Source organism: Bacillus cereus group sp. TH152-1LC (genome assembly GCF_027710505.1).
GTDB classification, from domain to species: Bacteria; Bacillota; Bacilli; order Bacillales; family Bacillaceae_G; genus Bacillus_A; species Bacillus_A mobilis.
On the sequence record NZ_JAQFNK010000001.1, the window covers coordinates 1 to 230,686 of the forward strand.

The window sequence follows — 230,686 nt, forward strand, 5'->3', positions numbered from 1 at the left end:
GAAATGGACTTCGCCTTTGGTAGCAAGAATCCCACTGACGTTAGTCAGCTTGCCCCTTTAGGGGTGGGAGTGTCAATTAGTGATTAGCAGTTTAAAGAAAAAATAGCTATGTAAACAAATGTTACAGAAACAAAAAAAGAATCTCCGTTTTATAAACGAAGATTCTTCTAATTTCTATTGGAGTTTCATATCAGTCATTAATACTTGTACTTTCCCTTTTCCCGTTTCAGTAGAAGTAAATAACGTTGGTTCTTTTTCTATAGAAGTTGAGTGATAATAAACATATAAATGTCTTACACCGCTTACATCTACAGTAACGTCTTTCATTGGTGAATCACTTGTAACTTGTTCATGTAGTAATGGAGTTCCTGTTGGATTCCCATCTCCTTCTGAATTAAAGTCATCACCGTAAATAAAGACTTCATAAGTTCCGCCTTGTCCTTTGAATTTCTCTCCTGCACCTAATTTAAACTTTAATGTTTTAAATTCCTTACCTAATGAATATTCATAAGTAGCACGTTCAGAAGTATCTCCTATGCCGTGATTCCAGAATGTTCTATCTGATTGGATTCCATTATAATATTTTTCTCCATTCACAGCAGTAAATCCATCTAATCCTAAATCATCAAGATAGCTTTCATTATCTATGATTGGTAAATCATCTAAATGAATTGGTCCAGAATACTTCTTGCCTTTTGCTGCATCAAAACTAAATAGGATGCCATCAAAATCAAAGTTAATAATAGAACTATTATCTTTTGCAAACGGAATTTTTGATTCTAATGTCATAGTGAAGTCAACCGGTATACCTGCAAAAAGTTCAGACTGTTTCATTGAAATAGAAGGAGTCCCGTATTTATGAATAAAAGGTCTCGTATAGTGGAGCTTGCCATCATCAAATGTCATGTCCTTTTTACTTTCAATTTTCCCGCTAATTTTTAACTCTTCTGATTTTGTTGAGTCAATATAAATATTATCGATTGTCAGCTTAAAATCATCATTTTCTCCCTTGATGTTTAACTTATCAGCAGAATTATTAGTAATCATTTTTAAAGCAGGAATTTTTGTTGTTCCTGTAGGTTCTTTGAAAGTTAAACTTTTCACATCGACTGGATTATTATTATTTTCATTTTTCTTAAAGCTGTAGTCCATTCTCATTAATTTCGTTCCGTCTACTTTGCGCAGTGATTCATAAACTATAATCATCGAATCTTTCACGAATCGATATCCTGAAAAGTCAGCCTTGCTCAATTCTTCGGATTTTCCAGAATCTGTTACGAATTTTAAATTAACATCAGGAATTGTTGCATTTTTTAGTTCTCCATCTAATTGGATTGCCGCCACAATTGTTCCTTCTGGAGTAATTGTTTCACCAATAAGCGTTGCCTTTCCTTTGCTGTTTTCAAATAAAACTTCGTTTCTCTTGTTTACAGAAATTTCTTCTACAATGTTCGGTTCTTTTTCAGCTTCTTTTTTAGAATTTCCAGTTTTAGAGACTTCTACTTGTTCCTCTGAATTTGTTACCTTTTCTTCTTTGCTAACTTTTTCTTCCTTAGCACACCCAGCTCCAAGTGCTAAAGACAAACTCATAACAGCAATCCCAATCTTTTTCATAATTTGCTCCTCCTTTTTTTGGATACACAGTTCCGTCTTTCCTATACAGGAAAACAATTCCTAACACATAGTATTATAGAATTATGGATTTGACAAGACCCGCCTTAAATTCTACTTTTTTCGTTCCTTTAATATGTACGTCTTTTCTAGTTGCCATAACTCATTTCCACCACTGTCTCTGTGTTTCTAAATTGATAATACCGTAAAAATTACGTAAAATCAAGTGCGGAATACTGAAAATGAAAATGTTTGTTTTTAAATAAAATAGATTTTCTGAATTTATGTAAATTCTAAATACAAGAATTTTCTAACAATAGAAATTAGTTTTATATATTATTTAAAGATTTGGTCTGGTAATTTTCTATAAATGAAGATAATTAAAATACATTTATTTTAATTGCTATTTTCTGCTATGTAATTAATGGTTTAAAGAATGCTTCTCTATGTATTTATGTATTGCGAAAACAAAAAAATCCTCGTTTTATAAACGAAGATTCTTTTAATTTTTATTGAAGTTTCATATCAGTCATTATTAATTGTACTTTTCCTTTTCCAGTGTCAGTAGTAGTGAACAATGAATCCTTATGTTCTATCGTATTTGAGTGATAATAAACATATAAGTGTTTAACCCCGGTTACGTCTACCGTAACGTCTTTCATTGGTGAATCACTTGTAATTTGCTCATGTAATAATGGAGTTCCTGTTGGGTTTCCGTCTCCTTTTGTATCAAAGTCGTCCCCATAAACAAAGACTTCATAAGTTCCGCCTTGTCCTTTAAATTTCTCTCCTGCACCTATTTTAAACTTTAATGTTTTAAATTCTTTACCTAATGTATATCCAAAAGTAGCACGTTGATACTTATCGCTCACACCATGATTCCAGAATCCTTTATCTGATTGGATTCCATTATAATATTTTTCTCCGCTCACAGCAGTAAATCCATCTAAACCTAAAACCTCCAGACGGTCTTTATCATCTACAATTGGCAATTCATCTAAATGAATTGGTGCAGAATACTTCTTGCCCTTTGCTGCATCAAAACTAAAAGGAATGCCATCAAAATCAAAGTTAATAATAGAACTATTGTCCTTCCCAAACGGAATACTTGAATCTACTGTCATAGAGAAGTCAACCGGTATACCTGCAAAAAGTTGAGACTGTTTCACTGAAATATTAGATTTCCCTTCTTCATGAACAAAAGGTCTTTTATAGTGGTATTTACCATTATCGATTGTCAGGTCCTTTTTGCTTTCGATTTTCCCGTTAATTGTTAACTTTTTAGATGTCGATGGGTCGATACTAATACTATTAATCGTCAGCTTATAATCATCATTTTCTTTCTTGATGTTTAAATTATCAGCAACAGTATTAGTATTGTTGGAAGCATTGCTACTACTAGAAGTATTACTATTGCTATTACTATTACTATTACTAGAAATATTGTTATTGGTAATCATTTTTACAGCAGGGATTTTTGTTGTTCCTGTAGACTCTTTGAAAGTTAAACTTTTCACATCCACTGGAAATTTATTTTCATTTCTATTAAAGCTGTAGTCCAATCTCATTATTTTCGTTCCATCTACACTACTGCCTGATTCATAAACTAAAAACGTTGAATCTTTCTCGAATCGATATCCTGAAAAGCTAGACTTGCTCAATTCTACATCTTTACCAGTATCAGTTATAAATTTTAAATTAATATCAGGAATTGTTGCATTTTTTAGCTCTCCATCTAATTGGATTGCTGCCAAAATTTTTCCTTCTGTAGTAATTGTTTCACCAACAAATGTTGCCTTCCCTTTGTTGTTTTCATATATAACTACGTTTCTCTTGTTTACAGAAGTTGCTTCTATGAGGTTCATTTCTTTCTCAACTTCTGTTTTAGGATTTTCAGTCTTTGAAGTTTCAGTTTTAGAGACTTCTACCTGTTTCTCTGGCTTTTTTCCTGTTTCTTCTTTACTAACTGTTTCTTCCTTAGAGCAAGCCGCTGCTCCAAGTGCTAAAGATAGACTCATAATAGCCAATCCAACCTTTTTCACAATTAGTTCCTCCTTTTTGAATACATAGTTTTGTTTTCCTTATACAGGAAATTAATTCCTAACGACATGTTATTATAATTTTATGAATTTTACAAGTATTTTCTTTGAAGGGAAGATTGATTGTCTATTAAATACTAAATTTGTAAGGAGTGGATTATATATGTCAACTATTTCCCTATGTATGATTGTAAAAGATGAAGAAAAACATCTGCCAAATTGTCTAAAAAGTGTTAAAGAATTAGTGGATGAAATCATCATTGTTGATACAGGTTCAACAGATAAAACTGAAGATATTGCAAAGGACTTTGGAGCACAGATATATCATTTTGAATGGATTCAAGATTTTGCAGCAGCAAGAAATTTCTCTTTAGAAAAAGCCACAAAAGAATGGGTTTTATGGCTAGATGCAGACGAATCTATTGAAAAAATTAATATCAATGAATTAAAAGAAAAACTAAATACTACTAATCAATTAGGTTTTGAGGTCGAAATTCATAATTTATTAGTAGAAAACAAGGCTCCTTTAATTCATAAATCCATTCGACTTTTTAAAAATGGATTAAATATAAATTTTATGAATAAGGTACATGAGCAACCTTCGATTCATAATAATAATATTCCATATTACGAAGTTGGTACTCTTCCTATTGCGATAAATCACATAGGTTATCGTGAAGATGTTGTGATTGATAAAGATAAGCAGGATAGAAATTTCAAGATTTTAAAAGAAGAATTAAAAAACAATCCAAACAATCGTTTCTTGCATTTCAACATGGCAAATGAATATTTGCGAAATGAAGATTATCATAATGCCCTATACCATTACAAAATTGCTACAAATAATAAAAAAGATAACGAAATGTTGTCTCATTCTTTATTGAAAATGGTACTGGCGCTATATGAATTAAAGAGATTTGATGAAATGTTTGAATTGCTAAACGAAGGTCAAAAAAGATTCCCAGATTACACTGATATTTATTATTCAAAAGCTGACATACTAGAGAAATTGGGTAGAGATGAAGAAGCGAGATATCTATATGAATTATGTTTGAAAAAAGGAAATCCAAAAAAGAATTACATTACAAGGCAAGGTGTTGGAGACATTTTACCACAGAAAAAACTTGTAGATTTATACTTAAAAAGTGGGTTTTATAAAAAAGCAGCAGCTTCCCTGCTACAGTTAATTTCCTTTAATAAATATGATTTAAAAGTTGTAACAAGTTTAATGAAATTATATAAAATAAATTTCTCAGCATTTGATATAGAAATGGTAATAAATGAATTATATCCTGGTGATGATGAACAGGATATGCGCCTTAAATTGGAATTATCATATTTGTTAAGATTGGGAAATCTATTTGCAAAGACATATCCTAAAACAAAAAGTTTCTTATCCGAAGAATTAATAACTCAATTCGATGTATTTTATCACCTATCGAATCAAGAATTTGATATAGCAAAAGAGTTATTGATAAAAGAAGAACCAAAAGAAGAGCTATATTTGATACAGTATTATCTATTCACAAGAGACGCTTCTATATCTGATTATGCTAATGATGACGTGAAAAAATTAATTAGATTTTTGGATACGGGAAAAAGAAAAGACGCTTTTCATATGTCTAAAAATACATATATTCTCTTTATGGATGAAGCAATTAGAATTAAAAACGAAGAATTTATAACAAAAGGATTGGACCTTTCAAAAATATTTAACTCTATTGTTAAGGGGGAATTAGGTAATTTATTCTATTCTCATTTAAAATATGAATTGGCTGCGGAATATTATGCAAAATATTTAATTGAAAATGAAAATGATTTTATGGTTACGCTCACGGTTGCAGAGATTTACTTAGCTCTTGGTCTTGAATTGGATGCATTAAAATTTGCTCATAAGGCAATGAAACTAAATGAAACACATTTTCGTTCAATGGAAATTATTTTAGAAGTATACAAGAGTTTGAATGAAATGGAACAAGCCAATTCCCTAGCAAAAGAAATGGCTAAGTATTTCCCATACGACAATTATTTGAAGCAATTTTAAAAGGTGATATTATTTCACCTTTTATTTTTTTTATCATTTCTAAATACTCCCCTTTCTTGAAAGAAAGACTCCTACATGTTTTTCTGTTAACTTATCGGTTTATTCATGAATGAATTCTAATGATATTTTGAATTCAATCTTAAAAAATTATATTTTTAATACCCTACTCCCCCGCTGATTCGTGCTTGACGTTTGGGTCTTCTTATTAAAAGTGCTAAAACTCTTCATTAAAAATTATAATCTTAGTTCAAAATGTGCCGATGGTTTATTTAGAACCCTTACTTGGTCGAAGATAGGAGGAATTTTATGGATTTAACCACGATAGTCGGTATAATTTTAGGAATCATTGCTATTGTAGGAGGGATGATTTTTAAAGGAGCATCAATATCAGCTCTAATAAACCCGGCAGCAATAATGATAATTTTGGTTGGGACTACAGCTTCTGTTTCAATAGCTTTTCCTGGAAAAAACTTAAAAAAGTTTCCTACATTACTAAAGATTATTTTTACGAACAAGAAAAATCAATTAACTTACCAACAAATTTTAGAGATGTTTATGAGATGGACAACGGAAAGTAGAAAAAACGGAATTTTGTCTCTAGAAAAGGAGTTAAAAGAAATTGATGATGAATTTGTTCGAAAAGGATTAAAGTTTGTTATTGACGGTGTAACTGCACATGAAATCGAAGCACTATTAGAAAACGAAATAGAAACAATGGAAGAAAGACATGCTAAAGGCGCACTACTCTTCACCCAAGCAGGAACTTATGCTCCTACTTTAGGGGTATTAGGAGCAGTTATCGGTCTAGTAGCTGCATTAGGAGACTTATCTGATATTGAAAAGATAGGACATGCAATCGCAGGTGCTTTCATTGCAACACTTTTTGGTATATTTACAGGTTACGTCTTATGGCATCCTTTCGCTAATAAACTAAAACAAAAATCTGCTGAGGAAATGGAAAAGAAAAAACTTGTTCTTCAATGTCTTCTTTTATTACAAGCTGGTGCTTTTCCGTTTCTTATGGAAAACAGAATTTTAAGCGCAGTTTCAGAAACAGAGAGAAAATTATTATCTAACAAAGATAAATCGGGAGAAAAGAAATAATGGGAAAACATAAAAAACATAAAAAACATGAAGAACACGTAGATGAATCTTGGTTAGTTCCTTATGCAGATGTGTTAACTCTTTTATTAGCATTATTTATTGTTTTATTTGCCATGAGTTCTGTTGATTCACAGAAATTCAAACAATTAATGCTTTCTTTTAATGAAGAATTTAAAGGAGGCACAGGAAGAGAAGAATTCTTAAGTCAAGAAGCCGCAAAACAACCTGAAAATTTAAAAGAAAAACCTGCTGCAAAACCTGATTCGACGAAAGAATTAGAAAAAAAATTGAAAGCGCAAGAAATGAATGAATTGAGACAACTGAAAAAGAGAATGGACCAATACATAGCAAAAAATCATTTAAGCTTATCTTTAAAAACAACTTTAACAGAAAGAGGATTAATGTTAACGATTTTAGATAATGCATTATTTGATTCTGGAAAAGCATATGTCAAAAAAGATTCTATACAATTAGCTCATGAAATCTCAAAGCTTTTAATTTCTAAACCTCCAAGGGAAATCATGGTTTCTGGTCATACAGATAATGAACCTATTTCAAATTCCGAATTTAGCTCGAACTGGGATTTAAGTGCGCAAAGAGCGGTGAATTTCACGGAAGTCTTGCTAGAAAACACTGAACTGCAACCTGAGAAATTTAGTGCGATTGGTTATAGTGAATATCATCCAGTAGCATCCAATGACACTAAAGAAGGAAAATCGAAAAACAGACGTGTAGAAGTGCTAATTTTACCTTTAACAAAACAATATTATCCAAACCTAAATAAATAATAAAATTGTACTTTTATAACTATTTAATATACAAAAGCAAGGTGATTCATAGCCTTGCTTTTTTTGATGATTCTCTTTATGTTTCTTCTCCCCTGCCTAGTAATATTTTGAAGGACTTACTTGCTATATCTCTAATAGATGGTATAAGAAGGAAGAGATTTCAAAAAACGCTTAACAGGTAAGGGAGTGTCTTTCACTTCTTTGTAAGATTAATTTTTTATAAATTAGGGGTTGATAATATGTTACAGAAATATTGGAAACCTTTATTGGCAACTAGTCTTGTATCTGTAGTTATGGTCGGTTGTTCTAACGAAAAACAAATCGCACCTGATAAAGAACAAGAAGTTACTAAAAAAGGTGATTTTAAACTTGATGCATACTATAAATTAAATGATAAAGATACTTTAGTAGAAGTAAATGGGAAAAAGCTTACTGTTGCAGAAGTGAAAAAGAACACTTTTGACCAAATGTTTTTAACGGAGATAAATCAATTTATAGAAAAACAGTTAATTTTGAAAAAGTATCCAGTATCAGATGCAGAGGTTGACAAAACCTTGAAAAAATACGGGAAAGTGGACGGAGTTGAATTAGATAGAGAACAAATTCGTCAACAAATGGCTTATGACAAAGCTGTACATGATGGAATTAAGGTTACTGATAAAGATTTAAAAGAAATTTATGATGCCAATTATAAAAATTCCGGAAAAACTTTTGAAGAAATGAAACCACAATTAAAAGAAATGGCTCCTTATTATTTTGGAAACAAAGTTTCTGAAAAATTAGCTAGCATAAGAACAAGTGAAGGTGTTTCATTTAAAGACAAAGAGTTGGAAAAACAAATTAATGATTTATTTGTAAAGCCTAAAACTAATAAAAACAATACACAAAACGAACCCGGAAAGATACTTGAAAAACAATAAATAAAGAACCAATTCTTTTGGAATTGGTTCTTTATTTATCAACTATATTTCTTTCTCTTTCTGCGACTAATAAGGAAGAAAAAAAATCTACGTTCTCTTTTGTTTCTTCATATAGTCTGATTGCATGTTTTCTTTTTTCTTTCCACTCATCATTTTTGTCTTTAGACATATACAAAGAATCCAAAACTAATTCATAATGAACTAGCTCAAATTTCTCATTCACATAATCCTTTAATAATTCATCATAAGAGCGAAAAACATAGTTGTCCTTTATCGCATCCATTATAACTCCCCTATTTTCTTCATATTTTTTTACAAAAGTTTATAAAATGTATTATATAGTACACGAATTAAAAAAAGTTCAGAATATCCATTTTATATAATTAGTAATATTTTCATTGCGATTACCGTTATTTATTATAGCTTGGCTATGTGAACATTTTAAAATTTTAATTTTTGAAAGGGGTATTTACAAGTGAGTGAAGAAAAAAAAGGTATTCTTTTAGATAGCGGAACGAATGAACTAGAAATAGTTACTTATACGGTTGGGAAAAATTTGTTCAGTATCAACGTTATGAAAGTGAGAGAGATTATTCACCCTTCATACGTAACACCAATCCCAGAAAGTCATCCAGCTGTAGAGGGTGTTCTTCAAGTTCGCGGAGAAATTATTCCCGTAATTAATTTAGCAAAAGCATTAGGAATTCAATCTACTACTGCTCCAGAAGACTCAAAATTTATTATTGCTGAATTAAATCAAATGAAAGTCGTTTTTAGAGTCGATGAGGTTCATAGAATCCAAAGAATCTCCTGGAAACAAATTGAGGAACCGTCTTCTCTTTCAATGGGATTAGAAGATACTACTTCCGGAATTGTAAAATTAGATGAGAAACTTATTTTGATGCTAGATTATGAAAAATTAGTATACGATATTAGTCCAAGTACCAATATGAGTATAAAAGATATCGAAACGTCGAGCGATAAAAATTTAGAAAGAAGCGATAAAGTAATTTATGTCGCAGAAGATTCTGCAATGTTACGTCAATTACTTGAAGACACCTTGAGAGCTTCTGGATATAACAATTTAACATTCTTTAAAAACGGTGAGGAAGCATTAATCCATATAGAATCAATATCAAAAGTGAATAAGATAACAGACGTTGTTCATTTATTAATTACAGATATTGAAATGCCTAAAATGGATGGTCATCATTTAACAAAACAAATCAAAGATAACCCTAATACACAACAACTACCTGTTGTTATATTCTCTTCGTTGATTTCAAATGAACTTCGCCATAAAGGTGACGTCGTAGGTGCAAATGCGCAAGTATCTAAACCAGAAATTAAAACATTAATTAATGCAATTGATAATTTATTGCTAGTTTAACAATAAATGTGCACATATATCTATGTGTATTCAAAAGGTGCTGATTAACAGCACCTTTTGAATTAAATTATATATTTAAAAAAGTAAATTAAAATTTTAAAGGGGGCTATTAATGATGAAAGAAACACAAGGCATTCTTTTGGAAAGTGGGACCAATGAATTAGAAATCATTACATTTAAAGTTGGTGTTAACTTATTCAGTATTAATGTTATGAAAGTGAAAGAAATTATCCATTCCTCTGAAGTAACAAGTATTCCTGAAAGCAATCCAGCAGTAGAAGGCATACTTCAAGTACGTGGGGAAATTATTCCTGTGATTAACTTAGCAAAAGCATTAGGAATTTCATCTCATGTTTCTAAGGAAAATTCGAAATTTATTATAACTGAATTGAATCATACTAAAGTCGTTTTTCGAGTTGATGATGTTCACAGAATTCAAAGAATTTCTTGGAAACAAATAGAAGAACCTTCTTCTCTTGCTATGGGATTAGAAACAACAACAGCAGGTATTGTAAAATTAGACAATACAATTATTTTAATGTTGGATTACGAAAAAATAATTTACGAAATTAGTCCAAATAATAACATGGTTATAAAAGATAAAAGTCTTTTGGATAAAAGAAAAAATGAAAGAAAAGGAAAAAATATTTATATCGCAGAAGATTCAGCTATGCTGCGTCAAGTTATAAAGGACACACTTGAATCTGCTGGTTATGAAAATTTAACATTCTTTAAGAATGGTGAAGAAGCATTGATTCGTATTGAAGAGTTGGCTTCTAATAAAAATAGCAAAATAACAGACAGTGTTAATTTGTTAATTACCGATATAGAAATGCCTAAAATGGATGGTCATCATTTAACCAAGAGGCTCAAAGAAAGTGAAAATACGAAGGAATTACCTATAGTCATTTTCTCATCATTAATATCGAATGAACTATATCATAAAGGAACATCTGTTGGTGCAGATGCACAAATCACTAAACCAGAAATAACAGAATTAATTAATACAATTGATAATTTGTTATTCTAATGTCAATGAATGAAAAACAGAAAAGGATTTTCAATACCTTCTCTGTTTTTTTATGGATAATCAATTTATTTTTTCTAATAATAGCGTATCTTCCTTTATATCTATCTTTTCAATGGTAACTGTTTTATTGACTGTAACACAATAACGAAATTGGTCTTTGATGATTTTCAAAGTGTCAGGTGACAAAACCTTATTTGATGGATACATGGTTTTTGAATAAATATGTTTTAAAGCATTTTCAGCACCATCAAAACTAACAGAAAAAATACCTGAACGTTTTCCATGCAATGCGTTTAAAATACTATCTACTTCTCTAGGAAATAGTTCATCTGCTATAACTCTATCAAAAGGAAGTAATAACCCTTTTGCAATCATGTCCATGTGTGGATGTATTTTTGTTTGGTCTCCAATGATATCAGAATTACTATTAAAACCAATTTTAAATACCATTCCCTCTCTTTCTGAGATATCGATTTCATTGTAATCGTCGAAGACTAATAATTTTTCACTTGAATCTAGAATATTAATTATGCTTCTCAGAATCGTTGTTTTACCTGTTCTTTTGTCACCTACAACTAAAATGTTTTTTCCTTCCAATAAGATATTTTTCAAAATGTCGATATCTTTATCATTTAACGAAACACCACTTTGCGGAACAATTTGTTTGTTTTCATTCACGGTCTCAATTTTCTCTCCCATTCTATCAAAAAACACAGTGAACACTATAAGATGCTCTTCTTAAACTTAGATACATCTTTCGTTCTAATATTCTTTGAAAAAAATAGATTTTGTCGCCTTTCAATAATTGTCCTTCTAGCGAGGGGCAGAATAAATGTAAAAGATTCCAAAAAAGCCCCCCTTCAAAAAGGGGGTGCTCTATTTAAACAGGGAGATTTTTATTTTTTTCCTGCTCTTTAGAAAAGTTGAAAAATCTTTGTTTATTTTTTTGATAAACCTAACTTTCGCTTCCTTAGATTTCCACATCTCCAGTTTTCTATATCGTTTTTAAAGCTTCTTATCGTTTTTAGCATATCTTGTATTTCTATTGTCCAGCATCCCCTCTTTATCACTAATTTACTCTTAACAGCTTCGGCTACCCTCATACGTTTTTCCTCTTGAATCATATAGAAAACTAAATTAAATACGTCTTTATTTTCTTCGGAATTATTCATACAATAATATAACTCTAATTCGTAACCTCCACACTGTTTAAGAATACGAATTTCTCGAACTCCCTTTTCTATGGTTTGAGAAAATTTCATTTTCTCTTCTTCTACTCTTAATTTAGCAAATTTACCCCCTAAAAAAGAAAAATCTGCGGGATTACATTTTATATGCAAGACAACTCCCTCATTTCCTAAATTCTTCTAAAATTATATTACTTATTATATGTGAAATCTTATTATTAGCACAAATTATAATCGTTTTAAAACGCTCATTTTTTCAACTAAAACAATTTGTTGACTAAATGTTTTTTCCGTGATAAAAAATTAAAAATTTGAACGTTTTTGCATTAATTAATCAGGAGGTTATTATGCTGAAAAAATATAGGTGTGAAATTTGCAACAAAGAACTAGATAGAGGCAATGTTTGTGATTCATGCAGTGAAGAAATCAATGGATTTATAAAGTCAATAAAAGAGCGTTTGAAAGAAGTTAGAAAAAAACGTGAAGAACAAGAAAAATAAAAGAAACCAATAGTATGTGTACTATTGGTTTCTTTATTATTTCAGTTTTTCACAATCTACAATTAACACTACTTTTCCATCTCCTAAAATCGTAGCACCGGAGAAGTAGTTATTTGATTCTTTAAAGAAATCACCTAAAGATTTTAATACTATTTCCCTTTGTCCTAAAATCTTATCAACTGCAACAGCAACGGTTCTTTCGTTGTTTTTAATAATAACAACTTGTAACCAATCCGTCTTATTACTTTCTAAGAATCCTTGTTTATGGAACAAATCTCTTAAAGAAATAATTTGTATTGTTTTTTCTCTGTAATTGATTACGTGCTTATGTTGAATGTTATGAACTTCTTCAGGAGAAAGCCTCATACTTTCAACAATATTACCTAGTGGAAACGCATAGCGATTTCCTGCTGTTTCAACAAGCATTGATTGGATAATAGATAACGTTAAAGGTAATTCAATTGTAAATACGCTACCTCTTCCTTCTTCTGATTGAACCGATAAGTTTCCGCCTAATTTAGAAATAGTTGTTTTAACAACATCTAAACCTACTCCACGCCCTGAAATATCTGATATTTTTTCTGCTGTACTAAATCCTGGTTGGAGAATTAAGTCATATACTTCTAAATCTGAAAGCTTCAAAGCATCAGACTCTGTAATAATTCCATTTTTAATTGCTTTTTCAACAACGCGTTTGCGATTGATACCGCCACCATCATCAGTAATTTGGATTACTACACTATTACCGCTATGGAATGCTTCTAGACAAACTGTTCCCGTAGAATCTTTTCCTGCTGCTACACGTTTTTCTTTAGTTTCTATTCCGTGGTCAACAGAATTTCTAATTAAATGAACTAGAGGGTCCCCAATTTCATCAATTACAATTCTATCAATTTCTGTATCTTCACCTTTGATAATTAAGTTGATACTTTTCCCTAAATCTTTTGCCAAGCTTCTAATCATTCTTGGGAAACGATTAAATACAGTTTCTACTGGAACCATGCGCATATTTAAAACTATATTTTGAAGTTCCTTAGATACATTTGCCAAACGTTGTAATCTTTCATTTAATTCTTGATTTTCCATTTGTTGTGCAATCTCTTCAATTCTACCTCTTTCGATAACTGTTTCTTCAAACATATTCATTAAATCTTCTATTTTTTCAATATTCACGCGAATAGTTTGGCTAGCTGCTCTTTTAGTAGAATCTACATCTGCTTTTTTAGGCGTTGCTTTAACATTTGCTGGTTCTTGTTTAGTTACTTCTCGTTTAGGGCTTGGTACATTTGATGTTTCAGTTTTTTTTGTTTCAACTTCTTTGGTTGTTGACTCTTCGATAATGTTTTCTACTGTAACATTCTCAATTTCCGAAACTGATGCTGCCGTTTTCTGAATTTCCTCATTTGATGCACTAGAATAGAGAGAAATGTTAATAACTAATTCGATTTCTTCTTTCTCTATATCTTCCACTGAAGGTACAGTATTAACAATTTCGCCTAGTGAAGCTAAAGAATCAATCACCATCAAAGCACGAACACTTCTCAACAAACAATCTTCTCTCAAATGGACTGTTATCTGATGCGTAGCATCGATTTTATCTTCTTGAGATTCAAAAGTTTCTGTTTTAGGATTTTCAGAAACAATGTTGGAGCCTCCATTTAATAGTTGTTTTAATCTATTAACTGTTCCACTCACGTCTAAATGACCTTGACCTCCATCTTGGATATCTACAACCATTCTCTCAAGGTTATCAATACATTCAAAAATAACATCAATAACTAAGGAATTGACACTCATTTTATTATTTCTTATAGAATCTAATACATTTTCCATTTCATGAGTTAAGTTCGAAATATCAAGAAATCCCATAGTTGCTGCCATACCTTTAAAGGTATGAGCAGAACGGAAGATTTCACTTACAACAGTTATGTCTTCTGGGTTATTTTCTAGTTTTAAAACATTTTCATTTAAAGCTTGAAGATGTTCTTGGCTTTCTTCCAAGAACATACTTATAAATTCTTGCTCCACTTATACTCACACCTTTCCATTATTGTAATGCTTTGCGAAGAGCTTCTAATACACGAGGACCTTGGAATGGTTTAACAACAAAGTCTTTTGCTCCATTACGTATAGCATCTAAAACCATAGCTTGTTGTCCCATTGCTGAACACATTACTACTTTTGCATTAGGGTCCATTTCACGAATTCTTTTTAGTGCCTCAAGTCCATCTACATCAGGCATTGTGATATCAAGTGTAACAATGTCTGGTTGTAACTCTTTATATTTTTCAACTGCTATCTCTCCGTTTTCTGCTTCACCAACTACTTCAAAATCGCTTTCGTCTTTTAAGAAATTCTTAATCATCATTCTCATGAAAGCTGCATCATCAACAACTAAAACTTTATAAGCCATTATAAAACCTCTCCCTTACCAAGATAAATAATATTGAGACCATTTAATATACATCTCAAATTGCAAAAATAAATATGACACAAAAAAACAAATTGTGTAAAAAAATCAAAAGATTCTACGGTTTTGTCGCAATATAAAATGGAGCTATTATATATAACGAGAATTTTTAAAAAATCAGAAGGAGAATTGTTATGAATTTTATTCTAAGCTGCACATCTATTCTTTCGACTTTTTTGCTTCGTTTCTAAATTTCACTTTATTTGCCACACAACCATGTAAACTTCTATTTAAATTTCTAATATAATAGACATATCCTTGTAAATATATATTACCAAGCTCATTTCTTTCTTAGGATTTTAACTGGAGTGTGTATTCTTCATTAAATAGTATAAAAACCTAATTCTAAATCCTTTTTTTATTCATAAAAACAATATCGTTTCGTAATAAATCAGCAATTATGAAATTAGAACAAATAAACGTAAAGTTATAATAACATTGCGTTTATTTGTTCTAATTGTCCATGTGAATCTGTATGATTAACGTTTTGCACGAAGTATTTCTTTAACAACTTGTTCTTCAGCCTTTACATTGTAACAACTTCTAAATGATTCCGATAATCTTCTTTTTTCACTTTTATTTAACTTATTAATTGCATTACTCATTGTGTAATAAGCATACTCATCTTGTGAAACCTTGATTATTGCATTTTTCCACTCATAAAATTCAGCATTTTTTTCTTGATGGTTATCTGCGCTATTTGGCATTGGGATAATAATTGATGGAATTCCAAAATAGGACAATTCTGTAAGTGTTGTTGAACCCGCTCTTGCTACTACCACTTCTGCTGTACTATAAATATCTCGCATGTCTTCAATAAAACCATAAATTGTGAGGTTGGTAATCTCTTCGTCTAATTCGAAGTTTCTTCCAGATAACAAAGCGACTTGTTTATCGGGATTCTCTTTTGCATACTGAATAGCTAATTGATTTATGAATTTAGCACCGCCGCTTCCTCCCATAAACACAACATTTGATTCTTTACGAACCAATTCTCCTTTGTATCTAGATAGATTTCCTATTAATTTCTCGTTCTCTTGTTTATCATAAGGAAACGAATGAATAAAAGAAGTCGCTCCTTTTCGGAAAATCCTATTAACAAGACCTACTACGGTATTTTGTTCATGGATAATATAAGGTATCTTCAAATAAGATGCAGCTGCCAAAACGGGAGCAGTTGTAAATCCTCCTGTTGAATAAACTACATCTGGTTTTATTTTTTTAAAACATCTCAAGGAACTTAGAATACCTCTTGTGTTATCAATTACAAATTTAATGTCTTTTTTTAGTGTACTTCTTGATGGAATTGCACAAAAAGGAATATTTCTTTTAGCAGCTTCTTGTTTTTCAATACATTTTGGATTTCCGAAATAGAATACCTCGTGCCCTTCTCTTCTAAGTTCTTCGCAAATTAATAAAGCTGGGAATAGGTGTCCTCCTGTTCCTCCACCTGTAACAACCACTTTCATTTTCAAAACCCTCCTCAATCAAAAATTAAAAATTCGTATGTCTCTATCTATTTATTGAGGCTAAATTGTGGATTCCCTTACAAAATTCAACACTTTTATGATTTAAGCAATAAATTATTTTTGAAAATAAAAAACGTCACTATTATAGTGACGTTTTTTTATAAAGATTAAATTAGTTTTGAAGTAATTGTGTAATTTGTTGTGGATTTTGGTTAGCTTGAGATAGCATAGCCATACCACTTTGCATCAATACTTTGTTTTTAGTCATTGCACTCACTTCAGATGCCATATCTGCATCTTCAATTCTGCTTTTTGCAGAAGCTAAGTTATTTTTTGCACTGCTAATATTATCGATATTGAAATTCAATCTATTTAAGTTTGCACCGTATTCTGCTCTTCTATTAGAAACATCAAGAATCGCAGAGTCTATTTCGTCCATAGCTAGGGTAGCATTTGCCGCAGAAGTGATATCTGAAGGTAAACCTGCACCGCCACCTTTAGCACCAACATTAAGTGCTGTAGACTTAGCGTTAATTAGATTTAATGTCATTTTATCACCTGCAACATCTGATAATTGAATCTCAACAGTTGCACCACCTGTACCGTCTAACAATGGAACTCCATTGAAAGTAGTTGTGCCTGCGATGTGGTCAATTTCTGTAATAAGTTGTTTGTACTCATTATCTAAAGATGTTCTGTCAGTTGTATTGTTTGTTCCGTTTGCAGATTGTACTGCTAATTCTCTCATACGTTGTAAAATGTTCGTGATAGAACCTAAAGCTGATTCAGCTGTTTGCACTAAGGAAACGCCATCATTAGAATTTCTTATTCCAACATCCATTCCTCTCATTTTTGATTCCATTCTACTTGCAATAGCGATACCAGCAGCATCGTCAGCAGCAGTATTGATTCTTTTACCAGAGCTTAAACGCCCCATATGTGTTTCTAATTCACTACTGTTCTTTCTTAAAACGTTTTGAGTATTTAAAGATACGATATTTGTATTAATTTTCATGTTTATAAATCCCCCCTGTACTAAAGCGTATAAGTTATAACAGAAGAGGTTTTTTAAGTCCAATTTTTTTGCGCATTTTTTTGTTGACTTTTTTTGTTCTGTGAGTATATTCCTTTGTTTGCAAGGTTTTATGCCACTTTTTTTATTTGAACTTTTTTTATTTTTTTAATGTCACTAAATTTTCAACATCATTCTGAAATAAATTATTCTATTAAAAATTAATTAGAATTTAAGTGGAGCTTCAAAATAGAAAATGATGAATTTGAATCTTCTTTATAATATATTTAATTAATTAATATTAAATTCGAAAATATACGTTTAGAAAACAAAAAAACGCCACATAGTGACGTTTTAATAGATTAACCTTGTAGTAATTGTGTAACTTGTTGTGGATTTTGGTTAGCTTGAGATAGCATAGCCATACCTGATTGCATAAGAATTTTGCTCTTAGTCATTTCGCTAACTTCAGCAGCCATGTCAGCATCTTCAATTCTAGATTTAGCAGCAGATAAGTTATTTTTCGCACTGCTAATATTATCAACGTTGAAATTTAAACGGTTTAAATTTGCACCGTAATCAGCGCGAGCTGTAGAAACTTTTTTGATAGCTGCATCGATTTCGTCCATAGCAGTAGCAGCATCTGTAGCAGTGTCTATTTTAGCAGCAACTGTTAATGTAGCAGCTGTAGCGTCCATTGTTTTGATTGCCATTGTATCGCCTTTCACATCAGAAAGTTGAATATCTATTGTGCCTCCACCAGTAACATTCAATAGATTTACACCATTGAAAGTAGTATTTTTTGCAATATGGTCAATTTCACCTTTAAGTTGTGTATATTCACCGTCTAAAGATGTTCTGTCATCAGTGTTATTAGTTCCGTTAGCAGATTGAACAGCTAAATCTCTCATACGTTGTAAAATATTTGTGATAGAGCCTAAAGCTGATTCAGCTGTTTGTGCAGCAGAAATACCGTCATTAGAGTTACGAACGCCCACTTCCATACCGCGAATTTTAGAATCCATTCTTGTTGAGATTGCTACACCAGCAGCATCATCAGCAGCACTATTGATTCTTTTACCAGAGCTTAAACGCTCCATGTGATTTTCTAAATTTTGACTATTTTTTCTCAAAAGGTTTTGTGTATTAAGTGAAACAACGTTAGTATTAATTTTCATTGTAAAGCCTCCCTTGCTTAAAAGCGTATAATTTTTAACACAGGGGGTAAACAATGTCTATTTTTTTGTGCACTTTTAATAAAAAAGATGATTTCCGACATTTTTTCTGGATTTAACATGATTTTTTTTTATAATTTAAAATTTACTTCTGAATTTAATGATAAAATAAACCAATAACTTATGAAGGAGAATTACAGGATGAATATAGAGAATATAGACAAACTTAGCAAAGAAACAGCCAACTTCCAGAAAGAAATTAAGTTAAAAAAAGAAGTATTAAAATTAATTAAAGATGAAGAAATAAAAAATTATTATATAAATCAAAAAGAAGAAACCTTGGCATTAGATGAAGATTTTCAAAATATCAATATAAACGGAGTTATTTTACAAGAGAGAAAGAATGTCACTTATTCCTGGTCAAAAGATTTTTATGAGGAAGTAATCGGGTGCGGAATAGTTCACACACTCTTAAAACATGGAGATAAGTTAAAGGAACGGTTTAATTTATCTGATTATGTTCTTCCAAAAGACCCGGAAAATAAAACATTAGGACTTGCTCCAATTAAAAAAAGTGCCGCAGAATTAGAACTTTATATGATTAATATAGATATAGAAAAGGAAAAATGGTCTGCTAATGGGATTGAACAAGTAGTTGAAAATTATATGAGACTGAAAAAAATAATAGACTTAAAAGAAGAACGTTATAGTTCTATGAAAAACGAACTTCTTCAACTTATGAAGGAACATAATGTTCAAAAAACAGAAGAAGGTTTCTATTTAAAGGATGAACTTCAGAGTTATGATTTTGCTGAAATGTATAATGCAGAAGAATTAGAAGAAACTGTAATAATCGCTACCAATGGAATACATAGTGTGGACCTATTTCATGATAAAGAAATAGTTCTGATTGATATCACAGAAGATGACCTCTATGATGTTGAATACATAAAAAAACGGTTCGGTAAGAAGCGAATAGATGCATTAAAAGCCGTATTAGGTGAAGATTTTTATTACGTTAAAGGATACAGAAAAGAAACAAATATATTAAGTAGGTTTCCAGTTTCAACTGAAAAAGTTGAGGAAGCAATTGATAAAAAATGGCTTCCAATGAACATATTAAAAACAGGAAGACAAGTTAAATCTATTGATGATGTTAAACTTAATTTTGAGATTGTTAGTGAAGAAAGTGCCAAAAAGAGAGCAGAGATTAACTATCAAAAGTTTATGAATCGTGCTCTTATACAAAGCGGTTATTATGAAAATAACTAATGCTTACCCCTATCCCACCTACTGATTTTCGTTTTAGGTGGGATTTTCATTAAAAAACACCTCTAATATGTAATAGAGATGTTTTATGTCTAGATTTTTTAAATATTTTTCAATCGAATTACTGTATACATACTACACATAATCATTGCTATACCAGCAGATGCAGCTAAATCATTTCCGTTTATTATTAAGGCAATTCCTCCAACTAGTAATCCAAATACATAAAGTTTCAACATCATTCATTTCCCCTTTTTTAACAATATTATCATATTCTACTTTAATGGGTTAAAATTACCTTTTTTCTTATTTCTTTGTAAAATACCTTTTATAAGTGCGCCTCCACAATAATAAACTCAACAAAGGGATGTGCAGTTAGTTTCTGCTGAATTCAGGATTTTTAATAGGATTTTTAATAGGATTTTTAATAATTCCTCAAAAGTAATCATTGATTATGAAAGGGGAGAATAAAACATGAATACAGAAAGAAAGAAAATTGTGCTATCTGGTTATTACGGATTCGATAACTTGGGAGATGAAGCCATTTTAAATTATTTGGTTAATTTCTTAAAGGAAAATAATATGGAGCCTATTGTTTTATCAGCTAACCCGGAAAAAACGACTAAAACATACGACGTTGAATCAGTAAACAGGGCTGATTTCGGACAAGTATTAGAGGTTTTAAAGAAATCTAATGGTTTAATAAGCGGTGGCGGAAGTCTGCTGCAAGACAAAACAAGTAAGAAAAGTCTTATGTACTATCTAATTATTATGTATATGGCTAAAAAAATTGCTAAAAAACCTGTGTACTTTTATGGACAAGGCGTTGGACCGATAGTCGGAAAAGATAGTAAGTTCCTTACGAAATTCATCTTAAAATCAACTGATATGATGTCTGTTCGCGATGAAGAATCACATAACTTTTTAAAAAATACATTAAAATTAAAAAAACATATAGATATTATCCATGACCCTGTATTGTTCTATCCAAAAAATGAAGTAGATAAAGTACCTGAAGGATTTACTGAAGAAGAAATTCGCTTTTTAGACAAACGACCTGTGTATGTTTCTATTAGACCTACAGAAGCAAATCAGAATGTCGTTAATGCTTTCTTTAAATATCTACAATATTTAAAGGAAAAAGAAATTCCGGTAATTTCGTTTGCGTTTCACCCTTCTCAGGATACAAAAATCACAAAAGATATTCTGGAGAAGTTTGATAATGCAATGTTCATAGAAAAACCAATTAACTTAGAACAAGGAAGTTACATTTTAGCTAAGTCTCGATTAGTTGTAGGAATGCGTCTACACTCTTTAATTTTAGCAGCTAGTCAAACAACGCCGTTTATCGGTGTATCATATGACCCTAAAATTGATTCGTTTGTGAAACAATTTGGGCAAAATGTTGTTGGTGACATTTATAACGTTACTGGAGAAGCCATTATCAAAGAAAGTGAATTGTTATTAAACAACGAACAAGTATCTCAAACCATTATTGTTGACCATCTTGAAAAAATGAAATTTATAAATGATAAATTTAATAAGAAATTAAATACAATTATTAACGGGTAATAATTATGTGGAATAAATACGACACATTTCCTGAAGAACTTTACCAAATCTTAGCTGCTCGCTTCCCTCAGGGCGAGCGGTTAATGAGTAAATATTTTCTTAGTCCTGCTAGAAATGAACATATACGAGTACAGGATTTTTTAGTTATAGTTGAAGCTGAAGATAAGACTATAAGAGTTACAGTATTAGATATTATCAAAAAATACGCAAATAGATACAATAAAGATTGGATAATAGTTTTTGTCAATCAAGAAAAAAAATGTGAATATTTTTCTTCTAATAAAAGAACGAATGAAATGTTAAACCTATTATTATCTATTGAAAATCTATCTTCTGATTTTGATTTTACAAATAATATTTTTTATAATTCCTCTATGCTACTAAACATGGAAGAACAAACAATAACCTATTTATCTGATAAAAAAGAATTGATAAAAATAACGAATCATGAAGATATTCAACTTTTCAATAAGTTACAACAAGAAATTATCGACGAAATTTCTTCACTAAAGGAAAAGATATTATTTGTAGTTAAGAAATATGATGAAAAAGCCTATTATTCTAGGTTTGACGTGCTTAATTTATTTGCTCAAAATTTCATTTTCAAAATCCAAAAAACAAATAACGGATGGAAAGTTTTTTTCTACAAGAGTTTTAATAATGATTACATATTTTTATCGGATAGTTTAGTATCTTTGCAAGACGATTTACTCGAACTAGCAGATAAACACGCAAGAGAAGAAAGATTTGTTGCATTGTTCAGAGATGATTATGAATTTTAGAAACAAATAATATTGGAAGCCCCCCCTCCTATCGCTTCACTCTGGAGGCAGGGGGCTTTCCACTTTTAAAAATATACTTGTTTAAATTTTTTATGTTCGCCCTCATCTGGATATCCTAAAGCACGGGATATAAACCGCGTACTCCCTACCCTCTTATCTAATTCCATGTGTGCATGACCAAAACACCAAATTCTTTCTTTTTTATCATTGAGAAACTCTTTTCCATCAAAAAAATAATAACTATTATGTTTACTTTCATCTTCTTTGTATGGAGATAAGTCCCAAGTTGGACCCATGTGGGTAATTACTACGTCTAATCTTCCAATAACTTCTTCAAGTCGTGCTTTTTCCTCTTCAAATTTATCTAAGGTAAGAAATCCATTAATTTTTTTGTAATCACTTGAATTATTAGCCCAAATGCATCTTACCTCATCTTTATTGAGACCTTGTGCTTGTTGACCATATTGAAAGTCATACCACATACCAGTTCCACCATAATGCATACCATCAATTTCTACACTTGTTCCCTCTAAGTGAAAAACATTTTCTAGGTTCCGTGTCATGTTTTTCATTTCTGTGATTCTGTTATTGGAATTACGTTTATATTTCTTCTTTTGATTGCCATTTTCTAAATAGTAATCATGGTTTCCAAAGACCAAAAATACGTAATCATACATAGAAGATAGATATTGAATAAACCAATAGTTTTGGAGATTATAATGCCCTAAGTCTCCTGGAATGATTAATATTCTAGATGGGTTATATGGAATCAATGATTCAGCAAATATTTTCGTCTTTTTCTCAAGTTTAATAATATTGTGGTCCATTGGAACCCAAAAATCTAAATGTATATCGCTCATTATATCGAAACTTTTCATGAAAATTTCTCCTTTTTTATTATCCTATAATAGAAAGAGTGCCAAAAAGTAATTTTCTGGATTTTACAATAAACTGTAGTGTACTTATTTAATTGGTTCGTGATAATTTTAAAATTATTGTACTGTTTCTTCCTTTAATTCATTTAATGCCCTTTCTAATTGAGTATCCAATCGGAAAAACATATTATCGATAATTGTTACAAAAGTCATGACAGGCATTTCATTTCTAATTACATCCTGTAAAAATAGATGTGGGAACACTCTATCGACTAGATGTTCTTCTGGACTTTCACCAATAAACCTCACAAATGTTTCTTTCCAATTTTTTAGCTTTTCTTTGTTTAAGGAAGTAGTATTTGTTTCTAATGTTGTATCCAAATACTCATAAGTTACATGTTTTAATACCGCGTGCAAATTTTCTTCTTTTATATCATTTAACTGTTTTGCCCATGCTTTTGTTTTAAATCCCGCATAATCAGAACCAGTCTCTTGTAAGCCACCTGCAAAATAAATCAATGAATTTATCGTTGATAACCCTATTGTTAAAAAGACTAATTTTTCCTCATCTGTAAATGAAGATTTATTTATTTCCTTCTTATATGTATTTGTGAATTTAGTAAGTTTTTTATAAAACTTAGACATAACTCCCACCCATTTCTTGTAAAAAAAGTTGATTTTTTAAAATAACGATGTTATTAGTCCTCTTCGAAAAGAGGTGATAGGTTTATGAAAAATCCTTTCTTTCGTATTGGATTCGGCATTTTACTTATTTGCGCTATTATTTTCATGTTAAAACAAATAAGCTTTATATTTGCGCCATTAATAGTGTTGTTCAAAACATTATCTTTGCCTTTTATAATTGCAGGGGTCTTATACTACCTGTTGTTGCCGATATTTAATTTTTTGCAAAGAAAAGGCTTGAGTAAGGTACTATCAATACTAACGATTTATTGCTCGTTCTCCTTAATCATTGTTGGATTCTTTGTGTTTATAGGTCCAATAATTACTAAACAATTAAAGCATTTTATGGAAAATGTTCCAGCACTATCTGCTAGTTTACAAGATTCTGTGAGAAAAATAGCAAGTAGTGAATTATTTTCTGGATTACACTTAAAAGATAAAATTAGCACTGATAACATTGCGGATTTATTCATTTCTGGAACAGATAAAATACTTGCTTATATAAGTAGTAACTTATTTAATATTGTTTCTACCATGACAGGACTTGCACTCTTACTCATCATTGTTCCATTTATACTTTTTTATTTGTTGAAGGATGGACACAAGATTCCAAATTTATTAACGAAAGGACTATCTTCTAAAAGTGAAATAGATGCAAGAAGAATTCTTTCTGAAATGAATCATGCACTTAGCACATATATACAAGGACAAATTATTGTAAGTATGATAGTTGGCTTGCTTGTGTATATAGGTTATTTGATTATTGGTCTCGATTTTTCATTATTGTTAGCTTTGATTGCAATGGTTACAAATTTAATTCCGTTTGCAGGTCCTTACATAGGTTTGAGTTTTGCTTTAGTAGTGGGTCTTATGCATTCTACAAAGATGGGACTACTGGTTTGCTTAGTTGTATTAGTCGTACAACAAATCGAAGGAAACTTTGTTTCCCCTCATGTTATCGGAAGTAGATTAAGAATGCACCCTTTAACCATTATTTTATTATTATTGTTTGCAAGTAAATTAGCAGGGTTCTTAGGTTTAATGTTAGCTGTTCCTATATACGCAGTTACAAAAGTTATTATTACAAATGCTTATACAATTTGGAAAATTAGAAGTAGAGGAAGTAAAAAATCAAAACCATTCCCTGAATTTGAAGATTAGAGAGGAGATTGTTATGAATAAAAAAATTACCAGCATGATAGTTTTAGGAGCTACAATATTATGCAATAATCAACTGGTAGTTTTCGCTCAAGATTATGAAAACAACCAATTTAAAAACGATATTAACCAAGCATTGAATAGAAAGATTATATCTTTGGATAATAAAAATAATTTTTATCCAAATACTAACATTACTAGAGCGGAATTTGCTGCTATGCTGAGCAACGCATTAAATTTAAAAGAATTATCATCTACACAATTTACGGATGTTCCAAAAAATCATCCCTATTACACAGAAATTTCAAAAGCTAATAAAGCTGGAATTATAGTCGGATACAATGCCAAGGAATTCAAACCAAACCAACCGATTACAAGAGAAGAATTGACTTTAATGATTTATAGATACGCAGAAAAAACAAATGTAAAAATACCTATAGAAAAAAAAGAACCTTTTAAAGATGCCAATAAATTAAGATATCCCCAAGTTATACAAGCGGCTAGGAATTACAATTTAGTTGCCGGTTATGAGGATAATAGTTTTAGAGGAACAAATTTGATAACTAAAGGTGAATCTACATCTATTCTTATTAGACTTATAGATAAAATTGAAAAATATCCAACCAACCCACAATTACAATCACAGTATTTCGTGAAAAATAATAATGGGGATAAAGTTACTTTTAACAATTATACTGATGCATATAACAACTTTAAAAATAAAAAAGAAATGGCGTATTTAGGAAAAGATAATGAAATTATAGATACGAATTTCGGAGTAGCAAGAACAAAAGCGTATACCCTAGTATATAAAGATGGTGAAAAAGAAGCATTTACTTATTTAATGGCAGATTCAGAATTAAAGATTACTCGAACAGTAGGTGACAAAGTTTATGTGAAAATAGGAAATGTAGAGTTATATGTGAACGCGAATGATGTAAGCATCGTTCCTATAACTGCAAATCAAAACACATCCTATTACATAAATCAAAACGGTGTTTTATATCATAAAATATATAATAATGGGTCTCCTTATTCATATCAATTCGGAAAGGCTCCTGAATTTATGGAAGAAAATATTCCTTATCGTTCTATTGAAGGAAATAAAATTGCCGGAGAAGATGTTATTCAATACTTTAACTACCTTCCATTAAGAACACCTACCAGTTATACGGGTGCTCAATTAGATTCATATATAAAAGCAAACTCACCTAAAAGTCCACTTATTGGGTATGGTCAAGTATTTGTAAGTGCAGCAAATAAATATAAAATAAATCCAATGTATCTACTTGCAAATGCAATCCATGAAAGTGCGTGGGGAACAAGCAAAATTGCGATAGATAAGAAAAATTTATTTGGATTCAAAGCATACGATAGTGATGCATATGGAAGTGCAGCTTCATTCTCAACATTAGAAGAAGGAATATACTATTGTGCAAAATATATATCTGATAGATACTTAACCACTACTTCTTGGGCATATAATGGAGAAATATTAGGAAATAAAAGCATAGGAATGAATGTAAAATACGCTTCTGACCCATATTGGGGACAAAAAATAGCTGGACATATGACTAGAATGGACGCATTATTAGGAAATAAAGAACGCAATAAATATTTATTAGGATATGTAGAAAAGGATGTGCCTTTGTATTCTATCAAAAATGGAAAAAAAGAATCTATTGGTAAAAATACTAAATTAAGAATCGTAGCTAAAAAGGATACTATACAAACTTCTTCAGGGGCATTTATACAACTGTTTTCTGATGATATTAATTATGATTATGTTTACGTATCTCCTACTGATTTTAAAGAAATGAAGACATATTAAAAAGCTAACTTATTAGTTAGCTTTTTCTTCAAATTTAATAAAAAAATGACTAGTATAACTGTCTATTAGCAACGATAGTTTATTTTCTTCTAACAATTCATGATAAAAATCAAAGACTATATTAAATAAACTTTGCATAATTTTGTCTGGTATATATTTATGATTTACAATTATTGCAACTCGACATATTCGAATAAAATCTTTTTTACAGGCATATTCATAAAATTCTTCTAAAAACTCTATGATTCTAACAGAGAGTTCGAAATTATCTCTAGCGATTTCCAATATTTTTTCATAATTTTTTTCGATAATTTGCGGAATATGATTGAAATAACTGTTATTATATAATTCTTGGTAGTTACACCAATCTATCGGAAGATACCTTGTATCTACCTTGTATAATTCATTTTCTATCCCTAAATCACAAGCTACTTTATAAGAAAGTTTGGAACATAAATACACGTTTTCTTTATCTTTATTAATAAGATATTCTGTTGTGTATTTGTTGTAAGAGGTATCAAAATATTTTATTAGTTTTGGGTTCATTGTTAGTACCCCTCTCTTTTATCCATAATTTCTGATTTAAATTCAGAAAACCTGATAAATTCGAGGATGTTTTTAATATATGTAAAATTACAAAATCATTTTTTAAAGAAGGAGGAATCTATAATGGATTATTTAATGGACGTTTTAAAACAAGTAGATATACATGCTTGTATAAAACTAGGGTTAGCTGCATTTATTGGACTTATTATAGGAATGGAACGTGAGCTTAGGAGAAAGCCGACAGGTGTAAAAACATTAATTGTAATAGCGGTAGCAAGTTCATTACTGACTATAATATCCATAAAATCTATAGGTGTCTATTCGGTCCCTGGTGCAAAAATTGTACAAGACCCTCTAAGATTACCTGCGCAAATTGTATCTGGTATCGGATTTTTAGGTGCTGGAGTTATTTTCCGAAGAGGAAATGATGCAGTTTCTGGTTTAACGACAGCAGCTGTCATTTGGGGCGTTGGAGCCCTTGGGATTGCCATAGGTGCCAATTTTATTTCTGAAGCAATTGTTGCCACGTTTTTCTTCTTGTTTGGTATTGAAGTTATACCTTGGTTGGTGAAAAAAATTACAAGAATTCAATTGGATGACAAGGTAATTACAATCAAATTAACAATTAACAGAGATAGAGAAACAAAAGAGATAATGCAGATTATCAAGGCGAATCAAATTAAGATTAGACACGTTGATATACTGGATAAAAAAGATAATTCAGAACAAATAAAAGTAATTAAAATAAGAGGTTTTATAAGTAGAGACCGTTATGTTACTAGTATATGTGATGAACTAAGCAAATTAGAAATTATTAAAGAAATCGATATTCGTGAATAGTGAGGGAATAAAAATGGTTAAAAAAGTTGGAGTTATATTTGGTGGTCAAAGTCATGAACACGAGGTTTCTCTTCGTTCTGTGCTAACATTGTTGCAACAAATTGATTACAAGGAATTCTCAGTAGTTCCATTTCTAATTACATCTGAAGGAAAATGGGTTAAATATGTAACTTTAAGAGAACCAATCAGTTCGTTAGGAGATTTATGGGTAGATTCAGAAATCAATCCCTCCCCTCTTTTTCCTTGGAAAAGTAATATAGATATATTCTTCCCGTTAATTCATGGAGAGACAGGAGAAGATGGAAAATTACAAGGCTTTTTAGAAATGATAGGTATCCCATACATAGGCTCGAATGTAGAAGCTTCCGCTGTAGGAATGAACAAAGTATTAGCAAAGATTGTAGCTAATCATATCGGCGGAGTAGAAATAGTTCCTTACGAAATTATTAGAAAAGATTCTTATCAAAGCAATACTAAAGTAGAATTGCCTTTTGATTATCCAGTTTTCATTAAACCTTCAAGAGCTGGTTCCAGCGTGGGCGTTTCAAAAGTTTATTCGAACGAAGAATTGCAAAACGCTTTAAAAGAAGCATTTTTAATTGATGATTTAGTATTAATTGAAAAGGCTATTGTTGGAAAAGAAATAGAAGTTGGTGTTATCGGAAAAACAAAACCAGAAGCTTCTATGGTTGGTGAAATCGAATTTTTATCAGACTTCTATGATTATGAAAATAAATATTTAAAAGACTCAAGCGTTATGCATATACCTGCTCGTATTGATGCTAAAGCCCAAGAAGAAGTAAGAGATTTTGCTAAAAAAGTATATGCATCTATTGGCTGCGAGGGTTACGCTAGAGTAGATTTCTTTATAGAAGAAAACACAAATGTCATCTATTTTAATGAAATCAACACTTCTCCTGGAATGACAGAAAAAAGTATGTTCCCTGTTCTGTTTTCAAACTCCTATACATTTACAGAACTATTAACAAAAATCATTAATAATAAATTAAGTTAATTAAAAGGACTACCTCTACACGGTAGTCCTTTTTTAGATTATGTATTTTTTGTTGATTCGTAACACCTTTAAAATTCCATTATGTCTGCAACTTCTGTTACAACTCCAATAGAACAAAGTGCATTTCTAACATCATGAATAAGTTTAAATTCTTGTGAAGCTTGTTCATGGAAGCTATGAAATTTCACGAACATTTTGTTATTTTTATGTAAAATTGAATGGACTGAACTAAGCTTTTCAAACAAAGCCCTGATATATTCAGAATATTTATTAATTGGAAGAGATAGCGCATAGAATGAAAAATCTTCTTTTCGAGATTTTTCATAAATCGGTTTAACAGCCAAACTAAAATCTTCTTCTAACGTTTCCTCGTCAACCTCGTATTCCATTAAATCATGAAAATTATCAGAAGCAAAAAAAATCGGATTCAGTAAATTCGGTAGGCGGTTTTCAGGCGTCATTGCTACAGCCAACTGAATTGTTTCTTCTAATTTTCTAGTTAGCGATTCGCCAAGAACATTTACACCGTTATCTGTATTTATAAACAATTTATTACCGCAGACTTTTGCATACTTAACAGTTACAACTTCCGTATCTGTCCCTTCAGCTTGAACTGAAAAGCTGTGTATGCTAATAGCTCCAGTATCTACTCCGTCTAGATATTGGACATTAAATTGATTTTGTTTTAAAATTGATTCTATGTATATTGGCTGTATCATTTACGCTATCTGTCCTTTCATGTTCGTCCTTATGTCGATTATGTATATATGTATGTTTGTTATGTATAGTGTTTATGTTAAAAATTATTTAATGAAGAAATATGTTATAAAAATCATTTACATATTGAATAATATATTTTTTTATAATTTTCGTCAATACGACCCCCAAAAAAATAAAAACTCTTACGATACCCTCTAAAACCCAGTGTTTTCAAGGTTTCCGCGAAAATGTATACACTTTGTAAACGCATTCATTTCCAATTTCGCATGACTTTCCTTAAAATTTTTTTATTTTTTTTTCAAAAATTAAAGTTTATAAATTCAGAATACTAAAAAGTTTATGAATTCAAATGGATTTTATCCCATAAATTACTACATAATTGAAATTAAATACAGAATACCTAAAAATTATCAATAGAAACCTTGAACATGTAATTATAAAAATTAAAATCCATTTTTTATTTATTATTCAAAGGTTTTTGTGCCTTAGATGGAAATATAAAATGCATCGCTTTTTTTACACGGGAGGTAAAAGCAATGAAAAAAGCATTAATTATTATTGGACTTGGACTATCTGCTTCGCTAGTAGGATGTTCATTTTCATCTAATGAACCAAAAGAGGATACACCGAAAAAAGTAACTGAGAAAGAAACGGTTGAAACTGAAAACAAAAAGCCGGTTATTAATGAAGAAACAACGGAAAACAAACCAAAAGAACCAGAAGTAACAACAGAAACAAAAACAGATAAAGAAAAAGAAACAGGTAAAGAAATAAAAACGGATAAAGAAAAAGAAACACCATCAAAAAATGTTCAACCTTCAACTCATGAAAAAACAAATGATAAATCTACTGATACAGACAAGGATAAACAACCACAAAAAGAGGTTGTAAAAAATACAACAACAGGTGTTTTTTATGGAATAGCAGATAGTAATTCTATTGAGGTTGATTATAATAATGAAGTTAATACTTTATTATTTAATAAGAAGCTATACGATACAATTAACGATATTCCATATGAAGCAAAAATTAAATTCACATATATTACTAATGGAAATGGACAAAATGTCATTACGGAAATCGAGACAATCAAATAAGGCGAAAATTAATTCGCCTTATTTTTTTGGTAATCTCGATAAAAAGTAATAAGAAATATTGTAAGATGTATTCGATGGTACAAATGTAAAAAATACGTTCACATTTTTTGTAATAACCAAAAAGTAATTACATTATTAGTATGCAAAAAGTCTTTTAAGGCTTTTTTGTTAAAGGAAGGTAATTAAGGTATGTCAAAGTCATCTTTTTTGAAAGGGACAGCGATGCTAACATTTACAATGTTGTTGTCCAAAATTTTGGGTTTTATTTATGTAATACCCTTTACTAAATTAGTAGGTACAGAAGGTTATATTTTGTTTGAATACGCATATAAACCTTACGCCATTATGTTGAGTCTCTCGACAATGGGGCTCCCAGCAGCAGTTTCTAAATTTGTTTCTAAGTACAATGAACTAGGAGATTATGAAACCGGAAGAAAGTTATTTAAATCTGGACTCATAATACTTTCCGCAACTGGTGTACTTTTTGCATCTTTATTATATCTATCTGCACCTCAAATTGCAGAAATGTATGTTGGAAAAAATCAAACAACAGGAAATTCATTAGAAGATGTAGCTTTTGTTATCAGAATGGTTAGTTTCGCACTTATTATCGTGCCACCTATGGCATTAGGAAGAGGATTTTTCCAAGGATTCCAAAAAATGAATCCAACTGCAATTTCACAGGTCGTAGAACAATTAGTTAGAATAATTATGATTCTTATTGCTTCATTTTTTGTTATGTATTATGGAAGTGGAGAAATGAGAAGCGCTGTAGGTTGGTCAACTTTCGCTGCGTTTGTCGGTGCAATCGTAAGTTCATTAGTTCTTCTATATTATTGGTTCAAATATAAAAAAGAAATTGTACAACCTAATAAAGCGGATGTAATTGAAAAACCATCACTTTCTTCTATGTACAAGGAATTAGTGCTGTCTTCCATACCGTTTGTAATTGTAAGCTTAGCTATTCCAATTCATCAAAACATTGATATTTTCTCAATCAATCCTGTTTTACAAGAACAAGGGATGACGTTAGCTCAAGCTGAATACGTAAACTCTATTGTTTCATTGGTGCAAAAAATCGCCGTAATACCTATTATATTTGCTAATGCATTTGCATTAACGCTTGTACCAGCTATCACTAAGTCATTTATTGGAAATCACAAAGAAGAGCTTAACTCTCAAATTTCAAAAACATTTCAAATTATTTTCTTTGTGACTTTACCTTGTTCTATTTTCTTCCTAATATTTGCGAAAGAATGTTTCGGGATTTTATTAGGGACAGCAAATGCAAGTTATGGCGGTGAAGTAACAGCTGCATATGCATGGATATCAATATTCATTTCCTTCTTCCTTGTAACGGCTGCTATTTTACAAGGCATTAACAAACAACAGTTTGCAGTTGTAAGTTTAATAATCGGATGTTTAATCAAATTCGCTTTGTCAGCGTCATTCATAAAACTATTCAGTGGTTCAGGAACAGCATATTCATCTATGATTGGTTTCGCTGTTTCTATAGGAATGAATTTTTACGCAATTAGAAAACATACACAGTTTGAAATATCCAAATTATTGAAGCAATCAGGATATGTTGTTGGTCTTACATTACTTACTGCAATCACATTATGCGGAACGAAATATATATCTATGCAATTACTTCCAAATAACCTATCTATTTATATCCACTCATTCTTAGTTGTTATGATTGGTGGGGTTGTTACAATTATTGTATACCTAGGAATCAGTTATTACACAGGATTATTAGGTGATGTTTTAGGCGCACGTTTTAAGAGAAAAAATAAAATAAACAACGCCACCAAAAATAAAATTACGATTTAATAAAAAAGACAGCAATTATTTAAATAATTGCTGTCTTTTTCTATTTATGTATAAGATTTAGGATTCGACTAAGTTATGTATATATCTAATTAAATATAAGGCTTAATATCGATAATTGGTATGTTGCAATTTGCTCTTGCTACTCTTATTGGAACCTTTCTTCCTAGAGAAGCATATAAAAGTCCATTTGCAGAAGAAGTAGATGTTTTAGATTCAGAAAATCGAGTCTGATTTTCTAGAAACCACTGTCTAGTCTCTACAGTTGGAATAATATGTAGTTCTTTCTGGTCCACAAAATAATAAAATATATAATCAGATTCCGTAATCAAAAAACAACCTGGTGTGTTTTTGTTCGTATTACTAACCGTTTCAAAAAAATAATTCCCGGTGTGATAATAACGGTCTCCCTTAATTTCTATCGCTTTCTTTACAATCTTACCGTCTTTTTTAGAACGAACGTACCAAAGTAAATCAATATCTACTCCTTGATACATACGGTCTTTTTCAACATTCACTACTTTCATTGTTCCTGGTAATCCCCATAAAAATTCTTCAATTTCCTCGGAGGCTGCCTGAGCGACTTTATTTACTTGATTAAAGTCATATGTTTTGATTTCTTCGTGTCCTCTTAAAACGGTTTGTCTTTCGTGACGTATAAGCGTCGCATTCATTATTTGATTCTCCTTGCATGCCTTTTTCTGAATTCAAAAAAATTATACATTTAAATTCAGAAAAATAATTAACAAATCCAGAAAACTTTTTTGAATGCCAAAAAAGGAAGTTCGTCTAATTTTGAACTTCTTTTTTGTTAATTTTAATAATACTTCTTAATGCTGCAATGGATTCTTCTAAACGATTGTATTTGTTCTGTATTACAAAATCAGCTAATTCAAGAGATTTCATTTCCTCATTGTATAAACTAATTCTATGATTAATATCTTGTTGATTTCCCCCTCTGTCGTGCAATTGTTTTTGTATATCTTCAAAAGAAGAATGAACAAATAATGTAATTGCTTCCGGATACACTTGTTTGTAATGTATGACTCCTTCAACAGTACAAACAATAAACAAATCTCCTAAAGAAAGGCGTTTATTGAACTCATCCTTAGTCAATCCATAGTAATTCTTTTTCCCTTCCTTTCCATATTCAGCCCACTCTGCTAATTTGTCATTTTTAATCATATTCTCAAATTCTTCTTTATTTACGAAATAATAATCTACGCCCTCTCTTTCAGAAAAACGCGGTTCTCTTGTTGTTGTTGTAACAGCTCTATTAGTAGTTACACAATTTACAATGACCGTTTTTCCCGCACCAGACGGACCCAAAACTAAAAAACAATTCCCTTTCACAACTATCTCCTCCTGCCCTTTTTTCTTATTGTACACAGAAAAAAAATAAAAAGGAGAAAAACAGAATTTAATTAATTACCAAATTAAAAGGAGGCATTTTAATGAAGCGAGCATCATTGAAAGAACAAGAAAGAATATCGATATTAGAACTAATTAACAATTTCTACAAAAAACAATTGCTGTATTATAAAAAGAATGGTTATATATTTAGCACCAATAAACAGATTATAAATATAATCGAAACACTGAATTTTTGTGATGTTAAATTATTATTAAATAATTCTTTAGAAATGGAAATATTATTTAATAGCGAAAGTAATATATATGCTAAAAAAATTATTATAGATAATGTAATTGAATGTAATGAGTACAATTATTTCATTCAGAGTCCAAACTTTATTCATATCACCATGTCAAATAGCATATTGACGTTTCATGAAGAGTTACAAAAGATAAATATACAAGACAATCATAAAGAAATAGAAGAATGGTTAAATGAAATAAAAATTTTTAGTTTCATACAAAAACACATATCATCAACACCTTCCCGATTGAATAATTAACTTGATAGGTTAGGTGTTTTACAGAGAAAAAACAAAATTTCAGCTCTTATTAACTTTATCTTTTAATGTGAGGAACGATTCCTTTTAAATGAGGAGGGGTTTTATATGATTACATCACCAATCGTTGAAATTTGCTATTTTTTTGTTAACAACCATAGAGTTCAAAGTTTATTTATGAATTTTCTTGCTGAAAGAGAAAGTTTAGTAATATTAGGTATATTAATGTTTTCTTTGGGGATTATCGGAAGAAATTATCTGGCGTTAATAACCCAAACCTTATTGTTTATAGGGTTATGGATACACTTTTGTTCTTATAAAGTTTATTATCCTCTTTTGATAATGGATAATAAATTCCTATTGATTCATTCAATCACGTTATTTGTATTTTTCTTCATACAAATTAGTGCATTTTTGTTAACAATTTGGGATTTAATTAAAGTGATAGAAAAAGAGAGTCCCGAAAAATAAATGGACAAAAAAATAAACCCTCGAAAATTCGAGAGTCATGAACTGAACTGAAGTTCTAAAAAACCCCACCCACTAATCCGTTTCACGGTGGGGAAAACAAAAAAGGAGATTAAGTTTCCCTAATTGTAGCTAATGTTCTAATTGCGTTTTGCAGTAAGAACGGAAACTTGATATTCCCAATATATCAACTTAAAATAAAAATTGCAATAATTTTTTTATTTTAATGCTTTAATTTATTTTTCAATTCTTCAAAAGTGCAAATCTTGCACTTTTTTTTATTTTATTAATCCCTATTTAACCCCTGTTAAATCAATGATTTCAGCTATATATATCGGAGAAAAATTCATTTTTTATAAAAAAAATGAATTTTTTAATTGACAAAACCATATAAGGCATGTATTAAAGTCTGCGAATTAAGAAAAGGTTCAAGATTCTGCGATGAGAATCTTGAACCGGGTCTCTAGTGACGACTTTGCATGGATGATTAAATATCCTTACCCTTTCAGTCCTATTGACTTACATTGCTTTAGAAAGGGTTATCCATTTTCTATGGAGGTGAATTTATAATGAGAATTAATACTAATACAGTTTCACTTAATACGCAAAACCTTTTGAGAAAAAGCTCTCAAGGTCTTGAAAAAGGAATGGAGCGTTTAAGCTCTGGTAAAAGAATCAACAGCGCTGCTGATGATGCTGCTGGTTTAGCAATCGCAACACGAATGGATTCTAAAATCCGCGGTATGGACGTGGGTATTCGTAACTCTAACGACGGTATTTCTGCTGCGCAAACAGCTGAAGGTGCTTTAGGTTCTATCACAAACATTTTACAACGTATGAGAGATTTAGCTGTTCAAGGTTCTAACGGAACTAACAATACTGACGATAGTGCAGCTTTAGATAAAGAATATGGTCAACTTAAAGAGGAAATTGACCATATTGCTAACAACACTACTTTCAACGGTGTAAATCTATTGAATGCTGCTGGAAAAGTATCTATTCAGCTTTCTGATGTGAAAGGCGATACAATGGATATTAGCACAATAGACGCTAAAGCTGCTACACTAACAGTTGCTACTGACATAACAAGTGCTGCAAATGCTAGTGCTGCTATGAAAGAAATCGATGACGCTATCAAAACTGTTTCTACAGCTCGTGCTGATTACGGTGCAAATTTAAATCGTTTAAATTTCAATATCGATAACATCAATAGTTCAAAAAACAACTTAGCTGCTGCTAAAGGTCGTATCGAAGATGCTGACATGGCTGCTGAAGTTAGTGAAATGACTAAAAACCGTATCTTAACTCAAACAGGTATGGCAATGTTAAGTCAAGCAAACCAAAATCCACAACAAGTTATGTCATTAATTCAATAGTTTTTATTGAATTATCCCTATAACAGCAGATAGCATTGTAGATGCTAACATGCTACCTAGCATGACATAAACAAAAACTTTTTTCCAATTTTTATTCATGATAATAGTACCTCCCTTGTACTTATGAATGGAATTAAAAATAGTATATAAATAATTTTGTGTATTTTTAAAAAACCCCTTTATTCAAGTGTTGTCTTTATGGCAACACTTTTTTTCTTTTTTTCATGTTTTTTTAAAAATATAGTTTATTATATGAGAAAAAAGAATTAAAAGGAGCTAATAAAATGAGAAAAGTAATCTTCAATTCAGAATCGGTGCAAATGAAATCCTACTTAGAAAATAGATTTATGATTGACCAACCTTTGATTTACATTGCGGGTAATAACAATAAATTAGCTTTAGATAAAAATAGTTTGTTGTGCTTGCAAATGGTTTTAAAGGAAGAATCAAAAATGGATTATTCTATGTGCACAGAGGAAAATCAAACTGTGGAAATTCTTGAATTCGACGGTCTTAAGATTGAATTATACAGTGATGCTTCTCCGGAAAAACTAATGAATAATGATGAATTAAAGCAGATTTTAAAAATCGGTGTTTTCCAGAAAGTAAATGAAGAAAATAGAATTGAAATCGAAAAACTTTTCAAAGTAAATGGATTTAACATATTCATGGACTCTATTTCAAAAAGAAGTTGTCCTTATAAAATCTCTAAAAACAAAAACTTCTTTGTTGTAAAATGTCCAGTTGTTTGTATTCCAGAAGAAATGCAAGAAGACTTTGATAGAATGAATAAAATGATTCATTCAGTTGTTACTACAGAAAATAAAATTAAGAGCTTCGCATGACGCGAAGCCCTTTTTATTTAATTATTTTCCTCGAAAGTAATTTTAATTCCATAAAATGTAGCTGCTACATCATATGAGAATTGGATTAACATATTATCAAATGCTTCTTTCGCTCGAATTTGATATTCACGGAATGGGTCGGTTTGGCTATATGCATACAAATGAATCCCTTGGCGAATATCATCTAATTGGTCAAGATGTCTTTCCCACAGTTTATCCAATGCACCAACCATAATATTTCTTGAAATATCATTTAAAACATCCGATGGAACTGAATTCTCTACTTCATTGAAGCGGTTCATAGAAATATTTTTATAAAAATCAACCAATTCTTCTTTTGTATCTATTTGATTACTGTCAGGCATTTCAAATTCTTGATTTAGTAATGATTGTAAAGATTGGTGAATGTGATTAAAATCCCATTCTTCTGGAACATTCGCATCTGTAATAATGCTATTAATAGTATTATTACTACTTTTTTCAATTAAATCGAGCAAAGTTTCTTTAACTTCTTTTTTCTGCAAAAGGTTGGTTCTTTCTTGATAAACTAATTTTCTTTGAAGACTTAAAATATCATCATATTTTAACAAGCGTTTTCTGACTTCGTAATTAGAGCCTTCTAATTGTTTTTGTGCATTCGCAAATAATTTTGTAAGAATTGAACTACTGATTCCGCCTTCTTCATAAAGATTGAACCTCTCCATCATTGCTTTTGCTTTGTCTGCTCCAAATCTTATCATTAGTTCATCTTCTAAAGAAACAAAAAATTGTGATTCACCTGGGTCTCCTTGTCTACCAGAACGACCTCTCAACTGATTGTCCACCCTACGATTTTCATTTTTACTTGTTCCTAGAACAAAGAGACCACCTAATTCTTGAACACCTTCACCCAGTTTTATGTCTGTACCACGCCCTGCCATGTTAGTAGCAATGGTAACAGCTCCTTTTTGACCAGCATTCGATATAATGTCTGCTTCTTTTTCATGATTTTTTGCATTTAACACAACATGTGGAATATTTACTTTACTAAAAGCATGGCTCATTTCCTCAGACTCTTGGATAGTTGTCGTACCAACTAAAACAGGTTGCCCTTTTGCATGTAATTCTAAAACTTTTTTTGCAATGGATTCAATTTTTTCTTGTTTTGTAGGGAAAATTAAATCATCGTTGTCTTTTCTCATGATTGGTCTATTTGTTGGAATCACAATTGTGTTCATTTTATAAACTTGTTTCAATTCTTCTTTTTCTGTTTCGGCAGTCCCTGTCATACCTGATATCTTTTTATATAATCTAAAATAATTCTGGTATGTAATAGTTGCCTTAGTTGTAGTTTCTTCTTGCATTTTGACTTTTTCTTTTACTTCTATGGCTTGATGTAAGTTATTACTAAATCTTCTTCCTTTAGAAAGTCTTCCTGTGAATTCATCAATAATATGAACCTCTCCATTGGAAATAATATAATCTTTATCTTTTTTCATGATTACGTTCGCTTTTAATGACTGATTTAAAAAGTGCGTTAATCTAGATTTATCAGGTGCATATAGATTATCTATGTGGAAAAACTGCTCAGTTTTAGTAATTCCCTCTTCTGTTAAGTAAACTTGTTGTGTTTCTTCGTCTACTTCGAAATGGATACCTTTTTTCATCATTTTAACTAATGCATCTGTGTTTAGAAGTAAGTCTGATGTTTCAGAAGATGGTCCAGATATTACTAGTGGTGTTCTTGATTCATCAATTAAAATTGAATCTACTTCATCTATAATTGCAAAATCTAATGAACCTTGAACTTTGTCTTCGTAACTTCTAACCATGTTGTCTCGTAGGTAGTCAAAACCAAATTCATTATTTGTACCAAAAATGATAGATGCTTTATAAGCTTCTTTTTTCTCGTCATACGACATTTCTGAATGAATGTAAGAGCTAGTGATTCCTAAATATGAAAACAAAGGAGACAATTCTTCATAATCACGTCTTGCTAGATATTCGTTTACAGTAACGATGTGAATGGAATTCCCACCTAAAGCATTTAAATACGCAGATAACGTTCCCACTAATGTTTTACCTTCACCAGTCTTCATCTCACTAACTTTTCCTTCGTGTAACACGATACCGCCCATTAATTGAACATCATAATGCGTTTTAAGTAGCACTCTCTTTGAGGCTTCTTTTACCAGCGCAAAAGCCTCCGGCAAAATATCATTTAACGTTTTTCCATTTTGGAATTGCTCCATAAATGATTTTGTTTGTTGTTGGATTTCTTCATCAGAAAGCTGCGAATAATTGATTTGATTAATTTTTTTTACGATTTTTCGTAATCTTTTAATCTGTCGCTCGTTATAATTTGAAAACAATTTAAACATGGTGTTCCCCACTTTCTATAATGTCTACTATTCAATTTCTACAAAATAAAAGAAAATCATTTTTTCAATGATTTTCTATTTAGAGTTTTCTAAGGATGCACACTTATCAGGTGTGATGCTTCCGATTGTTTGGCACCCTTTTAACACCTTTACGTTTTTACTTGATTCATCTAAGCCAGCCGTTTGATGCTGTACCATATTTGTTCCTATCCCTGGATTGTCAGGAGTACCAACAAAAGCTTGTCTAAGAGATGGACCTAAAGCAAAGATAACTGCACCAATAACCGCAGTTATCAATACTGATTCGATTACCGAAAGACCTTGTTCGTTTCTAATAAATTTTTTAAAGACCTTCACACACTCTTCCCCCTTTCCATTCCCATGTGTTTGTCTTATTATAGTTCGTTTTCTGGATTTGTCAAAAAAGCAAAATATTTTATTATAGTAATTCAGAAAAAAACATTGTTTTTTTTATTTTATACACTCTTTTTCAGGAATTTATAAAACTATTTGCAAATTAGGTCTTATATTATGAATTTATAAATGAATGCCTTGAGTTCTGATTTATAAATTGAAAACAAATAGAAAAGTACGAACAAAGTACGAAAGGGTGTTTATATTGAAGCATGAAACGAGGGTAATGATTAGGAAGAGAGCTATGAAGTACATGGAAATAGCTTTAGAAAATCAACATTCTATCCCTTTGTCTAATAATTCTTACGTAGATGGATTTGGTGAATTTGTGACTAGAACAGTAGCCAAAGAAGGTAATGAATATATCCTTTATAAAATGGATAAGAATAATCCAGGTGATTATCAAAGAAAAAAAATTACAAAGCAAGAGTCTTTAAAAGAAATCGCAAAATATATCGGGACTTTTTCTAAACAAAACTTAATAGACGAATTGGAATATTGGAAGGAATGTGTGCATTTCTTACAAGAAGAAAATGACATAACATTTATTAATTCTTATCTTTCTAATACAGTAATGAATTAAGTAGGATTAGAGGATACTATCATGATAGATAAATCTTTTTCAGAAAACCTAATACACGAATCAGAATTGTTAAATCAAGGTTATCAATTTATCGCTGGGGTAGATGAAGTTGGAAGAGGATGTTTTGCGGGACCGGTAGTAGCTGCTGCGGTGATTATGGACCCTTTTATAAGAATACCCTATCTTACAGATAGTAAGAAAATACCTAAATCCAAACACAATTTAATTCTCCAGGAAGTTAAAAAACATATTGTTGCTTGTAATATTGCTGTTGTAGATGCTCCAACTATTGATGATATAAACATTAGACAAGCGACACTAAAAGCTATGAAACTTGCGGTAGATGGTTTAAAAATAAATCCTGATTATGTTTTAGTTGATGGTTCCGATTTGATTACAAATCTGGATATACCTCAAAAAAATGTAATTCAAGGCGATTATTACTCCCATACGATTTCAGCAGCTTCACTGATAGCAAAAACCTATCGTGATAAGTTAATGGCTGAATATGATGAATCATTTGGAAATAAATACGAGTGGGGGAAAAATGCAGGATACCCTACTCTTAAACATATAGAATTAGTAAAAAAACATGGTTTGACTCCTTATCATAGAAAATCGTGGAAAACGATGGAAAAAATATAAAGAAAAACGCCTAAATATAAAATTTAGGCGTTTTTTGCTTTTTTGGATGTTTTAATTTCTATAAAGAATTGTTCTTCATTTATCTTGAAATATTCTAAAGCCTCATGCAAAGTAAGCTCTTCAATATAAGGTCTATCATCTTTTAATGCCAATTTCATTAAAGATTCTTCAACATAGAAGGAAGCGTTTCGATAAGTTCTATCATTAATAAATGTTAATAAGCTTATTAAATGTTCATCGTTATAAATTTTTCGCATTACCTCGTACATTTCTTTATCTAAGGATTTACTAAGAAGAATAAGCTGATGCAATGTGCTTTTCTTTTCTTCGAAATTATCTGTTATGGTAGTATCCTCAATATACTCTTCTAATAATGAAGTAGATTCTTGGTGCATAGAGAGAAATTTTTCTGTTAAAAATGAATCTTTTCTTTCATGTTGTTTTTCTTGATAAACATATTCGGCTGCTTTTTTAGGACAAACAAGATGATTTTCCCAACCATCATTGGTCATTTTATAAAATAGTTCTTCAATTTTATATTTTAAAGATAAATCGATTAAATGTTTTCTTAATAATTCATTGACCATTTGTTGTTCTGTTGTAATTAATTGCGCTGCGTGTTCTACGTTATTATTTTCCATATCCCTCTCCCCTTTTAAAGTTTTGGATTTAATTGGTTTTATTACCGTGTATATACACAGTATAACTCTCTTATATAATCTTCCGCAACGAATATACCTAATAATAAATGAAAATGAAAAAAAGCGCGGGATTTCGCGCTTTAAATGAAATAATGTGTAACAATAAAATGTCCTGCATATATAGATTGTCCTAAAAAAACCACTCCCCATATAATTGCTGGGATAAATGTTGCTTGCGCGAGGCTTGTAGCATCGCCTGCTTCTTTTCTTTTTGTGATACTTAATACAAAGATAACAAAAGCAGTTTTTATAGATTCTACTAATACAATAGAACAAAGAAAAATACTAGCATGTTGAATCAACTGTAAATCGTTTTGATATATGAGAATCCCTAAAATAACAATGAATCCCAAAGACCAAACTAAACCAAAAAGATTTGTATTTCCTTTATATAAACTAAATTTAAAAAGAGAAATAAATGAATCTTTTAAGAATGCAATGAAGTTTTTAGTCCACACGAGTAGACCAACAATTGCGAAGCAAATAAAAACATAAATGATATATTCGTATTTTCCTTTATTTAAAAGATAAAATAACGCAATTGCCGTGATTGACGAACCAGTATATCCTCCATAAGATACCAATATTCTAGCTAGTCTTGAACTTGTGCTTGTTGTTGCCAACCCTGAAGTATCATGATGTAAAGAAATTGCGTGTGCTTTTCCGCCAGTAGCCCAAGCGCATATACAATGAAATACTTCATGAATTAATGTATTAGCTAAAGCTATATATTTTCCTATTTCCAGAAGAATATTTGATAGCAAGACAAAGCCTAGATTTCTCCTAATCAATAAATTACCTACATTCGGTAAAACAACAGTAAGAACCAAAGTAACTACTAAATAAAAATAAATAAGATTTAATTTTTCCATTTCAGCATCTCCTATAACTTTTTTTATATAGATTATACACACTTTACCCAACTTGAAATAAAAAAAGAGAAACTTATTTTTTTCAGTATGTAAATCTGTATAATGGGACTGTAAAATTCCAAAAATCCCTTTTTCGATTAAAAGTTTTACATAAAAATTGAAAAAGTTATGTAGCGAAGCGCTCCTTATGTGAATTGGTAGGCAAATTACATATTGTATTTTGACGTAAAAGTTTTCCGTTGAGTGCCCCGTCCACCCCGGCAACGATTAACCATCGTTGTGTCGTCCGTTAGAAGGACTTTGCAATCCTTCCAGATGATAAATGACCGTCCCAGTCGCGAAAGCGAGGCAGGATGAGGTGTGTTCTTATGGTAAGACTTCCGGTAAAGCTGGACCTGGACGGAATGGGAAAAGGGAAACCCTATTCTCAGCACCTCATAATCGTACTCAACCGAAGCATCAAAGTATAAAGTTTGAATTGTAGACGAAATCTTTTTGAAAAGATTTTTTGTATTTTGAGTGCCCAAGGCAGTATTTTGCCCTCTATAAGGGGGCAGAGTGTCTCCCCTCTCCCTTCGCACCAAATAACAATTCTCTTGGTTATTCAATAACAAACTTAATTACCTGTTTCTAATAGAATTATAAAAATGCCATTCTTATACTAATAATTAATTACTTTTATAAGAATCCTAGAAAACAAAAAATATTCATGTGTATATTCGACTCAGATATTCAATGTATTATGTAATAGTTTAAAAAAGTCCCCTCCATCAACGATGAATGAGGACAATTGAAATAAATATATACAACAAAAATGATTAGCTTATAATTCCTTCTCTATTATTTCCAACAAATGTGATATTTCATTTGTCTTTTGTTGCAAGTCAATTAATAAATGATTTGCATCTGATGTTTTCCCTTTGCTAAGGATGTATTTGATTTTTTCTTCTAAATGATATAATTCAAGATGTTCTTCTTCTAGTTTTTTAAATGCATAAGAAATTGCCAATTTTGGATTCTTCTTAGCGCGAGAATACCAAACCCAGAATCTACTTTCGTTATCACTTAATTTTTCATCCTCATCAAATTTATGAAACCCTAAAATCGCATTATAAATCCACCATTGATGAACCATTTCTTCGGTTTTAACAATATTCAAATAGTGTTTATGCCTTAAATCTGGTATTAAATCAATTGTATTTCGTCTTAGGTTCTCTATTTCTTTACTTACTTTATAGATAGACTCTCCTGTATCTTTTGCTAGTTCTCTTACTTTTGCTGAATAATGTATAACATCTTCCAAGAAATTTTTAACTTTTTGAGTAGAAACAAATTGTTCATCTAAAATATCTGTCATATTTTTAGCAAAATTACCAACTTCTCTTGTTTGTTTAATAATATCATCTAAGGTTGAAATGGCTTTTTGAGCTCTATGGGTTTTCTCTTCTAATTCTTCGAATAAATCTTCTGTATTTCTATCCACTTTACGTGTGTCTTCTTCAACATTTTTAATTACCTTTACGATGTTTTCTACTGATTCTGTCGTTTGTTCAGATAAAGACCTAATTTCATCAGCAATAACAGAAAAACCCTTTCCATCTTCCCCGGCTCTTGATGCTTCAATGCTTGCATTTATAGCAAGGAGCGTAGTTTGTTCAGAAATGTTTTTAATAAATTCAATAATAGATGTGATATTACGAATATCAGTTACTAAGTCATTGATATTCGCTTTTGTGCGTGCAAAACCTTGGTTAAGTGAAACAATATCATTTAAAGATATTTCAATTTCTTGCTGACCTGATGAAATGTCTTCCAATAATTTATGTGTATTAGTTGAAACACTTTTTACCGAACTTAAAATACTCGTAACGGAAGCTGATAATTCTTCGGTTGCTGAGGCAACATTATCTGTCTGTTCTGTAGTTACATCAATTGAATCAAATAACAAGTTAGTCTTATTGACATTCATAATAGAATCCATAATTTTATTAATGTTCTTAATGATTTCCAAGTTTGTAATTTCTGATTTGAATTTATCAATTAATCTATAATCAAATAAAACTAATTTTATTAAAGATAAAATTGACTCTGTAGATTTATCAGTATTGTAAGAATGATTTTTAATGATTTCAGGAATTAAAACTTCTAAAATCCTTAAGTGAGACGATAAATGTAAATCTTCATCTAAATTAGCATCTCCATAGGATAGACCTATCTGTTTTCGTGTCGAAAAGAAATCTTTATTTATATCTACATTTTTTAAAGATTTAATGTAGGCTTCGAAATTCTTTATAATAATTTCTTTCTCTTCTTTGGTATTTTTATTATTTCTATCGAGAAGTAATTGATGTTTGTGAAGAATTTCATCATATAGTAAATCATTTTCCATTTCCTCTTTTACATTATCCAAATCTTTTTGTATTATTTGAAATGCTGTTAATCTTTCCTTTGTCGTATCGATTGTATTGATATCTGTTTCCTGTATGTTGTTTTTATGTACTAAATGTGCTTTTTTTTTCATAAAATCGAACCTCCTCAATGAAAAAACAATCCTTTTAATTAGGATTGCTTTTTTTTAGGTATTCGTCTTTGGTTTCTAATCTCTTTTATTTCTCTCTAAACCCGATGTTTTTACTAGTTCTATTTGTAAATTTTCTAAAACAGTTTTCAGTTCGCTAGTAATTTTCTTCTGATGCATAAAATGAACAGAAGATTCTTCTAAATATGTTTGTGTTTTTTTAGTAGAATCAATAATATCATCAAGACGTTTTAAACTATTGTTTAATTCAGATGTTGATGTACTTAGGTTCTGTGCGTTTACTTCTTCCTGAATGCTTAATTTTTTCAAATAAGCATTGATGGATTCGCTAAGATTTTTTGATTTGGATTTCTTAGAAAGAACTTCTTCCACTTTTCTTTCTATATTCTTGTTTCCTTCTTTGATATTTAATGATGAACGCTCAATTGTTGAAATTTCCGTTGTTATATTTTGCAAAATAGAAAGCACATCAATTTGAAGGTTCTTGATTTCTTTTGCAATTACAGAAAAACGTTTACCAGATTCCCCTGCCTTAGATGCTTCGATAGCTGCATTTAAAGAAAGTAAATTTATTTGATTAGATATGCCTCTTATTAATTCAATGAGTGCATAAATAGTAGAAGTAGAATCCATGAGATGGTTAAGGTCTTCGTTATTTAGTTCATTTAGATTAATGATATATTCAGCATTCTTAGTCTCTTCTATATAAAGTGTAACTTGTCTATTAGATTCGTTTTGGAAAGAAATAATATTGTTTTGAACACTTGCAAAATCGTCTCTCAAATTTGAAATTGTACTAAGGAGACTTTTCATTAAATGATAAACTTCTTCCTCGAATTTCCTACTAATGTCCGTTTCGTTTTTCGTTTCTTTCAATAATTTTTCAAAGAAAACCTTAGATTTTTCTAAGTTATAAATAAATTGATGAAATTGGTATACAATCTCTGATGTTCTTTCTTTCGAGAAATACAAGTTGTGTAAATCTGTAGATAGTTTAGTTGTCTTCAAAGATAACACATTAGTGTCAAGTTCAGTTGCTCTATTAACCTTTTCTATCTTATGGAACAAATAAATAGAGATTAACGTAGAAATAATAAATCCAAAAAAGTTAACTAAAGCATTCTCTTTAAATAAAACCACTTCTTTTAGATTTGGAAAATGAATGAAATAAACCATCACTAAAAATTGGTATATAGTATTTAAAATTACACCTGTATAAAATACTTTCTTATTAAACGATATAAGATACATATAAGGAAAAACAAGTGTTAAATAATAAATAATCATTTGGTCCGTATGATAAAAATATACAATATATAAAAAGTTGACCGAAATTACACAAGCCAATATTTTGTAATATATCATTTCATTTTTTTTAAATTCGGTAAAAAGAAAATAGTTCATAGAAAACAATAAAATATAAATAATAGGAACAATGATTTGTTTGGTTGCAAACAAAAATTGTAGAGCTGAAAGAAACATTATAGTTATTGCAAAAAACATCGGTATGTTTATCCTTTTTTTAATTTCACTTATTAGTTTCAATTATGTCACCTCCAATTTCGAATAAAGGAGTTATTCTCTTATGATAACGTCAATGAATGATAGAACATAAGAAAAAACAGCTACCATAGGTAGCTGCTTTTAATTAAAGTATTTAGAGATTCCTCTTGTAATTGCTTCCGCTGCTTTGTTTCTGTAATTAGAATCCGCCATGATACTAGCATCACTAGGATTAGAAATAAAACCTAACTCAAGTAATGTACTTGGTTTATGGTTATACTTGATTACTTGGAAATTCGCATCGTGCACACCTCTATTAGGCATACTAGAAGCTGTAAGTAACTCATTCAAAATACTAGTTGCTAAAGCATTACTTTTGTTCCTTAAACCAGAATCAGAGTGATTGTGGTAATACGTTTCTACGCCTCTTCCGCTTGTAGAATCAGCAGAGTTTATATGTATGCTAACAAAGATTTGAGCATTTGAATTATTAGAAATGCTTGTTCTTCCGCTAAGAGTGATGAATGTATCATCGCCTCTTGTTAAAATAACATTAGCTCCGTTGTTTTCTAATTTAGATTTCACTCTCTTTACCATATCTAGAGTTATATCTTTTTCATATAATCTATTTCCTACAGCACCGCTATCTTTCCCGCCGTGCCCTGCATCAAGAACGATTGTTTTTCCTTTTAAACTTGCATAATTAACACTGCTACCGTTATTGCCGCTATTACCAGTATTGCTATTTGCTGAAACTTTTTCGACATATGCAGAGCTTACATATGCGTCTTTGTTGTTGTACTTAATCTGCATCCAACCATTATCTACAGTTTTAACATATTGTACTTCTTGACCATTAGAGACCTTTCCAACAATTGTCCCTGCTGTAGAAGGCTGATTTCTCACATTTAATGAATCAGCTGTAACAACATATTTATATTGCGTTTGTGGCTGTGATGTTGATGGTTTGTCATAAGAAATATAATTCATTGAAACATAACCAATACCATTGTTGTAATTGATTTTACCCATATTATTAGTTACAGATAAAATAGTTACTGCTTTTCCTTGCGTTACAGCGCCAATCACTGAGCTTGTTGTGTTAGCTGCTTGACGTACATTTAGGCTATCTGCTGTTACATAGCCAACTTTACCTGTTTCTACAGGTGGTTGTGGTGTTGATGGTTGGTTATAAGAAATATAACTCATTGAAACATAACCAATGCCATTGTTGTAATTGATTTTACCCATATTATTAGTTACAGATAAAATAGTTACTGTTTTCCCTTGTACTAAAGAACCAATCACTGAGCTTGTTGTGTTAGCCGCTTGACGTACATTTAATTTGTCTGCTGTTACATAGCCAACTTTACCTGTTTCTACAGGTGGCTTTGGTGTTGACGGTTGGTTATAAGAAATATAATTCATTGAAACATAACCAATGCCATTGTTGTAATTAATTTTACCCATATTATTAGTTACAGATAAAATAGTTACTGCTTTTCCTTGCGTTAAAGCACCAATCACTGAACTTGTTGTGTTAGCTGCTTGACGTACATTTAAGCTGTCTGCTGTTACATAACCAACTTTACCTGTTTCTGATATAGTTGCAGAACTAGTTTCTTTCATATAAGGCAAATAAACATAATGATTTTTATTATTGCGAATGAAATAGCCCCAGTTCCCTGATTGTGAAACAACAGTCACCTTTTCTCCATAACTTAAAGTGGTAAGAATCTTGAAATCTGTCCCTGCTCCCGCTCTAACATTTAGAGTTGAAACCGTGGGTGTCATTATTTTCTGTACGCTTCCGGTAGGTTTATTGGATAATGTTATATATTGTGATGATACATAACCATTACGAGAATTATAGTTAATCTCCATCCATTCACCAACTGTCTTATTTACCGTTACAGTAGCTTTGTTATTTAGTTTTCCAATTATTTTTGAACTTATCGAAGGTTTCTCTCTAACATTTAATGCAGAGGCTGTGACCGTCCCTTGCGAAGCGGCTTGAACATTGATAAGATTCAAAGAAAAACTCGACATAAATATAACGGCTATAAGAAGTGCGGAAACTACTTTCCTAGATATGCCATTTAACATGACAATACATCACCTCTTTCAATAAAAAAGAAAGCTCCTTACTAAAATTGTGTCAATAACTAGTTTTCCCTTCTTATAATTACATAGATTTAAAGAAAAATTAACGATTAGACACACGCCCCCTTCCAAAACTATTCTTTTGGAATGAGTGTATATTCTTGATTTAGAGTTTTGTATTGTTTATACTCACTTTATAGATAAGACAATATTTGGTTATACTTTTTAAGTGAGGAGCTCTAAATGATGCTTATATTGGCTGGTTTTACACTAATAACACTAAGCTTTATATTAGGTTTTGCCCTTCAAGGTATATGCTTATGGATTGATGGAAAAAACAAATACAAGTCCCCTCAAATTAGTGAGTTGCTGCCTTGGATGATAAAAATGTGGTATTGGAGATTTAGAATTTTATTTTTATCCCTTTTTAAAAGAAAAGAAAAGCAATATGTAAAAGAGATGAAAAAAGTGTTATCTCATGGTTTGTTAGAAAGAAATTTATTCAATGCTTTGATGGAAGAAAGAAATCCTAAAAATATACGACACATTATAGAAGTCGTTTTTCATTCAATGGAGAAAAACAGAAGAAAGAAATTATTAAATCAAACATTTAAATTTAGAAACTTTTTCTTTATAAAAAATATATATATTGAACATGGATATGGGAGTGGTAATAATCTAGTACATTATGTAGAACTTTTTGTTTTGTATAATCGATATTTGGGTGGCGAATATATGCCTCCTGGTGAAGCGGCATTAGCTGCAAAATTGTTTGGATTTGATGATGAAGAAAACGTTACGAATTTTGAAAATTCTATAATCCAAAAAAATAAGAATTTACGTAATCAATGGAAAGAAATGAAAAAAGAAACTCAATTTAAACAGTTTCAGGAAAAAAACCCACATAAAGAAGGTGTAAACGTACAATGAAAATATTACTCTATGTAAGTTTCGTATATATGATTGTCCATTTAAGTAAATGGGCATTTAAAAAAGGAGAGAAAACTAGAATTAACTGGGAGGAATCTATTTCTCCGCAATTAGAGAAAACTACTCTCGGAAGATTGAACCGAAGTATGTATCGTATGAAAATTTCTATCCTATCTCTATTTAAAGAGAAATATAAGTTGATTCAAGTGGAATTAAACAAACCATATAAAGACCTTTTCGAAGAAAAATTGATAGATTTAATGGTTGAAAAACGTTATGTACAAGAAATTAGAGAAGAAATAAATCAAATTCTTTTTTATAAAGAAGTAACAGAATATCAAAGATTCAACTTTGAAGATTCTATTCAAAAGTCTCAAAGATTACAGTTTTTTGAAATAAAAGAGACTTTGAGTGAAGTAGCGAATAAAAATCTGTTAAGAATTGTGCAGAAAATGTACATGCAAAATATGTTGATGAGAGAAGAAAGAGAAATTTGGAAAAACATTCTTGAAAACAACGAATTGCTTGATAGTTTAGGAAATGATACCGGCGTAGATTTAGTGATTCAACATGAGACAGAACAACAACGAGTTATTGAGAATGAAGATAAACCTGTTGAAATTGTAACTAGAACTATAAATACAGCAGAAACAAAAAGATTTTAAACTCCTTCATTGAAGGGGTTTTATTTTTTGTTTTAGAAGAAAAGAGCCAGCCCCTTAATGCTAAAGGGCTGGTGTGAAAGTTCGTTTCAATATTTATCTGAATAAATGCGTTAGTCTACTTTCTATTAAGCGTTGAGCAAGATTACAATTTCGACTTTCTGATGTATCATTTTTGATTCCTCTTGCAACAGCATCTACTTGACCCATTAGCAAAAGTTTCTGTTTAGCTCTTGTTATGCCGGTATAAATAAGTTTTCGTTGCAACATGTTCGAAAATACATAATGGATTGGGAAAATGACAATTGCAGATTCTGACCCTTGCATCTTATGTACAGACAAAGCAAATGCTAAATCTAATTCAAATAATTCATCACCTGCATATGTGCATTCCTTAGAATTTGAAAATTCTACAGTTACAATTTTATTAATAATAGAAATTATTTTACCGGTTTCTCCATTATACACTTTTTTATCGTTGTTATTCACAGTATGTATGACCTTATCCCCTATATAAAAATCTTTATCTCCTACTGATATCTTTTTTCTTTTTGATTTTTCATTCAATAATTTTTGGATTTTATAATTTAATTCCATAGTACCTATAGGACTCTTGTGCATAGGCGTAACAATTTGTATATCTTTATAAAAATCCAAATTTGGTTTGTTGTATAAGATATCAACTGTTTTCACAATGATATTGGATAATTCGTTTACATTATTATTTTCAATAAAGGTAAAGTCATCTGTTTTTTTATATAGAATTGGGGAAACGTCACTATTTCCTTCTCTAATAGCAGTTGCTAAATCGAGAATATTACTGTCTGAACCTTGGCGATAAACTCTTGATAAACGGAAACTACGAAATTCTTCACTGTTTAACAGTTCTGTTAAAACATTTCCTGGTCCTATTGCGGGAAGCTGGTCATTGTCACCAACGATGATAACCTTACAATTTTCTTTTGCTGCATTTAAAATATGTGAAAATAAAATTGTATCGTTCATGCTTGATTCATCAATAATAAGGCAATCGCAATCTAATGGGTTATCTTGATGAAAAGTAGGTGTCTTAAATATAGGATGCAAATTTAAAATAGAATGAATAGTTCTAGCTTCTTTTCCTGTGACTTCTTTCATTCTTTCTGCTGCTTTCCCTGTTGGTGCACATAAGCATATGCGATAATAATCTGGGTCGGTAATTTTTTTATCTTTATTTTTCATTGTTTCTAATAAACGTATGATTTTTCTTAGTAAGGTTGTTTTACCGGTTCCAGCTGCGCCGCTAATGATGGTTAAGGGATATAAAAGAGCTTCCTCGATTACGGTTAATTGTTCATCAGAGTATACAATAGAGTCTTTCGATAATGTGTTCATGAGTTCTTTTATTTCGACTAAGTTTTCTTGATTTCCATCATTTAATCTATACAAATCTTGACTAAGTTGTAATTCAGCTTGAAAGTATCTATATCCATAAATATGTAATTCTACATCGCAATAAATTCGTTTTTGTTCCTCAAGAATCAATTCATGCTTTTTAAATGTATCTAAGGAAATATTTATCTTTAATAAACGATTTAATTTAGAAAGCAGTTCTTCTCGTGGCAAATAAATATGAGAGTATTTTGAAACAGCTTCATCTAACAAAAAACAGATTCCTTCATGAATTCTCAAATCACCATTAAAAGAAGTTCCATTATTTAATGCAATGTTATCTATTAGTTGGAAATTTAAATCGAAAGGAAAAATTAATTGATAAGGATTGGATTTTAAAGCAAGTGGTGTAATCTTAAATTCTGAAAAAGCAACCTTTGCTGAAACATCATTCGGAAATCCCATATTAACCATTGATTCCATTACCAAAAGTTTATTCTGAATATCATCCAACCTTAGTCTTGCTTTTATAATATCCTCTTTATATTCATCGAAGTAAGGTTCCCCTAACTTTTCAATTATGTATTTTTTATCTTTATATTTCGTTATGTATTCTGTTCCAATTTTATCAACAATGGTTGAAGCAAGCTTTAAATCCATATTAATAAAATCATTTATCAAAAAATAATATAGTTGATGATTTGTTGAAGGCAATTCTATTGAATAGCTTTCAACACGGTATTGTTCTCTTTTGTTTCTACCAATCTCTTTTTTTCCAAAAAATTCAATAGTAATTCCTTCGTTTATAACAGGAAAATACCCTATTAAGGTTTCATTGACCCCATCTACTCTAGCTAATAAAATACTGTAATGATTTTTTAAATTCCTAAAAATCACTTTGGTAACTTTTGCTTCGAATTGTTTTATGTTCATCCCTATTCCCTCACTTCTTCCCTATCCTATCATTTTTTATTTTGTTTTTTTTGATTTCAACGAATAAATTATTTGTTTTGAAAAAGAAAAAGACCATTAATTTATCTACTAATGGTCTTTTTCTTTTTAGTATTTATAAGTTTCAAAAGCATCTGCATTTTTTTCTAAACGGTTCTTTGTTGTAAAGTGAATCGCTAAAAACTTTGTTTTATATTCAGGACTTAACTTAACCCATTCTTTTGTAACTTCTTGAACGTGTGTCATATTTTTTTCATCATTACAAATAAAGCCTATGTTCTTTTTGTGGTTCATTCTTTCTAATACTTCGAAATACTCTTCTTTTTGTAATCCTGACTCCACTAAAGTCATATAGTAATGTTTCTTATTTTTTTCCAATTCAATGTTATTGTTATCCACTTTTATAATATTGAATTTGTGATTTGGTAATTGTTTTTGAACGAATGCCAAGAAGCCTTCTGAGTTAGAGAATTGCTTAGTTTTGTTAGCATTATTATTAAAAGCTTCGCTAGAAGGAACTTGTTTCGTTTCTTCTGTGTTTGAATTTAGTGATGGTACGACAAATGGTTCTGTATTTGTTCTCAGCATTTCCATGTTTCGATTATATTCTTGGATAGAATGTTCAATTTCATTAAAATCAACATTAAATCTAATTTGTTCAAGTAATGTTTTCAAATAAACAACAGCTGCTTGGGATTCATCGAATCGATTGTGGAACATGAATTCAGATACACCTTGGGTTGCTTCGTCTTTAACTTGTTGTTCGATGCTTTCAAATGTTTGCTTTAATTCATCAAAAGCTTTTCTATAAGAATCAATAATTTCTTGGTTCAAAATCAGCACTCCTTCTATCTCTATGCATTTTTCTTTATGTATTCTTTGAAAGAAATGTTGAAAAACCTTCTTATTACATACCGTTCTTATCTATGTAAAACTATCCCTTTTCTTTTACATAGATAAATTCTTTAGATAAATCTCTATAATCTTCCAATATTTTTTCACAAATAATAAAAATGGTGTATTATGTGCAAAAACTTAAATGACAAAAAACAATTTATTTTGAAGGAGGTAGAGAAGTTGTTACAGTATTCAATTAATGAAAATCATTTAGAAACCATTAGAAATCACAGAGATGTTATTTCATTACTTATGAAACACAGTTTTGAATCATTTGTATTTTCCGTAAGAACAGGTGAATTTAATTATGCAATTGCTAGGGAGCTTGGTTTTGATAAAAACACAGCAGATAAATATTTCTTAAGCGGTTTATATCATGATGTAGGTAAATTAGGGATGTCAAAATTTATGATAGACTATCCAGCAAGATATACTGAAGAAATGAGAGAAGAAATGAAAAAACATACTGGTGGTGGTAGTTTGTTATTAGAAAAGACAAACGCTGATATTCTTCTTATTGAAACCGCTCGTTATCACCATTGTAACTATGACGGTTCTGGATATTTAGAATCTATAAAAAAAGAAGAAATTCCTTTTCACGCACGTTTAACAAGAGTTTCTGATTCTGCCGATGCTTATTTATCTAGTAGAAGTTATAAACCTGGTTATTCTGTTAGTGGATTGTACGATGACTTACAACAGTTTTCTGAAACTTGGTATGACCCAAATATTCTTAAAGCTTTAAAAAATGTTCACGATAAAATAATTGCGCAATCTTTAAAATCTCCTGAATCTATGACCCAAGATGAATATATGTATTTTATGAAGAAAATCTATGGTGTAGATGAAACGGTAGAACAACACTTATTTGACGTAATTAGGAATGCTTAGCTGTTTTGAGCATTCCATTGTTTTTTCTGCATTTCAATTTTTAAAAATTCTACAATTAATTATGAGGAGGTAAATTTTCTTGGAAAAAATGTTGGTTAAAATTTATAAAACAGCTACAAAAATGTCCATTATGGATATTATGGATGCATTAGATTTTCATAGAAAAAATGATAAAAACGAAGTGGTATATCGAGGGAACTTACAATTTATTATTAATGAATACGGTAGTTCTAAAAATCAAGAAACAGCTTATCTAACCAAAGCTGGGGCTAAGCAATTGTTTTATGCAATTGTAAATCATCACTTCCCTAAAATTTATGCAAATGGATATTCAGAATATGGTGGTTCAAATAAAAATGGAGTAGTACGTTCACGAATCTTATCAGTGGACTATGAACAAGAAAAACACCGATTTAAGTTTCAAATCGATGAAGGTCCAGGAAGAATGGATGGTAATGGTAGTATTAAAATGATAAAAAAAGAAAAATCAGTAAGAACATATGTAGCTTATGATGATGCAATAAAAATGGGACATGAAGTTCTTGATTATATTAAACAAGCAGAATTTGCAGCGATTATGCGCGGAAAACCATTTTACACTCTTATTCCTGATTATAGAAACAATCGTAAACAAGATGGAAATCATGTATCTAATGAAGAATATATCCACAATCATGACTCTTTTTCACAAGAAGAGCCTAGTCAATACATAATTAAAATTGGAAATTTAGCAGGAAAACCTATTGCAGAAATGGATACTAATACTCTAGAAGCATTAGTGGCTAAAATTAATCCTGACTCTCCTGAATTAGCTGAATTACTTGAAGAAGCAAAGAAAGAGTTGGCTAGAAGATATTAAAAAGGGCGAAACGTCGCTCTTTTTATTTTTTTAGCATAACTCTAAAAAATCCCCCACCTCAAGTCATGTATATGAATAGGTGGAGGATAAATTTTCAGTAGGTGGAACCTACTTTTTTTCTGTTCCTTTACGAATTAGCTCTAAAATAGCAGCTGTTCTTGTGGGAAGACCATTTTCTTCTTGATATATATCCAACTTTTCTATAATAGAAACTGGCATTTGAATTTCTACTCGTTCTTTTGGAATCTTTTTAACTTTCTTCATTTTTATCACCTCACACTTGATTATACGGTATTTTTACGGTATTATCAATATACAAATACAGAGAAAAAGAGAAAAAAGAGGAAAACAAGGAGGAAATTATGTTAGTCATTTTAGCAACAATCATAGCTGGAATTTGGTATATTTTTGACTTACCTAATGCTGCAATGGTGGAATTAGTTTGTGTTTTGTTAATAGTATTTTATGCATTAGCAAAAAGAATTATAGGGAGTGTACTGTTCTTTATAGGTTCCATCTTCTTATTCTTATGGGCACTTTCAAATTCTCTTCTTTATGGAATTGTAGCATTCTTTGGTGTGGTCATGGCGGCAGGTTGGTTGTTGGCTGCATCGAGCTCTGATGGAATTAATACAAGTGATGATGATAACTTTAGAAATGAAAGAAGTAGAAAACCTAAAAGAAAAACAAGTGATGATGGATATTTTGATTATGAAGAAAGGTCTAATCGTAAAAATTCTGGAATTGCCTATACAAACACGAAAAAACAGAGTGGTATTACTGAAGAAGAGTACCGAAAAAAACAAGCGGAAGACGATGCTTACTTTTATAGAAGGCATGGCGGCTATCGACATAAGGTGGAGGAAGCTGATGATATTTTAGGACGTAGCCAACGAGAAAGAGACTATGAAGATGAAAAGTATGAAACTCGTTGTAGAGGATGTAATGAACCTGAGAGTCATTGTAGATGCTGCGATAACTGTGACCAATATCCGTGTCGCTGTTGTCGAGAATGTGGAGAAGCGAATTGTCGTTGTTGTAGAAAATGTAACAGTTATCCGTGCGAATGCTGTGATGAATGTGGAGAAGCGAATTGTCGTTGCTGTAGACGATGCGACTCGTATCCATGTGAATGCTGTGATGAGTGTGGTCAATCGGGAAGATATTGTAAGTGTTGTCGTTATTGCAACAGTTATCCATGTAGATGTAATTAATAAGAAAAGAACACCGTCCATTATGATTGGACGGTGTTTTATTTTTCCTTGTAGCATCCTTCCCTTCCTTAATAACTCGTGTCGAATGATGCCTTATCTTAAATAATTAAATAAAAAAGCTAGTAAAATACTAGCTAAAGTTACGTTCTACTGTAATTTCAATTTGTTCAAATAAATGAATAACAAATCTTTTTAAAAAATTTAGTGCGGTTTCTAAATAGATTACTACATTTTGTTTTTGACCATTAATTTCAAAATATGCTAATGGTTGAGGTCCATTAAAAAAGTTAATTGTAATAGGTAATGTTTGCGTAATACTCTTTTCATGAACAATTTCATTTCTAAATTGGTAAAAGAAATTCCACAAAGCGCTATCTCTATTATGCGTGTAACGATGAAGAATATTTTTAATTGTTTTGGTTGTCTTTGGATGTTTATAGACTGTACTTAAATTCACCTTGCTACTTTCAATTCCTAATTTCATAGTTCTATTAATTATATGCATAATAATATCGGCAGTTGAACGCATAGCGATTACAAAACTTTCGGTTTCATAATAAAGAGGATTGCATACTTCATCGTAATAGTTATCCATATTAAAATCTGTTGACTTTTCTAATTTTTGTTTTATATTGACCAAATGATAGCTAGTTTTGTTGTATTTGAATTCTAAACTATCAAGTAACTCAACTAATGCATCCCACTCTTCATCATTATAATAGTCTGAGAGTTTATCAGATAATTTTTCAATATGATTCTTCATTTTCTCACCCCTTTTCTAAATCGTTTAAGTAAGTTTTGAATGTGTCGTTGTTTTTAATACATATCATATTTCGTTACAAAAATTAACTTTTTTTGTTTTTTTGTTTTTTGTTTTGTGTAAGGTGGTGGTTCCACAGTGTTTAGTATTCAAGAATCCAATGTACAACACACGATTCTTCTTAGCCTTAAAAATGGATTTATGAATGAAAGCGACATAATAGATGCGCTTGAAGTGGAAAGTTTATCGAAAGAAAAATTGCAGGCGATAAATAATTATGTTTTAGAAGAAGTTAATATTAAATTTGTTACCAAAAAAGATGACAGTAAGATTGTAAAAACAAAAGATAAAGTAGATGAAACGAAAGATGATGATTTAAAAGACTTAGATGATTTAGAGCCAGATTTAGATTCTGAAGAAGAAATATTTTTTGATGAGGATGATGATTTTGAGTTATCGCCTGAAGATGACGACGGAATTGAAGCGGAAGATGGAATAAAAATTTACCTAAAAAAAATAGGAGATATTCCTTTACTTTCTCCGGAAAAGGAATACATTTATGCGAAGCAAGCTAGTGAAGGCGACACTAAATCTAAGGAATTACTAGCTGAATCTAATCTTAGATTAGTTATTTCTATAGCTAAAAAACACATGGGAAGAGGCATGCCCTTCTTAGATTTAATAAATGAAGGAAATATCGGACTTATGAAAGCTATTGATAAGTTTGATTATACAAAGGGATATAAGTTCAGCACATATGCAACTTGGTGGATAAGACAGGCTATTACGAGGTCTGTAGCTGATAAATCTAGGGTTATTCGTATTCCAGTTCACATGATTGATACAATTAATAAAATGAAAAGAATCTTTAAACAAATGACACAGGAATTAGGAAGAGACCCTTTAGATGAAGAAATGGCTATTGCTATGGATATTACTCCAGAAAAAGTAAGAAGCTATTGGAAGTATGCACAAGAAACAATATCTACTGACATTCAAGTAAAAGGTAGTGAAAGTAGCAACTTAAATGATTTTATTCAAGATAAAGACAATCCTACTCCGTATAAATCAACAAGAGATGCTATTCTCAAAGATGCTTTGGAAGAAGCATTAGATTCATTAACAGAAAGAGAAGAAATGGTTATCAGGCTTCGTTGGGGATTGGATGAACAAGACCCTAAAACATTAGAAGAAGTAGGAAGAATTTTCGGTGTTACTCGTGAACGCGTAAGACAAATTGAAGCTAAAGCGGTACGTAAACTTAGACACCCTAGCAGAAGTCAAAGATTAAGAGAATTTTTAGATGAGTAAAAAACGTCAGGTTCCCCCTGGCGTTTTTTGCTTAGAAAACGAAATATATACTTTGTATATACATGTTTGTATACTGTGTATATACAAGGTATGTATTTAGTATATAAAAAGTATATTAATTTTTTAACACAAGTATGCACAAAGCTATTGACAACTATATACCTTAATATGTTATAGTTTAGTCACGGTAAAAAAAACCAAAAAAATAAAAAACATAAATAAGGGAGATGCAAGTTATGTCTACAAGTTATGAATTCAAAATGGGTAATGATAACGGCAATGCGAACCATGATGCAGTTATCAACAATACATTCCTTACTCAACCAAACGTAAATCGCCGAATTTTCAATTTAAAAGGTTATGATAATGTTTCTACTACTACAGCCTTATCTGAAATTAATGATAGAATAGTAGCGACAATTACATCGCCAAGTGTAAGTTCAGGAATATATTTAATAGGACATAGTGCTCTAAATAGTGGTAAAAAGCCAAATGAATTTATGGTAGGTTACGAAAAGAAAAGTAATTCTGAGATTCCTATGATTAATACTTTAGGTCTTGTAAGTGCATATGCAGTGAAAAATCATTATGAAAAAACAAGAAGACAACCTCAAAATGGAGATACTATTAATGTATCAATTGAAATGACAACTGCATTGCCAATTAGAGAATATTATGAAGACAAAAAGTATAAAGAAGTATTCACTGAAAAGTATTTAACTGGACCTCATACTGTAATGGTTCATTTAGGTGAAGTGAATGTTAAGGTTAACATAGAGTTCAATAAGGTTTATGTAACGCCAGAAGCTTCTTCTGTATATTGGTTCCTTGATAGTGTAGAAGGTAATGAAGAATTATCAAATGAACTATTTAAAGAATTAATGGAAGAATACAATTTAGAAAGTGTAAGTGGTAAAAAAGTCTCTAAATCTAGAATTCTTCATGTAGATATCGGCTCAGGAACAACAGAATTCCCATTAACAACTCCTAGTCCTGACCCTGCGTTTATTACTGGTAAAGATTTAGGAATTGGACATGCAATTGATGCTATTCTTTCTGATTTTGGAAATGAAATCAATATTCCTGAATTAACTCGTTTAGAATTCGACCAAATTTTAAGAAAAGAGAGAAATCCTCAATTCCATACAAAAGCTTACAATAAAATCGAACCATTCTTAAGAGAACAAGCGAATGATATCTTAGAAGAATTAAATCGTCAATTGCGTGCTGCTAGACTGGATGTTGACTATATTTTAGTATATGGTGGAGGAAGCATCCCGCTTAAAGAATTCATGTATGAAGAAGTAAAGAGTCTTGCTGAATCTACAGGAAAAGCACAAGTAATTTACGCACCAGCTTCATTAGCTGTAAAAATGAACGCTTTAGGTTTAAATGCATTTGTTAATCACGAAGTTTTCCAAAAGAAAACAGCGGACCAAACAGCTAAAGTAGCAGAATCTGTAGAATAATAAACTATTTAGTCCCTCTTTCAAGAGGGACTAAATATGTAGAGCGAGGTGAAAAAGGAATATGAAAAAGAATAAAGAAGAAGAAATCTTTGCACAGGCTATAGAAGAATACCCTATTGATATATCAACAGCTAAAAGATTTTTCAAATTAGCTAAGGATAGGACAGGTAATGTTAAAACATCTGACGATGGAACACCGAAACTTGAAGGAAAACAACTAGGTTTTAGAATGCAGTCTAAAGATGCTTATTCCCCTACCCTGTTAAGTTGGATAGAAGCACAGGAAAATTTCTCTGATTCAATGCGCTATCTTATGGAACAAGAAATATTGCTCAATGGTGTGAGAAACTTAGCAAAATACATACCTCAAGTTCGTGATTTAGAAGGAGCAATTAGAGAACAACAAGAAAGCCAACTAGAAGAAACGATTAATCCTTCTAGTGTTGTTTATGTTCCAACAGAAAGCCCAGTAACAGTCCCTACGCAACAACCAGTTAGATTTGAAAATGAAAGACCGATTGTTAATGTGTTAGAAGATACGAAAAAAGAAGAAACTTTCGCTGTTCCTGTTGAAAAGGTTACTGTTGAAGAAAAGGTAGAACCAAAGACAGTGGAGCCAGAAGTGAAAAAAGAAGAAGTAAAAATCGAGCCAGTTGTTCAACCTCAAACTGTTGATGTAGCTGTTCCGGCACAAGAAAAAGAAGAAGATAAAGAAGAAGATAAAGAAAAACAAGAATTCTATGATAATTGGTAAAAAAAGAGAGAGCTTACGGCTCTCTCTTTTTATTAAAGGTTATGATTTTGTATGTTCAAGAGATTCAGTTTCATTTCCAAACATGGTTAGTAACTCTTTCTCATAATTCACTGAAACATATTCTTCGATAAATTCGTTCTTCTTATCCATGTTTTCTATTTTTTTACGGAATATCCCAACTTTTATAAAACGTTCGTCCTCTGGTTGTTCCATCCATTTTAATTTAGCTTCTTTTCTAAGTTTATCAACCACCCTACGTTGAGTTATTAAATCCTCTAGTCTTCTTTGTCTCTGAGTAGCTTTATCCTCTAGCAGAAGTTTCTTGCCTAGTTCTTCTTGTGCAAACTGAGAGAAAGCCTCATTTAAACCTTTAAATTGAGTAAGCATTTCTTCTTTTAACTCTTCACGTATCGATTGAATGTGTCTCTCCGTAATAAGCGCCGTGTCATCTTCATCGGGTATGTAGTCTGAGCGGATTTCTAAATTTGCATCTCCATTTTGTAAAGATAGATAAATAGCTTCTAGTGTCCATCCTTCGTCTCGCTTTTGACTAATATATTTTGCTATCTCTAGGTCTAATTCATCATAGACTTTCTCTTTCCCCACCCTTTGTACGTAATGAATTTTTTCTTTTTCAAGGTCTTTGAACCAATTGTCGACTGTATTATTGTGTTTGCCGATGAATTTGGCGAATTTTCCAATCTTCCAATATTTATTTTCAAGTTCCTCTTGTACGGTTTTCATATGGTTCCTCCTTTACTTATATAATATTATAATACCACTTGTACTCTATATGTAGCATAAACCTACATATAGAACAACTGTAGAATTTGTAGGATAACACAATTATTACACAAAAAATTAAATAAAAAAACAGTTTGGCGTCATAAAAAACGCCAAACTGTTTACTTTTCGATTTTTGTGTTCTCTTGTAGAGTTTCTCTGTTAATTTTAAAAGTTCCATTTTTTAATTCTTGTAGAATTTCATCATGAGCTTCCTTAACAAAGTTTTTTCGCTCTTTGATTTTATTTATCGTAGGCATATAGTCCTCTTGTTGTAAAGGATTTCTACCACGGATTTCTTTTTCCTTAGCTCTTTGTGCTATTAAATGCACTAATTCATAACGATTGAATTCAGACATTTCGTAATCCCCTCCTCTCTTTCATCAACCAATAAGTCTTTTTAAAACATTTGTAATTGTGTTCTCTTGTTTAGAATGCAATTCTAATTCTTCTTTTTTTGCCAAATCTTCCAGTCCTAGCTTAACCATGTGTTTTACATCCTGTATGAGTTCTTCCCCTTTTGTAGAAAACTCTCTATGACCACAAATAATGCATTCCAATGTTGGAATTTTATCTATGTTTATTCTTCTTCTTCTTTCGTCTCGTGTTTTTATAGAATGAGAAGTTTTAATAAGTTTAAATTTTCCTTTACAATCAGGACATTTGTGTGTGATAGTTTGCATAATGTGCCTAGAAAACTACTAGGCTTCCCCCCTTTTTCTATTGTGAGATTGTTCTTCATTACCTTTTGCATATCTTTTTTTTGCAATTGTTTCCGGAGACAAAAAAGATAAGATAAAGTAACCGGAAGATGTTAACACAATACCTTTCATGGCTTTCCCCATTTGTGCATTTATAACTTTGTCTTGTGCTCTTGCCAATTTCAACATTTCTTTGATTGGTTGCGAATCTTTTTGTAATATTGCAGTAACTTGGTTATTTGGGATATGATTATCTCCCCCACAAGACATAATAGATAATCCAGTTTCTTCTGAATAACGTTCTGCTAAAGTTTTAGGTTTCATAGATGATAAAACTACAAAATTATCTGATGTGAGAATAACGGATTTTACACTGCGACCAAACGTAGCATCTACCAATCTTTGGTTTAGTTCTGCTTTTGAAATCATTGGTTTGATAGACCTAGTATCTCTAGATAATATAGCCAATATTTTATCTGATGGAAGAAAGTTTTCGTGTCCAATTGGAATTACAGCTGTTCCCATTTATACTCTCCTCCCTTCTACTTTTTAAAATGAAAATCTATTCTCACCAAAAGTTTGATTTTAGAATAATTTCTCTTAATAAAGCGATTTCCATATAAAAATAAGCAAAATACATACATAACGCACTTTTATTTAAGTATTTTTATTTAAAAACGCAATTCCTTTTGAAAAAACAGAAATAAACGGCAAAGTTGAGAAATTTCAAAAGAGATGTTTGGCTTTGGAAATAAATAGATAAATAGTTCGTAATTTTTTAAAATATAGAGAATATTATTTTACTCATTTATCTAAATGTGGTATAAGCTACAAAGTTTGAATGTTTATAGATAACAGGAGGGGTATTATGGCAATAAATGTTATGATTGTGGACGACTCCATCTTCATAAGAGTTTTGTTGAAGGATATTTTAGAAAGTACAACTGAAACAGAAATCAAAGTAGTTGCTTCTGTGTCTAATGGTAAAGAAGCAATAAAAGAAGTGATGTCAAATAATAAAATTGATGTGATAACACTGGATATTAAAATGCCAGAGATGGATGGAATAGAAACATTAAAAGAAATTATGAAGATTAGAAGAATTCCTGTGCTTATGATTAGTTCTTTAGTAAAAGAGGGAGCAAGAAAAACATTGGAGGCTCTTGATTTAGGGGCTATTGATTTCATAACAAAAGATAACGATGAGTCATCTAATTCTTTCTACGATAAATCCGATGAAATTCGCTCAAAATTAATCGCTGCTTCAAAAAGTAAGGTAATTAGTTATGAAATGGCTACAAGTAAAAAAATGACCTATAATCATGCGAATATAGACCATATTGTAGCAATTGGTTCATCGACAGGTGGACCGACAGCGCTTAGAATATTAATGTCTACTATTCCAAAGGAATTTAATGCCCCTATTGTAATTGCACAACACATGCCAGAAGGTGGATTTATTCAGTCTTTGGCAGAAAAGTTAAATGGACATTCATATTACAAAGTAAAAGAAATTGAAAATGGAGAAGAAGTTAATAAAGGATTTGCATATCTTTGTCCAGGAGGTTACAGTGTTGAAGTTTTTAAAAGAGGTAACAAATTGCATTTAGTATTAACAAAAAAACTTGATACTAAAAGTGTCTATAGACCTTCAGTAAATATGTTATTAGCATCTGTTGCGAGATTAGATTCTAATATTAATAAAACAGCGATTGTTTTAACAGGTATGGGTGATGACGGTGCTCAAGGGGCATTGGCTATACATCAATCGGGCGGAACTGTTATTTGTGAAAGTGAAAAAACTGCGGTTATTTATGGCATGCCCAAAAAGGTAGCAGAATTAAATATACCTAAACATATTGCGGATATTGATAAAATATTCAAGTATATTAATAGAAAAAAATAGAGATGCGAATTCGTATCTCTATTTTTATTTAATTAAAATTTATTGTTTTGCATATTCTTTTAATTGTTTATTTATGTTTCGAATTTGATTACTTAATTTATGGAATTTTTCTTCATCATTTTCTTCAACGACTTGATGCAGTGAACTAAGAATTTCTTGTTTTTTCTGTATTAAAAATGCTTTTTCACTTTCTTCAAATTGTTTAAGATATTCTTTTTCTTTGTTTATGTAAAAAGGTAATTCTGCTTCTTCATTATACCAATCAGGAAATCTTCTTAGTGTTACAAAAGCATCAACAATGTTGCATTTTGTTTCTTCCATCATGTTTAATATTTCAAGGTAATCTTCTTTCGTTACTTCGTTTTCTGCAAAACCTATTCCTACAAATAGAATTTCGTTGGTACTTTTAAAAAAGGTTTCTATCTCCTTGTATATATCTTCTGGAGTATAACTTACTTTTGATTCAAAAGTATGAGGTGCCTTCCCTTTTTTCTTAGTTATGATTGAAAAATACGGAACTTCAAAAATAAAACTTTCTGATGGAGCGGTTGAAATAAACACTAGATTTTTCACGCCATTATGGTCTTTCACAAAGCGTAGTCGTTCAGGATATTTTGCAAGCAAATCATAAACAGGAACAATATCTTTTGGAATTGTATATTCCATAAGTTTATTTAAAATGTTTTTATTTCTTTCTGTTATCATTTTCAACTCTCCCCGACACATGGTTAATAATTTTAGCTCTCTTTTATTAATCTTGTATATTTCAAATTCTTTAAAATAATTATAAAAATAAAATTGCTTGTTAAGGTATTTTATTTTGAATTGCAATCCCCTCCCCTGCTAATAAGGAATTGGTGAGGAGGCTCATCTTTCATAAAAAATACATCCCCTAAAAAAGCCTATTATTATTTTATTATTATTAATTCAATAAAATCCTTGATATATTGCTTAAATGATATGTAATGTCCTTATCCTCGGAAATTCATGTTGAAAAACCAACAATTTAACCCAAAAAGAAATAAAAATCAATTTTTTTGTGAAAAAAATGTTAAAGTTCGTTTTTATCCCTTCGTTACATAGAGTGTAAATATTACTGGGGGGTAATTACATGAAAATCAATACAAATATAGTAAGTATGCAAACACAAAATAATTTAAGAAAGAATAGCATGAATTTAGAAAATGCTATGAACAGATTAAGTTCTGGTAAAAGAATTAACACTGCGGCTGACGATGCAGCAGGATTAGCAATTTCATCAAGAATGCAAACTAAAATGCGAGGAATGGATGTAGGAGTTAGAAACTCAAACGATGGTATTTCTTTAGTACAAACAGCTGAAGCTGCTTTAGGCTCTATCACAAATATTTTACAACGTATGAGAGAATTAGCAGTACAATCTGCCAACGGAACAAATAATACAACAGATAGAGATTCGTTAAATTCTGAGTATACACAATTGAAAACAGAAATAGACCATATCGCAACTAATACTACCTTTAACGGCGTTGATTTATTAAATGCTGGTGCAGCTGTAATTAAAATTCAATTATCAGATGTTGCAAATGACTCGATGGATATTAATTTAATCGATGCACAAACATCTGGAATGAATCTCGCGGCAGCTGGTGGTGCAGCAGGTTTAAGTGCGGACATCACTTCTGCGGCAAATGCTTCAAATGCTTTGTTGCAACTTGACGAAGCAGTTACTGAAATATCCGATAAAAGAGCAGGTTTTGGTGCTAGTTTAAATAGATTACAATTTAATATTGATAATATGAGTTCAATGTCAACTAATTTAGCATCTGCTAAATCTAGAGTTGAAGATGCTGATATGGCAAAAGAGGTTAGCGAAATGACAAAGAATAAAGTTCTTGTTCAAAGTGGCATGGCTATGCTATCTCAAGCAAACCAAAATCCGCAAATGATTACTCAACTATTACAAGGTAACTAAAAAACGACTTTTTAAGTCGTTTTTTTTCAGTAATTAATCGTTATTTTTTTCAATTTCCAAATTTTAATTCTGAATTAAAATAAAATAATTTCATAAAACCCTGTTTTTTGTTTTTTGTTTTTATATACTGACAATACAAATTAAATGTTGACAACTATTACTGAGGTGAAATATATAATGCTGCGTATTCAAATAGGACAACCGCGTGTTGGCAAAACAAAAGTAGTAAAAAAAATGATTAATGAATCCAAAAAACGAAAATTGATTTTCGATTTTAATAACGATTTTAATGATATAAAAGGAGTTATAGCGGATTTAGAAAGCTATCACCCATTAATGGAAGACCTTACGCTTGAAGAAGTTAAAATTCTAAATGCAGGCTATCTACAATCAAGTAGATGTTTATATAGAAAAGCAGAAGATATTTTCAGAGAAACAAAAGAAGAAAAATTACCAAATATTATTCAAGAATCAATTGAACGTTTAAGTGTTTCTTTGGATGATAAATGGGGCGAGCCGGAGTATGCTAGACAATTAGTAGAAAGAATTCCGAAAAAAATTATCCTGAAACAAAAACCTTTAACACATATTATAGAGTTGTTAGAAGAAAACGAAGTAGTCATTGTTAAATCAAAAAGTATTCACTCCGACCATTTAAGAGCAATGATGTATATGCTTCTTTATAAAGTTAGTCAAAGAAAAGACTTAGATGTCAACATTATTGCGGATGAAGTATCTACCCTTTTCTTCAAAGGAAATATTAAGCTTCTTTTCGAAGTAATTGATTCTAAATCATTAGACATTGTTATCTCATGCAATAGACCTTCTAATATTCCTAAAACAATGAAACCTATTGTGGATGAATGGGCTTTATTTAAAAACACAGATAAAAGTGAAGTACGTTATCTGTCACAACATTTTGATGTTGGAAAAGAAGTTGATTTTGCAAATATACCTGTAGGGAAATATGAGATTCATAAATAGAAAGGTGATTGAAAATGGTCGTATCTATACATATTGAAACAGAAGAAAAAATAACAAGTGAAATGAAAAATGTTTTCCTAAAAAGAGCGAGTATTAAAAGAAATAAACTATCAGAAGATATGCAGTTGAAAAAAGTATTAGATGAAAATATCTTTAAAATGGGGCATATTCTTCTTGATTTGCACGAGGCGTTCAATATTCAACCAGAATATGAACCGTTAACAGAATTTGAACACTTCAAAACAGTTGGAGATATTAAAACATATCTGGAAAATAGAACTGCTTAATTAAAAATAAATACAGAATAGGTGGAGGGTTTTCTCTCCTCCTATTTTTTATTATTAAATTCAAAAAAGAAAAAAGTAAGCTTGAAAATATATAATTCCAAGCTTACTATTTTTAAAATGGTTTAAAAATAGATGGAGCCAAATAAAATGTAGTTCTTTCTGCTGGTTTCTTTTTATCAACAATATCACCGAATGCGTTTTTCTTACGTATATTTAATGACCCCTGTTCTATGATTACTTTGTTTTCTTTCCCTCTCCCCTTCTCAACTACAAGAGAATATAGGTCTTTTTTAAAGAAGCCTTTTTTGTTCCAATTCACTTCATTCGTGATATCTTCTCTTTTTAAAAATATAGTGGATAGTTCTTTTGTACTTTCGTCATAAAGTAAGAAGTATATACCTTGAACGTGGTCATTACTTACATAATAATCCCTTATAACGGTAAATTCTATTTTAGTTAACGGAGTAAATCTTGTTTCCAATTCAAACACCTCTTAATATGAAACAATACGCATATATAATAACGAATGAAATGCCCTCTTTCTAAAACAAAATGTCTAAACTGTTATTGAATTACTTAGTAAGTAAGCTCAATTATTTTTCGCAGAAATGAAGAAAAAGAAAGGGTTTGAAGAAAAATATTGAAAATACTAAATTACATATTAACAAAATCGTGGAACATTCGTCTTTAAGAGGAAAGAGGAATGCGCATGAGACTTATAAAATCATTTTTTCCGGCACTTATAATATCATTGTTTATTTCATTGCTATTAGTAGGTTTATTCTTCAGAAGAATTGAAGGAACGGAAATTAAAAAAGATACTTTTTTACTTAATACAACACCAACTGTTGTGTATGATAAGAATGACAAACCACTGGCTAGGTTTTATAACGATAGAAGAGAAATTGCTAAGTATAATGAAACACCAAAGGAAATTATTGATTCCATTATATCAACTGAAGACAGAGTGTTCTTTGAACACGCTGGAATTAATGTAAAGGCTATTAGTCGAGCAGCTCTTGCTATTCTCCAAGCAGATGGTTCTTTGGTACAAGGAGGAAGTACGTTAACGCAACAGTTAATAAAAAATACTCATTTAAATTCTAAAAAATCATTCGACAGAAAATTTAAAGAAATGGTATATGCTACCGCACTAGAGAAAGAATTTAGTAAGGAAGAAATCTTAGAAATGTACATGAATGATGTTGAGTTTTTATGGAGAGCATATGGGGTAAAAGATGCTGTAAGGACTTACTTCGGTAACACTTTTGAGCAATTCAAAAAGCTTCCAAGAGAAGAACGGATTGCGAAAGGTGCATTAATAGCAGCTCTATTAAAATCCCCTACTCAATATGACCCATTCAGACACCCAGAATTGGCTCTTGAAAGAAGAAATATTGTTCTTAAAAATTTAAAAACAACTAAGAAAATAACTGAGGAAGAATATCAAAAAGCACTACAAAAACCACTTATGGTTTTAAGTAAGCCAAGAATGGTATTTGATGAACAAAAAGTTAAATATCAAGAACTAGTTGATTACGCAATATTTGAGACTGCTAAAAAACTGAATGTATCTTCTCATGATGTATTAAAGGGCGGTTATGCAATTCATACATCCTTTAATACTGATGTTTATACCATTATCCGCAAAGAATATGAGAAGGATGAAAACTTCCCCGAAAATGCTGTAGATGGAACAAAGGTTGAAAGTTCTACTGTATTAGTGAATCCCAAAAACGGTGAACTAATTGCATTTACAGGAGGAAGGGACAAACCAAAACCTGAAGATTTTCTAGGGTTTAACCGGGCATATCGATTAAAAAAACAACCTGGTTCCACGATTAAACCTGTTGTCGCATATGGTCCAGCTCTAGAATCAGGAAAATTTACTCCTTACTCTAGTTTGTTAGATGAAAAAGGTCATGTATTCCCTGGTGGTTATGTTGTAAAAGATTGGGATAACGGTGGTCGAGGATATGTAACAATGAAAGAGGCTTTAAGGCAATCTTGGAATATTCCAGCTGTTTGGACTTTACAACAAGTAGGTCTAAATTATGCTAAAGAATATGCTAACAAATTAGGAATAGACATGTCGCAAGAAAAAACACTCGGAGTTGCATTGGGTGGTTTCGAAGGTGGCGTAAGTCCATTAGAAATGGCGGATAGCTACCAAGCATTTGCAAACAAAGGAATTAGAACACCTGCCCATGCAGTTAAAAAAATTGAAGATGCAAATAAAAACATTCTGTATAAAGCTGTTACAGAAAAGAATCCTGTTATTAAACCTCAAAATGCGAGTGATATAAAGGATATGCTTCGTAATACAGTAGCAAACGGAAGTGCACGTAAAGCCCAAATTCCTGGTAGAGAGATAGCAGGAAAAACAGGAACTGTACAACATCCATTAATTAAAGGGAAAGTAAATGCAGATGTTTGGTTTGTTGGTTTTGACGAACAAATAGTAGGTTCCGTTTGGATGGGATTCGATTCCATTAGTAGTAAACGATATTTGAACGTAAGTAGTGGTTTTGCGGCTGAATTCTGGTCTCGATTGGGTGAAAAGATTTTAAACTATTATGAAGCACATGGTGGATTAGATAACCCTGAATCAATTGAAACAACACCAAAACCAGATAGTCAACCTCCTACCATTAAGTTAAATGGAGAATCAAGCATAACATTGACTGAAGGTGATGCTTATACCGAACCAGGTGCAACGGCTTCGGATGAAACTGATGGTGACATTACTGGAAATATTCAAATATCAGGAACAGTGGACGCTAATAAAGCTGGCACATACACTATTACATATAATGTTAGTGACAAAGCATTGAATACAGCATCCGCTACAAGAACAGTAACAGTAAAAGCTAAAGAGGTAGCTGTTATACCAATGAATTTGCAAACAGAATCTTATGATAATAACTCATCTTTCTATTTAAGTTGGGATAACATGGGTGATAGTGTGAAATACCAAATATATAGAAATGGTGAACTATTACAAGAGTTATTTACTAATAGTTTCCTAGACAGTAGTGTTAATCAAGGAGAAGATTATCAATATCAAGTTGTTGCATATTATCCAGATACAGGGCAAAAAATTGGAGAATCAGCAGTTCAAACAGCTCAATTGGCGGTTGAAACTCCATCAGAACCTGTTACAGAACAACCAGTTACTCCAGATACTACTTCAGAACAAAATCAAATTAATTCAGAACAACCAGTAACACAGTAAAAAGAAGGGAATCTTCCCTTCTTTTTTTGTACATAAAACTTGATTTAAAACCAAATTATGCTATTCATTCCACAGAATTAATCTTTAAATGGAAAGGAATGATTAGATGAATGATTTGGAGAGAATATTACAAACAATGGTTGATAAAGGTGCAAGTGACTTGCATTTAAATCACAATACTAGAATTTCTTATCGAATAGATGGGAAAATAATTCAAGATGGACCGATAATAAGAGGAGACCAAGTATACGCATTAGCATTATTTGCTATATCACCAGAGCAACAAAGAACATATTACGAAAAGAAATCGATTGATTTTTCTTACGCTTTAGGAAAAACAAGATTTCGCGGAAGTTTAATATTTCAAAAAGGACAACCGAGTTGTGTATTTCGTAAAATAAATACAGAAATTATACCAATAGATGAATTAAACTTACCTTCTGTAATTAAAGAAATGGCTCTACTATCTTGGGGAATGATTCTTGTTACAGGACCAACAGGTAGCGGTAAATCAACCACTCTTGCTAGTGTTTTGGATTATATAAATGAACAAAAACATGGACATATTGCCACGATTGAAGAACCCGTAGAGTATATTCATAAGAATAAAAATTGTATTGTTACTCAACGTGAAGTCGGAAGAGATTCTTCTTCATTTGCAGAAAGTATGAAAACAGTATTAAGACAAGACCCAGATGTTATTCTTGTTGGAGAAATGCGTGATTTGGAAACAGTTAGTGCTGCTGTTACAAATGCTGAAACAGGTCACTTAGTTTTAGGAACGTTACATACAAATACGGCTCCACAAGCAATACAACGTATAGTAGATATGTATCCTCCGGAGCAATCTAGAATTGTAAGAGCACAATTAGCTAATAATTTAAAAATGGTTATTAATCAAAGACTTGTTCCCCTTCCTGGAGGAGGAAGAAAAGCATTGTATGAAATTATGGTATTAAACGAAGAAATGAAAGAATTAATACGAAAAGGAAAAGATGAATTCTTGTATGAAGCGATGGGCAATGCTCCAGAAATCGGAAATATTATCATGGACTTTCAATAACAAAAGAAAAAGAGGTGAAATAATTTCACCTCTTTTTTATGATTATACAGTTTTAGTTTTTAACATTCCATCCTTCATATCAACAAGGAAACGTTGTGAAGGTTGAGAATTGAACCCAATTTCTTTATCTTTGCTTATAGCTTCTTCCATTCTTTTTGATTGAAGAGCTACACGTTCTTTATAATCAAGGAATTCCATAATTTGTCGTTCCTCAGGTAACCCGAAGAAATGATTATGAGTGTTTTTAAAGACTTTAAAAGCATTTTCTAAAGCAGCGTGTCTTTGTTCACATTTTCTATCGTATTCTTCCACAATCATTTGATTTTCTTTTCGAATCATATCAAAATCTTTAGCAAGCATTTCGTAGTCTTCTTTTTCTTTCGCAAGTGCCGCTTCTAATTCTGCGATTCTTTTTTCTGCTTGTTGTTGTTGTTGAGCATTATGAGCATTTGAAGCTGCAATAATAGAAAGTGTTTCAAGACCATTTAAAAGATTTGTAAGTTCGTCTTTAGCATTAAGAGTCTCAGCCTCTTCTCCAATTACTCTGAAGTTATTAATTAAGCTAGATAGTATATTAAAAATACTTCTATCCGCTTTAGGTTTGTTAATGTTATAGTCTACAAATTCGTTTTTGTAATTTTTAGAAAGAGAAACATCATTGTTAGGTGCCTTAGTATTTGTTGGGGCACTCGTTGTAACTTCTTCTGATTTAACAACAGATTTTTGATTCTGAGTTGAAGGTACTTGTTCAACTTTGGATACTTCTTGCTGAACTTCTTTTCTTTCAGAATTAACTTGTGCAGTTTCTTGAATTGCAACAGTTGGAGTTTCTTCTGTAGTTACTTTTTTAGGACGACCAGGACCACGTTTAACAGTTGGAGTTTCAGAATTTACTTGTACTTCTGTTTTTCTAGGACGACCAGGACCACGTTTAACAGTATTTTCTGAAGTAATTACTGTGTTATTACCTACAGCAACAACAGTCTTTTTACCTTTTCTCGCTTGAGATAAAACTGTTTGAAGGTCTTCGCCTTTATCTACACGTTCTTTGATTTGATAATATTTATATCTAACACCTGATGTTGTTTTATCTAAAATGGCAGAGATATTCTTTTCAGCTTCTCCATAATTTAGACCTTCTACTTCTTGTGCTTGATTTATATAAAACCATAAAATTCCACGTTCTGCGGGCATCCAATCTTTTCCGCCTCTTTTAGGTTTATCACCTCTCACATTTTTTTTATTTTTGTCCTTTAATTCTTTTTCTACTATTTCAAGTTTTAATTTAGCAAAAAGATTATGATATTGATACAAACTAATTTCAGGTTTTAGATTGTGTTCTTTCGTTAGAGAGTCTAATTTTTCTACGATTTCGTTATCAGATTTAGCATCACCATTATCTTCGAAAATGAAGTCATGAAGTGATTTTAATGCATTTGCAAGCATCTGAACTCCTCCTTAATAAGCTCTTAAATAATTTCATTTTTTTATAGTTTAATTAGTTCTAACATAACATACATCACTTAACTTTAAAAGGGTAAAGAATTAAAAAAATCTTCGTTTAGTGTATGTTTTCGTCAAAAATAATGTATTAAAAAACTTTCTCAAAAATTGTTCTACTACTTACATTTCCAATTTTAGCACAAAAAATACAAAAAACAGTAAGAAAAATTGTACAAATTTCAACTTATTTGTTATTAGGTTTTTGCTTTTATAAAAAGGAAGTGAGCAAATGAGTGATAACGAATATGAACTAGAAGATTTAGATTCAATGTTGGATGTTGATGTTGATTCTGAAAATGAATTAGATAATTCAAGTGAAAATAATTCAAATGAAGAAAATACAGTATCCAAAAACAACAAAAAAATTAGCGAATTCCAGAAAGAACTAGAATTATTATTTGCAGAATTCGAAAAGGCAAAAGCAGAATCTAAAGAAAAACAAATGCATGCAAAAGAATTAAAAGATGAGATTATTTATTTGATGGATGAAAAAGGTGTTGATGAAGTAATTATTAATGGTTTAGATTCAGTGGTTTTATTATCTATTACTTATCCTGAAAGAGAAATTTTGGATAGAAAATCATTAGCTCAAGCATTATCAATTTCACAAAAAGAATTATCTAAACCAGAGGTTATCATTGCTTTAACAAAAGAAGGTAAATTGACAACAGAAATGATTGAGAAATTTACAATTGTCGAAGAGCGCATGCAATTCAGTTCTCAAGATTATAATCCAAATGAAGAATAAGAGCGACTGGGACTGCCAGTTGTTCTTTTTTTATAGTTATTATTTTTATTTTATAACAAGGTAAAACAAAATATTCCAACAATTAACGAATGAATTAACCCAAATTAAGAAAGGGGATTTGTTTTTTGAATAATTATATTCTTGATACCAATGTATTACTACACGACCCAATGGCTTTTAAGCATTTTAGAGAAAATCATGTAATAATACCAGCCATTGTTCTTGAAGAATTAGAATCCAAAAAGAAAAGAATGGACAAACTAGGTGAAACCGCTCGTACGTTTGTTCGTGAATTAATGAAAATTAGAGAAGAATCCGGAAAAAAATTAGGAGAAAAAATCGAACTTCCTGGTGGTGGTTCTTTCAGTATTGAGATGAATCATCAGAATTTCGATGGTATGGGAGATTTTGCTGATAAATCCATTAAAGATAATCGCATTCTTGCTGTAGCTAAAAATATTTATGATGAAACAAAAGCTGCTGGACAAAAAACAATACTTATTTCTATGGATGCATTGATGATTGCTAAGGCTGACGTTCTTGCAAAAACATTGCCTGAGTATCTAAAAGCTGAAAAAGAAGGAAATAAATTCGATGGTCTGGAAGCACAATTGTATAAACATGACCGTCTAGTAGAAGATTCTGATTCTATACATAAAGGTATTCACCACATTTTTGTAGATGCAGAAAGTATTTCTGAATTTTATCGTGACGGGCAAATTCGAATTGAAAACATAGAAAATCGTTTTACGAATGACTTTTTTGAAGGTGATTTCGTTGTAATAAAAAACGAATTAAATCCTAAATCTTCAGCAATGGGGAAAATTAAGGATGAATCAGGAAAGCAAGTTATCACTCATTTCATTAACACTGACGCACACTTTAATCATGTAACTCCTAGAAATGCAGAACAACAGATGTTAGCAGAAGCTTTGTTGGATTCACAAATAAGCCTTGTATGTGTGCGCGGAGAAGCCGGAAGCGGAAAAACTTTACTTTCTGTTTCAGCTTGTATTGAAATGATGGAACAAAAAGGACAATACAATTATAAAAAACTTCTAATTGCACGACCAATTGTAGGAATAGGAAAAGATATTGGAGCATTACCAGGAGAATTAGAAGAGAAATTAAGACCTTGGATGGCTCCTATTTACGATAACTTGGAATATTATTTCAAAGCTGAAAATCGAAATGAACTTGAAAATATTTTAGCTAAAAAAGACTTTTTAGAAGTCCAGGCATTAACGCATATTCGAGGAAGAAGTTTACCGAATCAACTAATAATCATTGATGAAGCACAAAACTTAACTCCTCATGAAGTAAAAACAATTATTACGCGTGCTGGAGAAGGAAGTAAGGTTATTTTATTAGGTGATACAAGACAAATTGACCATGCTTATTTAGATGAAATTAATAATGGATTAACATATGCTATTGAACGAATGAAACCTCATAAAGAAGTAGCTGTGTTGAAATTGGAAAAAACAGAACGCTCTAGATTAGCAGATTTAGCAGTAAAAAGTTTATAAAAAAAGGGTTTGGAGTATTCTCCAAGCCCTTTTACCCTTTTATGGTGTAATCATTTCAATAAGTTCTTCTCCACTTGTACCACCTGGTATATTAATTCTTTTTAAAAGATACGGGTCTGAGTATTTCGTATTTAACCCTTTTTTCGTGCTATACCCCAATTTGAAACCTGCACCACGAACCATTTTTATTACTTCTTTATTTGTTTCACCAAAAGGATAGCTAATAGCAATAGAATTAACCCCAAGATTATTTTGAATTCTTTCTCTGGATTTGAATAAATCCTTAAAAATTCTTAGAAAATATTGAGACTGCATTTCATATTCCCCTTGATAAACTAAGGCAGATTCTTTGTGAAGAGAAAGTAATTCTTTATGATGAAGGTTGTTTGTATGGCTTTGTATCTCTATAGAGCCGCTTTGTATCATATCATGTGCGTTTTTCCATGAGAAATGAGGCAAACTACCTGGTTCCTTGCCTACTTGACCAGTTATGGTAAAAATGGTTGCTTTCATCTCTAAGTTTTTCAGAATAGGATAAGCAATTTTATAATTACTCGTATATCCATCATCAATAGTAATTACTATTGGCTTTTTCGGCAGCGGTTTTTTGAGATAATAATAATCAGCTACTTCTTGTTGCGATACAGGAGTATATCCTTCTTTTTTTAATGTGGTCATTTGTTCATAAAATTCTTTTTTTGTAACGATGGCGTTATTTGAAAAGGTTTCATCAAAGTGATGATACATAATGACAGGGATGACCGGAGTGTTTTTATACAATGCACTAACGGATATGGTAAATATAGAAAAGATAATTGCACTTATAACAATCAAAATGATGACAACCATACTTAATTGAAAAGTTAATTGATTTTTCTTTTTTGAAGTTTGAATCCTCAAATAAAAATCACCTCTCCCCTACCCTAGATAGCGAATAAAGAAGATGCAACTTTAATGATTACTTGTCCTTTTCACGTTCAAATACATCTGTTATTGGTCCAATAAGAATAGATTTAATTAAATCCCAGATACAATATAATAATAAAATACATGCTAAAAACATTGTTACAACTTTAGAAACAGCAATAAAATAAGGGTGCATAATATCGTTCATCAAAAATCCACTAAATGCAAAGAAAATAAATAACATCGTTACAAACGGACCAGAGACATATTTAATTGCTTTTTTATTTCGTTTTGCAAAATTAAATATTCCGATTGCGGATTTTTTTACAAGACTATATATAATTTTGTTAAATGTCGTTGACTTCAGTTTCATCGAAACGTCCTCCTAATTCATATTTCTGATTTTTTCTTATATAGATTTTATTAAAAAGGCAATTCGCCTTTAAAATTCAGTAAAAAATCCAAACAAAATATTTGTTGGATTTATTTAAATGGTGAGCACTATGAATTTCGCATAAAGAAAGCATGTTCGCACATGCTTTCTAAAAAATGATTTTGTAACAAAATTACATCAAATTGCAGATTAATATTCTTCATCTTCTATTGAAAATCCAGTTTTAAGTGCTTCATAAACTACACGATGCATTTCTTTTTTATCTTCAGGTAAAGAGTTATAAATTTCATCTAATAGGTTTTTATATTCAACCACCTTACCGTTTTGATAACGTGTAGGTACTTTTTGTACTTCTGCATAGATGCAACCTTTTCCTGTGCTAGAGAGACCTTTTAAAACACGGTTCATTTCCTCGTAAGCTTCTTCTGTAAATTGAGAACCCTCCAATGTTATTGTATGGATAACCAATTGATTCAGAAACACATCACCGTCTAAGAAAATACGCTGTTCCTCCCCTTCTCTGGTTTTAATCCAAATAGAAAGCGAAAAAATATCATCTGTTATTTTCAAATTGGGATACCTATCGTTACTTAAAGTCATATGTTTTAAACGATTACTTTTGTGGTAGCGATAATATGTATCATTGGCAAACTTTTTTAACGTAGGAATGGTTGTATGAACTTCGCAATGTCCAGGTTTGAAATGAATCATAGTGCAACTCTCCTTTAATTTTGTAAAAACTCATCGAAAATGAGTTAAAGATATTCTCTTTTTAATTTTCAGATATCTTTCTCGGATTATCTTTTATTTCTGGAAAAAGTCAAGAAATTATTTAATAAATTAAATTCAAAACAAATTCATGAAAGAGATTTATACAAACTTAAATTCCGAATATATGTTTGTTACATAGGAACGAGAGCGCTTTCTTATGGTGCTTTAGAATCAAATTTATGCTTTTTGAAACCTTCGATGTGCCTCTCACCTTAGAATTGTTGTCAGAGTGTGAAAACCATTTAAATTTACCTTTTCATTACCAGATTTAAATTGTGTTATTTGATTCTGGATACGTACAAATAATAAAAAATGCAGGAAAATGATTTATAAATACAAAAAATACCGTATAATAAATAAAGTAGTTACTTAATTACAGGAGAGTGATTTTAATATGGCAAAGTCAAAAGCAAAAAAAATAAGAGAGAAAATGGTTCGTGAAGGTAAACGAAACCCAGAAAATAGCCGAAGTATATATGCCTTAAAAGATTTAAGAACAAGAAAGACGAAAACGAAACAAGAACAATTAAACAAAGTGCTGTATGAAGAGCGTTTATCCGACTATTCAAAAGATGGTATGGGTGGACGCTTTTATTATTGTTTTAGATTTACAATTATTTCATAAAATTCAAATAGATAAATAAAAAATAAAAAAACTTCCCTTTTTTCTGGATATGGATTATACAGTTAAAAAGGAGGGAGATTATGGACTTTAGTATTAGAAATCAAAATCCAAAACATCCTGTAATAAAGAAAATAGAAAGAACAACAGAAATAGAACCTATTAAGGACAATAAAGAAAAAGGAAGTAAAAAAAGAACAAGAGAAGAAAATGAAGAGAAAAAGCATAAAAACGCAGAAGAAATAGAAGATGAATTAGGAAGTTTAATTGATGTAAAGTGGTAAAAAACAGCTCTATTATCGCATATGAGCTGTTTTCTTTTTAAAGATACCTTTTGAATAAATGAATTGTTCAACTTCATCAGCACAACCTTTTCTTGTTCTATATATTTCTGAGCCGCTAAATCGAAACACATACCATCCCTTTTGTTTTAAATATTTATCTTTTTTTTCGTCATGTTTGACTTGCGTAAAAGAAGAATGAAAATCCTTTCCATCACACTCTATTGCAATTTTACCTCTTTTCGTATACAAAGCAAGGTCAATGCGGTAACTCCCACAAGGTACTTGCGTATAAACTTCATATGGCAAATTTCTATGGTTAGTTCTCTTTCTTAATTCTTGAAACAAAAACTCTTCAATTGGGCTTTCTGTTTTAGAAAATTCCCTGTGTTCGGAGTATTTATTGAATCCAATGCGAATTTTAAAATATAGAATAAAAACAATCAACAAAATTGAAAAAAACACCCAATTTTCGATAAATAAGGAATACAAAATAGACATACCATTCCCCCTTCCCCTGTTCCTGATAAAAATTTAAATTATTGTAACAGAGTATAAAAAATAGTGAACAAAAAATATTTCAAGAAAAACTACATTGTAAAAAATCAAAATGGTCCCTTTGAATATAGGATTAAATAAATAATATGAGGTTTTTGAAAGGAATTTTAAAATAAACTGTAAGGGAATACATACGTTACATAAATAGATACAACAGAAAGTGAGGGAGAGAAGTGATTAAAAAAATATTGTTAGGTATCATGATTGTAATTATATTTCAATTATCAAGCACATCATCTTTGAAAGTTATTCATCCAAAAACTTGGTCAAATCAAACTATATATGACGACAAAGCAAATATATCAGACGTATTTCATTTAGATAGTCGTTTTTATGGAGGATATTTCCCACATAAAAATGGGATATTTTATGCAGATTTAGATTTCTTTGCTCATAAGATATCACATATAACAGCATACGCTATTCTTTCAATTCTTATTTTGAGCAATATTAAGAGTAGAAAGCATGCATTTAAAAGAGCTTGGTTAGGTGTCGTACTCATTGCATTCCTAGATGAATGTAATCAATATCTTGTCGTAGGACGCACTGGTTTATTCTTGGATGTTATCGTCGATTCTGCTTCAGCTTTCATTGTATTGCTAACAGTATATACACTATGGCAGCTTGCAATGAGAAATAGACAAGCAATACCAAATACAAATGGAATAAAGACTGTAGTTAAAGCATAAAGGGTACTCAAAAAAATATGAGTGCTCTTTTTTGTTTCGTTCTCTTTTAATACAACGACGTCTGTGGAATACAAAAATAAAAAAGACAATTCCTTTAAAAATAAAGGGACTGTCTCGATTCTTTTATTGTTTTTTTGAACATTGATTAGATTGGTAAATCATCATCAGATATGTTTTCAAACTGAGAAATGTTATGCAGACGGTTATAATCTTTTTCAATTAATGCATTAATGATTTTTAAAGGCGTAACCTCTTCATCGCTTAAATCAGCAATCGGAAATTGTCTATTAATTTCTTTCTGTTCTTCTATTAAATCAAGAAGCTGCATAAAACTATGCTGGATTAATACGATATTCATAGGGTTAGGAGAAAACTTTTTCAAATATGCGCTATTAATGGCATCAGAAATAATGAAATCTTTTGTAACCGGTCGATGCTCTACAGTGTCAGAATTCAATAAATTTTGAAGGTCCTCCACTAATTTATCCATTTGTTCAAAAGTCTTATCCGATACCGTAATTTCTATTTTTTTCATTGTCTATTTCCCCTTAAGTTATATTTCACTACAATGATATTTTAATTTATTTTTTTATAATTAGCGAAAATAAGTCTAAGATTTTATTTTTGATAAAAAATTTTAGAGTCTTTTACTTACAAAATATGAACATAATTCATTACGAAAGCAATGAAGACTGTATTAAAAGTATAAAAGGATACTCGATATATGAGTACCCTTTTTCTACTTGCGTTTATTTAGAAACAGTTTTTGAGAATATATCTAAGGCAGAAACTTTAGGGGCTTGCTTATCCCCTTCCCCGCTGCCTCCTCTCATGTGTGCATCAATGAAGGTAAATCCTCCTGGAATTTCAATATCATATTTAGCTGCTTTTTCTTGAGCCTGCTCTGATGATTCATTATCTGATGTTAATTTTCTAAAATGAAATGTAACCCAGTGCTCTTTATGCGGTTGATGTTTCGAACGTAATGCGGAAGTTTTGTTATGATTATTCCCTTGATTCACTTTAGATTTAGCTTTAATACCTTCAAATACAAGCTTCTCCGGATTATTAACAAAAGGATTAGCAAGCAATTTAGAAGCATCTTCTTCCTGTTCGAATGAGAATGCATTTTCCACTGTGATATCATGATACAAGCATAATGTATATGTCATTAGTGCCTTTTGCGAACGACTGAGATTCTCCCAATTAGAAGGGTCAATTATCGGGTAAATGATATATGTTTTTTCCCCGATGTTAGCTTTTGCATACACAATTGTTTCTTTTCCATTTGGACCTTCAATTTCTTTTTCACGAATAAATGTAATTTGCTTAATACCTATGTTTATTAAAAAGTCCCAAGTCACATCTGTAACCCACTTTTTCTTAGGTAATGGGTATTTTTTATTTTTATATATTTTTCGTGTTGCCCATTTTGCAATTGATTTAAGAACCTCTTCATGAACATCTGCTACATCTAGTTTGTCTAAAATACATAAATTTGTCGTATACCAATGTAAGTCCTGTGAAATAATACCTAAATAATCACCCATCATTTCTTGGAATACCATACAACTATCATAGAAATTTTGTCCTTGATAAATATCTGTAAGTATTTTATTTTTTGTCCAATATTGCGTAATGACAAAATAGGATTTAAACATGTTACATGAATTCTTGTAATGCTCAATCCATTTTGCAACAAAGTAGGCATTAAATAAAAATAAAGATGGTTCTGAATAGCTATATTTCATTAGTTTTGAAATAACTTCTTCTTCCTTCTTGCTATAAAGTGCTGCGAGTCTATCCCCTTCTTCTCCAAATTTATTAAATTGTTCATCGCTTAATTTGTTTAAATCAAAATTTTTATGAAAAGCTGCCTTCAATACTTCGATTTCTCTTTCAACCATATCTTTGACTTCAGAAGCTAAAGAATGAGATGCATTTAAAAATGACCATCTATACAAATAACCTAGATTTTCTGCTTTTCCCATGTAATAACGCAACTTAGAAAGATATTTATTACGTCTTTTTTCCAATTCAACAGTTGGCATTTCAGTTTCATGAAAGTCATCCAATTCTTCTAAGAAGTCCAATAGTTTTAAATTACCTTCTGCTTCTCTGCTATTGAAAACAGAAACATCTAAGAAAAAATAAAACGGAACAAAATTTTCTGATTGAAATTGAGGAGAAATGATTTTGTCATGCTCAGTCAACTCGGAAATGAACCCTTCTATCTGCTCCCTTTCTATGTATTTTTCTCCGGTCCAATTTCGCGTAGTAAATGCGAAATTAAAGAAAGATAAGTTCGTATACGTCTCCTTTTTAACATTGTTAGGTATATTTTCAAATCGTGAAGCAAACTGCAAAATTATCATCCTTTCATTCATATCCTATATTCTCTACATTTAATTATACAGGATAAAGTATCAATACGAAACAACGCTCTATGCGGATTCCTTATATGTGAATGCTTCTTATGATGTTTGGTTTGTAAACATGATTGGATATGGAAAACTAGAAAAAATGGAAGGAAATTCTATAACTAGAGAGAACATAGAAAATGCTTAGGAGGGGTTATATTGAATTCAATTAAAAGTTCTATTGTCTTAACTGAAGCAGAAATACAATGGATTGATGAACAAATCAATCATTTTGATAGCCATATACATAACAATAAAACGTTATCTAATTATCAAGTAAAGGAAGCATATGATAATTTTTATGATGGAATATATGAGTTATATCAAAAATACACAACAAAGCATTTAACGAACATGTGTTTGATTGGAATGGAATACGATGGATATATGCCAGGAAACAATGCCAACTTTATTGCTCTATATGAAGAATTAATAAATAAACTAAGAGATAAAACGGTTGATAAACCTATTCGTTATTATGTGGAAATGGATGAAGAGCTTGTATTGATGGAAGAAGATGAAGATGGTAATAAAACTATTGTAAATAAAAATCATTCTTAAATAGAGTTACGCACACAAAAGGTATCCTTATGAAGGAGACCTTTTTTAAAATAAAAAGCAAAAAATCGTAAAACTGAAATTAGATTTTTGTATAATGATGAATATATTACAAAAGGAAAGAAGGAAAAACTGTGAGCGTAGAAAGCATTAAGGAATTGATTTTAAATCAAGTCGAAAATATTGCTGTAACGAATCGTTATGATATGGTATACGAACAAAATGACGAGAATCAGTTGTTAGTACAAATTTTAAAGAGAGACCAAGATGGAGGAATTTTAGGGACTCCGTTAAGTTTTGATTTGCGTGTAAATGAAGATAAAGGAGACGGTGAATTCATCTTTTATCATGCTATGGGAGAATTCAAACGTCAAAAATTTAATGTGTTCCAAGAAGGAAGTTTGTTAGAAGTATTAACATTTATTAATGGTCGATTAAGTATTAACGAATTTTAATACATGATTTTCCCTTGAGTTTATTTATCATAGTATGTAAGAAGACCCCTGCCTCAATATAAAAATAGGTGGGGGTCTTTTAATGGAGAAATTAAGTTAGAGAACAGTGTACAAGAAGTAATTATAAAAAGATAAGTAACTACTTAAATAAACAAGGAAAATACATTCTTTACTTAATCAAAGAAATATGAGAATTTTTTAAGATTGTTTTAAGGATAATTTAATATTATAACTGTACAATAAGAGATTATAATGACAAGTGGCATTGAATGAAAAATTTAAGTTAGAGGTGCTTTTATGATAAATCAGTGGATTAAAAATCCAAAAGAGAGAAAATTAATTTTTGTTGCACTCATAGTAGCTTTTGTTATTCTTGCATTTGGATTTTGGACAATTGAACACAAAGATTCATTAACAACAAATACAGCAGAACATTTAAAAAATACAAAGGTGCAATTTCAGCACCACTTGAGAAGCCCTTTGGAATCTTATGCTAAAGACAAAGCCTCTTTAGGTAGAATTAGTATTTTTGCTGCTTTTGCCATGTTTCCTCTTTATTTTTTATTAAGACTCAAAAAAATAAAATTAGGCAAAGAGATTAAAACATTTATTGCAAAAGTTTTGAAGTGGGTTAAGTTGTTTCATGTACCAATTGCAGTTATTGCATTTGCATTAATTACCGTGCACTCATTCATCATGACATTTTATGAATGGAAAACGAATGCTGTTTATCTATCAGGAGTTATTTCATACCTATTATTTATTCCATTAATCATATTCGGATTTATGCGATATAAACGCAAAGATAAAAATTGGCATTACTATCTTTCATTCGCTTTTGTTTTCTCTATGCTGCTCCATACATTTATCTAAAATATAAATTCTAAAGAAAAAGCAGTAAAATATACGATTATATTTTGCTGCTTTTGTTTTTTAGTGTCTTTGCAATTCATGAATTAAAATGCTTATAGAATGCAGTTAATTTGACCATGTTTTCTATTTCTGTTTTTAATGGTTTTGAAATTAACTTTTCATCCTGCTGATAAGTTTCTCCATCTTTCCAAGGAAAAGCCGATATTTCTTTATTAGCTGTTTCTCTGTTTAAAGCAATAAATACTCTTATAGTATCGAATTGAAGATTCTCATCAGAAATAAAAGGGAATCCCGAAACGTAATTGTCGTATTCAACAATAATAGAGTCATCGATGCATAATTCCCAATCTTTATTTTCTAATTTTAAGTTCATTTAAATTACCTCCAAATTTTTTTGTGAAATGAGTCTTTTGTTTACTCATATCCTTTATGATTTTAAATCGATTTTATTTTTTTGGTGTAAAATAAACAAATAATATTAACGACGAAATCGGTTAAAAAACAACAGTCCAATTTATATATGTTAATTGGACTGTTGTTTTTTATTATTTTAAATTTATGCTTTTAAACCGGAACAGAAAAATTACATTGACCGGTCTTTTTTTATGAAGCGTGAACATTCTTTTCTTCTTCAGGGACCTGAAAATGAAGCTTAAATACCTCATTATCTAATATGCCTTCTCTGTTTGTTTTAAAGGAAACCGCACTCCATTCTCCTTTATCATCAAGAGCAAGTAGTGTATTTGCATTTATTTTGGCTAGATAGATAGAACCCCTGGTAAATCTTTTTTCACCTGTAATTAAATGATAAGCACTCACTTTGCATGTAATGTACATATGAATCAACCCCTTCCTTTTATATATAGCCGTATACAGATGCAATTAACGAATTTCAAATTTCCAAGATAATACATTAAAAAATAAAAAAGTGTAGAAAAACGATTAAAAATTATATAAGAGGTTTTGAAGAGATATTTCGTGTTATGAAAGTCTTTGATTTTATTAGATAAATATAGTTTTTGAATGAAAGATTATGAAAACCTCCCCCCTCCCCTGCCATAGAATCAAAGATGCAATGCATCAGTGATGCACTTTCAGATATTGAAAAACCTAAGAAATTAAAAACAAAAACAGAAAAGAAAATAGAAAGAGAAGAGGATGAATAAAATCAAAAAAATTTCCGAAAAAAATATTATGAAATGAATTTCCTTTGCAGTAATATATTTCATTTTAATGTTCTGCTTCAATGAATACATTTGGAGCCTATAATAATAATCGGTTTGAAAATCCATAATATGAAATAGAAGTAGATACAAGTTTATTTAAAGGTTTGAATTTATTTTTGAGTTTGTAATAAAAACTTCCCTTTTGGTTCTATTCTTTACACTTATTACATATTCCTAGTGATGTAGTGATGCAATGATGTAGTTTGAATGAAAAGATGATGTAAATAAAATATAGTGTGTATAAGGAGGAGTTATTGTGGCGAAAATTAAAACAGGCACAAAAATGCCTCAAAACCAATCTGAAGCTGCTGGTACGAGAAACCTAGGGGATAAACGCTGTGTACGGTTTAGTATTTCCATTCAAAACGAATATGACCGCAAATTAGGACGTCTATCCACTAGCTGTCAGATGTCTAAATCTAAAATGGCAGATGCTCTCCTAAGAGTCGCCTTAGATTCTCCGGAGCTGATTGAATGGTTCCAAAAGAAATATAATAAAGATGAACAATATCTAGTTAATCCAGTCGTTATTAATAATAAGCTATACTATTAAATCCTTTTCCTACTAGGAGAGGATTTTTTTCATGTTAGAATACTTAATTCCTTGTTTTGCCCATTTTTTATCCCATGAATAACATTTTTGGCAGAGACCAAGGCGTTTTTGGAAGCTATCGGAGTTTTTTTGTCTAATCGCATTATCACAATGTCTGCATTTTTTCATTCGTTTTCTCCCCTTACGTACAAAGTAGTAGTATTAGAATCTCCTAAAAATTTATTTTTTATACTCCTAATTCCCTATTTCTTAAAAAAATATTCAATATTTTTTCAAAAGAGGTACCAAATTTATATTTCATTTGCAGCCATCTATACATAAAGTAGTGTTTGCGTACATTTGTATGCATGTTTGTGCGCACAAAACTTACCAGAAGCTTAGAAAAAGATAAAAATAGTTAAAAATTATATTTTTGTACGCACAAGTGAGACAACAAATGTGTGCAAGATGGAATATTTAATAGAGGACAAGAATATATTGGACTATCGTAATACAAATTAAGTGTTTTGGAGGAGATGAAATGGATTCAATTCGCTCAATATCTATCGATTGTGGGAACTTATCTGTGAAGTCTAAATCAGATTTAGGTGAGTTGCACTATCCTAATACAGTTAGAGAAGAAGGATACTTTGAAAGCCAGCCGATATTTGGGAATCTAACACAATCTAAAGACGTTGGAGTGACATTTGAAGGAGAAAAACTTGTGGTAGGAGAAGTAGATGAACGTTCTCGCTTTTCATTAGATGTTAACATTTCAAGATACAAAACTTCAGATTTCCGAAAGATGTTTTTAATGGCTGTCTTTAAGCACATTAGAGCACATGATGATAAAGTACGAGTTGTAACAGGGATACCAGGTAGACAATATAGAAACTTAGAAATGAGAGAAGAAGCCATTCAAGACATTAAATCATTAGAAGGTCATTATGAAATGAATGGAATTTCATTTGAAATCGTAGAAATCATTATAGAGTTACAACCAATTGCAACAACAAAATATTTAGCCTTTCATGAAAATGGTGAGCCAAAGCAAGGAGCTCAAGAGTTCGCTAACTCAAAAATCCTTGTTGTAGATTTAGGAATGGGTAGTAGTGATGTTACAATCGTAGAAAATGGAATGATGACAGATGTATTTGAACTTCAGTATTCTATGTACAATGTTTACGATGAGATTATTAGTGAAATGCAAAATATGAAAATAGATGGAAAAGCTAGTATTTTAGCTTCTGAGAATTTAACTTCACAGAGAATTGAAAAACAAATACGAGAATCTATGATTCAAAATGAAAACAGAGCAATTTATATTGCTTCTAATAAAGAAGCTTTTGACATAACAGAAATTGTTCATTCCAAATTCTATTGGGGAGCAAATGCCTTTTTACAAAATTTACGGGCGAATAAAATTAACTTTGAAAGTTTTGCAAATGTGGTTCTGACTGGCGGAGGGACACATACATTACTCTATTACCTAAAACATTCATTAGTAGACTATCAAAACAATCCTAGAGTAAAATTTCGTATGCCGGATAATGTAATCATGGCAAACGCTAGAGGTTATTATATCGTAGCGTGTAATCCAGATAGATTTCTTACAAGAATCTAATAGGAGATGATGGAATATGGCTGCTGCTTCCGTAACTAAGGAAAAAAAGGATAAACATCGATTTCATATGAGACTTCATCCCGAAAAAGATGCAGATATTATTGAGTTTCTTGAAGGAAAGCACAAGACAGATTATGTAAAAAAGCTTATTCGAGAAAAAATATGGGCTGAAAAAGTTGGGGCTCAGTTCATGGCTCCAACCTCCACTGTAGAAAACTTTCAAAATGAAAACATAGAACCCAATCCTCAGCCTCAAGTACAACAAAAAAGAAAACAAAATACGTTTGCTTCCTTTCAAAATTTCACACAACAAACAGAGTCAAAAGAGAATTCGGCTGTAAGTTTATTTTGATAAGATTCACATTATCCCCCTCTTCGTAATAGAGGGGTTTTATATTTTATGAACAGTATACAACTGCTCCCCAATAATTTAGATAATATTCATTAAGAAAACGGATGTTGTACTCGTCTTTTTTTCATCTTACAAAAATGTAATCTTCATGTCATGTTTTTGAATTTCTACTCAAACAAAAAGGGATTATGATGATAACGACATAATAAGAAACACATGAGGTGAAGGAAATGAAAAGATACATTGCACTATTTAGTATTTTAGTTGTATTTGCAAGTCTGATGGTTGGTTGTGATATTAATCGTTTAGGAAAAGATGAGTATTACATTCAAATTACAGGAGATGGAAAAGTGTATAATGGTACGACTGATAATCGTAAACCGTATACAGATTACCAATATAAACTAACTGGATTTGATAAAGAAGGTACAGAGAAAGAATTAGAATTTACTGCACAAAAAAACTTACGTAAAGATGCATTCCTACGTGTATATCATTCAGATAAAAAAGGTGTATCAGCTTGGGAAGAAGTGAAGAAAGACGAGCTTCCTGATAAGGTGAAAGAAAAATTAAACGTAAAATAAGATGAAAAGAAAATTAAAAGCAGCGCATACAAAATGCCCTGCTTTTTTCTATTACTTATTTCTTTGTATAAGTTTACTAACATGATATGCGCTAGAAAATGATAATTCAGAGAGTTGTCCATCGCCGTTACACCAATCTCCCGCAAAATATAAATTTGATATATCTGCGAAAGATATAGGGATTCCTTGTTGCGACATATTCCACTTAATCGTTTGAACAATTGCTTTCTTTGATATTTTAGGAACAACCAATGATTCTCTCCATCCAGCAAAGTGTTTGTCATAGAATGCTTCAATCTTTTCTTTATATTGCTCAATGGTTTCAGGATTTTCTGCTTCTTCTTTATTTAAGTAAGCAATAGCTTGTAGCAGTTGACCATTTTCTGGAGCGCAGTTTGGGTCGTAGTAAGAAATATCCGTAATAAAAAGTTTGTTTTTTGTATCATACACGTATGTATAGGGAGAATTCACTCTTTCTTTTAAACCAATATCATAAAACATGACATGTGTAGGTTCTAGGTTAGAATATTCCATGAATCTAGGTTCTAATATAGTACCTTTGAATACTTTATGTAATTCATCTGGAGGAATACAAAAGATGTAATCATCTGCTATATACTTTTCATCCCCTACTAGTAAACTTTCAATCTTCCCATCTTCTATTTTTATTTCTGTTAATTTTGCCTTTGTAAGTATTTCTCCATCATTCTCTTCAATAACCTGTGTAAGCTGTTCAAGTAATTAGGACTCAGTTGAAGTAACCTTTTATTTTCTTAAAAGAAATCATATAAAAGAAAAAAGCCAATTATAATGGCTTTTTCAATGAATATAATGTAGCTAAATAAATTACAACGATAAATATAATTCTGTTGTATTTTCAAAAGTAGATTTTAGATTTTCCGCGTAAATATCTTTTACTTCTTTGAAAACTGTTCGCTCAAAGGACCTGGGATGGATGTGAATGAAATCAAGGTCATATAAATCCATCTTATTTAGTGTAATAACACAATGAGTGATTTTTGGGTTTCCCTTAAAAGAAAAACTTATATATGGATTTCCTGCTTCATTAATACCAACACCAATGTGATTAATAGAAATCATAGCTGATAGTTTGCCCTGACCTCCCATTTGTTGAAGAATAGTTTGTCCTATTTGTTGTAGCTCCGTTTTCGTGTACATGTTCATGCTCCTTCGCACTGTTTTTTACATATTCTAACACATGATTCATTTTTGTGAATAAAAAAAAGACTTCATTAGTTTGTGAAGTCTTTGTTCTAAAACAGTAATAGATTTTCTTGTTTAACTCATTAATAAGAAAGTTCTTCATCGGAAAAAGTATATATCACGTCACGCATTGATGATTCTCTTTCAACGAAATGATAAATTGTTTTAATCTCTGTACTTACAATGATGACATATTCAATATTTTCAATGATGTGTTGTTTTTTGTTTTCAATATATTTTAATAGAGAGTCTCTTAATATCTCATGCCATTTGTCTTCAGGTTTATCTACCCAAAGCCAGCCATACCCTTCTCCTTCAACATCAACCCAATTGTTATAAGTATTATCTTCTTCATCGGTATACCAATTGATTATCTCTTCCATATGCTTTTGGCTATCACAGGCAGCAAGTATATTTTTTAGCGTTGTTTCATTCACCTGCTCTATTTGGATAAATTGAACCCCGTAAGCATTACTATAATTATTTTTAACTGTTTCAATGGCGTTTTGATTCATCATGGGTCTATCTCCATTTCTTGGTTTCATTTTATGATTATTTTGTAAAGTCATCGATGCATGAATTATTTTATGCCTATCCTATCTATTTCCTTCTCCGCAATCGTTACGAGAAATATTAATCCTCTACTAAACCAGGTATCTATGTATTTTGGATGGACTTATTATTCTATTAAAAAAGTTTATTTCTTCTTTTGAAGAAAATAAATATGAAAGAAGTTCATTTAAATACAGCTGGATTAGGATTTTGAGATGTGCTGCGGTCTTATTCGGAATAATTGTTAATGATTCTTGAAACTGAAATAGACTATATTCAAATTCATTAAGAATATCCGTATTAAATTTAGAATCATATATGTAATTAAAATTACCCAAATGGGTTTGGAACAAAACCTCTAAGAAAAAATCTTGAAAATTACCATGAAATTTGAAAACAAAAATTTCAAAACCTAGCATGGCATCTTTCGTGGATAGGTCGAGAATCTTGTCAAAAAGCAATGGGAATTTTACTTCTTCGCTTTGGTATATCGCGTTGATACCATTTTTTATTTCTGAATCTTGTTTATAAAATCGTTCAACAAAAGAATGCCATTTATCATTTACTAATGATAGGTTAATATTCAGAGTCCCATGATTCGGACTTCGACTACTAAGATTAATATCATATTTTTTAAGTAAATGTTTCTCCATCGCAAACCACTTCCCCTGATGTAGTTTCATTTCTTTCGTCAATATACCAAAAATAAATTTGTATTTGTAAGAAATCCATAATATTTTAATTAGAGTGTTCCATTTCCAGAATCATTATGGTGTATTGTATTTGGTAATGAATTGCCACTTATGTTACAATTCATATAAATCTAATATAGAGGTGATAGAATGCAAAGATTAATGTTAAAAGTACCTGATGGTATCGTTAAAGGATTTGATGATAAAGATGATTTACAAGGATACTTGATTGACGAAAAATTAGAAGAATCAGGATATGACATTTACGAAGTGAAACAGGTATTGCAAGAAATAGAGAACTCTGAACTTGATGAGGAAGACAAAAAAGTCTTACTGAAAAAATTACAGAAAGACGAATTCGAATTTGAGATTAATGACTGTTTATGCGATGTATTAGATAATTGTGATTCTATGTATGACTTATTTTAATTATTGATTTATGTTTTTTATAAAGAAAGGAACCTGTTCATACATAACAAGGTTCCTTTTTAAGTAACTATAATTTTATTTTTTTACTTTTAATTCATACACCCTTTGCCATTCGCATTTATAACCATCAATCCATCTGATTTTTCCATCGAGTATGGCTAAGTGCTGGGTAAAACCATAATTACGATACTTTCTAATCCGCGTATCATCTGAATATGCACCGCAACTATATTCAGAAAAGCCATCCTTCCCTGCCTGGATTCCACGTAAAGCAAGTTCTACGACGTCTTCTTTTCTCCATTCATTAAATCTTGATGGAGTCCAACGAATAATTTTTCTTAAATTCGTTTTGTTAGCATTTATTGTTTCATCAACAGGTTGAGCAAACATATCATATAAAGTTTCTAATTTTTTACGTGCTGCTTCAACTTTTTGTCTCTCCACTTCTTGTTTATATTCATCAGATGCTAAATATCGTTCCTCCTCTTCTTTTCGAATTTTTTCTTTTTCAGCTACATTTAAAAGATATTCTTCTAAGGAAATGCCTTGTTCCTTAGCTAATTCTTCTTGTACCCCTTTGACCATCTCTTTGAATATTTCTCCCAACATTAGTATTCCTCCGTTTCATCTCCTATTTCATACTCTTTATTATTGTAAATTTAAAATAGATTATTTGTTAAAACTAAAGTTCTTAATATACTACTTTAACAAAACAATTTTTTTATATTATTCTTTAACGAAACTCGTAGTCTATTTGTTTGTATCAATAAAATTAGTATCGCATACATCTTGATAAAATTCCCATATCTTTTGAGTGTCATTAATACATTATTTAGACATTGCGTTATCTTTCACGCAGAAAAATTGGAAAGTTACTTGATTTTTTAAAGTTTGTGTTTATTATAAATTGGAATTATATGAAAGAGGAGTGAACCTAATCCAATGGAGCTTTTTAACGGTTATGACATAACAGTCGATGATAAAGATAAATTCCTTCGTATTGCAAATGTGTTTACCTTCTATTATGAGGTTTACACCAACAACAATACTAGTAGTGTGCGATTTGAAGATTCAACTATAGAATTATTCCATTCGGATAGATTTACGTTTGGACGCTTAGTATTACAACTATTTTCAGTATTTAATATTGCTGTAAATCATTCTCCGTTACAGGAGTTTCAGCAGTTTCCTACTGTTGCGGATTTATTGTTATATATCTATGAAAATACCAAGTAATACATAGGCTTTGTTTTTGTGTAAAAGAGGTGTATGTATATGGCTTATAAAGTTGATGGAAAGACAAGAATACAACAAGCTTTATTTGATTATGAACCAACTACCGAATCAAAAGATGCGGTTAAACGTGCAGTAAAAGCACATAAAGAAAAACAAAATTTTAACGAAGCAAAAACCGGGATAAATAAAAGCCCAAATAAAAATGCAATTGCATATTTTTCTCAATATGAACAGTCTATGACTACAGAAGCAGCAGAAAAACCATTTCAATTCAGAAGAAAAGGTGAAGTGGTTGAAACAACTGTTGGTCAATATGTTCATGGCAAGGTAAGAAGTTTAGGTATGTTTGCGGATAAGGATGCTAATACGAATCTATCATTCGGAAGATTGATTAAAAAACGTATTAAAGAAATGGATAGAAGTCTGGACTATGGATACGGATATGAACGAAACAGAGACCGTGGTGACAGAGAATTCAATGATTAAGACAAGACGTTTATTCTTGTCTCCTTCTCTTTTTTTGAGATGAAAGTGGTGATGTAAGTGAAGAAGATAATCATTGGATTCGCTATTGGTTTTATGGTTGTTTTATCTGGATTTATTACGAATTTAGTTTTTCCATTTATAGAATCTACAAAGAGTGCTGTTAGTGGTAACACTGGGGATATCATTTGGTGTTTTGGGACATTTATTGTTTTGATTGCATTACAGGTTCTTGCTGCATATACAATTCTGAAAAGAAAAGGAATTGCAGAAGAATTTCTTGCAACAGAGAAAGATAATGTAGCAACTTCTAAATTCGCAAAGGAAAGTGATTTTAAAGGATTTTTAGGTGATGATGGTTTGCCAATTAGTAAAAAATTTAGGCTATCTGAAAAAAAATCATTCGAACATTATCTTCTATGCGGCGCAACTGGTTCGGGGAAATCAGCAAGTTTCTTCATTCCTAGTTTATTACAATTACCAGCACATGCTTCAGTTGTAGTAACTGACCCTAAGGGTGAATTATTTCAGAAAACAGCTCAACATGCTCTTAATCAAGGGAAAAATGTTATTGTGTTTAGCCCATTTAAGGGTAAAACTATGAAGTATAATCCTCTTTCTTTATGCAGAAATGCTTCTGAAGTCAGAGAACTTGCGCAAGTTTTGCTTGCAAATGGTAATGCAGCAATTGAACAATTAACAGGAACTAAATCTGGTGGTAGTGAGTGGACAAATATGGCGACCCCATTACTAGTTGCATTTTTATTGTTTGTTTACGAGTTAGAAGCACCAGATAATACAGTTGCAAAAGCATTAGAATTAATTACTGAAAATGATTTAGAAACATTGAAACTATTAATTGAAGATTCAACACCAGAAGCACAACAACAAATGAATATATTCTTACAATCAGCAGAGTCTGAAAAAACGGCATCATCAATCAAAACAGTATTGGCAACAAGTTTGCAGATGTTTACAGACCCCTTGATTCAGGAATTAACTTCTTTGAATGAGATTGACCCTAAGACATTGAGAGAACAACCTACTCATTTATATGTAATGGTTCCAGAACATAAATCAGCATTCATGTCTCCGCTTATGTCGCCTTTTTACTCTCAATTAATGAATCATCTATTAGAGACTGGAAAAGGTGCTCCTATTTACTTTCTCATGGACGAATTTGCAAACATAGGGGTTATTCCAAATATAGATATTATATTAGCTATCTGTCGTTCTCGTGATATGAGTGTTTCATTGGGGATTCAAAGTGTTAATCAATTGAAACAGAGATATAATGAGGCAGCAAATACAATTTTAGATAATCTAAAAACGAAAGCCTTTTTACCAGGGCTAAGTTATGATTCTGCGGAGTACGCTTCTAAATTATTAGGATTTAAGGAAATAAAAAGTGTATCGACCTCATTTAGTAAAAAGAATGATAATTCATATAGTGTGTCTGCTCAAAAAAGAGAATTATTGACGCCAGACGAAGTTAGAAGATTACCTGATGAAACTATTTTAATTATATCGGACAACCGGAATGGATTCCAAGATAAACAGAACAGATATTATAAAGATAAGCGATTGTCATCATTAGCTTCTCAAGAAATAACTGTTGAAGAATATTTAGAAGATGAAGCTTAAAAAGAGAGATACAAAATCTCTCTTTTTTAATTATATTTTTAATTTCTTACATTCCTTACATCCTTTTCTTCTAATTCGATATCTTATCTGTTCATGTTCTTCGTGACCTTTAGAACAATTCCACCATACTTTAATGCTGCTTCCGGGAACAAAGTTCTCAGGATTTTTGTCATCATTTTTAGATTCGTCCCAATCCTTGACTATGTTTGGAAAAAGAACAGATATATTATTTTCAGTTCCAGCTTTGCGATTAGAACATATAGAGCATCCAAATGAAACTTTACCATCTCTTACTCTATCATTAATTCTTGCTGTCCATTCATGTCCTTTTTCACATTTCCACCATACCTTTTTATTTGAATTTGGTGGAACGTTATAAGGCGTCAAATGCTTATTTTTAATCGGATGCCATAGCGAAGCTAATCCTGGAATAATAGTTGCTAAACAATTTTCTTCTGTGATTCGTTTATTTAAACAAAAACCGCAACCCTGTCCTTTGTTTCTCTTCTTTATACGCGCTTCCCATTCATGATTAGGATTTTTTCTACATACCCACCATACTTTTTTTGAAGAACCTGATGTTACTAATTCTGGAGTCAATTCCTTGTTCTTTTCGTAATTCCATTCCTTTGACAATTCTGGATTTACAGTAGCTAAGCAATTTTCTTTTGTAACTCTCTTTCCGTTGCAAACAGGGCATCTATTTCCTGAGTTTACTTTTTTAGAAATAGCCATAGGATAAGAATGTCCTTTTTCACATTTCCACCATACTTTCTTTACGGAACCAGGCATTTTATCATTGGGTGTAACAGGATTATTTTTTTCATAGTCCCATTGTTTTGCTACTTCAGGATAACGTGTTGCTAGACAATTTTCTTTTGTAGGTGCCTGACCTGCGCAATATTTACAACCATTTCCGCCAAGTGTTCGGTTAGAAATGGAAGTTTTCCACTCATGTCCTTGTTCGCATTTCCACCATACCCTTTTACTAGTATAAGCCGTAAAAAATTCTGGTTTTAATCCTTCGTTTAAATCAGGATGCCATTCTTTCGACATTTCAGGAAACTTAAAAGCTAAACTGTTTTTCTTCTCCATTTCTATATATTTTTTGAAGATATTCACTTCGTCTTTTTTTAAATCAACCTTAATTTGAGAGATTATATTTTTTTGTTCTTTATTTAATTCATGGTGAACAGAAATATAATCAAACAATTTTTTGATACTTTTACTAAGTTCAGAATATGAATCGTCTATTAAACGAAAATATATAGAACCATATAGATTTAATTCTGGAAGGTTTCCTTCTCTTAAACGAATTAAATAAATTCCGTTTTCTTTTAATAATTTATTTTTCTTTTCATCCCCACTTTTGTTATTTTTATGAAAAATCCCATCATATTCTATTCCTAATTTTAAACTGGGGATATACACATCTATTTCGCAACGATTCTTTTTATCGAATTGCAAAACGAACCTGTTCTCCGATTCCGGAAATATTTGTTTTATATAATAATATATTGCTTGTTCTGGAAAAGATGTTTGTTGTTCTTTTCTACAATTGTTACATCCTCTGTATGGATTTTTTCTGCTATTAGGAGTGGAATAATATTCATGACCTTTTGGACAAATCCACCATACTTTTTTATTGCTATGAGCTGCTACGGTATAAATGGTTTTTCCAATATTTTTTGTTGGATGCCATTGTTTTGCAATTTCTGGTTTTACCGTTGCAAGACAATTATAAATCCACACCTTTTTCCCAACTAATGACACTTTCGTTCTAGACATTATTTTATCTCCTAATCATATTCTTTTATTATCACATAATAATTTTATCATAATATTCAAAATCTAAATGAAAACAAAAAAGAGAGACGATAAAGTCTCTCTCCTCTTGTATCTTATTTTACTTTCTCTTCTTTCTCTAATAAGGTTGCCATTTCTTTGATAGTAAGTTCTATATTATTTACCGGTATATAGAACATTGATGTTTTATTTTGATTCATTTGTTTCATTACTCGTTCGTACAATTGTTGCCCTTTTAATTGAGCTTTTACCTTTTCACCTAAGCGATGATTGAAATACTTCCACTGGATAAATACAGCGTCCATATTATCTACAAATGAAACATCAAGAAGTTTCACGTCAGGATGAACAAATCGAGCGTTCGGTAATAACTCCTTTAATTTTTGATGAAGAGTTTGATGTCCGCCAAAGAATGCGATTTTCTTCGTATTAAGATACGATACTAATTCATCGAATGGTACCTCTTCTTCTTCCCATTCCGGTTCATCTTGCATCTGACGATACATAAAATCTCGAAGTGAAATCAGCTCCTTCTTATTATCTTCTCTGCTTTCTAATTCTTTCTGTAGTTTTTGATTTTCAAGTTGTAATTGTTTATTTTCTTCTTTAGATTGATGTAATTCATTGCTTAATTGAATTCTTTGTTTTTCTTCAAATTGTTTTTGTTGAATAAGGTGTCGCTCCTGCTCCTGTAGTTCTTTCTCCTTATCCACTAGTGTTAAATAAAACTCTTCTTTTGAGTCATCCAAATATTTTCGTTGTGTAAGACGATACTCATCAAATATCCCCTTTATATAAAGAGAAGAAATGACAAACCAGTCTGCATCTTGTTCTGTAAATTGTCTTTTCTCTTTCATCTGTAAAAATAGCATAAAGATGTAATCTAATTCCTCTGCGCTTACATATACTTTCTCGAAGAATTCTGTTTCTATCGCTCCATACATTTGTATGACTGCTGTAAGAGAACCAATGCGGCTTGATATACCTTCATGGAATACCTTAGAACGAAGTGCCGTGGATTCTTTCATAGTCATAACCTTTTTACATTCTGGATGATTCGTTATTTCTTTCATGACAATATGTTCAAGTAATATGCCGATGGATAATTTTTTCTTCTTATTTGGGTTGTAACGTTCTCGGTATTGGGGTAGTTGACTTTCGTATTCCGATTTGACTTCATCTAATACAGCCGTCGTACCTAGTCCTAATAAAATGTGTTCTTCAATAATACCGATTTTTTGATTAAAAGGGTCTCTTGTATCCCATTGTGCCATCCCTTGAACACATAAATACATAGCTATCATTAAAGCGTTAACTATTTCTTGTTCAGATGTATTTGAGATATCGCCTTTTCTTTTTTCTATTTTTGCAAGTAAATCTGAAGCTCGTACAACCTGATTTGACTGAACATAACGAAATACAAAATTATATCCTTTTTTTATTAACTTTAAAATATCTCTCATATCACCTTTGTTGTAACTATACTCCACTATGCCTGCTACATTTCGAAGTTGTTCTTGAGGTTCTGTTGTTAAAGCTCGAAATCTTACATCTTCATAAAAACCAGAGTTTTTAAAGGCTGAGTAGTATTCTGTTTCTTTTTCTTTAAAGATGCTATTTATATCATCTCGTAACATCTCATTTGTTCCCAATGCCATTATCATATATGGTCTGATGTTTAAGCTATGTGTAGTTGTCATCGTAATCATCCTTCTTTCTTGCTTTTCTTTTATTATACAGAAGAAAAGAGAATCTAGTGGAACAAAATGTTAAAAACGACCCTAAATGGTTAAGAAGAACAATTAAAATAATACAGCTTATGAAAACAAATTAAATAAAAGAAAAAGATAAGTATAAGCACATTCAGATGCTCTTCCTTATCTTTTTTATATTAGGAATGAAATGATTTAACTTGTTAGATTGCAGTTACTCCTTTTCCTGTATATATTTTATAAGTTCACGAGAAAGTAGTTTGTAAGCGATTACTTTCTTTTTGTATTTTTTCACTACATCAACATGTTCATCGTGAATGTATATAAAGAACCTAATATCAGTTTTTCCTCTTTTAGTACCAATTACTATGGGTGTTCCATTATTAATTGGCGGCGCATAATATTGCTCTACAAATATTGCATCATTAAAATAATTGATAATTTGAGTTTTTTCTTCACCTTGCAAGATTCTATCTTCTATAGTAATTGTAACTTCCTCATCACCAAGCTTAGGATGTAGTTCAAACCTACTAATAAGCGAATCTACAACAGATGTCGGAATACTCGTTACTATTATTTTAAGAAGACCAAAAATTATTAAAGCGACTATAAACCAGGTTGTCATACTGTATCATCTCCAATATAAAACGAATGTTATTTCATAAATCAAATACCATCGAAGTCTTACCAAACCCTTTAAAAACAAGTATTTCATTCCCCCTCAAAACATTTGTTGCCATAATATTGAAAATAAAAATGAAGGTGTATATAATGCGTACAAATTGTGTATATACAAATTATATATTTGTTTTATACACAGTATATAAATAGTCCATACGTTATATAAACCAAAAAAAACAAAGAAAAATTACACAAAAATCCATTTTGGTTTATAACAAGATAAATGGTGTGAAATGAAAACACCCAAAACGAATTGGACAACGGAATACTTACGACGTATTTAGTTATTTTAGGAGGTGAAAGCAGGGTTAACCCTTGCGAATAAACGATGAGTTTAAAAGATATTTTTAGAAAGAATCCCGTACCAAACGAACCAGACATTTCTGAAGAGGAAATATTAATTCAAAAAGGCAATTTATTAATCATTCTTGAAACATTTACAACGGCTTATGGTGAACGTTTTAAAAGAAACGGAAAACAGCCAGAAACCATCAATACAGATGATTTATTACGTGACATCACCAATGGAGATGAAATTACAACAAGTCATATGTTAATTGATATTCACGAGGTCTTAAATGTAAAAATGGATTACCTTCCAGGTGACGAATACACAGAATTCCCTAAAGTACGAGATGTATTAGAATACTTTTTACAAAGATTTGATTATCGTGTGAATGTGGAAAATCCACATCTTCTTAAATAAAAATAAATCAACAAAAGTAAAATCCCCCTACTCTGCTGAGCGGGGTTCCTTATTTTTTAAATAGAAAGGGTGTTGAAACATGAATTTTGAAGATAAAAAAATAAAAGATTTTGATAGAATGACCGCTGAAGAAAAATATGAGTATGCAACGAAATGGGATGAATACCAGCAAGTTGTAGCCCTTAGTGTTTTGCAATCAACGGTAATTAGATTTGGCGTTACGCCTGAAGAAGTAGATTTTCATAAAAGTCTTGTTGAGTTAACAAACAACGATGAAGAACTAGCTGCTCATGTAGTTCTAGATGTACATGAAGAATTGGGTGTGAAAGTGGACGAATCTGAATTACAACCATTCGAAGTGTACGATAATCTTCTTGATTTAATTCTGGTTATTTCAGCTGAAATGACAGACGAAGTGTTAGGATATATCTCCATGTTTGATGAAATGGAAATGGCATTTAGTGGGTAAAATACCCACTTTTATTAAAATGCGTTTATAATCTTATAGAATTTTAAAACGGAGGTGTAAAAATGGAAAAGAAAGAAACTAGTTATCAAAAATTAAAAAGAACTGTTGCTCAAAAAGATGAGCAAATTAGTCATTTCAATAAACAGGTTAAAAACTTGAGACAATTATCTGTAGGAAAAGATGTAGAATATGCAGTTTTAAAAGAAGCATTTGAACTTCTTGGTGGGCATGAAGCTATTGATAAAAAAGTAGCAGAAGCTAAACAATTACAAGAAAGACAACGAGCAAAAAATGGACTTAAGAAGTCAGAAAAGATTTATATGCAAAACCTACATGATAAAGAGTTAAAGGCTAAATCCAAACTTTTAAAAGAGGAATATACATATTCTCAAAAAGGTCATGAATTTGATAGAAATCTAACTATTGAAGAAAGAAAAAGCAAAATTAACGATGCTGTAGACAAAGATAAACTGTATACAAAAATGTTTAATAGTATCGAAAGAAAAGAAAAATGGGATAAACGAGTAGAGCCTATTAAGAAAGCTGCTGAAACCATGAAAAACGTTTCGAAAGCAGCAGTGAAAACGGCAAACGATTTAGTAGTTAATCCTGTGAAAAAACAAGTAAATGATGCTGTGGTTGTTCCTGCTAATCTATCAATGAAAATGATGAAAGAAGATTTGAATAAAGAGATGAACCTAGCGAAAGACAGCTTAAATAAAGAGAAAGAAAAAGTTATTGGTTTTGGAAAAAGCGTTAAAGCTTTTGCAAATAAAGCAAATAAAAGTTTGAAAACAATGGTGATGAAACATACTGTTCTGAATAAGAGCCAAGAAAAAGAAGCGAAAAATGAACAAGAGTTGAGTGATATCAAATGGGGAAGTGTTGTTGCAAGGGCTTCAATGAGTATAAGTGAAAGCTTATCAGATAAACTGAGCAGCAAGTTTAGTAAGCTTAAAGCGAAAGTAACTCAGAATTATAAAGATTCAGTAGCAAAAACAAAAGAAACCTTCACTCAGCATTTACATGCGGAAAAAGAAAAACAAAATGAAAAAACCAAATCTAGAGAAAAAGGTGGTGCGGAATTGTAGGGAGAGATATCTCCCTCTTTTCTTTGCGATAAAAAAGAAAAATTATAATCCATAAACAAAAATACAGAGTATAATGTGTGAAAATTTGAACTGGAGGTGTATACAGAGTGAGTAAAGAATTTAAATATTCGATTGAACATATCAATTTATCAGATATGAATACAAAATTAGATTTATTTATGAAAATGCAAGAACATAACGATGGTAAAACATTAGAAGATTCTCGTTTTGTTGCAAATTTAAATAAAGCAATTGCCGCTGAGTTAGGATGGGATAAAGATGGTCAAGAGCGCGCTCATGAAACAGGATTATATTATGATGCTGGAATGGTTGGGTTAGAGCCAGATTTTATTAACTTCGATGGTAAATTCACGGTTGAAATGAGAGACGAAATGCATAAGCATGTGGAAGAAGGAAAGAAACTGTTAGAACAAGCTGGAGTTGAGCCATATATTATTGAGGCATCTGAGTATCATCATAGAGACTTTGATGGCGGTGGTTATGGAAAGGAAGCGAAAGAAAAAGATATCCCTCAACTAGCTAGAATCTTAAGGGTTACTGATTCCATCAAGGGATTTGATAATAGAGGATTTTCTCCATTAGAAGCTTTAGATGACGTTAAGAATCCTAAGTGGGGAAATCCTTATGATGCTGAAATTATTGATGCGTATGAGAAGGTTCATAATAGAGTAAAAGAGCAACTTTCTGAAAAAGGAATTGCAGAACCAAGTTTATCTGAATTCAAAATTGTTTTAGAAGAAACCTATAAACTAGAAATAGAAAAGGACAAAGATAACGATAAAAACAATACAATTAAACTTGATAAACAACCTAAAACTAAAAAAAGTACCAAAAAAGTAGAAAATGCTGCTGCACCTAAGAAACAAAAAGAAAGTAGCTATCAAAAATTAAAGAAGGAAAGTATCGAAAAGGATACGCAAATTAAATATTTTAAGAACCAAGTACAAGCAATAAAATCATTATCTAAGGAACTTGTAGAAATGAAAAAACTTTCTAATGAACTTATAGAAACGAATACCCTATTGAAAGAAGAAAAACAGGTTCTAAAAACAGAAAACGAACAACTCATTGACATAGCAGCTGAACAGGCTATTGAAAACCAAGAAATAGCGAAATTGGATGAGTTATTGAAACGAACAGTAACAAATGATTTAACTCCTGAAGAGAGAAAATTAATGGAACAAGAATATACTTTAGAAGAAAAAGGTCATAAATTCGATAGGAACTTATCACCAGAAGAAAGACAGGAAAAAGTGAACTACGCACTATTGGTTGAAAATGCTCGCTCTAAAGAAGAAAAACAAAATGACTGGGAAAACAAAAAAGCCTTTGCTTCAGCTTTGTTTAAAACAGGAAAAGATTTAATAATCAAACCTGAAAACAAACGTTTTAATGAAAAAATATCTGTTCCGAAATCCATTTCAACTAAGAAAATGAAAAACGATTTGAATGCAGATGTTCAAAAGACTGCTGGTGTTGGAAAAACAGTTTCATCTTTCTTTAAAAAAGCGAATCAATCGTTAAAAAAAGCAATATTACATAGCACTGCATTAGAAAAGAAAGACGAATTTTCTAAAGAAGGTTGGTCCTTAGTATTAGCAAGAGCTGCTTCTAGTGTAAGTGAGAATGTAAAAGAACAATTTAATAAAAAGTTTTCTAATGTCTCTACTGCTTTGATTACTAAAATGTCTAAAGCCAAAAAGACGTTCCATAAACATCTTGATGAAGAAAGAAGTAATCGTAATGTAAGAAATGAAGTAGCAAAACAACCTAAGCAAAAAGGAAAAGATGACTTAAATCTGTAAAGGGGATACACTCCCCTTTTTTGTTTTAGCTGTATTCAAAAAATATGTTGTTTTTAAACAAAAAAGTTTTTAAAAAGATTATAATTTAAATGAATTATGAAAATTAACTGTCATTATAAAGGAGAAAAGAAAATGAAAGCATTTGAAGTACACTATGACACTTCGGATACATCGACAAATGGAATTGTATTAGTAGAAGATGAGTCTAAATTAGAAGAAGCATTGGCGCAAAAAGATAATGATTTTGAATTAGGAAGTGCTTATTCTCGTATCACATATAAGAGAGAAATACCTTTATCTACTGTAATGGTAAAAGATTTGTCAGTTGTGGAATTATTAAAATTGATGTCCAAATAGTTAATTTGCGATACAAACATCAAACATAATAGATGAATGAGTGACCTCGATATAAGAAAATCGAGGTTTTTTCATGTAATTATAATTATCTACATTATGGTTTTTTTGAATTTTTAGGAGTAATGTAGGCTGAAAAGAAAAAACCTCAATATGATTTACTATTGAGGTTAATGAATGGATTTGCTGTAATTTATGGTCGAACTACTAATTATTTATTCTCTATCATTCTAATAAGGTCTTTCAGCAACTTAATGCGTGTTTCTTTAATTGTTACTGCTTTGGAATAACCTGAGTCATCCTCTACATCTAAATAGTAATAATTTCTCCAGTCTACTTCATGACGTTCTTCTTGGGCTAACATTTTCTTAAGTATAGCTAAAGGTAGTCTATTTCTTAATTTTTTTCGTAATTGTCTTACTTGTTTTGATTTCCTTGTATGGTCTTTTTTGATTTTTTCTAAAATACCCATTCTACTATTCTCCTTTGTCATTTCACAGTTAAGTTATATAACAGTGAATTTTATAAATTGTAATTCATTTTAATCGTTTAGGTAAAAAAATATATATTTATCGTATTAAGAACTACTTAACGTATTTTATCTGAAAATAAAAAATATTAGACTTTACTTCATAAGAAGTTAATAGTTATAATCCTATATAAGAGGAGGTGTTGTAATGAGTTGGTTGAAAAAAATTGCTATTAGATTTTCGAAATGGCATACATGCGAAAATTGTGGACATCTTACCGATTGGTACAAATCCGAATGCGAAAATTGTGGACACGATATTCATAGTTAATCATATTCATAGTTTGGGAATAAAGTAAGGGAATCTGGTGTTTTTAGATTCCTTTTTTTGTTGTCACAACTCCCCTCTCCACTTTAATGTTGCATGCCTTACAAAAAACATTGAAAATCCTAAAATAATTTTAATTTCTTCTTCTTTTTACGATGAATATAATATAGAATAAAAATGTGTTTGTTTTAGCACGAAAGTTGGTGTTTTTTTATATGTCTGATGACAAAAAAGTTTCAGATTTAGAACGACGAGTTGAAGAACTTGAAAAGGAAGTTGTATTCCTAAAAAAGCGTGTTTTTGGCACTGAGGCTATCAAGGAAGAACCAGCAATACCTCAAACAACAAATAACAAACCTTCTATGGAGCAAAAACCAACAGGAGTTAATGTTCCTTTGGATTCAGTTATAGCAAGTTCAAAAAAACCGGTTCCTAAAAAAGAAGAAGTTGATTGGGAAAAATTGTTGGGACAAGTTTGGCTCCCAAGAGTCTTTATATTTGTATTAATATTAGGGATTTTATGGGGTTTCAAAGCAGCTGTAGATAGCGGATTTATTACAGAGCCAATTCGAGCCATGTTAGGATTCATCACTTCTGGATTATTACTGTATGTAGGAGAACGACAAATTCAGAAAAAACGTGGAGCATTAGGTCAAGTTTTACTTGGTGGTTCAGTTGTTATTCTGATTTTAACAACATTTGCTGCACATAACTTATATGGATTAATAGGTCCGACATTTGCCTTTATACTAAATGTATTATGGGTAATGGTAGCTATCTACTTATCGCATAGGCATAATTCTCAACCTGTATCCATAATAGCTGCTGTAGCAGGATTCTTAATTCCCTATTTAATCGAGAGTAAATCCGGAAATGAGTTTTTGCTAGTAGGTTATGAAGTTTTATTCTTTATTGCCCTATTATATTATTCCTTATTGAAAAAATACGTGTATCTGTATTTTACAAGTGGTGGTTTGCTACATGTAACATTGTTAGCGTTGTACTTCTTCGCTGCAATACAAGATAATGTGGCTACTATAGGGATTATTATTCAACATATTTTCTTATTAATTGCTTTCTTAAGAAAAGATTTATTTATCAATGCACAAAGGGCTACTTTATTTACTAGCTTTATCTTAACTCAATTATGGGTAGGAGTTGGATTTAGTAGCGACCAATATTCTATATTCCTATTGGTATCATTCATGGTATATGCAGTATTATCTTTCGTGTATTTTGGAATCGATAAAATAAAGTTGAATGTGACTCTTCCAATTGCGACATACGCTTTGGCAATGTTTATATTGGATATGGCAAATGGAGAACATATTGGTTTAATGTTCTTAATTGAAGGTCTAGTAGCTTTCTATATCGGATTAAAAGCAAAAACCAAAACTCAAACAGGTGTTGGTCTTATTGTATACGTTTCAGGTGTCGCAGAAATTCTATGTAGTGGAATTAATCATGTTTTCTCACTTGAGACAATTGCTTGGGTAATGATGATAAGCAGTCTTCTGTTGATTAGAAAAATATTTAGTACCATACAGGTACGAAATGAAGAAATTTCAAACATTATGAATGTGTTATTCGGTTCTACAGCAATCGCTATTTTAATGTTTATTACACAAATCGGTGGAGCTGCTACACAAAATTTATCAACCAATGTACAAAGTTTAACCATCTCCTCTCTATGGGCAATCTATGCCGTTGCAGGAGTAGTTTACGGAGTGCTATCGGGCAATAAAAACATTCGTTTATTGGGTATCGGACTCTTATTCTTAACATTACTCAAACTTATATTTATTGATATGACAAACGTGTCTATTATTGTTCGAGCAATTCTGTTTATCGGTCTTGGATTTATTGGTGTTGCATTATCTAGATTTTTCTATTCAAATAAAAAAGAGGATTAACCCCCTCTTTTTTTATTATAATGTTTGAAAACAGCATAAAAAATCCAGAAAAATCGTGATTTCATCCGTTTTACGCAAGGTATTTTGGTTTTTTTATTAAAACTAAAGGCGAAACATACCTAATCAGAACATTTTTTGAATTTAATACCAATTTAAAATGAAATTCTGAATTAAAAATACCAAATTTTAATTTTATTAAAATTTAATATACATAATTAATTAAACATTGAAGGGAGTGTTAAGGCGTTAATTTATTAATGCCGAATGTGTATGGAAAAGAACAGAACGAATTCAGTAATTATTAACGGTGGACGCAAATTAAAAGGACGAGTAGGGGTACAAGGTTCTAAGAACGCAACTTTACCTATCCTAGCTGCAACTATCTTAGTTCCAAAGAAAGTAACTCTATATAATGTTCCTGATATTTCAGATGTACATTCTATGCTTGAGATTATGGAATATTTAGGCGCAACATACACATTTGAGAATAATGTTGCTGTGATTGACAATACAAATCTTGAAAATAAGATTATTTCAGATGAATTATCTAGTAAGTTAAGAGCAAGTAGCTTATTATTAGGACCATTATTAGCGCGATTTGGCTCATGCTCGGTTGGAATGCCTGGTGGATGTTCAATTGGTCCTCGCCCACTTAACTACCATTTTGATGGATTTGAGCACTTAAATTCAACAGTATCTGTGGAGCAAGGAATTATCCGCGCTACTTCAGAAAATATTAAAGGTGAATATTCTTTAGAATTCCCATCTGTTGGAGCAACACAAAACCTTGTTAGTGCAGCTGTATATACAAAAGACGAAGTAGTGATTCATAATATCGCTCTTGAACCAGAAAACATGGCTGTATTTGAATTCTTAAACGCTATGGGTGCTAATGTTGAAATGTCAGGAACAAATTCTGTAAAGGTTACAGGTGTTGAACGTTTACGTGGTGGAGAATTCCAAATCCCGTTTGATAGAATCGAAGCAGGAACTCTTCTAGTAGCTGCATTTGCTACAAAAGGTGAAATTACATTAAAAGGTGTTCATGCTCCTGATATGAGCTCTGTGCTTCAGAAATTAATGGATATGGGTGCTCACATCGAAGTAGATGGAAACGAAGTAACTTTGAAATATAACGGTAAAATCTTAGGAACAAATATCCGTACTGGTGTGCATCCAGCATTCCCTACTGATATGCAATCCCAATTCTCTGTTTTAATGACAAGAGCAGACAGTTCTTCTGTAATTACAGAAACAATTTTTGATAATCGCTTCAGACACTTAGACGAATTAAGAAAACTAAGTGCAGAAGTAAACATTGAAAAAACAATGGCTGTTGTGTATCCAAGTAAATTATCTGCTTGCCCGGTAAAAGGATATGACTTACGTGGAGCTGCTTCAATGGTTATCGCAGGTTTAGTAGCAAAAGGTGCTACAAGAGTAGAAGGTCTACAATACATGTACCGTGGATATGAAGCGTTTGTTGAAAAGTTAATCCACTTAGGTGCAGATATCTTCTACATCGATGATAAAGAAACAATTATGGAAGAAGTAATGAAAGAAAAAAGAGCATAATTACAATTGATTCTTTGAAATGAAAAGAATTTAGATTGTATGAGCATATAAAAAAGACCGAATCTGGATTTATTCTAGATTTGGTCTTTTTTTTAGTGGTTTTTATTTAATTCATTATTCAATAAGTATCTAAAGATGTTATAAGTATGGTTATTTATTTTTGTTTAAGGGATAGTTCATCAATTAAATACTTATATTTTTTTTCAACTGCACTTTGTTGTTGTAATGTGATAGAAAAATCATACGTTATATGATTAATTTGATTCTTGTTATCTCCATATGAAATACTGTATTCCCCTGTAGCAAACGCTCTAAAACCATCATCATCAACATGTTTTACAGATAAAGAGATAGAAGACTCAATGAATTCCCCTTTCTTTTTTGTTGTTGAGTATATCTTTTGTAAGATAGAATCTGCATAATTATCATCTAAAAAAAGTTTTTTAAACTCAGCTGTCGATAATTCTTCTGTTTTATGTTTCATAAACAAACTATTTTCAAACATTTTATCTAATTTAGACTGTACGACATCATCAAGAGCATTATTCGGGATTTTACTATCCATTCCCTCTACTGAGTGCCCTATCTCATAAGATATTTGGTCAATTGTATATCCATTTAGAAAATCTGGTTTTAATGTTAACTCATATGTCATGTAATGTTTTTTTGCTTTCGAATCTTTTTTTATTTCTGCTTCAGTGGTAATTTGATATATATATGAATCATTTTGCTTCTTTACTTTTTCACTTAATTCATTGAAAAGAATGTTTCGCACATAACCATCAACTTCATTTTCTTTTATAAATGTAACGAATGCCTCTTGTTGTGATTGGTTTAAGCCATAGCTTTTTAAGTCATCTTGATAAGAATCGAAAGGTAAATCACCAACTTGATAGAATATTTTTTGAAAGTCAGATACGGCTTTTCTTCCAAACTCTTTTGCGCTTGCTAATTCCTTTGTATTTTGTGCAGCTGTGCTATGAATATTTTCTTCATTACTTTTTTCTGAATTTTGACATCCAGTAATAAACAACGTTAAAAAGGCTACAGCAGATATTGTTAAGATGCGTTTCAAATCAAAATCCCCCTTTCAGTATTTTTCGCCTACCGATAATAACACTCTTTTTTTCAAAACCCTAGAAAATTCGCATAAAAAAACAACTCCCTATAAAGAGAGTTGTTCTTCTGAATTTAGTAAATATAATTGTAGTAACAATAATTATACAAACGCTATAATGACAAAAACGCAAGAAGCGTTGTTTATTGATTATCCAGTGTTAAATCATAGCCGAGTTCTTTGAACTTTTCATTGATTTTTTCAATGACGAATTTACGGTCTTCTAGATTGTTTTCAAAGTCTAAGCCAGATACATCAACAACCAATAGAGGAGAACGATTATACTCCTTGAAAAAGGCGCCATAACGTGAATTTAAGTCTTCCCAATATGTACGTTCTACGATTTGTTCAAAATCTCTACCGCGTTTCTGAATACGACGAATTGCTTCGTCTACAGAAATTTGCAGATAAATCATCAGAGTCGGTGGTTCGCAATGTTCTAACATGTTTTCTAAAAGTTCTTCGTAAATATTATAGAATTCCTTTGGCAAATCTCCACTATCTCGTAGCATTTGTGCAAAGACAATATCATTATAAATACTACGGTCTAATGTAACCCTTTCAAACGCTTTAGATGCTTTTAAATGAGCAAATCGCTTGTTTAAGAACTCTATTTGTAACGGGAATGAATACTTTTCTTTGTCATGATAGAATTTATCTAGCAGTGGATTATCCACTACCGGTTCTGGAAATGCCTCAAAGCCTAAATCTTTTAAAATATTCATTAATGTAGATTTCCCGGCTCCAACCGTTCCATCAATAATAACAGAAATATTCTTATTCACGACAGATACCCTCCTTTTTAGATGATGTGAACAATCAAAATGTAAAGAATGAATGATAATGAATTACATTTTGTTGTCATCATTGTTATTTGGAGATTGTGGAGCTTCTACCTCTTTTTTTTCATTTGTTTCGTTTGCTTCTACTTCATTTTCTGTATTATCTACTTGTTCAGGTGTCTCTTTTTTAGCAGATGATTTAAATTTATTTTCTTGTAAATCAATTATTTTACTTTTAACTGTTTCAGTTAGTTCAATTGTTTTTTCCTTTAATTCTAAAGCACGGTCTCTCGCATCTAATGCTTTGTCTTGAATGGTTTTACGATTATTCCAGGCAACCATACTTGTTGCTCCAATTGCGAATCCAGCTAAAGCAATTAAAGCTTTTAATGTTTTATCTTCACCTTTGTTATTATTACTTCTTCTTTCGTCAGACATTTCAATTCCTCACTTTCCTTTATGTGCATAAAGTATAGCAAATTTGAAAAAATAAAAATTCAAAAACTAAATTTATTTTATGAAATACGGATGGAAAACTCGTCCAAAGGAAACAGTAAACCTTCTGCACACTGCGTTAGATACACATTGATTGTGATATTATTTCACTTATGTTTCAGTACCCTTTTCTTAACTTTTTTCACTTGAAAATATAAAAATGAAGTACAATTAAATTGAATGAAAGATTAATATAAAAAACTATGTGTAATACAAGGAGGAAATTATTATGTTAAAAGTACAAATCAACCAAGATGCCGCTGATAAAATCGAGGAATTAAGAAAATTACCACACTATGCAAACCAAGAAGATACAGATGGCGCTATTATCGAAGCTCACGCGGATAAAAATTCTAGTTGGGGGAAAGGACATCCTCTTGAAGAAATGTCTGTTGGTAAGCTAGCAAGAGCCTTGCTTATTGGATATGAGGTTGTAAATTATTAAAAAAGAGAAAGTATATAAAAAAGACACGAACGTATAGCTCGCGTCTTTTTTTTGATTTATGCTTTTCTAGTAAGATGGTAGTTATCAATCACTTTTTGAAAGCGATAATCAACCATATCCCAAGTCAATACAGATTTTACTCTGAAGTAATTTTTCGGTCTTCCTGTATATTGGATACAAGGTAAATATAGTTCACCATTTTTAATGTATCTATAGTTATCTACTTCGATTAAGAGTTCGCCCTCTTTAGCTAGCTTTTCAACTTCAGCTTTTGCGTTTTTCAAAGAATAACCAGTTCGAGCTATAATTTGTTCCTCAGCATGAGGTGAAGCAATATAGACGATTTGGTCGTCAAAGACATTCACTCATTTTCTTTTCGATTTCACCCAATAACATCAGTCCTAAGTCAGCTTTAAACTCTGGAAGAACCTCAATCATTGCAATCGTAAATTCAACGATGCTGTTTTCGTTTAAAAGTTCTAACATTTTTTCTCTTGCTTGCGGAGAAATAGCACCGATTTTATTGTTAAGTCTAGAAATAATATTTTCTAATTCTTTATTACCTTCTATTTCAAGTCCTTGTGAAGATTGAATTACTAGATTTGTTTCCCCCGTTACCATATTTGTTCCTCCGCTACTCAATATTTTATTTTCACCTACTACAGATTCGACTTTTGGTTCAACTTTCGGTGCGATTTCTGCTTCGACTTTTGTATCTTGTGTAGTTTCTTGAGGAGAAGAAGCAAGTGTCAATCTGTCTTTTACTTTCAGAAGTTCTTGTGCTAATACATCATTCTTCGGTTTGTCCTCTAAAATGATTCCATTTTCTTCACTCATCACTTCTTCAAATTTTTCTTCTTTTTCTTTTTCTTCTGCTTCATCTTTAATACGATAAGGTCCTTTAAGTTCTTTGACTGTTAAATTTAAGCGGTTGTTTTCTTTATCATATCGTTTTACCTTTGCTCTTATTTTGTCACCGACTGTAAAATACATATGCACATTACTTACATGACCATATCGAATATCACCTATATGAATAAGACCTTTCATCTTGTATTCATCTAATGTTTCAATAATAGCACCGTAGTCTGGAATATGGATTACTACAGCTTCTAGAATATCTCCATATTTATAATTAGGTCGTGGTTGTTTGTCTTCTTCTTCTTTTTCAAATGAGACAGCTTTACCCATGCGATAAGATGTAGTTGATGCTTGATTTTTTTCTTCTTTAGATACTGGTTTAACAATTGGATTTACTTGTCCTATTTTTTCTTCTTTAGATGTTGATATAACAACTGGATTTACTTGTTCTGTTTTCTCTTCTTTAGATGCTGATTTAACAGTTGAATTTACTTGTTCTATTTTTTCTTCTTTAGATGCTGGTTTAACATTAGGATTTACTTGTTCTGTTTTTTCTTCTTTAGATGCTGATTTAATAATTGGATGTACGTGTTCTGTTTTTATAACTTGAGATTCTGGTTTTTGTTTAACTATTGTTTTCTCATTGTTTTCTTGCATTAATGTACTATTGATACTATTTTGGTTAGGATTTTCTATGTGATTTAAAAATTCTTGTGCTTTGTCTCGAATAACTGATGACGTATGTTTTTGAATAATAAATTTAAGAAATTCAGCTAAATTAGTTGGCTTTAAAACGGTTGTTTTTACAAAGCCATGTGAAGACTTTACAGGAATGTACTGTTTATATTCTTTCTTCAGTCCTTCTTTAGCTAATGCGCTTGTTCTATCGATGTTAAGAGAATTAAATACATCTTTTGCTACATAGTATTCGGTTTTATCTTCGTCTTTAACTAGGCGAACATCTTTTCCATTGATAATATCTGTTCGAGAAAGATTATCTGTTGTATCAATTTCTTCTTTTTCTCTGACAACCGTTTCCTTTGGTGTATCAGTTGCTTTTTCTTTAACCCGATTGTAATACAAATTTTGAACGACTTTAAAAGTAGTATCCATTTCGTCGGCTAATTGTTCAAGGTATTTTTTAACCTCACCGTATTTAAATCCTTCTTTGTCTCTTTCGACCAAAATCTTTATAATCTTAGCATTTCTTTCTTCAACATCTAACGTAGCGTTCATTTCTGTCCCCCTATTTCGTTTAAAAATAAACTATTATTAAATTAAGTAAAACATATTTTAATAAGAAATTCAATTGGAATCGCATACCAAATAGGGTGAATTCCGTTTATATAAGGTCAAATTTTAAAGTTTCGACATTATTAAAAGAAAATACTCGTTGAGGGTTAATTCTAAAAAGGAATTGTTATTTAGGAGGCGTTTTGAATGAATGTTGGATTATTAGAAATTGGAGGGTTTGTTGTAGCTCTTGCTTTTGCGATTTTATTATTATTTGGCGCAAGGCTATTAAACACTTTAAATCAAACTATAAGAGTCACGAATGAGGTAATAGAAAAGTCAAAAGTTACGCTAGAAGAGACAAATCAACTACTTAAAAATGTGAACCATATAACGAAAAATGTATCTGATGTAACAAAGGATGTACAAAGCGTTACTAATAAAATAAAAGATACTGTTAAGTCTGTAGAAAATTCATTGTCGTCATTAAAAAACGTCAGCAGTATTCTGAATTTATTTAAAAAATAAATTCAAAAAAGTAAAAACAAAAAAACAGTAACAAGGAAATCCTTGCTACTGTTTTTTTCAGAATGATTATTCTGCTTCTTCAATTCCCGCAGATAAAGGCTCCATACCTAAAGCTACACGAATTTTATTTTCAATTTCGAAAGCTAATTCTGGATTTTCTTTTAAGAATTGTTTCGCATTTTCACGACCTTGACCTAAACGTTCTTCATTATAGGCATACCAAGCTCCAGACTTTTTCACAACATCTAATTCAGAACCTAAATCTAAAATAGAACCTTGACGAGAAATACCCTCTCCATACATGATATCAACTTCTACTGTTCTAAATGGAGGAGCAACTTTATTTTTTACAACTTTGATTTTTGTTTTGTTCCCTACGATATCATTACCTTGTTTTAATTGTTCTGCACGACGAACTTCAATTCGGATTGTAGAATAAAACTTAAGTGCTCGTCCGCCAGGCGTCGTCTCAGGATTTCCGAACATGATTCCAACCTTTTCACGAATTTGGTTAATGAAGATTGCAATTGTTTTAGATTTATTAATAGCACCAGATAATTTGCGCATTGCTTGCGACATTAATCTTGCTTGAAGACCAACGTGAGAATCGCCCATGTCACCTTCAATTTCTGCTTTTGGTACCAATGCAGCTACTGAATCCACTACAACCATGTCAACCGCGCCACTGCGTACTAATTGCTCTGCAATTTCTAATGCTTGTTCACCTGTATCAGGTTGAGATACCAATAATTCATCTAAGTTTACTCCTAGATTTTTTGCATAAACCGGGTCCAAGGCATGTTCTGCGTCAATAAACGCTGCCGTTCCACCTTGTTTTTGAACTTCAGCAATTGCATGAAGAGTAAGTGTTGTTTTACCTGATGACTCTGGACCATAAATTTCAATGACACGTCCGCGAGGATATCCGCCAACTCCTAATGCACCATCCACTTGAATAGAACCAGAAGATACAACGGAAACTTTATTATCTGTAGCTTCTCCAAGTTTCATGACGCTACCTTTACCAAACTGTTTCTCAATTTGACCTAAAGCAGCGGCAAGGGCTTTCTTTTTGTCTTCAGTCGACATTGACATATGCAATTCCCCCTAAGTTTTCTCTGATGTGTAATAGATATGTTGCTTTTTTAGCTTGTTTCATTATATCAATTGGGTTTTGGCTTTTGTTCGAAATTCAGAATTAAATTCGAAATGAATATTTTTTACAGAAAAAAACCCTGCAAACGCAGAGTTTCTTTTATTATTTCTCATTAACTTTAGGCAATTTAAACGATTTTGTAACTACATCAAATTTCCCACCAACATACGCACTAACTGTGGAAACAGAAATCCAAACTATCATAACAAAGAAGTTCAGTCCCCATTGCATGTCTGTATACGGAGAAATGAAGAAAATCAGAAAAGCGGATGTAATAATTCCAATTAAGAAACCATTTAATCCCGAATTTTCACCAGAATGTTTACCTGTGAAAAATCCAATAACAATAACAATTCCTAATAAAACTAGTGTGAATGCTCTTTCTGTTAATTGAAATCCATTAAAAATAAAAAACGACATTGCCGAAAAAATTAATGCGAAATATAAAACGACACCCTTAGATACCGCATGAATGTTCATCTTTTTTCACCTCACCTATCTATTTATAATGTTCTTGTTGTTTTCCTTTTGGATAAAAAAAGAAAACATAAAATATATATCAAAAATTATAAACAAAGATAGATGATTACGATGTATTGGGATTAAAAATAAATTAATAAAAAATAAAAAAAAGAAAAGGACGGCTTTAAGCCATCCTTTTCTTTTTTATCAATAAAATAGTATTATTATTTTACTGCGTCTTTTAATTGTTTACCTGGTTTGAATGCAGGTACTTTGCTTGCTGCGATTTCGATTTCTGCGCCAGTTTGAGGATTACGTCCTTTACGAGCAGCGCGCTCACGAACTTCGAAGTTACCAAAGCCGATAAGTTGAACTTTGTCACCTTTTTTCAAAGTTTCTAAGATAGATTCGAAAACAGCGTCTACTGCTTTTGTAGCATCCTTTTTAGAAATTTCACTTGCTTCAGCAACTGCATTGATTAAATCTGTTTTGTTCATGTCTGAACCCTCCATAATATGAATAAATTAATAGTTTTAGCGACCTAATCGCTTTCTACGTTATCCTTTTTCTTCGCTTTTTTTGTTTATCCTTTTTAAAAAGTTTTTTTTAGGAAAAAAGGAAGTGTGTAGCTAATTGCCAAAAGAATATTGTTGCGATTTGATATTCAAATAGTATCAAATCGACACAACCAACGCAATAGTTTTTCCTGAAAAAAATTCAAAATCCTGAATTTTTTTCTTATAAGCTTATATTTTTCCAGCTAAAAGTATCGATTACTAGTAATATTTTTTCCGAAACTATGTTTTTTAAACGTGAAATTTGAAGAAAATTCTAAAATAATTAAAAGTTATTGAAAACACTTAAAAATTTATAAAAAAGCGAACTAGTTAGCAATTATTTTAACTAATAATACTAAAAAACCTCTACATATTAGAGGTTTTATGATTTTGGATAAAATATAGCTAAAATATCATCCTTTATATTATTAGCAGTAATGCCACCTGCGATATCGTTAATTTGGTTAGGACCAAATGCGTGAAATGCAACAAATAATTCTTTTTTTCCAACGATAACTTCATAAGGAGTTCCCCAAGGGTCTTTTTTCTCTGGAAGAGTATAACGAGCTGGGTCGACACCTGAAGCGGAAACTAGCTTAACGGGAGTTCCAAAGTATTTTTTCAGTAGGTCTTCATTTAATGTTTTTGTTGGGTCGTCTACGAAATGTTCCTGTATGTTAGATTTTAATAATCTTATGTCTGTTTCAACTATAGTAACCTGCGAATTATTAGTAAAAGAATTCAATTTAGGAATTAAGAAAGTAGATAGTAATCCAATAATAATAATTACTGCTAAAAGTTCTATCAGTGTAACTCCTTTTTCGGATTGAAAAATATTATATATGCGCCTTATTGTAATCCCCTCCTTTTTAAGGAAAAAACATATTATAAACTGGAATAATTAACATCCATATTGTCGTAGTTAATTTTTATAAACCCTGTTTGATTCGATTCTTGAGCATAAAGTTTATCTAATTTAACTTTCATTTTTCTTTTGTTGTTTTGTTTATTGATTTCTACATCAAAAGTAAGATTGAAGGGTGTGGTGCTACAATTTACACCACTAGCTTCCTCTTCTTGTGTATATGAATTCTTTGTGATTTTTTCTTCACAAATCATATCCAAAGATTTGTCATACTTTAAATTCGTAATAGAAACGGTATTATTAGGAGCGATATGAGGAAGCATGCTCGAATTTATTGTATTTTCAATATCCTGCATGTCCGTAATATACAAAGGATAAATGGTCTTTTTTTCATATTTTGTTTCGCTCCCACTTACTTTTTGTAAAACAACATTTACTGTCGTCTCCAAGGCATTTCTATTTGCATATACTTCTTGCTCAAACTTTAAATTTTGTTTTTTAGCTGCTATATTTTCAGCTACAAGCAAATTCCCTAAAAGAAACACTGTAAACGCTGATACGAGACCTATAATAATTACGGTTGGGATAGAACCTTTTTCATTTTTAAACATAACATCACCTCGAATCTGTTATTAACTCGTTTTAAAAATAAGTGGTTTTACGGTTACAAATAGCAAAGAATCAATGTTCTTCGCATAAAAATTGATTCGAATCATTCCACTATTTTCAAAATAGGCAGCAGGAACGTTTGCTTCGTATTTTGAACCCTCAGCAATTTTGATTTTCTTTGTTCCTATTTGTTTATATAATCCGTCAGATTCGAAGTATAAGATGCTTACTCGATTGTCTATGCTTACGTATTGCAGAGTATCCCTACTCGGTTCATTAAGGATTGTGATATTTTTAGCGAATTGAAGGTCTTCGATTAGATAACTGTTAAAAATTCTAAAACTCTCTAGTTCTTTTTGTTTTTCTACGCCTCCAAATGCAGTTTTAAAATTCCAATTCAGAACACTAAATACGCTCGTTAAAACCAATCCTGTAATAAACATCACAATTAGAATCTCAATTAAGGTGAATCCGCGTTGGTCATTTAAGTATTTTTTAAGTTTATTTACTAGTAACATAACCATTCACCTCAATTTCTTTATCCTCGAAATACACTTTCGTTTTAATTAAATAGAAAGGAATGTTTTTGTTATAGTAAGACGTTGTATCGGTAGCATCTATTCTTTCTGCTACTACTTCGTATTTTTTTCCTTTTACATATACACTTTTTCTATAGACCTCTCCAATTGTTTTATACCCTAGTTTTGTTGTTTCAAGCTGATTCTCTAATACACTGACCCCTAGGTTTCTCGCGGTATTGAAACTACCAAAATTCGCACTTTTTGTATCGTAAAATTCATAGAAATTGGCAGAGGCAGTTAAGATGATTGCTAATATAAATAATGATATTAGCAATTCAATCGTTGTTAGTCCTTTCTGGTTATTCATTCTTATCACACGCCTTTACTCGGATAAAATAAAGTACAGAGAAAAGTCTATTTGTAATTCCTTACGAGATGGTTTATTTTGTTTTTCCTCTGCTTTTTTTTCTAAATCCTTTTCAACAATAAATGGTGGAATGTCCATTAAAATTAATTTAATTTGCTCGTCATCCCAATCAACATTTAATTTTTCTTCTGGTGTTAAAGTTTTTAAATCAGTTGTTTCAAATGTAGGAGAAATTTCAACTTTTCTTAAATTCAAGTCAGTAATATAGCAATAGTTATAAAAACTATACAAACTGTTTAAGAATAAAATTAGATTTTTATTTTCTCCTCTTGCTTTGATGTCGTAACCAACTACATTATAAGAAGAAGATAGTTTTGTTTCCTTTTCTTCAAATTTACTTAGGTTGATTCCTAATTTTTTAGCCTGCTCACCAATGTACTGCAATAATTGCTCTTGTTGTGCCTTGGTTATCATACGTTGTTTTTCAAAATCTTTCTTTTCTGCTTCTTCCATCTGCAATTGGCTATCTAGGCTTTTTACCTTCGTATTGAGAACATCAATTTTATTTGCTTCTACTTGTGACTGTAAACTATCTCTTTTCCCCGATGCTTCTTTGATTCTTCCATCTAAAGGTTCATAAACGTATTTAAAAAACGCCGCTAGAACAACAAAAAGCGTTAGAAAGAGTAGTAAAAGTTGGTCTCTTTTTGTCATTTTTTTCATAATACAACTTACCCCCTTATAAATTACTGATACGTAATTTTCATTTCAAAAAGTTTGAAATTCTCTAAACCAGTGTAATAATCGCGAATTTTGGTAACAGTAACATCTGCTATGTATTTTTCTTGTTTTAATTTGTTAGCCAAAGTTGCAATAGAATTAGGATAAATACTGTAACCTCTAACATATATTTCAGAAGTTCCAAAATTAAACGGACTCTCTTCTTGAGGCTCATTTTTAATCACTGGATTATTCCCTTCTGGTGGTACAGTTGTGTTATCCCCTCCTGGAACAGGAGAGCCAAGGTTTGCCGCATTCGGGTCAACAGGAGCCGCAGGTTGATTAGGGTCTGTTGGTGTTTGTCCTGTTCCAGGTTGCGTAGCATCTGGTTGAGCAGGATTTTGTTGTGCATTGCCCTGAGCGTCTGTATTAGGTGTATTTACGCCTGGTTGAGCAGGATTTTGTTCGTTGTTATTATTTGCATTCGATTGATTTGGTGAAACAGATTGTACAGATAAAACTCTCAAATCATCTGGTGCATTTGTAGTAATGGCAAACATGAAACGATGATATGGGAAAGAGGAACTTGAAATAGATTTTTTCTGTTCAATTGTTGATTCTATTTTTTTATTCAACTCTTCTATTTTGTTCTGTTGCGCCTGATAACTATTGATTTGTGATTCATAATCGGTAATTTGTTGTGAGAGATTTTTCTCATATTGATACATACCTCCAGTCGAACCAGCACATGCAAGAACAATATATGCAACAGATTGCTTTGCCTTCTTCATCTTTCTTTCATGTATTACTGAAGGAGGTAATAAATTAATCGTTTTCTTCATGTGTTCACCTCTTTCTTAGGAAAATAGCACATGTTTTAAAAATGTCGATAAAAAATAAAATTCTCTGCATAAAATATATCGAGAAATAAGCATATTAATTTAGAACTTTTGCTGATAAATTAAAAAAAGACCTAGAATCTTTAAAGATTCTAAGTCTTTTTCAATTTTTTAATGATAGAATTGCTGAATTTGCTTTCATATGAACCAGTATCTTTAAATAATGTTTCTGCTCCGCGTGGTCCTAAGTAAAAAGCAGTAAACGGATAATGTTCATTTGTGTTTTGTTTAGATAAATAAGATAGATAGTAAGAACCCATTTCTATATTAGTTTCAACGTCATTTTCTAGACCTGATTTATAAGGAATTCCAAGGTTTTCTAAGATGAAAGGAATTTTATCATCTCTCACTTGCATGATTCCTTTTCGTGTAGTGTTTCCATCTTCCGTGATTAAGTTTTGTTTGTAATTGCTTAACTCTTCAATGACTGAAATGTTCCATGAATTAGGTATGTCGTATTTTTTCGCTTTTAATTCCGCTATAGATTTTATTTTATCTTTACTCATAGTTTTCGAATTAGGAACTTTGTTATCGTCGCTGGGTTTATTAGGAGTTTCTATTTGTTGTTGTATTCCTTCTTGATTTTTTTTCGTTTCTTCGATTTGTTGTTCGATTTTTTCCTTTAATTTAGAAATATCCTTTCCAGAAGAAGCTCCAAATGGATTGCTGCTGTTTAATAATGAATGCATTTCTTTCTCAGAAAGATTATATTTTTGGATGCTATTTATTACTACGCTATTCAATGAATAATCAAACGAGTCTTTAGGATTTTCTTCGTTGTTCTTTTCTATTACAGTATTGTTAATTTTCTCAGCTAATGTATCATTGAAACTTTTATGAACTTTAATTGGTTTAGGAACATAAGAATTCGCTTCGGTTTGTATGTTAATGATGCTGTAAATAATAAAGAATGATAGACCTAAATTTACAATTGCAGTCAATACAGTTAAACGGGATATCATACCATCACCCCTTTCTATTTTAATTATAATTTTTATTTTTAGTCTAAACCGTGGTTTTCAGAAATTACACCTTTGTTCATTAAATCATCAACCTTGGTTTTCATCGTATGCATCCCTTCAGAAGCTCCTGTTTGCATCGCATTAGGAATTTGGTGAATTTTTTCTGTACGTATTAAGTTTGCGATAGCATTGTTGTTTAATAGGAATTCTGTAACAGCTACCCTTCCTTTTCCGGAAGCTTTTTTTACTAATTGTTGAGATAATATACCCACAAGTAAAGAAGCGAACTGTGTTCTTACTTGGTTTTGTTGGTCTGATGGAAAAGCATCTATAATACGGTCAATCGTTTTCGGTGCACTATTTGTATGGAGTGTACCAAATACTAAGTGACCTGTCTCCGCAGCGGAAATAGCGGCTGAAATTGTTTCTAAATCACGCATTTCCCCAACTAGAATAATATCAGGGTCTTGTCGTAAAGCTGAACGAATTCCATCTTTAAAATTGCTAACGTTATGTCCGATTTCCCTTTGATGAATGATAGCTTTCGCACTTTCGTAAACAAACTCAATTGGGTCCTCTAATGTGATAATGTGTTTGCTCATACGAGTGTTAACATATTGAATCATAGATGCCAGGGTTGTGGACTTACCACTACCTGTTGGTCCAGTCACTAAAAAGATACCATTCTTTTTCTTAACTACATTTTTTAATTGCATCGGTAAGCCCAAAGTATTCATATCTAAAATAACATTTGATATTAAACGTATGGAGAAACTCCATCCTTGTCTTTGACGAAACAAGTTAACACGAAAACGAGATACACCTGGTATGTCATACGAAAAATCATAATCTCTTAACGGGTCTCTCATAAAATTTACATCGGGTAGAAGTCCTCTTGCGACAGGGAATAATCTGTCATCATCTAATATTTCTTCTCCAATTCGTACAATATCGTTATCTATTCTATAAATAATAGGTGAGCCACAGCTTAAATGAACATCTGATGCTCCCATTTCTTTTGCTTTGATAAGTACATCATTAAGCCAATTTAACAAATTTCCCCACTCCCTAAAACATTAACTCTATTAATGTATCGGAGCTGGAACTGAAAAATTAAGAAAAAAGAAGTTTAATTCTTTTGAACGAATTAAACTTAAACCCACAAAAAAAGACCTTTAAACTCAATGTTTAAAAGTCTTTTTTAACTTGATGATTTTAATTAACTAATAACTCCACCACAGTTATTAGCAGCGCCATTAACTGTTGGGTTAGCATTAGCACCCGTAAGACCAGTACGAGCAGTAGCTATTGATAAACTAGAAAGAGCAAGGTCTTGTGTACTTCCGAAACGAGCAACGCAAGAATCCACTGTGCCTTGTTTGTAATAAGTAGCTCCAATATAATCGATACCACTACCAGTTTTACCATATGAATAGTAAATAATTTGTGCAGTTGTTGCTGTTGGTTTTTGAAGTTCGATTTTGTATTGTATTCCCCAAGGGTCTTTCCCACTAGAAACAACAGATACCGCAGCTGCACCAGTGGCAACCGGAGTTGAAGATGTTGGAACTTGTACACCTTTATCAAGATATTGATTTAATCCATCCTGAGTTAAGTTTTGTCCTGCCGATTCTTTAAGATATCCTTCAGCTGCTGTTTGGAATTCACGGAAATCTTTTTTCACGCCTGATTGACGAGCTTTATCGTTAGCAAAGTCAAGACGAGGTAGTAAAAGTACAAATAAAATACCGATGATTACAATAACCACTAGGATTTCAACTAATGTAAAACCCTTTTCGTTTTTAAACAATTGTTTGAATTTGTTTAACATAGTTAGGTCCCCCTTTTTAAAAATTTCTACGAAAATATCATACTTTTCAAGGAGCGTCACTTTTTTTTGTTATTTTTATGAAAGGAATTATTTTTCATACAAAACCGTGTAATGTTACGGAAAATTCTTTTGTATTACGATAATAAAAAATGTATGATACTTTTTAAATCTTTAAAAAAATATCATACATTTTTAAAATGTCATCATTTTTTTGCTTTTTATTTTCTGGATTTCATTACAATTTATCAATTAAGGAGAACATAGGTACAAATAGTGAAACAACAATTACACCGACAATAGCGCCTATGACTATCATTAATAGTGGATTGATTAATGCTGTCATTGTTTTTAAGGCGTCACTTACATCTTCTTCATATTTATCTGCAAGGCTGGATAAAACGTCTTCCAGATTACCTGTTTCCTCCCCTACTTTTAAGATTTGAACTAAGGCTTTTGGAAAAACAGGTTTTTCATCCATAGATTTACTAAGGGTATAACCTTCTTCTACTACTTCTTTTCGTACTTTTTCAATATTATCTGATAAGACTTTATTTGATAGAACATTTTTAAGGTTATCTAGTGTATCATCAATTGGGACGCCACTGGATAACAAAGAAGACATCAATCTAGTCATTGTTGCTATATTAATGGCAATTACGAGATTTCCTATTACGGGAATTTTTAAAAGGAAAGCATGGTACTTCTTTTTATACACTGGATTCTTCATTAATAATTTAAATAAATAAATCCCCAAAACGACTACGATAATGAAGACATACCAATAAGTTTTAGCAATATCAGAAGCAGACATTACCACTTTTGTGATTGTAGGTAATTCTGCATCAAATGAAGTTAGTGTTTTAGCCATTTTAGGTACCACCATTGTTAACATAAAATAAACAATACCAATCGCCGCAACTAACACCACAGAAGGATACATCATTGCACCTTTTACTTGCTTTGCAAATCTAGCTTCCCTTTCTAAGTCGGCAGATATATTTACTAACGCTTCTTGCATGAAACCTCCAGCTTCAGCGGCTTTCAATTGGAAAATCATTGCATTCGGAAATACCTTTGGAAATTTTGCAGATGCTTCAGATAAAGGTATCCCCTCTTTGATATCTTTAACTATTTGATTAATAATGGATTTAAAATAAGGATTTCGAATTTGTTCCGCAATAATTTCTACCCCTTTATGCAAAGAAATTCCAGTTTCGATTAGGTAGGAAAGTTGCTTGGTAAAACTAGCCAATTCTTTTTTTGATACCTTTTTAAGAGCAAGAGAATTCATAATAGAATTAACGGGTTTTATTTCTATTAAAGAGACTCCTCTTCTGTTTACTTCTGCAATTGCTTGGTCCATTGATTCTGTTTCGATTTTCTCTTCAATAATCTGTCCATTTTGGTCTAAAGCTTTAAAATGGAAAATAGGCATTTTCTACACCTGCCTTTGCTAAAAAACAAATATATATAGTGAAAGAGGAAATAACGTTACTCGAAATTTCCTCTAATAGCCATTCCAACACATGTTGCATATGCTCCGTTGATTACCTTATCCGTTTGATTCACAATTTTTGAACCGTTACTTAATCGAATTTTATCAGAATCATCAATTTCCCATGTTTCTACGTCCATTTCTAGTATTTTTTGCACTAATTCTTTAGAATCTGGAATAGCAGAAAATCCACCAGTTAGTAATACATGAGATAGATTTAATCCATAGGTTGAGTTAACAGATTGGAAGGAACGATAAGCTTCGTTTAAGGTATTGGTTAAATAGCCTTCTACCATTTCATTGTAATCATCTGCGAATATTGTACGGTTGCCTTTGATGATATCTTCTTTTGCCTGTAGCCCTACTTCATGCAAAATAGATTCGGCTTCTTTATTTGTGATTTCTTCTTGGTTTTGCAATCCTTTAATTATTGTATTTGTGCCAAATGCTAAATTTCGTGAAAATACAACTGTTTGGTCACGCAAGAACACCATTTGTGATGTATTGTAGCCTATATCAAAAACCACAATATCTCTGTTTTCTAAGTCGTTATATATTCTCCCAACATTTCCTAGTCCGTGAATACCTACATCTATAATGTTGACATTATATTTTTTATTTTTAAACTCTTTTACCACTCTTTCTGCATCAATAACAGAATACTGTGCTAAAAGAAGTGACAGTTGTTTTTGATTAGAACCTTCTTTTATAAAGGTTCCTAGTGGCATATAATCCACAACATCTGTTAATTTGTTAAGATTCGGAAATTGTTTTTGATATTCTAACTCTACAAAGGTTCTAATTTCTTTTTCTGGCAATTCCGGAATGTTAATAATCTTTGTTTGAAGTTTAGCACTTGAAAATGAAAGAAAAACATTTTTAGTTTTAATTCTTTCTAAATGAATAATTTGTGACATAGAATCTACAATTCCATTCACATTAAACATATCTGGACCAGTAAAATACTTGGACATTTCAGGCATAGTAAAGACTTTTTTTATGTAGTAATCTCTGGCTTTTCGTTTTACCTCCATTACTTTCATACCATGAATTCCAATATCTATAACAAGAAAATTATCTGATGTGAATTGGATTTTTAATTTTTCAGTGAAATCGCTCATATATGCAGGCTTATCGAGTCTACATGTGATGTGTTTTAATTACACATGTAGAATTAAGCCCCTACCCTCCTTCGGTTTGTAAAATTAATCAGAAACGAGTACAAAACGTCTAACTTCTTCTAAAGTAGTTAATCCTTCTAATGCTTTATCGAATCCATCTTGTTTCATTGTTGTCATCCCTAAATCAATAGCACGATTTTTAAGTTCTGCCTGACTTGCTCCCTCTACAATCATTTTTCTTAATTCATCATTCATTAAGAATAATTCGTGTATAGCTACGCGACCTTTGTATCCTGTGAATTTACATTGTTCACATCCTTCTCCTTTGTAGAGTTTTAGTTCTAAGAAAGAAGGAATTCCAAAAAATGCTTTTTCTTCACTATAATCAGAAGATTTATACGCTACTTTGCAATGAGGACAAATTCTTCTTACTAACCTTTGATTCACAACACCTTTTACAGTTCCAGCTACTAGATAAGGCTCTACGCCCATATCCATTAGACGTACAACAGTAGACACTGAATCATTTGTATGTAGTGTTGCAAAGACTAAATGACCAGTATTTGATGCTTTTACTGCGATACCAGCTGTTTCTTTGTCACGAATTTCACCGATTAAAATAATATCAGGGTCTTGTCTTAAAATGGCTTTTAGACCTTCTGCAAATGTCATACCAGCTTTAGGATTTACTTGCACTTGAACAATTCCATCTAAGCTATATTCAACAGGGTCTTCAATCGTAATAATATTTTTACTAACATCATTTAGTTCATTAATGACAGTATAAAGCGTACTAGATTTACCACTTCCTGTTGGTCCTGTGATTAATATAATCCCAACAGGTGATTTAATTAATTTATCAAATTCAACTTCTATTTTTTCCTGAAATCCTAGTTGTTTAATGTCCATTAATAATTTTCCTTTATCAAGTAGACGAATTGTAACTTTTTCACCATGCACGCTCGGAAGTGTAGAAACACGCATGTCGATGGCTTTTCCTTCTAAATTTATTTGTATACGACCATCTTGTGGCAATCTTTTCTCTGTGATATTCATATCACCCATTGTTTTAATCCTTGAAACAAGAGCAGGATGAAATTTTTTAGGGAGTTCCCTAACTCTATGTAAAATACCATCAATTCTATATCTAACTTCCACTTTTTTCTCTGTTACTCCAATATGAATATCTGAAGCGCCCTCTATAACAGCGTTTTTAAACAAAGAGTTTGTAATTTTAATGATAGGTGAGTTATTATTTTGTGAACTTATATCAAAGCCTGTATCATCTTCTTCAAATTCAGATTCCTCTTCATCAAGCTCTTGGACAACAGTAACGGTTCCATAAAATTCATTTAATAACTGATTAATTTCTTCTTTATATCCCAAGTAAAATTGACAACGAAGGTTTGACTCTTGGAATATTTCATCTTCAAGAATAAGATTTAAAGGGTCTATCACTAATACTTTGACAGTGTTTCCCTTTATTTCAAAAGGAAAACAAGTGTGTTTTCTAACTAATCTCTCCGAAATCAAATCAACTGCGTTCGCGTCAACCTTAATAGCACTTTTTTGTTTAACTGGAATTCGTAATTGCTTAGATAAAGTTGCAAGAATAAGAGATTCTTCCACGTATCCAAGTTCAATTAGAGCTTCTTCTAGTCTAAGGTCTTTTTGCATGCGAAATTCTGTTGCTTCTTTTAGTTGTTCGGCTGTAATATGCCCTTCTTTGACCAATATTTCACCGAATCCATATTGTTTTTTCATAAAAATTCCCCCTTTCACTAAATCTCTAAATCAATCTCGTTTTTAGTAAACGAAGTAAAATGAAAAAAATAAAGAAAACATTTTATTTGGATTATAGAATAAGGAAATTAATAAAGAGATAAAAGATGATAAAGAACAGTTTAATTTTCCTAAAAATGAAAAAACAGCATCCAAAAAATAGAATGGATGCTGTTTATATAGATTACATATTATAAATACTCTGTTCGCATTAAATTTCTGTTAAACTCACTCAAGAACAAGGAAGGACTTAATTTTAACGTTTTACCTTGTTTTGTAACTAGATAATTGTGTTTGCTAAGGAATAACAATTCTTTTGCCCTAGTAATGGCAACATAGGCAAGTCTTCGTTCTTCTTCGATATCAGCTGGCGTAACTTCTTTGAACATTGTATTTGGGAATCCGTTTTCCTGCATATTCGTAACAAAGACAACAGGAAATTCTAGACCTTTCGAAGCATGTATAGTCATTAATTTAACATGTTCGCCTTCGGGTGCATCTTTAGGGCTTCCTAATGCTATTTCTTCTACAAATTCTCTAATTAAAATAGGTTTACCATCTCTTTGTTGTTTAGAAACTAAAATTTCTAATAACATTTCGATGTTTTTAACAGCTTCTTTTTGTTTTCCAGGAAGCCATGTCGAAATAACTGCTTCTTCGAAATTCAACTCTATTAGAAGCTCTTCAATTAATTCGTTTACTGGCAAGGTTTCTGATAAATCCTTTAGTTTCTTAATTAATTTTACGAATTGAAGTGATTCAGATTTACCTGTTTTTTGCATACGCACAATACTGTCTGGATTCTCAAGAATATCTAAAATGTCACGGCTTAAAAACTCGGCTACTATTTTTTCAATTGTTTTATCTGCAATTCTTCTTTTTGGAACCTGGATAATTTCGTTGAACGCATCAATATTATTTTGGTTATGTATGAATTGAAGATACTTCACAATGATTCTAATTTCCGGAATATCAAAGAATGACCTGCCAGAATATACAAAGTACGGAATTCCTTCGAATCTAAGTGCTTGTTCTATGCGAGCACTTTGTCTATTGGTTCTATAGAGAATAGTAAAATCGCTAAAACTTTTATTATCTCTTTCTTTTATCTCTAGAATTTTTGAAGCAATAATTGATGATTCCTCTTCTGGGTATTGTGTATCTAAGAGTGTAATTTTTTCGCCTTCTGGATTATCAGTGAAAAGAACTTTTTTCTTTTGGTTTTTATTATGAGAAATTACTTCGTTGGCAGCTTGAAGAATTGTTTTTGTAGAACGGTAATTTTGTTCTAATTTAATTACTTTTGCTTCTGAATAATCAAAGTCGAAATTCAGAATGTTACGGATGTCGCTTCCCCTAAAAGCGTAAATGGATTGTGCATCATCCCCCACTACTGCAATGTTTCGATATTTATTAGCTAATAGCTTAGATAATACGTATTGAGACCTATTTGTATCCTGGTACTCATCAATCATAAGATATTTAAATTTTTCTTGATATCTTTCAAGAATTTTTGGATTTCCCGTAAACATTTTTACAGTTTGTAATATTAAATCATCAAAATCCATCGTGTTTGTTTTTTCCATCATATATTCGTACTGTCTATAAACAGTACCTAGCAATTCCATATGTTCAGGATTCTCAGAATACCAATTTGCAATCATGACCTCTACCTTTTCACTATCTACAAAAGGAGATGTAAAATCCTCTGTAACAAACATACTTGCATCAACCAATTCGTTTTTCAAAGCAGAAATATATCCTGAAAAAGTGTTGGGTTGGATTTTTGTTTTCCCCTTAATAATTTGCTTAATGTAAGAATTGACTTGGTTTTCATCTGCAATATTAAAAGAACTTGTGTATTCACTTTTCGTGAAGTTTATGTCCCTTTTAAGAGCTTTGTTGCAAAAAGAATGGAATGTAGCCATTTCTAATCCATATACAGATTCGTACCCTATTTTCTTTTCAATTCTTTCTTTCATTTCTGTAGCTGCCTTATTTGTGAATGTAACAGCTAAAATTTCAGATGGGTCAATCTTATGTTTTTGTATCATATTTTCAATTCTATCGACTAACACAGTCGTTTTACCACTACCTGCGCCAGCTATGATTAACAATGGACCATATATATGTTCCACTGCACTTCTTTGTTGTTCATTTAACATATTCTTCACTCCTTTTTATACCTTAAAATTTCGAACTTTAATAACCCAGTGTTGGAACACTTAAGTTTTAAAAAAATAGCACGTTAATGATATAGGCTAGTATATCTTTTTTGTTTTTGTATGTGTAAAAAAAACTGAAAAAGTTTATCCTATTCATTTTTTTCGTTTATAAAGACAAAAGGTTATTTTTGTATAGGAGGAATTATTATGGATTTCAAGAGATTAAGAAAAGAACTTGAAAGGTCTACAAATGTATACACAACAATTGAAAGCGCACATAAAAGACATGTAGAACAAGAAGTTGAAGTGTTAGAGAGTTTGCTTGCTTATCTAATGCCTTCCCTTCCGCAGGAAACTATTAATGGTAAAAAAGCAGTTCTTATATATGTTTACGAAGATAGCAGCAAGAAAACAATTAGCAACAAAGTCTTCTATTGCGAAGATGGAAAAATAAGATATCAAGTATTTAAAAAAGATGAATATATGAACTACAATCCGACAGTTGAATATGACGGTTCTTATGCTGTGGTTGAAACTGCTGAACACTTTTCTAAACGAAATGGTTTAGAGCTTTCTGATGTAGTGGACTTTTTTGTAGAACGTGTTGATGCATTAAAAGAAATTGCGGCTCAATTAGATGAAGGTTTGGAACTTAGAAAACAATATTTAGAATCGTTCAAAAAAATAGCAAGAGACTTCTTATAAAATACAAGCCCATAAAGGCTTGTATTTTTTTCACTTGTAGACCACACCCCACAAGTGGACCACATATCGATAAGGAATTTTCGTTTTTTCTACGAAATTAATCACATGTGAAATTAAGTGGGGAGTGTTTGTGGTATGAATCTAGAACAAGAATTGTATTTAAATGATAACGAGATGAAATATGAAATAGAACATACAGATGGATTAGAAATTGTATCTGAGACAGAAAATATCATCGAAGTAGTAGATACATTCCAAGAGAACAATCGATTCTTAAGATTTAATAAAGAATCATATTTGGTGAACGAGGAAATGATTGAAGATTTCGGTCAGAATTTGAAAGAATGTAGAATTCTAGAATATCTACAAATGTTACCTAAAATTCTACTTATGAACGTTCGAAAAATCTACATCGTGTCTACATCTGAACATTTAGAACAATTAGAAGATGAAACAGGAATATACACATTCGACCTATTTAACAAAGGAATGTACGTTTGGGAAAATGGGAATATCATCATTTCGTTAGCAGCTCACGAAAACGAGTCTGAATTATTATCTCATCAAGAATTAGAAGAAGAAGGACAAACTGATTATGATGAAAATTTACGGATTGCTGTGTGGAAAACTATTGCGCGTGAACTATTCCATTCTTTACAATCCAATCCGTTATTTGAAGATGATATAGAACAAGGAGAAGAAGTTGTAGAAGACTTTTGTGAAATGTTTTTCTCTCCAACATACGCCTAATTAATAAAAAATTAGGCTTTTGTAATATTTTTATTTAATTATCATTTGATGAATCGTTTTATTTATAAAAGGTTTTAAAAACAAAAAATTATATTTAACTGATGTACATTTATTAAGATTATGGAGGAACTTTATTATTATGGAATCGTTAACTTTTGTATTATTTGGAGCTACAGGTGACTTAGCTAAACGTAAAATTTACCCAGCTCTTTATAATTTATTTATTGAAAATAAACTATCATTACCTATTTCTGTGGTTGGATTAGGAAGAAAAGAAATTGAGAAAAAAGTATTTCAAAATCAAGTCCGAGAATCTATTAAAGAGTTTTCTAGACAAAAACCGGAAGAAGATTCTCATTTTAGTAGATTTATTGAAAGCTTTGATTACTGCGCATTAGATGTAACGAATAAAGAAGATTATCAAAAATTACTTTACCAAATTAAAGAAACAGAACAAAACCTAGGTCTGCGTGAAGAAAATAGAATGTTCTATTTATCGGTGGCACCTGAATTTTTCGATGTAATTGCACATAACATTAAAGAAAGTGGATTAGGTGATACAAAAGGTTGGAAAAAACTTATCATCGAAAAACCTTTTGGACATGATTTAAAAACCGCTCAAATCTTAAATGAAAAGCTTAGTAAATCATTTGAAGAAAATGAAATTTATCGTATTGACCACTATTTAGGAAAAGCAATGGTACAAAACATTGAAGCTCTAAGATTCGCAAATCCACTTGTAGAGTCTTTGTGGAATAATAATCACATTGCAAACGTTCAGTTTACAGCAAGTGAAATTGTAGGTGTAGAACAAAGAGCAGCTTATTATGACAACTCTGGTGCTATTAGAGATATGGTGCAAAACCACATGCTACAAATGCTAATGATGATTGCTATGGAGCCTTCAAACACTGGAGACATTCGTGATGAAAAAATAAAAGCATTGAAGTCTATAAGTCCACTACAAGTAGATGAAGTTGGAGAATTTGTCGTACGTGGTCAATATGGTGCAGGTAAAACGGGCGATACAGCGGTTGTAGGATACAAAGAAGAACCAGGAGTAGACCCAAATTCTACAACTGATACATTTGTAGCCGCTAAGTTTATGGTGGAAAACCCTCGTTGGTCAGGAGTACCATTCTACATTAGAACTGGTAAAAAAATGAAGAAAAAATCTACGCAGATTGTTGTAGAATTCAAAAATCTACACGATGGAAAATTCGAGAATACTCACCCTAACTTATTTGTTATTCAAGTAAATCCAACAGAAGGTGTTTCATTCTTAATGAACTCTAAAGATGTATTAAATAATGGGGAAATCGAATCTATAAATGTAGACCACATAGAGAGCTCCACAAACGTTCCTGAAGCATACGAACGTTTAATACACGATGCGATTTGTGGGAATTCTAATTTCTTTGCTCGTTGGGACGAAGTAGAATATTCTTGGAAATTGGTACAACCTATCCTTGATGCATTCGAAAAGAGTTTAGTAGTTCATGAGTATCCAGCAGGTTCACAAGGACCAAAAGCAGCACATGAATTACTAGAAAAAGACGGATTCCATTGGTGGGAATAACTTTAATAAAAGAACCGGCTCTCATTAAAAGATAGCCGGTTCTTTTTTAAAGTAACAATGCCTCAGTAATTATAGTATAGACAGGAAAAAGTTTTTTTAAACAAGAAAGGACCATACATATATGAACATTTTACAAATTACATTTTTAGATAAGTTGGCTTACCAAATTGAAAATCAACATTTCAAGGCAATCGTGCTACCATCCCAAGGCAGCAATGTGATTTCTCTATACGACAAAAAGAAAAATGTAGAATTATTAAGAACTCCACAAACCAAAGAAGAATACACTTTAAGACCTATGTTATATGGGATTCCTGTTTTATTCCCTCCCAATAGAATTGAAGATGCTACATTTGTATACCACAATCAAGTCTACAATTTAGCAATGAACCGCGCTAAAGAAAATAATCATATACATGGTTTTGTTCATGATAAGGAATGGGATGTAGTTGTAGAAGAATGCACAAACCACAAATTAATTACTAGATTGGATTCTAGAAAGCATCCTGAAATTCTACAACAATTCCCGCATGAATTTATATTGGAAATGCATGTGGAGTTAAAAGATACTGGATTAATACAAACATTAGTAGTAAAGAACCATAGCGACAAAAAGATGCCTGTGGGTTTAGGACATCACACTACATTTGCATTTCCGATTTCTACATCAACTCTACAAATAGATGTAGAAAAACAGTGGGTATTAAATGAAAGATATCTTCCTACAGGGGAACTTCAAGATGCTACATATCAAGAGGAATTAGAAAATGGGATGATATTAAAAGATATCACTCTAGATGATGTGTATCCAATGACAGAGAACCTAGCAGCTGTAATTAAACATCCATCTCTTGGTATAGAAATAAGCTACACTGCTACAAAAGGATATCTCCATTGGGTTCTATTTACTGCTGGTGGAAAAGATGATTTGCTAGCTATTGAACCATATTCTTGGGTAACAAATGCGCCAAATATTAATCTACCTCCTGAACTTACTGGTCTACAAGGATTAGAACCAGGAGAGGAAAAAGCCTTTGTTACAGAGATAAATGTGCTCCACTTGTAGAATGTGGTCTACTTGTGGAGTTCGTTAGCGAATACTATCATTAGAAAAACAAACGACAATTAATGTGCTCTAACTCGTTACTTTGGTAATGAGTTAGAGCATTTTTTATTTGGAATATGTTTTAAAATAAAGTCCCTAACTATTAGGTGCTTTTTTCAATGTCTAAATGCTTTAACTCTCATAGCGAAAGATTTTTGGTACGCCAAAATAAGCAGCTGTTCTATCTGTTGTTTAAAACGAAACAATAGGTAAATAGTTCTTATAACAAGTAAATGTAGTCCACATATAGAATGTGGTCCACTTGTGAAGTTGTTTGGTAGTGTTGAATCTATATGTAATTAGACATTAGAACAGATGTTAGAAGAATAAAGGGAAATAATTCGGGAAATAAAAAACTACAGCAGTTTTAACCCAATTAATAAACCCCTGGTAAAATAGATAATGTAGAAATAAAAAAGAATGATATTGTGTAGGAAGAGAGTGATATGTGGAAATGGGTATATCAAGAGTAAATTACAAACAAAGCCGAAAACACTCAAACAAAATAGTCCCTAGAAGTTTAACCTTAGGTGGTATTCTTAGAAGAATGTTTAAAAAAGGTAAGTATAGTAGGTCAAATACACGAAATAAACCATTTACATTTGGAGAATGGTTGCTGTTAATCATCGTAGGGATTCCGTTAGCATTCATTTTTATCAAAGGAATTCTAAAATTTTTAATGTGGTTAGGAATTATTTTTGTGTGCTTTAAGCTAATTAGAAAAAATAGTAGATAGTAAACAATACAATTTTAAAGTGAAAATACAAAACAAAAGCAGTTGATTATATATCAACTGCTTTTTCTAGTTCTTATTATTTATTTCTTTTCGACAGCATGTCCGCCGAATTCGTTACGTAGTGCAGCTACAACTTTACCATTGAAAGTATTGTCGCCCTTAAGAGAAGTGTAACGGCTTAGTAAGCTTGCAGCAATAACCGGTGTAGCTACTTGTAGGTCAAGAGCTTCTTCGATTGTCCATTTACCTTCACCAGAAGAGTGCATTACACCTCTGATACCATCAAGTTTTGCATCTTTGTTAAATGCATCTTGAGTTAGTTCCATTAGCCAAGAACGAATTACAGAACCATTATTCCATAATTTTGCTACAGCTTCATAATCGAAGTCATATTGAGATTCAGCTAATACTTCGAAGCCTTCTCCAATTGCAGCCATCATTCCATACTCGATACCATTGTGGACCATTTTTGTGTAGTGTCCGCTACCAGCTGCTCCTGTGTAAAGATATCCATCTTTAACTGCTGTGTCGCGGAAAATAGGTTCTACAATATCCCATGCTTCTTTATCTCCGCCAACCATGAAGCAAGCACCATTACGAGCGCCTGACATACCGCCAGATGTACCAGCATCTAAGTAATGAATACCAGCTGTTTTGAAATCGTTATAACGACGAATAGATTCTTTGTAATGAGAATTACCCGCTTCAATAACAATGTCACCCTCGTTTAAAAGAGGTTTAATTTGCGCTAGTACCGTATCTACAACCTGATGCGGAACCATAACCCATAATACTCTTGGAGAGTTTAAAGACCCTACAAGTGCATTTAAGTCTGTAGTTCCTTCTCCACCATATGCCTTTAATTCCTGTACTGCTGCTTGATTTAAATCAAAACCAATTACATCATGTTTATTATCAATTAGGTTCATTCCAAGGTTTAACCCCATTTTACCTAATCCAATTAATCCAACTTTCATGTTATTTCCCCCTAAAAGTACAACTTCTTGCTAACGAATAATGTTTTTCCATTTGAATGAGTTGTAAAAAGTATCATTCCATCAAAAATGAGAATGAACTGTTTTTCAACAAAATAGAAAAACGATTCCAGTATATTCTTAACAAAAAAACTTATAATTCCTCTATTAAATTTCGGAATGTTAGTTTTTTGGGAAAAATAACCTTGTTGAATTCAGAAAAAAAATCCGGAATTTACTTTTTTTAGATTTGAAAAAATCTATAATGAATTTAAATATTAATAGTTGTGGGGGAAAATCCATGTCCTTATCTGCATTTTTATCGAAATACAATATAGATGACTTATTTTTACTAGAAAATTCAAAAGAAACTAAGAGTGATTATGAAATTTCAGAAAGCACTTGTTCGAGCGAGAACCTTGTGGGTCTCCATAATAATTCAAAATTACTATTCCCATCTTACTTTTTACGATTTGGAGCATTTGAATCCGTAGTAGAGTTAGATGAAAAGGTTCTCAATGTGCTTTTAGAAGCTGGTTCTGTAAAAGCTTATGAAGAATTAAAAAATAGATACGGGAAAAACCTGGCAAAAGCTCCGGATGAGTTTTTAGTTATTGGAGCGCAACGTAATGGACGTTTAGAAAGAGATATTTTAACGGAAAATTACGAATCTATTATTGAACGAATTATTAATAGAGTGGATAAGCGTTATTATTTCAAAGGGCAAGAAAAAGAAGATTTGATTCAAGAAGCCTTCATGGGCTTCCTTAAAGCTATTGAGGTTTATAAAATTGAGCGCAGAACGAAATTTAAGGACTTCTCCCATTATGTCATTCAAAGGCATTTAGGAACTTTAATGAATCGTTCTAAGAACTATCGCAACCGCGCCTTGAATGAGAGCTTTAGTTATAATATGCCAGTAAATAATAATAATGAAACGACTTTCGAAGAGTTACTAGAGGGAACTACGTCATCCCCTGAAAAAGTAATTGAAGACCAAGGTACATATGTTGAAATCCGTGAAAAGTTAACAGAAAACGAACAAGAAGTTCTAGATTTCTATGTTGATGGATATACATATGAAGAGATTGCTTATGAGCTCATCAAAAAGAAAAAACAAATTAATTTTGATGGAATGAACTATGAAGAAGTTTCAAGCTCGATTAAACTTTACGAAGCTTATAAAACTGCTATTGAATCACTACATAAACAATTAACCAAAAAAGCAGTTTCAGAAATTTCGTCCCTTCTAGAGGAATTGGTGATTCAAACAATTATGCACGATGAATCCAACAAGGAAAATGTTGTGGAATTAATGATTACACATATTAAGGAGCTAGAGTTTGAGCTTCATCTAACAGATAGTAAGAAGTGGTGCTCTGAAACAATTATGGATGTAATCCTACAACCAATTTCAAATGTGTTACATAAGGAATCACACAAAGAAATGTTACAAGAGCTAACTAAGCTAAAAGAACTAGCTCAATTGAATATAGAAAATGAAGTCTATCAAAAAAACCTCAAAAAGCTTAAAAAAGCAATTGAAAAAGAGCTAGTAAGTATTATCTCTGTGTTTGTACACGACACAATTATCTATGATGATGAAGAAATCACAGATAAAGTTTTAAACTTAGACTTACAAATTCTAAAAGAAATGACAAAAGAACAAGTTCTGTTGGATATACAAGTGAAGTTTAGTTATATGAATACTGACGGTTTAACTTGGAAAGAAATCGCTCACGAAATGAAACGTAAAAAGAAATCAGTTGATAATACGATTCAACGAATTCGTAATAAAGGCTATCAACATCAAGAAGAATTCGAAGAAATAATGAAAAAAGAATTAAGTTTGTAATTAAAGAAAGGTGGGAAATGTATGCCTTCAGGAAGTACGCATAATAAAATAAATTTCCTGTTTCTTCCCGCTTTTCTCCTTTTGCTTGTTCTATCAGGATTTGGTTCTTTTAAATATGCCTTCATATTTTCTATAGGATTTGTATTTGGGACATTATTTTTGGACCCAGATTTAGATACAAGAGGTAAATCTTTTAGGAGATGGGGAATTTTCAAATTCATATGGATTCCATATCAACGTACATTCCCTCACCGTTCTGTGTTTACACATGGAATTATTATTGGGGATATTATTAGAATCGCTTATTTAATGGGATGGTTAATGCTAATGTTTTATATTCCTACGTTCTTAGTAAATTCCATTATAAAGCCATTATATAAACTATATTTTTCTAAACATGATTGGTCAATTGGTGTATTTATAATCATCTTAGTGATATCTATAATTTCACTTGTGAAATATGGAGTAAAAAACAACTCACAATTGGCTCTTTCTTTGATTTTAATACTTGTAATGCTATTGGATTCTACAAATGTGTTTTCGCTGTATGAATGGGTATTAGAACACTACAAAGAGGATTATTATAGTCTGTGGTTCACAGCCCTTGGAATCGTTCTTTCCAGTGCTCTACATGTAACATCAGATATCTTAGTTTCATCATTGAAAAAAATACTTAAGTAAAAAACATCGCTTTTTCCGGCGATGTTTTTTATTTGTTTTAGTCCTTTATAATTCATCAGTTATGAGAATCATCTTGTTTTTCCATTACCATTTCCTTTTTCAATTTCATAAACGAACGATACATTGCAATGCGCCAAGATACAATCATTGAAAAAGAAAGCAGGAAAAACATTCCGCTTAACTGTCCTAAATGAATTGTCTGACTAAGATACGATTTAAACGCAAGACGAACAACAATTAAACCAATCAAAATAAAGATAAACGCCTTAGAACGTTGTAAATAAATATCTTGTTCTCGTATTTCAAATTTTGATGTTTTAATAAGAAAAATAGAAAAAAACAACCCTACCAAAACTGCTTCTATTATTTCTGATGTTGTTAAACGAAATTCCGGAAGAAGATACATAAATGCTCCAGTGCTCATAAAGATTGGTGGAAGCACAATTTTCTTTAAAGTTGCTGGCTTCTTTGCTGCTTTCAAACGAATAAACATGACACCCATAGCCATACAAATCGCAATAATACTCGATATAAGAGCTAGATGCATTCGCAAATCATCCTTTGTTTTAGAAATATCAGACACATATTCTTATTGTGTGTTTGATATTCTCAATTTTTCTGGCTAAAGACTAGAAACCTTTAAAATCAAAAAAATGAAAAGCACCCCTTTCGAGGTGCTTTTGTTTTTCGGCTTCTGTTTGCTATATAAAACATAGAAACAAACATAAAAATACACAAATACATACTAATTATATAACGTGTATATACAAAGTATAAATACGTTATACATTGGTTATATATAATTTATATACACGTTATAAAAACGTTACATAATAGGTATATACGCTTTATATATTCATTCTATACTTCTTCTATACTATCAATTTCATATGTTTTCTGCTGGGTTTTCAAGTTTTCAATTTCGATTCCGTCAACAGTTTCTTTTCTTAATAGTAACTCAGCAACTGCGTGTAAATACTCGTTGTTTTCTTGCAACAAGTTTTCCGTATCTTTTATTACTTGCACATAAATTGATTCCATTTGTTTCTCTTTATCTTTATCTGAAAAACTAGGAACCAAATCTTTTTCTCCCATACCCCAATCAGAAACCATTTTTTCAATTATTTCTTTTGCTTTTCTAAAGTCATCTGAAACTCCAGTAGAGTGCGAACCGAAAATCATTTTTTCAGTTACACCTCCAGCCACTATCATTTTTAAGTGGTTTAGGAGTTGTTCACGAGGCAATAAGCCTTCCTTAGGTATTTGAGCTACAAATCCTAAAGCATCACCTCTAGGGACAATTGTAGCCTTTCTGATGCTATTCGGGAAAAGAAGTGCTGAAACAGCAGCGTGTCCAGCTTCGTGATAAGCAACACGTTCTTTTGTAGCTTTATCTTTTATTTTTCTTCCTGCATTTCCAACAACAACGCGGTCTATACCGTAGTTAATGTCATCCATTGTAATTTTATCTTGTCCTTTAGTAAATGCATGATATCCAGCGCTTTCAAATAATGATTCAATGTCCGCACCTGAATATCCAGAGGTACTCTCGGCAATTTCGCTTAATCTAGATGTAACTTCTTCATCTAATGGTTTATTTTTTGTGTGAATTGCAATAATTTCTTTTCTTCCTTCGATATCTGGTAAATCAATCTTAATTTTGTAATCAAATCTTCCTGGACGTAATAAAGCATCATCAAGAATGTCCAATCTATTTGTAGCAGCTACTACAAATATATTCTCCGTAGATTCAACGCCATCCAATAAAACTAGTATTTGATTCAATGTTTGTTCTCTTTCATCATTGCTGTATGCTCCGTTATTTGAACGTTTTTTACCTATTGCATCAATTTCATCAATGAAAATAACAGCAGGTGCGTTTTTCTTTGCTTTTTGGAATAAATCTCTGGCTCTTTTTGCACCTAAGCCGGCAAACATTTCAACAAAATTCGAACCACTTGTTGCGATAAATTCAGCCTCGAAACTAGTGGCTATGGCTTTAGCAATAAGTGTTTTACCTGTACCAGATGGTCCGTAAAGTAAAATTCCTTTTGATGGTTTTAATCCTAAAGCTTTTGCTTTTTCAGGATTTTTTATCAGTTTTTGAGTTTGAAGAATCTCATTTTTTACTTCTTCGCTTAATCCACCAATCTCATCAAAAGTAATTTTAGGAATACTATCCTTTGCTCCTGAAGATTCGGAACCAGAATTTTTGGACCTTATCATAGGCATAATAAAAGACCAAAACATTACTATTAATAAGCCATAGAAAAGTAAATTGAATATTGTACCAATCATATTTACTGGTACTACATATGCGTATTTGATATCATATTTTTTTATTAAATCTGAAATACCGCTATCATTAGGATTTGCTTGAGTGACATATTTTATAAGATGTTTTTTATCTTTTTCTTTATCTCCAATAGTTAGATAAATTTTTCCTTCTGACATTTCAATAATTCCTAATTTTTCAGATTTGTTTTTTTCTATTACTGTTAAAAATTCACGATAACTAACTTCTTGTTCCTTATTTTTTGAGAAAGCATCAGTATCTTTAATAGCAATAACTGAAATAATCCCAATTAAAATAGTGATATAAAACAATTTGCGTAATGCTTTTTTGAGATTTGGTTGTTTTCTTTTCATTCATTGTTTCCTTTCTGATATAAAAAAGAAAAGTACCTCTCATCTAGATACTTTTCTACTTAAGTTGCTTTATTCCTAGAAATACAATATTTAGTTTTCATATATTGTATCCTAAGCACTTTGATTTGTTTGCTTTAATTCGCGAACAAATTCTTGGAAAGCAACCTTTTCTTTATAAGTTGGCAATAAGTTGTTTAGCTCTTGAACCAATTTATTAAGTTTATGACTTTCTTCTTGATGCTTCACAATTTCTCTTTTACAAAATTCTAAACGTGTAGTCATTATTCTGCACCTCCATCTAACGAAAAGGGATTCCTAATTTGTTAGATGGTAATGCATAAAAATAAATTGTGTTAAAACTTTTTAAAAAAGTTTATCAATAACATGACTAGAATAATTAAATGATTTGCTACGTATTACTTTAAAAGTTTTATTAGATTTATAAATAGTAACCTTTTGAGGGTTTCTTGTTTTCAGTTCTCGACCATCTGCAACTACTCTAAATGGACGCTTTTTCTTGTTTTCTGGTGCTATTTCTACAAGGGAAGTTTCATTTAATAGAATTGGATTAAGAGCGCTTCGATAAATTTTATTTCGTTGCTGCGCTACTGTAGTAATTTGAATAGTAGGTGTTAATTCCATAGAGACCGCACCAGCAGCTGCCATATTATAAGCACCAGAACCTAATGCCGTGGAAACAACAATTCCATCCGCAGAAAAATTCAATTTACTCGTTTTATTAATTGTGGTTTCCATATGGATTATTTTTGTCCCAATTCGTTCTACACTAATATCATTAAAAAAGATATCTCTGTGTGTGATTCCATTTCTTTGTGTTATTTCTACCTCGTAGATAGGGTATTCAACTACCTCATATTGACCTTGAGCCAACATTTGAATCAATTTTTTGGAATCTGAATATGGAAATTCAGAAAAGAACCCTAAATTCCCACCGTTTAAACCCACGAAGAGGGGGTTTTCTTTATACCGGTCTTTTACAGCAGATAGAAAAGTTCCATCTCCTCCAATTACAACTATTATGTCACCGTTAGACATAGGGGTGAAGCCAGCTTCTTTTAATTGCTTTGCCACTCGATTTCTGCGGTTTTGATGATTATTGGAGTAATTATTAAAAATACTGATTCTCTTCATTGTTCTTATAAAGGATAGTTTGGCAACAATCTAACCTTTTACCTTCCTTTCTATATCAAATCACTAGTTTGATTTCATGTTCTCTTTATCTTTACAACGAAACCTATAATAATCATCTTTTTAAAAAAAAGAGCAATTGCCTGTCTAGAAAAGAAAAAAAGAGCGAATCATCGCTCTTAATGTGTATATTTTTGTACTACCCAACCAGTATTACCTTTGCTGTCTTTTACTTCAATCCACTTATACCCATCTTTCTCTACAGGTTCGCCGACAATTGTTAGTTTTTCGCCGTTAGAAGTAACTTTAACGACAGGAGTTTTCAAACCAGGTTTGCTACGTAAATTCAAACGATTTGTAGTTTGAGTTGTTTTATGTTCCTTCGGTTTTTGTTGTTCTTTTGGTTTTTCAACTTCTTTATTTTTAATAGGCTTGTTAGGTTCAACAGGCTTATTAGGTGGTGTTATTGGAGTTGATGGCGTTACAGGATTATTCGGTTGAATATTTGTTTGATTATTCGGTTGTTGCGTATTTGGTTGTTGAATATTCGGTTGTTGAATATTCGATTGATTATTCGGTTGAATAGTTGCTAATTCATTAGCCCTCATACTTTCAACAGTAGAACCAAGTTCATTGACATGTTTTACAACGTCATCAATTCTTTTATTTAGTGGAGATACATCAACATCTACACTAATAGCCTCAATTGACTTTCTTAAATTATCAACTTCCTTTGGAAGGGCTGAAACACTTTTAAGTTGTTGTAACATAAACAAGGCAGAAATGAGAGCGGCAGCAGAAGCGAGTAATCCTAAAAAGACTGCTAAAATCATTTTTTTACTTTTCAATAATATCACCTCTCAATTATGGAATATTCGCTAAAACTGGCAATTCCTTTTAAAAGAAAAATTTTCTTTTTACTTAATCCTTTTTGAAATTATACGTTACTTAAAACTGAAGGGAGGTAGTTGGCATCTGTAAAAGGGGATATAGTTCACGGTAATATCTCTATAAGATGCTATTCGATAAATTTATGACTAATAGACCTATTGGGGACACTTTGACAGTTAAGGTTGTAAAAATCATTGGTGCTGGCGCTATCGTAGAATTCGATAGAAAAGATAGCGCGTTCTTACATATTTCTGAAATTAGTAATAAGTATGTAAAACAAGTAGGAGATGTATTGAAAATAGGACAAGAGATACAAGTTACACTCATCGACAAAAAAGATGGAAAGACATTTGTATCTATGAAAAATACTGTCCAAAAAGAAGACAAAAAAGTTTCTTTTGAAGAAAGAATTCAAAGTTTCTTAAAAGAAAGCACTGAAAATCTTCGTCAAATCCAAAAACAACAGGACAAAAAAAGAGGAATCTACAAAAAAAGACCTACTAAAAACAATAATTAATAAAAAAAGAAGCTATTATTTTATAATGGCTTCTTCTTCTTTGCTTCCTTTAATTGCTTTGTAAAATAAATTTTTTTCTAAGAATACATATACAAGGAATATTATGAAAACTACGGGTAGAGCGTAAATTATAAACTTTGGTGCCCATATATATACAATCTCTAAGATACTTAACCAAAATAAGATTTTCATCGTCATAATTACAAAAATGCCATGAACTTTTCCCTTTTTTAAAAGACGGATGCCAACCAGCTTCATGTAATTCGTCATAAACATAAATACTGCTAATACTGCCATAAGGATTATCGCTATCATTCTTTGTCCACCTCAATTGTGCTTCGTTTTTAATAATTATTATAGCTCTTTTCTAAAATCCCTTTTGAATATACATAAAAAGGTTTTTTCGCTTTTTTTTATAAAATTTCATGTAGAAATACAGAAACTTATAATGATTCGGAGGAAGCGCAAATGGACGTAATGAATGGATATATCCCTTATGTTATTGAGCAGGGTAGAGGGGGAGAACGCTCCTATGATTTATACTCTCGTTTATTGAAAGATAGAATAATTATTTTAGGAACAGCAATTGATGATGCAGTAGCTAATAGTATTGTAGGTCAATTATTGTTTTTAGCATCTGAAGACCCTGAAAAAGATATAAAAATGTACATTAATAGCCCTGGCGGTTCTGTTACTGCTGGTATGGCAATTTACGACACAATGAACCTAATTAAACCAGATGTTCAAACAATCGGTATGGGTATGTGTGCATCAATGGGTGCATTCTTGTTATCTTCTGGTGCAAAAGGGAAACGTTTTGTACTTCCAAATAGTGAAGTTATGATTCACCAACCATTAGGCGGCGCACAAGGTCAAGCAACAGAAATCGAAATCGCTGCAAATCGAATCATCAAAATGAAGAAAAAATTAACAGAAGTATTAGCTCAAAATAGTGGTCAACCATTTGAAAAGGTGGCAAATGATTGCGAGAGAGACTATTACTTAGATGGTATCGAAGCAGTTGAATATGGTTTAGTAGATAAAGTAATTGGTCATAAGTAATTAAAAACAATGAATACGATAATGAAAACGGATTTTCTTCTTTGAAGAGAGTCCGTTTTTTCATTTTAATTTATATCATTGAGAGGGGGAGAATTGATTCATCACTTAGCCTATCGAGGAATTAATCCTATTTTCGCCTAAAGTCACCACTTGGAGAAAAACAAACGATGTCCCTTGGTTAGATTCTGAATTTAAAAATGTTATTAAAACAAAATAAATAGCAAAGCAGGGCAAATTCAGAATTTTAAATGCTATAATTAAAACACTGAAACGGGAACAACATGCACTTTGAATAGAATATATATCTAATCTAGTGAATGAAAGGAGCGAAAAAGAAATGACAACAAAGAAAAATCCATCTGTAACTAAAAAGGATGGAAAAAACAAAAAAGTATTCGTACCTAAAAGAAGAAGAAATCAATCAATAAAAGATTACCTTTATAGACGAAATAAAGGTTGTTGCACATATTGCCAAGATAAATTCGAATTAGATAAACTTTGCGTGGTTACTAAGGACCATACGTGGGATGGCTATATAGAACCTTTACATAACAAAGTAATTGCTTGTAAAAAATGTGCTAATAAAAAAAAGTACATGAACCACAGAGAATTTTTCAAGTTTTTATACAATGAAAGAATGAAGTTAAGAGATGAAATAACATTGAATTATTCTACGTACGCAAAAAAAGTATTTCATCGCTATCAATATAAATGTATTTATTGCGAATTTGAATTTGGATTTACACCAAAAAGAAGAAGAAAGCAATTAACATTAGACCATAAAAGGTCATTACTGCATCATGGAGATAACGATGAGAGAAATCTAGCTTCGGCTTGTAAAATGCACAATAAAGAGAAAAAATCCATGTCTCCTAAACAGTATTTCGAGTTTTTAGAACGTCATGGAAGAAAATTAATTCTAAGGAACAAAGTAACAACATAAATGGACCAAATTCATAATTTCACATAAAAAGCTAGGCACACAAAAGAGTTTTGTTGTGTCTTTTTTGACGTTTAAAAGGGGATATCCTCGGAAAGTGGAATTGTGGATAGGGGTGAAATAATGCAAATGTTTACAATTAAAGTGTATAGCGAAGATGAAGCATTATTAAAGTATCTTGGTTATGAAGGAACAAAAATCAATGAGGATGAATTTGAATTCACTTCGGCAGATAGGGTTGTAGATGTTATGACTAGATATATGTTTTTTGAAATCAAACAAGAGGCTTTGAAAAAGCTTTTTCCTTCAACCGAAGATGATAATAGTGAAATAGAGTCTTTTCTTATGTTTATTCCTCATGAATATGAGGAAATGTGGCGTAAAAGAATCCGTGAAATAGTTGATGAATATATTAATTCGGAAGAAATCAAAGAATTTTACATTGATGGATTTATGATGTTTCGTATGAATGATATCAAAAACAAATATTTGAAATATTTAACAGAAGAGTATGAATGTTTTTCAGATGCAACAGAACCTACAGAAACATTAGAATCTCTAATAGATTTTATGGATGCTCAACCATTTAAAGCGGAAGAAATTATCATTGAAACACAAGAAAATGGAGATATTATGATTAAAGAAGATGACATTTGTTTATTTTTAGAAACAGAGAATGAACAAGAAAATATAGTGGTTCAAAGTATCTATGCTTCTCCAAGAAAACTAAAAGTAATAGATGAACACGATATTTTGAGAAAAGAGTTAGTTATTGTTTTAAAACAAATATTTGGACATAACCTTATTTTTGAGAGAAATAAGAAAACGAACTAAAGAGGAAGGGGAGACCTTCCTTTTTAGTTCGTTTTTTAAAATCCGGGAGCTTCTTTGATTCCAGGGACGATTTTAGCTTTTTCTCTGTCTTGATATTTCCAATAGTATCCATTTTTCGAAACTTTAGAATTGAAACGGGTAAAGGTTATTTCTGTATTGCCTTCTAATCCTTCGAAGAAAGACTTAATAGCGGCAGGAGTAAACGTACTGCAAGAAATGGAGTGTGTACACGGGATTTCCACGTCTGAAAATTCAGGATTCTCTGTTCCAATTATTAAGTGGGTACCATTAAAATTAAATCGCAGTTTACTTACCTTAGCATTCGGAAAACCTTTTAAGGCTTCTTTTACCTCTGTTGCATCGACAAAGAAAGAATGTTTTTCGTTATCGATTACTTCTAATGTGCGAGGTTCTGGGAATTTGATATCCGCTGAATAATTCATAGCGAAGATGGTATCTTCTTCTCGAATTAAGAATCTTTTATCTGTTAAAAAATGTTGTAAGCTTTTCGGCTTTTTAACTGTTTTAACAAAGGTATCTATTGCTTCTTGTGGTACAGCAATACCATCATGACCATATCTATCTACAATCCCAAAGTTTTCGTGATAAAAATAAGCTGAGAAAAACAAAGGGTCAAATACCATAAAGTTGATATCTGTGATTTTCGCATATTTAGAATAAATTCTATCTGAATTTTGAAATGTATTATTAGCTTCATACCAAGATTTTATTATTGCTGCTTGATTGTTGAATTCCTGGAATGGATATTGGCGTACTTCTAAAAATGATTTGTCCGGGGTAGGTGAAGCTACCACTTCTTCTGATTTTTTCTTTTCTACGGAATATAAAATATAAGGATTGTCCTTCTTTTTCATATTCTGTTTAATTTCGAAAACTAATTCTCTGTTACCACCATCAAGCCATTTATCGATTCGAGCAGGGTCTATTTCAATTGCGAACGCTTTAGTTTCCTCTGTTAAAGAAACATAATCAAAGACTTCTAAGCCTACACCCCTTGTAAAAATAAACAGTTCTTTGCCTTTTCCAACTAAAAACGTTTTACCATCTTTTTTAGGTAATGCTCTCTTAGATATCGCAAGAGCATTCTTAAATGTTGTTTTCATAATTTTGAATTGAATCATATTTTTTCCCACCTTTCAAAAAGAGGGGAGAAATTATCTCCCCATTTTAACCAAGTTCTTTTTAGAAAAGATAATATTGTACATCTTCGATTTTTTCTAAACAATTAAAATCTCGTAGTTTATCCATTACAGATGGTTTAATTCCTCTTACTTTCATATCTTCAGTAGATTTGAAGGGTTCTTTTTGGAATTCTTCGTGAATAAGTTCTGCTGCATTTAAACCTAAGCCCTCAATCCCTACGAATGGAGGAATTAACACACCATCTTTGATTATGTATTTGCTTGCATGGGAGTTTTCAATTGAAACTGGTCCAAATTCTACACCACGAACTTTTGCTTCAAGAACAAGCTTCATTGCACCCATAGTACGTTTCATTCGGTTAGCTTTATTTGGTTCTTTATTATTTAAAACTTTAATCTCTGCATCGTACTCTTTAATCTTTGCTTTTAATTCTTTTGGTTCTAAGTTAAGTTCTCTAATATTTTCATCATTATAGCGAACAGAAAGTACAGCAGCATAAAACTCTTTTGGATGGAAGACTTTAAAATTAGCAATACGCATAGCTGATAGTACATAAGCTGCTGCGTGTGCCTTCGGGAACATATACTTTATCTTTTTACAAGATTCTAAGTACCACACTGGAACCTCGTATTCTATCATTGCAGATTCCATATCCGCAGTTAAACCTTTACCTTTACGTACTGATTCCATAATTGTAAATGATAAAGAAGGGTCTAATCTCTTTTGCATAAGATAAACCATGATGTTATCCCTTGTATCAATTACTGATTTTAAGGTACATACACCCTGGTCAATTAGGTCCTTGGCATTGCCTAGCCATACGTCTGTACCATGAGAAAGACCAGAAATTTTTACTAATTCTGCAAATGTTGTTGGTTTTGTATCCAATATCATTTGTTGAACAAATTCTGTACCGAACTCTGGAACACCTAACGTACCTGTTTCAGCAACAATGTCATTCATAGAAATACCTAATGCTTCTTCTGGTGCAGTAAATAGTTTTAACGCCATTTCATTATTAGGAGCAACAGTTTTAGGGTCAATACCTGTTAAGTCCTGCAACATACGAATGATAGTAGGGTCATCATGACCAAGAATATCTAATTTTAAAATGTTGTCATGGATAGAGTGGAAATCAAAATGACTTGTTCGAACTCCCTTAGAAGAATCTTCTGCTGGATATTGTACAGGAGTAAAATCTTCAGGTTCCATATAATCAGGAACAACAAGGATACCACCTGGATGCTGCCCAGAAGTGTTTTTTGCCCCTTCAATTCCCATTTTCAATCTATTTATGCGAAGAGGACTCCAGTTATGTTCGTTTTCTTCTCCATAAGATGCTACGTAACCATAGGCTTTTTTATCTGCAACAGTACCAATTGTTCCTGCACGGAATACATATTTCTCACCGAATAATTCTTCTACGTATTTATGAGAAGTAGTTTGATATTCTCCAGAAAAATTTAAATCTATATCCGGTACCTTATCTCCTTTGAAACCTAAGAATGTTTCGAAAGGAATATCCTGACCATCACGAATTAAACCTTCTTGTCCTGTAAGAGGGCAAGTATCTGGAATATGATTTTTCATAACCTCAATTGCTTGTTCCTCTGACATATGTAATGATTCAGCAATCTTTTCTATTACATGTTTACGACAACTTTCTGAGTATTTATTTTCATCAAGAAGTTCGCCGAAATATAATGGTAAGTCATAACCAGAAGCTATATCTTCATGGTCAAAGAAAACGTGCCATTTACTTGTTTTTGATACATAGTGGGGCTTCAATGGATTAACCTCTGTAATTCCTGTCATTGTTGCAACGAAAGAAGAACCTACAGAACCACGAGAACCTACCAGGTATCCATTATCATTTGAATTTTTAACTAGTTTTTGAGAAATAAGATAAATAACTCCGAAACCATGACCAATAATACTATCCAATTCTTTATCCAAACGTGCTTTTACATACTCCGGTAATGGATTGCCATAAAGAGATTGTGCCGTTTCCGTAGCAAGATTACGTAATTCTTCATTTGCACCGTCAATCTTAGGTGGATAAAGTTTATCTGGAACAGGAGACATTGCTTCGCATTGTTCTGCTACCCAATTAGAATTTGTCACTACCACTTCATATTGCGCTTCTGGACTTAACCAAGGGAAAGAATCCATCATTTCTTGTGTGTTACGGAGGTGTCTTCCTACTTGTTCAACGCCTTTTCTACCTTTACGGCGATTGATGGATAATTTGCTATCTTCATGATACTGGAGAACATTATGAAATAATGTATCGTTCTCAGTATTATTTAAATAGTGAACATGACCTGTTGCAATAATCGGCTTTTCTAATTTTTTACCGATTGCATAGATTTTTTTCCAAGCTGTCTCAATTTCTTCCTTGCTAGAAATAGAATTAGCAGCAACAAGATGTTGTGCAATATCTGATGGTTGAATTTCTAGAAAATCATAGAATTTAGCCTCTTCCATCGCTTGTTCAATAGGCTTATTAACAACTAATTCGAATAATGGACCGTCATGCGAACCGCTACCAATTAAAATTCCTTCACGGTGTTCGTTTAACATTGTTTTTGTTACGCGAGGAATACGGTGTAAATATTTTTGATGGCTCAAAGAAAGAATTTTATATAGATTCTTTTTACCAATTTCATTAGTAGCAATGATAGTAATTTCTTTAGCAAATGCACGTTTAAATACATCATCACCAAGAAGTTTATTAAGTTCAGAAATACTTGTATATCCCATCGCTTGTAATTCATAAATCATTTCAGTAAAGATATGACCTGTAACTTCAGCATCCTGGTCCGCTCTGTGGTGTTTATCTAAAGTAAGTTCAAGGATACGCTGGTTCAAATGGGTAATCTTATCTTTCAATGAGGCTTGCAATGATTTCGCTTGGTGGTAATCAAATTCGCTAATTTCATTCTTAGGTTTTTTGGCTTTTTGGTCCTTTTCGTAATCCTTAATAAGCTTTTCTGGAGCTTTTAATTCAGCCTTTAACTCTTTTACAGATGCTTCAATACGTTTTAAATAACGTTTTGCTACAACATTTAATCGATTAGATTTAGAATCTGGTTCTAGAGAACGTCCAATTTCTAATGTATCAATAATGGTCTTTTCAGGGAAAGTTAACCCCAATTTTTTATAAGATTCCACAATAAAATCTCTATCGAACGTAGCATTGTGAGCAATTAAAATAGCATCTTCAATAAAGGAATCAAATCTACGGATTGCTTCCTCTAAAGTAATTCCGTTATCTACTTGTTCTTGTGTGATTCCCGTTAATTCTGTTGTAAAAGTAGAAATTGGTTTATCTGTTTGTACAAAAGCTTGATAACGTTCTAATACTTTTCCATTCTGGATTTTCGTTGCACCAATTTCAATGATGCTGTCATTAACTGCTGATAAACCTGTTGTTTCAACGTCAAAACTGACATAAACAGGTTCCAATAGAGGCATATATAGTTCTTCTCCGTACACAACTTTATTATCTTCACTAGCTAAAGTAGCTGTTGTACCGAAAATCATTTGGACTCCATTCTTTTTGGCTGCCGAGTATGCCGACGGATATCCTTGAACACTATGTATATCTGTTACAGCTCCATATTTATGTCCAAGAGCTGATAAACGAGCAAAATAATCATCATAAGATGTAGCGCTTCTCATCTTACTCATTTGTAAAAACGATTGTAGTTCTACACGAGGTAATTCTGCTGGGTCTTTCTCTATTTTAGGTGGGTCTACTTTTACTACTGCGTTTACTTCAAGTGCCCAATCCCAACCAGTATATTGGTTCTTAATAAGTTCGCCTTGCATCGCAACATAGGCTCCTGATTTTAGGGATATACCATCAGGATATTTTTCTGCATTTAAAAATGCTTGGAATTTAACCTCATCATTTCCGTCAAAAATTTCGCCCTTAAAACGAATTTTACCGGTTCTCGTTGTTCCAATATCAACTAAATAGGCTTGTCCATAAATGGTAGCAGGGTCAAAAATGTTTTGTTCTGCTTGTTCTAATAGTTGTTTAATGGAAGAGGATGGTGTTGTGATTTTACCGAAGATAGTTTCCATCTCATTACTCTCCTTTTGTTTAAATAAAAAGACATTCTCCTTCTGATATGCTTTTCTTTAAGATTAATAACATATTAACACAGTACAGGTGAAAAATTATGGATTTCCCCTAAAGTATTTTCTGGATTTTGTGTTTTTCATTTTTTAAATAGATATAATAAATTCAGAATTTGAAAAGGAGGTGTCCACCTTGGCGAAAGCAACTAAAAAAGCCAAAATCACCTATATGTGTAATGATTGTGGTTGGGAGCATCCGAAATGGCAAGGACAATGTGTAAGTTGTGAGGCATGGAATACCCTTGTGGAGTTCAAGGAAAAGCCACTTGCTAACTTAAGCATCTCTTCATCTGTTATGGCGGGTGGAGGAATCCGAAAACCAACAAGTATGACAGAAGTAAACGAAAATGATTATCCGGGAATCATCTCAGGAATAAATGAATTAGACCGTGTTCTTGGGGGCAAAATCGTGAACGGCTCCGTTACATTAATTGCCGCTGAACCCGGAACAGGGAAATCGACCTTGCTGACCCAAGCAGCTGGTAAAATAGCAGAAAACGTAGGGAATTCCTTATATTGTTCTGGTGAGGAAAATGAAATACAAATTAAAGATAGAGCGAAGCGTTTAGGATTAAATAGTGACAGACTCTATTTGTACAATACCGAAGATTTAGTGGAAATACTTACTGCTATCGAGGATTTAAAGCCAGCATTTGTAGTAGTAGACTCTATTCAGCATTTAAGAAACCCAGAGATTGAAGGCGCACAAGGAAGTACCAAGCAAATTGAATCTTGCGCTAAAATACTTGTTAATGTGGCAAAACGGACGGGAACGGCTATTTTTATTGTGGGGCATGTTACAAAAGACGATTCCATTGCAGGACCTCGTAAATTAGAACACGTTGTAGATATAGTTCTTTATCTCGAAGGAGACCCTACAACGGATTTACGCTTGCTCCGCGCTCAAAAGAATCGTATGGGTTCAACAAAAGAAATAGGCGTATTTAAAATGGAGCAAGAAGGAATGGTGGAGATTTCTAATCCATCCGAATACCTTATTGCAAATAGAAGTTCCGATGATTCAGGCTCTACAATAGTCTGCACAAGCGGAAAAAGACCTATGTTAATCGAAGTACAAGCTCTTGTATCCGGAACCTCTTACGAAAATGCAATTCCTAGACGTACAAGCCGAGGATTTGAGAAAGATAGGTTTAATATTCTTATTGCAGTTCTGGAGAAGAAATGCGGAATTCCTTTGGGAATAAAGGATGTTTACCTTAACATAGTCGGTGGATTAAAGTTAAACGAACCGGGAACAGACCTGGGCGTGGCTATGGCTATCGCCTCCTCTGAAAGAGATGTAGTAATTAACCCTCTAACATGTGTTATTGGAGAGATTGGTTTAAATGGTGAGGTTCGTCCTGTGAGAGACATTGAAATGCTAGTGAAGGAAGCCGAGAAAAATGGTTTCAAGGACTTCATATTGCCAGAGCAAAACTTTGAACGAGCAGAAAAAATTGCTAAAAAGATTCAATTGATTCCTGTTAAAAAAGTTTCACAAGCTATTACACTAGTATTAGGAGCAAAGCCGAAAAAGAAGCAGTAATCGACATGTTTCATTTAAAAATGTTTCATGTGAAACATTTTTTGACGAAATTTCTGCGGTAATGCTAGTTATACGGAATAGAATTATAGCAAGAAACAATGTCTTCATCTTTTAAACAAGTTTTTAAAAGAATAATAGAAGTTTTGTTATTAAATGAAACTAATAAACAATTATTTTCAAACACCTTTCTTTTCTCGACATATTCCGCGCGAAAAATGTTTCATGTGAAACATTTTTGTCGAAACATCTGCAATGTTGCTAGGTATGAGAAATAGAATCGCTTTAAGATATGCTATCTTATTACTTTTCATCGAATTCCCAAAACACAATGGAATAAATTTCCATTGTGTTTCACAAGACCTTCTCCAAATGAGAAGTGCTAGTTGAAGGAAGATGTTACAAAAGAATTGATTAAATAATTATGTAGAAACAAACTTCTTATTTCCGATATGTTTCACACGGGAAATTGTTTCATATAGACCATGAAGAAATATCCAGAATTTCGCCCAAAACATACATAATTCATATATAATATACACTGTGTATATACACATTATATATCAATTACACACTTATTATATACTCGTTACATACTTGTTATATGTTTTTTACATACATAAGGAGATGATTATTAAAATGGCTATTCGTATTGTTACTAAGTTTGAGGATGTTAAAATTCCACGTCGTTCTACAGAATATAGCGCTGGATATGACGTGTTTTCAAATAAAAATATAGAAATTCTTTCTGGGCAAGAAGCTCGTATCACATTACCTGCTGGAATTGACTTTAATCCGGATGAAAATCGTGCATTTATCTTCCTGCGTAGCAGCATTGGAATGAAAAAGAATTTACGATTAGTAAATGCTAATGATATTGTTCCTTTTTTAGAACTTGAACAAGATATTCCTAACAAACAACAAGTTATCACACTTCGAAATGTAGGAGAAGAAGACTTCACAATCGAAGAGGGGATGCACTTCCTACAATTTGTAATTGTAGACAAAGAAGAATCCTACTTACCATTTGTTCCAGAACAAGTAGGGGACCTACAAGGTGCAATCCCAACTGCTCTATCTATTAAAGAAGTCCGTAACGGCGTTCAATTAGTTCTTGGGGAACCTATTTTTATCGAAAAAGGGAAACGTGTGATGTTGGCTTCGGGATGGAAATTTAAGATTGCCTCGGATTCATTCTTAGGTGGATTTGTTCCAGAAGGGGAGCTTCGATTTGCATATTCAAATGGGACGCCGATAATTGATTCAGATTATATTTTAGCTGAGAATGAGGGACATTGTTTCTTTAGTTTTGATAACGTTACTGAAGAGGATATAACTTTAGAGATAGGAACTCCTCTTGTAGAGTTGGTAAGTATCCCATACTACAAGGCAGAAAATGAAATTGTGCCAACAGAAAAACGTACAGGTGGTATTGGAAGTACCACAAAGCCGAAAGAGGACCGCTAATTTAGCGGTCTTTTTTATTGCGCATAAAATCTTAAACGAAAAAGAACTATAATCACTTTTAACAAATATAGGTAATAACATGTTAGAATATTAAAAATTGGAATAACTAGTACCTATTCCAAAAGGAGAGTATTATACGCATGGCTACAAATATAACGAAAGAAAAAACAATTAAAGGTATGGACAGAGAAAACAAAGAAAGTTTGTTAGTCATTAGTAATCGAAAGGACAACAAAGCTGTAATATTAACTTTTAAAGATTGTAAAGAAAAGAAAAACAATCGAATGTTTTTGAGTTTATCCCAAAACTCCACATGTGAAGTAATTAGAGAATTAGAATTCTATATGCAACTATGGGGGAAACCGATAGAAAAAGAACAGCAAGCTTATTGGGAAGAAATTAGCGTGTTTTCAAAAGGCATAGAACGTACAATGGGTTTAAGACCAAAAGGAGATGGAATCGAGTTAGATTTAATTTGCTACACTGATAAGATTTATGATGACAATTGGATTGGACTAACACCTACTAAAGCAGCAACACTTTTAAGTTTGCTATATGGATATGTAAAGAGTTGGATTATTGGTGGGGACAGAATATGTCCAAGCTGTGAGGAAGAGTCTCTAGTAGAAAAGGGACTAACAAAATGGAGATGTTTAAATCCAATGTGTAAAGAAGAATATGAATCTAGTTTCTTAGATGATGGTGTAGAACTTGATTAACTATATAATTATTCTACATGTAGAGTAATTTACAGGTTCAAGTAATCGATGTAAAATTTATGTAATTGCTATGTGCCATCTTTCAATTTCACAAAAACAAAAATCAAAGGAGATGTTTTGAATGAACAAGGAAAAAGAAAACCTAATACACGCACAGGAATTGAGAATAATGGATGATACAAGGGACATTATGAATATTCTAAAATGGATAGAGCAAGATGTGTCTCGTGGCGATTATAAAGGTGCTTCTCTCAAAATAGCATCATTAAATGAAAAAATTACGGATGCAGTAGCATCTGATAGTTTCATTAGAGGTTTACAAGCCACAACAAACGACAAATAGTCACTATAAAAGCAACAGACTACTAATATCGATTTATTAGTGGTCTTTTTTTATGGAAATAGGTCCATAAAAGGAATTTTAAAAATCCAAACAAATAAAGCGTTATCATTTAATTGTGAAACGAGGTATTTCATATGTTGTTAGAACTTACCGCTATGATTCTATTTATGTTTGTGATGATTGCAAATTTTTTCGCTACGACTATAGTATCAGTGATTCATTTTAAATTCTTCCGAAAAGCTAATATGACTTCTTCGATATCTTATGTCCTTTCAGGAGTATTAGCACTTGTAGGATTTATAGGAGGATTATTTGTACTGACAGCAATACAAAAGCCTGTAAACAGTCTTGTTCTTGGAGAATATACAAAGTTTTTTATTTTAACAACCATTTTACTGCTTGTTACAATTCTTCCTACGGTAATAAGTTTCGGAACTTACAAATTAAAGACTGAGAAATAGAAAGCCCTTCAGATAAGCCCTGAGGGGTCTTTTTTTATGCGTAAATATAGGATAGTTGTGGAATACTTGTAGGATTTTTTGTCCATTCATTACAGTTCGTTAGAAGAAAAACCGTTTAGCAAGGAATGAAACAGAAAAATTCCACTTGTGCTCCACAAGTGCTCCCTTTGTAGAGTTATTTCTTCCTTAAATAGTTGATTTTTTCAAAAAAACAATTATGATAGGATAAATTTAATTTAGGTTTAGAACGTTAATAGGGGGTGCTGTATGAAAAAAACTTTATGTTCTTTTCCATTTATCATTGCAGTGATTTTTTCAATTGGTTTATTAAAAGGAAAAGGATTTGATTCAAAAAACGAACTATGTTTTTAGTTAATTATAGATGGAAGAGAGGTGGATTATGAAAAGAAAAAGAAAAATAATGGGTGCTGTTATTGCATCATTTTCAGTTTTCGCTAGTTTTTTAGACGTAAATACGGTTCAAGCGTCTACAGATTCAACTCAGGTTGTGAATTTTGATGAAGATGAAAGTAATTCTAGAAGTCAAACTATTAATATACCAAACCTTTACAAAATAAAATCTGTAACAACAGATAACGGAACTGTATCTTACACTGCAAACGGTAGTAACGTAACCATAAACGTAAATGGTGGTAAACCAACAAACAAAGAGGCATATGAAGCTCCTTATAAGCATTCTAAATATGTATCGCAATCTCAAAGTCAAACTTCTAGTAATACCTTTCCTAACTCTATTCGTTTCAGTGATGGAAGTGGTTATTCAGGGAAGTTGAATAAAAAGGGAACTTATACTTCTAATACATTATCTTGGTCAAATTATACAACAGGAAAAGTGGGTCCCCAAGATGTGTACTATAACTTTATTAGGAATGAATGGCAACAGCCTTCTTTTAGTCCCACTCCAAAAGGGTATTGGACTAGAACTTCAGTATTATCTGCGATGCGCATAGATTCTGCTTGGGACCACGTTTTAAGCTGGTTTACCTCAGGAACTTATGTGAATTACACAGGAGAAAACCCTGTGCCTTGGGAACAGGCAGGAGGGGTATACTCACATATATGGGGAAGATATAACTCTTGGGAAGATTGTTATAATGCTCCTAAGTCTGACCATAAGTGTCGTTATTATGGTGTTAATGATTATGGTAATTTGATTGGATTTGAATGGGTTCCAGGAATAACAACCTTATATCCTATTTATATTACATATTGGTCTTGGACGAAACAAGAAACAACTTATACACAAAATTATGAAGGAATAGTTTACAAAAACGGAACTGAAACAGCTTATCGTGACTTGTATTCATACAATGTGACAATAAACTATGAAGAGGATAATACACCTCCAACAGAAGGGGAAGAAACACTACCTGGAGATAAATTAAAAGTTCCTCAAAACACCCAATGTAGAGCGGTAGATTTCACAAGGGATGAAAACAGATTAGCTGTTGATAATGATAGAACGAAATTTAACGGGACTGATAAAAATGGAAATTTAATTGATAAGATATATGATTTATGCATAGGTTCCTATCCAAGATTCCCGTCTACTTCAGTAGAAGGAGGGATTGAACCTTATTATTATTTAAAATATCGATTGCTTCCAGACCCTATGCCTGTTTACAATATTACAACTACACCTGAATACATAAACGGGACTGAAATTATAGGGATAACTCAAAAATTTGATACAGATATGCAATTTGAAGCTCAAGATAAACCAAGTGATAAAGATATTTTCTTATCTTATCCATATGACGATAAGCATGTAACGGTTGCTCCGAAACCATCTCAATACATTAGGGGTCCTTATCAAATAGGATACAACAGTTATTATCATAATACTTATAGAGCTAGATATTTTGCTTCACAAGTGAAGTATGATTTTTATGTATTAGAACCTAAGAGGGGCTCAGAGTTTACTTCTGATTTTGATAATGTACAATACAAGGATAAAACTGTACTATTCCAAGGAACGATTATTTATGATATCCCAGAAACTTGTTACGAAAAAGAATTTCTAGATTACAAAAAGAATTGTCGTGAGATAGAATTTTATTTTCCAAAAGGAGATAAAAATGAAACATTGAATCCAAACGGAACAAGAGATGAAGTAACATTTAAAGGAAATGTAGAGGATACTTATAACGTAAATAAAAAATCTAAAAACATTATTCCTAAAGATAGAGTTCCATATATGAACCCAGGCGAACACAACTTATTAGTAAATGTAACTGAAAATACGCAACTACGTGTTCAAAAGGATATTGGAACGGAATATCAAACGGTCGGCAATGAAGATAACGGAGCTGATAATCAAGGACCTTGGAAAAACTATCTAGTATATTTTGGTCGAAATGATAGAAATATAAATGGAAAATCAATTTCACCAATCAAAACAATTAAACAAGTGCCCACTCACAATGGAAAACCTGTTCAGAGCTCAGGAAGAGTCATTACAGATGCTAATGGTTCTGATTGGACATATAATCCAGGAAAGAACATAGATTGGCTAAATTATTGTGAATACAATAAAGATAATTGGGGAAATCAAGATAATGGTTCTAAGGTTGATAATGGCGGTGGGGGTTCCACACCAATAGATGACCAAAGTGATATGAGCTGTTATCATAGCGACGAAAAAGCCAATCATTTTTGGCAGTACAGTTGGTCCCAAACTGGGTGGTATGCAGAGAATCCACGTCCTGCGCTTTAATAATTAAAGTAAAAAACAGTAGAATTAAATCTACTGTTTTTTTATATTTATTTTCTTCTGAATTTACATACTATATATTATAAGATTATTGTTTGATAATCCATTTTCCCGTGATTAATTCACTTAGTCCAATTCCATCATCTGCAAGCTTCTGAAAATGACCATATTCCCCATGAACAAACTTGTATCGTGTTTCTTCGTCATGGACATAGATAATAGTTTTCTTTTCTTTTGCATGTGCTTCCATAGCCTCTTCATAACCCACAAAGCAATAATTAACTTCCCATAAATCCTTCTTAATCCAGGGAAAGTAAACATTAAATTCATTGCTTTCTTTGTTTTTTGGTTTTTCTTCTCCTTTACTCCAAAGTAGAAGATTACCCTTATGGTCATACCCAACTATATATCCATCTTGATTTACTGCTGTATCATTTAATCCTAAACAGTCTATCATTTGACCTGTTGTTAACTTTTTCATTGCATGATTCCTTTCACTAAAAAAATCAATAGAGTTATTTCTATGCAACTTCTGATAAGTCTGTACCAACAGCTTTCAAGCCAGCTAAACAAATAGCCATTGCTTCTGTTTCATCAGAACCACCAAATCCAGTTTCAGTGTCTTTTGACCAAAAAATAGCTTCTTTATCATTTCCTTTTGTATTTAACTCAAACGTAAAGTTATCACTTAATTTTATTTTAATTAATTCAGCATCTTGCATTCTAGTTGAAGGACTAAAATCAGGATTTGTACCTGTTAACAATGCCATCATTGCAAAATCCTTCTCATCCCATTCTAGAATTTTTTCTGCTACTAAATTATCAATTTCTCGATTTGTCATTTTATTTTCTCCTTGGTACATAGTAAAATTCAGTTCCATTGTTATTTTAACAAGAATTACTGGTGTTTGTAACCTTTCAAAGCAAAATTCTGAATTAGTTCGTCATGTAACTTGGAAGAGAAAATAATCTATAAATACATACAAAAGATTTAAAACTCTGATAAAATAACAAAAATCAAATGGAACATACAATATCCAGAAAAGGTTTAGATGTTTTTGGGAGATTCATTTCGCTCTAATCAGATAAATGAGGTTTTTTCTAAAAAACTAATAAAAATAAATAGATATGATTTCAATACAAGTTAATTTTTAATTTAGGAGGGAATTTTAATGGATTTTATCACGAATTTTTTTCAAAGTAGTCCAATTATCGCAACTATTGTATCTCTAATTGTGATTACGGCTGTAATTAGTATTGTAAGAGGGTTAGTAAAATTAGCCTTAGGATTAGCTTTTGTGGCAATTATTGCGGCTGTTTTCTTTAATGTAAGTCCAGACAAGATGCTTAAAACTGGGCAAGAAGTAACAAAAGAGGCTACTACATATTATCAAAAAACGCTGCAACCGATTATTGATAAAGAAATGGTAAATGCAAAATACACAGAAAAGCCAGATGGCTCTTACGTTGTGAAAACGACAAGTCTTAGCCTTACAGGTAAAAAAGGCGAAGAAGCAGTAGTCATAGCATATAAAGATAAGTCTACAAAGGTAGATATGAGTCTTTTAGGTGACAAATTCAAAGAATTTGTAGAATCACATAGTAAAACAAATTAATTCCAAACGAACAGGGAGTTGTCCAATACAGGGCAACTCCTTTTTGTTTAGAGGAAAGATAAGAAAAGATGAAAAACTTACAAATAAGAATAAATAAGGAGTGATTTATTTGTCCGATATAATGGGGATTACATTTTCAGATGATACGTTAAAACAAACGACTAAACATTTATCAAATATTATAGATGAGAAATATACAAAATTAACGCATGTTATTACTGCAAATCCAGAAATAGCATTAAAAATCATGAATGATGAAAATTTTAAAGAAATATCGAAAAAGGCTGAATTAATAACTCCAGATGGAATAGGGATTGTATATGCTAGTAAACTACTAGGTGGGAATATTAAAGAGAGAGTAACTGGATATGACTTAGTAATTTCGCTGTTTGAAACAAGAAAAAGGCAAGCGAAACCAATTCGGTTATATGCCCTAGGTGCAGATAGCGATACAATTCGAAAAGCAGTTATCAATATCGAAAGTAAGTATCCTAATGTGCAAGTTCTTGGTTATAGAGATGGTTATTTCAAAAAAGAAGAGGAAGCAAGGATTGTAAAAGAAATTAATGAATGTAAGCCAGACTTATTATTAGTTGCGTTGGGGAGTCCAAAACAAGAAGAATTCATATATCGCCACAAAAACTACCTGAATTCTAAAGTTGCTATTGGTGTTGGAGGAACATTTGATGTGATTTCTGGAAATGTAAAAAGAGCCCCTGAAATCTATCAAAAACTAGGGATGGAATGGTTTTACAGACTAGTAACGAATCCAAAAAGAATTAAAAGGCAACTGTCTTTGTTTAAATTTGGCTTCAAGGTTATTCTTGTTTCTTTTGGGATAAGTAAAAAGCCATCTTCAACAAAAGAGGAAAAATAAAAATAAAAATAAAAGAAAAACACAAATAATCAAGGATTATCATACTAGGTCGATATGTTTTGTTGGAAGCAAAGGAGGGAAAATGTAGGTATCTTATTGATACCTCCCTTGCATTCCTTAATCGTAAGGGAGCATACATTATGAATATGAACACATGGTTAATATTATTAACAACGGTTTTGTTTGGTATCATTACAACACCGTTGGTCATAAAATTCGCAGTAAAATTTGGGTTTATAGATAAACCCAATGAAAGAAAAGTTCATACAAGGATAATTCCGCGACTTGGTGGGCTAGCTATTTACGGTAGCTTTGTACTAGGAATTACCTTGTCATATTTCTGTACAGATATATTTGCAGGAAGAGAAAATCTCTTCTTCTCCTTAGTAATTGGTGGTACGATTATTGCAATTACTGGAATTGTTGATGATAAACTTGAATTAAGTCCTATGAAAAAGTTTATAGGTCAAGTTCTAGCAGCTACAACGGTTATCGTTTTTAATATTAAAGTAGTTGGTATTTCAAATCCTTTTTCGGATGATTTCATCCAATTAGGGATACTTGCCGTGCCAATTACGTTATTCTGGATTATTGGAATAACAAATGCTATTAATCTAGTGGATGGATTAGATGGTTTAGCTGGTGGTATTTCAGGGATAGCAGCCTTATCTATTTCTATTATCGCTTTCTTAGCTGGGCAGACTCAAACTGGTATTATAGCTCTATTATTAGTAGCATCCCTTGTTGGATTTTTAATTTTCAACTTTCATCCTGCCAAAATATTCATGGGTGATGTGGGGTCTATGTTTTTAGGATTTATCTTGTCGGTGTTGACTGTGCAGGAATTGAAACAGATTACATTATTAGGAGTTATGGTTCCAATCTTATTATTGGCAATTCCTATATTAGATACACTGTATGCTATGATTCGTAGAAAATATAATCATAAACCACTATTTGCACCAGATAAACATCATTTACATCATAGGTTATTAAAACGTGGATTTAGTCAAAGAAAAGCGGTTTTAATTATTTATTCTATTAGTCTATCATTTGCAACGCTAGGTATTCTAATTCCGTTTTTAACAACTTGGGCTATTATTACGATTTTTGTTCTTTTATTGGTAATTTTCCAATACATATACAACAGTTAAAAATAAATATTAAGCATATTAAGCATGTTATTTGCGAAAAAGCCCTTTTTCATTCGTCAATTTTATATAATGACTCATGGGAGCGAGCTGCCGCAATTTACATGCTTTTCTTATTATGATTTTAAATTAAAGGTGGAATTGAATTGAAAAGATGGATGAAACATCTTCTTGTGGCTGGGGTTGTTACAACATTTGGTCTATCTATCCCAAACGTTGTAACCAAGTACAAGACAGAGAATAGTTCGAACACCGTTGAAATAGCGGTGGATTACAAACAAATTTACTTGAACGCTAAAGGCGGAGAAGCAAATTTTGAAAACCAAATTCATAAAACTCTACAAAAAAATGGAGTAACATCAATTGGTTTTACTGAAAATAGTCTATATGAACTCGAAAACAGAAATTTAGTCTATGTAATGAATGGTTCTAATTTAGAAAGAAATCTATGGAGCCAAAATCATAATATTTCTATTGTAAGAAATGATACATATGTATTAGTTCCTGCTGGTGAGAAACAAAAAGAAATAATAAGCACTATTGAAAAAAGCGCCTTAGGAGAAACAAAAATATATACGGTTAAAGATACCCAGGTCATTGAAATTAATAAAAAATTATCTGACGTATATAAAGCTCCAATGCTTTATTTAGAAAGTGATTATAAAGAACTAAAAGATTCCTATCATATCATTCCAAGAATCAGTAACGAGTGGGGCGACAGATATCCAATTATTGAAAAGCAGTTAAAAGAATGGGATAAAAAATCAAAACTATCTCCAGTCGTATTCTTAGGAAGCGAAGCAGAAGGGTATTCAGAAGATGAAAAGGGTAAAGAAACAGTACAAACTCATTCACTTTGGAAACAAACTGGAGTGGGAATTGTAGAGTCATTTACATCAGAAGATAGACAAAAAGGTGCAAAAGAATACGCGGTTGATTCTGATTATAATATTGTAAGAGCTCACTCTGTTTCAAAAGATGATTTAGAAGGAATGAGCCCAGTAGAAATGAAACGAATGATTGCAAAAGCAGCAAAAGAGCGTAACATTCGATTATTCTATATCAATCCATTCTATGAAAAGAGCGATGAAACAGACAAAGAGTACGTTGATAGATTAGGGGATTCAATTGATACAATTGATAAAGCAATAAAAAATTCTGGATTTAAAACAGGACAAGCTGCGCCATTTGTAGAAAAAGAAAATCCTTTATTATCTAAAATCGGAATTATTGCATCCCTTTTAGGAGCAATTTATTTATTCTGTTTAGCATTATATACAGCAGTAAAAAACAATGAAAATCCTATTTTAAATAAGCTATTCCCTTTAGCTCTTGGTTCAGGAACGTTAATGGTAGTAATGGGTTATCTATCTGGTTCTAAAGGTATTTTAATCCCGGTAGCATCTTTAGGATTAAGTATTCTATTACCGGTATGGGCTTCTTTACATACTTATTTCACTTTAGATAAAAAGGCAAAAGGCAAATTAAATATTCTAAAGGATTTGTTTGCTCCAATCGCAAGTCTTTATGTAATAGGGATTTCTTACTTAATAAGTATGAATCACGGAATTCCAAACGTTACATATATCGAACCATTTAAAGGCGTAAGCTTAACGCTATCTATACCGCCAATCATTGTAGGATTGTTTTTAATTGCATCACTATGGAAGTCTGTTTCCTTGAAAAAGGTAGCTTTCCATAAAATAAGAGTTATCGATGTTGTTGTTATAGCAGTATTAGGGGCATTCCTTATGTTTTATGAGAGCCGTTCTGGTAATGGAGGAACTTTATTACCATTTGAAGAAATGCTAAGAGGATGGTTAGAGGATTCACTTCCTTGGAGACCGCGTACAAAAGAAATATTCTTTGCTTTTCCATTATTAATGCTTATGGTTGGATTATGGAAAGACAGCAAATGGACGAGACTAGCGTTGCCATTCGTTACGGTTGGTTTTGCATCTGTATTTAATACATTTACACATTTCCATACGCCTATGATTGCATCAGCTGGAAGAAGCGTTATTTCTATTACATTTGGATTGTTTATTGGTTTGGTGATGCTTATTATTATCAAAGCTGCATTAGAAATTTTCGGAAAAAGTAAAAAGAGTGGAGACCTATAAATGGTCTTCACTCTTTTTTTTGATGTTATTATTTCAAATAAGATAATAAGGGTTCTATTTCACTCCAAGATTTAGTTGGAATAATAGATTTTGCTTTATGATAAAATTCTGGATTTTTTAAGTGATATAATTTCTGAATTTCACCCAATTTCGCTAAAGTGCTTTTCCCAATACCTTTTATAGATGATAAAAGGATTTCTTCAATATAAGAACCTTTTAAAAAAGGCATTGCATTTAAACACTCTAAGCTTAGCGTTGCAGCGTTTCCTTTTCCCGTTTGTGGTTTCCAGGAATCAGATTCTACAAAACCAGCACGGATTTTTGTAATACATTTAAAAGGGATGAAATTAACACACAAATAAAACTCCGAAGGGTCATTATATTCATTTTGTGATGCGTATCTGTTGCCTGCTATTCCTTCAAAACTTGTGCTTGTTTTTACTTGCAGTTGTAAGCCATCAAAATGAACAATATCAGCTTCTTCTCCTTGTTTTCCGGGGTACCAATCAGGTAAATGAGCAATTTCATTTACAATCAATTCATGAAAAATACCACAAATCACTTGTTTACTAAGAGTCATAGTGCGAATGGATTTTTCTCCAAAAGTTCCTGAATTTAAGTTTTTAAATGCTTTTTCTACGCAACTTACAATGATGTCTTGAGGTAAAAACTCAAATAATGGTTCATGCTTATCCAAAACAGCTACCTATCCTTTCGAAAATCAATAACTGTCATTTGTAAAAATAAGTTTATAATCCTAAAGGAAAATATTGATAATAAAAGGCATAAAAAAGAGTGTAAGGATTAACCGCCCTTACACCTTTTTTAATGTATCTTTGAAATGAATCCTTACTTTTCTGTTTGCTTTGTTCCCGCAGCATCTTTTTCCTTTTCAGTTGTAGTTACTTTATAACCGATTTGTTTTTGATTCGCATAGTCTTGTAGGCTCTGTATTAATTGAGTCTGTTTTTGTTTGATAACAATATATCTTTCTGCTAGTTCTTGTGTTTTAGCTCCTTCTAGAGCCATAACAAATGTTCTATGCTGATATTGGATTAAATCAAGTAAAATTTGATGAATTGGAGAAAGGTCTCCATCAACACTAGTAAACCCATCGTCGACTCTTGCTATGATATCGCTTGATTTAGGAATGAGTGTTTTGAGGTGACTTATAAAATCAGCCTGAGATAATGAACCAACCACTCTTGCATCAATGTCTTTGTTAAAGCCTCTTAATAGTACATTAGAATCAGTAATCATAGGATTGATAAAATCTAGGTATTTATCAAAACTATTTTGTTCTGCTAGTAATGCCTTTGTTTCTTGAATAACTTGTTTAAATTCTTCATCTTCGGAAAATAAAGCATAAGCTTTTTCATAATTGTCCACTGCTTCGGCAAAGTTTTTTGATTCACGTTGGGAATCTCCGTTGTTTTTATATTGGATGTATGCTTGATTCACTGAATCTTGATATTCTCTGGTTAAATCTGCTTCTTTTTCATTAAAATCTTGCATGCGTTTAGCTTGTTCAAAATATTCTCTAGCTTTATCATAATTACCACTTGCATATTCTTTTTTTGCATTAGCAACTATGGTATCTCTTTCATCTGAAAAACAACCAGTCAATAAAGAAGCTGAGATAGCCGCAACAGAAATAATTTTAAGTGTATTCTTGTTAAACAATTCTTTTCACCTCTCTTAATTTGACAGTTTATAACATTGGTTTTCGTAAAAATCAAATTATTTCTTATAAAAAGTTACGGTATTTTTATGAAAAAGTGAAAAAAGAGGTTATAATTTCTTAGCAAAAGGGCGAAAGGGGAGATGAAGATGTTTAAACCAAAACAAATAGCGCCATTTTTTTCAATGACACCTATGCAACTTTCTGAAACACTTAGAGAAATTCATGTGGTTTATCCGCTGCATCAAACTCCTTTAGGTTCATTTCTATTAACAGAGAAAGACTTATCAATTATTGAAACATATCTTAAAACGAAAATGTTATTTGGTAATAAGAAATTAACTTTAGTTCATTTGAAGGACTATATCGAAAGAAAAAGGGAGGAAGAAGAAAATGTCGCACCGGATTGGCTTCATATGATACAAAGTATTTCATAGAAAAAGCAGAAAATTCCATTTGGATATTCTGCTTTTTCATTATTTCTTAGTATAAGTTTTAATTAAGTATTCACTTAGATGTATGTTCATTGTATCTTTAGTGAAATTTCCCATAATAGTAATTGGCAACATTCTTTGTGCTTCATCAGAATAGCCATAACCATATAAGTAATGGTAAATTTGCTTTGAAGATTTTATTTCTAAATAAGGTATTGGGTTATTTGCAGAGTCTAATATATCTTTTACATTCATTCTATACCCATAGAATAAAACTGTTTTTTGATTTTTTATTAGCTCTTTAATTAACTCAGCATTCTTTTTGTCCTGAAATTCTTTCGGACTGAACATAAATATTTTATGTTTCTTTATCGCTTCTGTTTGAGCCTTTTTATTTAAGGATTCCCACTGAATAAAGTAAATTTTATCACTTTCTATTCGTTCTCCAAGGGTAACGATTTGCAAAGAAGATTGTTCTTCTGAAATCTTATTTTCTTTGATTACTTTTTTAGCTTCTGAATTCGTTATATAAAAACTTGCTATTGCTCCAATACAAAGCACAACAAACAGAGAAATGATTATTTTTTTTAGCATATCATCCACTCCTTTTATAAACGCTTTTTAAAGATATCATGTGCCCATTGGCATTCTATGCATAATACCTTTTTATAAGTAACAGAATGTTTATCTTTATCCCATCCGCCGCCACCACGACCCCATTTATTGATTTCATCATAAATTCCTTTTTTAATTTGCTTATTACAAATATCACAACGATATTTACTTGAATCATGATGTGTATTAGGTTTAGATTTGTTTTGAACATCATCTTTATTCTGTTTTGTTGTGGCTGATTGACCTAACCAACCCATCAAATCTTCTCTTTCATGATAATCTTTTTCTTTTCTCTCATAAAATTTCTTATAAGCAAGTGCCATAGCTTCTTTGTAACTAGTAGTATTTTTCATATGTTTCGTACCTTTTGTTCCTAGTTTTCCATGATGAAAAATAACTTGTAGTTTATTATAAGAAAGGCTTTCTACTTCGATATTATAAAAACGATACTCATCAGTTATAAAGTTGATAAGGATTAATTCTTTTCGTAAAACGGTGGTTCCCATAATCACACCTCTTTTCTTAAAAAAGAGTAGCTTTAAAACATAATTGTTCGAATTTCATCTTTATTTAGTTCTATTACTTCTGAATAAATACTAGATTTATTTGCTTTTGTAAATGAAATTTTAGAAATTTCCTCTAAAAATCCCTGTCTTCTTTGATTATCAACAACAACGAAAATATTGCCACCATTCAAGGCATATCCTACATCATCTAAATGAATGTTTTCTTTCACCTTTTTTTTCCACTTTACAGTTAAAATAATAAATTCATTCTTAGATAATTTTTTATAATCTTCAAAAGCACACGTTATTAAAAAATAACTATAATCTTCTTTATTTATAATTGAATAATAGTGGTCTTTTGCTATTTCTTTTTCATACAACACTATTTATTTTCCCTCCACATGTTTATTTGTTTGTTTATTACTCTTTTCCCGTTTTACTTCCTTGTCCCTTTTATTTAGCAGAATGACATTTGTTCGTTATAGATATTGGGACTTCAACTTTTATATAGAATAGGGAAGGGGAAGCGTGATGGAGGTTATATTGCTCATACAAAAGGGATTAGGTATTATGTCTGATTTCTTGCTTCAATACTGTAATTGGTACGTCATCATCTTTATATATGCGTTTATTTACGTTTTGTATTTTTTATGGGTTACTCAATTCATAGCAAAAGAATTGAAAAAAAGAAAAGAAATCATGCAGGATATACATTTATATAAAGTGACGCATCCAAAAGAATTATATCCACCAGCATCGGATGAACAAATGAAAAGTATTTTTAATTGGAATCAACCGCAATATCCTGAAAGTTATTACAATGCATTGGAACAAATCATAAAAAAATGGAATGGAAGACCTCTGTTGACAATCTTTTTAGTCATATCACAGTATTTAATTTTCATTTCCTTATTGGGGTATCATTTATTTCTAAGTAATAAAATAGTGGACAGCTCTATATTTTACTTTGTTGATGTGATTATATTGGCTCCGCTGATGTTAGGGAGAAAACGACTTTGGTTAAGAGTTATTTTTTATGTGATTATGTTAATATCTTATCGATTCTTTAGTCCAGAATCCTTGTTCTTCATTGGAATTGTTTCAGCAGTAAGGTTAACAAATAAAATATACGTATACACAAAAATAAGAGCTTCCCGTAAATAAGGGAAGCTCTTATCATCAATATGTTAATAGTTTTTTTCATTCTTTATGTTTCGAAAAATATCTCTCATGTCTTTCGCACTTAGTATATCTTCTAAATCCGGAATGATATATATTTCTCCATGTTTTTCTGTCATTAAAATAGGGTGTTCTTTGTAAAGATGAACAAAGGTATCCGGCTGGAGTTCTATAATAGAGTGAACATCGCTGACAAGAATTCCGTAATCAATTTCCTTACCCTTGATGATGATAATTTTATTTTCTTCGTGTCTTATCATTTTTCGTCCACTCAGAAAATACTCAAATTCGACAATAGGAATAATGCGTCTTTTATATGCAAAAACTCCTTCAATGTAATCCGGATAGGAATTTACTTTTCTTATTCTTTTATCGAATCTATCTCCTTGTTCGCAATCAACTTTTTCGATGATAACAATATCATTTATATTAATCGCAAACTGTTCTTCTGATGTGTAAAATACTAGGTATTTATGACCTTTTTTTCTCATTCGTAACCGCTCCTTTCCATAGTTATGGTTAAACTTTTTTCATTCGCTAAAAGTAACGATTTCTTTTTCGGATGATAAATATTTTTTATCACTTCTGGAAAGAACACCGCTGCATGAAATAAAAAGAAATCTCGTATAAAAGTTAAAAATCAATTCCAAATGGTTTACTAATTTTCTCAAGTTCATTCCACTTACTATAGACAATCTGCTTTTTGGTAACAGTTTTCTTTTCGCCATCTTTGTTTTTCTTATATTCAATTACCTTTATAGGCAATTTACTAAGTTTATCAAAGTAATAGATGACAATTTCTTCTTGAACAACGTCAAAATATTCCCGGTTATTTTTCTTTAATAAAATAACATTCTTTTCATTTACACCAGCTAAAAATCCAACATTGTCCCCTAAAGACCTAACTAAGTGAAAAGGACTGTCGTATTTATTGAGATTCGTAGATGATTCAAGTAAATTTTCTTTATTTAGTTTTCCTTTGTGTTCATATTTTTTATTACTTTTTTTCGGACTATTGTTTTTGTCATTTTTATATGATGAAACATATGTCGCATCAGGATTTAAATACAGCTCCTGAATCAATTTGCTGTTTTGTTCATCTGTTTTTTCTCTTGTTGTTTGCAATAAAAGAAGATTATTATAGTCGATTTGTATCTCTTTTAATATCTTTGTAGGATTGTTGTACTCATCTTGTTTTTGTATTAATTCTGTTACGAGTACATTTTGAATAGAATTCGTTTTATGAATAGGTGTTTGTAAAAAATCATGAAATGAATCCAAACTTATCAGATTGTACGGCTCACCATTTAATAAAACACTATCATTGCGCACAACAACTACTGGAGATTCTATGTTTTCCGCAGCATTTTTATTTATTGTTTCTTGTTTAGTAGAGTTGTTGATTGAATCTACTTTGATGTGCATATCATTTAATATTTCCTTCGAAATATGCGGAAATATTTTTTTCTGGAAAGTAATAATAACCATTAAAGATGTAACAACAAGTAAGAGAAATAGATACATGCTGTTTCTTCTACGTTTAGTTCTATAATTTGACACGATTTTTGCCTCCTTACTATTAAGTAAAACGACAAAAAGAAGAAAAAACTTTTAAAAAAAATAAGAAATATCATCTTTTTTAAAACAAAATTGCTAAAATAGGTGAATAGATGAGAAGAAAGATTCTGGTTGTTGTTGCCTGTTTTAACATTTTAGGGAGGGACACCTTTGAAGGTATTTCATTATAAGTACATTTTAACTATCCTTATCGTTTCTATTTTGACAACTATGTCTTATTACACAACTAAGACGATGTTTATGAATTTAGGAAAGGGACAGTTAAGTGACGCAGTTATTTTATCTCCTCAAACAGTTACGTATGTAGATGAGGAAGAAACAAAAAAACAAAAAGAATTAGTTCTTTCACAGGTTCAAGCTATATATGAAATGAACCCAAAAGTTGAACAAGAACAAGTAAAAAGGTTAAGAGATTTCCTTTCTAGTGTAATCGAACAAAAAAGGTTACTAGAGGATACAATTGAGGAATCCAAAACTCTTGCTGGGAATGTAAAAATTGATAAAAGTGCATATATTAAAGCTGTATACAATCCATATCAATTTTCTGGAGGCGAGTTAGCTTCTTTCTTTGATGAAGAAATAATTGACCTAAATCGTATGAAAGAAGTGTTCTCTAAAGAACTAGAAAATTTCTATTTAAATGGAATTACAGAAGATAAGTTAGTAGAACAAAAGAAAAAGTTTGTAAACAACGCAATTTTTTATCATTACGATGAAGTTGTAAGAAATCTTCTCTTAAATAAAATGTCTTCGCAATTAGAAGCTAATTTTATATTGAGTAAAGAAGAAACAACAGCTAAGCAAAAAGAGGCGTTAAAAACGGTAACTCCTGTAACAAAGACAATTCAACGTGGAGAAAGAATTGTTGGGAAAAACGAAGTTATTACAAATAAAGAATACGAAGCATTAAAAGCGGCGGGATTAATTAATGATAAGTTTGACATAAAAGAAGCTATGTCTAAACTTCCTTTTACACTTTTAATCTTCACATGCTTACATTTATTCTTATTCAAATTTAGTAATAAAGAAATTAAAAATCAACGTTTATACTCATTTGTTTTCATTGTAGCTCTGGTATCAACTTTCCTAGTGAATCTTTTCCAATGGGAATACTTTACCTATGGAGTGTTAGTTCTTTCACTGATTATGATAACAACATTCTTAAGTGCTTCTGTATCCATTGTATATGCGATTGCATTAGGAATGTTAATACATCCTGGAGATTATTCTTTCTTAACAATGGCTGCTGTTCTTGGTGTTGTACAAGCATTGGGTCATAATCCAAAAAGTGATAGAAATACGATTCTGAACTTTGGATTAGTTATGGGTACTGCTCTTGTTGTGTCAAAACTGGTTCTACAATTCTTGTTGGGATTACCTATTGTCATATCAGATTTAATCCCTATGTTCGTTGGTTCTATTGTGGCATCTTTGATTGTATTAGGTCTGTTTGGCTATTTAGAAAAAATGCTTGGAGTTGTGACATCTCTAAAGCTACATGAGCTAACAAGCCCAAATAACAAGCTATATCAACGTTTGAACAATGAGGCACCAGGAACTCTACAACACTCATTACGTGTAGGGAACCTAGCTGAGGCAGCTGCTGATGCAATAGGTGCAAATGGGTTATTATTAAAAGCGGGAGCAATATATCATGATGTTGGTAAGTTAGAAAACCCTTCGTATTTTATTGAAAACTTAATTGAAACAAATGCTCCGAATCCGCATGATACACTAACACCAAAGGAAAGTGCTGCCTTTATTAAACAGCATCCGATAGATAGCGTGAAAATTTGTCGTAAATACAAATTACCGGAAGAAATACTTTCATTGATTGAAAAACATCATGGTGATGATTTAGTAAAATACTTCTATCATAAAGAGTTAGAAAACAATCCGGATACTAATGTTGAAGACTTTAAATACCAAACTCCACTTCCTGTTACAAAGGAAGAGGGAATTCTTATGTTGGCTGACATTACAGAAGCTTCTTCTCGTTCAATCATGTATGAAGAGCCAATAGTATTTAAAAGAAAATTAACGGATATTCTATACCAAAAGGTAGAAGACGGTCAATTAAGGGAATGTGAATTAACAATGAAAGAAATTAGTATTGTTATTGATACCTTTATCAAACAATTAATTCCGGCTAATCATAAAAGACCGAAATATCCAAACCAAAATTAGAAGAGGGGATTCCTCTTCTTTTTTTTAAAAACTCTAATTCTACATGTGGAGCACATACCACATGTAGACCACATACCGCGAAACAACAGTGTTTCCTCCTACTTATGAAGCAAAATAAAATTCCATAATGTGATGTTCGAGCCTTATCCATTGATAAGGTTTTCTTTTTTTAAAAAGGTATTAGGTTATCTATACATAAAAAGAAGTAAAGAGTATCAAGAGCTCTATGACCTTGTTTTTAAATCGCTATATCCGCTTATTAAACTATAATTATTCTTTTGAATGAGTTTAGTTTAATTTGGATTTCTTGGAGAAAAGCAATGGGGTTATAAGTTCCAACCAAAGATTTAACTGGAAGGTTTCGTAAAAGAGGTGATATATTTCATGGATTGGGGAGCTATTCTTACGGAATCCGTAAGAGGTTTGCAGTATTTTCTTTTGTTTTTTTGGTTCTATTGGTTATTTATAAGCGTTTTTGGATTTGGTAAACCTAAGAAACAAAAAGAACATGAGCCACAAAAAAGATTTTTATTAATGGTGGCAGCTCATAACGAAGAAGCTGTTATTGGTCAATTAGTCGATAACTTAAATAATTTAGATTATCCAAAGGACCTTTATGAAGTTTGTGTAATTGCAGATAATTGTGATGACAAAACAGCAGAGATAGCTAGGAATTTAGGTGCAACGGTTATTGAACATACCTATGCACCGGGGGAGCCAAAAGGTAAGCCTTATGCAATCAAATATGCGGTTGATGACTACGGAGTGAAATTGCAAACGAATTTTGATGGTATTTCATTCTTCGATGCCGATAACTTGGTTTCATTAAATTTCTTAAAAGAAATGAACAACCATTTAATGAACGGTGATAAACTTGTTCAATGTTATTTAGACTCTAAAAATCCTGATGATAACTGGGTAAGTCTTTCTTATGCTGCAAGTTATTATTATATGAATCGTTCGTGGCAACTAGCTAAGTATCGTTTAGGACTTGGTAATGCTATTGGTGGAACAGGATTTTGTGTGGACACTACGCTGTTTCATGAAGTAGGTTGGACTGCTCGTTCACTTACGGAGGATTTAGAATTTACTATGCAATGTCTTCTTCGCGGTGTACCAGCAAAATGGTGCCATTTTGCGCGAGTATATGATGAGAAACCACAAAGTTTCGTAGCTTCATGTGTACAACGTTTACGTTGGGCTCGTGGTCATTGGGATGTTTGTTTCAGATATACACCTAGATTATTGTGGAGAACGATTACTAAATTTGATGTTTTATCATTTGATGGAGCATTATACTTGATAAACCCAGGTAAAATCATATTAAATGCTTTAACAGCAATCATAATTTGGATTTCTATTTTTACAGATTCTAACTGGTCTCAAGCAATGTTTCCGTGGCAATTATGGGTAACGATGTTGGTGTTCCAATTTACCTATATTGGATATACAATTTTAGTAGATTCAAAGAAGAAACTAAACGTTTTATCTAGTTTCATCGCTATGGCTATCTTTAATCTCTCATATATACCACTGTTTGTTTGGTCCCTCGTTACATTTAAAAATAAATCTTGGAACCCTACAAAGCACACTAGAGCTATTGAGATGGATGAAATGCAGAAGAATGATGGTTTAAAATCTAAAAAATAAAAGATTATTTTCGGAATTAAAATGTTAGTAAAAACTCTAGTTTAATGAAACTAGAGTTTTTTTTGACCAGAAATACAAAATTAGTCATTAAAAATATAGGATTTTCCATAAAGCATTTAAAAATATCATACAGGAGGGGACAACATGAATCATAAATACGATATTACTTTAAATACAAAAATAGCGAAAAGTAAACCAAATACCGTAACAAATAATGACACCGTTTGCCCGTTTTGTGATGATACGAAGCCCCAAATTATTGAAAGCGGACTTATGCTAGAAGACCGTAAAAAGATGTTTTGGGCTAAAAATAAATTTCCTTTATTAGAAGATACATATCAAACACTAATTGTTGAAACAAATCGTTGCGGCGAGAGTCTAGCTACTTACACGTTAGAATATGCTACACAACTATTCAAATTCATATTTGAATGCAGAGACAAATTGATACAAACGGGAAAATATAAAGAGGTTATCTTTTTCAAAAACCACGGTATCCATTCAGATTCCAGTATTTCTCACAGTCATTCCCAGATTATCGGACTAAATAAACTTTCATATGATTATCAAGAAATAGAAGATTCTATAGAGGGTCCTACCGTATATCAAAATGAAAAAATTCGAGTAACTGTTTCTAAAATCCCTAGAGCGGAATTTTATGAATTTAATGTAACTTGGAAAAAGGAAGATGAATCGTACCAATACGTAGAATGGGTACAAACACTTATTAAATATCTCTCGATTTTTAAAGGTGGAAAATTCAATAGTTATAATCTAGTTTTCCATGAGACAGAAGCAGAGAATATTATAAAGGTTATTCCCCGAAAGCCTAATTCGGTTTACTATATCGGTTTTGGAATCAGACAAACTCCAAATGATACTGAACAAATAGCTAAAGAAATTCAAGAATTCACTAAAAAGTAACGAGTGCATCCACTTGTTACTTTTTTCTTTTTTTTAATTCAAATCAAATTTTCAATTATATAATAAAAGAAAATGAGGTGTTAAAATGAACAAAACTATAAATTCACTAATCTATAAAGGTATGCCTATTGATTTTACAAATCGAGAAAATTGGGTAGCCATTGTAGGCTCTCGAAATGCAACACAAGAAGAATTGAATCAAGCATATTATTTAGCAAAGAGATTGGTAGCTGCCGGAAAAATTGTCGTTTCTGGTTTAGCAAAAGGGATAGATACAGCTGCGCACCAAGGTGCAGTTGATGCAGGAGGAAAAACGATTGCAATAGTAAATACACCCTCATTACAAGCTATTTATCCAAAAGAAAATCGAAAACTTGCTGATGATATTCTACAATGTGGTGGAATTATTTATCCATATAAAGATGCCGCGAAAGAAATGAATGCTGAAGAAAAAGGTATGAGTCAATTTTCTAAGCGTCTAATTGAAAGAGACTTATTGTTAGCTGAGTTATGTTCTGTAATTGTAACAGTAAAAGATGATGCATCACCTATTACCGGTGGAACGAAATGGGCATTTAATAGGGGAGGAGAACTTTCTAAAAGGTTATTTAGAATGGATACTAATCAAAAGTTTTATGAATTTCCTTCGTATGAAAAAAGAAAGATTTACTGGGACATGGAGCTAAATGTAGAAGAGATTATACAGGAACTTTACGGAGTTACTTGTTAATATGGAACATTGTAAACAATGAAACACGCAACCGCGTGTTTTTTGTTAGAAAGGGATGTAGCAAAAAAGAGGTAAGCTTAGTATGAGGTGATTTGTATGTTTTTTAAATTCAAACCTATTTCTTTTATATTGAGTGTAATCTCAATAATCATATGTATTATTAATTATATGGGTTATGATAATAAAGATATGATTTTATTTTTTACCAGCCCTCCTCTATGGCTCTCTAAAACTGAGTGGTTCGTTGAAAATATTGGACCCTACAAGGATGTTCCTTTGTTCCTAAAGTATATTTTTACGATTACATTTTGGTCTTTAGTTGGGGAAAGAATTGATAGGAGTAGAAGTGCTACAAAGGATAATTTTTAAAAACAAAATCCAGAAATCAATATGCGCGATAGGTTATTCTATGTTTTTGGATTTTCTCTTATATAAAACCTAAAATTAAAAATATAACACTATGCTGTGAAAGGGATTAAGGAAAAAATAAATAATCATAAATATAGAATATAAAACGAAAGAGGTGCAGCACCAATGACTATGATGACTGCTATAATTGTAGGAGTAGTTTCATTTGTAATAGGAGTAGCTGGTGGATTTTTCGCAGGAAAAAGTGCGATAGCAAAATATCTTGAGAAAAACCCAGCACTAAATGAAGAAATGATAAAAATGATGATGATGCAAATGGGACAAAAACCGTCTCAAAAGAAAGTAAATCAAATTCTGAAAGCTATGAACAAAAAAGCTTCGTAAAGAAGCTTTTTTTGTTTTTTCGCCATTTTTAATAAAATATATTAAAATTAATATAAATTGTTAAGGAGTGATTTTTAAATGAAAGCTATGAAGGATATGACAGTAGACGAAATGTTGGAGCATATGGACCAAGAAATTGGTCTGTTGAGAAAGGAAAATTCATCAGGAGGTTATGATTTTAAATCGTATCGTGATAAGGAAGAATGCGATAGACTAGTTAACTTATATAATGAAATAGCGTATTTTAGAAGAGAATATTGTTAAAAAAGTTGAAACAATATATAAAAAAGGGTAGCTAATATAATAATTAGCCACCCTTTTTTATTTGTTTTGTTATATCCAATTAATCATTCGAAGTCATTCCTACAAATTGAAGAACAAATCTTAATAACTCCAATACTGCAATTGCGGTAGCAGCTACATAAGTCATAGCAGCCGCATTTAATACCTTTTTTGCTCCGCTCTTTTCTTCTTTTTGAATAATACCCGTTTCGACCATTTGAATCATAGCCCTTTTAGAAGCATCAAATTCAACCGGTAATGTGATTACTTGAAATAGAACCGCTAATGCCATAGCTACAATACCTAATAATAATAGATTAGCAGAACTTAGAAGAGAACCGATAATGATTAATGGAAAAGATAATCCAGAACCAATATTAGCAACTGGAACGAAAGAATGTCTAAAACGTAGGTATGAATAATTCTTTGCATCTTGAATTGCATGACCTACTTCATGAGCGGCAACTGATGCCCCGGCTATTGAATTTCCCCAATAATTATCTGAAGAAAGACGAACTATTTTAACACTAGGGTCATAATGGTCCGAAAGAGTACCTTCTGTTTCCTCTATTTGAACGTGGTATAAACCATTTGCATCCAGAATTTTTCTTGCTACTTCAGCACCAGTAAGATTTGAAGAAATTCCTATCTTTAAATGCTTTGAATATGTTTGTTTTAATCTCATATGAATAAACAATGGTATCAACGTGATGATGATAAAATAAATTATTAATTTCAACCGTACCACTCCTTTCAATATTATCTTTGAACATAATTCCATAATATCCTTTGAAAAGAATTTTTGTAAAAAAACCTCAAGTTTTAAAACGAACTCAAGAAGAAGTCCCCGTCTTAAGTTATACATATGAGTAGGTGGAGGATGAATTTTTGTAGATGTAATCTACTTTTTTTCTGTCCCTTTACGAATTAATTCTAATATTGCAGCAGTCCTTGTAGTAAGACTATTTTCTTCTTTATATATATCCACTTTTTCTAAAATAGAAACTGGCATTTGAATTTCTACTCGTGCTTTTTTTATTTTCATTTTTATCACCTCACACTTGATTATACGGAATTTTTACGGTAAAATCAAATTCACAGAGAATAGAAAGAAAGTGAAACATATATTATGGTGACTACAAGAGTTTTCATCAAAGGAGAAAAAGATTTGCTTGATTTCTGGGTAATATTTTCTTTTCGATTTTCACTTCAAAAGAATAATTAATAATTTGCATAACACGAATATGAAGTGATATATTAAATTCAGGAAATATTTTCTTGTTTCTCATTAAGGATTTCTTCAGAAATAACGAATGGGGGTATGACTCATTAAGTGGGCAAACCTATGTATTTTTTCCATCTTTATATTCTCATAGATTTCTAAAACAATAGGAACGAATTGCTAAATAAACTCTGAAGGAGAATGATAATTATGTAAACGGATTCAGACACACAAAAAACAATAACACTTTTAGAAAGAGGGGACTGTATGTCTAGTAAAGATGTGTGGCGATGGTTATTACCTAGATTTAGCAATGAACATTTGATTGATATATACACAGACCAAAATATCCAATTTAAGGGTATCCGAAGTAATAAAATTAAGAATTTCATTAATAAAGCAAATAGAAATGTACTTATTTCAAACTTGTTTGAACCAAAGAATTATGAAAAATTGATTCGCTGGTCCAAAACACATGAACCGTATTCACTAGAAGGAATCTCATTGAAAGATGAAGAGATAAACGAACTAGTACGTGTTGCAGAGCACATTGATGTTATTACGGTCTTAACAAAACTATTTTTTGAAGAACAAGATAAAAAGGCAATTCAATTGTATGCATTTTTAAAAGACGAACAGAGTGAATTATTAAATCTTCCGCATGAATATTTTGTACCTAGAACAGAAAACACTGAATCGGACGATAAAAAAACGGGGACAAAACAAAAAACAATTTCTAACGAAAAGCCAAAAGAGGAAACGACGACCTCTAAAAAAGACCAAAAGAAGATACAGCAACTCGAACAAAAGGTAGACAACCTAAAGAAGGAGTTGGAAAAACGCGATGAAATTCATAAGAAAAAAGTGGACGAGCTAATAGAAAAACATAAGAATACACATGAAAAACTAACTGAAAAAAACCGATTGTATAACGAATTAGTAAAAGAAAACGAAAAAATGACTGAGTACACGGGGGGAACAGGTGAATGGAATAAAGAAAAAGCCGCGTTAGAAGAAACAATAAAAGATTTGCAAGGTAAATTAAATCATTTACATGCACAACAAATGAAAGATAAACAATTACACGAAAAACAACTACAAGAACTATCAAAGGAAGGTTCTGATAATAAAGCAACGACTGAAATTGCAGCAACTTTGAATCAAACAAAAAAAACTCGAATTATTGTAATTGGAAAACCCGTGTATACAAACCTATTTGACAATGAAAAAATCGAATTTAAATTTGTAGAGGCAGGTACTGTCCATGATTATCAATTTCCACTCGACTGTGAATCTTATTGGGTTTTATCATACGAACTCGATAATAAAGACCAATTTCTATTGAATGCAAACGATTCGTATTCACAAATCGACAAAACTAAAATCAACATTTGTAAAAATTTCAATCAAGTAAAAGAGTTATTAAACCAAAATAACAGAATAAGAGAGAGGGTTTTATAGCATGTACGGAGCAAAAAAATGGAATATTGATATTGCAGGAATTTTAGCAAATGACGGAGAGGTTTCAACAGGAAGAAGTTCGGTTATTATCAATCGAAACGACAATTTACAATTTTATATACGAATCGTTTCTACGCCGCCTGAAAGTTTCCCTCGACAAATAAGAGATGTATGTTGTTATGCAGAGGAGTTAAATAATTGGGGTTTTTATGATGATATTACAAGAAGCCACTTCGACAGAAAGCAAGCGCTTCGCGACTTTTTGAATCGCTATATTCTCTTTTTTAAAGTGGAGTTAAAAAAACCAAACGGAGCAATGGAGTATCATGTTGCAAAAGATGTAAGTATCGTTAAGAAGTCTGATTCTTTTGCCCCTGGTACATTTTTGGAGCCGATTCCAATTTTTTCGGAAGAAACAACTGAGCGTACAAAAGAGGTATTTGAACAACAATTACAAGGTAAAAAATATATAGGAGACAATAAACAAATTCCTAAGGATGATGACGATACTCCATCTATGATTTTATGGAAACATCAACCGGACAAGCAAGAATATACACTATACGGCTCATTTGAAAAACATGATTACGCTCATGGTGGTTTTCGATTCTATACATCATCAAACCAAGTAAATTCCATCAATTTACAAACAGAATATGTCATGAATAGTTATGTTCATGAACAGGTTCTTTTTATGGAATCAAAACAATGCGATGAATTGCAAAGTATGCTTGAAGAGTATGGAGAACCTATTGGCGGATTAGAAGCACAAGATGTTGCAAAAGAGCACTTAATAGATGACGGACCTGTAGAAACTGTTACACCAGAAGAGCACTCTATTGATTACAGAGAACATGAGTTTATGGAAGCATTTCAAAATGAATGCAAACGTTTAGGGCTCTATTACGATACTAAAGATTTATATAATTTCCATACTGCAATGAAAACGGGAAGTCTTGTAATTTTAGCTGGTATGAGTGGTACTGGAAAATCAAAACTTGTCCAATGTTATGCAAATGCTGTAAAACTAAACAAGGACCAAATGCTATTTGTACCGGTTCGTCCGTTTTGGCAAGATGATGCAGATGTAATTGGGTATTTAGATACATTGCATAACGTATATCGCCCAGGAGATTCCGGTGTGATGAATATTTTAGCTCGTGCTAATGAATATAGTGAAGACTTGCATATCGTTTGCTTTGACGAAATGAACCTTGCACGCGTTGAACATTATTTCTCACAATTCTTATCGGTACTTGAGTTGGAAGAGAATAAACGAATCTTGCGTTTATATAATGAAGAGTTTAGTGCCAGAATCTACAACCAAAATGTATTCCCGCCTACTCTACGTATAGGAAGTAACGTGATTTTTGTAGGAACTGTAAATCTTGATGAATCTACATTCCAATTCTCTGATAAGGTATTAGACAGAGCAAATGTAATTACTTTAAACATGCAGCCATACTCCAATGTGCTACAAATGGAAGAACAACGTAAACAAGAACCAATTATACCGAAGTCAGAGCCATTTACATTTGATGAATACGAAACATTCAAGAAAAAAGAACGTGAAATTTCATTACATGAAAATGAATCTAAGTTCCTCTGGGATTTGCACATTGAATTGCAAAATTGCAGTCGAAACTTGGGAATCGGATGGCGTATTATTCGTCAAATCAGCAATTTCCTAAATAACATTCCGCTAAATGCTCCTCTTAGTAGAGAAGAAGCTTTTGATATTCAATTAGTACAACGTGTTCTAACAAAAGTTCGTGGGTCGGATGAACAATTTACAGAATTACTTGGTCAATATAATTCTGATACAAAGCAAGTAGAAAATAGTAAACTATTAGAATTATTATCTACTATGCCAACTTCCTATGAATTTAAACAAACAAGAACATTGATAGCGGAAAAAGCGAAGGAGTTACGTTTATATGGTCACACCATTTAAAGTTATTTTTCGGCAAAATCATAATCAACAAAACGAAAAAGAGATTCCTGTTACTAACTTCGTACAAGATGAAACGATTTTGTATCGAATGGAAGATGAAAACGTACCGGAAGTTATGGAAAACAAACGCTTATTGTTAGAATTTATTTGTGAGGATGAAACAGCCCGTCTTTATATGGATGGGTTGGACACCCTCCCTGAATGGGCAGTGGAAATTGGGGAAGATAATACTGGATATTTAACTTCTGAAATGAGCCCTATATATTTGTATGATAACTCTGATAACGCCAGAAACAATACTGGATACTATCCGCTTATTCCTGGATATTATCGCATTAAAGTAGTTGTGCAAAATGTATCATACTATTCTTGGCTTAAGGTACAACCAAAACAAATTACAGAAGAACAATGGGTTTCAATGCGTGATGAAGTTGAAGAAACATTAAATGGATTAGCCCAAGACTTAATACGAAAAAATGCAAGTCTTGGAGTCAATAGTTCTCTTCCCATTCCCATTCATATTCTTCGAAAATTATATATCGTTAAAAAGGATTATTTGAAATGGATTAACTCTTTAAAATCTATTCAATCCGAACCCCGTATGCGGATTCGTAAAGAATATGATTTGGTCCCAGAAGGAAAAGCGGGGATTGTTGATGCTACTAGTATTCGTTATCGTTCTAGACATCCGGAAAGTCGAGATTATGTTTATACACCTAAACATACTAGAAATCATAACTTATTAGAAAATCAATGGATTAAAAAAATTATGCGTTTTATCTCACGAGAAATGAACGATTTATTGGTATATCTCCATGACCATAAAGAAAAGGTAAAGCAAGAAATTAAAGAAGAACAGCGTTTTCAACGCTTTCGTAACGATGAGAGCGTCCAAATGCGTTTAAAATCTAAAGTATTAGATGAATTGATAGAATATGAACGATTCGTTCGATGTGTGAGAAGCGAATGCTCGCTTGTATTAAAAGAAGATTGGATGGAAGAAGTAGAAGAAGCGCGAATGTTGAACATTCCTCATGCGTTACATTTAGACTTGAGATATCGACAATTATATCAACTATATCGCTTGTTAAAAAATGAGGAATTATCCATTTCACTGGATACCAATTACGACTACTATTGGAAACGAACAGATTTATTGTATGAAATTTGGGGATTTTTACAATTGGTAGATGGGTTGCAAAACGAAAATGTTGGCTTTGAAGTGGTAAAGGGTTGGATTTTTGATACAAATTCTAATTCAAAGACAATTCAAGTTCCTTTTTTAGAACCAGGAACCGTTATTGAATTTAAAAAGGGAAATATCAAATTGAACTTGGTTTATGATGAAACATTACCAAGTGAAAAGAAAGATACAACCATTAATAAACCAATCTATACGGGCGGTCCGCATACACGTCCAGATGTTCGAATGGACATATATGAAAATGATGAATATATTGGAACAATTATGGTTGATTTTAAATACAGACCTTTGCAAGCTATATGGAATGATTATAGAAGGAAAAAAACAGATGCTATGCGTCAGTTAATTTCTTATCGTGACAATATGAAGTCTCCTTTCTTATATAACAATTCATTTTCAAAGAACTGGCATTTAATTAGAACAGTGCACGAAGTTTGGGCGGTTTATCCAAATCATGAAGCTAATATGCAACCTAAAAATCCTATGGATAATCACCAGGTTCGTTTAATGGAATTAACACCATTAGAAGAAAAGGATAGTTTCCATCTTGGTATTGCAGAAACGATTCAAAAAGTCGTAGATGCTTATCATGAATTTTTCCAACGAGCTTAATAACATGTATTATGATATGAACATTAAAAAAGCACCTAATAGGTGCTTTTTTAATGTTTTGATTTTACAAATCCATTTTCTTTAGCTTCTTTTTCTGTGCAAAACCAGACAATGTTACTCGTTGCTTTATCATAAAACTCCCCATCAGGAGCATGATAAATCTTGCTGTTTACATTGCCTTTGATTTTCCCCTTACAACCTACGTTGTTTTCTTTATTAGCTTTTGAATCGCTTTTAGAAGAGGTAGAATTTGTTTTAGGATGATTAGAGCTTGTTGAAGAGTTTGTGTTGAAATCATTAGCAGCATAATTTTCAATGCTCCATATCCCAACTCCTTTTTTCTGGGCTTCTTTTTGAATTGCATTAAACTCATCGATGTGAGTTGTGTTTGGTGCATATACATATGCAACCCTTGCTAATCCTTTTTCTAACAACATCTTATTTATCATCTGACCATCTACATAAACATAAGCCAATAAACGACCAAATTTGTCACGTTCACTAATGCCTAATTCCACTTCTACTTTCTTACCAATTGGGAGCATCTTTTTTGTAAAACTTGAAGCTTCAGGTCCAAATGGTTGTACCGGTTTTTTAGGATGCACCGTCTCTGGTGTATCAATACATAGAAGACGAATTGTTTCTTTTTTTCCATTATCGAATGTCACTGTTAAAGTGTCACCGTCTGAGACCTTAGATACAGTTGCAGGTATAGTGCGAATGTTGGTCATTGATTCATTTTCTTTTTTGTTAGTTTGTGACTGATTCTGTTCATGTGATTGCACAGAGTTAGAATTTTTAGTTGTTTCTATGTTGGTAGCATCATGTTTTTGATTCGAATCTACTCCTGAACAGCCACCTAAAAATAGAACAGATAAAAGCATAAGTTTAAAAATATTAGATTTCATTATGGGTTGCCTCCTTTTTTGCCTTATTAATATTACAATACTTCCAATAATTTTCTACTTTTTCTTGGACTTTTTTGAAAAAGAACATAATACATCCGCCCCCTAGGTAACTATCAACTTAATAAGTTTCTTTCGCAAAATACAAATTAATACAAATGAAGAAGGATTCAATTAAAGTATTAAGAAACTAAGGTGAGATGCATATATACATATGAGGAGCGTGGATGTTTTGAAAAAGGCAATTTTAGCAACAACTATGATAGGTTCTGTATTATTATTAGGAGCTTGTAGCTCTAATGAAACAATAGCTAAGGTCGGAAATGATTCCATCACAAAAGAACAATTATATAAAGAAATGAAAACAGCAAAAGGTGCAGAAACTCTGCAATCTATGATTGAAACAGAAGTATTAACTCAGAAATATAAAGTAACAGATAAAGAAGTAAAAGATGAAATTGAGAATTTAAAAAAGAAATATCCTTCTGAAGAAGAGTTTAAAGCTACTTTAACTCAAAATAATATAAATACAGATGAACAATTAAATAAAGTGACTAAAGACTCATTATTACGCTTTAAAGCTCTATCTGATGGTGTAAAAGTAACAGACAAAGACTTAGAAACATTCTATGAGCAAAATAAAGATAAGTATCTAACAATTGATGCAAGTCATATTTTAGTAGAAAAGCAAGATGAGGCTGAAAAGATTCTTAAAGAACTAAAAAATGGCGCTAAGTTTGATGAAATGGCGAAAAAACATTCTAAAGACGGTTCTGCTATCAAAGGTGGAGAACTTGGCACATTCGGAAAAGGTAGTATGGTAAAAGAATTTGAAGAAGCAGCATTTGCTTTAAAAGAGAATGAAATGAGTAATGTTGTAAAAACACAATTTGGCTACCATATCATTAAAGTGAATAAAATTATTGAAAAGAACTTAAAGAATAATAAGGATGAAATTAAACAAGATTACTTAGTTGCAAAAGGAAATTATCCAAAAGCTATGTCTAAACTGTTGAAAGACGCAAAAGTTGAAATTAAAGATAAAGATTTCAAAGACGCGGTTCAACAAAGAATCGACCAATACGACATGAGTGCTCAGAATCCTGCAAAAGGTTAATAGAGAATTAAAACAGACTAAACCATTATAATTGTTTAGTCTGTTTTTTCTTATATAATTAAAATTCACTGTTTAAATTCATTAAATACCCTGTAATATGATGAGAAAAGGAATGATTATTTAAAGATGCCTATGGAATTAGATAAATTAGATGCCCAATCGATTAAACAAATGATGCCTTTTGTTTTACAAGCATCCGAAATAAAAGATTTTCTTGCTCTAAAAAACATATACTTTATTGAAGATATGGCTACCAAAAAGAACCCAGTTTTTTGCATTCTCCATAAATACAATAAAATGTTCGGGCATAACGAATACATAAAAATGCTGGAAGATTACAAGAAAGAGTTCCTTCAGGAGAAAACGGCATTTTTAAATTTGGTTTTAGAACCTCGTTTTATCACCGAACAAACAATAGAAGTAATAGAAAATAGACACAAGGCTTTAGAAATGTATGAAGGGAATCCAGGTTCATTTAATATTTGTCTGGAATTTGAACCGGAAAACCCATATGACGAAAAGGCAATTGCTGCATATGCTGAAGGGAAAAACGAAAGGTATCACATTGGTTATATAAGTCGCAGCTTCAATTTAAGGATAGGCGCATTATTAAAGGAGGACCCATTTCCTTATATTCAAACCAATTATAATGATATTTTAAAAGAAGCCTATTCAAAAGATGGTGTGGTTTTAGATGTCTATTTTTAAAAATAAAGAATAAACTAGAGAGAATAACTACATTCCCAAATGAATATTTGTAAAATGAAAAAGATAGGAACATTGGAAATGCATCTCTATTTTTCAATTAAAAACAACAAGAAAGCCTATGGATAAAGGTAAAATTCCAACAAATATACCTTGTATGCAAAATATATAAACGTGGTATGTATTATGTATATACACAATACATACTTATTATATATACTTTATAATCCAGGTTTCGTTTTTACGAATTTTCTTTTTCATAAATGATTTTACGATTAAAATACACGTTGTAATTTCACATTCCCAAAGATTAAAAATACCTATAAACCCTTTAAAATAAGGGTAAATAGAGATTAATATACATTGTATACTCGATATTTATACCTTGTATATACACGTTATATATTTGTTATATACCGTGTAAAACAAAAGAAAAAAGACGAGGGAATTATGCCTTCGTCTTTTTCTTTTGTTGTTCTTCAACCATAGCTTGAATTTCTTGTTGGATTGAAGTTTCTAATTTAGGGACTTCAATTTCAAAAACATTCACAAGAAGTTCTTTGTTTTTATAGAACTCTGTGTGGTTGACATTATAGTAATATCTCACTACATTTTCATTGCATAGGAATTTCTTACCTATTTTCAATAAAAGTGTAACCGGTGTTTTCTTGAAATCGAATGATACTTGCGAGGATTCTTCTTGAGTTATTTCTTCTTGTATTGCTACATTTTGAGTTACTTCAGAAGTTGATGCCTCTTGTACCTTTTCATTCTTTGATGTTGGTACCTGCGCAATAACATTAGTTTCTTGTTTTGGCTGGTCCTCAATTACATTCACAAGTGCAACTGCTCTTTTGAGAACTTTTTTGCGAATACGTTTCTTCTTGGATTTTACATTTAATGTATGAAAGACATAATTAAACATCCCTTGTTCGCGAAGTTCGTTTTCCAAAGCAGTTAAAGACATTTCTTGTGATTGTTTCAGTAAGCTCATTAACATCGAATAAAAAACCCCTTATCTGTTATTCAGTTTTTCAGGATATAATGGAAGGGATTTCTTCACTTACCATCATTGTCCTTGTTAAGGATAGTATACCAAAAATAGAACGTGTGTTCTAGTGTTTTTTGAAAATAAAATATTTTTTTCGATTCACCTCACTACCTTCACTTACGTTTAGAGGTGGGAGTCCTCTCGAAAGGTATGATAGATTTGTATAATCCCCAAAAAGAAAGTATCGGATTAATATTCCGATACTTTGTGTTTGTAATTATTTAGATTCTTTGTCATGCAATTTATATATGGAAAATCCATTGTGAGTTATTTCTTGGTACTTTGAGCTATCTAAAATTCCGTCTAATTCTTGTATTTTAATCTGTTCTTTTAAATGAGATGGAACAATATAAACTCCTATATCATTTGTACTTATTAGTAACACTTCTCCAAGACCGTAGGGGTCTCCTAATTCTGAAATATTTTGTTGGAAGCAACTCATGAATGCTAAGAAATGGTCTTTGTATTTTTCTCCATAATGTAGATGTTTTTTCATCTTCACAACATCAATGTCATTTGATATTGATGTAAATAGTTTTTCAATATCATAAAAATTTTCGAATTTAATTATATTTGAATCTAATTCGTTATTAGTAGTATTTCTTTCCAAATATCTGTATTCAATATAATCTAGTTCCTTATAAAGCTTGAATGTTATGATATTTTTTCTGAATGAAATTGATTTTTGGGACTTCTCTAGAAAATCAATGATTTCGGGCTCTAAGTCCAGAACAAGAAACTTCAATCGATTCTCTTCAAAATACCTGTTAATTTGTGCAATCCATAATTGATATAGTTCGAACATGTCAGTTCCTCCGTTGTTTTTTAATATTTTATCATCAATTGAATAATCTGAAACGAAAATAATGCGGATAGGGATTCACAAAGATGTTTTCAAATAAGTATTAACAATTAATAAAGGGGAATCATCTTGAGAAAATTCTTTATGAGTGATATTCATGGTCACTATACACCTATGATGAAATTGCTTGAACATGTGAAATTTAACCCTAATGAAGATACCATTATTTTCGGTGGAGATATGATTGATAGGGGACCGGATAGTGGAAAAGTAGTTAAAGAGATAAAAGCATTGCAAGAGATGTATCCGAGTAACGTAAAAGCTATAGTTGGAAACCATGAAGAAATGCTAATTTGGTATTTACTCGGTAGGTCTTCCATGTGGTTAAAATATGGCGGGATTGAAGCCGCTAAGAGTTTCAATGAAGTGTTCGGGATAAAAAGCCAAGAGAAAGATGAACACATCGAATGGATTATGAATCTTCCTATTACAGAACAAGATGAAGATGGCATTTATTGTCATGCTGGACTAGATATTGCTTATGGATTGGAAGAGCAGCCGCGAGATGTATTATGGATGAATGCTGATGAGTTATTTTCATATACAGTAGATGAAATTCTGGATTACACAAATGACAGAAAAATGTATAGAGGACATAATCCCGTTCATCATGTAAAAACAGATATGGCAAGGGTTTGCTGCGATTTAGGAATGGGTGTTTTGGAGCCTACCTATGCAGGTTTAGCGCTCGTAGATATAACAAATCAAACATACTACAGATATAGTGCCAAAGCCCATACGATTTCACATAAGAAAATACAATTACTATAATTCTATACTAGAAACACCAGTAAAAAGGCTCTTCTCTTAAATAGAGAAAAGCTTTTTATTTGTATTGTGTGTTATTCAGAAATGATACTTAAAATGGCTGATACATTATCACTATCCTTAACAGAATAGAACATTTCAAGACCTTTTCTTCTTGATTTTAAAACTCCAGATTTTTTTAATTTTCCTAGGTGAATACTCGTAGTTGATTGAGCGATTCCTAGTTTTTCGTGAATAGTTGTAACGTTTGACTCTCCTTCTCTTAGAATAGTTGCAATTTCTAATCTAACGGGATGTGCCATTCCTTTTATCATTTCAGCACTTTCTTCATCAGCTTCTACGATTGCAAATTTCTCATCTTTTAGACGATAGTAGCATTCTAATCCTTTTCTTTGGGAAGTTACAATACCCGCCGCTTTCATTTTAATTAAATGTTGGCTCGTTGTAGATTGTGGAATATTCAATGTAGAATACAGTTCCAGTACGTTTTTTTCCCCTTTAGAAAGAAGTGATACGATTCCTAATCGAATTGGATGTGCCATTCCTTTTAATAATTCTGTCGCGTTTTCGTAGAAATTTTGGTTTTGGTTTTGTGTTGTCATGATGGTAATTCTCCTTTGGTTATGTATATTTTTTATAAATAATAATTTAAATTTTGAATTTGTGTGAAAAAAAGTTAAATATTTTGAATTACACATAATTTCGAACTTATTTTAAAGAAATATTTCAAAATCAGGAGAAATATATAAGGATTTATTCAAAAGAGGTGATGTTTGCGTGAATTTTCTAACGCGATTTTCCCTCAAGAATCCAGCTGCCATTGTGATAATCACAATACTAGTTGCATTAGGGGGAATTTTTTCAGCAGTTCATTTAAAAAAAGAAACAATGCCCGATATTTCTATTCCTATTGTGGCAATTATTACACCTTATCCAGGTGCATCTCCAAATGACATTTTAGATGATGTCACAAAACCAGTTGAAGATGCCATTATGAAAATACCTGGAGTAGAAAATGTAAACTCTACTTCTACTGAAAATGTTTCAGCTGTAATTGCTCAATTTTCTTTCTCTACTGATATGGAAGAAGCGAAAAGAAACATTGAAGATGTAGTGAAGAAATTAAAGCTTCCAGAAAAAAGTATGGCACCTCAAGTAACCAGAATTTCTTTTGGTTCATTCCCGATTTTAAAGTATAGTATTTCAAATCAAAATATGACGCCAGAAGAATTAGAAAAGATTGTTAAGCAGGTAATTGTAAAAAATATTTCAGGACTTGAAGGAGTAGGGCAAGCTCAATTATCAAGTGATACAGAAAAATCTGTGTATGTAAAATTACTTCCTGAAAAATTAAAAGAATATAACCTTACATCAGAACAAGTATTACAACAAATTCAAGCTCATAATGTTTCTTTCCCTGTTGGTGGCGTAACAATTGATGGTACTGTGAAACCAATTCGTATTGCAGGTAACATTACATCACTAGATGAATTAAAGAATTTACAAATTCCTATTTATCCAAACCAACAAGAGGAAATGAAAAAAGCATTTGAAAAAATCGGAGATGGAATGAATTCTCTAGGAAAAGCAGTTGGCGATATTGGGAATGCTGTGGGTCAATTAGGACAAGGATTAGCCGGAGCAACACAAGGGCTAAATGGTGAAATCCAATTAGTGAGTGCGATTCATGATACAGAATCTCAGTTAATTGCTGCAAAACTAGAATTAAATGATGCGAATAAAGTAGTAAAAAATCCGCAAGCTACAGAGCAAGAAAAAGCAGTGGCAATGGGAACAATTCAACAATTGGCTCCTCAAGTCCAAATTGGAGAAACAGCACTTGCTCAAATGAAGAATCAATTAAAAGAAGTTCAGAAACAAATGGCTCAAGGAACCCAAACAAAAGCTCATGAACCAAAAAGAGAAGTTGAACCAAAGATAGAAAAAGAAGAAGAAGAAAAACCAAAAATTAAACAAATCGCGTTAAAAGACTTGGCTGAAGTTACAATTAGTGCTGACGATGCAAGTGCGATTAGTAGAACAGATGGAAAGAATAGTGTTGGATTAGATATCTTAAAAACACAGGATTCTAATACTGTTGATGTAGCAGATGTTGTAAAAAAAGAGATGAATAGTCTTAAAGAAAAGCTACCAAAAGGAACAGAATTCAAAGTTATTTTTGACCAGTCTACTTATGTAAAAGAATCTATTAATAGCATGATAAAAGAAGGGGTTATGGGTGCGGTATTTGCATGTATCGTCATCCTGTTATTCTTACGTAATTTCCGTTCTACTTTTATTTCTGTTATCTCTATACCATTATCATTATTGATTGCTATGGTGTTCTTAAAACAAGTAAATATTACACTAAATATCATGACTCTGGGAGGTATTGCTTTAGCCGTAGGTCGTGTGGTAGATGATTCTATCGTTGTAATTGAAAATGTATACCGTCACTTGCAAAAAAGTAAGGTTCGTACTGTAGATGTTATTAAGGCAGGAACAAAAGAAGTGGCAAAAGCGATTACAACATCTACTATTACTACCGTAGCAGTATTCTTACCATTAGGATTAGTGGATGGAATGATTGGAAAAGTATTTAAACCATTTGCTTTAACTGTATGTTTATCTTTATTAGCTTCATTATTAGTAGCAGTTACAATTGTGCCTCTAATGGCAAAATTCATGTTGTTACGAGCTAATTTGAAAGAAGAAAAACAAGAAGAAGGTAAAGTGATTAAGGCTTATCAAAGAATGCTAACTTGGTCTTTAAACCATAAAATTATTACCTTACTAATTTCATTTGGATTATTTGCAGGAAGTTTAGCAATTGTTCCGTTAATTGGAACAAGCTTTATGCCAGCTTCCGAAGAAAAATTTATCGATGTGAATGTTGAGTATCCTATTGGTACAGAGATTGCTATTACGAATAAAAAAATAGTAGAAATCGAGAAAATTCTTGAAAAAGATAAAGATATTACAATGTTCCAAACAACAATCGGAACACCAAAAGGAAATATAAATCCACTTGGAAATATAGGTGGTTCAAATTCCGGAAGTATCTTTATAGAATTGAAAAAAGATGCAGATGTAGATAAAGTAGTAAAACATCTAAGAAAAGAATTGATAACAAAGAATGATAAAGCTAAGATTTCAGTTACACAGACTAGTCCGGGTGGAGATAGCGGTTCTAGTAAAATTGAAGTTGTTGTGAAAGGAACAGATATTGAATCAATTAAAAAAGGAGCAAGACTTATTACAAAAGAGTTAAAGAAAGTTGATGGATTGGATAATGTAACAAATAACATAAATGAATCAAAACCTGAAATTTCTATTGTAGTGAATCAGAAAAAAGCAAGTAAACAAGGATTATCCACGGCACAAATCGGAGGAACAATTCGTGATTTACTAGGAACAAATCAAGTTGGTTCTATGACAGTTAATAAGGAAGACCTGAACATTCAAATGGGATTAAAATTGGACCCTGTGAAAAAATTAAAAGATATTAAAGAATTATCATTCACAACAGCTCTTGGAGAAAAAATTGAACTTCAACAAATTGCAACAGTAAAAGAAGTTCCAGGACCGGTTAGCATCTTAACAAAAGACGGTGAACAATATGCTAGTGTATCTGCTAGTATTACTGATAAAAATGCCGGAGCCGTTACGATAAAAGTACAACAGGCTATCGATAAACTAGACCTTCCAAAAGGTATAGATACACAAATTGGTGGTACAGTAGAACAAATGAATGAAAGTTTCCAACAGTTAGGATTAGCAATAGTTGTGGCTATTGGTGCAGTATATTTAGCAATGGTAATCGCATTTGGTGAAGCAAAAGCTCCATTCGCTATTTTATTCTCACTTCCACTAGCTATGATTGGTGGTTTTGCTGGACTATTGGTTGCTCGTATTCCATTAGATATGCCAGCCATGATTGGATTCTTAATGCTAATAGGTATTGTTGTAACAAACGCAATTGTTCTTGTTGACCGCATACAAGAACGTAGAAGAGAAGGTCTTGAAGTTAGAGAAGCTTTAATTGAAGCAGGGACAGTTCGTATGAGACCAATCTTAATGACAGCTTTAGCTACAATTGGTGCCTTGAGCCCACTTGCATTAGGATTAAGCAAAGGTTCGATAATGTCTCAATCGTTATCTATTGTTGTAATTGGTGGATTAATAACATCTACTCTACTTACATTGATTGTAGTTCCTGTTATGTATGAACTATTAAATAGAAGAAAAAAACTAAGTAATTTTGATGTATAAGGAGACTTCCAACTTGTTGGAGGTCTTTTTTGTGAGCAAGTATGTGGTAAAACGACTTAAAAAGGGCTCATTTTCATCATTTATATAAGTTATGCAGATAAATAGCTTAAATAAAGTAAAAAATAAAGAATATGGGTATATAATTATTATTTTTTTGATTATTCAATGTTAAAATAAAACTAACAAATAATAGAAGGAGAACGAGATGCTGCAACTCATGAAGATAGAACTGAAGAAATCCAAGCTAGGTTGGTATGTGAAGGGTGCGATTATCGCAAATATTTTGATGGTTGTGATTTTGTTTTTTGCAAGCTATGAGGCACAAGACATTGGAGATTTAGACCTAAGAAATGTTCAAATACTTTTTTTTGTGGTTAGTACAATGGTGAGAGAAATCTTTACTGTCTTTGCAGGAGTATTAATAGCAAAATTAGTAGTCGAGGAATATAAAAACAAAACAATATTAGTCATGTTTTCATATGCGATTAGTCGAAAAAAAATCATCGCTAGTAAGTTATTAATTACAGCAATGTTAACCTTTATAACCGTCGTTTTATCTAATATTTTTGTAGCAGGTTCCTTCTTTATATTAAATAGCTATATGTTAGTTATCCCAAATGAAATAACGATAGATGAGTTGATACTGGAAGAAATAAAATCAATTCCTTTTGCAATCACAGCAGCAGGAACAAGCTTAATTCCGTTATACTTTGGTATGCGTAAATATTCTGTGCCAACAACAGTTATCTCTTCTTTAATTGTTTCGATGGTAGCATATCAAAATTCTCCTGATTTTTCATTAGGTAATTTTCTTCCCTTTCAATTAGCGCTTGCAATGATTGGTATTATAATTGCTTATTATGGAACTAAAAATATCGAGAACAAGGATGTAGTATTGTGAGAGAAAAAGATAGGTCGAGAAAAAGCAGAGGGAGAATCCTCTGCTTTTATTTGTTATAAAATTAGCCCGTAAAACCACGCGGGCTTGCCCCGTGGATGTAAGGGCTTCTTATTGAGAAGTAATAAAATGAACAAACCATTTTGAGAATCTAACTTTTTAACGGTAGAAGCATCTTTTTTTGTTTTTTTAAGTATATCATTTGAAACACACGTTCTCACTTGATATACTTTGTATATACAAAACAAGAAAGGAGTGTGTATGAATGGCTTTACAATCTATTGCAAGCAAAGAACTCAAAACTAGAAAGAAAAGTATTCCTTCGGAATTTCTAAAAAAACTAAAAACCATTCGAGAAAAACACACTCCTCTTCATGTTGTAGAGTTTGAAATTGGTGTAACTACATTTCAAGAATGGAAAATACTTTCTATCGACGAACATTTACGTGTCATACGTAATACCGTTGTAGGTGAATTATTTAAACGCTACAAACAAATGATTCGCACAAAAGAATATAAACAAACGTTAAAAAAATACAGAATTGTAATAGATTCTATAAACAAAACTAAAGATAAAAAGAAATTAACAAAATTAGAAAAAGAGAAAAAAATTCTTCAGAAAAAATTCGAAGAACTTCGTAATACATACAGTGTCACTTTTGAATTCGCACGAAAATATGGTGAAATGTTACGGAATACAAAATATAGTTTGCCTGATGCAGTTACGGTATTATCTGTGTGTGAAATGGCGTGGAAGTCAATGGAACGCATTCTATTTGGAGATGCGGAAAAACCTAACTACTACAAAAGAGGAGAATTTATAACAATTCAAGGGAAACAAGCAGAACGTTGCATTATTTTAAAACACAACGAAAAAGAGAATACTTTTCATATTTCTCATAAAGGTATGTCTTTCCCTTTACTTATAAAACCTCATGATTTATTTCAGGAAGAAACATTATCTCATATTAAGTATTATATGAAAAATGGTGAATCTATAGATAAAGAAAACGTGGAACGACATGAAAAAGGACAATCTATTGTTTCTACATATCGTATTCGAAACAATCGAATTGTTCGTAAAGAAATCCGTGGAACATATAGATATTTTATCCAAATCACATTGGAAGGTCTTCCAGCTGTGAAGCGAAAAAAAGATGGTTCTTTCCGTCATACTTATGGAACAGGTCGAATTGGCGGAGATATTGGTACACAATCTCTAGCCATTGCAAGTAAACAAGTTGTAGAATTAAAAAATTTAGCTGAGCGTTCTGAAAATACATTTGCATATGAACGTAAAATTTATTTACTTCAACGATATTTAGACCGCTCAAGACGTGCAATGAACCCTAATAATTATAACTCGGACGGAACAATAAGAAGAGGAAAGAAACAATGGTTCTATTCGAATCGATATAAAAAATCCCGAAAACAATTAAGAAATTCACATCGGAAAGCAGCAGCAAGTAGAAAATACGCTCATAACGAAGAAGTGAATTATTTACGTTCTATCGGAGATGAATTTATATTAGAAAAAACGAATGTAAAAGCATGGCAAAAGAAAGCAAAAGAAGTTAAGATAAACGAAAAAACAGGTAAATTCCAACGAAGAAAACGTAGCGGGAAAAGTGTTCTTAACCGTAGTCCGGGATATTTGATTCAACAGGCTAAATATAGATTCTCGACTACAGGCGGAACTGTTAAAGAAGTTAATACTTGGACATTTAAAGCAAGTCAATATGACCATGTACTCGATGGCACAAGTAAGAAAAGTTTATCTAAACGTTGGCACATCTTGCCTTGCGGAACAAAAATACAACGTGATTTGTATTCTGCTTTTCTATTGTTTTGTACAAAGATAGATTTACAACAACCTGATAAAGAAATGTGCGATTCCAGTTTCTCAGAATTTTTAGCGTTACACAATCTATGTATTCAAGATATTCAAACCAACCGTAAGGTTGTATTAAATAGTGGTATTCGATTTTAAATAACATTAATGGGGGTATGACTTAGCCTCCATCTTCTAAAAAAGAGAAGACGAACGCTAATGTGGTCAGAGGACTGCTTGTTCGTGAGTGTTGCCTCTTCTGCTAGTGCCCAGCTCAAGACGTAAGAAATGAGCCGTATCAGCTCCAATGCGATATGTTCCAAAGCAATACTCACCCTCTCTGAGGTGTGACTTCGTGTACGATAGGGAGAAACAGAATGAACACTCTTAAAAATAGAACCCACGCAGGCTTGCCTCGTGGTAGTCAGCCTGTTATTCTTACGTAATTTACGTTCTACTTTTATTTCTATACCATTATCATTATTGATTGCTATAGTGTTCTTAAAACAAGGATGTAGTATTGTGATAGGAAAAAGAAAGGTCGAGAAAATTCAATCATAAAATCGTAAGAGAAAAAGCAGAGATATCCTCTGCTTTTATTTGCTGTACTGTGTTTCTTCTATTTAGATTTTTTTGGTTCAAACAAACTTATTAGGTGGACCCTTACACCCACAACAGATTTATCTACAGTTATTATCCATCCATTTTTTCTGACTTCATGTGCAGATTTACCTTTACTTTCAACCAATTGAGAAACTTCAGCATCCCACGGCATGCCAGTGGCTTCTACCATAGCTTGAATTGTACTCATTTCATCCATTGGACCAACATATTGTATATTACTAATCGTTTTTCCATCCTTGTTTATGTGATAAGTAACACGGGTATATCCCGGTTGTTTCTCTTCTATGCCAGTTGTAATATATAACACTGGTCCATACTCGGTCTTAACATCTTCAAAAGGAAGCAATTTAACTTTTTCCTTCGCGAACCTATCCTTGATTTTGTTGTAATTCTTTAAATATTGCTCAGGTGTTAGACCAACAGCATTCTTTGAATCTTCAATCACGGTTTTAGTTGACGAATTATTTTCCTTTTGTTTTGTTGGTTCTTCAGTTTTTGGTGAAGAATTAGTTGTAGTTTTTTCTTCAGAGCCACATGCTGCTAACCCTAATACAATAGCTCCACATGTTAATGCTGATAATAGTTTTTTAGACATTCAAATATCCTCCTAATAGGTAAAATAGATAATAACAACTTATCGATTATAACAAATAATTGATAATGGATTTGTCAATCCATGTCGTATTACAATTTTTACTATTATTTTTTTAGTGTAATTATATTGCTTACCATTAGTATTATGAATTAAATTTCTTCCCAGCTATCTAACAAAATTGTAGCATTGTCTCCATTCGTTCTAATTCCATCTACTTTTACATCACCATCTTCGAAGTGTAGGATAATCTCGGCAGTGTCGTTTTCATCGCCTACGCCTTCAGTCCATTTTTTCGTATATTTTAGAACGCCACAAATTTTTGTTATATCAAATTCTTTACCTAAATTATGATGTTTTACGAATTCCCAAAAGGCATTTTTCTTCATTAATAGAACAACCTTTCTAATCATTATTAATTAGCTCATATTATGAAATTTTAAATATACTTTTTTGCAAACTCGATGATTTCATTTCTGATATTCGATGCAAACTGAATATTTCTTGTTGCTTCCTCTTCGTTATCATAGATGAAAACATCTATTTCACCATCGTTATGGAATCTAACGCTAATCTCATAATCTGAGAGCTCATGTTCTATTTCCATGCCTTTTGGAAGATTAGTATCAATACAAACTTCTTTGAAATTATCTGCATCATTAACTCGTATAAAATGTAATTCACCTATAATTTTAATTAAATACTTTTTCATTTTCATTCTCCTTTTTCACATAAATAGTATGTGCCTTTGTATTTTTGTTTGCTTTTAAATTCTAATCCATAATAAGTTTTTGTGGGAAAAGTTGTTAAAAAAACTAAACATGAAGTAACAAAGCAACGCCAACAAAAAAACAACCAATCAGTATGTTGGATTGGTTGTTAAAATAAATATATGAATTCATATTTACAATTTGTAAAAGTAGTTTTGAACACTATCTCGGTCTCCATGAATAATCGCACATAGGACATTTTTCTTCTGGTTTTAGCCAAACACTCCAAGATTTGTCTCCGTGTTGTACATTAGGACAACAGTGCGTTCGACTACTTGGCACAATGCTAAGAGATTTTCTAGGAAAAGCAAAATCTCCATCATCATATTTATATTTTATCGTTTCAGTACAGCATGTTTTTGCTTTTTCTTCTATTATATATTCTTTGTTACAAGCATAGCATTCGTACATGTTTCAATCTCCCTTAAGTCATACAATAGTTTTTATTCGTTTTCTCTGAAAAAGGAGTGAATAAATTCTTCATCCATTCCATATACAACAAACTCAATATCTTCAACAGGTTCTAAAATCCGTTTATATATATTTGAAACTTTTTTCTTATCTAGTTTGCCCACTCCGGTTCCTAAACCGGGAAGTGCTATTTTAGATATACTATTTTGACGACAATAGGTAACAAGAGAGGTCAGACACTTTTCTATGGTTTTATAATTCGAAGGCATTCCTGGTAATTTCATTGTAACGAGATGAACAATGTTTTTATAAGGTAATTCTCCCGCTTTGGTTACATACACATCACCAGATTTAGGATTTTGTAAAAGGCATGTCTTCACTGCTTCTAATTCAATCATTCGACCTCCGGCTTTTTTAATAGCTCCTGCTACTCCAGCTATCATAGGTCCAATGCCATTTGCTGCATTACAAATGTAATCAACTTTTTTAGCTTTTGTTATATCTCCAAGAATAATAGTTAACACGATGGTTTCACCTCGAATTTAAATTATCATATTCCTTTCTTGTTTTTATGAAAATCCCAAAAAACATTTTTTCTATTGCAAAAAATGTAAAATTTTAAATGTTCAGTTGTTGCTTTCTCTTAATATATAAATTGAAACATATGTTCTTTTGTGATATACTTTGTATATACAAATAAAAAAGAGAATATGAAAAAACCATTAGATATACTCATTACATGAAACATAATCGATTACAGAAACTTTCTTAGTTATTCTGTTTTTGAATCCAATTTCTTGAAACTCATTTAAAGTGTTAAGTAGAGAAAATGGTTCTGTGGTTGATACAAACATGTTTTTACATTAAACTGAAGAGTATATAATCTTGGTTTTGGAGGTGTAAGGATGAAACTAAAAAATTCTGTAGTTTCTTTATCAGAAAACGCAAAAGAAGTTGCACGCAATCTAATAGAGAAGTATCCAGAACTTATAGATAAAGATTTAGAAGATGTCGAAAATGACCCAAAAGTTATTGAAGCAGCTGAAAAAATAGAATCCATTAAAAAATTTAAAATAAAAGATTATGAAAGTGTTATTAACTTCTTTATCAATGAAAAATTAAAGTTATATGAAATTAAGGAAAGAAAAGGTGGCATTGTCGACAAGACAGAAAAAACCATTTTCGATATCGGTAAGATATTAATAGAAAAGACAAAAGAAAGAAGACGAGAAAGAAACCGTCAAACAAGTCACTTCGATACAAATATCTTATCTCATGCTCCTTTCTTTGTAGGTGGTTCACGTAAAAGAAAAGAAAAGGCAGCAAAAGAGGGGCATATATTAATTGATAAAAGTGGTTTGAGAAAAATGACATATCAAAATGATTTAGGTATGTTATTAACCTGTAATGATGCTAAAACATTAGCAGCTCTTTTCGCACTTTGGGGAGAGCAAGGAATGGGAGAAACCGTTAAATTTACAGAATATCAATTATTAGATAAATTGAATGCAGGAATAGGTGGAAAACAATATCAAATTATCCGAGATTCTTTAGAAAAACTTAGAAATACCTCTGTTGTACTTCAAGAAGCATATCAACTATCTGAAGGTAAAAGAACAATTACTGAACGTTTCCAATTGATTATCGCAGATACATTTATCGTGGATGAAGATGAACACGGAAGAGTTCGTTCTAAAGAGTATTCTGTTGCTTTTTCTCCTTATATACACAAATCATTCCAAGATGGATATTGCACATTAATTAGTCTTGCTGTTTTTGATGAATTAGAAACAGATGCAGCAAAAGCAATTTATCTTATGATTAGCGGAATGAAGGATATGGATAGCAACGATGCATTTATAAAGTTAGATGGTACCCTTGAAATTCCGATTACTCCCGTATACGAAACTTTATTTTTAGAAAACACAAAAAGTAAAAATAAAATTGTTGTAGAAAAAGCATGTGAAGAGTTAAAGGATATAGATGTTATTTCAGATTTTTATTTCAGTGGAAAAGGAAGAACAGTCAACTCGTTAGTGATTGAGCCTTCTGAATGGCTAAGAGATGTGTTATCAAACGGAGCAAAATTAGGAACAGCTATGGAACAAAAAGAAAAATTATATTTATCATAATAGAAGCGACTGCTCATTTAGAGTAGTCGTTTTTTTTATGATTTTTTCATAAATATGCTTCAAGGTACAGTAGTAAATTAGTGACAGAAGGAGTCAATACATATAGCTTTTATGAAAAGTGCTTCAAGGTACAGTATCCAGTTAATAGGATAATCCCATTGCAATAATTGGAATTTTAAATAAAAGTGCTTCAAGGTACAGTATGGAATTGATGGGATAATTCCATTGAAATGATTAGAATTTCAATAAAAGTGCTTCAAGGTACAGTATCCAGTTAATAGGATAATCTCATTGCAATGATTGTAATTTTAAACAAAAGTGCTTCAGGGTACAGTAGGCAATTGATAGGGCAATCCCATCAATTAAATCTGAATTTTCAATAAAAATGCTTCAGGGTACAGTATTATTATGGAAAATAAGCAGTGATTTTTTGTTGGCAAAAAAAAATAAAATTTTTTTTTAGAAAAAAAATGCATGAGTGTACAGCAAAAGTGCTTCAAGGTACAGTAGTCACCTAAAGTATAAAAAGTGCTTCAAGGTACAGTAAAAGTGCTTCAAGGTACAGTAGGTATAAAAAATAGCAAATGTGCTTCAGGGTACAGTAAAAGTGCTTCAGGGTACAGTAGTCACTAAAAGTATAAAAGTGCTTCAAGGTACAGTACAATGTGCTTCAAGGTACAGTAGGTATAAAAAACATGAAAAGGGCTTGCTATGACTGGGTTTTTCGACATTTTTCTTACAATAACGACTAAAAAAGTGCTTCAGGGTACAGTACAATGTGCTTCAAGGTACAGTAGTCACTAAAAATATAAAAGTGCTTCAAGGTACAGTAAAAGTGCTTCAGGGTACAGTAGGTATAAAAAATAGCAAATGTGCTTCAAGGTACAGTAAAAGTGCTTCAAGGTACAGTAGGTATAAAAAATAGCAAATGTGCTTCAAGGTACAGTATTTTTGTGTCAGTGGTTAGCAAATGTGCTTCAAGGTACAGTATGGAAATGAAATAAAGAAGGGTGTAATATCATAAACAGATAATCATTCTGAACGAAATTGGACAAAGGAGGGACAAACAATGATTCATGAAGAAACTTATAACTACTTACTAAAAAATGTATCTGCAAAAGAGTTTGATGTTTGTTTGCTCTCTTTGCTTCATATGGATTGGGATGGACAAATTCGTCTTGAATTAGGTGAATTAGCAGAAAAAGCCGGTACGACTAAGAAATACTTAAAAGAAATCGTGAATAAGTTTGTTTCTAAAGCAAAAGGTCGTTTTGTGTTCGCACCGGTAGAAGGAAGAGAAGGATTACTATATCGTTTTAACATCGGTAAAACAAATCTTCTATACAACAACAAAACAGACAGATATTGCAAAAAATATAAGTTCTTCTACACAGATGAATTCCGCAATTTGCCTATTAATGCAAAACGTTTGTTGTTAATGGGTGCGTTCCGCATGTCTACTTTAAAAAATACAAGAGTATCAATTAAAGTATGTGACATCATTCCATCTGTACATAACGGAGAGACGATTCCTTTTACTAAAAGTCGTTTAGAAGAAGCAATTCGTGCTATCCAAAACTCTGGTCTTCGTAATATTGTAAATGTTGGTATCGCAAGTAACCGTTTCGCTAAAAAAGAAGTGGTTGTATTTGCGTTTGCACAAAATACATTACAAGAATTCCTAGAAAACCACACAGAGCGTACATTACTGAGAAAGAAACTTTTTGAAGCAGGATATCATGAGTTTCTTTCCGATGAATACTGCATTGAAATCGAAAGAATGGGTAAGTATATTTATCGTTCTTTCTTGGCAAAAGAAAAAGAACTAGCAAATGAACACGGTGTACAAGTGTCTGCGAAAGATGAATTACAAAAACTTGCACGCTTTGTTTACGATGCAGCGATTGAGCGCATTGTGCCAGCTTTAATATCTAAAAAAGAAGAATTGGATGCTCCAAAGAAAGTATCTGCGTACTTTAGCTCTATTATGTATGCTGTGGTAGCTGAAGAAATGGCGAAGTATGCCCATCAAGCTGACAGTGTGAAAAGCTTGCTTGAAAACGAATATTTACATCAACGTATCTCCTATGACATTCACGGCGAAGATGTAGGCTTTATACAAATTCATCAAGAAGTTGAACCTATTAAACAAAAACACCGATTTTTTGTACGTATGTACAAGACGCTACAAGCATGGTGTGAAGAATGGGTTATTTCACGAGTGAAAAAAGTAGTAGAAGTAGAAGACGTAGATGGGGTAGGGGAAGCACAAGAAGATGCTGCGACACTACAAGTGAAAAAAGAAGAAGTAGTTGGTCGCGTTCAAGCCATCAAAAAGACAGCATTCGAACAATTGAATGTGATTAAAGAATGGTTACAACTAAATGGAAATAAAGCTATTGATGAAAAAGGGCGATTTAAATTCATTGAAGAAATGAAACAATCTATCGGCTCTTATTTAGCAATACATAAAGATAGGATACAACAAGAAATGGAAATTTCTGAAGTTGTATAATACTGGAAAGCACTGGCTATTTAGCGAGTGCTAAATGTGTTGGTCTTTTTTAAATAATTACATACATAAGAAGGCTAGAATCTTGTTCCGCAACAAGTTAGTTAACAAAATATAATACGAAGAAAAGAAACGAGTACCTAAAACGGGTGTTCGTTATTTTTTTGCTTATTATTTTGTCTGTGAATTGTTATATACAACCTGTGATTTTTTATATTTAATCTGTGATTTTCGAATTTGCTCTGTTAATACATATTTATAACCTCTGAATAAATTGTAGAAAGTTGTGATTTATTTTAATAGGGATGTTGATGAAATTAAATTAATGTTATCTGTTTTAAATATCTTCGAATAAGTAGAAAGAAGTAGTGAGAGTAGTTGGTATATAAGGGATTGTGGAATGAAGTTGTTAAAGGTTCTAATTATATTGTTCTTATCTATTGTTCTTATTATTCTTCTTACTAATGTTATAAATTTATTATTCTAATTAAAGGTAAGTGGGGTCTCAGGAAAAAAATAACAAAATATACAATTTCATGTTCATTTTTTAATTTTAATAAAAACATACAATATTCGTATTTACTTGTATAAAAAATGAAATAACTTCCTTTCTTAGATAATAGTATATATGTATGAACAAATTCTAGACGGAACATTCGTTTCTTAAAAACATTACCTGTTATGAATACCTAAATAAATGTGTTACCAAAGACTGAATTAGAGTAAGCCTTATGGTGTATTTTATGCAACTTTTTAAGGAATATTCACCTAACTACAAAATTTGTTGTATAACAAGTAAGGAGGTGAATATAAGAGATGAAAAGAAAACTATTTCGTTCTCGTTCAGATAAAAAGTTATCAGGTGTATTAGGTGGAATTGGAGCGTTAACCAATATTGATGCTACTATATTACGCATAGTGTTTGCGTTGTTTACACTTTTTACTGGAGTTATAACAGGAGTATTTGTATATATAATCTTTGCTCTAATTATGCCAATGGAACCTAAACATACAGATGTAATTGAAGTGACAGCTGAAGAACCAAAGAAAGCAGATGTGTAATATCATCTGTTTTTTTTCGTTGTTGCAGTAAAAAAAGTTCTGCAAAGCAGAACTTAAATGAATAAGTATACTATCTTAATGCTCTGAAACCCATTAGATTGATTACAGACGTGTGTAACAGTATATGAAGATAATATTAAGCCAGTAGAGGGATTTTAGTCTCTACAAGGTCACTGTGCGTCTCTCTTGCTTTATTGTTTTCAATCCTTGCTTCTATTGTCTCAACCTCATAACCATATATCACATATAAAGTTTTATTTCCGTTTGTAAATACATCTTGGAACTTATCTTGATTATGATAAGAAATGTTAGATTCATATTCGAATGTTTCTTCACAACCCTCTTCGTTCTCTTTAAATACAAACGTAACGAATGTAGATAGGTCCATCTGTTCTAAAGGATAATCTTCTCCTGATTCATAGCGAATAAGAGACTTAGAAGGATAGATATTGTTCATTACTTTCATATAAGATTCCTTGTTTAGACAGATTTGATTGTTTTCCTTTAAAGTTGCATAAATTTTTACCATTTTTATCAAACTCCTTTTGATTTTTAATATTGTAAAACGAATTTTGTTTTTGTGTTGAATTTATATGAAGTTCGGAAAACTTTAGCAGTTATTGGAAAAGTATATTATTATATTAAAAACATCTTAGAAATGAAACCGGCATTTCTAATTCTGAAAAATACAGGTTTAAAACATTTAAATTCCGAAGTCGTTTTATAATGTGAATAAGTGAGGTGAGAGTATGTCTAGATATATTGTGATTGCCGGAATTCACGGTCGATACGATGAATTTGAGCATCTTTTAGATAAATGTGCAGATTACTTAAGAGCAGGCTATAAACTCGTATTATTAGGGGATTACTTGGGCTATGGAAAGCAGAGTAAAGAAGTTGCGAAAAAGATATTGGAATTAGCTGATATGGAAAGAGTAATCGTGCTAAAGGGGCACTGGGAAGACATTTTATATAGGGCGTATAGACCGGAATCCATTCATGAATCTGAAAAGTACAAAAAGATTATCATAAACAAAAGAAGTTATTTGCCTTTATTTGAACTAGTGGATGATAAAAAGCTCCTGGAAGAATATCTAGATTTAATAGAACAAATGAAGCTATACCATATAGATGATAAATATCTATTTTCACATAGTGGAGTAGATTTTAGAATGTGGAGAAATTGTTCATCATTTAATATGTTTTTGTTGAATCATACGGAATCACATTTTTTATGGAATAATTCTTTTTATGATGATTATTTGCGAGAATACTTTACCGATAAAGATTTCATACGAAAATCTTTTCCTTACACAGTAGTAGCAGGGCATGTTCCCACTTATAAGATTAATCCAGCTATTCGAAATTTCCATGAGTATGCTCCATTTGTATGGGAAAATGTAATTGGAGTAGATTTCGGTGCAAGTTCCAAACACGGGAGACTAGGCGCGGTAATTATACGAGATGAAATATCCTATCTTTCTGTTAAAGTTGGATTTAATGAAAAGAAGTGGGATTGATACGATGGTGATGAAGGGTTCTGTTACTAAAGTTATGAACTTGTAAGATTAAGCATATTAAAAAAGCAAGATGTAATATCATCCTGCTTTTTTTGTTTAAAAGAATATATTATTTAAGATTTAATTTTTCTTTCTCCATTTTTCTCTTCAAAATAACATAGTTTATGGAAAGAATAACTACCATATATGCTCCGTATACTCCAAAGGATAGCCATTTATTTTGAGTAAAACTTGCGCCTGCAATAGTAATGATTAATGTGTTAGGTAATTTACCTAGAGAAGAAGCAAGGAAAAACGTTGTCCATTTTACTTTACTTAATCCACAAACAATATTTACGACAGGTGTTGGCACAATAGGAACCAGACGAACAAATAAGATAGCCATAAAAGAGTTTTTTTCTAAATATGATTCATATTCTTGTATTTTAGGATACTGTTTTAATTTGTTTTGTGCCCAATCTTTAAATCCATATCTTGCTAAAAAGAACATTAACATCGTTCCTGTCATTGCTCCGGTTAAAGATATTAATATCCCTTGCATAACACCGAAAACCGCACCAATAATCCCTGCCAGAACTACGTAAGGAACAATAGGGAAGAACACAGTCATTCCAACAAGTGCGATTCCAATAAAGACCGCATATATACCGCCCGCTTTAACTATTTCAAGTAATGCATCCTTTTGGGTATAACCAATAGCGATAATGGCTGCTACCAAGAGTAGACTGATTATTTTTTTAAACATAAAAATCTCCTTATCCGAAATTATATTTATACAATTGTGTGGGTTAATTATAGCAAAGAGAAAAATATATGTACTTCATTATTTTGTTTTTTTCAACGGAAATGGGCTGCGAACGTTTAGTCATTCAAGAATCCCACCAGCCACATAAGGTGTAGGGCTGGCAGTTTTAAACGTGGGAGTCTTAAAGGGAATATGTATTCTATCTCTTCAATTGGACTTTTGAGAGTTATGAAAGTCGCAATTAAATATGGTATAATTTTCTTAATTAATTAAATAATTCGAAAAGAAGGGATGGTATGGTACAAATAAAGGTAACACCTGAACAACTTGAACAAGTCGCAAAGAGAGTTAGAAATGCAAGATATGATATAGAGTCGATACATAAGCAGTTATATAATCAAATGGAAGACTTGTGCAGTAGATGGTCAGGTGCAGCAGCTCAAAGTTTTTATCACATGTTCAATGAAACTAAGCCACAGGTATTTGTTATTATTAATGAAATGGATAAAATAGCAGACGAATTAATTCATTCTGCTGTAAAGTTCCGTGAAGTAGATAAACTTGCTGTTGAAATACCTATTGATGAAGGGGCAATGTGTGAAAAAATCAATTCCAAATCCGACTTGCAAAAAGGATGGGATGGTCTTACATTAGGCGCAGAACAAGGTGTTGGCGATGCAATAGAAGGTTTTCTAGCGTTAGGTGACGGTGAAACATGGTCAAACATGTGGGATGCAATTGTAAATTATGATGAAACTCTCCCTACAATGTGGAATGCCTTTTCAGATTCTTTTATGGATGATGTTTGGCATGGTGATGTTGAAAGTGGCTTTCGTTGGGGTTCTTACCTTGTAACATCGGTTGGATTAGGGTTCCTTGGAGGTAAAGGTTTAGATAAAGTTTCTACACTTGCTAGAGGAGCTAGATTCTCTAAAATAACTCAAATTACTCCGCCACGGTTACAGCCTGCCTTTGCAGGTGTTGGTTTAACTAGCGAAGCTATACTTAGTACATTGCCATCGGCAGGACACTGGGGAAATTATTTGAGTAGTTATTTCATGTTTGCTAGACCGCATTGGCGAGAATCTGAAAAACATGCATACGAGAAGTACCCTAATTATAAAGACCAAGTGTCATTTAAAGATAGAGAAGAAGTACCATATGCGAGTAAGGGTAGTACGAGACCCGATGGTTTTGACCATGATTTAAATAGCAGTTTGGAAGTTAAGAACTATAACCTTACTACCGAAAGAGGGAAGCGCTCGTTAATTAATGTTCTGCTGAAGCAGTTTGAATACAGATTAAAGAACCTACCTGAAGGTGCAGAGCAGATAGCTTTTATTGATGCGAGAGGTCAGAATGTATCAGTTCAAACTTTGAAAGAGATTAAAGAAGAGATATCGCAGAGAACATTCGGTAAATTAAAGGTGACTATCGAAAGAGACTAGATAGGAAAGGAGATGTATTTATGGCAACAGGATTTAAAGCAGACTTTCTCTGGTATAGATTAGGTACAGCGGATTTTGTACATTCGTTTTTCTCAACTATTAGCTTTCATTTAGAAAAGGAAGGTTGGGGAACAAGATATCCACACTTAATGAAAGAATTATATAATGGAAGATTAGAATTCCAAAATATCCCGAATGCTATTGAAGAAGCGAAAGAAGCTCGTGAAAAATTAAAACTATTATCACCATCAGAAGTAGTGTGGGATATTGAAGATTTATCTAAGCAACCGCCGTGGGGAGATAATATTTCAGCAGATATAACAGACTTATCTAATTACTTTTACACAAGTGGCGGTAAAGATATGTTTGAAATGTTATTTAAAGCATGTAATGAAGCTCTGGAATTAGAAGTGGATTTAGAAATAGAAAATTTATAATCTAGAAAAACACGGATTATTTTAACAAGAAATCAAAAAGAATTCCTCCACCTCAAGGAATGCATATGAATAGGTGGGGGGAGGAAGTTTGGTTTCTTTTCAAAGGTTTTTTCGATTTGAGTAGAAATCTGTAATGGGTATTTATTTAAAACGAATTGGGGAAACACAACATGACACACATTCAATTTGACTATACAAAGGCATTGACCTTTTTAAATGAACATGAAGTAACTTATTTGCAAGGGGCTGTTAGAACAGCTCACGAAGCAATTCATAATAAAACAGGCGCGGGAAGTGACTTCCTAGGCTGGGTAGATTTACCGACAGCATATGATAGAGATGAATTTGCTAGAATTCAAAAAGCAGCAGAGAAAATCAAATCTGATTCTGATATTTTACTTGTTATTGGTATCGGAGGTTCTTATTTAGGGGCAAGAGCAGCAATTGAAATGCTAAACCATTCTTTTTACAATGTGCTTCCTAAAGAGGAAAGAAAAACACCACAAATTATATTCGTAGGAAATAACATTAGTTCTACTTATGTAAGAGATTTAATGGATGTATTAAAAGATAAAGATTTCTCAGTTAACGTGATTTCTAAATCAGGTACAACAACAGAGCCAGCAATTGCTTTCCGTATTTTCCGTAAGCTATTAGAAGAGAAATATGGAAAAGAAGAAGCTCGCACACGTATTTATGCAACAACTGATGCTTCTCGTGGCGCATTAAAGACTTTAGCTACAGAAGAAGGGTATGAGTCATTTGTAATACCAGACGATGTAGGAGGGCGTTATTCGGTCCTTACAGCGGTAGGTCTGCTTCCGATTGCAGCTAGTGGTATAGACATCGAAACAATTATGAAAGGTGCTGCGCAAGCTAGTAAAGATTTCTCGACACCTGAACTTGCAGAGAATCCAGCTTATCAATATGCAGCAGTACGTAATGCGCTATACAACAAAGGCAAAACAATTGAAATGCTAATTAATTATGAACCAGGATTACAATACTTCTCTGAGTGGTGGAAGCAACTGTTTGGTGAGAGTGAAGGGAAAGACCAAAAAGGTATTTATCCATCTTCGGCTAACTTCTCTACGGACCTTCATTCATTAGGTCAATATGTACAAGAAGGTCGTCGTGACATATTTGAAACAGTATTAAAAGTAGAAACACCAAGACATGAGATTGTAATTGAAAAAGAAGATTCTGATTTAGATGGTTTGAATTATCTGGCTGGCAAAACAGTTGATTTTGTGAATACAAAAGCGTTTGAAGGTACATTATTAGCTCATACTGATGGTGGAGTTCCTAACTTAATCGTGAATCTTCCTGCGATGGATGAATATACTTTAGGATATTTGGTGTATTTCTTCGAAAAAGCATGTGCAATTAGTGGTTATTTATTAGGAGTAAATCCATTTGACCAACCAGGCGTAGAAGCATACAAAGTGAATATGTTTGCTCTGCTAGGTAAACCTGGATTTGAAGAGAAGAAAGCAGAACTTGAAAAACGTTTGAAGTAATGAATATGAAAAGCTCCTTTTAGTATTAAAAGGAGCTTTTTTGTATGTAACATATTGCTGAAAGATTGAATTGGTTCGTCATACATTGTCTAAACTTTTATCTCTTTCTTTAACAAGTTTTAAAAGTTCTGCATACTGTAGAGGGGAAGGGCGTTCGAATTTTAATTCATAAGAACATTCATCACAGTATTCATATAATGTGCCATCCTCTAATTTATCATAGCGTTCTTCGTTTTTGGATGGGTCTTTAAATAATTCATCTAATTCTAATTTTTCGGTTTCAGTTAATTGTTTAGATAAATAATTATCGCTGCATCTTGAACAATTTACATAAAAAATTTTTTCTACGATTCCCTTATCTAATAGGAATTGTTCTATCTTTTTTGCAAGGTTAGAATCGTTGCCAATCCTCCAAAGGTTAGAAACATAATTTCCTTTTCGGAATTTGACTAGAAATTTATCTAATTCTATCTTTTGTTTTTCTGAAAGAAAATCAATTTCTTTTAAGTCAGGATAATGATGAACACCTAATAATTCCGGATATTCTTCTTTTTTCATTTTATCTACAACTTCAGAGATTTCATAAGCCAATGAACGCAACTTTACACCGTAAATTGCACTCTGTAATTCTTTTAATTCGCTACGGGTATATTCTTTTTGAAGAGCTTCTATATCAATTCCTTGTAAAAATTCATTTAATTCATTGTATTTTTTTAGGATTTCTTCTTTGATAGACATACAATTTCCCCCTGTATTTTGGATTGCAAATTCAGAATAACATGTGGTTATTTGATATTCATATAAGATTTAGTAAGTTTTGATATGTTTTTCGAATTTCTCAATAATATAACAAAATAAATCATCTATATCTTCATCCATGAAACGCCAATCGCGTTCATTGTTAGGGTCTTCTTTTTCCCAATAGGCGTTTGCCCATTCGGTTTTATTTTCTTTTTCAATCACTTTATATGTACCATCTAGAAGCGGCAGTAATAAGTAGATGTATTCATGATTCCCGCACATTAAATAGTTGTCGGTAAACATGATTAAATTAGTATGCATTTCTTCTTTGATGAATTTGTATTTAGTAGAAAAAACTTGTGTAGCATCTAATCCCATGTATTTGTTGAAAGTATGTAATGCTTCTTTATGTATGATATCGCTTTTGTTGTATAAATTATCTATTGAAAATGCGATGATAGGACTTTTATTTTCAATTCTTTTTAAGTGTTTTTTGTATCTGCTTTTCATAGAATTCGCCCCTTTTTAGATTAAGAGTTACATGTTTTCATCATAACAAATTTTGGTTGTTTTTAATTGGAATTTGTAGTTTTTTTAGTGATATATCTTCATTTGACTAAAAAGAAAATATACATATAGGATAGTTGGATATTAATGAAATGAAAAAAGAACCTAAATATAATTAGGCTCTTTTGGTTAGAATGTCTAAACACATAGTTGTAGGACGCGTTTAATCGCTATTTTTTTTATTCTTCGAGGTAAGAATGTACGAATCTCGTCCTCGTTGAAACCAACTATTAATTTGCTTGACTGCAATATGATTGGAGTGCGTAATGCAGTTGGATTATCTACAATAAAATCATAAAATTCTTCGGTAGACATATGTTCAACATCCTTAAAACAGTTTTTAGTTAAGATGTCGCTAATGCCGTTTTCGGTATGGAAAAGAATCTTTTTCAAATCTGTTTTAGAAATACCATCTTTTTGCAATTTGGTAACATTGTATTCAATCCCATTTTGGTTAAAGAAATGTACAGTTTTTCTAGACGATTGACAAGAACTTTTAATGTATAAGTTAATCATAGCTTTTTCTCCTTTGTTAATGCACTTTTTAATATTAAAACCCCAAAAAGAAAAAAGTCAATTCTTTTTCAGAAAAAATTACAAGAAAATTAAGGGTAATGCAAAGATATTCAGTATTTAATGCGTTATTCTGAATTCAGGGGATATAAATTCAGAATAAGAATGGAAACTGAAATAAATAAAGGGAAGAAAGAATCTTTTGTCCTCTTTTATAAAAAGATGCGAAAAAGAAAAGGTGTTCCGTAAAAATATATTTAGATGTTACAATAAAAGAAAAAACAAGAGGTGCAACATGAAGAAAGGATTAAAATATGAAAAGTTCAAAGAAAAATGGAAAGAATTATATGAATCGGGGATGTCATTTCGACAAATTGGAAAATTGGAAAACGTGGATGCTAAAACAGTGAATCGGACGTTACAAGGACTTGTTAAAATTCGACCTAAAAGTCCTTGGGATAAGTATGTTGATGAATGGTATGAGCTATACAAAAATGGATACTCTAAGTCTGATATATCAAAAAAGCATAAGTGTGATATAAAAATAGTGACGCGGGTACTTGAAAAAAGGGGAGTCGAACGAAAATCGGGTGGACAAAAAAGGCTATACGAACATTTGGCGTCAGATTTTGCTGATATGTATAATGCTGGTTATTCTCTTGCTGAAATAGGAAAGAAACATAATATAGATAAACAAACTATACGATACTATTTAAATTACCAGGATGTTAAAACAAGGGAACTAAGTGAAGCAATTAGAAAACACCAATTAAACGAGCATTATTTTGATGAAATTGATTCGGAGGAAAAAGCCTATCATTTAGGATTGCTCTTTGCAACAGGTTCTGCACTTGAGCAACATAATGGCTATGTTATTCAAGTCACAATGCATCAAAAGAAGAAACACATTATACAACCTTTAATTGATGTTCTGAGGGGAGAAGATGTTGGAGGGTATACGAGTAAAAAAGGTATACTGGCATATCGCTTTAATTCTAGACACCTATATGAAACTGTTAGAAAGTATGGCATGAATGCAAAAAGTAAGATGACTTTTCCACATTTAGAAGAAAAATGGAACCGGGCTTTTTTAGCAGGTTATATGGTAGACAAAAGCTTTATGATAAAAACAAGAAATCACTTGTATATTACAGGAGCGAAAGCTTTTTTAGAATCAATAAAAGAAGTGTTATCTCCTCATGTAGACGCCAACAAAATACATTTGTATGAAGTCAGTGAAAATGAACATCGATTCGTCGTATTCGATGATGATACGATTGATGATATTTATGATTGGATAGATATATTGTAATCATTATTAAAACAGGATAATAAGAAATATTCCAGACCTTTTAGAATAGCTAAAAGGTCTGTTTTTCATTGTTATATCAGTGATTGGAAAGAAAGATTGTTATTTTTAACTTAAAATTTAAAAGTAAATTATAATAATTAAGAAATGAAATAAACAAAAAAACAAAACTGTGAATACGAAGGAGAAAATAAAAATGGACAGCCAAAAACTTGTAATGGAATTAAATGATATGTTTTGGAATCTTGAAGATGACCAAGAAGAGCTTGCTCATGCTATGCTAGGATTAATGAGTGAGAATCAAGAAACGGTGCAGTTCGATTCAGCGTTACAAAAAGCATTTCGTGAATTAAATATCTGGAGCAGAACTGAAGAAAACACAGGTGTTGTTTTAGCTGTTGTTTGTGATTTGTTAAGATTTAAAAAGAAATAAAACGTATAAAGAATGAAATTAAATTTTAGCGCCAAAAGCCGTATAAATTTGCGGCTTTTTCTAATTTAAATGAAATTGCTTTAACTTTATTAGAAACACAAAAATTAAATTCAAAAAGCGCACAAATCACAAGTAGAATTTGTTTAAATAAATAGATAACCAATGTATAGATGATACAACAAATAAATAACTTATAACATTAAAAGAAGGAGTGATGACATGGGTTTAAATCAACAACAACTAGAAGCAGTAAAACAACTAGAGGGTCCTTTGCTTATTTTAGCAGGAGCAGGTTCGGGTAAAACAACAACAGCTACCAAAAGATATGAACACTTACTGGAGTTAGGTGTGAAATCAAAAAATATTTTAATGGTTACGTTCACTAGAAAAGCAGCAAATGAAATGATGTCTCGTATTAGAAATAATATGCCTCATTTAGATTTTAAGGATACATGGGTAGATACGTTCCACAGAATTTGCATGGATATGCTACGAGCAAATGGACAGTATTTAGGTATTCCTACTGACTTTAGTGTTTGCAATAATTACGAGTCTAAGAAAATACTAGATGATATCATTAAACGACATAACCTAAGTGGTGGAAGTGACGAAGAAGAGGCTACCATCACAAAAGAAAATACATTTGAATACATAAGCAATTTAAAAACATTATTGATTTCTCCTAATGCATTACTTAAAAATGTGCCTACGTTACAATGCATGAATTGGGAAAAATCTAGTGCTTTTCTAACTAATTTAAAAGAAGAACAATCAGTTATGTATGAAGCATTAAAAATTGTATATCCGGAATACCAAAAAGAGTTGCTGACTCGTAAATTACTAGATTTTGAGGATATCATGTTTTATGCGGTTTGTTTATTGGACAAAAAACCAGATGTAAGCAAACGATACCAGGAGCAATTTATATACATTATGGTAGATGAATTTCAAGATACCAATCATGTTCAATTCAAACTTGTAGAGTTATTAGCAGGAGAAAAACAAAACATTTGTGTAGTGGGGGACGATTTTCAAAGTGTGTATGGATTTCGAGGTGCTGAAATCGAAAATATTTTGGGATTTGAAAAACATTTTCCTGGTACGAAGATTATTAAATTAGAACAAAATTATCGTTCTACGAAGCGTATTGTTGAGTTTTCAAATGAAATCATCCAACATAACAAAAATCAAAAGAAAAAGAATATGTTCTCAGAAAAAGAACTGGGTGATAAAATTCAGATTTTCGAAGCACTTGATGACGAACAAGAAGCAGTATTAGTTGCAAAAGAAATTTTAGCATTAAAAGAAAGTAAACGCTTTGAATTCAATGATATAGCTGTGCTATTCCGAAATAATTCCCACGCAAGTAAGTTTGCAAAAGTATTCGCAGAACATAAGATTCCGCTTCAAATTACTGGCGATACAGAATTTGCTGATAGGGTAGAAGTAAGAGATATGATTGCTTATTTGAAGTTGCTAGAAAATCCGGAAGATGTATTTAGTTTAAGACGTATTATAAACAAACCAAAGCGTGGTATTGGACCTAAAGCGGCTGAATTTATTTTAGGAAATGCCCAAGGTAATATTTATGAGTTTCTTATACTCAACCAAGTTAGCAACGCAATTACAAAAGCTGGGCAGCAAGGGATTCAAGAATTAATTTCTTTCTTTGACAATTGTTCTCGTACCTTACAAGAGAATGGAATTGGTGCAGCAATAGAGCAGATTCTAAAAGAGATAAATTATGAAAAACGAGTATATGAAAAAAGTTTTTCTTGGATGCAGGAAGAAGTAGCAGAAGGATTAAATGAATTGATTCGTTTAGCGAATAAAGCTGAAAAAGAACAGGGGAGAATGTCGATTGAAAGTTTCCATGAATATTTAAAAGACTTGTATATCGACCAAGATAGTCTTTCTCCTAAAGTTACTTTAATGACGGTCCATAAATCAAAAGGATTGGAGTTTCCGGTTGTGTTTGTTACAGGATTAGACAATCTAACGTTCCCGAATGAACAAAAAGAAGATTTCGAGAAGGAATTAGAAGAAGAGCGTAGAGTGTTCTATGTGGCGGCAACAAGGGCGAAAGAGTTATTGTATGGTTCTTATTGTCTTAAGAGAGAAAAACGCGTAGAGGGCACAATGCAGGAGCTAGAAGCAGACAAATCATTGTTTTTAAAAGAAGTTTGGAATTCAGTACATATTGAAGTGAAAAAATAAGATAGAAATAAAGAAAAAACTTCCTAGAATCTTTAAGATTATTAGGAAGTTTTTTAGGTTTATTATGCGAATAAAATAAAAAGACGCATGTATACATATAGCATACGTGCGACCACTTGGAATGAATACGTTTCAGCGCGTTTAGTATAACATATTCAGAATATCGTAGTCTACAAAATATTTTGGATTTGGTTATGGGAATTATTATTGAAAAATAAGCTCCCGATAATTGGGAAGCTTACTTTTAATAGTTCATTTTCAATTTTGTGATTAAATGATTCTAACCATATTTTTAATAATCTCTCCAAGCTGTTCTTTACTTTGTTTTTTGCATTTGAAAGATGTGGAGAAATGCTTTTGCATCCTTTTCGGTAATACCGAAGGTGTGTTCAATTCCGTTTGCTTTTATTAAACAAGGTATTTCTCCTTTATCATTTACATTTAATTCATAAAAAAATTCTTCAATGTGAGTAGACTTCTCAAAATTATCGTTTTCTTCTTTGTAAGTTTTCAAACTATCTTCAAGACCTCTAATTTTTTCCTGTAATCTCTTTACTTCATCGAATAAATCAACGTTTATTTGCTCTTGGCTCATTTGTCCCACTTAATATTCCTCCTTAGGTTAGTACATTATATGATTCATTGATATTATAATGGGATTTTTTAACGTAGTAAAAAATAATAGTTTATTTTGACATAAATAAAGTTTTCGAAGAATAATAGTGTTATTATTTTTTGAATATAGTAAAATGCATACATAAAACAAGGGGAAAGTAAATATTCTTAATAAGTTAATTAAGGAAAAGAAGTTAAATTTAATTAAAAATCTAAATTAGTGGAAAATGAGGTTATCAAATGATTTCTGGATTAATATGTGGTTTACTACTAGGATGGTTTTTATCTTGGTTTAGCTTTGATGAAGTTGTTTCAAACGGTTTAAATGAATTGTTCAAACTAAAAACAACGGAATCTACTTATTACTTAATTTTTGCTGTTAGCGGTATGATTTACGGCATTGTAAAACACCTATAACATATTGAGGCTGGATAATATGAATATAGATAAAAGTGAATTAAATAAATAATTATTAAATTAAAAAGAGCAGATGAATTTCTGCTCTTTTTGTTTGTAATTTCTATTGCTGTTCTTTACAACCTTTGCAAATGAACTCCTTGTTTCTTACTGCAATGATGTAAAATTCTTGAAGTGTTTCGCAACAATTACACTTATATAGTGCTTTTTTATTTGCAGTTTTTTCGATAAACGTTAAATTCGCTTCTTTTGCTTCCTTTTTCCATTTGTCTACGACACATTCATGGCACAAAACTTGATTGTTTCTCTCAACATCAGATATATAAACTTCGCGAGTATGACCACATTTTTCAAAACGATATAATGCCTTGTCTCCGTTTAAGACCTGAAGTAACTCTAAACCTTTTTCTTTCGCTGATTGTATTCTAGAGTTCTCCAAGCAATAGGGACAAATAATATTTTTGGAATCCTTGCAATTACGTATATTTACTATGGATATCCTTTTGATGTGACTGCAAGGTAGTTTGTACCAACCAAAATTACCAATGTCTTTATCACGGCATAAGAAGATTAAGTCTTTTTCCGTCGCTTCTCTCGTCCATTTTTCAATGCTTGTTGCTTTGCCCATTTGAGCTACCATACTTTTATCAAATTGTTCTTCATCTAAGCTATCTATAAATACTCCTTTGTTATTTAAAGCTTTCATACGCTTATTTAAAATAGGGTTGCAGGTTTGGCATGAAAAACCTTCTTTTTTAACATGATGCGTATACAGTGTATGTGTATGTCCGCATTGTCTAAAACGATAAACAGCTTTTCTACTTTTACCGTTTTCTTTTTCTATGAAATCTAGCCCTCTTGAATCTGCTATAGATTTAAGTTCTTCTATATGGCATTCTTCACAATATCTGTTTTTGTATTTTCTAACATGGGATGTTCCTAAAATGATGGAATGTTTGCATTCGTTTAATTGATATAAAGCCTTTTCTCCGTCTATTTTTTTAATAAATGTCATGTCTTTTTCTTCTGCTTCTTTTTCCCATAATAAGACATCACAACCATAGCAATGAAATACTTTTTTATAAAAATCACCATTAGATATCATTTTGATGTGCCCACAAGGAAGCTTATACCACGCATTGTGTTTGGTTTTAATGTCGCGACATAGATATTCTAGATTGTCTTCGGCTGCCTTTTCTGTTCTACTTTTAAAGGCTCTTGGGGTATCTAGCATAGCTTCCATGCTTTTTATGAAGCGTTCTTTATCCCGTATGTATTTTTCATCGATTGATTCGTACCATTTATTTGTTTCACACATAATTAATCCTCCGTTTTTTTACTATTATATCATGGAAAAGCAATAGTAAATCATAATGGAATTTGCATATAAAAGTACATAAAGGAACGGAAGTTGTGTGCAAAAATACGTAATGGAACGGAAATTATGCGCAAAAATACATAATTGCACGGAAGCTGTGTGCAAAAATACGTAATAGAGCGGAAGTTATGTTCAAAAATACATAATGGAGTGGAGAGGACATGCAGTTGTTAATCGTAAGCAAACAAAAAAAGCAACCTAATTGAATAGGTTGCTTGGAAGTTTAAATTTAAATCCATCCTCTTAATTTTGATGCTTCTGCCATTTTACGAACTCCAACCATATAAGCTGAAAGTCGCATATCAACATTTCTATTTTGAGCGTTGTCGTATATGTTGTTAAAAGATTTTACCATCATTTTTTCTAAACGCTCTTCTACTTCTTCTGCTGTCCAATAGTAACCTTGATTGTTTTGAACCCATTCGAAGTAAGAAACAGTTACGCCACCTGCACTTGCTAAAACGTCAGGTACAAGTAGGATGCCTCTTTCAGTTAGAATTTGAGTTGCTTCTAGGGTAGTTGGTCCATTAGCAGCTTCAACTACAATCTTTGCTTTTATGTTATGTGCATTTTCCTCGGTAATTTGGTTTTCAATTGCCGCTGGAACTAAAATGTCACAGTCTAATTCTAATAATTCTTTGTTTGAGATAGTGTTAGTGAATAAGTTAGTAACTGCTCCGAAGCTATCACGTCTATCTAATAAATACTCAATGTCTAAGCCGTTTTCATCATGTAAGGCACCATTTGCGTCTGAAATACCGATTACTTTTGCGCCAGCTTCGTGCATGAATTTCGCTAAGAAGCTTCCAGCGTTACCGAATCCTTGAACCACTACACGAGCACCCTTAAGTTCGATTCCACGCTTTTTAGCAGCTTCACGAATACAAATCGCTACTCCTTTTGCTGTTGCTGTATCGCGACCAACAGAGCCACCAAGAACGACAGGTTTTCCTGTGATAAATCCAGGAGAATCAAATTCACGAATACGACTATATTCGTCCATCATCCATGCCATGACTTGTGCGTTTGTAAACACATCAGGAGCTGGAATATCTTTAGTAGGTCCAACAATTTGGCTAATTGCTCGAACATATCCTCTACTTAAGTTTTCTAACTCTCTGAAAGACATGTTTCGAGGGTCACAAATAATGCCACCTTTGCCTCCACCATAAGGTAAATCAACAATTCCGCATTTTAAACTCATCCAAATTGATAGAGCTTTTACTTCAGTTTCAGAAACGTTCGGATGAAAACGAACTCCTCCTTTAGTAGGTCCAACAGAGTCGTTGTGTTGTGCGCGATAACCAGTGAAGATTTTAGTGGAACCATCGTCCATACGAACGGGAATTTTAACAGTTAACATGCGAACAGGTTCTTTTAATAATTCAAATGTTTCTTCAGAGTAACCTAATTTCTCTAACGCCTTATGTATAATGGTTTGAGTTGATTTTAAAACATCATGTTTATGATTGCTTTCTTCAACTTTAATTTGAGCTCCCATATAATTGCCTCCAATAATTTAGATAAATATGACTATTTAAATCCAAAAAATAAAACGCTTACACTTTTCTTAATTAATAAAAAATTCCCTAATATGTATTTCCTATATTTTCACAAATACCTTCAACGAAAACTAGAGTAGAAGAGGTGGAATGTATAGAAGTAACGTATTTTACCAGAAAAAAATAAATCGAGAATGTTAGCTTTTATTCCGGATTATTTGTTATTATTGTCTCATCTTACTAAAGGAGTGCTGTTTTGTAAATGTTAAGTATTAGGGATTTTGAAAATAGAATCGATAAAATGGAAATCATTTATAAAGAAGCTATGAAAAATTACGAAACATTCTTTTGTGCCACAGGATTGAATGTACTAAATATAGAAAAAACATTTGCAAACTTAAGGATGGACCAAGTGAAAAGTGATATAAGGTCAAGGGTAAGGGGACTGTTCTTATTCTATGTTTCTTTAAATGAAATGATAGAAGAAACGCATTTCTCAAATTATGAAAATAATTTTATGATAGACATCATAAACGAAATATATGAGGTAATAGAAGAAGATGTGGAATGGTATAAAGAAATAGAGTTTCCTTTGTATGAATTAGGTTGTGCTTATAGAGAGAACGATTTCGATTATGACTATAAAGTGGAAATCGTTAATAAAGATGAGCAGCTAGAATTTGTAGTAAATATGTTAACGTTTTATTCAGGAAGTGTGGCAAATAAAAACGGAATTGTAGATACCAATATCCATGTACATGCAAGAGAATCGGGTGGCTATAAAAAGGTTATGATTGATTACATGATTCCTGGGAATAGTATATATAGTTTTATTCGATTCGTGTTAGAATCTGGTGCATTGGAACTAAGAAATATTGAGTTTTTTATGGAAGAAAAAACAATTTCAGAATCTAACATTGTAGTAAAAAACGATGTTAATATTTCTAATTGTGAATGTTCAGATGGTATTTTTGAGAGAATAGAAGGAACACATTATCAAGTGGAAGTAGAAGATGTATTGCTTTTCATTAAATCACACATCAAAGAGATTAAAAGAGAAATCGAAAAAGAACTAACCTACAATAAATTAGAAAATGGTCCAGATTTTCATTTATATCTGGAAAAACTATTTCATGATTTAAATGGATTAAAAATGAAAACGCTTTATTATCAGAGGTAAATTAGAGGATTTCTATTATACAGGTAATGGCAAGACTACATGGTCTTGCCATTATTTTGTTTTAAGGATAGGCATGTATTTAAATCATATTTCAACAAAAACAGCATAAAGATTGCAGATAACTACGAAAAATTTAGGAAGGTTGCAAGGGTTGTTTGATTGAAATAATTGATATAAAAAATGGTTGTTTGTATAAACGTTACACTTATAAATGAACATAAAATGTATTATTTAGCATAAATTAGTAAATAATTATAACAGTTTTCTTTTAGTTACTTGCAGTTTAGTTGCAGTTTGTGTAGAATAGGAGGCAAGAGGTGATGATAATGCTCACGACTTACGAGAAACAAGAGTTCGAGAGAAAAACAAGCTCTTTAGCGAAACAAATGTTACTTCAAGATGAAAACTATAACGTATTACTGTTCAAGGTTTTAGCAAACTTTCTAGATAGAACCAATCCTAATAAATTACAGTATAGTCAATTGAACGAAGAGATTTTAGGTAATAGTGACAAGGTAAAAGAGTACCTACAAAATGTTCTTAAACATATGGCTGATGTAGCAGTAGAAGATGATGTATACGCTCCTACATACACGACAGGACAACTTGCAAAGTATTTTGGCGTATCCATTACAACAATCAACAATTGGATTTCTGACGGTAGATTTTTAGGTGTTGAAAGAACTAAAACAAATAAACAAGCAAGGATTTCAGCAAATACCATTTGGACTTCAAGAACAGGAAAGAAATATCCAGTATCTCAAATCATTAAGGATTGGGAAGAGGAGCAAGAAGAATTAGGTACTAACAACTTAAATGACAATAACGAAGCGTTATTCTTAATCAACCAGTTGAGTTTATATGAAACAAAGTACGGAGGGGAATTCCAAAGGACGTTAGGCTTGAAAACGGAAGATGAGTTAACATCTGAAGAATCAACAGATGCGTCTGCTTGGAAATATTTCATAGAGAGACAAAAAGCAATTAATGTCTACGGGAATACCGAGAAGTAATTTTCGTTTAATCGAAAAAGAATACGAGGACGTAATTGAAGAAATCCGAAACGGTGCTGCTGGTCTCCCTTCCAACCCGCCTGGAGCGATTCGAAAAACTATCGTCTTTAAAGATTTAACAAAGCTTTCCTGCCAAGAAATCATTAGTGAAGGAATTATTGAATTTTATCAGTACGACTTCTATGATAGTGATGGCAATATTGTTATGAAGTTTCACTCTGAACCTCATGAAGATAAAAAATATCAAACAGACACAGAGCCATTCCATATGCATGTTCGAAAAGATGCATATGACTTAAAGGCTTCGGTTCGTTTACCAAACAAACATTTCAAGGAACTTGTCCAGGTTATTAATTTAATTATTATGAGTCCGCATTTGCATTATGCTTTTACTCAACAAGGTGGTAATGCAACGACTGTTCCAGTTAAAAAAGGTAAACCAGTAAAGAGAAAAAGATAAGAAAGAGCAAGGATTGATATCCTTGCTCTTTTACATATAACTAACTTCTTGTTTAAATCTTCTTGGCTTTTAGCAAAAAAGACTATCGGTATAAGCTAATGACGTTATCTTTTCTCTTGGGTTGATTTTTGTATTCAGTATAAATTCGATTAAATAGCTCCCTAAAAAATTCTGCTACCCAACTTGCTGTTGTAAAATTAAATGGCTCTGTATCCTCATCGAAAATAAATGTATTTTCTTCTATGTTGTAGCGACCAAAAGCTACAAACTCCGAGATTTCTTCACCCATATAATCCTGCCAAAAATGAATTATATAAATTTCATTATCATATTGAGCAACAATCCCTTCGCTACGAAGGTCCTTTGAGTGATAAGGTGCATCGCATACATATCCGGATTCCGGGTCGTATTGAAGGAATTCTACAAGTTCGACATTTTTGATGAAATCGGTTGGACGGATTTTGTTTCCTGAATCCGAGACGCCAAAAATGTAATGAGGGCTTTCGAACTGTTTCAACTTCTTCCAATCATTATCGAAATGTGATTGTTCGATAATGTTACTCCATAAGGAACAAAGCCAATCTAATCCCTTGCTTTTAACCCAAAACTCTAATGGATTACTCTCCGTAGAATCACCTGAAGTAGAAGGTGTTGTAGACTTACAATTTAATTTCTCCATATTTTCTTTAACAAATAAATTGTATTTCTTATCGGATTCCCAGCCAGACGTTAGCAACATTTGTTTATGATTATCCCAATACTCTTCATCTCTTTCATTGAAGTAATTATCGAATAATTCCGTGTCGCCATTTGTATAAATGATTAAATCATATTGGGATAAAAGTATATCAAGAATGTTCTTTTCTTTATCTAAATCTACTTTTTCATCAAAAAGATTGATATTGTTTAAAAAATATAAATCATCGTTTTTTCCTACGAATGAAGACCTGTAATCAGATAAGAACCTCCATAAATAATGACATAACTGAGAAATTCCGTCTAATTCAAAAAAGGAATTCGAGCCGTTATTGATAGCGAAATCGTTCATAATGAAAGGGATGTTTAGTGAATAACCAGTAATAATTCCAATCTTATTATTTTGGTCATCTATAATATCGTACCAATATGGTTGAATGAAATCCGTGCTTTCAAGGAATTCATCCGTAATCTTGTTGCTTTTTTTACTTTTTAATAACTTCAAAAATTGTACCTCCATACTCTTTACTGTTAAAGCCAGTTTATCACACGGAATGTGGAGGTAGCTAGATGCTAAAAAAAGGTTACGAATACAAGTTTGTGTTTTTCATTACAAATACATTTTTTACTTTATAATATTAAAAACTTAAAGGAGAATATGTATGACTGAAAACATGATTTATCTGAACAAACTGTGGACTGAATATTTAAGAGAGGCTATAAAATCAGAGAAGCTGAAAATCTTAATTCACTCGAATGACGAAGTAGCAGACTTTCTATTAAGTTGTGAATTCTCGCATGCTGAATCATATAGTGAAGAGTTTAGGGATGAGCATTATAGCATTATCTACTTAAAACGAAACGAGGACATCATTTCGTTCCGAAAGGAATTCTACGCGAATCGTCCTTCGAAGGTAGAGTTTTGCTTTGAAGTAGCATCAGATAAGGATGAATTAGAGAAAATAAGTGGTTTTCTTGTGGAATGGTTTATTGAATTTAAAATGCATTATTATGCCGAACATTTCGAAGCGTTGCAAAATCAAGGGGATTGTTTCATGACCTTTTTAAATTACGCGAAGTGTGATATATCCAGTATTCAGTATTCTAGGATTGATAAACAGAATATATTTAATCTTTCCGTTCAATCAGAAAGATATCGTGTTATTCATAAACAACATATCGATTCATTAGCAAGAAAAGAAATGCTTAATAGGATGTATGGCATTGTATTTTCAGATGACTTTATTAATTTGGGTGTTTTGGCTAATCTAAGTGGCATTCAGGAATCTAAAATTAGAGAAATGTATAATTTAGAAGAAAACGAAACACTAGATGACGACCAAGCAGATGAATTCATAGAAGAGCATGTTGATGTAGATGCATATTATCGAAATCAATTCGGAAATTATGGATACTTAGGTCTTTTAGGAAATGAAAAATTTCCTGAAGTGATAAGCGGAGACTTTTATATTTATCGAATGAGATAGTAAAAAAGAGGTAGCTTATTCTGTAGAAAAACAAACATAGAAGATAGAAATAGAAAATATAAGGAATAGGAGCTGTGGAATTTGGCTAAGAAAAAGAAAAAGAAAAAGAGAAGAGGACATTATTGTTGGGGATGTGATTCTCACAAATCTAATGAAAGCTTTAGTGGAAGAGGACATAGAAATCATTTATGTAAAAAGTGTAAGTCTCAAGGAATTACAAAAAGACCTAAAAAGGAGGAATGGGTTTTTGAATTGCCAAAGACGCCGCCTAATCCTTATTCCAAAAAAATAAGGCTCATTGATAGCATAGTAGTTGGAGCAACCGTTGACGGTTATTCAGAGGATGCAAAGGATTTTTGGTTTTTTAAATTATACGGTGCGATATATGTATTGGTAGAGAAGTTTGTGTTTAAATATCAACCTAACGAAGAACAAAAGTATGTATATACGGATGGCTTGTACGAGCCCGAATTAGGAGAGTCCATTTTTAATAAAGGTGGTTTATATCCAGATTGGATGGCATATGGATGGGAAGAATTAGAGGAGATAAAAAGGTTGGGTATAGAAGAGTTAAAAGTGGTTATGAATAACATACCTTGGGACGATGAATTCGCATTAGACCAGTATTTCCAAGACGAAAACAGTTTCTTTCCAGGAGATTTTACCGAAGGATTTATAGAAATGGAAGAAGAGCAACAAAATATGTTTCTGTCGTTATTAGAGCTAAAAGTAATGGTTGAGAAATTAGAATCAGAAAGAGAAGCTTTGGATGATGAGGATGATATTAATTTTGATGATGACTACTATACGACTCTAGGTGTTGTAATTGATGGTGTCTTTTATTAAGAAGAAGAAAGACAACAAATGGATTGTTGGATGGTAAATGGCATTTGGGATGAATCAAACGGGATTGATAATAGAAATAGAATAACAGGTAGTCTGAAATAAAAGTCCAGAAAATAAAATCAAAAAACAGAGTGAAGAAATTTCTTTACTCTGTTTTTTTGTACATTTTCTTATATACGTGTTATAGAAGTGGGGCTTAAAACAGTTTTTCTGTTAAATTTACAACTCGTAATTGTCGTTAAATAATGTAAATATTTTCAAAAAACCTTTAAAAGATATATGGCTATATGTTAAACAAAAGAAAGCTTCTTGATAATTTTAGTAATTTGAAGAAAGGAGGTGAAAATAAATTGAAGACTACAAAATATAATGTTTTATTGTGTTGTATCCTTATAATTTCTTTATTTATAGGAACTTCTCATTCATATGCTGCAACTAAAGGTTTAAGTGTACATTTTATAAATGTGGGTCAAGGAGATTCCATTTACATAAAAACACCCAATGGTGATGATATTCTAATTGATGGCGGGAACAGGGATGGAAAGGCTGTTATTGCTTATTTAAAGAAGCAAAAAGTGAATGATATTGAAGTGATGATATCGACACATCCAGATGCTGACCATATGGGTGGTTTAGACGATGTACTAAAAGCGTTTAAAGTTAAATCTGTATACGCACCTAAAGTTAGTCATACAACCAAAGTGTATAAGGATTTTTTAGCGGCTGTTAAAAAACAGGGATTGACTATTAAAACGGCGAAAAAAGGTGTGGCTATTAATTTAAAAGGAGTATCTGCTAAATTCATTGCTCCAGTTAAAAATTATAGCAAAAACGATTTAAATGATTGGAGTGCTGTTCTTAAATTAACCTATGGTAATAAATCTTTCTTGTTTACTGGTGACGCAGAGTTAAAATCAGAAACAGACATGATTAACTCGAAACAAAACATAGCTTCAACGGTATTAAAAGTTGGACATCATGGAGCCAAAACATCAACAAGTGATAAATTCCTTAAAGTAGTTAAGCCTTCTTATGCCGTTGTTTCTGTTGGGAAAAATAGTTATGGTCATCCGACATCAGTGGTAATTAATAGATTGAAAGCAAAAAAGATAAAAATATTCCGCACTGACAAGCAAGGAAGTATTGTTGCAACAACTGACGGAAAGAGTTTAAAATTCAATGTTAAATCAATTAACTAATGACGAGGTGAAATTATGAAGGGAATAATAGATAGATTTGAAGGAAATAAAGTTGTGGTGGAGATTGATGGGAAAACGAAGGACTTTGATAAAAATATGTTTCCTCGAATTACAAGAGTAGGAGATGTTGTTGAAATTAGTAACGGAAAAGTAAGTATCCATAAAAAAGAAACGGAAAAACTTCGAAAAGAAATAGAAGACTTAATGGATGAATTATTTGAGTAAACTCTATATAAAAGCGACTAACTAGTAGTCGCTTTTATTATTATCTATCAAAAAAATGTTTATCTCTCACATGCAATATTGTCTTTGTCTCGGTCTAATTTGAAATTTACTTTATACAGTTCACTGGAAACAAAAGGTTTATATTTTGTTTTACTTCCCTTGTTTTTTGCAGAAGAGGATTTAGCAACTCCACCTTTATAATCTTTATTCATATCTTTGCAACTTTTGTATTTAATTAACTTTGTTTTGGCATAGACCATTTCAAATGACGAAGAAGCAGTAAAAAATAAAAATAATACTGTCAATAAGCAAATAAATTTTTTAATGTAAATCACCTCTTTTTTAAAGAAATATATAACTTTCCAATATCATTTTAATGAAAGATAACTATTACTAACCTAGTTTTTATTCATCAGCTAACATAATATATTCCCATTCTTTATCTTGTGCCATACGTAAAATATCTTTCCCTTTCATATTAGCATAGTAAATATAAATGGAATCAAATTGCCTCACGACTTTTCCGTTGTATTTTTTAATATTATTAATATGTTTTTGATTTTTGGCTTTTTGGTTATTGTTTGGGCTTTCTTTTTTCATTTCTTTTTCGAAATCATTACTATGAGCAGATATGCGGTATGTAGCATTAGGATTAGCCCTTATTTCATTTGCAAATTGAGTTCTTAATACCATGCGGGGGATAATCACTCCGCCTTTCTCTGGATATGATTCAACAATGTATTCTGCTTTGATTATTTTTGCTGTATCGTTTTCTACTTGAAGTTGAATATATCCATTTTCAACAGGGATTTGTCTTCCATCGTGTTCCACCGTATATTGAGCTCCCTTACCAGGTACGGAATAGCTAATTTCCCAGTAATCTTTAAATTCGCGTGTCCCTCTGATAAATACTTTACTCATTTCGAATCCCTTTGATTTCGCCCATTCCTGTAAATCCTCATTGTTTCTAAAATAATTTGCAGCTTCTTTAGCATTTTCCGGTATATTCCTATCCGAATTTACTTTTTCGAATTCAATTGGTATATCAAATTTTAATTTTGTTCCTTTGAAACTTATCTCCATCGTTAATTTTTCATCTTTATATAATTTTCTATCATCAATGAATTTTTTAGGAGTCAATACGATTTCCAATGTTTTATTGCTATTAGGTTGAATTGAGCCAGAACCCATAACCAATGCACATCCTCGATTAAAAGCATCCTGTCCATTAACCTTCACAGAACTAATGTCTAATAAACGTTGAACTGTTGAGCTAGTATTGACAGAAAATCCGGTATCGCAACTGTCACTTGTTTCGTACCTATATATTTCGTTTCGTTTATTATGAAGGGTTGCTTTGATTTTGATATCATCAGTTTCTGAATAAGTTGCTTTATCTAAATCAACTTTAAGCTCAATTCCATCTTTTTCAACGATTAATGGCTTTTGTGAATGACTGTTATTTTGGAAGTAGGAGCATCCAGAAAATATAAATGTGCAAGCAATAAGTGTCGACCACATTTTTAACTTTTTCAAATAATCACCTCTTTCGTATATTTTTAATATCATGTTTTCTTTATAAATCAACAAACAGGTAACAATTTAACAAAATATGGTAGTTCCTAAAAATAGACAGTAGGATTTTAATTAAATTAAAAAAACACTCTTTCATCACAAAAAGATGGAGTGTTTGGTATGGTGAAGGGTACGTATGCGAATGAAACAGGGAGAGCTTTGGAAAAAAGAGTTGCAAACCTTTTAGATTCGTATGGTTTTAAAACAATTAATGAAAGAGAATATAATAAAAATCCCGAAAAACATGGAAGTGAGGTTTTGCTTACCAATGTTAAATATACAAACATTTATGGTCAACCGGGAAAATCAGAGTTTATGCTTTGTTCGCAAAAATATAATATGAAACTTCGTATAGAATGCAAATGGCAGCAATCTTCAGGAAGTGTGGATGAAAAATATCCTTATTTACTGTTGAATTGTGTAGAGGCAATGCCGGAAAAAGAAGTCATTATTATTGTTGATGGAGGCGGAGCCAGAAAGGGAGCCGTTGCATGGCTCAAAAACAATGCTAAAACAGTAAAGAATAAAAATATAAAAGTAATTAATTTTGAAGAGTTTAAAGAGTGGACAAGGTACGCATTTAGAGAAGATAACGTGGAAAATATTCTATAAATGGTATACTTGTTATAAATTAATCTAAGTGAAGAATTATAAGAATGAATAAGCGGGACACACATAAAATAGTGACAAAGAACATAAATAAAACGTCTCGCATATCACATCGGAAGAGGTGAAAGGATAATGAGTTTTAAATACAAAGAAATTGGTGAATTTGATGCTAGTAAAGCAGCAAAAGCTCTTCTTGAATTAGCGCAAGAATCAAGGTTAGAAGATGAAAAAAAACGTAAAAGTGAAGATAAAAATGATGATAAAACAGTAAAGTAAACCCGGACATGCTCAATTTGTTCGGGTTTTTCTTCATGTTTAATAATTTATATAATGCGAAAAATAACTGAAAATGTAAATTAAAGGTATAATGTGAAAGAAAAAGATTTTAGGAGGAAAAAATAATGAATACAGCTAAGTTTACTGAATCTCAATTTTTAGATTTTACAAAGGAACAAATGAAGAAGATTTTACCAGATGGCGCTATTATTACCCAAAAAGGAACAATGGAATTTGAAATTCAAAGTGATAAATGGAAGGGGGAATTAACGCTCCGTAATATTTGGGAATCATATAAAGCAAGTGGCGATATGAATCAGATTATTGAGTTTCTAAATAACTCATTTTCTGCTCAAGAAAAAATGGATGATGTTAATAATTTCGATTTAAATAAAAATAAACATATGCTATTTCCGAGTGTCCGTTCTAAAGAATTTGTTGATAGTTTAATAGATACAGATAGTGTTGATGCTAGAATTCTTGCTGAAGAATTATTAGGGAATTTACAAAAAGTATATTTCTTATGGTTTGAAGGTTATTCGGTTCCGTTAAATACTACTCTTTTGAATGTTGGTGAAGGGATTACGGAAGAAGAGGTTCAAGTAGCAGCAAAAGAAAATCTTCTCAAACAAGGTTGGATTAAACATAGTGATGCAGGTCCACTAAGAGCTGGTAAGTTCTATGTTTTCAATGAAGGAAGGCTGTTATTCCATTATCAGTTCTTTATAAAAGAATGGGTTGAAGAAAATTTAGGTTCTGAATTTTATTTTTCGTTTCCTAATAAAAACATTGCCTTAGTATTCGTACCAGATGAAAAAGCAAAGACAAAACACATTCTATATGATAGAAATTTTCTATTGGATAATACATTAATGGACTACGAAGCGCCATATCCAATGAGTAAACATGTTTTTTCTTATCGAAATGGAGATTATAATGTTGTTTTATAATTTATAGAGGGATGCTTTACAGCATCCTTTTTGTATTTAAATACGTATTCCTTTGTATAAGGAATAAAAAGTATCTGATGAAATTCAAAAAAATTAAAGAGTTAATATCTTGATAAATTAACGGATAAAGATTATGATATTATTGCGTTAAGAGCACCGTAATGCTTGAGAAAAGAGCAGGGATTCATATTCAAATCCGGGTAAGCCGAAAATTATTTACTGAAGTATTCAGAAGAAATTCAGAACAAAACCTTTATTGGTTGGTTCGTCGAATACATTGCTTGGATTTCCGTTTTTCTCATCAAAGTGTTGAGGAACATATAACGTAAATATCTTATCTTCTTTGGAAGATAGATATAAAGAATTACAGGTGAATTTCAATATGCTATTTACAGTATAAATTCAAAAAATAATTACATAGATTCTTGTTACGAGGCTATATTATTAATTTTTGTTTGCAATTCTGAAATTCCGTCAAAATGTGCAAAAATAGAGTGTTATATAAGAATGGAGGCTATTATATTGGTAACAAATACAGAAGAGCCAAAGGTTAAAATTGCAGAATTAGGTGACGTAGTAAAATTCGAAAGAAAAGAAATGGAGTTACAAGGTGTAGTTGTAAAAGCTACTGAAAACTCAGTAATTGTAGACCTAAAAATTATGCCAAATCACGAATCTATTGAAATCGATAATTATATAACAGTAGTAAACCATAAGAGATATACAATTGTAGCTAAGAGAAAAAAATAATTTTTGGGCAAGCTATAATTTTTTAGAAAAATAGAATCATAAGAAACATGCAGCTAGTATAAGTTGCATGTTTTTTTGTGATTAAAAAGCCATATTATCTATCGATAACATGACTTTTTATGTATTTAACTCTGGGATTTCATGTCCAACTCTATATTTTTCACAGCATTCATGAACAGCTCCAGCTTGCGCATTTCGTAATTTAATTCGTTTTTAAATCCCGCTAATAATAGTTGTTTTCCTTTCTCAATTTCATCTTCTTTCACATAAATTTCTCCGCTTACACTTCCAGAATCGAAACGACAGTAGGCGTAGGGATGATTCATACAAAATTCATCTAGTCCGATTTCATATTCTTTATAAATTATGTCTCCATCTTCGAGTACATAATATCCTCTTCCATCTTCCTCATCCTCGCCATCTACATGTCTATAATTTACATGGAGTTGCAATTCTGGATTGCATTTACTAAGGTGTGTTCTTGTTATTAATTCTTCTTCTGTGAAAGAAAAACCAGATGAAAATAGATGCATATGACCGTTTATCACTGCTAATTTCATAATTAACTCTCCTTTATCATGTGTAGTTATGTACAAAGAATGAAGCTTAAGAAGCTTTTTATATTACGCGAATGATTTTTTGATTTTGTTCAGAATGGATTGTTCGTTTTCTTTGGCTGCATATATGCTTTCTACAAACCATTCTCCATTAGAAGTGCGTACAATTTTGTTATCTGTATTTAATCCA

Annotated in this window: 236 protein-coding genes and 3 pseudogenes (1 of these 239 cut by a window edge); 121 read left to right on the forward strand and 118 right to left on the reverse strand. The window is 31.6% G+C overall.

Features of this window, described 5'->3' with window-relative positions; translation table 11 throughout:
• Nucleotides 1-174: 174 nt before the first annotated feature.
• Nucleotides 175-1,614, reverse strand: coding sequence for an NPCBM/NEW2 domain-containing protein (locus PDL00_RS00005; RefSeq protein WP_270725155.1), 1,440 nt, complete (start codon nucleotides 1,612-1,614; stop codon nucleotides 175-177).
• Between the two features lie 506 nt (nucleotides 1,615-2,120).
• Nucleotides 2,121-3,653 carry a hypothetical protein gene (locus tag PDL00_RS00010; protein ID WP_270725156.1) on the reverse strand — a complete coding sequence of 511 codons (1,533 nt, stop codon included), beginning with the start codon at nucleotides 3,651-3,653 and terminating at the stop codon, nucleotides 2,121-2,123.
• 160 nt (nucleotides 3,654-3,813) lie between these two features.
• Here PDL00_RS00010 and PDL00_RS00015 point away from each other — a divergent pair, with 160 nt between their 5' ends.
• The 4 genes from PDL00_RS00015 (at nucleotide 3,814) to PDL00_RS00030 (ending at nucleotide 8,506) form a co-directional block, all read left to right on the forward strand.
• Nucleotides 3,814-5,694 (forward strand): glycosyltransferase, encoded by a 1,881-nt coding sequence (locus PDL00_RS00015; RefSeq protein ID WP_270725159.1) that lies wholly within the window; start codon nucleotides 3,814-3,816, stop codon nucleotides 5,692-5,694.
• A 306-nt stretch (nucleotides 5,695-6,000) separates the two neighbouring features.
• On the forward strand, nucleotides 6,001-6,798 hold the full coding sequence (gene motA, locus PDL00_RS00020) for a flagellar motor stator protein MotA (protein ID WP_098007082.1): 798 nt from the start codon (nucleotides 6,001-6,003) through the stop codon (nucleotides 6,796-6,798).
• Entirely contained in the window at nucleotides 6,798-7,586 is a 789-nt protein-coding gene (gene motB / locus PDL00_RS00025) for a flagellar motor protein MotB (protein WP_098007081.1), read from the forward strand. The genes motA and motB overlap by 1 nt, the downstream gene beginning before the upstream one ends.
• A gap of 239 nt (nucleotides 7,587-7,825) precedes the next feature.
• Complete coding sequence (locus PDL00_RS00030; RefSeq protein WP_270725163.1) at nucleotides 7,826-8,506, forward strand: hypothetical protein; 681 nt, start codon at nucleotides 7,826-7,828, stop codon at nucleotides 8,504-8,506.
• A 31-nt stretch (nucleotides 8,507-8,537) separates the two neighbouring features.
• Here the strand turns inward: PDL00_RS00030 and PDL00_RS00035 are convergent, their stop codons facing one another.
• The gene (locus PDL00_RS00035) at nucleotides 8,538-8,789 is read right to left on the reverse strand and encodes a hypothetical protein (RefSeq protein WP_270725165.1); all 252 of its coding nucleotides are present in this window, start codon (nucleotides 8,787-8,789) and stop codon (nucleotides 8,538-8,540) included.
• Nucleotides 8,790-8,981: 192 nt separating this feature from the next.
• On the opposite strand from PDL00_RS00035, the gene PDL00_RS00040 reads away from it, so the two are divergent.
• Nucleotides 8,982-9,896: a chemotaxis protein gene (locus tag PDL00_RS00040; protein WP_270725166.1), complete on the forward strand. Its 915-nt coding sequence runs from the start codon at nucleotides 8,982-8,984 to the stop codon at nucleotides 9,894-9,896.
• A gap of 115 nt (nucleotides 9,897-10,011) precedes the next feature.
• Nucleotides 10,012-10,926: a chemotaxis protein gene (locus tag PDL00_RS00045; protein WP_270725168.1), complete on the forward strand. Its 915-nt coding sequence runs from the start codon at nucleotides 10,012-10,014 to the stop codon at nucleotides 10,924-10,926.
• A 60-nt stretch (nucleotides 10,927-10,986) separates the two neighbouring features.
• Here PDL00_RS00045 and PDL00_RS00050 read toward each other — a convergent pair whose 3' ends face one another.
• Nucleotides 10,987-11,604, reverse strand: coding sequence for a hypothetical protein (locus PDL00_RS00050; RefSeq protein ID WP_270725170.1), 618 nt, complete (start codon nucleotides 11,602-11,604; stop codon nucleotides 10,987-10,989).
• Nucleotides 11,605-11,864: 260 nt separating this feature from the next.
• Nucleotides 11,865-12,266 (reverse strand): hypothetical protein, encoded by a 402-nt coding sequence (locus tag PDL00_RS00055; protein ID WP_270725172.1) that lies wholly within the window; start codon nucleotides 12,264-12,266, stop codon nucleotides 11,865-11,867.
• A 194-nt stretch (nucleotides 12,267-12,460) separates the two neighbouring features.
• On the opposite strand from PDL00_RS00055, the gene PDL00_RS00060 reads away from it, so the two are divergent.
• Nucleotides 12,461-12,613 carry a hypothetical protein gene (locus PDL00_RS00060; RefSeq protein ID WP_170953069.1) on the forward strand — a complete coding sequence of 51 codons (153 nt, stop codon included), beginning with the start codon at nucleotides 12,461-12,463 and terminating at the stop codon, nucleotides 12,611-12,613.
• A gap of 36 nt (nucleotides 12,614-12,649) precedes the next feature.
• On the opposite strand, the gene PDL00_RS00065 is transcribed toward PDL00_RS00060, so the two are convergent.
• From PDL00_RS00065 to PDL00_RS00085, 5 genes are all read right to left on the reverse strand, one after another.
• A complete protein-coding gene (locus tag PDL00_RS00065; protein WP_270725175.1) occupies nucleotides 12,650-14,641 on the reverse strand; it encodes a chemotaxis protein CheA in 1,992 nt (663 codons plus the stop codon).
• A 19-nt stretch (nucleotides 14,642-14,660) separates the two neighbouring features.
• The gene (locus PDL00_RS00070; RefSeq protein ID WP_098006716.1) at nucleotides 14,661-15,026 is read right to left on the reverse strand and encodes a response regulator; all 366 of its coding nucleotides are present in this window, start codon (nucleotides 15,024-15,026) and stop codon (nucleotides 14,661-14,663) included.
• A gap of 536 nt (nucleotides 15,027-15,562) precedes the next feature.
• On the reverse strand, nucleotides 15,563-16,552 hold the full coding sequence (locus PDL00_RS00075) for a UDP-N-acetylglucosamine--N-acetylmuramyl-(pentapeptide) pyrophosphoryl-undecaprenol N-acetylglucosamine transferase (protein WP_270725177.1): 990 nt from the start codon (nucleotides 16,550-16,552) through the stop codon (nucleotides 15,563-15,565).
• 172 nt (nucleotides 16,553-16,724) lie between these two features.
• A complete protein-coding gene (locus tag PDL00_RS00080) occupies nucleotides 16,725-17,567 on the reverse strand; it encodes a flagellin N-terminal helical domain-containing protein (RefSeq protein ID WP_270727791.1) in 843 nt (280 codons plus the stop codon).
• Between the two features lie 359 nt (nucleotides 17,568-17,926).
• A complete protein-coding gene (locus tag PDL00_RS00085; protein ID WP_270725178.1) occupies nucleotides 17,927-18,742 on the reverse strand; it encodes a flagellin N-terminal helical domain-containing protein in 816 nt (271 codons plus the stop codon).
• A 198-nt stretch (nucleotides 18,743-18,940) separates the two neighbouring features.
• Here PDL00_RS00085 and PDL00_RS00090 point away from each other — a divergent pair, with 198 nt between their 5' ends.
• A complete protein-coding gene (locus PDL00_RS00090; protein WP_270725180.1) occupies nucleotides 18,941-20,011 on the forward strand; it encodes a hypothetical protein in 1,071 nt (356 codons plus the stop codon).
• 98 nt (nucleotides 20,012-20,109) lie between these two features.
• Here PDL00_RS00090 and PDL00_RS00095 read toward each other — a convergent pair whose 3' ends face one another.
• On the reverse strand, nucleotides 20,110-20,247 hold the full coding sequence (locus tag PDL00_RS00095; protein WP_270725182.1) for a hypothetical protein: 138 nt from the start codon (nucleotides 20,245-20,247) through the stop codon (nucleotides 20,110-20,112).
• A gap of 235 nt (nucleotides 20,248-20,482) precedes the next feature.
• Between PDL00_RS00095 and csaB the strand changes: the two genes are divergently transcribed.
• Nucleotides 20,483-21,580: a polysaccharide pyruvyl transferase CsaB gene (gene csaB, locus PDL00_RS00100; RefSeq protein WP_270725184.1), complete on the forward strand. Its 1,098-nt coding sequence runs from the start codon at nucleotides 20,483-20,485 to the stop codon at nucleotides 21,578-21,580.
• A 5-nt stretch (nucleotides 21,581-21,585) separates the two neighbouring features.
• Nucleotides 21,586-22,362 (forward strand): hypothetical protein, encoded by a 777-nt coding sequence (locus tag PDL00_RS00105; RefSeq protein WP_270725187.1) that lies wholly within the window; start codon nucleotides 21,586-21,588, stop codon nucleotides 22,360-22,362.
• Nucleotides 22,363-22,427: 65 nt separating this feature from the next.
• Here the strand turns inward: PDL00_RS00105 and PDL00_RS00110 are convergent, their stop codons facing one another.
• Both PDL00_RS00110 and PDL00_RS00115 read right to left on the reverse strand, forming a co-directional pair.
• Nucleotides 22,428-23,240: a metallophosphoesterase gene (locus PDL00_RS00110; protein ID WP_270725189.1), complete on the reverse strand. Its 813-nt coding sequence runs from the start codon at nucleotides 23,238-23,240 to the stop codon at nucleotides 22,428-22,430.
• Between the two features lie 114 nt (nucleotides 23,241-23,354).
• Nucleotides 23,355-23,882 (reverse strand): hypothetical protein, encoded by a 528-nt coding sequence (locus PDL00_RS00115; protein WP_270725191.1) that lies wholly within the window; start codon nucleotides 23,880-23,882, stop codon nucleotides 23,355-23,357.
• A 144-nt stretch (nucleotides 23,883-24,026) separates the two neighbouring features.
• Between PDL00_RS00115 and PDL00_RS00120 the strand changes: the two genes are divergently transcribed.
• On the forward strand, nucleotides 24,027-25,082 hold the full coding sequence (locus tag PDL00_RS00120; protein ID WP_270727793.1) for an AI-2E family transporter: 1,056 nt from the start codon (nucleotides 24,027-24,029) through the stop codon (nucleotides 25,080-25,082).
• A gap of 13 nt (nucleotides 25,083-25,095) precedes the next feature.
• On the forward strand, nucleotides 25,096-26,910 hold the full coding sequence (locus PDL00_RS00125; protein WP_270725193.1) for an S-layer homology domain-containing protein: 1,815 nt from the start codon (nucleotides 25,096-25,098) through the stop codon (nucleotides 26,908-26,910).
• 12 nt (nucleotides 26,911-26,922) lie between these two features.
• Here the strand turns inward: PDL00_RS00125 and PDL00_RS00130 are convergent, their stop codons facing one another.
• Nucleotides 26,923-27,456 (reverse strand): hypothetical protein, encoded by a 534-nt coding sequence (locus PDL00_RS00130; protein ID WP_270725195.1) that lies wholly within the window; start codon nucleotides 27,454-27,456, stop codon nucleotides 26,923-26,925.
• A 135-nt stretch (nucleotides 27,457-27,591) separates the two neighbouring features.
• Here PDL00_RS00130 and PDL00_RS00135 point away from each other — a divergent pair, with 135 nt between their 5' ends.
• On the forward strand, nucleotides 27,592-28,296 hold the full coding sequence (locus PDL00_RS00135; RefSeq protein ID WP_270725197.1) for an MgtC/SapB family protein: 705 nt from the start codon (nucleotides 27,592-27,594) through the stop codon (nucleotides 28,294-28,296).
• A 13-nt stretch (nucleotides 28,297-28,309) separates the two neighbouring features.
• Nucleotides 28,310-29,311 (forward strand): D-alanine--D-alanine ligase family protein, encoded by a 1,002-nt coding sequence (locus PDL00_RS00140; protein WP_270725199.1) that lies wholly within the window; start codon nucleotides 28,310-28,312, stop codon nucleotides 29,309-29,311.
• Nucleotides 29,312-29,379: 68 nt separating this feature from the next.
• Here PDL00_RS00140 and PDL00_RS00145 read toward each other — a convergent pair whose 3' ends face one another.
• On the reverse strand, nucleotides 29,380-30,030 hold the full coding sequence (locus PDL00_RS00145) for a hypothetical protein (protein ID WP_270725201.1): 651 nt from the start codon (nucleotides 30,028-30,030) through the stop codon (nucleotides 29,380-29,382).
• A gap of 537 nt (nucleotides 30,031-30,567) precedes the next feature.
• Here PDL00_RS00145 and PDL00_RS00150 point away from each other — a divergent pair.
• Both PDL00_RS00150 and PDL00_RS00155 read left to right on the forward strand, forming a co-directional pair.
• Nucleotides 30,568-31,128 carry a hypothetical protein gene (locus tag PDL00_RS00150; protein WP_270725203.1) on the forward strand — a complete coding sequence of 187 codons (561 nt, stop codon included), beginning with the start codon at nucleotides 30,568-30,570 and terminating at the stop codon, nucleotides 31,126-31,128.
• Nucleotides 31,129-31,317: 189 nt separating this feature from the next.
• Nucleotides 31,318-32,964, forward strand: a complete 1,647-nt coding sequence (locus tag PDL00_RS00155) for a putative polysaccharide biosynthesis protein (RefSeq protein ID WP_270725205.1) — start codon at nucleotides 31,318-31,320, stop codon at nucleotides 32,962-32,964.
• A gap of 89 nt (nucleotides 32,965-33,053) precedes the next feature.
• Here the strand turns inward: PDL00_RS00155 and PDL00_RS00160 are convergent, their stop codons facing one another.
• The gene (locus PDL00_RS00160) at nucleotides 33,054-33,635 is read right to left on the reverse strand and encodes a hypothetical protein (protein WP_270725207.1); all 582 of its coding nucleotides are present in this window, start codon (nucleotides 33,633-33,635) and stop codon (nucleotides 33,054-33,056) included.
• 115 nt (nucleotides 33,636-33,750) lie between these two features.
• The gene (locus PDL00_RS00165) at nucleotides 33,751-34,314 is read right to left on the reverse strand and encodes a guanylate kinase (RefSeq protein ID WP_270725209.1); all 564 of its coding nucleotides are present in this window, start codon (nucleotides 34,312-34,314) and stop codon (nucleotides 33,751-33,753) included.
• A 101-nt stretch (nucleotides 34,315-34,415) separates the two neighbouring features.
• Between PDL00_RS00165 and PDL00_RS00170 the strand changes: the two genes are divergently transcribed.
• The 3 genes from PDL00_RS00170 (at nucleotide 34,416) to PDL00_RS00180 (ending at nucleotide 36,718) form a co-directional block, all read left to right on the forward strand.
• Nucleotides 34,416-34,877 carry a hypothetical protein gene (locus PDL00_RS00170; protein WP_270725211.1) on the forward strand — a complete coding sequence of 154 codons (462 nt, stop codon included), beginning with the start codon at nucleotides 34,416-34,418 and terminating at the stop codon, nucleotides 34,875-34,877.
• A gap of 105 nt (nucleotides 34,878-34,982) precedes the next feature.
• Entirely contained in the window at nucleotides 34,983-35,345 is a 363-nt protein-coding gene (locus PDL00_RS00175; RefSeq protein WP_270725213.1) for a hypothetical protein, read from the forward strand.
• 566 nt (nucleotides 35,346-35,911) lie between these two features.
• Nucleotides 35,912-36,718, forward strand: coding sequence for a flagellin N-terminal helical domain-containing protein (locus tag PDL00_RS00180; protein ID WP_270725215.1), 807 nt, complete (start codon nucleotides 35,912-35,914; stop codon nucleotides 36,716-36,718).
• Nucleotides 36,719-36,721: 3 nt separating this feature from the next.
• Here PDL00_RS00180 and prli42 read toward each other — a convergent pair whose 3' ends face one another.
• Entirely contained in the window at nucleotides 36,722-36,817 is a 96-nt protein-coding gene (gene prli42 / locus PDL00_RS00185; RefSeq protein ID WP_270725217.1) for a stressosome-associated protein Prli42, read from the reverse strand.
• A 185-nt stretch (nucleotides 36,818-37,002) separates the two neighbouring features.
• On the opposite strand from prli42, the gene PDL00_RS00190 reads away from it, so the two are divergent.
• Complete coding sequence (locus PDL00_RS00190) at nucleotides 37,003-37,563, forward strand: hypothetical protein (RefSeq protein ID WP_270725220.1); 561 nt, start codon at nucleotides 37,003-37,005, stop codon at nucleotides 37,561-37,563.
• A 17-nt stretch (nucleotides 37,564-37,580) separates the two neighbouring features.
• Here PDL00_RS00190 and secA read toward each other — a convergent pair whose 3' ends face one another.
• On the reverse strand, nucleotides 37,581-39,923 hold the full coding sequence (gene secA / locus PDL00_RS00195) for a preprotein translocase subunit SecA (RefSeq protein WP_270725222.1): 2,343 nt from the start codon (nucleotides 39,921-39,923) through the stop codon (nucleotides 37,581-37,583).
• A 75-nt stretch (nucleotides 39,924-39,998) separates the two neighbouring features.
• Nucleotides 39,999-40,280, reverse strand: a complete 282-nt coding sequence (locus PDL00_RS00200; RefSeq protein WP_098005970.1) for a Flp family type IVb pilin — start codon at nucleotides 40,278-40,280, stop codon at nucleotides 39,999-40,001.
• A gap of 301 nt (nucleotides 40,281-40,581) precedes the next feature.
• Between PDL00_RS00200 and PDL00_RS00205 the strand changes: the two genes are divergently transcribed.
• Nucleotides 40,582-40,920: a hypothetical protein gene (locus PDL00_RS00205; RefSeq protein ID WP_098517014.1), complete on the forward strand. Its 339-nt coding sequence runs from the start codon at nucleotides 40,582-40,584 to the stop codon at nucleotides 40,918-40,920.
• 21 nt (nucleotides 40,921-40,941) lie between these two features.
• Nucleotides 40,942-41,565: a ribonuclease HII gene (locus PDL00_RS00210; protein WP_270725228.1), complete on the forward strand. Its 624-nt coding sequence runs from the start codon at nucleotides 40,942-40,944 to the stop codon at nucleotides 41,563-41,565.
• A 23-nt stretch (nucleotides 41,566-41,588) separates the two neighbouring features.
• Here PDL00_RS00210 and PDL00_RS00215 read toward each other — a convergent pair whose 3' ends face one another.
• The 5 genes from PDL00_RS00215 to PDL00_RS00235 all read right to left on the reverse strand — a co-directional run bounded on the left by PDL00_RS00215 (nucleotide 41,589) and on the right by PDL00_RS00235 (nucleotide 49,286).
• Entirely contained in the window at nucleotides 41,589-42,206 is a 618-nt protein-coding gene (locus PDL00_RS00215) for a hypothetical protein (RefSeq protein WP_270725230.1), read from the reverse strand.
• A gap of 140 nt (nucleotides 42,207-42,346) precedes the next feature.
• On the reverse strand, nucleotides 42,347-43,138 hold the full coding sequence (locus PDL00_RS00220; RefSeq protein ID WP_270725231.1) for a M50 family metallopeptidase: 792 nt from the start codon (nucleotides 43,136-43,138) through the stop codon (nucleotides 42,347-42,349).
• Between the two features lie 823 nt (nucleotides 43,139-43,961).
• Entirely contained in the window at nucleotides 43,962-45,659 is a 1,698-nt protein-coding gene (locus PDL00_RS00225; protein WP_270725234.1) for a methyl-accepting chemotaxis protein, read from the reverse strand.
• A 75-nt stretch (nucleotides 45,660-45,734) separates the two neighbouring features.
• Nucleotides 45,735-47,222 carry a methyl-accepting chemotaxis protein gene (locus PDL00_RS00230; protein ID WP_270725236.1) on the reverse strand — a complete coding sequence of 496 codons (1,488 nt, stop codon included), beginning with the start codon at nucleotides 47,220-47,222 and terminating at the stop codon, nucleotides 45,735-45,737.
• Nucleotides 47,223-47,321: 99 nt separating this feature from the next.
• Nucleotides 47,322-49,286, reverse strand: coding sequence for an SH3 domain-containing protein (locus PDL00_RS00235; protein ID WP_270725238.1), 1,965 nt, complete (start codon nucleotides 49,284-49,286; stop codon nucleotides 47,322-47,324).
• 240 nt (nucleotides 49,287-49,526) lie between these two features.
• Here PDL00_RS00235 and PDL00_RS00240 point away from each other — a divergent pair, with 240 nt between their 5' ends.
• Nucleotides 49,527-50,213: a hypothetical protein gene (locus PDL00_RS00240; RefSeq protein ID WP_270725240.1), complete on the forward strand. Its 687-nt coding sequence runs from the start codon at nucleotides 49,527-49,529 to the stop codon at nucleotides 50,211-50,213.
• Nucleotides 50,210-50,878 (forward strand): hypothetical protein, encoded by a 669-nt coding sequence (locus tag PDL00_RS00245; protein WP_270725242.1) that lies wholly within the window; start codon nucleotides 50,210-50,212, stop codon nucleotides 50,876-50,878. The genes PDL00_RS00240 and PDL00_RS00245 overlap by 4 nt, the downstream gene beginning before the upstream one ends.
• Nucleotides 50,879-50,971: 93 nt before the next feature.
• Here PDL00_RS00245 and recD2 read toward each other — a convergent pair whose 3' ends face one another.
• Nucleotides 50,972-53,179 (reverse strand): SF1B family DNA helicase RecD2, encoded by a 2,208-nt coding sequence (gene recD2 / locus PDL00_RS00250; RefSeq protein ID WP_270725244.1) that lies wholly within the window; start codon nucleotides 53,177-53,179, stop codon nucleotides 50,972-50,974.
• A 126-nt stretch (nucleotides 53,180-53,305) separates the two neighbouring features.
• On the reverse strand, nucleotides 53,306-54,031 hold the full coding sequence (locus PDL00_RS00255) for a hypothetical protein (protein WP_270725247.1): 726 nt from the start codon (nucleotides 54,029-54,031) through the stop codon (nucleotides 53,306-53,308).
• A 243-nt stretch (nucleotides 54,032-54,274) separates the two neighbouring features.
• Between PDL00_RS00255 and PDL00_RS00260 the strand changes: the two genes are divergently transcribed.
• Nucleotides 54,275-54,985: an HD-GYP domain-containing protein gene (locus tag PDL00_RS00260; protein ID WP_170953086.1), complete on the forward strand. Its 711-nt coding sequence runs from the start codon at nucleotides 54,275-54,277 to the stop codon at nucleotides 54,983-54,985.
• Between the two features lie 79 nt (nucleotides 54,986-55,064).
• Nucleotides 55,065-55,844: a hypothetical protein gene (locus tag PDL00_RS00265; RefSeq protein ID WP_098517585.1), complete on the forward strand. Its 780-nt coding sequence runs from the start codon at nucleotides 55,065-55,067 to the stop codon at nucleotides 55,842-55,844.
• A 108-nt stretch (nucleotides 55,845-55,952) separates the two neighbouring features.
• On the opposite strand, the gene PDL00_RS00270 is transcribed toward PDL00_RS00265, so the two are convergent.
• The gene (locus PDL00_RS00270; protein ID WP_270725252.1) at nucleotides 55,953-56,108 is read right to left on the reverse strand and encodes a hypothetical protein; all 156 of its coding nucleotides are present in this window, start codon (nucleotides 56,106-56,108) and stop codon (nucleotides 55,953-55,955) included.
• A gap of 98 nt (nucleotides 56,109-56,206) precedes the next feature.
• On the opposite strand from PDL00_RS00270, the gene PDL00_RS00275 reads away from it, so the two are divergent.
• Nucleotides 56,207-57,058: a hypothetical protein gene (locus PDL00_RS00275; protein ID WP_270725254.1), complete on the forward strand. Its 852-nt coding sequence runs from the start codon at nucleotides 56,207-56,209 to the stop codon at nucleotides 57,056-57,058.
• A 130-nt stretch (nucleotides 57,059-57,188) separates the two neighbouring features.
• Here the strand turns inward: PDL00_RS00275 and PDL00_RS00280 are convergent, their stop codons facing one another.
• Nucleotides 57,189-57,821, reverse strand: coding sequence for a hypothetical protein (locus PDL00_RS00280; protein ID WP_270725256.1), 633 nt, complete (start codon nucleotides 57,819-57,821; stop codon nucleotides 57,189-57,191).
• Nucleotides 57,822-57,956: 135 nt separating this feature from the next.
• Between PDL00_RS00280 and PDL00_RS00285 the strand changes: the two genes are divergently transcribed.
• The 3 genes from PDL00_RS00285 (at nucleotide 57,957) to PDL00_RS00295 (ending at nucleotide 61,352) form a co-directional block, all read left to right on the forward strand.
• Entirely contained in the window at nucleotides 57,957-59,129 is a 1,173-nt protein-coding gene (locus tag PDL00_RS00285; RefSeq protein WP_270725259.1) for a sigma-70 family RNA polymerase sigma factor, read from the forward strand.
• Between the two features lie 236 nt (nucleotides 59,130-59,365).
• Complete coding sequence (locus PDL00_RS00290) at nucleotides 59,366-60,598, forward strand: ParM/StbA family protein (RefSeq protein WP_270725261.1); 1,233 nt, start codon at nucleotides 59,366-59,368, stop codon at nucleotides 60,596-60,598.
• Between the two features lie 61 nt (nucleotides 60,599-60,659).
• Nucleotides 60,660-61,352, forward strand: a complete 693-nt coding sequence (locus PDL00_RS00295) for a hypothetical protein (protein ID WP_270725264.1) — start codon at nucleotides 60,660-60,662, stop codon at nucleotides 61,350-61,352.
• Nucleotides 61,353-61,391: 39 nt separating this feature from the next.
• Here PDL00_RS00295 and PDL00_RS00300 read toward each other — a convergent pair whose 3' ends face one another.
• From PDL00_RS00300 to PDL00_RS00315, 4 genes are all read right to left on the reverse strand, one after another.
• Nucleotides 61,392-62,096, reverse strand: coding sequence for a hypothetical protein (locus PDL00_RS00300; protein ID WP_270725266.1), 705 nt, complete (start codon nucleotides 62,094-62,096; stop codon nucleotides 61,392-61,394).
• Between the two features lie 161 nt (nucleotides 62,097-62,257).
• Complete coding sequence (locus PDL00_RS00305) at nucleotides 62,258-62,494, reverse strand: DNA-directed RNA polymerase subunit omega (protein WP_270725268.1); 237 nt, start codon at nucleotides 62,492-62,494, stop codon at nucleotides 62,258-62,260.
• Nucleotides 62,495-62,518: 24 nt separating this feature from the next.
• Complete coding sequence (locus tag PDL00_RS00310; protein ID WP_098007340.1) at nucleotides 62,519-62,818, reverse strand: hypothetical protein; 300 nt, start codon at nucleotides 62,816-62,818, stop codon at nucleotides 62,519-62,521.
• A gap of 18 nt (nucleotides 62,819-62,836) precedes the next feature.
• Nucleotides 62,837-63,361 (reverse strand): DUF370 domain-containing protein, encoded by a 525-nt coding sequence (locus PDL00_RS00315; protein ID WP_098517580.1) that lies wholly within the window; start codon nucleotides 63,359-63,361, stop codon nucleotides 62,837-62,839.
• Between the two features lie 343 nt (nucleotides 63,362-63,704).
• Between PDL00_RS00315 and cheB the strand changes: the two genes are divergently transcribed.
• A complete protein-coding gene (gene cheB / locus PDL00_RS00320) occupies nucleotides 63,705-64,742 on the forward strand; it encodes a chemotaxis-specific protein-glutamate methyltransferase CheB (protein WP_270725274.1) in 1,038 nt (345 codons plus the stop codon).
• Between the two features lie 39 nt (nucleotides 64,743-64,781).
• Here cheB and PDL00_RS00325 read toward each other — a convergent pair whose 3' ends face one another.
• A complete protein-coding gene (locus PDL00_RS00325; protein WP_270725276.1) occupies nucleotides 64,782-65,573 on the reverse strand; it encodes a hypothetical protein in 792 nt (263 codons plus the stop codon).
• Nucleotides 65,574-65,853: 280 nt separating this feature from the next.
• On the opposite strand from PDL00_RS00325, the gene PDL00_RS00330 reads away from it, so the two are divergent.
• From PDL00_RS00330 to PDL00_RS00340, 3 genes are all read left to right on the forward strand, one after another.
• Nucleotides 65,854-66,696 (forward strand): flagellin N-terminal helical domain-containing protein, encoded by an 843-nt coding sequence (locus PDL00_RS00330; RefSeq protein ID WP_098517577.1) that lies wholly within the window; start codon nucleotides 65,854-65,856, stop codon nucleotides 66,694-66,696.
• Between the two features lie 177 nt (nucleotides 66,697-66,873).
• On the forward strand, nucleotides 66,874-67,680 hold the full coding sequence (locus PDL00_RS00335) for a hypothetical protein (RefSeq protein ID WP_098517576.1): 807 nt from the start codon (nucleotides 66,874-66,876) through the stop codon (nucleotides 67,678-67,680).
• A gap of 14 nt (nucleotides 67,681-67,694) precedes the next feature.
• Entirely contained in the window at nucleotides 67,695-67,967 is a 273-nt protein-coding gene (locus PDL00_RS00340; protein WP_098007164.1) for a hypothetical protein, read from the forward strand.
• Between the two features lie 112 nt (nucleotides 67,968-68,079).
• Here the strand turns inward: PDL00_RS00340 and PDL00_RS00345 are convergent, their stop codons facing one another.
• The gene (locus tag PDL00_RS00345; RefSeq protein WP_098517575.1) at nucleotides 68,080-68,448 is read right to left on the reverse strand and encodes a hypothetical protein; all 369 of its coding nucleotides are present in this window, start codon (nucleotides 68,446-68,448) and stop codon (nucleotides 68,080-68,082) included.
• A 228-nt stretch (nucleotides 68,449-68,676) separates the two neighbouring features.
• On the opposite strand from PDL00_RS00345, the gene PDL00_RS00350 reads away from it, so the two are divergent.
• Together PDL00_RS00350 and PDL00_RS00355 are read left to right on the forward strand one after the other, a co-directional pair.
• Nucleotides 68,677-71,202: a transglycosylase domain-containing protein gene (locus PDL00_RS00350; RefSeq protein ID WP_270725280.1), complete on the forward strand. Its 2,526-nt coding sequence runs from the start codon at nucleotides 68,677-68,679 to the stop codon at nucleotides 71,200-71,202.
• A 106-nt stretch (nucleotides 71,203-71,308) separates the two neighbouring features.
• Nucleotides 71,309-72,265: a type IV pilus twitching motility protein PilT gene (locus PDL00_RS00355; RefSeq protein ID WP_098007161.1), complete on the forward strand. Its 957-nt coding sequence runs from the start codon at nucleotides 71,309-71,311 to the stop codon at nucleotides 72,263-72,265.
• Between the two features lie 42 nt (nucleotides 72,266-72,307).
• Here the strand turns inward: PDL00_RS00355 and PDL00_RS00360 are convergent, their stop codons facing one another.
• Nucleotides 72,308-73,711: a hypothetical protein gene (locus PDL00_RS00360; protein ID WP_270725283.1), complete on the reverse strand. Its 1,404-nt coding sequence runs from the start codon at nucleotides 73,709-73,711 to the stop codon at nucleotides 72,308-72,310.
• Between the two features lie 286 nt (nucleotides 73,712-73,997).
• On the opposite strand from PDL00_RS00360, the gene PDL00_RS00365 reads away from it, so the two are divergent.
• Nucleotides 73,998-74,516, forward strand: coding sequence for a hypothetical protein (locus PDL00_RS00365; RefSeq protein ID WP_270725285.1), 519 nt, complete (start codon nucleotides 73,998-74,000; stop codon nucleotides 74,514-74,516).
• A 125-nt stretch (nucleotides 74,517-74,641) separates the two neighbouring features.
• Entirely contained in the window at nucleotides 74,642-76,045 is a 1,404-nt protein-coding gene (locus PDL00_RS00370) for a PhoH family protein (RefSeq protein WP_098006643.1), read from the forward strand.
• A 39-nt stretch (nucleotides 76,046-76,084) separates the two neighbouring features.
• Here PDL00_RS00370 and PDL00_RS00375 read toward each other — a convergent pair whose 3' ends face one another.
• The 3 genes from PDL00_RS00375 to PDL00_RS00385 form a co-directional block, all read right to left on the reverse strand.
• On the reverse strand, nucleotides 76,085-76,945 hold the full coding sequence (locus tag PDL00_RS00375) for a polysaccharide deacetylase family protein (protein WP_098006642.1): 861 nt from the start codon (nucleotides 76,943-76,945) through the stop codon (nucleotides 76,085-76,087).
• A 58-nt stretch (nucleotides 76,946-77,003) separates the two neighbouring features.
• The gene (locus tag PDL00_RS00380; protein ID WP_098006640.1) at nucleotides 77,004-77,324 is read right to left on the reverse strand and encodes a hypothetical protein; all 321 of its coding nucleotides are present in this window, start codon (nucleotides 77,322-77,324) and stop codon (nucleotides 77,004-77,006) included.
• Between the two features lie 210 nt (nucleotides 77,325-77,534).
• Complete coding sequence (locus PDL00_RS00385; protein WP_270725291.1) at nucleotides 77,535-78,056, reverse strand: hypothetical protein; 522 nt, start codon at nucleotides 78,054-78,056, stop codon at nucleotides 77,535-77,537.
• Nucleotides 78,057-78,510: 454 nt separating this feature from the next.
• Between PDL00_RS00385 and PDL00_RS00390 the strand changes: the two genes are divergently transcribed.
• Nucleotides 78,511-78,741: a hypothetical protein gene (locus PDL00_RS00390; protein WP_098517569.1), complete on the forward strand. Its 231-nt coding sequence runs from the start codon at nucleotides 78,511-78,513 to the stop codon at nucleotides 78,739-78,741.
• A gap of 80 nt (nucleotides 78,742-78,821) precedes the next feature.
• Nucleotides 78,822-79,022 carry a hypothetical protein gene (locus PDL00_RS00395; protein ID WP_270725294.1) on the forward strand — a complete coding sequence of 67 codons (201 nt, stop codon included), beginning with the start codon at nucleotides 78,822-78,824 and terminating at the stop codon, nucleotides 79,020-79,022.
• A 12-nt stretch (nucleotides 79,023-79,034) separates the two neighbouring features.
• Here PDL00_RS00395 and PDL00_RS00400 read toward each other — a convergent pair whose 3' ends face one another.
• A complete protein-coding gene (locus PDL00_RS00400; RefSeq protein WP_270725296.1) occupies nucleotides 79,035-79,520 on the reverse strand; it encodes an endonuclease domain-containing protein in 486 nt (161 codons plus the stop codon).
• Between the two features lie 245 nt (nucleotides 79,521-79,765).
• On the opposite strand from PDL00_RS00400, the gene PDL00_RS00405 reads away from it, so the two are divergent.
• Nucleotides 79,766-80,266, forward strand: a complete 501-nt coding sequence (locus PDL00_RS00405; protein ID WP_270725298.1) for a VanZ family protein — start codon at nucleotides 79,766-79,768, stop codon at nucleotides 80,264-80,266.
• A 145-nt stretch (nucleotides 80,267-80,411) separates the two neighbouring features.
• On the opposite strand, the gene PDL00_RS00410 is transcribed toward PDL00_RS00405, so the two are convergent.
• Together PDL00_RS00410 and PDL00_RS00415 are read right to left on the reverse strand one after the other, a co-directional pair.
• The gene (locus tag PDL00_RS00410; RefSeq protein ID WP_270725301.1) at nucleotides 80,412-80,801 is read right to left on the reverse strand and encodes a hypothetical protein; all 390 of its coding nucleotides are present in this window, start codon (nucleotides 80,799-80,801) and stop codon (nucleotides 80,412-80,414) included.
• Nucleotides 80,802-81,015: 214 nt separating this feature from the next.
• Nucleotides 81,016-82,632 carry a hypothetical protein gene (locus tag PDL00_RS00415; protein WP_270725303.1) on the reverse strand — a complete coding sequence of 539 codons (1,617 nt, stop codon included), beginning with the start codon at nucleotides 82,630-82,632 and terminating at the stop codon, nucleotides 81,016-81,018.
• A 213-nt stretch (nucleotides 82,633-82,845) separates the two neighbouring features.
• Here PDL00_RS00415 and PDL00_RS00420 point away from each other — a divergent pair, with 213 nt between their 5' ends.
• The 3 genes from PDL00_RS00420 (at nucleotide 82,846) to PDL00_RS00430 (ending at nucleotide 84,572) form a co-directional block, all read left to right on the forward strand.
• Entirely contained in the window at nucleotides 82,846-83,247 is a 402-nt protein-coding gene (locus tag PDL00_RS00420) for a hypothetical protein (RefSeq protein WP_270725305.1), read from the forward strand.
• A gap of 131 nt (nucleotides 83,248-83,378) precedes the next feature.
• Nucleotides 83,379-83,699 carry a hypothetical protein gene (locus PDL00_RS00425; protein WP_098517562.1) on the forward strand — a complete coding sequence of 107 codons (321 nt, stop codon included), beginning with the start codon at nucleotides 83,379-83,381 and terminating at the stop codon, nucleotides 83,697-83,699.
• Between the two features lie 297 nt (nucleotides 83,700-83,996).
• Nucleotides 83,997-84,572: a hypothetical protein gene (locus PDL00_RS00430; RefSeq protein WP_270725308.1), complete on the forward strand. Its 576-nt coding sequence runs from the start codon at nucleotides 83,997-83,999 to the stop codon at nucleotides 84,570-84,572.
• 76 nt (nucleotides 84,573-84,648) lie between these two features.
• Here PDL00_RS00430 and PDL00_RS00435 read toward each other — a convergent pair whose 3' ends face one another.
• Entirely contained in the window at nucleotides 84,649-84,945 is a 297-nt protein-coding gene (locus PDL00_RS00435; protein ID WP_270725311.1) for a hypothetical protein, read from the reverse strand.
• Between the two features lie 230 nt (nucleotides 84,946-85,175).
• Nucleotides 85,176-85,409, reverse strand: a complete 234-nt coding sequence (locus PDL00_RS00440) for a hypothetical protein (RefSeq protein ID WP_098007260.1) — start codon at nucleotides 85,407-85,409, stop codon at nucleotides 85,176-85,178.
• A 645-nt stretch (nucleotides 85,410-86,054) separates the two neighbouring features.
• On the opposite strand from PDL00_RS00440, the gene PDL00_RS00445 reads away from it, so the two are divergent.
• The 4 genes from PDL00_RS00445 to PDL00_RS00460 all read left to right on the forward strand — a co-directional run bounded on the left by PDL00_RS00445 (nucleotide 86,055) and on the right by PDL00_RS00460 (nucleotide 88,890).
• Nucleotides 86,055-86,351, forward strand: a complete 297-nt coding sequence (locus tag PDL00_RS00445) for a hypothetical protein (RefSeq protein ID WP_270725314.1) — start codon at nucleotides 86,055-86,057, stop codon at nucleotides 86,349-86,351.
• 520 nt (nucleotides 86,352-86,871) lie between these two features.
• On the forward strand, nucleotides 86,872-87,954 hold the full coding sequence (locus PDL00_RS00450) for a ParM/StbA family protein (protein ID WP_270725315.1): 1,083 nt from the start codon (nucleotides 86,872-86,874) through the stop codon (nucleotides 87,952-87,954).
• Between the two features lie 16 nt (nucleotides 87,955-87,970).
• A complete protein-coding gene (locus tag PDL00_RS00455) occupies nucleotides 87,971-88,306 on the forward strand; it encodes a hypothetical protein (protein ID WP_270725317.1) in 336 nt (111 codons plus the stop codon).
• A gap of 230 nt (nucleotides 88,307-88,536) precedes the next feature.
• Nucleotides 88,537-88,890 carry a YxeA family protein gene (locus PDL00_RS00460; protein WP_270725319.1) on the forward strand — a complete coding sequence of 118 codons (354 nt, stop codon included), beginning with the start codon at nucleotides 88,537-88,539 and terminating at the stop codon, nucleotides 88,888-88,890.
• Between the two features lie 51 nt (nucleotides 88,891-88,941).
• Here PDL00_RS00460 and PDL00_RS00465 read toward each other — a convergent pair whose 3' ends face one another.
• From PDL00_RS00465 to PDL00_RS00480, 4 genes are all read right to left on the reverse strand, one after another.
• Nucleotides 88,942-89,424: a hypothetical protein gene (locus PDL00_RS00465; RefSeq protein WP_270725321.1), complete on the reverse strand. Its 483-nt coding sequence runs from the start codon at nucleotides 89,422-89,424 to the stop codon at nucleotides 88,942-88,944.
• Between the two features lie 312 nt (nucleotides 89,425-89,736).
• On the reverse strand, nucleotides 89,737-90,069 hold the full coding sequence (locus PDL00_RS00470) for a hypothetical protein (RefSeq protein WP_098006889.1): 333 nt from the start codon (nucleotides 90,067-90,069) through the stop codon (nucleotides 89,737-89,739).
• 128 nt (nucleotides 90,070-90,197) lie between these two features.
• Nucleotides 90,198-90,632: a hypothetical protein gene (locus PDL00_RS00475; RefSeq protein WP_270725324.1), complete on the reverse strand. Its 435-nt coding sequence runs from the start codon at nucleotides 90,630-90,632 to the stop codon at nucleotides 90,198-90,200.
• 126 nt (nucleotides 90,633-90,758) lie between these two features.
• Complete coding sequence (locus PDL00_RS00480; RefSeq protein ID WP_270725326.1) at nucleotides 90,759-91,319, reverse strand: hypothetical protein; 561 nt, start codon at nucleotides 91,317-91,319, stop codon at nucleotides 90,759-90,761.
• A 189-nt stretch (nucleotides 91,320-91,508) separates the two neighbouring features.
• Between PDL00_RS00480 and PDL00_RS00485 the strand changes: the two genes are divergently transcribed.
• Entirely contained in the window at nucleotides 91,509-91,787 is a 279-nt protein-coding gene (locus PDL00_RS00485) for a hypothetical protein (protein ID WP_270725328.1), read from the forward strand.
• Nucleotides 91,788-91,862: 75 nt separating this feature from the next.
• Here PDL00_RS00485 and PDL00_RS00490 read toward each other — a convergent pair whose 3' ends face one another.
• Nucleotides 91,863-92,396, reverse strand: coding sequence for a hypothetical protein (locus tag PDL00_RS00490; RefSeq protein ID WP_270725329.1), 534 nt, complete (start codon nucleotides 92,394-92,396; stop codon nucleotides 91,863-91,865).
• A gap of 333 nt (nucleotides 92,397-92,729) precedes the next feature.
• Here PDL00_RS00490 and PDL00_RS00495 point away from each other — a divergent pair, with 333 nt between their 5' ends.
• Genes PDL00_RS00495 through PDL00_RS00505 form a run of 3 tightly spaced genes read left to right on the forward strand, consistent with a single transcriptional unit; the run spans nucleotide 92,730 to nucleotide 95,150 of the window.
• Nucleotides 92,730-93,023, forward strand: coding sequence for a hypothetical protein (locus tag PDL00_RS00495; protein ID WP_270725331.1), 294 nt, complete (start codon nucleotides 92,730-92,732; stop codon nucleotides 93,021-93,023).
• Between the two features lie 39 nt (nucleotides 93,024-93,062).
• Nucleotides 93,063-93,509: a hypothetical protein gene (locus PDL00_RS00500; RefSeq protein WP_270725333.1), complete on the forward strand. Its 447-nt coding sequence runs from the start codon at nucleotides 93,063-93,065 to the stop codon at nucleotides 93,507-93,509.
• 57 nt (nucleotides 93,510-93,566) lie between these two features.
• Entirely contained in the window at nucleotides 93,567-95,150 is a 1,584-nt protein-coding gene (locus PDL00_RS00505) for a VirD4-like conjugal transfer protein, CD1115 family (RefSeq protein ID WP_270725335.1), read from the forward strand.
• A gap of 30 nt (nucleotides 95,151-95,180) precedes the next feature.
• Here the strand turns inward: PDL00_RS00505 and PDL00_RS00510 are convergent, their stop codons facing one another.
• The 3 genes from PDL00_RS00510 to PDL00_RS00520 all read right to left on the reverse strand — a co-directional run bounded on the left by PDL00_RS00510 (nucleotide 95,181) and on the right by PDL00_RS00520 (nucleotide 99,293).
• Nucleotides 95,181-96,938 (reverse strand): zinc-ribbon domain-containing protein, encoded by a 1,758-nt coding sequence (locus tag PDL00_RS00510; RefSeq protein WP_270725337.1) that lies wholly within the window; start codon nucleotides 96,936-96,938, stop codon nucleotides 95,181-95,183.
• A gap of 113 nt (nucleotides 96,939-97,051) precedes the next feature.
• Entirely contained in the window at nucleotides 97,052-98,656 is a 1,605-nt protein-coding gene (locus PDL00_RS00515; protein WP_270725341.1) for a hypothetical protein, read from the reverse strand.
• A gap of 226 nt (nucleotides 98,657-98,882) precedes the next feature.
• Nucleotides 98,883-99,293 carry a YfmQ family protein gene (locus PDL00_RS00520; protein ID WP_270725344.1) on the reverse strand — a complete coding sequence of 137 codons (411 nt, stop codon included), beginning with the start codon at nucleotides 99,291-99,293 and terminating at the stop codon, nucleotides 98,883-98,885.
• 384 nt (nucleotides 99,294-99,677) lie between these two features.
• On the opposite strand from PDL00_RS00520, the gene PDL00_RS00525 reads away from it, so the two are divergent.
• From PDL00_RS00525 to PDL00_RS00545, 5 genes are all read left to right on the forward strand, one after another.
• Nucleotides 99,678-100,055 (forward strand): hypothetical protein, encoded by a 378-nt coding sequence (locus PDL00_RS00525; protein ID WP_098006628.1) that lies wholly within the window; start codon nucleotides 99,678-99,680, stop codon nucleotides 100,053-100,055.
• A gap of 79 nt (nucleotides 100,056-100,134) precedes the next feature.
• Nucleotides 100,135-100,524: a hypothetical protein gene (locus tag PDL00_RS00530; RefSeq protein ID WP_098006626.1), complete on the forward strand. Its 390-nt coding sequence runs from the start codon at nucleotides 100,135-100,137 to the stop codon at nucleotides 100,522-100,524.
• A 62-nt stretch (nucleotides 100,525-100,586) separates the two neighbouring features.
• Nucleotides 100,587-101,615, forward strand: coding sequence for a hypothetical protein (locus PDL00_RS00535; RefSeq protein ID WP_270725347.1), 1,029 nt, complete (start codon nucleotides 100,587-100,589; stop codon nucleotides 101,613-101,615).
• Between the two features lie 107 nt (nucleotides 101,616-101,722).
• A complete protein-coding gene (locus tag PDL00_RS00540) occupies nucleotides 101,723-103,441 on the forward strand; it encodes an HD-GYP domain-containing protein (RefSeq protein WP_270725348.1) in 1,719 nt (572 codons plus the stop codon).
• 132 nt (nucleotides 103,442-103,573) lie between these two features.
• A complete protein-coding gene (locus tag PDL00_RS00545; protein ID WP_098517546.1) occupies nucleotides 103,574-103,798 on the forward strand; it encodes a hypothetical protein in 225 nt (74 codons plus the stop codon).
• Nucleotides 103,799-104,006: 208 nt separating this feature from the next.
• Here the strand turns inward: PDL00_RS00545 and PDL00_RS00550 are convergent, their stop codons facing one another.
• A complete protein-coding gene (locus PDL00_RS00550; protein ID WP_098007514.1) occupies nucleotides 104,007-104,267 on the reverse strand; it encodes a hypothetical protein in 261 nt (86 codons plus the stop codon).
• 205 nt (nucleotides 104,268-104,472) lie between these two features.
• On the opposite strand from PDL00_RS00550, the gene PDL00_RS00555 reads away from it, so the two are divergent.
• The 3 genes from PDL00_RS00555 (at nucleotide 104,473) to murA (ending at nucleotide 108,080) form a co-directional block, all read left to right on the forward strand.
• A complete protein-coding gene (locus tag PDL00_RS00555) occupies nucleotides 104,473-104,595 on the forward strand; it encodes a hypothetical protein (protein WP_270725349.1) in 123 nt (40 codons plus the stop codon).
• Between the two features lie 212 nt (nucleotides 104,596-104,807).
• Complete coding sequence (locus PDL00_RS00560) at nucleotides 104,808-106,505, forward strand: DUF2339 domain-containing protein (RefSeq protein WP_270725351.1); 1,698 nt, start codon at nucleotides 104,808-104,810, stop codon at nucleotides 106,503-106,505.
• Nucleotides 106,506-106,775: 270 nt separating this feature from the next.
• The gene (gene murA, locus PDL00_RS00565) at nucleotides 106,776-108,080 is read left to right on the forward strand and encodes a UDP-N-acetylglucosamine 1-carboxyvinyltransferase (protein ID WP_270725352.1); all 1,305 of its coding nucleotides are present in this window, start codon (nucleotides 106,776-106,778) and stop codon (nucleotides 108,078-108,080) included.
• A gap of 154 nt (nucleotides 108,081-108,234) precedes the next feature.
• Here murA and PDL00_RS00570 read toward each other — a convergent pair whose 3' ends face one another.
• From PDL00_RS00570 to PDL00_RS00580, 3 genes are all read right to left on the reverse strand, one after another.
• Nucleotides 108,235-109,155 carry a hypothetical protein gene (locus PDL00_RS00570; protein WP_270725355.1) on the reverse strand — a complete coding sequence of 307 codons (921 nt, stop codon included), beginning with the start codon at nucleotides 109,153-109,155 and terminating at the stop codon, nucleotides 108,235-108,237.
• Nucleotides 109,156-109,340: 185 nt separating this feature from the next.
• A complete protein-coding gene (locus PDL00_RS00575) occupies nucleotides 109,341-109,982 on the reverse strand; it encodes a deoxynucleoside kinase (protein ID WP_257149607.1) in 642 nt (213 codons plus the stop codon).
• A gap of 63 nt (nucleotides 109,983-110,045) precedes the next feature.
• The gene (locus PDL00_RS00580) at nucleotides 110,046-110,417 is read right to left on the reverse strand and encodes a hypothetical protein (RefSeq protein ID WP_098007524.1); all 372 of its coding nucleotides are present in this window, start codon (nucleotides 110,415-110,417) and stop codon (nucleotides 110,046-110,048) included.
• A gap of 286 nt (nucleotides 110,418-110,703) precedes the next feature.
• Here PDL00_RS00580 and PDL00_RS00585 point away from each other — a divergent pair, with 286 nt between their 5' ends.
• Complete coding sequence (locus PDL00_RS00585) at nucleotides 110,704-110,919, forward strand: hypothetical protein (protein WP_270725359.1); 216 nt, start codon at nucleotides 110,704-110,706, stop codon at nucleotides 110,917-110,919.
• A 56-nt stretch (nucleotides 110,920-110,975) separates the two neighbouring features.
• On the opposite strand, the gene PDL00_RS00590 is transcribed toward PDL00_RS00585, so the two are convergent.
• Together PDL00_RS00590 and PDL00_RS00595 are read right to left on the reverse strand one after the other, a co-directional pair.
• On the reverse strand, nucleotides 110,976-111,284 hold the full coding sequence (locus PDL00_RS00590) for a hypothetical protein (RefSeq protein WP_098007450.1): 309 nt from the start codon (nucleotides 111,282-111,284) through the stop codon (nucleotides 110,976-110,978).
• Nucleotides 111,271-113,016, reverse strand: a complete 1,746-nt coding sequence (locus PDL00_RS00595; protein WP_270725362.1) for a S1 RNA-binding domain-containing protein — start codon at nucleotides 113,014-113,016, stop codon at nucleotides 111,271-111,273. The genes PDL00_RS00590 and PDL00_RS00595 overlap by 14 nt, the downstream gene beginning before the upstream one ends.
• Nucleotides 113,017-113,220: 204 nt before the next feature.
• On the opposite strand from PDL00_RS00595, the gene PDL00_RS00600 reads away from it, so the two are divergent.
• Nucleotides 113,221-113,541 (forward strand): DUF948 domain-containing protein, encoded by a 321-nt coding sequence (locus PDL00_RS00600; protein WP_270725364.1) that lies wholly within the window; start codon nucleotides 113,221-113,223, stop codon nucleotides 113,539-113,541.
• Nucleotides 113,542-113,607: 66 nt separating this feature from the next.
• Here the strand turns inward: PDL00_RS00600 and recA are convergent, their stop codons facing one another.
• The 17 genes and pseudogenes from recA to PDL00_RS00680 form a co-directional block, all read right to left on the reverse strand.
• Nucleotides 113,608-114,630 carry a recombinase RecA gene (gene recA, locus PDL00_RS00605; RefSeq protein ID WP_270727796.1) on the reverse strand — a complete coding sequence of 341 codons (1,023 nt, stop codon included), beginning with the start codon at nucleotides 114,628-114,630 and terminating at the stop codon, nucleotides 113,608-113,610.
• Between the two features lie 169 nt (nucleotides 114,631-114,799).
• On the reverse strand, nucleotides 114,800-115,177 hold the full coding sequence (locus PDL00_RS00610; RefSeq protein ID WP_098007453.1) for a hypothetical protein: 378 nt from the start codon (nucleotides 115,175-115,177) through the stop codon (nucleotides 114,800-114,802).
• A 206-nt stretch (nucleotides 115,178-115,383) separates the two neighbouring features.
• The gene (locus PDL00_RS00615) at nucleotides 115,384-115,671 is read right to left on the reverse strand and encodes an HU family DNA-binding protein (RefSeq protein WP_420107060.1); all 288 of its coding nucleotides are present in this window, start codon (nucleotides 115,669-115,671) and stop codon (nucleotides 115,384-115,386) included.
• A 427-nt stretch (nucleotides 115,672-116,098) separates the two neighbouring features.
• Nucleotides 116,099-116,461 carry a hypothetical protein gene (locus tag PDL00_RS00620; RefSeq protein WP_270725368.1) on the reverse strand — a complete coding sequence of 121 codons (363 nt, stop codon included), beginning with the start codon at nucleotides 116,459-116,461 and terminating at the stop codon, nucleotides 116,099-116,101.
• 15 nt (nucleotides 116,462-116,476) lie between these two features.
• A pseudogene (locus PDL00_RS34810) lies at nucleotides 116,477-116,605 on the reverse strand (type II secretion system protein); the annotation flags it as partial.
• Nucleotides 116,602-117,192, reverse strand: a complete 591-nt coding sequence (locus PDL00_RS00625) for a hypothetical protein (protein WP_270725369.1) — start codon at nucleotides 117,190-117,192, stop codon at nucleotides 116,602-116,604. The pseudogene PDL00_RS34810 and the gene PDL00_RS00625, both read right to left, overlap by 4 nt.
• A gap of 21 nt (nucleotides 117,193-117,213) precedes the next feature.
• Entirely contained in the window at nucleotides 117,214-117,708 is a 495-nt protein-coding gene (locus tag PDL00_RS00630; RefSeq protein WP_270725372.1) for a PulJ/GspJ family protein, read from the reverse strand.
• The gene (locus PDL00_RS00635) at nucleotides 117,692-118,078 is read right to left on the reverse strand and encodes a prepilin-type N-terminal cleavage/methylation domain-containing protein (RefSeq protein WP_098517537.1); all 387 of its coding nucleotides are present in this window, start codon (nucleotides 118,076-118,078) and stop codon (nucleotides 117,692-117,694) included. The genes PDL00_RS00630 and PDL00_RS00635 overlap by 17 nt, the downstream gene beginning before the upstream one ends.
• 15 nt (nucleotides 118,079-118,093) lie before the next feature.
• Nucleotides 118,094-118,801: a type II secretion system protein M gene (locus PDL00_RS00640; RefSeq protein WP_098006951.1), complete on the reverse strand. Its 708-nt coding sequence runs from the start codon at nucleotides 118,799-118,801 to the stop codon at nucleotides 118,094-118,096.
• Nucleotides 118,802-118,824: 23 nt separating this feature from the next.
• Nucleotides 118,825-119,640, reverse strand: a complete 816-nt coding sequence (locus PDL00_RS00645; protein WP_270725377.1) for a hypothetical protein — start codon at nucleotides 119,638-119,640, stop codon at nucleotides 118,825-118,827.
• A 149-nt stretch (nucleotides 119,641-119,789) separates the two neighbouring features.
• A complete protein-coding gene (locus PDL00_RS00650) occupies nucleotides 119,790-120,659 on the reverse strand; it encodes a transglycosylase SLT domain-containing protein (protein WP_270725379.1) in 870 nt (289 codons plus the stop codon).
• Between the two features lie 38 nt (nucleotides 120,660-120,697).
• Nucleotides 120,698-121,714 carry a type IV pilus twitching motility protein PilT gene (locus PDL00_RS00655; protein WP_270725381.1) on the reverse strand — a complete coding sequence of 339 codons (1,017 nt, stop codon included), beginning with the start codon at nucleotides 121,712-121,714 and terminating at the stop codon, nucleotides 120,698-120,700.
• Nucleotides 121,715-121,878: 164 nt separating this feature from the next.
• Nucleotides 121,879-122,490 (reverse strand): prepilin-type N-terminal cleavage/methylation domain-containing protein, encoded by a 612-nt coding sequence (locus PDL00_RS00660; RefSeq protein WP_270725383.1) that lies wholly within the window; start codon nucleotides 122,488-122,490, stop codon nucleotides 121,879-121,881.
• A 235-nt stretch (nucleotides 122,491-122,725) separates the two neighbouring features.
• Entirely contained in the window at nucleotides 122,726-123,925 is a 1,200-nt protein-coding gene (locus tag PDL00_RS00665) for a type II secretion system F family protein (RefSeq protein WP_270725385.1), read from the reverse strand.
• Between the two features lie 56 nt (nucleotides 123,926-123,981).
• Nucleotides 123,982-125,106 carry a pilus assembly protein PilM gene (gene pilM / locus PDL00_RS00670; protein ID WP_270725387.1) on the reverse strand — a complete coding sequence of 375 codons (1,125 nt, stop codon included), beginning with the start codon at nucleotides 125,104-125,106 and terminating at the stop codon, nucleotides 123,982-123,984.
• Nucleotides 125,107-125,190: 84 nt separating this feature from the next.
• A complete protein-coding gene (locus PDL00_RS00675) occupies nucleotides 125,191-126,870 on the reverse strand; it encodes a GspE/PulE family protein (protein WP_270725389.1) in 1,680 nt (559 codons plus the stop codon).
• A 209-nt stretch (nucleotides 126,871-127,079) separates the two neighbouring features.
• Nucleotides 127,080-129,053, reverse strand: coding sequence for an ATP-dependent helicase (locus tag PDL00_RS00680; protein ID WP_270725391.1), 1,974 nt, complete (start codon nucleotides 129,051-129,053; stop codon nucleotides 127,080-127,082).
• A gap of 207 nt (nucleotides 129,054-129,260) precedes the next feature.
• Between PDL00_RS00680 and PDL00_RS00685 the strand changes: the two genes are divergently transcribed.
• The 4 genes from PDL00_RS00685 (at nucleotide 129,261) to PDL00_RS00700 (ending at nucleotide 133,153) form a co-directional block, all read left to right on the forward strand.
• Nucleotides 129,261-129,758, forward strand: a complete 498-nt coding sequence (locus PDL00_RS00685) for a hypothetical protein (RefSeq protein WP_270725394.1) — start codon at nucleotides 129,261-129,263, stop codon at nucleotides 129,756-129,758.
• A 135-nt stretch (nucleotides 129,759-129,893) separates the two neighbouring features.
• Nucleotides 129,894-130,508, forward strand: a complete 615-nt coding sequence (locus PDL00_RS00690; RefSeq protein WP_098517617.1) for a hypothetical protein — start codon at nucleotides 129,894-129,896, stop codon at nucleotides 130,506-130,508.
• Nucleotides 130,509-130,647: 139 nt separating this feature from the next.
• Entirely contained in the window at nucleotides 130,648-132,087 is a 1,440-nt protein-coding gene (zwf, locus tag PDL00_RS00695) for a glucose-6-phosphate dehydrogenase (RefSeq protein WP_270725397.1), read from the forward strand.
• Between the two features lie 121 nt (nucleotides 132,088-132,208).
• Nucleotides 132,209-133,153 (forward strand): aldose 1-epimerase, encoded by a 945-nt coding sequence (locus PDL00_RS00700; protein ID WP_270725399.1) that lies wholly within the window; start codon nucleotides 132,209-132,211, stop codon nucleotides 133,151-133,153.
• Between the two features lie 855 nt (nucleotides 133,154-134,008).
• Here PDL00_RS00700 and gnd read toward each other — a convergent pair.
• Nucleotides 134,009-134,905, reverse strand: a complete 897-nt coding sequence (gene gnd, locus PDL00_RS00705) for a phosphogluconate dehydrogenase (NAD(+)-dependent, decarboxylating) (RefSeq protein WP_270725401.1) — start codon at nucleotides 134,903-134,905, stop codon at nucleotides 134,009-134,011.
• Between the two features lie 298 nt (nucleotides 134,906-135,203).
• Here gnd and PDL00_RS00710 point away from each other — a divergent pair, with 298 nt between their 5' ends.
• Together PDL00_RS00710 and PDL00_RS00715 are read left to right on the forward strand one after the other, a co-directional pair.
• Nucleotides 135,204-136,757 carry a sigma factor gene (locus PDL00_RS00710; protein ID WP_170953078.1) on the forward strand — a complete coding sequence of 518 codons (1,554 nt, stop codon included), beginning with the start codon at nucleotides 135,204-135,206 and terminating at the stop codon, nucleotides 136,755-136,757.
• A 21-nt stretch (nucleotides 136,758-136,778) separates the two neighbouring features.
• On the forward strand, nucleotides 136,779-137,438 hold the full coding sequence (locus PDL00_RS00715; RefSeq protein ID WP_270725404.1) for a DUF2227 family putative metal-binding protein: 660 nt from the start codon (nucleotides 136,779-136,781) through the stop codon (nucleotides 137,436-137,438).
• Nucleotides 137,439-137,493: 55 nt separating this feature from the next.
• On the opposite strand, the gene PDL00_RS00720 is transcribed toward PDL00_RS00715, so the two are convergent.
• The 5 genes from PDL00_RS00720 to PDL00_RS00740 form a co-directional block, all read right to left on the reverse strand.
• Complete coding sequence (locus tag PDL00_RS00720) at nucleotides 137,494-137,985, reverse strand: CcdC family protein (protein WP_270725406.1); 492 nt, start codon at nucleotides 137,983-137,985, stop codon at nucleotides 137,494-137,496.
• Nucleotides 137,986-138,299: 314 nt separating this feature from the next.
• Nucleotides 138,300-140,087, reverse strand: a complete 1,788-nt coding sequence (locus PDL00_RS00725; RefSeq protein ID WP_270725408.1) for an AAA family ATPase — start codon at nucleotides 140,085-140,087, stop codon at nucleotides 138,300-138,302.
• Nucleotides 140,088-140,198: 111 nt separating this feature from the next.
• Nucleotides 140,199-140,369 (reverse strand): hypothetical protein, encoded by a 171-nt coding sequence (locus PDL00_RS00730; protein WP_176543822.1) that lies wholly within the window; start codon nucleotides 140,367-140,369, stop codon nucleotides 140,199-140,201.
• Nucleotides 140,370-140,450: 81 nt separating this feature from the next.
• The gene (locus PDL00_RS00735) at nucleotides 140,451-141,179 is read right to left on the reverse strand and encodes an NAD(+)/NADH kinase (protein WP_270725412.1); all 729 of its coding nucleotides are present in this window, start codon (nucleotides 141,177-141,179) and stop codon (nucleotides 140,451-140,453) included.
• Between the two features lie 236 nt (nucleotides 141,180-141,415).
• Nucleotides 141,416-142,084 carry an SH3 domain-containing protein gene (locus PDL00_RS00740; protein ID WP_098517608.1) on the reverse strand — a complete coding sequence of 223 codons (669 nt, stop codon included), beginning with the start codon at nucleotides 142,082-142,084 and terminating at the stop codon, nucleotides 141,416-141,418.
• Nucleotides 142,085-142,296: 212 nt separating this feature from the next.
• Here PDL00_RS00740 and PDL00_RS00745 point away from each other — a divergent pair, with 212 nt between their 5' ends.
• Entirely contained in the window at nucleotides 142,297-142,644 is a 348-nt protein-coding gene (locus PDL00_RS00745; RefSeq protein WP_176543824.1) for a S1 RNA-binding domain-containing protein, read from the forward strand.
• Nucleotides 142,645-142,659: 15 nt separating this feature from the next.
• Here the strand turns inward: PDL00_RS00745 and PDL00_RS00750 are convergent, their stop codons facing one another.
• Nucleotides 142,660-142,959 carry a hypothetical protein gene (locus tag PDL00_RS00750; protein WP_098007088.1) on the reverse strand — a complete coding sequence of 100 codons (300 nt, stop codon included), beginning with the start codon at nucleotides 142,957-142,959 and terminating at the stop codon, nucleotides 142,660-142,662.
• Between the two features lie 153 nt (nucleotides 142,960-143,112).
• On the opposite strand from PDL00_RS00750, the gene clpP reads away from it, so the two are divergent.
• The 3 genes from clpP (at nucleotide 143,113) to PDL00_RS00765 (ending at nucleotide 145,480) form a co-directional block, all read left to right on the forward strand.
• Nucleotides 143,113-143,706 carry an ATP-dependent Clp endopeptidase proteolytic subunit ClpP gene (clpP, locus tag PDL00_RS00755; RefSeq protein ID WP_170953126.1) on the forward strand — a complete coding sequence of 198 codons (594 nt, stop codon included), beginning with the start codon at nucleotides 143,113-143,115 and terminating at the stop codon, nucleotides 143,704-143,706.
• 337 nt (nucleotides 143,707-144,043) lie between these two features.
• On the forward strand, nucleotides 144,044-144,649 hold the full coding sequence (locus tag PDL00_RS00760) for an HNH endonuclease (protein WP_270725419.1): 606 nt from the start codon (nucleotides 144,044-144,046) through the stop codon (nucleotides 144,647-144,649).
• Between the two features lie 120 nt (nucleotides 144,650-144,769).
• A complete protein-coding gene (locus PDL00_RS00765) occupies nucleotides 144,770-145,480 on the forward strand; it encodes a hypothetical protein (protein WP_098517606.1) in 711 nt (236 codons plus the stop codon).
• 35 nt (nucleotides 145,481-145,515) lie between these two features.
• On the opposite strand, the gene PDL00_RS00770 is transcribed toward PDL00_RS00765, so the two are convergent.
• Both PDL00_RS00770 and PDL00_RS00775 read right to left on the reverse strand, forming a co-directional pair.
• Nucleotides 145,516-146,622, reverse strand: coding sequence for a hypothetical protein (locus PDL00_RS00770; protein ID WP_270725423.1), 1,107 nt, complete (start codon nucleotides 146,620-146,622; stop codon nucleotides 145,516-145,518).
• A 61-nt stretch (nucleotides 146,623-146,683) separates the two neighbouring features.
• Nucleotides 146,684-150,328, reverse strand: a pseudogene (locus PDL00_RS00775) (exonuclease domain-containing protein); the annotation flags it as partial.
• A 598-nt stretch (nucleotides 150,329-150,926) separates the two neighbouring features.
• On the opposite strand from PDL00_RS00775, the gene radA reads away from it, so the two are divergent.
• The 6 genes from radA to PDL00_RS00805 all read left to right on the forward strand — a co-directional run bounded on the left by radA (nucleotide 150,927) and on the right by PDL00_RS00805 (nucleotide 158,063).
• Nucleotides 150,927-152,339: a DNA repair protein RadA gene (gene radA, locus PDL00_RS00780; RefSeq protein WP_270725427.1), complete on the forward strand. Its 1,413-nt coding sequence runs from the start codon at nucleotides 150,927-150,929 to the stop codon at nucleotides 152,337-152,339.
• Between the two features lie 636 nt (nucleotides 152,340-152,975).
• On the forward strand, nucleotides 152,976-153,803 hold the full coding sequence (locus PDL00_RS00785; RefSeq protein ID WP_270725429.1) for a hypothetical protein: 828 nt from the start codon (nucleotides 152,976-152,978) through the stop codon (nucleotides 153,801-153,803).
• 140 nt (nucleotides 153,804-153,943) lie between these two features.
• Nucleotides 153,944-154,522: a hypothetical protein gene (locus PDL00_RS00790; protein ID WP_270725431.1), complete on the forward strand. Its 579-nt coding sequence runs from the start codon at nucleotides 153,944-153,946 to the stop codon at nucleotides 154,520-154,522.
• Between the two features lie 121 nt (nucleotides 154,523-154,643).
• A complete protein-coding gene (locus PDL00_RS00795) occupies nucleotides 154,644-154,865 on the forward strand; it encodes a hypothetical protein (RefSeq protein WP_270725433.1) in 222 nt (73 codons plus the stop codon).
• 134 nt (nucleotides 154,866-154,999) lie between these two features.
• Nucleotides 155,000-155,326 (forward strand): hypothetical protein, encoded by a 327-nt coding sequence (locus PDL00_RS00800; RefSeq protein WP_270725435.1) that lies wholly within the window; start codon nucleotides 155,000-155,002, stop codon nucleotides 155,324-155,326.
• A gap of 400 nt (nucleotides 155,327-155,726) precedes the next feature.
• Nucleotides 155,727-158,063, forward strand: coding sequence for a hypothetical protein (locus tag PDL00_RS00805; RefSeq protein WP_270725437.1), 2,337 nt, complete (start codon nucleotides 155,727-155,729; stop codon nucleotides 158,061-158,063).
• A gap of 85 nt (nucleotides 158,064-158,148) precedes the next feature.
• Here the strand turns inward: PDL00_RS00805 and PDL00_RS00810 are convergent, their stop codons facing one another.
• Both PDL00_RS00810 and PDL00_RS00815 read right to left on the reverse strand, forming a co-directional pair.
• Entirely contained in the window at nucleotides 158,149-158,541 is a 393-nt protein-coding gene (locus PDL00_RS00810; RefSeq protein WP_270725439.1) for a hypothetical protein, read from the reverse strand.
• Nucleotides 158,542-158,581: 40 nt separating this feature from the next.
• Complete coding sequence (locus PDL00_RS00815) at nucleotides 158,582-158,902, reverse strand: BC1872 family protein (RefSeq protein ID WP_270725441.1); 321 nt, start codon at nucleotides 158,900-158,902, stop codon at nucleotides 158,582-158,584.
• 330 nt (nucleotides 158,903-159,232) lie between these two features.
• Here PDL00_RS00815 and PDL00_RS00820 point away from each other — a divergent pair, with 330 nt between their 5' ends.
• The 4 genes from PDL00_RS00820 to PDL00_RS00835 all read left to right on the forward strand — a co-directional run bounded on the left by PDL00_RS00820 (nucleotide 159,233) and on the right by PDL00_RS00835 (nucleotide 163,827).
• Entirely contained in the window at nucleotides 159,233-159,676 is a 444-nt protein-coding gene (locus PDL00_RS00820) for a hypothetical protein (protein ID WP_098006226.1), read from the forward strand.
• A 109-nt stretch (nucleotides 159,677-159,785) separates the two neighbouring features.
• Nucleotides 159,786-160,553 (forward strand): WecB/TagA/CpsF family glycosyltransferase, encoded by a 768-nt coding sequence (locus tag PDL00_RS00825; protein ID WP_098006228.1) that lies wholly within the window; start codon nucleotides 159,786-159,788, stop codon nucleotides 160,551-160,553.
• Between the two features lie 140 nt (nucleotides 160,554-160,693).
• Nucleotides 160,694-161,707: a glycosyltransferase family 4 protein gene (locus PDL00_RS00830; protein ID WP_098006231.1), complete on the forward strand. Its 1,014-nt coding sequence runs from the start codon at nucleotides 160,694-160,696 to the stop codon at nucleotides 161,705-161,707.
• Between the two features lie 143 nt (nucleotides 161,708-161,850).
• Nucleotides 161,851-163,827, forward strand: coding sequence for a DUF5693 family protein (locus PDL00_RS00835; RefSeq protein ID WP_270725444.1), 1,977 nt, complete (start codon nucleotides 161,851-161,853; stop codon nucleotides 163,825-163,827).
• A 28-nt stretch (nucleotides 163,828-163,855) separates the two neighbouring features.
• On the opposite strand, the gene PDL00_RS00840 is transcribed toward PDL00_RS00835, so the two are convergent.
• Nucleotides 163,856-164,524 (reverse strand): ScaI family restriction endonuclease, encoded by a 669-nt coding sequence (locus PDL00_RS00840; protein WP_270725447.1) that lies wholly within the window; start codon nucleotides 164,522-164,524, stop codon nucleotides 163,856-163,858.
• Nucleotides 164,525-164,676: 152 nt separating this feature from the next.
• Complete coding sequence (locus PDL00_RS00845) at nucleotides 164,677-165,510, reverse strand: hypothetical protein (protein ID WP_270725449.1); 834 nt, start codon at nucleotides 165,508-165,510, stop codon at nucleotides 164,677-164,679.
• 147 nt (nucleotides 165,511-165,657) lie between these two features.
• Here PDL00_RS00845 and PDL00_RS00850 point away from each other — a divergent pair, with 147 nt between their 5' ends.
• Nucleotides 165,658-165,945: a hypothetical protein gene (locus tag PDL00_RS00850; RefSeq protein ID WP_098006239.1), complete on the forward strand. Its 288-nt coding sequence runs from the start codon at nucleotides 165,658-165,660 to the stop codon at nucleotides 165,943-165,945.
• 39 nt (nucleotides 165,946-165,984) lie between these two features.
• Here PDL00_RS00850 and PDL00_RS00855 read toward each other — a convergent pair whose 3' ends face one another.
• Genes PDL00_RS00855 through PDL00_RS00865 form a run of 3 tightly spaced genes read right to left on the reverse strand, consistent with a single transcriptional unit; the run spans nucleotide 165,985 to nucleotide 167,446 of the window.
• Nucleotides 165,985-166,536, reverse strand: a complete 552-nt coding sequence (locus tag PDL00_RS00855) for a hypothetical protein (RefSeq protein ID WP_098006241.1) — start codon at nucleotides 166,534-166,536, stop codon at nucleotides 165,985-165,987.
• A gap of 14 nt (nucleotides 166,537-166,550) precedes the next feature.
• Nucleotides 166,551-167,063: a WGR domain-containing protein gene (locus PDL00_RS00860; protein WP_270725452.1), complete on the reverse strand. Its 513-nt coding sequence runs from the start codon at nucleotides 167,061-167,063 to the stop codon at nucleotides 166,551-166,553.
• Between the two features lie 32 nt (nucleotides 167,064-167,095).
• A complete protein-coding gene (locus PDL00_RS00865) occupies nucleotides 167,096-167,446 on the reverse strand; it encodes a hypothetical protein (RefSeq protein WP_270725453.1) in 351 nt (116 codons plus the stop codon).
• 148 nt (nucleotides 167,447-167,594) lie between these two features.
• On the opposite strand from PDL00_RS00865, the gene PDL00_RS00870 reads away from it, so the two are divergent.
• A complete protein-coding gene (locus PDL00_RS00870; protein WP_270725455.1) occupies nucleotides 167,595-168,227 on the forward strand; it encodes a hypothetical protein in 633 nt (210 codons plus the stop codon).
• Between the two features lie 23 nt (nucleotides 168,228-168,250).
• On the opposite strand, the gene PDL00_RS00875 is transcribed toward PDL00_RS00870, so the two are convergent.
• Nucleotides 168,251-168,733, reverse strand: a complete 483-nt coding sequence (locus PDL00_RS00875; protein WP_270725457.1) for a chemotaxis protein CheW — start codon at nucleotides 168,731-168,733, stop codon at nucleotides 168,251-168,253.
• A gap of 142 nt (nucleotides 168,734-168,875) precedes the next feature.
• A complete protein-coding gene (locus tag PDL00_RS00880; RefSeq protein WP_270725459.1) occupies nucleotides 168,876-169,802 on the reverse strand; it encodes a hypothetical protein in 927 nt (308 codons plus the stop codon).
• A gap of 168 nt (nucleotides 169,803-169,970) precedes the next feature.
• Between PDL00_RS00880 and PDL00_RS00885 the strand changes: the two genes are divergently transcribed.
• The 6 genes from PDL00_RS00885 to PDL00_RS00910 all read left to right on the forward strand — a co-directional run bounded on the left by PDL00_RS00885 (nucleotide 169,971) and on the right by PDL00_RS00910 (nucleotide 176,328).
• Nucleotides 169,971-172,007, forward strand: coding sequence for an HD family phosphohydrolase (locus PDL00_RS00885; RefSeq protein WP_098007224.1), 2,037 nt, complete (start codon nucleotides 169,971-169,973; stop codon nucleotides 172,005-172,007).
• A gap of 384 nt (nucleotides 172,008-172,391) precedes the next feature.
• On the forward strand, nucleotides 172,392-173,657 hold the full coding sequence (locus tag PDL00_RS00890; protein ID WP_098517391.1) for a glycosyltransferase family 2 protein: 1,266 nt from the start codon (nucleotides 172,392-172,394) through the stop codon (nucleotides 173,655-173,657).
• Nucleotides 173,658-173,801: 144 nt separating this feature from the next.
• A complete protein-coding gene (locus PDL00_RS00895) occupies nucleotides 173,802-174,581 on the forward strand; it encodes a DUF4931 domain-containing protein (RefSeq protein ID WP_270725463.1) in 780 nt (259 codons plus the stop codon).
• Nucleotides 174,582-174,666: 85 nt separating this feature from the next.
• Entirely contained in the window at nucleotides 174,667-175,311 is a 645-nt protein-coding gene (locus PDL00_RS00900; RefSeq protein ID WP_270725465.1) for a DNA-processing protein DprA, read from the forward strand.
• Nucleotides 175,312-175,845: 534 nt separating this feature from the next.
• Nucleotides 175,846-176,064 carry a YneF family protein gene (locus tag PDL00_RS00905; protein ID WP_098517393.1) on the forward strand — a complete coding sequence of 73 codons (219 nt, stop codon included), beginning with the start codon at nucleotides 175,846-175,848 and terminating at the stop codon, nucleotides 176,062-176,064.
• Nucleotides 176,065-176,142: 78 nt separating this feature from the next.
• Nucleotides 176,143-176,328, forward strand: a complete 186-nt coding sequence (locus PDL00_RS00910) for a hypothetical protein (RefSeq protein ID WP_098879595.1) — start codon at nucleotides 176,143-176,145, stop codon at nucleotides 176,326-176,328.
• A 79-nt stretch (nucleotides 176,329-176,407) separates the two neighbouring features.
• Here PDL00_RS00910 and PDL00_RS00915 read toward each other — a convergent pair whose 3' ends face one another.
• Nucleotides 176,408-177,127 carry a zinc metallopeptidase gene (locus tag PDL00_RS00915; RefSeq protein ID WP_270725471.1) on the reverse strand — a complete coding sequence of 240 codons (720 nt, stop codon included), beginning with the start codon at nucleotides 177,125-177,127 and terminating at the stop codon, nucleotides 176,408-176,410.
• 120 nt (nucleotides 177,128-177,247) lie between these two features.
• Nucleotides 177,248-177,391, reverse strand: coding sequence for a hypothetical protein (locus PDL00_RS00920; protein ID WP_270725473.1), 144 nt, complete (start codon nucleotides 177,389-177,391; stop codon nucleotides 177,248-177,250).
• A gap of 444 nt (nucleotides 177,392-177,835) precedes the next feature.
• On the opposite strand from PDL00_RS00920, the gene PDL00_RS00925 reads away from it, so the two are divergent.
• From PDL00_RS00925 to PDL00_RS00935, 3 genes are read left to right on the forward strand one after another with little or no spacing between them, the layout of a single operon-like run.
• Nucleotides 177,836-179,029, forward strand: a complete 1,194-nt coding sequence (locus PDL00_RS00925) for a hypothetical protein (protein WP_270725475.1) — start codon at nucleotides 177,836-177,838, stop codon at nucleotides 179,027-179,029.
• A gap of 1 nt (nucleotide 179,030) precedes the next feature.
• Entirely contained in the window at nucleotides 179,031-180,983 is a 1,953-nt protein-coding gene (locus tag PDL00_RS00930; protein WP_098007345.1) for an McrB family protein, read from the forward strand.
• Nucleotides 180,967-182,799 (forward strand): DUF2357 domain-containing protein, encoded by a 1,833-nt coding sequence (locus tag PDL00_RS00935; RefSeq protein WP_098879596.1) that lies wholly within the window; start codon nucleotides 180,967-180,969, stop codon nucleotides 182,797-182,799. The genes PDL00_RS00930 and PDL00_RS00935 overlap by 17 nt, the downstream gene beginning before the upstream one ends.
• A gap of 50 nt (nucleotides 182,800-182,849) precedes the next feature.
• On the opposite strand, the gene PDL00_RS00940 is transcribed toward PDL00_RS00935, so the two are convergent.
• Entirely contained in the window at nucleotides 182,850-183,707 is an 858-nt protein-coding gene (locus PDL00_RS00940) for a thermonuclease family protein (RefSeq protein WP_240527599.1), read from the reverse strand.
• A gap of 229 nt (nucleotides 183,708-183,936) precedes the next feature.
• On the opposite strand from PDL00_RS00940, the gene PDL00_RS00945 reads away from it, so the two are divergent.
• Together PDL00_RS00945 and PDL00_RS00950 are read left to right on the forward strand one after the other, a co-directional pair.
• Nucleotides 183,937-184,821: a peptidylprolyl isomerase gene (locus PDL00_RS00945; protein ID WP_270725481.1), complete on the forward strand. Its 885-nt coding sequence runs from the start codon at nucleotides 183,937-183,939 to the stop codon at nucleotides 184,819-184,821.
• A gap of 126 nt (nucleotides 184,822-184,947) precedes the next feature.
• Nucleotides 184,948-185,529 carry an HIRAN domain-containing protein gene (locus tag PDL00_RS00950; protein ID WP_270725483.1) on the forward strand — a complete coding sequence of 194 codons (582 nt, stop codon included), beginning with the start codon at nucleotides 184,948-184,950 and terminating at the stop codon, nucleotides 185,527-185,529.
• Between the two features lie 445 nt (nucleotides 185,530-185,974).
• Here PDL00_RS00950 and PDL00_RS00955 read toward each other — a convergent pair whose 3' ends face one another.
• Together PDL00_RS00955 and PDL00_RS00960 are read right to left on the reverse strand one after the other, a co-directional pair.
• Complete coding sequence (locus tag PDL00_RS00955) at nucleotides 185,975-186,526, reverse strand: hypothetical protein (protein WP_270725485.1); 552 nt, start codon at nucleotides 186,524-186,526, stop codon at nucleotides 185,975-185,977.
• 268 nt (nucleotides 186,527-186,794) lie between these two features.
• Entirely contained in the window at nucleotides 186,795-187,382 is a 588-nt protein-coding gene (locus PDL00_RS00960) for a hypothetical protein (protein ID WP_270725487.1), read from the reverse strand.
• Nucleotides 187,383-187,508: 126 nt separating this feature from the next.
• Between PDL00_RS00960 and PDL00_RS00965 the strand changes: the two genes are divergently transcribed.
• A complete protein-coding gene (locus PDL00_RS00965) occupies nucleotides 187,509-188,210 on the forward strand; it encodes a metallophosphoesterase family protein (protein WP_270725489.1) in 702 nt (233 codons plus the stop codon).
• A 71-nt stretch (nucleotides 188,211-188,281) separates the two neighbouring features.
• Here PDL00_RS00965 and PDL00_RS00970 read toward each other — a convergent pair whose 3' ends face one another.
• Nucleotides 188,282-188,521, reverse strand: coding sequence for an ArsR/SmtB family transcription factor (locus tag PDL00_RS00970; RefSeq protein ID WP_255301979.1), 240 nt, complete (start codon nucleotides 188,519-188,521; stop codon nucleotides 188,282-188,284).
• A gap of 39 nt (nucleotides 188,522-188,560) precedes the next feature.
• A pseudogene (locus PDL00_RS00975) lies at nucleotides 188,561-188,812 on the reverse strand (ArsR/SmtB family transcription factor); the annotation flags it as partial.
• 172 nt (nucleotides 188,813-188,984) lie between these two features.
• Here PDL00_RS00975 and PDL00_RS00980 point away from each other — a divergent pair.
• The 3 genes from PDL00_RS00980 (at nucleotide 188,985) to PDL00_RS00990 (ending at nucleotide 195,367) form a co-directional block, all read left to right on the forward strand.
• Nucleotides 188,985-192,479 (forward strand): efflux RND transporter permease subunit, encoded by a 3,495-nt coding sequence (locus PDL00_RS00980; RefSeq protein WP_270725491.1) that lies wholly within the window; start codon nucleotides 188,985-188,987, stop codon nucleotides 192,477-192,479.
• Between the two features lie 205 nt (nucleotides 192,480-192,684).
• Nucleotides 192,685-193,380 carry an ABC transporter permease gene (locus PDL00_RS00985; protein ID WP_270725493.1) on the forward strand — a complete coding sequence of 232 codons (696 nt, stop codon included), beginning with the start codon at nucleotides 192,685-192,687 and terminating at the stop codon, nucleotides 193,378-193,380.
• A 262-nt stretch (nucleotides 193,381-193,642) separates the two neighbouring features.
• Nucleotides 193,643-195,367: a hypothetical protein gene (locus PDL00_RS00990; RefSeq protein ID WP_270725495.1), complete on the forward strand. Its 1,725-nt coding sequence runs from the start codon at nucleotides 193,643-193,645 to the stop codon at nucleotides 195,365-195,367.
• A gap of 460 nt (nucleotides 195,368-195,827) precedes the next feature.
• Here PDL00_RS00990 and PDL00_RS00995 read toward each other — a convergent pair whose 3' ends face one another.
• The 5 genes from PDL00_RS00995 to PDL00_RS01015 all read right to left on the reverse strand — a co-directional run bounded on the left by PDL00_RS00995 (nucleotide 195,828) and on the right by PDL00_RS01015 (nucleotide 198,129).
• A complete protein-coding gene (locus PDL00_RS00995) occupies nucleotides 195,828-196,427 on the reverse strand; it encodes a hypothetical protein (RefSeq protein WP_270725497.1) in 600 nt (199 codons plus the stop codon).
• Nucleotides 196,428-196,576: 149 nt separating this feature from the next.
• Entirely contained in the window at nucleotides 196,577-196,837 is a 261-nt protein-coding gene (locus PDL00_RS01000) for a hypothetical protein (protein WP_270725499.1), read from the reverse strand.
• A gap of 26 nt (nucleotides 196,838-196,863) precedes the next feature.
• Nucleotides 196,864-197,136 carry a hypothetical protein gene (locus tag PDL00_RS01005; protein WP_270725501.1) on the reverse strand — a complete coding sequence of 91 codons (273 nt, stop codon included), beginning with the start codon at nucleotides 197,134-197,136 and terminating at the stop codon, nucleotides 196,864-196,866.
• 220 nt (nucleotides 197,137-197,356) lie between these two features.
• Nucleotides 197,357-197,605, reverse strand: a complete 249-nt coding sequence (locus PDL00_RS01010) for a hypothetical protein (protein WP_270725503.1) — start codon at nucleotides 197,603-197,605, stop codon at nucleotides 197,357-197,359.
• Between the two features lie 32 nt (nucleotides 197,606-197,637).
• Nucleotides 197,638-198,129, reverse strand: coding sequence for a macro domain-containing protein (locus tag PDL00_RS01015; protein ID WP_270725505.1), 492 nt, complete (start codon nucleotides 198,127-198,129; stop codon nucleotides 197,638-197,640).
• 381 nt (nucleotides 198,130-198,510) lie between these two features.
• On the opposite strand from PDL00_RS01015, the gene PDL00_RS01020 reads away from it, so the two are divergent.
• The 3 genes from PDL00_RS01020 (at nucleotide 198,511) to PDL00_RS01030 (ending at nucleotide 203,311) form a co-directional block, all read left to right on the forward strand.
• Nucleotides 198,511-199,737, forward strand: coding sequence for a replication initiator protein A (locus PDL00_RS01020; RefSeq protein WP_270725507.1), 1,227 nt, complete (start codon nucleotides 198,511-198,513; stop codon nucleotides 199,735-199,737).
• A 1,069-nt stretch (nucleotides 199,738-200,806) separates the two neighbouring features.
• Entirely contained in the window at nucleotides 200,807-202,252 is a 1,446-nt protein-coding gene (locus tag PDL00_RS01025) for a hypothetical protein (protein ID WP_270725509.1), read from the forward strand.
• Nucleotides 202,253-203,065: 813 nt separating this feature from the next.
• On the forward strand, nucleotides 203,066-203,311 hold the full coding sequence (locus PDL00_RS01030) for a PspC domain-containing protein (protein ID WP_270725511.1): 246 nt from the start codon (nucleotides 203,066-203,068) through the stop codon (nucleotides 203,309-203,311).
• Between the two features lie 136 nt (nucleotides 203,312-203,447).
• Here PDL00_RS01030 and PDL00_RS01035 read toward each other — a convergent pair whose 3' ends face one another.
• Nucleotides 203,448-203,840, reverse strand: coding sequence for a hypothetical protein (locus tag PDL00_RS01035; protein WP_270725513.1), 393 nt, complete (start codon nucleotides 203,838-203,840; stop codon nucleotides 203,448-203,450).
• Nucleotides 203,841-204,060: 220 nt separating this feature from the next.
• On the opposite strand from PDL00_RS01035, the gene PDL00_RS01040 reads away from it, so the two are divergent.
• Nucleotides 204,061-204,831 (forward strand): metallophosphoesterase, encoded by a 771-nt coding sequence (locus PDL00_RS01040; protein ID WP_270725515.1) that lies wholly within the window; start codon nucleotides 204,061-204,063, stop codon nucleotides 204,829-204,831.
• A gap of 109 nt (nucleotides 204,832-204,940) precedes the next feature.
• Here the strand turns inward: PDL00_RS01040 and PDL00_RS01045 are convergent, their stop codons facing one another.
• Entirely contained in the window at nucleotides 204,941-205,576 is a 636-nt protein-coding gene (locus tag PDL00_RS01045; RefSeq protein WP_270725517.1) for a TVP38/TMEM64 family protein, read from the reverse strand.
• 296 nt (nucleotides 205,577-205,872) lie between these two features.
• Here PDL00_RS01045 and PDL00_RS01050 point away from each other — a divergent pair, with 296 nt between their 5' ends.
• The 3 genes from PDL00_RS01050 (at nucleotide 205,873) to PDL00_RS01060 (ending at nucleotide 208,981) form a co-directional block, all read left to right on the forward strand.
• Nucleotides 205,873-207,024 (forward strand): WXG100 family type VII secretion target, encoded by a 1,152-nt coding sequence (locus PDL00_RS01050; protein ID WP_270725519.1) that lies wholly within the window; start codon nucleotides 205,873-205,875, stop codon nucleotides 207,022-207,024.
• A gap of 20 nt (nucleotides 207,025-207,044) precedes the next feature.
• Nucleotides 207,045-207,461, forward strand: a complete 417-nt coding sequence (locus tag PDL00_RS01055) for an immunity 70 family protein (protein ID WP_270725521.1) — start codon at nucleotides 207,045-207,047, stop codon at nucleotides 207,459-207,461.
• A 170-nt stretch (nucleotides 207,462-207,631) separates the two neighbouring features.
• Nucleotides 207,632-208,981, forward strand: a complete 1,350-nt coding sequence (locus PDL00_RS01060; RefSeq protein ID WP_270725523.1) for a glucose-6-phosphate isomerase — start codon at nucleotides 207,632-207,634, stop codon at nucleotides 208,979-208,981.
• Between the two features lie 78 nt (nucleotides 208,982-209,059).
• Here the strand turns inward: PDL00_RS01060 and PDL00_RS01065 are convergent, their stop codons facing one another.
• The 3 genes from PDL00_RS01065 to PDL00_RS01075 form a co-directional block, all read right to left on the reverse strand.
• The gene (locus tag PDL00_RS01065) at nucleotides 209,060-209,719 is read right to left on the reverse strand and encodes a hypothetical protein (protein WP_270725525.1); all 660 of its coding nucleotides are present in this window, start codon (nucleotides 209,717-209,719) and stop codon (nucleotides 209,060-209,062) included.
• A gap of 69 nt (nucleotides 209,720-209,788) precedes the next feature.
• A complete protein-coding gene (locus PDL00_RS01070; RefSeq protein WP_270725527.1) occupies nucleotides 209,789-210,232 on the reverse strand; it encodes a hypothetical protein in 444 nt (147 codons plus the stop codon).
• Nucleotides 210,233-210,427: 195 nt separating this feature from the next.
• A complete protein-coding gene (locus PDL00_RS01075; protein ID WP_270725529.1) occupies nucleotides 210,428-210,805 on the reverse strand; it encodes an ArsC/Spx/MgsR family protein in 378 nt (125 codons plus the stop codon).
• A 292-nt stretch (nucleotides 210,806-211,097) separates the two neighbouring features.
• Between PDL00_RS01075 and PDL00_RS01080 the strand changes: the two genes are divergently transcribed.
• The 3 genes from PDL00_RS01080 (at nucleotide 211,098) to PDL00_RS01090 (ending at nucleotide 214,761) form a co-directional block, all read left to right on the forward strand.
• Nucleotides 211,098-212,114: a hypothetical protein gene (locus PDL00_RS01080; protein ID WP_270725531.1), complete on the forward strand. Its 1,017-nt coding sequence runs from the start codon at nucleotides 211,098-211,100 to the stop codon at nucleotides 212,112-212,114.
• A 193-nt stretch (nucleotides 212,115-212,307) separates the two neighbouring features.
• The gene (locus tag PDL00_RS01085) at nucleotides 212,308-212,544 is read left to right on the forward strand and encodes a hypothetical protein (protein ID WP_270725533.1); all 237 of its coding nucleotides are present in this window, start codon (nucleotides 212,308-212,310) and stop codon (nucleotides 212,542-212,544) included.
• A gap of 219 nt (nucleotides 212,545-212,763) precedes the next feature.
• On the forward strand, nucleotides 212,764-214,761 hold the full coding sequence (locus tag PDL00_RS01090) for an ATP-dependent helicase (protein ID WP_270725535.1): 1,998 nt from the start codon (nucleotides 212,764-212,766) through the stop codon (nucleotides 214,759-214,761).
• Between the two features lie 316 nt (nucleotides 214,762-215,077).
• Here PDL00_RS01090 and PDL00_RS01095 read toward each other — a convergent pair whose 3' ends face one another.
• Nucleotides 215,078-215,365 (reverse strand): hypothetical protein, encoded by a 288-nt coding sequence (locus PDL00_RS01095; RefSeq protein WP_270725537.1) that lies wholly within the window; start codon nucleotides 215,363-215,365, stop codon nucleotides 215,078-215,080.
• Between the two features lie 251 nt (nucleotides 215,366-215,616).
• Between PDL00_RS01095 and PDL00_RS01100 the strand changes: the two genes are divergently transcribed.
• On the forward strand, nucleotides 215,617-215,793 hold the full coding sequence (locus tag PDL00_RS01100) for a hypothetical protein (protein ID WP_270725539.1): 177 nt from the start codon (nucleotides 215,617-215,619) through the stop codon (nucleotides 215,791-215,793).
• Between the two features lie 103 nt (nucleotides 215,794-215,896).
• Here PDL00_RS01100 and PDL00_RS01105 read toward each other — a convergent pair whose 3' ends face one another.
• Together PDL00_RS01105 and PDL00_RS01110 are read right to left on the reverse strand one after the other, a co-directional pair.
• A complete protein-coding gene (locus tag PDL00_RS01105) occupies nucleotides 215,897-217,111 on the reverse strand; it encodes a hypothetical protein (RefSeq protein WP_270725541.1) in 1,215 nt (404 codons plus the stop codon).
• 289 nt (nucleotides 217,112-217,400) lie between these two features.
• A complete protein-coding gene (locus PDL00_RS01110) occupies nucleotides 217,401-218,672 on the reverse strand; it encodes a Glu/Leu/Phe/Val family dehydrogenase (RefSeq protein ID WP_270725543.1) in 1,272 nt (423 codons plus the stop codon).
• Nucleotides 218,673-218,935: 263 nt separating this feature from the next.
• Here PDL00_RS01110 and PDL00_RS01115 point away from each other — a divergent pair, with 263 nt between their 5' ends.
• From PDL00_RS01115 to PDL00_RS01125, 3 genes are all read left to right on the forward strand, one after another.
• Nucleotides 218,936-219,853: a hypothetical protein gene (locus tag PDL00_RS01115; protein WP_270725545.1), complete on the forward strand. Its 918-nt coding sequence runs from the start codon at nucleotides 218,936-218,938 to the stop codon at nucleotides 219,851-219,853.
• Between the two features lie 317 nt (nucleotides 219,854-220,170).
• A complete protein-coding gene (locus PDL00_RS01120) occupies nucleotides 220,171-220,866 on the forward strand; it encodes a hypothetical protein (RefSeq protein ID WP_270725547.1) in 696 nt (231 codons plus the stop codon).
• Nucleotides 220,841-221,326, forward strand: coding sequence for a toxin-antitoxin system TumE family protein (locus tag PDL00_RS01125; protein WP_270725548.1), 486 nt, complete (start codon nucleotides 220,841-220,843; stop codon nucleotides 221,324-221,326). The genes PDL00_RS01120 and PDL00_RS01125 overlap by 26 nt, the downstream gene beginning before the upstream one ends.
• 82 nt (nucleotides 221,327-221,408) lie before the next feature.
• On the opposite strand, the gene PDL00_RS01130 is transcribed toward PDL00_RS01125, so the two are convergent.
• Nucleotides 221,409-222,527 (reverse strand): hypothetical protein, encoded by a 1,119-nt coding sequence (locus PDL00_RS01130; protein ID WP_270725550.1) that lies wholly within the window; start codon nucleotides 222,525-222,527, stop codon nucleotides 221,409-221,411.
• Nucleotides 222,528-222,684: 157 nt separating this feature from the next.
• Here PDL00_RS01130 and PDL00_RS01135 point away from each other — a divergent pair, with 157 nt between their 5' ends.
• From PDL00_RS01135 to PDL00_RS01150, 4 genes are all read left to right on the forward strand, one after another.
• Nucleotides 222,685-223,509 (forward strand): hypothetical protein, encoded by an 825-nt coding sequence (locus tag PDL00_RS01135; protein ID WP_270725552.1) that lies wholly within the window; start codon nucleotides 222,685-222,687, stop codon nucleotides 223,507-223,509.
• Nucleotides 223,510-223,590: 81 nt separating this feature from the next.
• Nucleotides 223,591-224,355 (forward strand): hypothetical protein, encoded by a 765-nt coding sequence (locus PDL00_RS01140; RefSeq protein WP_270725554.1) that lies wholly within the window; start codon nucleotides 223,591-223,593, stop codon nucleotides 224,353-224,355.
• A 350-nt stretch (nucleotides 224,356-224,705) separates the two neighbouring features.
• Nucleotides 224,706-225,554, forward strand: coding sequence for a ComEC/Rec2 family competence protein (locus PDL00_RS01145; RefSeq protein WP_270725556.1), 849 nt, complete (start codon nucleotides 224,706-224,708; stop codon nucleotides 225,552-225,554).
• Nucleotides 225,555-225,569: 15 nt separating this feature from the next.
• Nucleotides 225,570-225,779: a DUF3006 domain-containing protein gene (locus PDL00_RS01150; protein ID WP_270725558.1), complete on the forward strand. Its 210-nt coding sequence runs from the start codon at nucleotides 225,570-225,572 to the stop codon at nucleotides 225,777-225,779.
• Between the two features lie 59 nt (nucleotides 225,780-225,838).
• Here the strand turns inward: PDL00_RS01150 and PDL00_RS01155 are convergent, their stop codons facing one another.
• Both PDL00_RS01155 and PDL00_RS01160 read right to left on the reverse strand, forming a co-directional pair.
• Nucleotides 225,839-226,105, reverse strand: coding sequence for an excalibur calcium-binding domain-containing protein (locus PDL00_RS01155; RefSeq protein ID WP_442868310.1), 267 nt, complete (start codon nucleotides 226,103-226,105; stop codon nucleotides 225,839-225,841).
• 79 nt (nucleotides 226,106-226,184) lie between these two features.
• A complete protein-coding gene (locus tag PDL00_RS01160; RefSeq protein ID WP_270725560.1) occupies nucleotides 226,185-227,315 on the reverse strand; it encodes a hypothetical protein in 1,131 nt (376 codons plus the stop codon).
• A 159-nt stretch (nucleotides 227,316-227,474) separates the two neighbouring features.
• Here PDL00_RS01160 and PDL00_RS01165 point away from each other — a divergent pair, with 159 nt between their 5' ends.
• The 4 genes from PDL00_RS01165 (at nucleotide 227,475) to PDL00_RS01180 (ending at nucleotide 229,939) form a co-directional block, all read left to right on the forward strand.
• Complete coding sequence (locus tag PDL00_RS01165) at nucleotides 227,475-227,966, forward strand: PD-(D/E)XK nuclease superfamily protein (protein WP_270725562.1); 492 nt, start codon at nucleotides 227,475-227,477, stop codon at nucleotides 227,964-227,966.
• Between the two features lie 129 nt (nucleotides 227,967-228,095).
• Complete coding sequence (locus PDL00_RS01170; RefSeq protein ID WP_270725564.1) at nucleotides 228,096-228,239, forward strand: hypothetical protein; 144 nt, start codon at nucleotides 228,096-228,098, stop codon at nucleotides 228,237-228,239.
• A gap of 125 nt (nucleotides 228,240-228,364) precedes the next feature.
• The gene (locus PDL00_RS01175; RefSeq protein WP_270725567.1) at nucleotides 228,365-229,189 is read left to right on the forward strand and encodes a hypothetical protein; all 825 of its coding nucleotides are present in this window, start codon (nucleotides 228,365-228,367) and stop codon (nucleotides 229,187-229,189) included.
• A 522-nt stretch (nucleotides 229,190-229,711) separates the two neighbouring features.
• A complete protein-coding gene (locus PDL00_RS01180; protein WP_270725569.1) occupies nucleotides 229,712-229,939 on the forward strand; it encodes a DUF2187 family protein in 228 nt (75 codons plus the stop codon).
• 125 nt (nucleotides 229,940-230,064) lie between these two features.
• On the opposite strand, the gene PDL00_RS01185 is transcribed toward PDL00_RS01180, so the two are convergent.
• Both PDL00_RS01185 and PDL00_RS01190 read right to left on the reverse strand, forming a co-directional pair.
• The gene (locus tag PDL00_RS01185; protein ID WP_270725571.1) at nucleotides 230,065-230,499 is read right to left on the reverse strand and encodes a hypothetical protein; all 435 of its coding nucleotides are present in this window, start codon (nucleotides 230,497-230,499) and stop codon (nucleotides 230,065-230,067) included.
• A gap of 63 nt (nucleotides 230,500-230,562) precedes the next feature.
• On the reverse strand, nucleotides 230,563-230,686 hold the end of the coding sequence (locus tag PDL00_RS01190; protein WP_270725573.1) for a hypothetical protein. It continues 194 nt past the right edge of the window; the window shows 124 of its 318 coding nt (coding positions 195-318); its start codon lies beyond the right edge, outside the window; its stop codon occupies nucleotides 230,563-230,565.

What these genes read in the sequence shown, in the direction of transcription:
- PDL00_RS00005 (WP_270725155.1), bottom strand. Translation starts at nt 1,614, where the DNA reads ATGAAAAAGATTGGGATTGCTGTTATGAGTTTGTCTTTAGCACTTGGA.
- PDL00_RS00015 (WP_270725159.1), top strand. Translation starts at nt 3,814, where the DNA reads ATGTCAACTATTTCCCTATGTATGATTGTAAAAGATGAAGAAAAACAT.
- motA (WP_098007082.1), top strand. Translation starts at nt 6,001, where the DNA reads ATGGATTTAACCACGATAGTCGGTATAATTTTAGGAATCATTGCTATT.
- motB (WP_098007081.1), top strand. Translation starts at nt 6,798, where the DNA reads ATGGGAAAACATAAAAAACATAAAAAACATGAAGAACACGTAGATGAA.
- PDL00_RS00030 (WP_270725163.1), top strand. Translation starts at nt 7,826, where the DNA reads ATGTTACAGAAATATTGGAAACCTTTATTGGCAACTAGTCTTGTATCT.
- PDL00_RS00035 (WP_270725165.1), bottom strand. Translation starts at nt 8,789, where the DNA reads ATGGATGCGATAAAGGACAACTATGTTTTTCGCTCTTATGATGAATTA.
- PDL00_RS00045 (WP_270725168.1), top strand. Translation starts at nt 10,012, where the DNA reads ATGAAAGAAACACAAGGCATTCTTTTGGAAAGTGGGACCAATGAATTA.
- PDL00_RS00060 (WP_170953069.1), top strand. Translation starts at nt 12,461, where the DNA reads ATGCTGAAAAAATATAGGTGTGAAATTTGCAACAAAGAACTAGATAGA.
- PDL00_RS00070 (WP_098006716.1), bottom strand. Translation starts at nt 15,026, where the DNA reads ATGGCTTATAAAGTTTTAGTTGTTGATGATGCAGCTTTCATGAGAATG.
- PDL00_RS00075 (WP_270725177.1), bottom strand. Translation starts at nt 16,552, where the DNA reads ATGAAAGTGGTTGTTACAGGTGGAGGAACAGGAGGACACCTATTCCCA.
- PDL00_RS00080 (WP_270727791.1), bottom strand. Translation starts at nt 17,567, where the DNA reads ATGAAAATTAATACAAATATCGTATCTTTAAATACTCAAAACGTTTTA.
- PDL00_RS00085 (WP_270725178.1), bottom strand. Translation starts at nt 18,742, where the DNA reads ATGAAAATTAATACTAACGTTGTTTCACTTAATACACAAAACCTTTTG.
- PDL00_RS00090 (WP_270725180.1), top strand. Translation starts at nt 18,941, where the DNA reads ATGAATATAGAGAATATAGACAAACTTAGCAAAGAAACAGCCAACTTC.
- PDL00_RS00095 (WP_270725182.1), bottom strand. Translation starts at nt 20,247, where the DNA reads ATGTTGAAACTTTATGTATTTGGATTACTAGTTGGAGGAATTGCCTTA.
- csaB (WP_270725184.1), top strand. Translation starts at nt 20,483, where the DNA reads ATGAATACAGAAAGAAAGAAAATTGTGCTATCTGGTTATTACGGATTC.
- PDL00_RS00105 (WP_270725187.1), top strand. Translation starts at nt 21,586, where the DNA reads ATGTGGAATAAATACGACACATTTCCTGAAGAACTTTACCAAATCTTA.
- PDL00_RS00110 (WP_270725189.1), bottom strand. Translation starts at nt 23,240, where the DNA reads ATGAAAAGTTTCGATATAATGAGCGATATACATTTAGATTTTTGGGTT.
- PDL00_RS00115 (WP_270725191.1), bottom strand. Translation starts at nt 23,882, where the DNA reads ATGTCTAAGTTTTATAAAAAACTTACTAAATTCACAAATACATATAAG.
- PDL00_RS00120 (WP_270727793.1), top strand. Translation starts at nt 24,027, where the DNA reads ATGTTAAAACAAATAAGCTTTATATTTGCGCCATTAATAGTGTTGTTC.
- PDL00_RS00125 (WP_270725193.1), top strand. Translation starts at nt 25,096, where the DNA reads ATGAATAAAAAAATTACCAGCATGATAGTTTTAGGAGCTACAATATTA.
- PDL00_RS00130 (WP_270725195.1), bottom strand. Translation starts at nt 27,456, where the DNA reads ATGAACCCAAAACTAATAAAATATTTTGATACCTCTTACAACAAATAC.
- PDL00_RS00135 (WP_270725197.1), top strand. Translation starts at nt 27,592, where the DNA reads ATGGACGTTTTAAAACAAGTAGATATACATGCTTGTATAAAACTAGGG.
- PDL00_RS00140 (WP_270725199.1), top strand. Translation starts at nt 28,310, where the DNA reads ATGGTTAAAAAAGTTGGAGTTATATTTGGTGGTCAAAGTCATGAACAC.
- PDL00_RS00145 (WP_270725201.1), bottom strand. Translation starts at nt 30,030, where the DNA reads ATGATACAGCCAATATACATAGAATCAATTTTAAAACAAAATCAATTT.
- PDL00_RS00150 (WP_270725203.1), top strand. Translation starts at nt 30,568, where the DNA reads ATGAAAAAAGCATTAATTATTATTGGACTTGGACTATCTGCTTCGCTA.
- PDL00_RS00155 (WP_270725205.1), top strand. Translation starts at nt 31,318, where the DNA reads ATGTCAAAGTCATCTTTTTTGAAAGGGACAGCGATGCTAACATTTACA.
- PDL00_RS00160 (WP_270725207.1), bottom strand. Translation starts at nt 33,635, where the DNA reads ATGAATGCGACGCTTATACGTCACGAAAGACAAACCGTTTTAAGAGGA.
- PDL00_RS00170 (WP_270725211.1), top strand. Translation starts at nt 34,416, where the DNA reads ATGAAGCGAGCATCATTGAAAGAACAAGAAAGAATATCGATATTAGAA.
- PDL00_RS00175 (WP_270725213.1), top strand. Translation starts at nt 34,983, where the DNA reads ATGATTACATCACCAATCGTTGAAATTTGCTATTTTTTTGTTAACAAC.
- PDL00_RS00180 (WP_270725215.1), top strand. Translation starts at nt 35,912, where the DNA reads ATGAGAATTAATACTAATACAGTTTCACTTAATACGCAAAACCTTTTG.
- prli42 (WP_270725217.1), bottom strand. Translation starts at nt 36,817, where the DNA reads ATGAATAAAAATTGGAAAAAAGTTTTTGTTTATGTCATGCTAGGTAGC.
- PDL00_RS00190 (WP_270725220.1), top strand. Translation starts at nt 37,003, where the DNA reads ATGAGAAAAGTAATCTTCAATTCAGAATCGGTGCAAATGAAATCCTAC.
- secA (WP_270725222.1), bottom strand. Translation starts at nt 39,923, where the DNA reads ATGTTTAAATTGTTTTCAAATTATAACGAGCGACAGATTAAAAGATTA.
- PDL00_RS00205 (WP_098517014.1), top strand. Translation starts at nt 40,582, where the DNA reads ATGAAGTACATGGAAATAGCTTTAGAAAATCAACATTCTATCCCTTTG.
- PDL00_RS00210 (WP_270725228.1), top strand. Translation starts at nt 40,942, where the DNA reads ATGATAGATAAATCTTTTTCAGAAAACCTAATACACGAATCAGAATTG.
- PDL00_RS00215 (WP_270725230.1), bottom strand. Translation starts at nt 42,206, where the DNA reads ATGGAAAATAATAACGTAGAACACGCAGCGCAATTAATTACAACAGAA.
- PDL00_RS00220 (WP_270725231.1), bottom strand. Translation starts at nt 43,138, where the DNA reads ATGGAAAAATTAAATCTTATTTATTTTTATTTAGTAGTTACTTTGGTT.
- PDL00_RS00225 (WP_270725234.1), bottom strand. Translation starts at nt 45,659, where the DNA reads ATGAAAAAAAAAGCACATTTAGTACATAAAAACAACATACAGGAAACA.
- PDL00_RS00235 (WP_270725238.1), bottom strand. Translation starts at nt 49,286, where the DNA reads ATGTTAAATGGCATATCTAGGAAAGTAGTTTCCGCACTTCTTATAGCC.
- PDL00_RS00240 (WP_270725240.1), top strand. Translation starts at nt 49,527, where the DNA reads ATGATGCTTATATTGGCTGGTTTTACACTAATAACACTAAGCTTTATA.
- PDL00_RS00245 (WP_270725242.1), top strand. Translation starts at nt 50,210, where the DNA reads ATGAAAATATTACTCTATGTAAGTTTCGTATATATGATTGTCCATTTA.
- recD2 (WP_270725244.1), bottom strand. Translation starts at nt 53,179, where the DNA reads ATGAACATAAAACAATTCGAAGCAAAAGTTACCAAAGTGATTTTTAGG.
- PDL00_RS00270 (WP_270725252.1), bottom strand. Translation starts at nt 56,108, where the DNA reads ATGAAGAAAGTTAAAAAGATTCCAAAAGAACGAGTAGAAATTCAAATG.
- PDL00_RS00275 (WP_270725254.1), top strand. Translation starts at nt 56,207, where the DNA reads ATGTTAGTCATTTTAGCAACAATCATAGCTGGAATTTGGTATATTTTT.
- PDL00_RS00280 (WP_270725256.1), bottom strand. Translation starts at nt 57,821, where the DNA reads ATGAAGAATCATATTGAAAAATTATCTGATAAACTCTCAGACTATTAT.
- PDL00_RS00290 (WP_270725261.1), top strand. Translation starts at nt 59,366, where the DNA reads ATGTCTACAAGTTATGAATTCAAAATGGGTAATGATAACGGCAATGCG.
- PDL00_RS00295 (WP_270725264.1), top strand. Translation starts at nt 60,660, where the DNA reads ATGAAAAAGAATAAAGAAGAAGAAATCTTTGCACAGGCTATAGAAGAA.
- PDL00_RS00300 (WP_270725266.1), bottom strand. Translation starts at nt 62,096, where the DNA reads ATGAAAACCGTACAAGAGGAACTTGAAAATAAATATTGGAAGATTGGA.
- PDL00_RS00305 (WP_270725268.1), bottom strand. Translation starts at nt 62,494, where the DNA reads ATGTCTGAATTCAATCGTTATGAATTAGTGCATTTAATAGCACAAAGA.
- PDL00_RS00310 (WP_098007340.1), bottom strand. Translation starts at nt 62,818, where the DNA reads ATGCAAACTATCACACACAAATGTCCTGATTGTAAAGGAAAATTTAAA.
- PDL00_RS00315 (WP_098517580.1), bottom strand. Translation starts at nt 63,361, where the DNA reads ATGGGAACAGCTGTAATTCCAATTGGACACGAAAACTTTCTTCCATCA.
- cheB (WP_270725274.1), top strand. Translation starts at nt 63,705, where the DNA reads ATGGCAATAAATGTTATGATTGTGGACGACTCCATCTTCATAAGAGTT.
- PDL00_RS00330 (WP_098517577.1), top strand. Translation starts at nt 65,854, where the DNA reads ATGAAAATCAATACAAATATAGTAAGTATGCAAACACAAAATAATTTA.
- PDL00_RS00335 (WP_098517576.1), top strand. Translation starts at nt 66,874, where the DNA reads ATGCTGCGTATTCAAATAGGACAACCGCGTGTTGGCAAAACAAAAGTA.
- PDL00_RS00340 (WP_098007164.1), top strand. Translation starts at nt 67,695, where the DNA reads ATGGTCGTATCTATACATATTGAAACAGAAGAAAAAATAACAAGTGAA.
- PDL00_RS00350 (WP_270725280.1), top strand. Translation starts at nt 68,677, where the DNA reads ATGAGACTTATAAAATCATTTTTTCCGGCACTTATAATATCATTGTTT.
- PDL00_RS00355 (WP_098007161.1), top strand. Translation starts at nt 71,309, where the DNA reads ATGAATGATTTGGAGAGAATATTACAAACAATGGTTGATAAAGGTGCA.
- PDL00_RS00360 (WP_270725283.1), bottom strand. Translation starts at nt 73,711, where the DNA reads ATGCTTGCAAATGCATTAAAATCACTTCATGACTTCATTTTCGAAGAT.
- PDL00_RS00365 (WP_270725285.1), top strand. Translation starts at nt 73,998, where the DNA reads ATGAGTGATAACGAATATGAACTAGAAGATTTAGATTCAATGTTGGAT.
- PDL00_RS00380 (WP_098006640.1), bottom strand. Translation starts at nt 77,324, where the DNA reads ATGAAACTGAAGTCAACGACATTTAACAAAATTATATATAGTCTTGTA.
- PDL00_RS00385 (WP_270725291.1), bottom strand. Translation starts at nt 78,056, where the DNA reads ATGATTCATTTCAAACCTGGACATTGCGAAGTTCATACAACCATTCCT.
- PDL00_RS00390 (WP_098517569.1), top strand. Translation starts at nt 78,511, where the DNA reads ATGGCAAAGTCAAAAGCAAAAAAAATAAGAGAGAAAATGGTTCGTGAA.
- PDL00_RS00395 (WP_270725294.1), top strand. Translation starts at nt 78,822, where the DNA reads ATGGACTTTAGTATTAGAAATCAAAATCCAAAACATCCTGTAATAAAG.
- PDL00_RS00400 (WP_270725296.1), bottom strand. Translation starts at nt 79,520, where the DNA reads ATGTCTATTTTGTATTCCTTATTTATCGAAAATTGGGTGTTTTTTTCA.
- PDL00_RS00410 (WP_270725301.1), bottom strand. Translation starts at nt 80,801, where the DNA reads ATGAAAAAAATAGAAATTACGGTATCGGATAAGACTTTTGAACAAATG.
- PDL00_RS00430 (WP_270725308.1), top strand. Translation starts at nt 83,997, where the DNA reads ATGATAAATCAGTGGATTAAAAATCCAAAAGAGAGAAAATTAATTTTT.
- PDL00_RS00435 (WP_270725311.1), bottom strand. Translation starts at nt 84,945, where the DNA reads ATGAACTTAAAATTAGAAAATAAAGATTGGGAATTATGCATCGATGAC.
- PDL00_RS00440 (WP_098007260.1), bottom strand. Translation starts at nt 85,409, where the DNA reads ATGTACATTACATGCAAAGTGAGTGCTTATCATTTAATTACAGGTGAA.
- PDL00_RS00450 (WP_270725315.1), top strand. Translation starts at nt 86,872, where the DNA reads ATGGATTCAATTCGCTCAATATCTATCGATTGTGGGAACTTATCTGTG.
- PDL00_RS00455 (WP_270725317.1), top strand. Translation starts at nt 87,971, where the DNA reads ATGGCTGCTGCTTCCGTAACTAAGGAAAAAAAGGATAAACATCGATTT.
- PDL00_RS00460 (WP_270725319.1), top strand. Translation starts at nt 88,537, where the DNA reads ATGAAAAGATACATTGCACTATTTAGTATTTTAGTTGTATTTGCAAGT.
- PDL00_RS00465 (WP_270725321.1), bottom strand. Translation starts at nt 89,424, where the DNA reads ATGGAATATTCTAACCTAGAACCTACACATGTCATGTTTTATGATATT.
- PDL00_RS00470 (WP_098006889.1), bottom strand. Translation starts at nt 90,069, where the DNA reads ATGTACACGAAAACGGAGCTACAACAAATAGGACAAACTATTCTTCAA.
- PDL00_RS00475 (WP_270725324.1), bottom strand. Translation starts at nt 90,632, where the DNA reads ATGATGAATCAAAACGCCATTGAAACAGTTAAAAATAATTATAGTAAT.
- PDL00_RS00480 (WP_270725326.1), bottom strand. Translation starts at nt 91,319, where the DNA reads ATGGAGAAACATTTACTTAAAAAATATGATATTAATCTTAGTAGTCGA.
- PDL00_RS00485 (WP_270725328.1), top strand. Translation starts at nt 91,509, where the DNA reads ATGCAAAGATTAATGTTAAAAGTACCTGATGGTATCGTTAAAGGATTT.
- PDL00_RS00490 (WP_270725329.1), bottom strand. Translation starts at nt 92,396, where the DNA reads ATGTTGGGAGAAATATTCAAAGAGATGGTCAAAGGGGTACAAGAAGAA.
- PDL00_RS00495 (WP_270725331.1), top strand. Translation starts at nt 92,730, where the DNA reads ATGGAGCTTTTTAACGGTTATGACATAACAGTCGATGATAAAGATAAA.
- PDL00_RS00500 (WP_270725333.1), top strand. Translation starts at nt 93,063, where the DNA reads ATGGCTTATAAAGTTGATGGAAAGACAAGAATACAACAAGCTTTATTT.
- PDL00_RS00510 (WP_270725337.1), bottom strand. Translation starts at nt 96,938, where the DNA reads ATGTCTAGAACGAAAGTGTCATTAGTTGGGAAAAAGGTGTGGATTTAT.
- PDL00_RS00515 (WP_270725341.1), bottom strand. Translation starts at nt 98,656, where the DNA reads ATGACAACTACACATAGCTTAAACATCAGACCATATATGATAATGGCA.
- PDL00_RS00520 (WP_270725344.1), bottom strand. Translation starts at nt 99,293, where the DNA reads ATGACAACCTGGTTTATAGTCGCTTTAATAATTTTTGGTCTTCTTAAA.
- PDL00_RS00525 (WP_098006628.1), top strand. Translation starts at nt 99,678, where the DNA reads ATGAGTTTAAAAGATATTTTTAGAAAGAATCCCGTACCAAACGAACCA.
- PDL00_RS00530 (WP_098006626.1), top strand. Translation starts at nt 100,135, where the DNA reads ATGAATTTTGAAGATAAAAAAATAAAAGATTTTGATAGAATGACCGCT.
- PDL00_RS00535 (WP_270725347.1), top strand. Translation starts at nt 100,587, where the DNA reads ATGGAAAAGAAAGAAACTAGTTATCAAAAATTAAAAAGAACTGTTGCT.
- PDL00_RS00545 (WP_098517546.1), top strand. Translation starts at nt 103,574, where the DNA reads ATGAAAGCATTTGAAGTACACTATGACACTTCGGATACATCGACAAAT.
- PDL00_RS00550 (WP_098007514.1), bottom strand. Translation starts at nt 104,267, where the DNA reads ATGGGTATTTTAGAAAAAATCAAAAAAGACCATACAAGGAAATCAAAA.
- PDL00_RS00555 (WP_270725349.1), top strand. Translation starts at nt 104,473, where the DNA reads ATGAGTTGGTTGAAAAAAATTGCTATTAGATTTTCGAAATGGCATACA.
- PDL00_RS00560 (WP_270725351.1), top strand. Translation starts at nt 104,808, where the DNA reads ATGTCTGATGACAAAAAAGTTTCAGATTTAGAACGACGAGTTGAAGAA.
- murA (WP_270725352.1), top strand. Translation starts at nt 106,776, where the DNA reads ATGGAAAAGAACAGAACGAATTCAGTAATTATTAACGGTGGACGCAAA.
- PDL00_RS00580 (WP_098007524.1), bottom strand. Translation starts at nt 110,417, where the DNA reads ATGTCTGACGAAAGAAGAAGTAATAATAACAAAGGTGAAGATAAAACA.
- PDL00_RS00585 (WP_270725359.1), top strand. Translation starts at nt 110,704, where the DNA reads ATGTTAAAAGTACAAATCAACCAAGATGCCGCTGATAAAATCGAGGAA.
- PDL00_RS00595 (WP_270725362.1), bottom strand. Translation starts at nt 113,016, where the DNA reads ATGAACGCTACGTTAGATGTTGAAGAAAGAAATGCTAAGATTATAAAG.
- PDL00_RS00600 (WP_270725364.1), top strand. Translation starts at nt 113,221, where the DNA reads ATGAATGTTGGATTATTAGAAATTGGAGGGTTTGTTGTAGCTCTTGCT.
- recA (WP_270727796.1), bottom strand. Translation starts at nt 114,630, where the DNA reads ATGTCGACTGAAGACAAAAAGAAAGCCCTTGCCGCTGCTTTAGGTCAA.
- PDL00_RS00610 (WP_098007453.1), bottom strand. Translation starts at nt 115,177, where the DNA reads ATGAACATTCATGCGGTATCTAAGGGTGTCGTTTTATATTTCGCATTA.
- PDL00_RS00615 (WP_420107060.1), bottom strand. Translation starts at nt 115,671, where the DNA reads ATGGAGGGTTCAGACATGAACAAAACAGATTTAATCAATGCAGTTGCT.
- PDL00_RS00625 (WP_270725369.1), bottom strand. Translation starts at nt 117,192, where the DNA reads ATGTTTAAAAATGAAAAAGGTTCTATCCCAACCGTAATTATTATAGGT.
- PDL00_RS00630 (WP_270725372.1), bottom strand. Translation starts at nt 117,708, where the DNA reads ATGTTACTAGTAAATAAACTTAAAAAATACTTAAATGACCAACGCGGA.
- PDL00_RS00635 (WP_098517537.1), bottom strand. Translation starts at nt 118,078, where the DNA reads ATGAATAACCAGAAAGGACTAACAACGATTGAATTGCTAATATCATTA.
- PDL00_RS00640 (WP_098006951.1), bottom strand. Translation starts at nt 118,801, where the DNA reads ATGAAAAAAATGACAAAAAGAGACCAACTTTTACTACTCTTTCTAACG.
- PDL00_RS00645 (WP_270725377.1), bottom strand. Translation starts at nt 119,640, where the DNA reads ATGAAGAAAACGATTAATTTATTACCTCCTTCAGTAATACATGAAAGA.
- PDL00_RS00650 (WP_270725379.1), bottom strand. Translation starts at nt 120,659, where the DNA reads ATGATATCCCGTTTAACTGTATTGACTGCAATTGTAAATTTAGGTCTA.
- PDL00_RS00660 (WP_270725383.1), bottom strand. Translation starts at nt 122,490, where the DNA reads ATGTTAAACAAATTCAAACAATTGTTTAAAAACGAAAAGGGTTTTACA.
- PDL00_RS00665 (WP_270725385.1), bottom strand. Translation starts at nt 123,925, where the DNA reads ATGCCTATTTTCCATTTTAAAGCTTTAGACCAAAATGGACAGATTATT.
- pilM (WP_270725387.1), bottom strand. Translation starts at nt 125,106, where the DNA reads ATGAGCGATTTCACTGAAAAATTAAAAATCCAATTCACATCAGATAAT.
- PDL00_RS00675 (WP_270725389.1), bottom strand. Translation starts at nt 126,870, where the DNA reads ATGAAAAAACAATATGGATTCGGTGAAATATTGGTCAAAGAAGGGCAT.
- PDL00_RS00680 (WP_270725391.1), bottom strand. Translation starts at nt 129,053, where the DNA reads ATGTTAAATGAACAACAAAGAAGTGCAGTGGAACATATATATGGTCCA.
- PDL00_RS00685 (WP_270725394.1), top strand. Translation starts at nt 129,261, where the DNA reads ATGGATTTCAAGAGATTAAGAAAAGAACTTGAAAGGTCTACAAATGTA.
- PDL00_RS00690 (WP_098517617.1), top strand. Translation starts at nt 129,894, where the DNA reads ATGAATCTAGAACAAGAATTGTATTTAAATGATAACGAGATGAAATAT.
- zwf (WP_270725397.1), top strand. Translation starts at nt 130,648, where the DNA reads ATGGAATCGTTAACTTTTGTATTATTTGGAGCTACAGGTGACTTAGCT.
- PDL00_RS00700 (WP_270725399.1), top strand. Translation starts at nt 132,209, where the DNA reads ATGAACATTTTACAAATTACATTTTTAGATAAGTTGGCTTACCAAATT.
- gnd (WP_270725401.1), bottom strand. Translation starts at nt 134,905, where the DNA reads ATGAAAGTTGGATTAATTGGATTAGGTAAAATGGGGTTAAACCTTGGA.
- PDL00_RS00710 (WP_170953078.1), top strand. Translation starts at nt 135,204, where the DNA reads ATGTCCTTATCTGCATTTTTATCGAAATACAATATAGATGACTTATTT.
- PDL00_RS00715 (WP_270725404.1), top strand. Translation starts at nt 136,779, where the DNA reads ATGCCTTCAGGAAGTACGCATAATAAAATAAATTTCCTGTTTCTTCCC.
- PDL00_RS00720 (WP_270725406.1), bottom strand. Translation starts at nt 137,985, where the DNA reads ATGCATCTAGCTCTTATATCGAGTATTATTGCGATTTGTATGGCTATG.
- PDL00_RS00725 (WP_270725408.1), bottom strand. Translation starts at nt 140,087, where the DNA reads ATGAAAAGAAAACAACCAAATCTCAAAAAAGCATTACGCAAATTGTTT.
- PDL00_RS00730 (WP_176543822.1), bottom strand. Translation starts at nt 140,369, where the DNA reads ATGACTACACGTTTAGAATTTTGTAAAAGAGAAATTGTGAAGCATCAA.
- PDL00_RS00750 (WP_098007088.1), bottom strand. Translation starts at nt 142,959, where the DNA reads ATGATAGCGATAATCCTTATGGCAGTATTAGCAGTATTTATGTTTATG.
- clpP (WP_170953126.1), top strand. Translation starts at nt 143,113, where the DNA reads ATGGACGTAATGAATGGATATATCCCTTATGTTATTGAGCAGGGTAGA.
- PDL00_RS00760 (WP_270725419.1), top strand. Translation starts at nt 144,044, where the DNA reads ATGACAACAAAGAAAAATCCATCTGTAACTAAAAAGGATGGAAAAAAC.
- PDL00_RS00765 (WP_098517606.1), top strand. Translation starts at nt 144,770, where the DNA reads ATGCAAATGTTTACAATTAAAGTGTATAGCGAAGATGAAGCATTATTA.
- PDL00_RS00770 (WP_270725423.1), bottom strand. Translation starts at nt 146,622, where the DNA reads ATGATTCAATTCAAAATTATGAAAACAACATTTAAGAATGCTCTTGCG.
- PDL00_RS00785 (WP_270725429.1), top strand. Translation starts at nt 152,976, where the DNA reads ATGGCTATTCGTATTGTTACTAAGTTTGAGGATGTTAAAATTCCACGT.
- PDL00_RS00790 (WP_270725431.1), top strand. Translation starts at nt 153,944, where the DNA reads ATGGCTACAAATATAACGAAAGAAAAAACAATTAAAGGTATGGACAGA.
- PDL00_RS00795 (WP_270725433.1), top strand. Translation starts at nt 154,644, where the DNA reads ATGAACAAGGAAAAAGAAAACCTAATACACGCACAGGAATTGAGAATA.
- PDL00_RS00800 (WP_270725435.1), top strand. Translation starts at nt 155,000, where the DNA reads ATGTTGTTAGAACTTACCGCTATGATTCTATTTATGTTTGTGATGATT.
- PDL00_RS00805 (WP_270725437.1), top strand. Translation starts at nt 155,727, where the DNA reads ATGAAAAGAAAAAGAAAAATAATGGGTGCTGTTATTGCATCATTTTCA.
- PDL00_RS00810 (WP_270725439.1), bottom strand. Translation starts at nt 158,541, where the DNA reads ATGAAAAAGTTAACAACAGGTCAAATGATAGACTGTTTAGGATTAAAT.
- PDL00_RS00815 (WP_270725441.1), bottom strand. Translation starts at nt 158,902, where the DNA reads ATGACAAATCGAGAAATTGATAATTTAGTAGCAGAAAAAATTCTAGAA.
- PDL00_RS00820 (WP_098006226.1), top strand. Translation starts at nt 159,233, where the DNA reads ATGGATTTTATCACGAATTTTTTTCAAAGTAGTCCAATTATCGCAACT.
- PDL00_RS00830 (WP_098006231.1), top strand. Translation starts at nt 160,694, where the DNA reads ATGAATATGAACACATGGTTAATATTATTAACAACGGTTTTGTTTGGT.
- PDL00_RS00850 (WP_098006239.1), top strand. Translation starts at nt 165,658, where the DNA reads ATGTTTAAACCAAAACAAATAGCGCCATTTTTTTCAATGACACCTATG.
- PDL00_RS00855 (WP_098006241.1), bottom strand. Translation starts at nt 166,536, where the DNA reads ATGCTAAAAAAAATAATCATTTCTCTGTTTGTTGTGCTTTGTATTGGA.
- PDL00_RS00860 (WP_270725452.1), bottom strand. Translation starts at nt 167,063, where the DNA reads ATGGGAACCACCGTTTTACGAAAAGAATTAATCCTTATCAACTTTATA.
- PDL00_RS00870 (WP_270725455.1), top strand. Translation starts at nt 167,595, where the DNA reads ATGGAGGTTATATTGCTCATACAAAAGGGATTAGGTATTATGTCTGAT.
- PDL00_RS00875 (WP_270725457.1), bottom strand. Translation starts at nt 168,733, where the DNA reads ATGAGAAAAAAAGGTCATAAATACCTAGTATTTTACACATCAGAAGAA.
- PDL00_RS00890 (WP_098517391.1), top strand. Translation starts at nt 172,392, where the DNA reads ATGGATTGGGGAGCTATTCTTACGGAATCCGTAAGAGGTTTGCAGTAT.
- PDL00_RS00895 (WP_270725463.1), top strand. Translation starts at nt 173,802, where the DNA reads ATGAATCATAAATACGATATTACTTTAAATACAAAAATAGCGAAAAGT.
- PDL00_RS00900 (WP_270725465.1), top strand. Translation starts at nt 174,667, where the DNA reads ATGAACAAAACTATAAATTCACTAATCTATAAAGGTATGCCTATTGAT.
- PDL00_RS00905 (WP_098517393.1), top strand. Translation starts at nt 175,846, where the DNA reads ATGACTATGATGACTGCTATAATTGTAGGAGTAGTTTCATTTGTAATA.
- PDL00_RS00910 (WP_098879595.1), top strand. Translation starts at nt 176,143, where the DNA reads ATGAAAGCTATGAAGGATATGACAGTAGACGAAATGTTGGAGCATATG.
- PDL00_RS00915 (WP_270725471.1), bottom strand. Translation starts at nt 177,127, where the DNA reads ATGGAATTATGTTCAAAGATAATATTGAAAGGAGTGGTACGGTTGAAA.
- PDL00_RS00920 (WP_270725473.1), bottom strand. Translation starts at nt 177,391, where the DNA reads ATGAAAATAAAAAAAGCACGAGTAGAAATTCAAATGCCAGTTTCTATT.
- PDL00_RS00925 (WP_270725475.1), top strand. Translation starts at nt 177,836, where the DNA reads ATGTCTAGTAAAGATGTGTGGCGATGGTTATTACCTAGATTTAGCAAT.
- PDL00_RS00930 (WP_098007345.1), top strand. Translation starts at nt 179,031, where the DNA reads ATGTACGGAGCAAAAAAATGGAATATTGATATTGCAGGAATTTTAGCA.
- PDL00_RS00935 (WP_098879596.1), top strand. Translation starts at nt 180,967, where the DNA reads ATGGTCACACCATTTAAAGTTATTTTTCGGCAAAATCATAATCAACAA.
- PDL00_RS00940 (WP_240527599.1), bottom strand. Translation starts at nt 183,707, where the DNA reads ATGAAATCTAATATTTTTAAACTTATGCTTTTATCTGTTCTATTTTTA.
- PDL00_RS00950 (WP_270725483.1), top strand. Translation starts at nt 184,948, where the DNA reads ATGCCTATGGAATTAGATAAATTAGATGCCCAATCGATTAAACAAATG.
- PDL00_RS00955 (WP_270725485.1), bottom strand. Translation starts at nt 186,526, where the DNA reads ATGTTAATGAGCTTACTGAAACAATCACAAGAAATGTCTTTAACTGCT.
- PDL00_RS00960 (WP_270725487.1), bottom strand. Translation starts at nt 187,382, where the DNA reads ATGTTCGAACTATATCAATTATGGATTGCACAAATTAACAGGTATTTT.
- PDL00_RS00970 (WP_255301979.1), bottom strand. Translation starts at nt 188,521, where the DNA reads ATGATAAAAGGAATGGCACATCCCGTTAGATTAGAAATTGCAACTATT.
- PDL00_RS00985 (WP_270725493.1), top strand. Translation starts at nt 192,685, where the DNA reads ATGCTGCAACTCATGAAGATAGAACTGAAGAAATCCAAGCTAGGTTGG.
- PDL00_RS00990 (WP_270725495.1), top strand. Translation starts at nt 193,643, where the DNA reads ATGGCTTTACAATCTATTGCAAGCAAAGAACTCAAAACTAGAAAGAAA.
- PDL00_RS00995 (WP_270725497.1), bottom strand. Translation starts at nt 196,427, where the DNA reads ATGTCTAAAAAACTATTATCAGCATTAACATGTGGAGCTATTGTATTA.
- PDL00_RS01000 (WP_270725499.1), bottom strand. Translation starts at nt 196,837, where the DNA reads ATGATTAGAAAGGTTGTTCTATTAATGAAGAAAAATGCCTTTTGGGAA.
- PDL00_RS01005 (WP_270725501.1), bottom strand. Translation starts at nt 197,136, where the DNA reads ATGAAAAAGTATTTAATTAAAATTATAGGTGAATTACATTTTATACGA.
- PDL00_RS01010 (WP_270725503.1), bottom strand. Translation starts at nt 197,605, where the DNA reads ATGTACGAATGCTATGCTTGTAACAAAGAATATATAATAGAAGAAAAA.
- PDL00_RS01020 (WP_270725507.1), top strand. Translation starts at nt 198,511, where the DNA reads ATGAAACTAAAAAATTCTGTAGTTTCTTTATCAGAAAACGCAAAAGAA.
- PDL00_RS01025 (WP_270725509.1), top strand. Translation starts at nt 200,807, where the DNA reads ATGATTCATGAAGAAACTTATAACTACTTACTAAAAAATGTATCTGCA.
- PDL00_RS01030 (WP_270725511.1), top strand. Translation starts at nt 203,066, where the DNA reads ATGAAAAGAAAACTATTTCGTTCTCGTTCAGATAAAAAGTTATCAGGT.
- PDL00_RS01035 (WP_270725513.1), bottom strand. Translation starts at nt 203,840, where the DNA reads ATGGTAAAAATTTATGCAACTTTAAAGGAAAACAATCAAATCTGTCTA.
- PDL00_RS01040 (WP_270725515.1), top strand. Translation starts at nt 204,061, where the DNA reads ATGTCTAGATATATTGTGATTGCCGGAATTCACGGTCGATACGATGAA.
- PDL00_RS01045 (WP_270725517.1), bottom strand. Translation starts at nt 205,576, where the DNA reads ATGTTTAAAAAAATAATCAGTCTACTCTTGGTAGCAGCCATTATCGCT.
- PDL00_RS01050 (WP_270725519.1), top strand. Translation starts at nt 205,873, where the DNA reads ATGGTACAAATAAAGGTAACACCTGAACAACTTGAACAAGTCGCAAAG.
- PDL00_RS01055 (WP_270725521.1), top strand. Translation starts at nt 207,045, where the DNA reads ATGGCAACAGGATTTAAAGCAGACTTTCTCTGGTATAGATTAGGTACA.
- PDL00_RS01060 (WP_270725523.1), top strand. Translation starts at nt 207,632, where the DNA reads ATGACACACATTCAATTTGACTATACAAAGGCATTGACCTTTTTAAAT.
- PDL00_RS01065 (WP_270725525.1), bottom strand. Translation starts at nt 209,719, where the DNA reads ATGTCTATCAAAGAAGAAATCCTAAAAAAATACAATGAATTAAATGAA.
- PDL00_RS01070 (WP_270725527.1), bottom strand. Translation starts at nt 210,232, where the DNA reads ATGAAAAGCAGATACAAAAAACACTTAAAAAGAATTGAAAATAAAAGT.
- PDL00_RS01075 (WP_270725529.1), bottom strand. Translation starts at nt 210,805, where the DNA reads ATGATTAACTTATACATTAAAAGTTCTTGTCAATCGTCTAGAAAAACT.
- PDL00_RS01080 (WP_270725531.1), top strand. Translation starts at nt 211,098, where the DNA reads ATGAAGAAAGGATTAAAATATGAAAAGTTCAAAGAAAAATGGAAAGAA.
- PDL00_RS01085 (WP_270725533.1), top strand. Translation starts at nt 212,308, where the DNA reads ATGGACAGCCAAAAACTTGTAATGGAATTAAATGATATGTTTTGGAAT.
- PDL00_RS01090 (WP_270725535.1), top strand. Translation starts at nt 212,764, where the DNA reads ATGGGTTTAAATCAACAACAACTAGAAGCAGTAAAACAACTAGAGGGT.
- PDL00_RS01100 (WP_270725539.1), top strand. Translation starts at nt 215,617, where the DNA reads ATGATTTCTGGATTAATATGTGGTTTACTACTAGGATGGTTTTTATCT.
- PDL00_RS01105 (WP_270725541.1), bottom strand. Translation starts at nt 217,111, where the DNA reads ATGTGTGAAACAAATAAATGGTACGAATCAATCGATGAAAAATACATA.
- PDL00_RS01110 (WP_270725543.1), bottom strand. Translation starts at nt 218,672, where the DNA reads ATGGGAGCTCAAATTAAAGTTGAAGAAAGCAATCATAAACATGATGTT.
- PDL00_RS01115 (WP_270725545.1), top strand. Translation starts at nt 218,936, where the DNA reads ATGTTAAGTATTAGGGATTTTGAAAATAGAATCGATAAAATGGAAATC.
- PDL00_RS01125 (WP_270725548.1), top strand. Translation starts at nt 220,841, where the DNA reads ATGTCTACGGGAATACCGAGAAGTAATTTTCGTTTAATCGAAAAAGAA.
- PDL00_RS01135 (WP_270725552.1), top strand. Translation starts at nt 222,685, where the DNA reads ATGACTGAAAACATGATTTATCTGAACAAACTGTGGACTGAATATTTA.
- PDL00_RS01150 (WP_270725558.1), top strand. Translation starts at nt 225,570, where the DNA reads ATGAAGGGAATAATAGATAGATTTGAAGGAAATAAAGTTGTGGTGGAG.
- PDL00_RS01165 (WP_270725562.1), top strand. Translation starts at nt 227,475, where the DNA reads ATGGTGAAGGGTACGTATGCGAATGAAACAGGGAGAGCTTTGGAAAAA.
- PDL00_RS01170 (WP_270725564.1), top strand. Translation starts at nt 228,096, where the DNA reads ATGAGTTTTAAATACAAAGAAATTGGTGAATTTGATGCTAGTAAAGCA.
- PDL00_RS01175 (WP_270725567.1), top strand. Translation starts at nt 228,365, where the DNA reads ATGAATACAGCTAAGTTTACTGAATCTCAATTTTTAGATTTTACAAAG.
- PDL00_RS01185 (WP_270725571.1), bottom strand. Translation starts at nt 230,499, where the DNA reads ATGAAATTAGCAGTGATAAACGGTCATATGCATCTATTTTCATCTGGT.